Below are 230,686 nucleotides of genomic sequence, written 5' to 3' on the forward strand. Positions count from 1 at the left end.
GGGATATATAACATACCACCCCATATTACAAGCATAAGTACAGGAGATAAAAATGCCATCAGTATTTTAGGACCATAGCTATTGATCTCTCCATTAATATTCCAATGCATAGGCATTAAATCTGGTAACTTATTATAAAATACAATACTTACTAAAAATCCAATTGTTATTATTGTCAGATTATAAATATCACTTTTCTTTTTCATAATTGTAATCATTATCCCCTTTCATATCCTCACTCTTTTGTTTTTTTAATTTCTTATTATTAATATAACGTGCTTTTAAATCATTTTCAATATATTACTCTTTCTTCAAAGAAAAAATTCTCCAAGACATAGTCTTGAAGAATATAAGGTACACTTCAATAATAATATAAAAAGCCTAAAGTAGATAATATCAAAATATATTTCTACTTTAGGCAAAATTTTTAATTTCTTAATATTTAGTAGTCTGTATCTGCAAATTTTTGTTTCCCCCAAAGATACTGCTGAGACCCAAAGTGCTTAAGTTACTATTTAAATTTTCTTTTTCTAGCTTCTATTGACTTTTTCTTTCTTTTCACACTTGGTTTTTCATAATGTTCTCTCTTTTTAACTTCGGCAAGGACTCCAGACATTGAACATTGTTTTTTAAATCTTCTTAATGCTTGCTCTAGCGTTTCGTTTTCTCTCAATTTAATTTCTGACATGATTTTATCCCTCCATCCAACACTGTACTTTAAACTATAAATATAATTTATAAATATGAACTTATTAATATACTATACAGTATTTAATGAAATACTGTCAAATATAAAAAGTTTAATAAGAGATAATTTCCCTCGTATAACGTATTTTTTCTTCAAATTATATTTATATTTGCCATTACAATCTACTTGCAAATTATTTTATTCTATTTTTTCATAAATTTGCCTTTATCACTATAGCTATTGTCATTTACAGATTCAACTTTAAAGCTTCCCTCTTCATATATAATCTTAGATATGCTTGAATTATCCATATTTCTTACATTGAAATTCTTGTCCAAATAATCAATAATCAATCTAATTATTCCTCCATGTGCTACTATAAGTACTTCTCCTCCATTATCATGTGAATTTTCCATGCATATATCCTTTAGACTTTTCATGACTCTTTTTATTGCTGCATTGTAATTTTCTGCTTCTTTTGTTTCATCTAAAATAGCACATGAATTGCAGTATTCCTTTTGAAAATCATATTTTTCTTCTGCTTCTTCAAAGGAACTTACATTAAGAAACTTCAGTATATCATTAAACATTATACTTTCATGCTCTCCTTCATATTTTCCAAAATACACTTCTCTTAAACCTTCAAGTTCTTTTAATTGTAAATTTGTACTTGCTTTATTTTCTTTTATAACAATTCTTGCAGTCTTTACTGCTCTACCTAAATCACTGCTATAAGCTGCTTTAAATTTAACATCACTAAGTCCAAGGCCAGTGTTTATTGCTACCTCAATTCCTTCCTTAGTAAGAACTCCATCACACCATCCTTGAGTTCTTTTAGCTTTGTTTAAAATAGTTTGTCCATGTCTCATTAAATATAAAATAACTTTACCCTTATTTTTATTGCTCATTTTTCCCTCCATAATTATAAATGAAATTTATACTTATCTATTACTATATTAGATTCATTTCTGTATCTAATATTTCATTTTTTTCAATTTCCTTTATTAGAATTTGGTGACTAAATAAATTTGTACTATATAACACTAATAATATCATTTCCCAAATAACTTCAAATGTTCAATTAAAATTTGAAATCCTATTAATATTAAAATTATTCCTCCTATAATACCCGCTTTATCTTTTAATACGCTTCCAAACATTTTTCCAATATATACGGCTATTATACTTAATATAAATGTTATTATTCCAATTAGAGAAATTGTAGTAATTATATTGATGTTTAAAAATGCACAACTCACTCCAACTGCTAGAGCATCAATACTTGTTGCAATTGCTAATATTAAAAATCTTTTATTTGAATGTACATCAATATCTGAATCGTCTTCACCCTTTAGTGAATCAATTAACATTTTACCCCCAATAATAATTAATAAAAAGAATGCTATCCAATGATCTATATTTTCTATATACTTAGTAAACTTAACTCCTAAAAACCATCCAATCAATGGCATTAATGCTTGAAATCCACCAAAATATATTCCAGCTTTTAATGCAACTTTATGTCGTTCTTCCTTAGCTGTTTCTAATCCAATTGTTAAAGATACTGCAAAAGCATCCATTGCTAATCCAATTGCTGTAAATATAATTGATATTATACTCACTTTTACTCCTCCTTAGTTAACTTTTATTAATTATCCTATAAAATTGTATTATTAGGACATATCTTGTTATTATAATTTTGTAATTTTTTTCTGTCAAATATTTTGATTTTTTATATTATATGCAAAATGAAATCCAAGGTATTTTTCCCTGGATTTTATTATTTTCTTATAAGTATAAATTCATTCCATTTACTTTAAGCCATTCATGCTTTTCTTTATAATCAGGCATTATTTCTTCTACTCTATTCCAAAAATGTTTTGAATGATTTCTATGATCCATATGACACATTTCATGAACTACAATATAGTCTAAAACATCAGCTCTTGCCATACTAATTCTCCAGTTAAAAAGAATAGCATTTTTACCAGTACAGCTCGCCCATCTTCTTTTTTGTTCCTTTACTTTTACATCTGTTACTATATCTTTAAAATTACTTGCATAATAATCTATTCTTCTTGTGACTATTTTAAGAGTTTCTGCCCTATACCATTTTTCTAATGCGAATTTTATCTTCTCTTCTTCAAATGTATTTGTACGTATTATAAACTTATTATTTAAATCTGCTTTATTTAAGAATACATTTTGTAACTTATCAATCAATTTATTATTTGTAGTATACTGACATTTATCAATAAGCAATTTATTTGGCCTTAAATCATTGCAGTCTGCTTTAATTAATTCAACAGTTATATTTTTTCTATGTACATCAAAAATTAAATGTAAAGGATATTCTTCTCCTAAATACATAAATGTACTTCCTTCAATGATATCTCGCGCAATTTTATTTGACCCTCTTTTGCTAATTTCATCTTGCTTAGTTATAATCCAATTAGCTTTACTATGCATAACCTGTAAAATGTATTCTTTATTGATTCTTAAGGGTGCACTCACAATAATCTGTCCATCTTCTTCTATTTTTATACTAATAGTCTTTCTTTTTCTACGTATTATATCAAACTCTATTTCCTTACTTTTATATTCAAATTTTAGTTTCATTTTTATCTTCACCTATAAATCAAATTTTATTTTTTAGAAAGCTTACCATATCATCAACCCATTTTTTGTAGATTATTATAATATAAAATTTATAAGCTTTTTTATTTAATTATACACTAAAAAATAAATACAATGAGTTGTTATAATAAAAATATGTTTTACTTTAACAACTCATTGCATTTATTAAATTTTATTTAAAGGCATTTCCTTTAATGACTTCTTTATCTCATCAATATTTTTACCTATACTGGAATCTACTGCTGCAACTATTGCGCCTTCTACTAAAGGTGCATCAATAATTTCAACATTATTTTTCATATCTTCATCTAGAAACTCTATAGCCATTTCAGTATTCATAAAAGCACTTCCTAAGTCGAATAATATTATTACTCCACTATCGCTATAAACTTCTCTAATAGCATCTGTAATTTTATTTATATCTGTTCCTATTCTTCCGTCGTTAGTCCCTCCAGCTTCAGCAATATTAACTTCCGGAGCCATTTGAGCAGCTATTTCCTTTACTCCCTTTGCGACATTATCACTATGAGATACAATTACTATTCCAACCATATCTATCACATATCCTTTACTAGTTCTTCTGTTATTGTATTAAGTATTAAATACATTGAAGTAGCTCCTGCATCTTGATGCCCTAAGCTTCTTTCTCCCAAATAACTCGCCCTGCCTTTAGTTGCAATTATATTCTTAGTATGCTCCATACCTTCCTTTGCAGCATTTCTAATTAATATTAAAATTTCCTTTGTTGTTTTACCTTGATCTATAGCTTTTTTTCCAGCTGCAATTGCAGGTGACAAAGCCTCAATCATAGTTTTTTCTCCTTCAGTAGCTTTTCCTCTCATTTTTATTCCATCTAAAGCTTCTTGTAGAATTTCTATAAAATCATTTATATTCATGGTACTCTTCTTTAAAAGTATGACTCCAGCCTTCATAAAAGCTGTGCCATATAGTGGTCCCGATGCACCCCCAACAGTACTAACTAAAGCCATACCAGAACTTTTTAAAATATTTCCTAAATCATCCTCAGGCAAATCTTTAATTTTTTCAACTACAGCCTTAAACCCTTTGCTCATGTTTAGTCCATGATCACCATCACCAATAGCTGCATCTAGTTCACTTAAATATAATTTATTTGTTTCAATTATTGTACTAATTTTTCTTAATATTTCCTTTATATCTTTACCGTTTGCCATATCAAGCCCTCCTTAACTGCGTTACTAGAAAACCTTAAATGCTGGTGTATCAGCCTTTGCATCGAGTAAAGTTTTTAATTCACTATCCAATTTCAATATTGATATGGAACATCCTGCCATTTCTAAAGATGTCATAAATTCTCCTATAAAAGTTTTATGGATCTTGATACCCTTATCCTTTAATATTTGATTAACTTTTTTATTTACAATATATAATTCCATATTAGGAGTTGATCCTAAACCATTTATAAGAACTGAAACTTCATCACCAGTTACTATATTAATATCCGCTAAAATTTTACTTGTTAAATGTTCAGCTATTTGATCTGCACTTGAAATTTTTTCTCTATGAGTTCCTGGCTCCCCATGTATCCCCATTCCAATTTCAACTTCATCATCAGCTAATGTAAAATTAGCTTTACCTGCTGCTGGTACTATACATGATGATAATGACATTCCCATGCTTCTTACATTTTCAATTGTCTTTTCTGCAACTCTTTTTACATCCTCTAAACTTCCACCCGCTTCTGCCTTCGCACCTGAGATTTTATGAACAAATACTGTTCCTGCTATTCCTCTTCTTCCTGCTGTATATAAACTATTTTCTACTGCTACATCATCATTTACAATAACTTGTTCTACTTTTATGCCTTCCATTTCAGCCATTTCTTTTGCCATTTCAAAATTCATTACATCACCAGTATAGTTTTTTATAACAAGCAGCACTCCTTGTCCATTGTCAGTAGCTTTAATTGCTTCATACACTTGATCTGGAGTTGGTGATGTAAATACTTCTCCACATATGCCACCATCTAGCATTCCAAATCCAACATATCCTGCATGCGCTGGTTCATGTCCGCTTCCTCCACCACTTACTATTGCCACTTTATTTTCAGCTTTATGAACTCTTGTTAACACATTTGCATTCTCTAGCTTATTTAAGTATTCTGGATAAGCAGCTACAAGACCATCTATCATATCTGCTAAAACATTGTTAGGGTTATTAATTAATTTTTTCATTTTAACATTCCTCCCATTATAAAACATATTTTTATTTTGTTAATATAATCTTTTAATATGGTATTACTAGCTTAAATATTCCAATCCAAGTAAAACAAAAATAATTTAAGGAGATAAATCTAAAGCTGATTGTTACTTATTTCTAAATAATACATCTTTTTATTAGCCAAAAAAAAGTCAAGCTAAAAACAAGGTGGAAAATCACCATAATTTTTATGCTTGACTCTAAATTCTCTTCGCATTTATATTTTATTTATGTTAATATTATACATTGTAAAGGTATACTTGTCCAGCACTTATTTTAAATTTCGCAGGTATAGTTTTCATTTTATGATATATAAAATATAAACTTATTCATAATTAGTAAGCGATATTTAACATTTTATTCCCTAAATACAAAAACTTTAAGCACTATTAAAGTAAAAAATATGTTATACTCATATCAGCTTTTAAGATTTTAAGTGCATTTAGATTAAGTTTTATACATAGAATTAAGGCCACTAAAAATTAACTTTCAGCACTTTTACTTAAAACAAAAATATAATTCTCAACTAAATTACTATTTTAAATTTTACAATAGTGAAACCTAGATAATTCTCAAATAGACTTATCTAGGTTTTATTATACGTATTGCTAATTCTCTACAACTTCACAATGCATTACTGAATCAGCTTTGTCCCATGGAACTAAGTATCCTTGTCCATGCGAGCAAAATACTGATGTTGAAGTATATTCTATATCAGCATTCTTATTGTAGAGTTTGTTTTCTATTACTTCTTCACTATTATGACAAATATCATATACATCATATATTAAACTTATACTTCCTTTGCCCTTAGTAAAGGCTATGACATCCATGCTATAATCCATAAATGTAGCTACAGGACCTCTTCCCTTTATAATAACTTTATCATCTTCAGACATTACAGGTTCGAAAGTTCCATTTAATCTTTGAATATCTGATAAAACTCTTCCTATGTAATCTGATGAAACTTCTATTGTAAATTTATAATATGGCTCTAATAATAAATTCTCTACTTTTTCTAAACCTTGTCTTAAAGCTCTAAAAGTTGCTTCTCTAAAATCTCCTCCACAAGTATGTTTATTGTGAGCTCTGCCAATTAAAAGTGTAACTTTTATATCTGTTAGACTTGAACCCGTCAAAAGTCCATGATGTTCTCTTTCGAAAATATGTGTTTTAACTAAGTTTTGATGTCCAACTGTCAAATCATCTGCGTGACATTTATTTTCAAAAATAATCCCACTATTTCTAGGTAATGGTTCAATCTTTAAATGCACCTCCGCATAATGTCTTAAAGGTTCAAAATGGCCGCAACCTATAGTCTTGTCAGCTATTGTTTCTTTATAGAGTATTTGACATGGTCCAAATTCAATTTTCAAATCAAATCTTTCCTGCGCTATTTCTTTTAAAACTTCTAACTGAATTTTTCCCATTATATGCACATGGATTTCCTTAAGAACTTCATTCCATATTATATTTAATGCTGGATCTTCTGCTTCTAGAACTTTAAAATAATGTAGAACTTCCTGTACATTACAAGATTTATCAAAAATGACTTTAGACATTAAGGTTGGAACCATTTCATAATGTGTTTTTTCTTTTAAAGTTCCAAGTCCATCACCTGCTATTGCACTTGAAATTCCTGAAATTGCAAATAAATCTCCAGCTTTTACTGCATCTACAGTTTTAAATTTACTTCCATTATAAATTCTTATACCATTTACTTTTTCTCTAATTTCACCTTCATAGGTTGGTGTATTGTTAATTTCATCATCTAGAGTTAATATATCTTGTATTTCTCCACCATAGCTAACTTCATCTCTAACTTTTAATGTTCCTGCTAAAGCTTTAATAAAAGTTATCCTATTTCCGCTTTCATCATGACGAATCTTATATACACGCCCTGAGAATTCTTCATTTTCATTATAATTTGTATAAGTTAACTTATCTAAAGCATGTAAAAACTCTACTATTCCTTCATCTTGAAGAGCTGAACCTCCAAAACACGGGAATATCTTATTTTCTTTTATAAGATTTTTAAATTTTTTAAACCAGAGCTTTTTATCATAAGCTCCTTCAAGATATTTCTCCAAAAGTTCATCATCATATTCACTTATGAATTCTATAAGTTCTTCACTTAATTCAAATTCATTAGAATCTACTAAGCCATTTATATCTTTTTCATTTTGAACATTTTTTAAAGACTTATCCCCTATATAAAACACGTCTTTTGTTAAGTCTTTTTTTATTTCCTTAATAACTCTTTCTTTTTCTGCTCCAATTCTATCTAATTTATTAATAAAAAACATACTTGGTACATTATATTTTCTAAGTAAATTCCAAACAGTCTTAGTGTGCCCTTGAACGCCTTCAACACTACTTACAATAATTATTGCATAATCCATAATTTGAATTGCTCTTTCCATTTCTGTACTAAAATCTATATGTCCTGGCGTATCAACTAGATAATATGTAGAATCTGTAAGTTCAAATATACCTTGATCAGAAAATACAGTAATCCCTCGCTGTTTTTCTATACTATGACTATCTAAAAATGCATCTTTATGGTCTACTCTTCCTCTATTTCTTATACTGTTTGTATGATAAAGCACTTGTTCTGAAAATGTAGTTTTACCTGCATCAACATGAGCTAGTACTCCTATTGTCTTCTTCATGAAATCATCCTTATAATTTATTATTTCTTCTAAGATAATTTATTTTATTCTTTATTTACACTATATCCTATAATTACATCTAATTAATTACTTAAAAACCGTATTATTTTTTATCCTTTAGAATATAAGCCATTTTATTGCTTTTTCTCTTATAACTAATTATACAAAAGTACGTCAATTACTCCTAAATATTATAAATTAGATATAATGATATTTCTTATACGCTCTGTCAAATGTAGTTCTTCTTCTTTTGATAAATTTTTAGTATCTATAGCTTCTCCAAATACAAGTTTTATCTTTGTAGGCACAAATTCTCTAGTATCTTCAAAAGCTCTAGATGCTCTCTCTATACTCATTGGAATTATTGGTGCTTTAGACTTAGTTGCAAGCTTTAAACTACCTTTTTTAAATTCTCCAACTTTACCTTCTTTATTTCTAGTTCCCTCTGGAAATATAGCCATTGAACCTCCTTCTTTTATATTTTGTATTGCATCATTAATAGCTGTAATAGCTGTTCGTGGATTTTCTCTATCTAAAGCCACGCAATTACTCCTTGTTAGCCAATAGCCTATTACCGGAGTTTTAAGGATTTCTTTTTTAGCTATAAATCCTATACTTCTATTTACAGTACAAAGCAATATAGGTATATCTAATATACTTGAATGATTGCCTATAAATACACACGGTTCTTTGGGTATATTCTCTAAACCTCGTACATCTAAGTCTATTCCAACAATTTTCATGGTAAATTTACTCCAAAGATAAGTTGTTTTTTGTGCATATTCTAATGCCAAATCCTTACCCTTAAATTTCCTAATAAATTCATATTTTAATCCTTTAATTATTACCAATAGTATGTAAAATCCATAAATTGTTTTTTTTAATAACATTTTTTCTTTCGTCCCCTTATCATACAAGTTAATTAAATTCTAATCATAACATTTACTTTAATCTCATTTTCAATATAAACTCATGCATTGAATAAATATAATTTTAATAATCACGAATAAAAGCTCATATAAAATTAATATTATAGAAAAAAAAATTTAACTCAAAATAGAAATACAGTAAATAATATCTTATTTCTATTTATTATATCAACTTATTCCACATTATGTCTATTGTCATTTAAAACTTTTACTGTTTTTCCTATATTTTTTCTTTATTGTTTAATCCCCATGTTTCATACTTTACACTCTATAACTTAAATTTCATATTTCTTACCCTACTATAAATTTATACAATATTATACTTTTTATTTAATATATTTTAAATCTGTTAATAATCCATTATATAATTTCAAAATAGAGTCTTATACTAATTTTTTAATATCCTAACATCTTTTAATAGTTGGTTATATTCATTCTCCAATTTTTCTTTTTTTGATATATCAGTTTCTATTGATAAAAGAGAAATGACTTCTGAAAGTTTATTTTCCAATAGCAACAATTTTTCTTCATTTACTTTTTCGGCTTTGTTTATTTTAGGTTTATTGTTTTCTTTAATATACTCTTTATAACTACCTTCAAACTCTTTAATACATTTATCTTTTATTTCAATTATGTAGTCACATATATTTCCTATAAATTTTCTATCATGACATACTAAAATCAATGTTTTGTCTGTATTTATTAATGCCTTTTCTAATTCTTCCATGGCTTTAATATCTAAATAATTTGTTGGTTCATCTAATATTAGAAGGTTATTATCACATAATAGTATTCTGCAAAGAGCCACCTTAACTTTTTCTCCTCCACTTAGAGAACTTACAAGTTTATTAACATCCTCACCTTTAAATCCAAAGTTATCCAAGTTAATTCTTACAAAGCTTTGATCATATGAACAATTCTCTCTCACGTTCTCTAAAATACTTCTGTCTTTTTTTAATATGCTTTGGTTTTGATCAAAGTATCCTATGATAACATTATTAGCAACCTTTATATTTTCATTTTCTTTTTTTAATATTTCTCTTAACAAAGTAGTTTTCCCACATCCGTTATCACCTATTATGCCTACCTTTTTTCCTCTCTTAACTTTAAATGTAGCATCCTCCATTAATGTCTTATTGTGTGCAAATAAACTCAGCTTATTAACCTCTATAATGTTCTTAGATATTACTTCCATACCCTTTTGTATATTAATTTTAGTTTCACTTATAGTTTTTGGTTTTTCTTTAACTTCTAAGTGATCAATTCTACTTTTTAATGATTTTATATTTTCATCTAAGTTTTTTCTAGCCTTTTGTCCTCCCATTTTTCTGAAAACTTTTCCTTCTGAAGTTCCAAATCTCTTTGGAATTTTTTTTATACCGTCTCTTAACTCTTTCTTCCCTAAAATTGCATTCTCTAACCTTCTTTTTTCAGTTACATATTCATTATGTTCAGTTTCTTCTCTTTTTCTTTCTGTTCTTTTTAATTCTAAGTATTTAGAGTAATTCCCCTTATAAACATTAATTTCTCCATCTTCTATTTCAACAATAGTATTACATACTGAATCTAGTAATTGTCTATCATGAGATACAAGTAATAATGCACCTTTATAGTCTTTTAGCATATCATCAAGAATTTTAATACTTCTACTATCTAAATTTGAAGTTGGTTCATCTGCTATTAGAAGACTTTTCTCTTCACTCAAAGCCTTTGAAATTTTTAATTTTACTTTTTCCCCTCCTGATAAAAATTCCTCGTATTTATTTGGTGCTTTAAACATTTTCTTCGTCTTACTCTCTTCACATTCACCAAAGGCTTCTTCTGTTTGACTTATATATGAATAACTATCAGTTAAAAAAGTTTGTCCTTCATCTTGTTCAATATCTTTCATTAATATCTTTAACATAGTTGTTTTACCTGCACCATTTTTACCAACAATTCCAATTCTATCTTCTTCTGAAATTTCAAAATTTTTAATATCTAAAATTAATTTATCTCCATAATACTTCTTTATTTTATCTAATTTTGCTAATTGCATAAAAAATCCCTCCCATTTAAAATGCAGGAGAGAATGTATACATCTATTGACTACTTATAGATTATAATCTACTCCCCTTAAATTTAAGTACAACAATAATAATATTTGTAAAATTATATTATTTAAATTTACTAGAATAAAACTATATTATAAATATGATATTATTTGCATTATATTAACTTTTTATACTCAAATTGAATTTTATTGTTTACACCTTTATATTTATATTTCTCACTTTTATTTCTTAGCTCCCATGTTTTTCAATGGAAGCTTGAAATTCTAAAATTCTAAAATTCTAAAATTCTAATGTTCTTTAATAACTGTTCATAATTTTCCTCTAACTCGTCTCTTTTAGATATATCTTTTTCTATAGATAAAAGTGAAATAACTTCAGAAAGCTTATTTTTAAGTACCATTAGTTTTTCTTTATTTTCTTTTTCATCCTTATTTATTTTAGGTTTATTTTTTTCCTTAAAATATTCTTCATAACTTCCATCAAATTCATTAATAGACTTATCTCTTATTTCAACTATATAGTCACAAATATTTTCTATAAACTTTCTATCATGACATACCATAATCATTGTTTTTTCTGTATTAGCTAATGCCTTTTCTAATGCTTCCGTAGCTTTAATATCTAAATAATTTGTTGGTTCATCTAAAATCAAAAGATTGTTATCACTTAATAGTATTTTGCAAAGAGCTACTTTAACTAATTCTCCCCCACTTAATGAACTAACTAGTTTATAAACATCATCACCTTTAAAACCAAAGTTATCTAAATTGATTCTTATAAAACCTTGATCATAGGAACTGCTTTCTCTTATATTTTCTAAGATACTTTTTTCTTTTTGTAATATACTTTGGTTTTGATCAAAATATCCAATGGTCACTCTATTTGCAATTTTTATATTTTCATTTTCTTTTTTTAATATTTCTTTTAACAAAGTAGTTTTTCCACAGCCATTATCACCTATTATTCCAACTTTTTGTCCTCTTTTAATCTTAAAATTAGCATTATTTATTAGCAATTTATTACCTGCAAATAAACTTAAGTTTTTAACTTCTACTATATTTTTAGATATTATTTCCATACCAGGTTGTATATTTATTTTAGTCTCACTTATAGTTTTTGGCTTTTCTTTAACTTCTAAATGATCAATTCTACTTTTCAGTGCCTTTATATTTTTATCAATTTTTCCTTTTTGCTTTTGTCCACCCATTTTGTGAAGTCTTGCTTCTGAGTTTCCCATTCTTTTAGGTGTCTTTCTTATATTGTCTCTTAATTCTGCTTTTCCTATTACTGCATTTTCAAGTTTTTTCTTTTCAATTAAATATTCATTATGCTCATTTTCTTCTCTTTTTCTTTCTTCACTCTTTAATTCTAAGTATTTAGAATAATTACCCTTGTATATTTTTATTTTTCCGTCTTCTATTTGTAGAATAGTATTGCAAAGTGAATCTAAAAATCCTCTATCATGAGATACAAGTAATAATGCACCATTATAATTTTTTAGCATGTCTTCAAGAACTTTAATACTATTAGCATCTAAATTTGAAGTTGGCTCGTCTGCTATTATAAGTTTTTTATTTTCGCTTAAAGCCTTTGATATTTTCAACCTTACTTTTTCTCCTCCAGATAAGAAGTCTTCATATTTATCAGGAGCTTTAAATAATTTCATAATTTTATTTTCTTCACATTCACCATAATAATTTTCAGTTTGGCTTATATATGAATAACTGTCTGTTAAATATGCTTTTCCTTCATCTGGTACAATCTTTTTCATTAATATATTTAACATAGTTGTCTTCCCAGCACCGTTTTGACCAACTATTCCGATTCTATCTCCTTCAAAGACCTCAAAGTCTTTAATATCTAAAATTAATCTATCTCCATAATATTTTTTTATTTTATCTAATTTTGCTAATTGCATAAAAAAAATCCCTCCTAGTTTAATAGGAGAGAGTTTATATCTATTTTAGTGAATGAAACTTAAATTTAAATGTTTATAAATAAGCATCTAAATCTTTAAACCTAACTCATATATATTCGCTAAACAAATTTATAACATACACTTATAAATTTTAATATCTCTTTAAAGAATTTTAGCGCACTATATTATTTTTGAGTAATTTGTATCCTCCAAATGTAAAACACTATTTCAAAACTTCACTATGAAATCATGAAATTTATAACCTATTTTTTTTGGATTAATACATGGTAAAATCATTACTTATTAGATTATAATCTACTCTCCTTAAATTTAAGCATAACAATAACACTTGTAAAATTAGATTTTAAATTCACTGGAATAAAATTAGTCCATAAAAATACGCCTATTTTTATAAAACAAACCTTATATACATAAATTTAATTTTGTTGTTATACTTTTAAGTTTTTATTGTAGATTACATTCTCATATCTGAAATTACCTTAGCCTTTCTTTAATATGAGTTTATTATATCATTGTTTTTATAAATATCAAATATTAAAAATATGACGCCATACATGTTATTTTGGATTCATATATGATGAGTATTTGGTATAATTATTTTTTTATGCCCCAATATTCTAAATACTTGTCCCAATATGAAATCCAATATTACTAATTTATAGATTAATAATTTAAATCTGCAAATTATTAGTTAAGTCCCTCTTTTAAATCTTTTACAAAGTCAATTACTGATTCTTTCCCTTCAGTCATTCTTTTAACTATTGCACTTCCAACTATTACTCCATCACAATAATCTTTAACTTCCTTAACAACTTCCTTTGAAGAAATTCCAAAACCAATACACATTGGAACATCTACAATCTTTCTAACTTCTTCTAAATACTCATGAGTTCCACCATCTAAAGATGTTCTTTCTCCTGTAGTTCCATTTGTAGAAACACAGTATACAAAGCCTTTTGCGTTTTTTGTTATAGCTGCGATTCTATCTCTTGATGTTCTAGCTACAAGTGGAATTAAATAAATTCCATTTTCTTCGCAAAGCTTATTAAGTTCTCCTCTTTCTTCAAGTGGAACGTCTGGAACTACAAGCCCGTCCACTCCACTTTTTGCTGCTTCTTTTAAGAATTCTTCTATTCCTTTGAAATATACAACGTTAAAATAAACCATAAGTACAACTGGTACTTCTGAAGATTCTCTTATTAATTCTACACATCTAAACACGTCTTTAAGTTTTGTCCCATTATTAAGAGCTTTAGTATATGCATTTTGTATTACAGGACCATCTGCAAGTGGATCACTAAACGGTACTCCAATTTCAATTACAGTTGCTCCTGAGTTTTCTAGTGCAACCACTAAATCTGCTGTTTCTTCAACAGTAAAGTCTGCTCCACATGTTACAAACGGTATAAGAGCTTTCCCTTTATTTTCTTTTACTTTGTTAAATGATACATCTATTCTATTCATAATTATTCACCTAGATATGCAAGCACAGCATCCATATCTTTATCTCCTCTCCCTGAAAGATTTATAATCATAATCTTATCGCTACTTAGTGTTGGTGCTAATTTTTTAGCGAAAGCTACAGCATGTGATGATTCAAGTGCTGGTATTATTCCTTCAATTTTTGTCAAATACATAAATCCATCTCTTACTGCTTCATCATCTGTTACGCTTACATAGGTAGCTTGGTTAGTCTCACATAAATATGCATGTTCAGGCCCAACTCCTGGATAATCAAGCCCTGCTGATATTGAATAGGCTTCAAGTATCCCACCATCATTATCTTGAAGAACATAACTTAGCATTCCATGTAAAATTCCTTTTTCCCTTTTTGCCATAGTAGCTGCATGTTCGCCAGTTTCAAGACCTTTCCCTGCACCTTCAACTCCCATTAAAGTAACTTCTTTGTCGTTAATAAATGGGTAGAAGATTCCTATTGCATTACTTCCTCCACCAACTGGTGCTAAAATATAATCTGGTAATTTTCCTTCAAGTTCTAAAATTTGCTTTCTTGCTTCATCCCCTATAACTCTTTGGAAATTTCTGACCATAGTTGGATATGGATGTGGTCCAAGAGCTGATCCTATAATGTAAAATGTATCTTCTACATTTGCACCCCAATATCTTATTGCTTCAGTTACAGCATCATTTAATGTTCCTTGCCCATTAGTAACAGGTACTACTTCTGTACCTAAAAGCTCCATTTTCTTAACATTCATGGCCTGTCTTCTTATGTCTTCTTCGCCCATAAATACCTTGCATTCCATTCCAAATTTTGCTGCAACTGTTGCTGTAGCAACTCCATGTTGTCCTGCCCCTGTTTCTGCTATAACCTTCGTTTTGCCCATTCTTTTAGCTAAAAGCACTTGACCTAAAGCATTATTAATCTTATGAGCCCCTGTATGATTCAAATCTTCTCTTTTCAAATAAATTTTTGCTCCACCTAGATCTTTAGTCATATTTTCAGCATAATAAAGTGGACTTGGTCTTCCTGTATAGTATTTTAAATAATACATATACTCCTCATTAAATTCCTTATCATCTATTACCCTTTCATATGCTGCTTCAAGTTCTATTAAAGCATTCATTACAGTTTCAGGAACGTATTGTCCACCAAAATCATTAAATTTACTATTCATTATTTTTTCCAACCTTTCTTATTCAATTGTCAATTTTCAATGATCAATTAATGATGAAAACTCCAAAGAGAAACTTTAAAGCGCCAAATCAAATATTTGTACTTTTCCTTTTCCTTCGTAATTTCTAAAAAATATTTTCCCTTCCAAACTTCGTAGAAGTTTGTTCTTTAATTGAGCATTGATCATTGATAATTGTTATTTCTAACTTTATCAATTAAACTCTTCATTTTTTCAAAAGACTTTGTTCTATTTCCATTTTCATCTATGATTTCAACTCCTGATGAAACATCAACTCCACTAGGATTTGCCTTAGTTATTCTCTCTATGACATTTTCAGCCGTTATTCCACCTGCTAAAAAGAAGTTATATCTTTCTAAAATACAATCGTCTCTATTTCCTAACTTATACTCTTCACCAAAGTGCTCACTTATATTTTCTAGAGAAAATGCTTCACCACTACCTGGATTATCTCCATCTATAAGATATCTATCTATTAAATTATCCCCTTCATTATTTGCTATTTGCTTATTGCTTGTTATACATTTCCACTTGCTCGCCATATCCTTTATAGATAGTGCTTTCCATATTCTTGTGGATTTATTTATATTTTTCTTTAATAAACTTATAAATTCTTCATCTTCATCCCCATGAAGCTGAATAGCATATAAAGATGTTTTCCCCAAAACATCTAAAATCTCATCCATTGAATTATTTCTAAATACCCCAACTTTTTTTATATTATTATCTAAATTTAAACATAATTCATTTACCTGTTCCCCATTCACTTGTCTTTTACTCTTTGTAAACACAAAGCCTATGTATTCTGGCTTTAAAATATTTAAATATTCTATTTCTTTTTTATTAGTAATTCCACATATTTTAACTTGAATCATATTACTTCCTCACATTACGGAAATATTTATATATATCCTGTATACATACCCACATTCCAAGACACACTTATTTCTTTCACATATATACTAGAATAGAAATAAGAGGGCTTACATTTATTGGTTTTTAAATTCTCTAAATTTAGATTTAAAATCTGGATTTTCTATATTTCTCATGAATAATTCTCCAATTAAAACTGCATCTGCCCCAAATTCATTTATCATTTCCAAATCTTCAATGCTCATGATACCACTTTCAGCTACAATTACCTTATCTTTTGGTACCCTATTAATAAGCTCTTTTGTCGTATCTAAAGTTACATTGAAGTTTTTCAAATTTCTATTATTTATTCCTATAATTTCACAATCATATTTCAATGCTAATTCAAGCTCTTCTTCATTATGAATTTCAACTAAAGGTTCTAAATTAAATCTTTTTGCTTCCTTGTAAAATTCTCCGAGTGAATCTCCAAGAATACTTACAATAAGTAAAATTCCATCAGCGCCTAATACCTTAGCTTCATAAATTTGATAAAAATCTATTATAAAATCCTTTCTAAGAATTGGAGTATGTGAAATCCTTCTTATTTCTTTAAGATATTTATCACATCCTAGAAAGAAATCTTCTTCTGTTAAAATTGAAAATGCATCTACTCCGAGGTAAGTATAATAATTTAAGATTTCTTTTATATCAAAGTTTTCTACAATTATCCCTTTAGAAGGAGAGGCTTTCTTAAATTCCCCAATTATAGATAAGCCTTCTTTTTTTAATGCAATCTTAAAAGGATTTTTATAATCTACGTCTCTTTCAACTTTAACTTTTGCTAATGCTTGTTTTTCTAATTCTTTAATGGGAATTTCTTTTTTTCTTTTTTGTACTCTAATTTTTTTCTTTCCTATAATATCATCTAAAATCAAAAATATATCACCTCATAGTTAATTTATTATTTATTTCAAATTTGCAAGTTCTTCATATTTTTTGTAAGCAGCTCCTGAATCTACAAGTTCAATAGCTTTTTTTATTCCCTCTTCTAAAGAGTCAGCAAGTTTTGCAACATAAAGTGCAGCTCCACTGTTTATTATTACTATATCTCTTGGTGCTCCCTTTTCGCCTTTTAATACCCTTAATATAATTTCCGAATTTTCTTTTGCTTCTCCGCCTTTTATATCCTCTAATGTAGCTTTCTTAAATCCAAACTTTTCCGAATCTAATTTATAAGTTGTAATTTTTCCGTTTTTAACTTCACATACATTAGTAGTCGTTGTTGTTGTAATTTCATCTAAGCCATCATCACCATATACAACCATAGCTCTTTCTATTCCAAGGTTTAATAAAACTTCGCCAGCAGTTTCTATTAGAGATCCATCATATACTCCCATAAGTTGTCCAGTAATTGATGCTGGATTGGCAAGAGGTCCTATTAAGTTGAATATAGTTCTTGTTCCAAGTTCTTTTCTTTCCTTTGCTACATTTTTCATTGCACCATTGTATTTTGGTGCAAATAAAAATGCCATTCCATTTTCCTCAATTACTTTTTTGCTTTTACTTTCATCCAAATCAATTTTTATCCCAAGTTCTGAAAGTACATCTGCACTTCCACTTTTACTAGATACTGCACGATTACCATGCTTTGCAACCTTTGCACCTCCACTTGCTGCAATTATTGCAACTGCTGTAGAAATATTAAAAGTCTTTGATCCATCTCCACCAGTTCCACATGTATCTATCAAATGTGCTGTATCTTCTATTTTAACAGGTATTAAATTATCTCTAAGTGCTTTAACTGCACCTAATATTTGAGCTGGAGTTTCCCCATTTATTCTAAGACCGATTAAGAATCCTCCAATTTGAGAAGATGTTGCTTCACCCCTCATTATTTGATTTATTACAGATCTTACCTCCTCTTCAGTTAATACTTCCTTTGAAGATAATTTTTTAATTGCCTTATCAATTGTCATTTTAACCCCACCTTAATACTTTATTGCTTATTCATAAATTTCAATTATCAATTTTCAACACCCCATGATTAATCATTGAAAATTGAGCATTTAAAATTGATAATTAATCATCTAATTTATCTTCACAAATATTAATTACAAAATTTCCAATCATACGCTTGCCCTTTGGCGTATATATTGATTCCGGATGAAATTGAAGTCCAAATATATTGTATTGCTTATGCTTAATTGCCATAATATAGTTATTTTCAACAGTTGAAGCTATAACTTCCAAACAAGTAGGAAGTGAACTGTTTTCAACTATTAGTGAATGATATCTCATAACATCTAGCTTTCTTGGTATTCCTTCAAAGATATCTTTTCCTTTTACTTGAACCTTTGACGTTTTGCCATGAAAAATTTCATTTGCTCTAATTACGTTTCCCCCATATGCCGCTGCAATACTTTGATGACCAAGACATATTCCTAACATTGGAATTTTATCCCCTAGCTTTTTTATTATTTCTATTGAAATACCTGCATCTTCAGGAATTCCAGGTCCTGGTGAAATGACTATTCCTTTTGGATTTAATTCTTTTAATTCTTCTACTGTTATTTCATCATTTCTAAATACTTTAGTCTCTGCAAATTCACTTAGATATTGATATAAATTAAATGTAAATGAATCGTAATTATCTATTAAAGCTATCATCTTAGCACCTCCTTTAAAACCTTTAATTTATTTTGAACTTCTTCAAATTCTATTTCTGGTACCGAATCGTAGACAATTCCTGCTCCTGCTTGAAGGTAAGCAGTTTTATCTTTTAAAATTAGAGTCCTTATAGTAATTGCCATATCCATATCCCCACCATATGAAAAATATCCAACAGCTCCTGAATAAATTCCTCTTTTGCTGTTTTCAAGATCTTCTATGATTTCCATAGCTCTTATTTTAGGAGCACCAGATACAGTTCCAGCTGGAAGACAAGCTGCTAAGGCATCAAATCCGTCTTTATCATCTCTTATCTTACCAACAACTTTTGTTGTTATATGCATTACATGAGAAAACTTCTCGATTTTCATAAAATCACTAACATTAACTGTAGCAATCTTGCTTACCTTTCCTATATCATTTCTTCCAAGGTCCACAAGCATAACGTGTTCTGCAAGTTCTTTTTTATCCTCCATAAGTTCTTTTTCAAGAGCACTATCCATTTCAGGAGTTTCTCCTCTTTTCCTTGTACCAGCTATAGGATTTGTAATAGCTTTACCATCTTTGACTGAAACAAGACTTTCTGGAGATGATCCTATAACTTGATAATTATCATAATCTATTAAAAACATATAAGGTGAAGGATTTTCTTCTCTAAGTCTTCTATAAATTTCAAAATATGATTTTTGAGTTTCGCAAGTCATTCTTTGAGATAGTACAACTTGAAAAATATCACCAGCTAAAATATGTTCTTGTGCTTTTTTTACATTTTCCATAAATTCTTCTTTAGACGTGTGAAATTTAAAAGTAATATCTTTCTTATCCTCAGACTCTTCTATTAATGTCGGTTTATAAAGCAAACTGTTAATATATTCCTTTTGTGATGTTATTATTTCATCATATTCTCTTTCATCATTTTTCAAAATATTATCTACAACATAAACCTTATGAGTAAAATGATCATAACAGATATATCTATCATAAAAATTAAATCTTATTATGGGAAATTTTAATTCATCTTCATTTTTAAAACTAAGCTTTTTTTCATACAATTGTATAGAGTCATAACCCATATATCCAATTGCTCCACCTTTAAATGAGAAGGAATTAGTGCTTTTATCAAACTTAATTTTAGTTTCTTTCTTAAGTTCATTTATTTCTTCTTTCCCATCACCACATATTTCTTTATAAGGATTCTCTCCCATAAATGAATATCTTCCAAAGTAATTTTCTTTGCTTCCACTTTCAAAAACAAATCTTCTACTCCCCTTAAATCCACCAAAAATTTTTATTGGAGTAATTTCATCTCCTCTAAATTCGCTTATTAAAGAAAATACATTTTCAAAATTTTTCTTTTCATTAAAAATCTCTTTTGATATGTTAATCATAATTTTTTCCCCCTTCAGTGGTAAGTGATATGTGATAATCCAAATCTATGATTTGGTCATTAGAACTTAGCTGATGACGTTAGAAATCAGCCTCCTTAATTAATCTGGTTTCTAGAACTTAGTTAAGTCGCGCATACGACTTAACTTCCTTTAAAATATATTTTAGATATTTCAAAATTTTAATTCTATTTATGAATTTTATATTTGTTACTTTGAATTCATTTTATTACTTTAAGAATCAGATTTTTTTAAATAGAAAGAGCCACTCCACCCCAAATTTTGGGATGAAGTGACTCATTATGCCACCCAAATTTTAATATAAACTAAATGATATTTTGCATTTATAATCTTAGATTTCGATTAATATTTACTTTGGGCAATTTAAAATGATAAATATTTTTCTTAGAAAAACTTTATATATTCTAAAAGTAACTTACCCAAATACATATTATCTTAATCAAAAATCACAAAAATATAAACAAAAAAACATCTCATCCTAACAAGGACGAAATGTTATAATTTCGTTATACCACCTAATGTATATGCTTTATCAGATACTAATAATAAGATTATATATTAATTAAACTTTTATAGTATATATTTTCTATAAATACACATAAAACTAAATTTATAATTCTTATATTTTATATCCTGTCATTTTAACGGCTGACTCCCCGTACATTCCTACTCAAAACTTCAAAATGTCACCTCAAAGACCCATTCAATAATATCTACAGCATTCGAATCTCACCAATTTCGAACTCTCTTTACACTAAGCTTTATTATTTACTATTCTTATCATAGGCTTTAACTAAATCTTCTATGTGTAAAAATATAACATATTCCATTACTATTTACAACCCTTTTTTTAATTATTTTTAATGACATCAAACATGACTTCTAATTACTGTACTGTTATTGGTTTTAATCATTTGTTTGCTTTTATAATAAACTTTACTTCTATATTATAACTTGTAAACTGTTTTTGTATATATAACATCTTCTCATTCTTTCTCTAGTTTATATTCACAAAGAGCAACCTTAACGGTTACTCTTAAATATCTTTACTAAACTTGTACTGTTTATTCTATTGTTTTATTTTCTGTAGAGTTTACAACTTGAACAGTTTCTGTTGTAGTAGTTTTAACTTGGTCACTTATACCAGTTGTGCTTGTATCAACTACTATTCCTCCCATTGTTAGAAGCATTAAGACTGTATTAACTATTTCTGTATAATTTGATGGAATTATATTTAATCCTAGTTGTTGTGCTAACATTGCTATAGCACTAGCCATGGCAACCCAAAAAGCCTTGTTTTTTAATCTTGATTTTAAATCAATGTTTGGCACTTTCATATTCCACCTTTCTTTATTTTTATAATACATAATATGTAAGAGTAACCTGAATGGCTACTCTCTATTTTTACTAAGCTTGTATTGTTGTAGATAATGCAATCTGTATTCTTAATCATTCTGTAAATTTTTTTAAAATATGACATATTCAATTCCTTTTTATAAATGTATAAGTTATAATTATATGTATTTTAGGAAAACTTTTATTAATCATTTAATTACAATCTAATTTACATTAAACTATAATAATAGATACGATAATTAATAATAATGAAATAGAAAGTTGAGGAAGTTATATGAGTAAAAAAATAAATAAAAACAAGTTAAGCGGATTGCTTGCGTTAGGTGCAATAGCTGGTGCAGCTACTTTTGCGGCAGTAAAAGCAAAAAAAATCAAAGAAAATTCTTCAAAAGAAACAATTCCTCTTACCTCTACAAATAATGAAAACAGACAAGTATATTTCATCGGAGGTGGCTTAGCTTCTTTATCTGGAGCAGCTTACCTTGTAAGAGACTGCAATTTTAAAGGTGAAAACATTCATGTTATAGAAAGTATGAATACTCTTGGAGGAAGTAATGATGGTTCAGGTGATGTATCAAATGGGTTTGTATGTCGTGGTGGTAGAATGTTAAATGAAGAAACATATGAAAACTTTTGGGAACTATTTTCTAGTATACCCTCTCTAGATTTAAAAGATAAAAGCGTTAAAGAAGAAATTCTTAACTTTGACCATTTGCATCCAACTCATGCACAAGCACGTTTAGTTGATAAAGATGGTATTATTCAAGATGTGACTAGTATGGGATTTAATAATGCCGATCGTATGGCTCTTGGTAAATTAATGGTTACCCCAGAAGAAAATTTAGATGACAGAACTATTGAAAATTGGTTTAGTCATACTCCACATTTTTTTGAAACTAACTTTTGGTATATGTGGCAAACAACTTTTGCTTTTCAAAAGTGGTCTAGTTTATTTGAATTCAAGCGTTATATGGAACGTATGATTTTTGAATTTTCTCGTATTGAAACTTTAGAAGGCGTTACACGTACTCCTTACAATCAATATGAATCTGTTATTCTTCCATTAAAATCTTACTTAGATAAATTTGGTGTTGATTTTAGTATCAATGCAACAGTAACTGATTTAGATTTTAAACCAGGAGAAGAAATTACAGTGACAGCTATACATTTAACCGATGAGGAAGGTGAAAAAACTATCACCTTAAATCCAAATGATGTTTGTATTATGACAAATGCTTCCATGACTGATAGTGCAACTTTAGGTGATCTTAATACACCAGCTGAATATAATCCCAATAAACCAATTTCAGGCGAACTTTGGTCAAAAGTGGCTAAAAGAAAAATAGGTCTTGGTAATCCAGAACCATTCTTCAGTAATCCAGAACAAACCAACTGGGAAAGCTTTACTGTAACTTCCAAAGGTAATAAATTATTAAAGCTAATTGAAAATTTTTCTACTAATATTCCTGGTAGTGGTGCCTTGATGACATTTAAAGATTCTAACTGGTTAATAAGCATAGTTGTTGCAGCTCAGCCACATTTTAAAAATCAACCACTTGATACAACTGTTTTCTGGGGATATGGTTTATACACAAACAAAATTGGAGATTATGTAAAGAAACCAATGCGTGAGTGTACTGGATCTGAAATGCTGGTAGAGCTTCTGCATCATTTGCATATGGAAGATAAAATTGATACGATTATGGAAGATGTAATCAATGTTATTCCATGTATGATGCCTTATGTGGATGCACAATTTCAACCACGTAAGATGAGTGATCGACCACAAGTTGTGCCAAAAGGTTCAACAAACTTTGCAATGATTAGTCAATTTGTTGAAATCCCAGAAGACATGGTCTTTACTGAAGAATATTCTGTACGTGCAGCAAGAATTGCAGTATACACTTTGTTTAATGTAAAACATAAATCTATTATTCCAGTAACTCCATATAGAAAGAATCCTAAGGTTCTAAAAGATGCTTTAAAAAAGTCTTATAGATAAGGCGTATATTCCTTATTATTATAAGCCTGGTTAAATCTTCTACTATTATTGAATAGAAAAGCTAGAAAAGCAATCTACAGTGTTTTATAGGTATTCGTCCTAATGACGAATACCTATAAATTTAGTATAAACATAAGACTTATCATTGTTAGTATAACAAACCCTAGGGTTAATTGACTTCGAAATTATGTCCAGCATCTATCACATCTTAAATTTTCATAATAAAAATTTAATAAAAAGATGCAGCTAAGATAATAACTGCATCTTTATTTTTATTTAATTAGTCCATTTTTTATATACTCATTAATAGTTTCTTCTTCGCCTTTGAATATTTGTGTTAAATATAATATTGTTTCTTGTTCGTCTTCTGGAAAGTCTTTTATTGTTTCTATTAATTGTTTTATATTTATATCACTCATCAAATCACCGCCTTAAGATTATATTATAATTATATTTATTAAATTTAAAGCATTACTATTTTACAACTATTCTATACTTTTCTAATTTAATTACAATATTCTCAAATAAGTGAAATGTTAATATGATTATATTAACATAGTTTTATTTTTTATATAAAGCATATGAAAGAAAATGTATTTAGTTTCCTACTTTTCTTGTTAATATCCATAACTAAAGTATTCATCTTGAGTATATCTATATATAATACATATCTTCCCTATTATTATTCTTATAGTCATTAGCCAAGTCTTCTAATGTTATTGAATTGAAAAATGAGCTTATTTTATTATTTATAACATTCCATAGGTTTTCACTTATAAAATTTTCTATATCATTTTCATCTTTTTCTATGTCAATTAAAAGTAAATCTCCTTCTAAAACACTTAAAATGTCTCCAATTGTAAATTCTCTAGCACTTTTAGCCAAGAAATATCCCCCTTGAGCTCCTTTTTTAGCATTTATTATTCCACCTTTTCTAAGTGACGAAAATATTTGTTCCAAATATCTTTCTGATATTTCTTGTCTTTCTGAAATACTTTTTACTGTCACCATTTCATTTGATGAATATAAGCATATATCTATTAATGCCCTTAATCCATATCTACCTTTTGTTGAAATTTTCATAAAATCACCATATCTTTGCCTTTCTCTTTATTTTATCATATTAATTCATACTAAAAAATTAAATATTAGCATATGTTTTATATCAAATTTTTGGTATAAAACTCTTTATACCATAGAACAAATCTAATTATATATAGTTTCCCTATAATTTTAGTATATATTTAGTTTATTCTTTAAATTTAACATATTTTATTGTTTTGTAAAGGTATTTTATAAAATAAATTTTCTTATTAATTGACTTTTATAAATAATAACCTATATTATAGAGAATAGTGCTTATTTAAAAATAAAATGTTAGATTAAGATAGATACTAGAAGTAAAACTATTCTTATGCGTATATACAAACAGCGTAATACGATTAGTATTATGTACAAATATGTATTTAATTTCTGTATTTATATGTTTAAGTTCAATTTTTACTCTAGGTATCTACAAATCTTATTATGAAAGGTATGAATAATATGAATTTTAAACAATTAGGTCTTAGTGATGATTTAATAAATATATTAAAAAACACTGGAATTACTGCTCCTACCCCAATTCAAGAACAAAGTATATCTCTTATAAAGGATGGGAAAGATGTAATTGCAGAGGCTGCCACTGGAACTGGTAAAACTCTCGCTTTTTTACTACCTATTTTTGAGAATATAAATTCAGAGTCAAATGAAATTCAAGCTCTTATATTAACGCCAACTAGAGAACTTGCTATTCAAATAACTGATGAAGCTAATAAGCTTAAAGATGCTAAAGACATAAATATCTTAGCAACTTATGGAGGGCGTGACATTTCATCTCAACTAAAAAAATTGAATAATAATATTCATTTAATAATTGCAACTCCTGGTAGACTTTTAGACCATTTAGAAAGAGGAACAATTGATTTAAGTAAATTAAAAACTTTTGTTTTAGACGAAGCAGATCAAATGTTACTCATGGGCTTTAAAAATGAAGTTGAAGCAATTATGAAAGTAATGCCTAAAAAACACCAAATGCTTTGTTTCTCTGCAACAATGGATTCATCAGTAAAAAAATTAGCTTATAGATATATGAATGATCCAACTATTGTTTCTATAAAAAAAGAGGAAGTTACTTTAAGTGCTATTAAACAAGATGTGGTCGAAACTACTGATAGAAATAAAAGAGATGCTTTATGTAAAGTATTAGATGAAGATAATCCATTTATGGCTATTATATTCTGTAGAACTAAAAGAAGAGTTGATGAACTTGAAGTAATTTTACATACTCGTAAATACAATTGCGTAAAATTACATAGCGATATTCCACAAAATAAAAGAGAAAGAATAATGAAATCTTTTAGAAATGCAGATATTCAATATTTAATAGCTACAGATGTTGCCGCAAGAGGTTTAGATATAAGTGGTATAACTCATATTTACAACTATGATATACCAGAAGCTGTTGAAAGCTATATCCACCGTATAGGTAGAACTGGTAGAGCTGGGGAAAGTGGTTATACTTGTATGTTTGTAGATCCTAAGAACTTGAGAGATTTAGAACAAATTGAAAAAACTATTGGATTTAAAATTCCTAGAAGAGATATAATGATCTAATATTTCTTATTTTATTCAATTTTTCAAATCCCTTTTTGGAAAAGTAAGAGTCCAAATTGATGCCTAGATTTGGTATTATCCAAAAAAATCACACTCTATTTAAATATAGGGTGTGATAAATATTTTTTTACTAGAGTCCTTAACATTTTATTGGCATATAGAATCTTCATTACCTCCACTACCATTATCAATATTCTCAAAAAAAGAAATTCCAACATTGCTTGAAATAACTTCAATAAAAGTTTTTGCAATCTTAGGATCAAATTGTGTTCCACTGCACCTTCTAACTTCCTCTATGCCCTCTTCATAAGTCTTTCTATTATTATATGGTCTATTTGACGTCATTGCATCAAAGCTATCTACAACTGTTAGAATCCTTGCAAGATAAGGTATTCTCTCACCTTTTAGATTGTTAGGATATCCTTTTCCATCATATCTTTCATGATGGCTTATAATTAGTGGAATTATTTCTTGAAGTGATTTTACTGATTTTATTATCTCCACTCCATTAACAGGATGTTGCTTAAGCTCCTCCCATTCGTCATTTGTAAGTTGCATTTTTTTCATCAATATTTCCTTACCAATATTAATCTTACCAATATCATGCATATAAGCACCATAAATTAAAATTTGCTTATCTCTTTCACTTAAGTGAAGCTTATCCGCCATAATTCTACTATACATTACGACTCTTTCTACATGTCCATATGTATACCTGTCTTTTGCATTTATAACACTAATTAAAGTCTTTATTGATGTAACAAGTTCAACATCTTTTTCATCTATATTGCTTTTAATTTCATCTAAAATAGATGTATATGCCTCAACTCTATTTTTATTAAAAAACTTTGCCCTATATAATGCATCATCTGAACTTTTTATTAATTCAACATCATCTTTCGCCTTGTCTGGATAAACTGACACTCCCATTGAAGCAGTAACCTTACCTTTGGGTTGGCTTTCTTCTCCTTCGAAATATGTGGTTTCTATCTTTTTCCTTAAGCTTTCTGCTATATTTATTGCTTCTTCTTCATTAGTATCTGGCAATATTATTGCAAACTCTTCTCCTCCATACCTTGCAGCAATGTCTTCTTTTCTTATACTTGTCCTAATAACTTCACCTAATTTTCTAAGGACATAATCTCCTTTTTGATGACCATGAGTATCATTATATTGTTTAAAATAGTCTATATCTATAAAAATCATGGATACAGGTTTATTCTCCATATCTCCAATCTTAACTTTCTCAGTTAATGTGTCACAAAAATACCTATGATTATATAGCTCCGTAAGTCCGTCAATATTTATCATATCTTCTAACATCTTAATATGTTCTCCTTCTATCTTTACATAAAAACCCAAAGGCCATGCTGTTAAAATAAATATTCCTGCCAAAACCAAATCGTCTTGGAAATAAGTATTTACTGCTGCATTTTGTACCAGAGCAATATCCATAACTAAAATAATCAAAGATGAAATACCTGAAACTATTAATCCTTGCTTCATTCCAGATTGAATTGTTGTTGTTATTATTATAAATAAATACAAAAATTTATATTGACTTTGATTTGCTCCACATATAAATATAATTATTGTAAATACGATTATAAATATCGCTATTTCAATTTTATTTAATATATCCCCATATTTGTTTTTAATTTTATTTTTAGTTGAAAAAGTCCATCCAAAATAAATCAAAATTATTATCATTAATGGTATAAATAAATATGTAAATGTATAATAAATTTTAGTTAAATATATAAATGAACTATTATCTTTAAAGACATATTTACATAAATTTATACCCATAAGTAAAATTGAAAATAGTTTTACTACAGATACTATATCATTTATTTGTTTTTGTTTACCATTTTTTATGATTTTCATATTTTATCCCTCATAATAGTTATAACGAGACCAATTTATAGGTCTCGTTATAACTTATTCTTCTCTTAAACATTTTGGTTCTTCTGGTTGATAATGTCCCCAGTAACATGCTGAAGTTGCTAGTATTGAAGCAACAAGCGTTGCTATTGTTGCTACACTCATTAAAATTCTGTTTTTCATTGATTTCACCTCCTTTAAATTAACTAAATTAAAGTTTTAAAGTTAACCTAACTTTCCTAATATTAAATGCCCACTTTTAGTTAAAGAAAAAACCTGCCATAATAATCCCATGTATATACATAATGAATAAATCAATAAATTAAAATTTTTCATTAATAAATAGCATACAATATTAAATACTACAATAATTAAATAAACACTTAATATCATAAAGGAACTTTTTTTTAATCTTCGTCTCTTTTCAATACTTTTAATAGGTTTCGCTATACTATCAACAGGGGCTAACTTATATACAATATAATATGACCATATAAATATGATACCTCCAACAAATATAACAAAACTAAAACCAACATTTATATATTTTGATATTAATGCCATACCAACACTAGCAACAGTACCTATAACTGCACACCTCTCTGGAGAATGCGAATGAACTCCTCCAGAATTTTTCCTTAATATACTTATGGTAAATGATACTATAAGTGCTTCAATAGTTACATTAAAAATAAATCCAACTATTATAACTAATGCTATACAAATTCCCATTTGAATAAAAGCAAATATTCCATAATTTATTACAGATTTTTTATCATTATCAAAATTTAATTCTTGAGCAATGTAATCAGAAGTCTTTTCACATATATCTTCAATTTTAAGCATCTCTAAACATTCCTTTTTCTCAAATAATAAATTATAGTAATAATTGTAAAACATATCAACGATGGAAATCCATATAGTGTTTTTAACATTGGATCTAACATTATAGACTCTAGCCTATCCTTAAAAATAAGGCTTAATAGCAACATATTTAATCCTTCACAAATAAATAAAAGTATAGTTGTTATTAGAGAAGCTTTTATGGCTAAAATAATATCTGTTTTATTTATACTGCTCATAATAATCATCATTATAACTATATCTAGTATAGTATGTACTCCATAATTTATAGGCAGCATTCTTACACTATATACATATGTTCCAAATAGTAAACTCGAAATTATATATCTCTTTGCATTAAATTTTGTATTAGACAGTACTACCATTGCAAATATTAATACAAACGCTTCTGGAATTATTCTAGCTACAAATTCAAATACTGTTAATCTTAACATTTTCTTTTCTCCTTTGATTATTGATTTTCTTTATAGAATTGTAAATTATAACAAATACTAATACTCTCATAAATACATCTCCTATACTGAGGATAGTGTATCCTAAGTCAATAAAGTCGGTTAAAACTTTTACTTTTGTTTGTGTATCTCCTAATATATGAATATCATTTACCATTTTAACGTTTTCCAGTGGCACACGACCTATGAAATAAGATAAAGATTGGTAAACTGGCATAAAGCCTCCATTAGCTTTTATAGCAATATCGTTTAACGCCCCTCCTAGAATTACAAAAAGCGAACCTATTATTGCACTTATATATAACTCATATTTTAATACTAATAATAAATATGTAATTAAATAAATAGTTGTTAAACTTCCTATTACTTTAATAACTTCATAATTTCCAAAAAAAGTAGCAGCTTGTCCAATCAACGTGATTACTTCAAACCCAACTAAAGGATAAATAGTCCAGGACTTAAATAATTGTTTTATTTTATATCCCTTTATTTTTGCAAATAAAAATGCAAGTAATATTGTTTCTGGCATGTTTCCTCCTATATAAATTAACTATTATAACGAATTTATTATATTATCTTTAAACATTATAATACATATTTTCCTCATTTTCCACTTTTTTCAGTTTTTACTTGTATAAATTTAATAATTTAGAAACTATTATTGATAAAAATCTATCATTGTATATTGTTATTAATTTTATGTAAGTGTATAATACTATGTGCTAATTTGAAATTATTCACGATATCCACAGTATTTCTCTGTAATAGCATATAAACCTACCAGCTGAAGCTTGTAGGTTTATATTTATGTTTATACTTCATTGTCATAGATTTAATACTATTACAATACACTGCTTTTATACAAAAAATTATTATTATTAACTAATGCAAAATTTCATCATAGATAATCGTATTAATATTGAAGGGGGGTATTAAACCTTATGAATGAATTTTATGGTACCAAAAATTATATTCATTATATTATAGAAAAATATTCGGACATGCTATTAAGAATTTCATACTCTTATATGAAAAACTTAAGTGATGCTGAAGATATAACTCAAGATGTTTTTATTAAATTACTTGAGAAAAAGCCAAATTTTGAGAGTCCGGAGCATGAAAAAGCTTGGTTAATCAGAATTGTTATGAATTTAAGTAAAGATAAACTAAAATCAGCATATTTTAAAAAAACTGCACCTTTAGAAGGTGATTTTATTGATATGACAAACGATGATGATGAAATAATTCATGTCGTTCTGAACTTACCAATAAAATATAGAAGTATTGTTTTACTGTATTATTATGAAAATTACAGTATTTCAGAAATCTCAAATATTTTAAATATAAAAGAAACAACTATTGGTTCACAACTTAGTAGAGCAAGAAAATTGCTTAAATCTAAACTCAAGGAGGATTTTGAATATGAATAAAATTAAAAATTCCTTTTCAAAAATAAAAGCAAGTGATGAATTTAAGGACAGACTTGCAAAAGAATTACTTGATGGCCCCAAGGAGTTAAAAACAACTAAAAGAAACTTATATTTTAGGTCAAGCATTTCAGTTGCAACTTTATTAATATTAATTGGAATAATAAGTTTTAAATTAATTATAAATGCTTCTGAAAAAGGAAGCACTAATTTAGATGGTATGACTTATGCCTCAAATGAAGATTCACAAATAAATGATACGACTATTAAGGAAGAAACTCAAGAAAGCAATGATAATATATTAACAACTGAAGTTCAAGATATTCTTCCCTCTAAAAATCAAATAGCATCAGCATCAGAAAAGTCTTCAAATGATAATAATTTTACTAATAAAAAAAGTGTTCATGAAGATGTTGTTTCTAAGGTTACCGAAACTGTTACTCCTAACGTTTCCGACGCACTAGTAGCTTCAGCGAATGAAAAAGCTACTTTAAGCAATGATGTTTCAAATGATAATAAAAATATTAATTCAAATAATAATGTTTCTGATAACATTAGAACTTTTGCTTCAGATAATGCTGTTTCTGATAATATTAAAACTTTCACTTCAAATGTATCTGTTAATTCAGTATATATTCCAAAAGTTCAACTACCTAAATCAAATGCTTTGACAACTGCTAAAATGATGCCCTTAATCGTATATAAAGGAAACGTATATATTTACACACCTATAGAAATTCCTTCTGAAAATGCTAAGAATTTATTAGGAAGGAAGCTTGGTACTACAAAAAGCAATATAAATGAATGGAGCACACAATCAGATTATTCAAATGAGTTTGCTTCAAACATAGGTGTTACTGATGTATATGCTGTTCATGGTTATGATGAAGATTTTAGAATCATGACTAATATAACGACTGAAGATGGAAAAAATCATCCAGAATACTATGAATGTCTCAACGGACTTACAGTAAGAAATGGTTCAGATATTTTTGAAAAACTTAAACTCCAAGGTAATATAGCCCAAGCTAAATTTCAATCTTTCAGCGATTGGAATAATGGTACCGGAACTTTTTATACAATCAATGATCTTGGTTTATTAGATTCTTTACTTAATGAAATAAATATGGCTACTCCTTATTTACCTGAAGATATCGAAACTTCATTAGGTGATTATATAAATAACGATGAATGTAAACAAATATCTTTTGATTTAAAAGATGGTAGCAAAAATATTACATTGTCAATATTAAAAAGTGGATATGTATATTATGGATATCCAAGAATTTATTTTAAAATTGATGGTACTTTTACTGCAGAACTTTGGGACAAACTTGGTATTATGCACATCAATTAACTTTCTAGACTCTGTTTTTAAGTAGTCAGGACCACCAATAAAACTGGTGGCTTGCTCTGCGGCTGTAAGCCTAAAAAATATATAGAAGCGTTTTTCTAACTAAAACTGTCCATATATTTTTTAATTGTTTGGTTATTCCATATTTTAAATGAGGTCATGAAACTTAAGTTTTATAATAACTTATAGTTTGTATTACCAGTATTAGTTTAGTGGCAATACAAAGTTTTTGGTAAAACCATCGTTTTAGGATACTCATAGTTTTTTAACGGTATAACCAACCGCCCACCACCCGCTTAGCAGGTGGTTTTTTGAACGCTAAAGCATAAAATAAAAAGGGGCTGTTGCAAAACTAACATAGTTAGTTTTGTAGCAGCTCATTTTTTTTAAGAAATAAAAAAATGTGAATTCCGAAGAAATCACATTTATTGTATAATTAAGTTATGTACAAAATAAAGAAATCATACACTAAAGATTATAATGAATTTAATGATAATTTTCAACTTATATTACCATTAAATTTGGAAAATTTAATACCAGAAGATGATTCTGTTCGCTTGCTAAGCCACGTATTGGAGGGATTAGATTACAGAAAGTTGTATAAGGCGTACTCTTCCGTTGGAAGAAAACCGGCAGTGGAACCCAAAATCATGTTCAAAATAATATCGTATGCGTATTCTCAAAATGTTTATTCAAGTAGAAAAATAGAAAAAGCATGTAAAAGAGATATAAATTTTAGATGGCTGCTTCAAGGATGCAAAGCCCCTGATCATGCTACAATTAGTAGATTTCGAAAAGATTATCTTTCAAATGAAGTAATTGAAGAATTATTTTATCAGCAAGTTAATTATTTAGCTGATCAAAATGAAGTATTATTTGAAAATGTATTTATTGATGGTACTAAAATCGAGGCGAATGCCAATCGATATACTTTTGTTTGGAAGAAAGCCATTTACAAAAATGAAGAGAAAATGTTTAATAAAATTCTTACTCTTGTTGAAAATGTCAATCTTGAAGAATTGAAAGAATTTAGTATTCAAAAAGAAACATTGATAAATGATCTCGATAAAATTCTCGAATGGCTTTTATATGAAAAAGAGAAGAGAAACATAGAATTTGTTCATGGAATTGGTAAGAGAAAAACTACAATTCAGAAATGGATAGAGCAACTATTTGAATATAAAGAGAGACAAGAAAAATATAATTTCAGTAAAACCATATTCTCAAATAGAAATAGTTATTCTAAAACTGATCCAGACGCAACTTTCATGCATATGAAAGATGATCATATGAGAAATGGTCAATTAAAGCCAGCATATAATGTACAAATTGCAGTTGAAAGCGAATACGTGACCGGTGTCGGAATATTTGATGATAGAAATGACATAGCAACACTAATACCTATGCTTAATAATATGCAAGAAAAAATTGGTCGTAAATATCTTAATGTGATTTCAGATTCGGGTTATGAAAGCGAAGAAAATTATTTATTTTTAGAATACAATAATCAGACCCCATACATAAAGCCGCAAACTTATGAAAAGTGGAAAAAAAGAAGTTTCAAAAATGATATAAGTAAGCGAGAAAATATGCAATATGATGCTGAATCAGATTTTTATGTTTGCAATAATGGTAGAAAGTTGATTCCGACCTCTATTATTCATAGAAAATCCGCCAGTGGATACAAATCAGAAGTTACTGTTTATGAGTGTGAAAGCTGTGATAATTGTGTTCATAAAGAAAAATGTACAAAAGCAAAAGGAAATAGAAAGATGCAGGTTTCGAAAACTTTTGTAGAAAAGCGTGAAATATCTTATAGAAATATTACAACTGAAATTGGAGCTAAATTAAGAATGAACAGATCTATTCAGGTCGAAGGAGCATTTGGAGTTCTAAAAAGTGACTATGAATTCAATAGATTTTTAACACGTGGAAAAAATAGTGTAAAAACTGAATTTATTTTGCTTTGTTTTGGTTATAACATTAACAAATTGCATTCAAAAATCCAAAACGGAAGAACTCAAAAACATCTTCATGAATTAAAACAATCTGCCTAATTATGGAATAATTTAAGTAGGCTTATTAAAGTGCGCTTAAAACATAAAAATCTCTCAATAATTATTATTCAATTTTAATTATTAAGAGATTTTTTAATTTAAAACGAAAAGAAGTGTCGCTTCTGATTAAAAATTAATCATTTTGCGACACGCCCTTTCTTTTGCTGGTTTTTTAAACCAAACAGTCTAAATATCCCTTAACTATTTTTGTTCTCAACTGGCTTTTCTTTTATCTCATCTTCTTTAGACTTTACCTTATAGTCAGTTTTTTCTTCGCTCATTTTCTTATATATATCTTCTTTCATCTTTTTAGCAAAGTCACTTTCCTCAGTATTGATTTTGAAATCAGCACCTAACTTTTCAGATAATAGAACTGCAAGTAAACTTTCTACTGCATTTACATTACCATTATTTTCAGAACCACCCATAGTAACTACATTATTAGGTACTATATTGATTTTTCCTTCTTTAATTGCATCTGTAAATTTACTCATTACATCTTGAATTACTTGATATTGTGGTCCACCATAAGCATTAACTTGTTCTTTAGTTGCAATAGCTTGTGCAATACCAAGTCTTGCCTTCATTTCTGCTTGAGCTTCTCCGAGTCTCTTAACCTTATAAGATTCTGCATCTGCAAGAGTTTTTTGTCTTTCAGCATCTTGTTTAGCTTTTTGAAGTTCAGCTTTACCAACATTATCTTGAATTTTAATATTGATTTCTGATTTAGTAAGTTCTGCTTGTTGCTCTGATTTAGCTTGGAAATCTTTTAGTTCCTTCTCTTTTTCACTTGCCTTCATTTGACTATTATAAGTTTCAATCTTTTCTTTAGCTAATTGTCTATCACTTAATTGCTTTAAGATTTCTTCAATTTTCTTATCTCCATTTGGTGAAGGTGTTCCAATTAACACTTCTTCAAGCTCTAAGTTATAATTCTGAAATTTTGTCTTCATCTCTTCTGTTGCTTGTTTTTGAATTTCAGAACGCTTTTGTATAAGCTCTATTAAAGTCATTTTTTGACCTACATTCTTAAAGTATGAAGAAACCATTGGGTCAAGAGTTTGATCAACTAACCTCTTTATATCTCCAAATCTTTGAATAACAAGCGGTGCCTTTTTGTAATCAATATGGACAACAACTGAAAGTGGTAATGTTGGTTCAAAAGCATCCATAGTTATTAATGTTACTTCTTTCAAGTTTTCATCAAATTTATGTCCACCAACCTCATCTTGAACCCATTTCAATATAAAATTAGTTGTAGGAACTTGAGTTAAGATTCCAGCTGAAAGGTTATATGAATACTTACCTGGTTTTAAAGGATTTGCCCATATACCCTTACATCCCTCTTCCACAAGTTCTCCATGAGTATAAGTACTCTCAGTTACATCAATACCCTTTTTACCAACAAATGAATTTACTACACCTGCAAAACCAACAGGAATTATTGTTTTTGGAATTATATCTATGCTTGCAAACAAACGATTTATAAAATAAGTACCGTCACTAATTACTTGATACTGCTTTCCTCTATATCCGCCAGCTTTTAAGAAAGCCTCTGTATTTTGGAAGTTGTTATGATAAGTTTCTTCATCTGAAGGATCTTGTCCAACAACTGGAGCTATTATTTCTCCATTTGGTAAGGAAGGTCCATCCTGTATTGTTACTATTCCCATAGGATCCTTAATATTTTCTCCTAACGCATTTTTAGTACCTTCTCTAATTACTACTGGTCTAAAACCATTTTGTGTTCTTAAATCGTTAGACATTCTTTTAATTTGTTCAGCTTCTAACTTATTTCCAATGTTTATATAATAATCTGTAGCTTCTGTGAAAATAATAAAAGCACTAAGATTAAAAGCATACGTTCCTTCTCTAAGAATAGATCTTTGTGGACCCTTTTGTCCTCCATTAGCTAAAAAAGCTCTAGTATCTTGAAAATTAGCACATTCTACAACTCTGCCTAAAGTTTGGGTCTCATTTAAAGGCTCACCATCTCTAGAAAATACATAGCCTATTTGTCCTTGGGGTATAGTAACTAATTGACACTTTTCAATTCTATATACTAAACATGATTTAAAGTGTATACCAGTTCTCAAAACATCTGGTTGAAATCCTGCTTCTCCATTAAGAGCAATGAATTTTCCATCTTTCAAGTTTCCTTTTGGAGACCACCACTTCTCAGCAACCCCCACTTCACTTGTACCAATTATCCTAAGTCCGAGTATCTTAAATATTAACAAATATAAAACTATTAAACCAATTATAACTAGCACAACTGGTATGGCAAATTGTTTAATTTCTTCCAATATAATTATCCCCTTCCAAATTCTATATTTTTATAATACTCCCTAAATAAAATAAAATAAAGATAAATATATTTCGTAAACATCATAAGTAGGTTAATTATTAAGTTTTCTAATTATTTCATTTTATCCACTTCAAACCAAAAAATTACTCCACCCTCGATATTTTCAACTCCATAATCATTATTTTGAATATCTTGAATAGCTTTAACTATAGAAAGTCCTAACCCATAGCCTCCATAAGCTCTCGTTCTTGCTTTATCTACCTTGTAAAAACTATTCCATATCTTTTTTAAAGATTCCTCTGGTATATGTTTCCCTGAATTAAATGCACTTATTTTTATTTTATCTTTATTAATTATTTTACTTATTTTAATAATTCTATTGTTATCCACATGATTAATTGCGTTATTAATATAATTTGTAAGTATCTGCTCAATTCTCACCATATCTTCAGCGACGATACAACTTTCCCCAATGTCAAATTGTATTTCAATGTTTTTTTCTGCAAAAATAGATTTGTATTTATTAAGCACATATTCTATTAAAGATGTTATATTAAATTCAGTTTTTTCAATATGAAAATACCCTGATTCAATTTGAGAAAGATTTAGCAAATCTTTTACTAACTTATTCATTTTTTCTGTTTCATTCATGATAACGTCACAGTAAAATTTTCTATCCTCTTCATTTTCAGTAACATTACTTACAAGCCCTTCTGCATATCCTTGTATTATTGATAATGGAGTTCTAAGTTCATGAGAGACACTAGATATAAACTCTTTTCTAATTTTATCTATTTTTCTTTCTTTTTCTATATCCTCTTCAAGCTTCTCATTCTTTATATTTAATTCTGTAATTGCTTTATTAAGTTCATCAGATAAGTAATTAACACTTTGACCTAGTTGCCCGATTTCATCTTTTTCTATTATTTTGCATTTTTTGTTGAAATCAAATTTGGCCATGTTCCGAGCAATATCATTAACCTCTAATATTGGCCTAGTAAATCTTTTTGAAAACAGATAGGCCCATATGCTTCCCAAAATTACAATAATAACTCCTGTGATAATAATAAATCTGTTTGCAATATCTACACTTTCACTTATTGAAACTAATGGAACTCTTATAGTAAGTATATAGCCATCATTTAATTTTGTCACAAGCGTAAGAAAATCTATTTTTAGTTGCACATCTTGCCTAGTTTCAAAAGTATATTCACCTTCTGTATATTCAACATCAGTATTTTTATTAAGCTTACCGCTTATAGTACTCTGATTTATCGATTGTTGCATACCTTGTTTAGATTTATTGTTATTAATTACATTATTTTCATTAGGTAGTCTTCGTGAAGATCTATAGACTATTTTTCCAAACTTATCACGAATATCAATACTACTTCCTGTTATGTTAGCCGTTCTGTCTAATTCATCTTCTATATCTTGTGCATTTCCTTTATATATGTTAATTAAGTCTTTTGCATTTTTTATAAGTATATTTTTTTTCTTATCTATATAATATTCCTCTAGATATAAATTATTTAATATACATAGAACAAAAATAAATACAACTAGTAGAAAAGTTATGGAGACAAAAAGCTTTGATCTTATAGATTTCTTCATTTCTCTGCCTCAAATCTATAACCATATCCTCGTACAGTATGTATATAATCACTTTTTGAATTCAATTTTATTCTTAATCGATTTATATGTGTATCTAATGTTCTTAAATCCCCATAATAATCATATCCCCAAACCTTGTCCAATATTTGTTCTCTGCTTAGTGCATTACCATAATTTTCACAAAGATAAGTTAATAGCTCATATTCTTTAGGACTTAAATCAATTATTGAGCCTTCCATTATAACCTGATGCCTATTATGATCTATTGTTAATCCTTGAAATTCCTTAAGCTTAGCATTGGTAGACATTGTTCTTCGCAGTACAGCATTTACCCTTGCTATTAAAATATTAGGACTAAATGGTTTTGAAATATACTCATCTGCGCCAATATCCAACCCAAAGATTTCATCGAATTCTTCTCCTCTTGCTGTTAACATTATAATTGGAACATTAGATTTTTTTCTTATTTCTCTGCACACAGTAAAGCCGTCATATTCTGGTAACATCACATCAAGAATTATTAAATCTATGTCTTCTTCATCATGAAACAAATCCATGGCTTTTCGTCCATCCCCCGCTTCAATAGTGATATAACCTTCTTTTTTAAGAAAATCCGTTACAAGCTTTCTTATTAATGATTCATCATCAACTACTAATATCTTTTTTCCTTTCATACTATCCCTCCGAAAACTACTGATATTCCTATTATACCCTATTTTTGTTACAACTTCGTCACAATCAACTCTTTCCTAGTTTGAATAAGATTGTTAAAGACTTTTTACTCCAAACGTAACTTTTCACATTTCAAAATATAACACTTTTTTGCTTTGGTTAACCTATATGTTGTCAATTTTACTTGTAGTTATAGGTGTAGTGTACTATGAAAAGTATTAGTTGCATCTTTATCAAAAAATATATTAAATAAAATGAATTAAACTTATGCTTATTGGTTAAAGTATATTTAGAAAAAATTTAATAAATATAAAGGAGACTTTTATATGACTGTTAGCTCGAATGTAAAACAAACATTAGCAACCCTAAAGGGCTCTGAAGCCACTTTAAGAGTATATTCATTGCAAGAACGGGATAAAGAAGCTAGAGCTATTTATGCTGAGGCATTTGCAGAAATAAATAAAATTAAAATAGATTTAGAAAAAAGAGTTGGCACTATGGAGTTTGAGGAGCCCCAATACAAAGGCAACTAAGAGAGGTGAAAAATGGATACTTGGTTAATACTACTATTTAATTCAGTAATTTTATTTTTTTTGACATTAATTTTAACAAGGTATATGAAGAAAAAAAGTTTATCTAATGCTACCGCCTTTGACTTTATTTCTTATATGATTGTTGCTATTATAATTACTCTAATTTCATTAAATATTATTCCCAACATTTACTTTGGACTAATTACACTGGCTGTTTGGGCAGTGATTCCTATTATTTTAGACTACGCCGCCATGAAAAGCAAATGGATCTATAACATAATAAATGGTAAGGAAAGAGTATTAATTAAAGATGGCAAAGTCATGGAAGATAACTTATCTAAAGAAAGAATGACTGGGCAAGAATTTCTACAAACATTACGCTCCAAAAAGGTATTTAATTTAGCCGATGTTGAATTTGCCGTAATGGAAACAACTGGAGATATAAATGTTAGTTTAAAAGCTGATAAAAAACCTGTTACCCCATATGATTTAGGCCAAAAAGTTGCGCCTAAGACTGAACCACAAACGGTCATTTTAGATGGTAACATGTTAAACGAAGGGCTTACAAATATTGGATTGAATCAAGGTTGGCTTAGAACCCAATTAGAAAACAAAGGGGTTGACCTTGAAAATGTTTTTATTGGTCAAGTAGATTCTTCTGGAGATTTATATCTAGATCTTTTTGACGATATGATACAAGTTCCAAAAACACAGATTAAAGAAATGCTCTATGCAAGCATTCAAAAAAGTCAGGCAGACCTTATGTCATTTTATTTAGAAACTGAAAATAAAGCAGCAAAAGCTATGTACTTAAAGAATTCCGAAAAATTAAAAAAAGTCATGGAAAAATTAGAACCCTATTTATTACGTTAGAAGGTGAACTAAATGTCAAATATGAAAAAGAAAAGATTAACTGCAACTCAATTGCAATATGATGAATTGCAAAAAAGTATAGAACCAAAAAGACCTATTTTAAAAAATTGTATTAAAGCCTTCTTTGTAGGTGGTATCATATGCACCATAGGCCAAATATTGCAGTTGTTCTTTATCACCTATTTTAATTTCAATGAGAAAACATCAGTTGGTCCCACTTCAATAGTTTTAATCTTTGTTTCAGCTTTACTTACTGGACTTGGCATTTACGATCATCTTGGTCAATGGGCTGGAGCTGGATCTGCTGTTCCAATTACAGGTTTTGCTAATTCTATAGCTTCTGCTTCAATTGAGCATAAAAGTGAAGGGTTTGTACTTGGTGTAGCTGGAAATATGTTTCAACTTGCTGGGGCAATTATTGTTTATGGAGTTTTTTCTGCTTTTGTAGTTGCTACAATAAAAATCACAATTATATGGTTGGGGGCGATGTAAATGCTTAAAGGACATCAGTCATGGATTTTTAATTCTAAACCTACAATATTGGCATCTGCAGCAGTTGGTGGCCCTTTTGAAGCTAATGGTGCTTTGGCTGAAGATTTTGATATACTTCATGAAGATTTATGGCTCGGACAAGATAGCTACGAAAAAGCAGAAAAGGTTCTTCTGGAACATGCTTGTGAAAGAGCCATAAAAAAATCAAGTATAAAAAAAGAAGATATCAACTTTTTTATAAGTGGAGATTTGATGAATCAAATTATTTCCAGTAGTTTTACTGCACGAACTCTTGGAATACCTTTTTTAGGAATTTTCGGTGCTTGTTCTAGCTCCATGGAAAGTTTATCACTGGCTGCTCAATTAATAGAAAGTAAATCCGCTAAATATGTTATAGCATCTGCAAGTAGTCATAATGCAGCTGCAGAAAAGCAATTTAGATATCCTACAGAGTACGGTGGGCAAAAGCCACCTACTGCACAGTGGACAGTAACAGGAGCTGGTGCTGCAGTCCTTGGAGAACATGGAGATGGACCTAAAATAACTTCTGCTACCATAGGAAGAGTAATAGATATGGGGATTTAAGATCCCTTTAATCTTGGAGCAGCTATGGCACCAGCTGCTGTAGATACTATTGAAGCTCATTTTAGAGATTTGAATATTGATGCCTCCTATTATGATCTTATTGCTACTGGAGATTTAGGAAAGGTAGGACACGAACTTGCTAATTGTCTATTTAAAAAACATGGCATAGAAATGCCCTGTAATATATTTACAGACTGTGGACTTTTAATATATAAAAAAGATCAACCAGTTTTTTCTGGCGGTAGTGGATGTGGCTGTTCTGCAACTGTAACTTATGGGCATTTTCTTAACCGTATGCGAAGAGGAGAATTAAAGAGAATATTAGTTGTTGCAACAGGTGCTTTAATGTCTCCAATATCTTATCAACAAAAGGAAAGTATACCTTGTATTGCCCATGCAGTTTCTATAGAAATGTGAAATAAGAAGGTGTGATTTAAATTATGGAAAAAATTATTTTTGCGTTTATAATAGGTGGATTAATTTGTGTTATTGGGCAGCTTATAATGGATATATTAAAGATTACCCCTGCTCATACTACTTGCACCCTAGTTGTAATTGGTGCGATTTTAGGAGGATTTGGTTTATATGATCCTTTGGTAAAGTTTGCAGGTGCAGGTGCATTTGTACCTATAAGTAGCTTTGGAAATACACTTGTAACAGCTGCACTAGCTGATGCTGAAGAAACAGGTTTTATAGGCATTTTTACCGGTGTCTTAAAGACAGTAAGTTCGGGGGTTTCCTCTGCAATAATCTTTGGATTTATTGCAGCACTAATATTTAAACCTAAAGGTTAAGCATATGAAAAATAGATTTAAAATAGACTTGAAATTAAGTTGCTATTTATTTGACGTAAATATCTTTGAAGGGAGGTGATAACAATGACTGTAGGAACTCAAATGCAAAAAGCAATTGCTGGATTACAAAGTGCTGCTGCTACAATGAAAACTTTTTCTCTAGAAACTGAAGATCAACAAGCAAAAAATGATTTTCAACAAATAGCTACTCAACTTGATTCTTCATTAGAAATTTTAAAGGGAAGACAAGATTATATTGTGGAACAAGAACCTCAATATAAGTCTTAATTACACATTTACACTAGAAGAAAGAATTATATAATGAATTTGTAAAGAAATTATTATATTATTTAAACACTTTAGCTTAAAGAAAACTCACGATATAATATTAAAAGTATATCGTGAGTTTTTGCGTTGCATAAATGCTTGAAAATGTTAAATTATTTTATAAAATGTTTGTTATATTGCCCTAGTCTCTTTCTCTAACCAAATTCTCTCTTCTTCATCTAAATAAGGAGTAAGTTTTGTGTATACATCTTTATGATACGCGTTTAACCATTGCTTTTCCACATCTGTTAGCATATCTTTATTGATTCCATCTAAGTCAATAGGACAATATGTAATTGCTTCAAATTTAAAAAAATTTCCAAACTCGGTTTTTTCATCTTCAAGTACAATCATCATATTTTCAGTTCTTATACCGAATTTTCCTTCTTTATATATTCCTGGTTCATTAGTAATAACCATACCTTTTTCTATTTTTATATTATTACTTGTTCTTAAATTTTGAGGGCCTTCATGAACATTTAAGAAGAATCCTACTCCATGACCTGTTCCACATTTATAATCCAAGCCATATTGCCAAATAGGTTGTCTTGCTAATACATCTAAATTCCCACCTGTGCATCCCTCTAAGAATTTAGCACTACTTAATCCAATATTAGCTTTTAGCACTAAGGTATAATCTCTTTTTTCTTCTTCAGTAAGTTTTCCAAGTACTATTGTTCTTGTAGTATCTGTTGTACCATTAAAATATTGTCCACCCGAGTCAACTAAGAAAAATCCTTCATTTTTCAGAGTATATTGAGTTTCTTCATTTGCTTTATAATGCATCATGGCAGCATGGTCTTTATAACCTGCTATAGTATCAAAGCTAAGACCTGCAAATAGCTCTATTCCCCTTCTAAATCCTTCCAATTTATCTGCTGCTGAAATTTCTGTAATTTCTTCTTTATCTACAGATGTTTTTAACCATTTTATAAATTTCACCATAGCTACTCCATCTTGTATCTCACAGCATTTTAAATTTTCTAACTCAATTTCATTTTTAATAGCTTTTAAGTTAGTAGTAATATTAGGAGATTCTATTTTGGTTGTATCAATATTAATGGCATTATATAAGCATATATTTGTTTTATTAGTATCAAATAGAACTACATCTTTACTTTTAAGCCCTTGTAAGAACTCTTCTATATCATTATAATCTTTGATTTTAACACCCTCAGCTTCTAGTTCTAATTTAACATCCTTAGTAACCTTTGAAGAATCAAGGAATAAATAACATTTATCTTGTGCTACTATTACATTAGCTATTACTACTGGATTATTTGGCACATCATTTCCTCTTATGTTTAAAAGCCATGCAATATCATCTAGTGAAGTTAATAAATAATGATTTGCGCTCTTATTCTTCATTTCTGCTCTTACTTCACTAATTTTTTGTGTTCTAGACTTTCCTGCATATTTTACGTCATGTAGAAAAACTGAACCCTTAGGCATCTCTGGTCTGTCTTGCCACAATTCATTAATTAAATCTTTTTTTATTTTTAATTCTATTTTCTTTGTTTTAAATTCTTTCTCCATGTCTTTAACCATATCTACTGAAAAAACATTTCCATCAAACCCAACGTTGCTTCCTTCTTTAAGAACATTTCTTAACCATACAATATAAGATGGTACACCTGGCTCTGCCGCTTTAAATAGTCTAATTCCAGATCCTTCAAGTTGCTTTTCAGCTTGAATATAGTATCTCCCATCAGTCCATAACCCAGCATCTTCTAATGTAATAACAGCAGTTCCAGCTGACCCTGTAAAACCTGATATCCAGTGTCTACTTTTCCAGTAATCTGCTACATACTCACTTTGATGAGCATCAAAACTAGGAATTATGTAAGCATCCATTTTGTTTTCCTTCATCAATTTTCTTAGAGCTTCAACCTTATCTTTAATTTTCATATTTTATACCTTCACTTTCTTTAAGAATGTATTTTTTATCTTCACGTTCATACAACTATTATAATAGTAATTGTTCCAGTTTTGGTTCCCATTCCTATCTTTATAATTTGACTCCTGTTTTTACATCCTTAAATATTATACAACATTTATATATATATCTTACATAATATCATGAACTAATTTCATTAGAATTGAATATTACAATAAAAAAACATATCTTTAAACAAATTTTTATCATTATATTTCTGACATCACTGTTTTGTATTAAACTATGTTACATTTTGTATTCGTTCTTTGTTATTTAATCCAGAATTTTTTTAAACATAAAAATATAGACTATATAAAGTACTAAAATATATAACACTTTATATAGTCTATTCTAGTTAACATAACGCATATTCAAATAAATAACAAGTCAGTATGTCTTATATTTCAGTAATCACTGGTAAAATCATAGGTTTTCTTTTCATTTTTGTATATACAAAACTATCTATTTCTCTTCTTATAGTATTTCTTATTTCTGACCACTGAGTTACATTATTGTTTAAACATCTCTCCACACTTTTAGTAACTATTCCCCTAATATCTCTAATTAGTTGTTCAGAATCTCTAACATATACAAATCCTCTTGTAATAATATCTGGTCCAGATATTATTATTTTATTTACTCTATCTATAGCTATAACTACTGTTATAATACCATCTTCTGCTAAATTTTTTCTATCTCGTAGCACAACATTTCCTACGTCTCCTACACCGATTCCATCTATAAGAATTCTTCCTGATGGCACCTTACCAATCATTTGTGCTTTAGTCCTAGCTAATTCTAATATTTCTCCTGTTTCTAATATAAATATATCTGATTTATCCATGCCCATATTTTCTGCTATTTTAGCATGGCCTATTAAGTGTTTATACTCACCATGTATAGGCATAAAGAATTTGGGTTTTAATAAAGCATGAATTAATCTAAGTTCTTGTTCACAAGCATGGCCTGAAACATGTATATCTTTTATTGCGTTATATATTACATTAGCACCTTTTTCTGTTAAATCATTTATAACATTAGATACAGCCTTTTGATTTCCAGGTATTGGTGTTGCCGAAATAATAATCGTATCACCCTTTTCTATTTGGATACTCCTATGAGTTCCTGATGATATTCTTGTAAGTGCTGCCATTGGTTCCCCTTGGCTTCCAGTTGTTATTATTGTAATTCTCTCATTTGAATATTTCTTAATATCATTTAAATCTATTATCATTTCATCTGGTATAAACAAATATCCAAGTGTTCTAGCAACTTCACTTATTTTTTCCATACTTCTTCCACTAAACGCAATCTTTCTGCCATTTTTCACAGAAGCGTTTGCAATTTGTTGAACTCTATGAATATTAGATGCAAATGTAGCCACTATTACCCTTCCAGTTGCCTTAGTGAAAAGACCTTCTAACGTTTCACCTACAGTCTTTTCTGACATTGTATAACCTTGTTGAAGAGCATTAGTACTCTCAGCCATTAAAAGTACTACTCCTTTTTTACCTAACTGTGCATATCTTTGCAAATCAATAACTTCCCCATCAATTGGTGTAAAGTCCACTTTAAAATCACCAGTATGCACAATTATTCCTACAGGTGTATGTAAAGCAATAGAGCAACTATCTGCTATACTGTGGTTTGTTCTAATAAATTCCATAGTGAAACTACCTGCTTCCACTAAGTCCCCTGCTTTAACTATATTTAATGTACAATCACTAAGTATATTATGTTCTGTTAATTTACTTTCAATTAAACCCATAGTTAATTTTGTAGCATATATAGGTGCATTAATTTGTTTTAAAACATATGGAAGCGCTCCTATATGATCTTCATGTCCATGAGTTATAAAAAACCCTTTTACCTTATCCTTATTTTTCAATAAATATGTTACATCAGGAATTACTAAATCAATTCCATAAAGTTCTTCATCTGGAAATGCTAATCCACAATCTATAATTACTATCTCATCTTCATATTCAAAGGCAGTTATATTCTTACCTACCTCCCCTAATCCTCCTAGAGGTATTATCTTAACTTTGCTTTTGTTTTTATTCTTACTTGCCATTTTAACTCCTAACTTGTAACTAATCGTATAAAAAATAGAACTTAGTTACTACTAAATTTTTCATTATTTCATAATCTTATTTTTAATGTACCTAAGTTGTTATATTCCGTTTGCAGCATTATGCTCATGAAAGTTTACACTTTTTTAAAATTTATTTTGTCCAAGCATTATATTAATATAAATCAATTTTGCAAAGATTAAAAATAAAATTAGTGTATCTACGCTTTAACATCTTTTTATACATCTTTTTATATTATTATAAAAAAACTTGAATAAATACACAGTTATAATACTAAAAATCACCTGTATTCATTCATCTTTCTTTACCACATACTATCACTATTATATTATTATAACCTTTTTTTCATAAATTTCATACATAAAGTGAAATTTTTTACTTGGAATTTAAAATAATATCTTTTGACTTTGAATTTTTATTAAATTATATGCCATATTTTCTCCATCTATAGTATATTTCCACCCTAATGCTTGTAACCAATCTGTATATTTAGTTTCTTGTGGAGTTACATGATCAAAGTAATTATATTGAATCATATGGTCACTCTTATATCTTGCTACTTCTACTAAAGTGTTATCTATAGTTAGTGGCTCTAAATCAGCTTCTAATCTTTTTGTATTCGTCAAATCAATTGTGCTTCCTGTATTATTAGTATTTCCTGAATTGGTGATTCCTTGATTAGTATTAAAATCCCAATCATTTTTCCTTTTATCACTTTTTATACAAACTAATATAAACGTTAGTTTCATTCTAAATCTATCTTATTCCTAATTGTTTTCATAATAACAAAAGCTCTCTAAATTGAGAGCTTTCATTTATATTTAATATTGAAATTATGAGCATTTTAATTATATTAAACCATATTAGAATGTAACCTTAGTTCCATAATATGTGCATTCAAACAACTTTTCCATTGTAGCGTCATCTATTTCTCTAGGATTTGATCCTGTACATGCATCTAATACTGCATTATGAGCAATAAATGTAAGATAAGATTTAAATTCAGCTTCTTCAATTCCATATTCCTTCATTGAATGAGGAATACTTAATTCATCATTCATTCCATCAATAATTTTAATTAATGAATCAGTTAATTCTGCATCTGTATCTCCCTCTAATTTTAATGATCTAGCTATATCAGCATATCTGTCTTCACATTTTATTCTGTTATATTGAATTACATATGGTAAGAATATTGCATTAGCACAACCATGAGGTATGTGGAATACAGCACCTACTTTATGAGCCATTGAGTGAACTATTCCTAGTAATGCATTTGAGAACGCCATTCCAGCTAGACATTGAGCTTCATGCATTAAATTTCTAGCTTCCTTATCCCCTTCATATGATTTAAATAAATTAGCTTTAACCATCTCTATTGCTTTAATAGCTAATGGATCTGTAAAGTTAGATCTAAGTGATGCAGTGTAAGCTTCTATAGCATGAGTCAATGCATCCATTCCTGTATGAGCTACTAATTTAGCTGGCATAGTTTGAGCTAATGCTGGATCAACAATTGCTATATCTGGAGTTATGTTAAAGTCAGCTAAAGGATATTTTATTTTTGCTTTATAATCTGTTATTACTGAAAAAGCTGTAACTTCTGTAGCAGTACCACTTGTTGATGGAATAGCTACAAATTTAGCCTTTTGTCTAAGTTCTGGTAAGCCGAAAGGAATAACTGCTTGTTCAAAAGTAAAATCTGGGTATTCATAGAATATCCACATAGCCTTTGCTGCATCTATTGGTGATCCTCCCCCCATTGCAACTATCCAATCAGGTTCGAAATTTCTCATAGCTTCAGCGCCCTTCATTACTGTTTCTACTGATGGGTCTGGTTCTACTCCTTCAAATAATTCTACTTCCATTCCTGCTTCTTTTAAATAATCTTCAACTTGCTTAAGAAAACCAAATTTTTTCATTGATCCACCACCAACTACTACAAATGCTTTCTTACCCTTTAAATTTTTAAGTTCTTCTAAGGCTCCTTCTCCATGATATAAGTCTCTTGGTAAAGTAAAACGTGCCATAACTTAATTCCTCCTAAAATTCATCTGATTATTTATTTAATTATTATTAAAACTACATAAATATATAAAGCAATATTCATGCCAAATCGTTATTATTTTATCAATCTCTGTATTTAAGTCATTTCCCATATATAGACTTTTGAATATAAAACTTATGTCCTAAAATAATACACTTTTTTTAAATTAAATTTGTATTATTTTAGGACACTGTATAATTTTAGGACATTTCTATTTTATATTTTTTTATTTTTAAATATAATGTATTTCTGCTTATCCCTAAAGCCTTTGCTACTTTAGTAATATTATGATTATATGAATACATGGCCTCTTTAATTGTTTTGCTTTCCAATCCTTCTAAATCAAAATTATCTTTATTAATTTCACAATAGCCTGTCTCTATCATTTTCTTATGGATTACTTCATTCATTTTCTCATCACCATCTTCCCATAAATCAAATGATAGATTTCCGTCTAAATTAACTATGTTTTCTATATAATTTTCCAACTGCCTTATATTCCCAGGCCAATTATATGATAATAAACTATTGTATAAATCTTCTTTAATTTCTGGCATTTGCTTATTTAGCTTAAAAGATTTTATTCTCAAAAAATATTCTATAAGCTTTTCCACATCACCTTTTCTTTCTCTTAAAGGTGGCAATGTTATTGGAATAACACATAATCTATAATACAAATCTTCTCTAAAAGTTCCTTTTTTAACTTCGTTCTTTAAATTTTTGTTTGTTGCTGCAATTACCCGAACATCTATATGTATTTCAGTGCTCCCACCCAATCTTATTACTCTACCATCCTGAAGCACTCTTAATAGATTAACTTGCATATCTATAGGCATTTCTCCTATTTCATCTAAAAATAAAGTCCCACCATTTGCAATTTCAAATTTTCCTGGCTTTCCTCCTTTTTTTCCACCAGTAAAAGTACCATCCTCATAACCAAAAAATTCACTTTCTATTATGTTAGCTGGTATTGCTCCACAATTTATCGCCACAAATTTATTTCCTCTTCTCAGACTATAATTATGCATAGCTTGTGCTAGAATTTCCTTTCCTGTGCCACTTTCCCCTTGAATCAAAACAGTAGAAGGACTATTTGAAATAATTTTACTATTGGTTATTACATTAACAATAGCAGCACTTTCTCCTATAATATCATTAAAAGTCAAAAAAGCTCCAGTTGTATCTTTTACATCTTTTTCTTCCTTTTCGTTGTTCATGGTTACAACCATTCCAATTATCTTTTCTTTGTGTATAATTCCCTTAAAGACCAATTTAGTTTTGTATTTACTTGTATGTTTAAGTTTCACTTCTTTAATAATAGTGCTTTTATCTATATCTAATTTTTCCAATATATTCTCTAAATCTGGTAAAATATAATGTATTTTTTCCTTTAATAAAGCTTCTTTATCTCTATTAAATATTTTTGCACCAAATTTATTAATATTAGTTATTTTCCCTTCTTTATCTACAATCATTATTCCTTTATCTAAATTTTCTATAACACTTTCCATGTAATTATAAGTTTGAGTTAAGATATTATTTATCTTTTTATTATCTAGTTCATTCTCAATTGCTTTCACTCCAAAAACTACGAGTCCCAGTGTATGAGGATGTTTCATATAACTTCTACCAGTAAAGTTTAAAGTTCCTATAATCTCTCCGTTAGTATTGTGAATAGGTGCAGCTGAACAAGTTAGTCCTTGAAGCCCCTCAATATAATGCTCATTCGCAGTTATTTGGACACATTCATCTTCCTTAATAGCAGTCCCCATAGCATTAGTCCCTATGTTTTGCTCGTCCATATAAGCTCCAACCTCAAGTTTAATAAAGTCTAGCTTGCTAGCATTTTCATCTGCTCCCTTAATATATAAAATACAACCATTGTTATCTGTTAATATTATAATAAATTCATTATCCATTACAGCAGAATAAATCATATCAATATATGTTTTCGATACTTCTATTAGGTCTTTATTGTTAATAAGTATTTTTTCTAATTCTCCGCCACAAAGAATCTTCTTTGAATAATTTGATTTTTTTTCAACACCATAATTTTCACTTCTCTTATGGGAATTTTCAATTAATACTCTTTTGTTATCCATAATAAATCTCCATCTTTCTTTTATTGATAAAAATATTAACTATCTGCAAACAGAAATAATTTTTATCTTTTAATTAACAAAAAATTCTTGCATATACAAAAATAGCTTCCTTAATAATATTATACTGGTTTGTACATTGTATTTCTACTGATAACCTGATATCAAGAAAATCTTATAATGTTGTTCCTCTAAAGGTTGAATATAGTTTAATAGAGCTCGGAAAAACTTTTATTCCAGTTCTTGACTTTATGAAAAAAAGGGGGGAATATTATATAGAGAAGAGTGCAAATGAACAATAACAGTAAAAACTATGAATTTTAAGACGCTTAATCCTAAAATTCATAGTTTTGTAATTTTAACATAAATAATCACATAGTTGCTTTCCTTGTTTACTTAATAATTTTATTGAAATTTAACTTAGTCTATTTCTTAATTATATTCTGCAACTTTTTGTTCCTTTAATTTTTCAATTTTTATACAAAATCCTTTATGAATTCATTAATTCTATTTAATTTAATTTCACCATCTATGAGTGGTTTTCCATATTTTAAGAAACTAACTTTATCATGAAAATCAAGTTTCTCTTCTTTATATAAAATGCCCAAAGGAATTTTATCGCCCCATTCCATAGCTCTTTCAATTGCTTTTAATTTATTCTTAACGTCATAACCTTCTTCAAGCTTGTAAACCCTCTTTTTATACCATTGAAATGTATTAATTTTATTGAAAGAAACACATGGTTGCAAAATATCAACAAGAGCATAACCTTTGTAATTAATCGCTTCAATCATAATTTCCTTAAGTTGTTCTTTATCTCCACTAAATGCCCTTGCAACAAAACCAGCACCAAGTGTTATTGCCATAACCATAGGATTCATAGGTATATTATTTGATCCATTTGGCTGAACATCAGTTACATGTCCTATATCAGTTGTAGGAGATGCCTGTCCCTTTGTTAGTCCATATATTTGATTATCATGAACAAAATGTGTTACATCTACATTACGCCTAATATTATGAATGAAGTGATTACCTCCTTCACCATAAGTATCCCCCTCACCACTATTAACTATGACAGTTAGTCTCTTGTTTACAATTTTTGCTGCAGCTGCTGGCGGCAATGCTCTTCCATGAAGTCCACAAAAACCATTGGTATTTATATATTGTGCTGTTTTGGCCGCTTGCCCTATTCCCCCAACAATAAGAACTTCATGAGGATTTTTCCCAAGAGTTATAAGTGATTGCTTAAGCGCATCAAGAATATTGTGATCCCCACAACCTGGACACCAAGCCGTTTCTGATGTGCAAAATATCTCGTCATTCATTATTACTCGCCTCCATTTAGCTTATTATATATTTCTTGAGAGGAAATAGGTCTACCATCATACTTTAAAATACTACTACTACATTCAATACTTGTATTTTCTCTAATAAGACCTGCTAACTGACCTGTAGCATTTTGTTCTATATTTATTATATTCTTTACATTTTTTGCATATTTTTTGAGTTGTTTATCAGGTAAAGGATAAACATCCCCAAATACCAATGCACAATATTTATTATTTCCAGCGTGGGCATTAAGAAGATTTACAGCTTCTTTGACAGGGCTATATAGTGATCCCCATGCTATAAGCAAAACATCTGCGTTTTCTTCACCCACAAACACTGGTTCTTGAAGTTCTTCTTTCAAATATTCCATTTTTCTAAGTCTCTTATCATTCATCTCAATCCTTACATCCGCTGATTCTGTAATATGACCATATTCATCATGTTCATCACTATCTACTAGTACTGTTAATCCAGGTATTTTACCTGGGATTATACGAGGAGAAACACCCGTATCTGTTATTTTATAACGCTTATAATCTTTAGCGTTATAATATTCATCATCATTTAAATGTCTTTCAATTTTAATATTATCAAAATTAAAAGGTTTTACAGTTCTTATACTGTCAGCTAAAAACTGATCACCAAGTAAAATAACAGGTATTTGGTATTTATCTGCAAGATTAAATGCCCTAATTGTTTGATAAAACGCATCTTCTGGTTCTCTTAGCGCTATTACCATCTTCGGAATTTCTCCTGGTGATGAAGCAATAACAAATTTCAGGTCACCTTGCTCTGTTCTTGTTGGTAATCCAGTGGTAGGGCCCGGCCTCTGTATTTCCGCTATTACGAGAGGTACCTCAAGCATACCAGATAGCCCCACTGCTTCAACCATTAGTGCAAATCCGCCTCCCGATGTTCCTGTCATAGCCCTAACTCCTGCATAAGAAGCTCCAATAGCCATATTGATTGCAGCTATTTCATCCTCTGCCTGCTCAACAACAATCTCTGCTTCATGCATTTTTGATGCAAGATAATTCATTATACTTGTAGATGGTGTCATAGGATACGCTGAAAAGAACTTGCATCCTGCCGCAATTGCACCAAGAGCAATCGCATCATTTCCCCCTATCAAAATACTATTATCTTCACTTTTTGCTTGAATATCGTATTTTTGTGGAACGAGTTTAAATCCCTCTTCAAATGCATTGAGATTTTGCTTGGCAATTTCATCTTTAAATTTTTCTGCTAATAATTCTTTAACACCACTTAAATTAAGGTTAAAGAGCTTTATAAAAGAGCCTAATGCCACATTTCCATATACTTTAGGATTCCCAATGTTTTTTGCTATAAATTTGAGAGCAAGTCCAATAAATCGTTTATCTTCAAATTGAATTTCTTCATCAGAAATAATGAATCCATCCTCCTTCAACTTGCCAATGTGTATTTGTATTGTTTCTTTATCTAATGCTATTATCCCATCAAGTTCATCCCAATGAGAATTTATTTTCTCATTTCCAAAACGTATCTGAAAGAAATTATGTCCGCCTCTTACTCTCGACATATAATCCTGTATTGTAAAGATTTCAAATCCCTTTCTCTTTAAAACTTTTTCCAATATAGAAGAAATAGTCTCCATCCCTAACCCTGCGGCGCCTCCAATTAAAATATTATAAATCATTAACCTTCACCCCTTCTTCAAAAATAATATGTCAGAATATTCACATTTTATTACTATTTAACAAGTATATCACTATGAATTTTCATTGGCAATCGATAGGAAAATTATTAGGTTATACCAAAATATCGAATACTCTTTAGTAAGATATGTAATTTTCATCCCTATAATAACTCCAATTACGAAATATAAAGTACGTTATATAAATATAAGAAAAAAGACCTAGCACGTAGCTAAATCTTTTCTCCTATATTTAAAATTTATTTTATAAATTCAAATCTCATTTTTTATTTATTACCACTGTAAACATTAAATACTAATCCAATTTTATCTTTTAAATCAAAATATACTGCAACAATTCTCCAATAAACATTGAGAAATCAAATATTAATATAGTTTTTATTACTCTACAAAACGAACCCTATACTTATAATAATTCATTGTTGATTTTTCCTTGAAACCACATGCCTTATATAGATTAAGTGCAGTACTATTTTTACCTTCCACATCCAATTCTATCTCATGAATACCTTTTTTAGTTATTAAACTTATAGTTTCCATTAGAGATGCTTTTCCATAACCTTTGCCTCTAAATATAGGTATTATTCCAAAACCGCATATAAAAGCTGAAGTCTCACTATAATCCACTTTAATCTTCCCTATAATCTCACCATTGAGTTCAATCATATATGTGATTTCATTCAATATTTCTTCATCCTCTGGAAAATACTCTTCATATTCTACATCAATCGGTTCTTTATCATTAAAAAACATTGCATTTTGTCTCTGTATTTCCTTTGAATCTTGATTTTTGGCTTTCCTTAAATTTATAGAATTTATCATATCCTCAAATCCATTATTAATTTGTTTCATTCTAAACTCTGAAAATTCATAAATTCCATTAATAGATTTTACAAATTCAATTCCTGAATTTGAATTATTATCTGTTAATAATAATATTTTCTTAAAGTTTCTCTTGCCGCACTCTTCCATTGCAAGGTCAAAGAGTCTTTTGAAAATACCCTTTCGTCTCCAAGCTGGATGAGTAAGACCGTTCACCTCTCCCATATTGTTTCCAAAGCTTGAAATACCAATATATGATACCAAAATGTCATCTACATAATAGAGAAATTCATTGATATTTTTTAAGCCTGTTCTATACTTTCTAACTATATTTAGCTTATAATATAATTCTAATTTTAGATTTACTTTATCTTCTAAACTACAAATCTTCTCAAGTTCACTTATTTCTTCATAATCCTTTACGTTTATATATTGTTTTAAACAAATAACCTCATTTAATATTTTTTCTGACATCTTAAAATCTCCTTTTTGATTTCTTTTGCAATTTTGAAATGCCTTTCCACCGAGCTTTTTCCTGCAAACGAAGGCTTGCATTCTCTTTACGTTCAGCAAACTTCGATTCCTTTTTTAGTTTTATATAATTATCCCATCTTTCCCTTGGAATCTCGCCACTTTCTAGTGCAGCTTTTACTGCGCAGCCTGGCTCCTTTTCGTGTCTACAATCTCCAAATTTGCACCTTTTAGCTAACGCTTCAATCTCATCAAAGACTATATCTAATCCATCTGATACATCCCACATCTCTAATTCACGCATACCCGGTGTATCAATAATCATTGCATGGTTTTTAAGAATAATAAGCTGTCTATGAGTTGTCGTATGACGACCTTTGCTATCATCTTCGCGGATAGTATTTACTTTCATTATTTCTTCACCTGAAAGTGCATTGACTAGTGAAGATTTACCAATACCAGAGGAGCCCAAAAATACAACAGTTTTACAGGGTTCTATATAACTCCATAATTCCTCTAATCCTTCTCCAGTAACTGAACTTATAGCTATTATTGGTACTAAAGGCGCAATTTTTTCAATTTGCTCCTTCTGTAAGCTATAATCATCACATAAATCTAGCTTAGTCATTATAATCACTGGTAAAGCTCCACTCTGCCATGTAGCAGTTAAATATCTCTCTATTCTCTTTAAATTGAAGTCATTATTTAGTGAAATCATTATAAATACATAATCAAAATTAGCAGCAACAATTTGTTCCACTTTATTAAATGAATCAAGTCTCGAGAATTTGCTTTTTCTATCAAGTACGTGATATATAATGTCATCTCCTAAAGGATTATTCTTAACAAGAACAAAATCACCTACTGTAGGATATACATTATGGATTTTATTATTATAAAATAATGCACCTTTTAACTTTCCGGCATTTTCTCCATATTCTGTTACAATCTTATATTGTTCCTTCTGAACCTCAATAACTCTTCCAGGTATTAAATCTTCAGAAGACATATTAAGCATATTTGCTTTAGTTTTAAAAAAATCATTATATCCGTATTTTTCTATATTATTATTCATTCAATCCTCCATATTAGGCACTTGAATAAAATAATAGACCAAACATAAAAATGTGCTATATATTTTTATTAGGACAAGAGGTGTGCTTTGCTCATAGCAAGGCTGTTATTAGAACCTCCGATCCAGTACATAAAATAAATAAACATACTGGTTTCTTATTTTTTGAATGTGCCTTAATTAAATATCTTTTTGATTTAAATTCTAAACTTTTCATTTTACATCTCTCCTTCAATAAGTAATCACCGTTCTCTAAAAATGGGCAGAAAAATCCCGCAGATATCAACCTCAAAACGGCTGCTATCTACGGGAATAAAAAAACAGGAATACCTGCTGTGTCATTACGTATCTTTAATAGTCAGTATATTATGAAAGGTTACTTATAACTGCGGAAACGTAACACAAACAAAGGGTAATAAGCACCCCTGAAATTACATTTTCGCCTATATTTAGTTTTAAACAGCAATCACCTTTACACAAGCTATCATAAAACATTTCCCCTTTCGTAGGAACATATCGTATATATACAATAAATCCTTTTGTAAATAAATTATATTATCTAAAGAAATTTTTGTCAATTAATAAATTAACAGTATTCAGGATGACTTATCACTTAAATAAGTTATCCTTTTTCTTATATATTCTCAAATCGTTGTTTTCTTATTGCAGCTTCTAATATATTTCTTGCAACTCTTGCATTAGCAAAATTTTCATCTACTTTTTCTATTTTTATTTTCTCTAAGAACGCCTTTTCTCCATCTTCATTGAATTGATACAATTTTAACAGAACAAAAATCAAAATTACTTTGCCTCATTATTTTAAAATTGTTCTATGGCTATTAATAAAGGTGTATATTTTTTATCAAAGCTAAACAAAATATAATGAAACGAGGTGTATTCAATGAAGATTATGAAGCTTTTAACAGTTTTTTTAATATCCATGATTTTATTTACCGAAATGCCTAAAGCTATTCCAGTGTCTAACAATTACAAACAAGGTATCTATGATGTTTCTGAATTTAAAGATTTGAATGCTACTGCTAAGCTTCTAAGCCCAAGTAATGTTACAAGTTTAATAATAATTGATTCTAATAGTAACGAAAAATTCTATAAAAGGTTTGATACTGTAAATGAAGTTATAACCTTAGGCTATATTAAGGAAGGAGATTTTATAGTGGTTTCTGGTCGTGGTGAAATATCCATCAATTTTTTTGAATAGTTATTTTTTATATTTAAAAATGTACCATCTAGGATAAACAAGATTAAAACATCTATCCCCCATGGTACATATTATTGCAATTATTAAGTTTAAATATTGTTTTATTTTTATACAGTTTTTGTTTCATAATTCAAGTGATCAGTATCATTTAACCCAACTAATGCTGGCTTCAAATTCTCATTGAAGGTTAATGTATTAATACATGTATTTCCAAGTGCCATTTTGTGATACATTGTCATATCCCATCCAAATATTCCTATAAGCCCCGCTTTTATAATTCCTCCATGGGCAACAATCACTATTTTTTTCCCTTTATGATTAGAAACTATATTTAAAATACATTTTCTAGCTCTATCTGCTGCATTATGAATACTTGAGTCTCCTCCACAAATATAACTTTCTGTTTTATCACTTCTCCAAGCTTTAAAAACTTCAGGGTACTTTTCAGCTATCTCATGTATAGTTAAACCTTCCCATTCTCCAAAGTTAATCTCTCTAATTTCAGGTGCTATAATAACCTCTTTATCAATGCCAGATGCTAATATATTAGCTGTATCAAAAGCTCTACTAAGCGGACTTGCATATATATAGTCAAAATCTCCCTTAAGCCTATTTTTTAACAATTTTGCTTGTTTAATTCCTTCATCTGATAAAGCTATATCTGTGCACCCTTGAAATTTACCCAAAGTGTTCCATTCTGTTTCTCCATGCCTAATTAATAGTACTGTCGTTTTCATATGTACCCTCTTTCTCTTATATTATAGATACCACATTCTTAGATTACATAGATATTTTATTAAATAAATCTGTACTATATTTTTGTATATCTAATAAATTTATCATATTATATTTTTCTTTTATTCCTTTGAAATATTCTGCAATTAAATTTTTTTCTATTATTTTATTAGGATTCTCATTTTTAATATTATTTTCATTAATAATGTTAGTTCGAGTTAGCATCCACGGTGCCTCATTTCGAATCATTTGTTCTAATATTTTCCCACTATAACAACTATAAAATTTAATTACACTTTCGACTATATTTCTTTCTACATCTTCTAAATTTAATTTATCATTAGCTAATATATCTTTGTTAATTTCTTCATATCCAAACTTTGTATACCTTTCATATACGGTTATATAAACAGGTCCTTTCATAGAAGCTTCACAATCTTCTTTAAAAATAAAATTATCTGTAAACATATAATAAAAAGCTTGTACATAATATAATAGCTTTTGAAGCGTAGAAGGTGTAAAATCTTCACATCTAATTAAAAGATATTTTATTACTGCATCAATTTTTTCTTCTGTATTGCTTTTGCTTAAAATACTTTTAACAGCTTGCCTACTTTTATTATAATCTATAGGCTCTATTCTTTCTTTATTAGTTTGTAATATAATTGAGTAATAATTAGGATTTTGAGATATCTTTTTTAGAATATCTGAATGAGAATTTCTAATCATATCTCCTTCTAAATATCTGCTCACTGTTTCTCTTTTCCAACCTAATAATAATGATAGAGCTTTGTCATTAATAGAATATTTAATTATAATACGTTGTAATTCTATAGCCTTTATTATATTATGATTTTTTCTATATTCTTCATATAAATTCTTTAGATTGTAATCACATATATCTGAAACAAAAACCTCATTCCCGCAATTATTGCAAATAGCTTCTTTAACCATATAACTTATTTCTTCATCTTTTAATGTTGATGTTTTATTTTCTTTATGTACTTTATACTCATTTTCATTCATGCAATATTCACAAAATACTAATTGTCTCATGAATTCCCCCTCCTTCATATTGGAGTTAATGACTTAATTATCTCTATTTGAAAACATATGTAATCGGCTTATTTCTTTTATGTAATGAAACTAATGTGTTATATTCTTCTGCTTCATTGCATATTATATTAAATTTAAAATAAATATCTACTAATTCCTTCTTATCTTCAATATTATATAATTCCCTTTGTACGCAAAACACATAAAGATTGTTTTGCTCAACTCCATCCTTCAGATTTTGAAGTCCATAACAAAAATCTTTATAATCTAAATCAACTAAAATATTTACCCGTTTCCTTTCATTTATATTATATTCCTCAATAAATTGAATATTTTCTAGTTTGTTATCCTCTAAAGATATTGTATATCTATTTTCTCGTACACAATCTCTAATAATTTCAATTAAACTTTTAATTTGTTCTTTGCTATACTCCTTTAATAACACCTTTTTTTCACCACCTTAGCAGAATGCGTCATCAATAATATAACAAAAGGTTATCATTTTAAACTATTGATGTCAATAAAGGCCAATTGCATATCACTTAACTTATACATCTATTCCATTAAAATAAAGGTAGCAAACAAAATTTCTTGTCTACTACCTTTAAAATATGAAAATATTTGGCAATTATTATTATAAATCTTTCTGTGTGTTTCCTGTACATAAAAATTTCAATGTAAAATTAAACTATATTTCCAAACTTATATATAATAATAAAATATTTTATTATCCTTCTTGAGGCGCATATTCCACTTGCTCTGACTCTGCTTTTTCTTCTGACATTAAGTCATCATAGGATATAACTATGACTTCTTGCACCGACTCATCACTTGTTTTGTACATTTTACTTTGTATTTTATTTTTGTATTTCCCACTTATCCCATCATTATATATATTTCTTATAGCTTTTAATATTTTATCATTATTACCCTTTATCTTATTAACATCATATCCTTCAACAGAACTCCATATGGCTATTTGAGTGGCAAAATATGCTTCATTTTCATTATCCAAATTTAATTCAGCCACAGATCTATTTGGATATCCAGCTGCCATAATATTATTAATTTCTTCACTTGTACTTCCATTTAATAAAAAGCTTTGCCCTGATGGATATTTTTTATTTATCTCTAAGCAATATACAATGTCATTACTTCCTTCTATTTTTATTTTTTCTACATTAAGATCAAAGTTATCATATTGAACTGTATATAGGATTCCCTTTTCTGTAATTATCTTTACAGTTTCTGGCATGCTAGCACTGACATTAATGCCTATAAGTAATGTAAAAATAATAAAATAACTTACTGCTTTCATAAATCTTCTAAATTTCATGGTATTCACTCCTAACATTTATATTTAAATATAGTTTTTGTTTTAATCATCTTATATATTCATAAATTAATTAAAAAAATAAAACATTCCATACTCTTGTAAACAAGAGTATGGAATGCTTATCCTTTTAATTAATATGTATAACCAATTATAATGTTTTATATAGTAACTAAATTGTATATATTGATAAAGAAATAAGAACTATAAAGATTTCTCTGCATCACTCTTATTTCAAGATATTTTAAAACTTATTATATCTTTGTATTATGTATAACTATATTTTAATTAATTTCCTATACGAATATTAAAAATAATTATAACATAATATCTAGTGTTAATCCATTTATAATATCCTTTTTATATTATCTCTTCTATGCTTAGTAATCTAGGCTTTTTATTTTCTTGAATTTTAATATATATTTTTGCCATTTTCATTTGCAGATTTTCTATTATTGTTTTTACTTTACATATAAAATAATAATCTTCTATGCCATTGGTAACTACTACTATAGGATTAAAACTCCATCCATTTATTCCATCTAATGCTGTAATTAATATTTGTTTATCTTTTGTTGTAACTTGTTTCCTGATTTGTAATCCTTCATACCCTCTTACCATTTTAACGACACCCTTTCTATATATTTATATTATCATTAGTTTTTGTCAGTTGTTTGTCAATAATGTTAACCTTTTCTTAATATATTGTTACAAAAAAATTAAGACACCACACAATCAATCTTATTTATAAAAATTGACTGTGTAATGCCTCATTGTTATTTTAACTATTGCAAATATTATATTGTACTTTAGTTTTCTTCTTTTTCATTCATTATACCAAGTTTATCAAATATTATAAAAGTTATACTTAATATCATAGCTACGATTGTAGCTAATCCCATACCCTTCAACTCAATAGTTCCAAGTGTTAATTTAATTCCACTTAAGCCTACTACAAATATTACTGAAGCAAGTATTAAATTTCTAGATTTAGAAAAATCAACTTTTTCTTCAATAAGAGTTCTAAGTCCTGAGGTTGCTATTGTACCAAATAATAGAAAACTAACTCCTCCTATAACTGGTGTAGGAATTGTACTAATAACTGCTGACATCTTTCCTGAAAATCCTAGAATTATTGATATTAGTCCTGCTCCACAGATTACATATACACTATATACCTTAGTTAATGCCATAACTCCTATGTTCTCACCATAAGTTGTTGTAGGAACTGAGCCAAACATTCCTGAAATAATAGTTGATAATCCGTCTCCAAGTAAAGATCTATGAAGACCTGGATCTTCTGTCAAATCATTGCCTACAATACTACTAGTAACCTTTAAATGTCCTACATGTTCTGCAACTACTACAAATGTTGCTGGTAATATTGTTAATATTGCATTCATATCAAAATGAGCTAATTTTATATTTGGTAATACAAAGAAACTTGCATTATTTATTGTACTAAAATCTACTATTCCCATAAATAATGCTGTAATATATCCTACTACGATTCCTATTAATATAGGTATAACCTTTAGAAATCCTTTTAACAATACATTACATAAAATTACTGCAACTAATGTTACCATTGATACAATTACCCAAGTTGTATTTATCACTGGAGAATTGCTTCCTCCAACTGGGAATCCTGCCATATCTGCTGCAGTAGCTGCTAATTCTAAACCTATTATTGTTACTATTGATCCCATTGCTGCTGGTGGAAATAATTTATTAATCCATCCCATACCTGTGCGTCCTACAATAATTGCTATTATTGAAAAGAGTATTCCTGTAGCTACAAAGCCACCTTGTACAGTTTGAAAATCATATCCTTGACTATATAATAATAATACTGGTGATATAAAAGCAAAACTTGATCCCAAATAAGCTGGAATCCTTCTTTTAGTAAGGAATGCGTATAATAAAGTACCTATCCCATTAAAAAATAAAACTGTTGTTGGATCAACATTTAAAAGGATTGGTACTAAAACTGATGATCCAAACATTGCAAATAAATGTTGGATACTTAATGGAATTGCCATCTTTAAAGGAACTTTATCTGTTACCCCTATAAAATCATGTTCATTGTCTAATAATTTATTATTCATCATATTATCCCCCTTCTTAGTTTCGCTGAACTAAATTAAAAGTACATAGTTCATAAAATATCACAAAAGCATAGAGTTTGTCAATAATTTTGTATAAAATATAGAATTTAAATCTTTATTTGTATTGTAAATTTTAAAGTAATTAGTACTTTAAAATGTAGAATTTTACCTTTACATTGAAACTCAGTATCTTTTTTATTAAATTATAATACTTCTATATAAACATTAAAATATATACCGTAATCTATTATTTAATTTGCAATATAATGCAATTAATCAGAATTAATTGAATTTATAAAAACGTTTACAAATGATGTTACATAATTTATTTATAAATTAAAATATAATTTAGTAGAGGAAGGTGTTATTATGACTTATTTAGGACTACTTGACATTAAACTTAAAATATTAGTTAGAAAAGTTTTGCTCAATATTTTGTTAATTATTTTTTCAACTAGAAATAAATATATCGTTGCCTTATCTCAAAATTTGGACAAGCATATTGTTTTATATCAAAAAGAATTATTGTTATTTTATTTCTATGATAATACTAATAAGTTTGTCAAATAAAATATTCTTATGATTATTTGTCATGACTCAGACGGATTATAGATACTCACTGTTAAAATTGAACTTTTGTGTATAATCAACCAAAATCGAGGGGCTGCTTTTGTAACCGTTAGTGAATATTTTGACGTAATGTTCTTCAAAAACATGTCCCTCTATATCTCATATCTAATATCTACTATTATTCACGCATGCTACAGTTTGATTTAATATAAGCATCCGCGTAGTTCACTCTTTACAATTCTGAGGAAATTAATAAAATGCTAAAACATCTATTTTCCTTACTTTCGCTATATTTAAATTAGTTATATTTGCACCAATTAATATTCTTTATAATATCATCTTCTATATAATCAATTTAGTTTATAATTTATCTAATTACTAATATCTTTTCATTATCATTAAATAAAATTTCTTTCATTGATCCAAAAATTATTTTTTTATTATACTCTTCTGCCATCATATCAATTAAACTAATTTGTGAATTCATTAATTTACTTTTAAATACCATAATAGTCTTGTGATTACCTTCAAGTATTGCTTGAATAATATCTCTCTCATATGTATTTTGCATTTTCTTTTCTCCTTTGTTGTTGCTTAACTTAAAGAATTATAATATTATTTAATCTTTATTACTGTTTCCGTTGTTACGTACCTCCTAATTTTAATTCGTAAATTCTTTTTTAAATCTGACACTAATTTTTATTATTTGAAATTATTTCTCACAAGTTTAGTTATCCATAGACATTAAAATGCACTACTATCTCATTTTTTCAATATACTTTAAGTGTTTTTTGATTACGCATGATTAACAACTTCCTTTCTTTGTTTAGAACTTAATTTATTAATTGGCTAAAAAATTAAAATGAATTAAAGAATGTCTATCAGGAGAAAAAGCAGTTACACAGATATGTGATGACATGGAAATTAATAAAGCTACATTTTCGATTGGTTGAAAATATATAATTATATTATTGTTGCATTCTACATTTCGAATAATGATAATTATCAAGCCAATGCTGATTAATTTAAAATTTACTATCAACAAAGTTTGTGCATGGGTAAAAAATGCGAAGCTAATGGATATGCGGCACTATTGAATATAGATATTAAACTCATTTTTTATTCTTGTTTTCTGCATAAAAATAACCTCCTATTAGTTAGATTGTTACACCCAACTAATAAAAGGTATTAGTCTTACATAATTTCAAAGTATTAATTGCTATGAAAAAGCATTAGTTGCTATTATTATGCACATGGAAATTGTTTACAAAAAATTCTTCTTATCTAACAAATTATATAGCTTTAGAACCTTTTAGCTAACCTTATTCTTAAGTCTTAATTTATCAGCAATAATTGCGATAAATTCTGAATTTGTAGGCTTGCCCTTTTCAGTATGAACAGTATATCCAAATAGTCTGTTAATAGCCTCTATTTGGCCTCTACCCCACGCAACTTCTATTGCATGTCTTATTGCTCTTTCTACTCTTGAAGCTGTTGTATTGTACTTCTTAGCTATTGAAGGGTATAATTCCTTAGTTACAGCTGATAATAGTTCCATATCATTAACAACCATAGTTATAGCTTCTCTTAAATACATGTATCCTTTTATATGAGCTGGTACACCAACTTCGTGTATTATATTGGTTATTTCTGTTTCCAAGTCCATAGGTGCCTTTGTTCTATTTTCACTTGTTGGAGATATCATTGATGATGTTTGATATGAAGTTCTTACATTTGATATTTGTGAAGAAACACCATTAAACATTTCTCTTATTCTCTTAGTGAATACTTCCATGTCAAAAGGTTTTACAGTATAATAATCTGCTCCAAGTGTTATAGCTTGTTGAGTAATTTTATCTTGTCCAACTGCTGATAAGATTATTATTCTTGGAACTTTTTCTAATTCCATAGTATTTAATCGTTCAAGAACACCTAATCCATCCAAATGTGGCATAATAATATCAAGAATAACTAAATCAGGCTTTCTTTCTACTATTAATTCTAAAGCCTCTCTACCATCCTTTGCAATTCCTGTAACAACTATATCTCTTTGATTTAAGAGATAGTCATTTAAGATACTACAAAATTCTTTGTTATCGTCAGCAATCAGTACAGATATTTTTGAATCTTCCATATTTTTTCTCTCTCCTTTAGTCCATTCTTAAATTATGTTTTGCATTTTAGCTTTTACCCTTATAAACACATATTGCATAACAGTTCTAATATTACACATATATATTATTTCTACAAAATTTTGTAAAATCCTTTTTCTTATTAGGGTATGTACATTTGTTTTAATAAATATTTTATTTTCTATTAATACAATTCATTTTAGTTAAATATTTTATATGTTTAATTGTTTTAATGTATTTATATTCCACTATTTGTAAATTATACGCTTTTCTTCTCAAGAAGTAAATAGTTTCTCAAAAAATACTTTAAAGTATTTTTTTAAATAAAAATGTAACTATATATTTCATCAATTCACAATTATTAATTGAATATATAGTTATTATATATTTATATCTCTTTTTCTACAATGTTTAATAATATCTTCATAAAAAAATCATCCAAATTTCTCTATTTATATATTAATAAATAGTTAATAACTTCTAAAAATATAATTTTTATTGAAACAATAATAAAAATTGAAACCATAAAAATTCTGCTAACCAAATTTATATTTGATTAGCAGAATTTTCTCTGTCTTTATTAAAAGTTTCACTTTATTATTCCCGCATCTTGAAGCATCCATTCTATATATATTCCATATCCTGTATCCGGCTTATTAATTAATACATGAGTTACAGCTCCTATAATTTTATTATTTTGAATGATTGGGCTTCCACTCATTCCTTGCACTATTCCTCCCGTTTTCTCTAATAACCTAGGGTCTGTAATTTTAATTACCATGCTTTTAGATCCTGCAATAGACTGATTTAAAAGCCTTTCAATTTCAATATCAAACTCCTGTGGACCACTTTCATCAATTGTTGTAATTATTTTTGCTTTTCCGATAGATATTTCATCTCTAAATCCAACTTTAAGCGGTTTTATTTTTTTATTTAACGCCTCCATGTTTTTAATTTCTCCAAAAATTCCACTTTGCGTATTCTTTTGAATATCGCCAGTTGGTATTTGTTCATTTATAAAAATTCCTCTTAATTCACCAGGCGACCCTTTTTCTCCTTTTCTAACACTTATTATAGATGATTCTAACACATCTCCTTTTTTTATTAAGAAAGGTTCATTGGTATCACAATCTGTAATTGGATGTCCTAATGCTCCAAATTTCTTGGTGACATCATCAAAAAATGTCAATGTTCCAACTCCAGCTGTAGAATCTCTAATCCATAATCCAATTTTATAATCTTTATCATTTTCCTTTTTTAAATGAATAACTTTAGTAAAATTCTCACCATTTCTTAAAATATCAACTTTTATATCATCTTGTTCACATTGTTTGATTGTTTTTAATAAATCAATAGAATTTTCCATCTCTTCGCCATTTACTTTTAATATTACATCACCAATTTCGAGACCACATAGTTTTCCAGGACTTTCTTCTTTTTTATTATTAACTTCTATATCAGAATATCCTACAATAAGAACACCTTCACTATTTACTCTTACTCCTATAGGATTTCCACCTGGATAAACTTCTAAATCTTTAATTTTATGAACTTCTAAAGATTTAAGTGGAATCATACCTAAAAATTTTATTTCATATTTATTTTCATTATTTTTAATTTTATTTATTGTATTTCCTATTGGTGCAATTGATTGTACTGTTTTTTCATTTCTAGTATAAATTTTATTAGGTAAATTACTTATCCTCATTGTGGTAATTAAAACTAGAATCAGGATTGGAGTTATAATTAGACTAGTTGTACATAAAAATTTTTTCTTCATATTTCTCTCCTCCTTTACTTCATATCTTTAATTTCCCCACTATGCAAAATTCTTATCCTATAAGAACTTTGTTATTGCAGACAAAAAATTTAGCATATACTAAATTTTAATAATTGTATAATTTTATTTCTTATATCAAAAAAATATTTAAAATCTAATCAAAACATCATGACTGCTCAGATTTTGTTTTATAATTTTAAATTTTCAAATATCAATATGGCTCTGATGAACTTCATAAAAATATACAATAAAGTCTATTTTTCTTTTATAATTAATTAATATTTTTATAAAAAAAAATAAAACCATGGAATCCATGATTTTATTTTTACCAAATTTTATTTCTATATGTATTTATTTTTTAATTTCTATTTTTTTTAATTCACTTAATTTTATCATTTCTTTAACATTGTTTAATGTAGCTTCTGTTATATCATCACCAGTCAGCATTTTACTTATTTCAAGTTCTTTCTCTTCTTTTAACAAAACTTTTATTTTAGTATATGTCTTATTATCTATTACCTTTTTCGTAACAAAATAATGATAATCCGATAAAACTGCAATTTGTGGTAAATGAGTTATACATAAAACTTGATGTGTTTTTGATAATTGATACATTTTTTCTCCAACTCTTTGTGCAACAGCTCCACTTATACCGGTATCTATTTCATCAAATATCAAAGTAGGTATTTCATCTTTTTCGGCAAAAACACATTTTAAAGCTAACATGATTCTTGAAAGTTCTCCACCTGACAACACTTTTTCTAGTGGCATAAGTGGCTCTCCTGGATTTGTAGATATTAAAAAGCATACGTCATCAAACCCTTTTTCATTGAAGTCCTCTTCAAGAGATACTCTTATTTCCATTCTTGATTTTTCAAGTCCTACAAACGTAAGTTCTTTTAAAATTTTTTCTTTTAAATGTTTACTTTTATTTACTCTAAGCTTGTGAATTACCAGAGCTTCTTCTTTCATCTTAAATAATATTTCTTTTTCTTTTTGTTTAAGTTCTTCAATTATTTTCTCTGAATTTATTATTTCATCATATTCCTTTTTTATCTTTTGATGATAGTCTAATATTTCTGGAATAGTTGGTGCATATTTTTTCTTATATTGATTTATTTCATAAATTCTAGCATTTAGTTTTTCTAATGCATTTTGATCAAAAACAATTTCTTCAGCCATATCTCGAATTTCATGACTAACTTCTTCTAAAGTATAAAATGCCTCTTCAATGGCTTCTTTATTCTTTTTTATTTTTTCAAAATGGTTTTCTACATTGGATAATTCTTGAATTACTTTAGAAATGGAATCAATTACACTAAATTCTTCATTTCCATTTAATATTCCATATGAAGAAACTAAACTATTATTAATTTTTTCAGCATTGGCTAATATATTATATTCTTCTTTTAAACTGTCTTCTTCATTTTCTTTAAGTTTTGCTTTTTCGATATCTTGAATTTGAAATTTTAAATAATCTAGTAATTTATCTCTATCTTGGTTCCCAAAAATTCTTTTAATATCTTCTTTTACTTCTATTAAGCTTTTTCTTAAATCATTAAACTTATTTAATGGCTTTACTATTTCAATTCCAATAAAATCATCTAAATATGATATATGACTAGTTCTTTGCAAAAGATCAACATTTTGATGTTGTCCATGAATGTCCAAAAGCTTTGCTCTTACTTTTCTTAATTCTGATGTAATAAAACTTTTTCCGTTAATTTTAATTAAATTTTTTCCACTTTGATGACTTTCCCTTGAAACAATTAATACATCATCATATTCAATATCTAGTTCTTGTAAAACTTCAACTACTTTAGATTTTTCAAGAGTAAATAATGCTTCCACATATGTTTTATCTTCACCTGTTCTTATTAAACTCTTAGAAAACTTCCCACCAAGAACAAAGTCTATTGCATCTATCAAAATAGACTTTCCAGCCCCTGTTTCTCCTGAAAGTATATTAAATCCTTCACTAAAGTTTATTGTTGTTTCTTCTATTAATGCAAAATTTTTAATATTTAATTGAATTAACATTTCATCCCATCCTTATAATTATGATGACATTCTCTTTCTTATTTTCTCTACCAAGTCTTCAGCACTTTCTAAACTTCTAAGTAAAATAAATATAGTGTTATCTCCAGCGACTGTTCCTGCAATATCTGCACTTTCCAGATTATCAACAGCTTCTGCTGCAATTGGTGCTGAACCCGTTATAGTTTTTATAACAACCATCTTATCTACGTTTTCTACGGAAAGGACTGTATTAGTTAATATATTGCTTAATCTATCAATAATATTTTTTTGTTCTCCTGTTGATACAAAATACTTAGACTTGCCACTTGAAGCTTGCATTTTTATTAATTTTAAATTTTTAATGTCTCTTGATACAGTTGCTTGAGTTACATCAAAACCTTCTTTTTTTAATACATCTGCTAACTCTTCTTGTGTTTCTATTTCTCTTGAGCTTATAATTTCTAATATTTTTGTATGTCTTTTTGACTTCAAAATTTTTCACCATCGCATTCTTTAGAATTATTTAAAATCTTACTCCTCAAAACCTTAAAATAATCATAATCATCAAATAAAAGTAACTTTACACTTTTTTTATTTTTGCTCACCTTTACTGAAGTTTCATGATTAAGTTTAATCGCCTTTTGACCATCCACTGTTAAATAAATTTTTTCTTCCTCATGATCTGCACATATTTCTATAATACTATCACCTTTTAATACAATAGTTTGCATACTTTTAGTGTGTGGGCATATAGGTGTTATGGTTATAAGTTCTAAATCTGGATATACAAATGGCCCACCTGCTGAAAATGAATATGCTGTAGAACCTGTGGGTGTTGCAATAATAAGTCCATCCCCTTTAAATGTTGAATATATTTTACCATCTACAAATATCTTAAACCTTACCATTCTTGACAATGTTCCTCTAGCTAGTACTACATCATTTAGTGCTTTAAGTTCTTCATCTTCTTCATTAGGTTCAACCTTGCAACTTAACATCATTCTATCTACAATTTTATATTTGCCTTCTTCAAGTTTTTTAAGTGCATTATCAATATCAGAGATATCTACACTGGACAGAAAACCTAAATTCCCTATGTTTATTCCCAATATAGGTGCGTTAAAACTTTCATTTAAAGATCTTGCTATTCCAAGGAGGGTTCCATCTCCTCCAAGTACAACAAGTAAATCGATGTCTTTTAAATCTTGCTTTTCAATATCAAAAGAGCTAAAAATAGAAATATCTTTAAAGTTAAACTTTTCTCTAAATTTCTTAATAACCATATGTAATATTTTATTATCTTTATCTTTTGATGGATTAATTGCAATTCCAATATTATTCATAGCTCCTCCAAAGAAGTTAAATTTCTACATGTGATGCTTCAACTACGGTCTCTATATCATCTCTTTTAAAATTACTTTCTTTATTTTTATCTTTTGTAAAATAAACTAAATATTCTCTATTACCTTCAGGTCCTTTAATAGGAGAATATCCTACTCCAAGAACATTTAAATTTTGCTGTAGTAAAAAATCTATGATCCCATAAACTACTTCTTTATGTGTACTAATTTCTCTTACAACACCTTTTTTTCCTACCTTTTCACGTCCAGCTTCAAATTGTGGCTTTATAAGTGCTACAACTTCACCATTATCTTTCAAAAGATTTAAGGTTGCTGGCATTATCTTTTTTAAAGATATAAAAGATACATCTATAGATGCAAAATCTAAGGCTTCTCCTATTTCTTCTAAAGTAACATATCTTATATTTGTTCGTTCCATACAAACTACTCTTTCATCAGTTCTTAGCTTCCAAGCAAACTGTCCGTATCCTACATCAACTGAGAACACTTTAGATGCTTTGTTTTGAAGCATGCAATCTGTAAAGCCACCTGTAGATGCACCTATGTCCATACAAACCTTATCTTCCAATGAAATATTATATGTTTTCATCGCTTTTTCTAATTTTAGACCACCGCGACTAACATATTTAAGAGTAGCACCTCTGTATTCTATATTCGCATTATAGCTTATTTTTTCTCCAGCTTTATCTACTTTTTGTCCATCAACATAAACTTTGCCTTCCATTATGCATGCTTTTGCTCTCTCTCTAGAAGTAATTATACCCTTTTCTACTAAAAGTAAATCAAGTCTTTCCTTTTTTTCTGCCATTTGTTTCTCCTTTTAATCATAAAGATTTATAACATCTTTACTTATGCTTTCACAATCTAGTTTATATGCCTTATATAAAGTGTCTACATTTCCTTGAGGGATAAATTCATCATTATATCCCAAAGATTTAATAGTTCCTTTATAATTTATTTCGCTTAAGTAATCCTTAATAGATGAATTAAGTCCACCCTTTAAAATATTATCTTCTATTGTTAAAATATTATATCCTTCTTTTTTAATATTTTCTAGTAAATTTTTATCAATTGGTTTAATAAAGGTTGCATTAACTATAGTAGGATTTAATCCCTTTTCATATACTATATCCTTTGCAAGCATTGCATGTTGTACCATTTTACCGGTTGCAATAATGCATACCTTTGAGCCTTTATTTATTACTTCCCATTTACCTTCTTCAACTTTTGTAATTGGAGACAAGGTATTTATTATATTACCGCCTCTTGGATATCTAATTGCAACTGGTGATTTTTTATTTATTGCCCACTTTAATAAAACTTCAACCTCTTCTAAACACTTTGGCGCAACTATATGTATATTAGGCATCATAGATAAATATGATAAATCATTAATACCTTGATGTGTTTCTCCATCTTCACCAACAATTCCAGCTCTATCTATTGCAAATACTACGGGAAGATTTTGAAGACAAACATCATTTAACACTTGATCAAATGATCTCTGTAAAAATGTAGAATAAACTGCAAATACAGGTTTCAATCCATTACTTGCCATTCCAGCAGCTAGAGTAACTGCATGTTCTTCAGCTATTCCAACATCAAAAAATCGTTCTTTAAATTTTTCTGAAAAACACTTAAGACCTGTTCCATCAGGCATTGCAGCTGTAATAGCTACAATTTTATCATCTGTTTCACTAAGATTTATTAAGGCTTTTCCAAAAGCCTTTGAATAGCTATTCTTTGGTGATACATTTAATTCTCCACTTTCTAAATTAAAAGGACCTACTGCATGATATTTAGAAGGACTTTCTTCAGCCAATGCATGCCCCTTTCCTTTTTGAGTTAAAACATGTATTATAACTGGCCCTTCAATTTCCTTAACTTTTATAAACACATCCGTCATTGCATTTATATCGTGACCATCAATGGGCCCAATATATTTAATTCCCATATTTTCAAAAAACATGGATGATACCACTAATTGCTTTAAGCTGTCTTTTACTTTTGATAACTTTCCTGCAATATTCTTCCCCAAGTCTGATTGATTTAAGGAAGCTTGTATCTCCATTTTTAATTTATTATATCTAGGTTCCATTCTAAGTTTGTTTAAATATCTTGAAAGACTTCCAACATTTTTTGAAATTGACATTTGATTATCATTTAAAATAATAATCAGCTTGGTTTTTCTAAAACCCACATCATTTAGTGCTTCAAGAGCCATTCCACCAGTTAATGCACCATCTCCTATTACAGAAATAACACTATATTTTTCTTTTTTTATATCTCTTGCCCTAGCAATTCCAAGTGCTGCTGATATAGATGTACTGCTATGACCAGTATCAAAGCAATCATATTTACTTTCATTTCTCTTTGGAAATCCACTCATACCATTAAATTGTCTAAGTTTTTTAAAGCCCTCTTTTCTTCCAGTTAAAATTTTATAGACATAGCTTTGATGTCCTACGTCCCATACTATTTTATCTTTATCAAAGTTAAAAACTTTAAACAAACTTAAAGTAAGCTCAACTACACCCAAATTAGAAGCTAAATGACCTCCTGTTTTAGAAACACTATCTATTAAAAATTCTCTAAGTTCATGACTTAAGACTTTATTATCATTTTCATCAAGCTTTTTTATATCTTCTGGGAAATTTAATTTATCCAATAACTTCATAATAACCATTCCCTTTTGTTAATTTTCTCTATTTAAAAGAGTATATGTTAATTCGACTAAGCATTCTGCATTAACCGTTAGTTCCCTAAGAATTTGAATACATTCTTCACTCAATGTATTGCATAATTCATTACATTTTTCTAATCCAAAAACAGATATGAAATTAGTCTTATTATGATTTTCATCTGCATGGGTATTTTTACCTAAGATTTTAGTATCTCCAACCACATCTAATATGTCATCTTTTATTTGAAATACTAAACCTAATTTTTCTCCGTATTCTTTTAAAGCATTTAAATCACATTCTGGTGCATTAGCCAAAATTGCTCCTGCGAGTATCGATGCCTTAATTAATTCTCCTGTTTTCTTTGAATGCATATATTGTAATTCATCTTTTGAAATTGTTTTACCTTCTGAAATAACGTCAACAACCTGACCGCCTATCATTCCTTCTGCACCAGAAGCAATTGCTATTTCATAAGCTGCTTTTAAAGAATTTTCTTTATTCTTCAATGCATAATCCATCATGATCATCATAGCTTCATTTAATAAGGCATCTCCTGCGAGGACTGCTATATTCTCTTGAAATTTAACATGATTTGTTGGTTTTCCTCTCCTTAAGTCATCATTGTCCATACAAGGAAGATCATCATGAATCAAAGAATAAGTGTGAATCATTTCTATGGCAGCTGCCATTGGCATAACTTTTTTATAATCTTCTTTGTATATAAAATAAGATAGTGCAAGTAATGTTGGACGAATTCTTTTTCCACCGATATTTAAACTATAACTACATGAATCATATATAATTCTATTATATCTCCCTTTTCCCTTAAAATAATTTTCTAAATAATCATTAATATCTTGCTTTAAATTACTTATCTCCATAACTTTCAATAAACTCCACTTCTTTTTCATCTTTAATTATAGAAATTTTTGCTTCATATGAATCTAAAATCTTATAAATCTTATTTACAAGTTTAACTCCATCTTCATAGGATTTCATAGAATCTTCAAGGTTTAACTCATCTATTTCTAAATTGCTTAATATATCTTGAAGCTTAGTTAACATTTCTTCATAACTTTCTTTTTTAGCCATTTCTTTAACTCCTTATTAGGGCACATTCAAAAAAATAATAAGTCAATATGCAAGTCTATTTTATTTCACGTGCCTTGATGGTACAAAATTTCCTTCTACATTCCCATCTTTAAGACAAATCTTTAAATTTATTGTTTCCTTCAATTGTTCTTTTGATGTAATTAGATTCTTTTCATTGTCCTCAATTATAGCATATCCTTTTGATATAACCTTAATTGGATTATGAGCCGAGAGTAAATTATTGAAATTTTCTATTTGATCTTTTTCTCTTCTAATTTTAGTTTTTATTGCGAAATTTAATCTATCCTTTAATTTATCTAATTCTAAATATGAATTGGATATTTTAGCTATTGGAGAATGAATATTTAATATCCTTTCAGCTCCAGCTAAATTGCTTTTACACATTTTTATTTTGTCTTCCATTTTTATATCTAATATCCTAGAGATATCATAAATTTTAGATTCTATATCTCTGCTTAATGGAACTGCTATTTCAGCACCTTGCGATGGAGTTGCTGCTCTAACATCTGCAGCAAAATCTGAAATAGTAAAATCTATTTCATGGCCTACTGCCGAAATTATAGGTATCTTTGAATTAAAAATAGCTTTAGCTAATTCTTCCTCATTAAAATTCCATAATTCTTCTATAGATCCGCCACCTCTACCTATTATTATTATATCTACAGACTTCGTTTTGTTGAAATAATTAATACCCTTAATTATCTCTTTATAGGCACCTATTCCTTGCACCTTAGCTGGATATAATATTAAATCAACCAAAGTACTTCTTCTAGTTGAAACATTTATAATATCTTTAATTGCTGCTCCAGTAGGTGATGTTATGATTCCTATCTTTTCTGGATACTTAGGTAATGGTTTTTTATTTGCCTCATCAAAATATCCTGCTTTAGACAATTTTTCTTTAAGCTTTTCAAATTTAATAAACAAATCTCCGAGACCTTCTTTTTTTATTTCATCACAATAAAGTTGAAAACTTCCAGTTGCAGGGTATACAGATGCTCTCCCCTTAATTACAACTTCCATTCCGTCTTCCAATATAAAGTCTAGTAAAACTGCATTCCCTTTAAACATAACGCAGTTTACTTTTCCATTGCTATCCTTAAGAGTGAAATAAATATGTCCACTGCCATGATATTTCAAATTAGAAATCTCCCCTTTTACAGAGAGATTGCTTAAAATAAAGTCATTGTCTAACATTCTTTTTATGTAATTAGTAACTTCAGAAACACTTAACGTCTTAATATTCATCTTCTGCTAAAGCCTCACATGCGTTTTTTATTAAAAGAGTTGTTGTAAGTGCACCTACTCCACCTGGAACTGGAGTTAAGAATTTGCATTTATCTATAACTTTATCAAAATCCACATCACCAGTTATTTTCCCTTCAAAAGATGATGTTCCTACATCAATTACTATAGCATTTTCATTTACATACGTTTCATCAATATATTTTGGTCTTCCAATAGCAACTACTAATATCTCTGCTCCCATGCAAACTTCTTTTAAATTCTTTGTTTTAGAGTGACATATTGTAACTGTAGCATTTTCATTTAGTAAAAGTTGTGCTACTGGCTTTCCAACTATATTGCTTCTTCCAAGAATCACTATATTTTTGCCCGCAATGTCTACATTTAAACTTTTTATTAAAGTAACTACAGAATTTGGAGTACAAGGTAAAAATTCTGGTTCACCCATATAAAGCTTACCTTGACTTTCAAATGTAAGACAATCAATATCCTTACTTGGAGATATTTCTTTAATTATTTTCTTTTCATCAAAATTACTTGGAAGTGGTAATTGCAAAATAATTCCCTGAACATCATTGTCTTCATTTAATTTATGTATTTCAGATATTACATCTTCATCCTTTGAAGTTTCAGGTAAAGTCACTTTTAAAAATCCTGCTCCAAGAGACACTGCAACCTTTTCTTGACTTGCCATGTAATAAATAGATCCACCATCATTTCCAACTAATATAGATGCAATTTTAGGAATTTTAAGATTATTTTCTTTTCTATCATCAATAAATCTTTTGATATCCTCTTTTACCTTTAATGCAACTTCTTTACCATTTATAATTTGGCCCATTATAATGCATACCTACTTTCATTTTCAATGCACAATTCACAATAAATTATAGTACAATTTCCATCGAAAATCGAATCATTATTATATCTAGAAATACCTTAGCATTTCTTATTCATTTTAATTATTTCAAATCCCTTCAGGGGTTTGCTCCTTCATTGTGCATTGTTAATTTAATTAAATTTCTTTGATTTTATCTAGAACTCCATTAATAAAGCTTACACTTTTTTCATCTGAATATCTTCTTGTAATTTCTAAAGCTTCGTTAATTACAACAGCTCTTGGAACTTGTTCATCATATAATAGTTCATATGTTGCAAGTCTTAATATACTTAAATTCACCTTAGATATTCTATCTAGTTTCCAATTATGTAAATTTTCTGAAATAACTGTATCAATTGCTTCTTTGTTATTTTCTATTCCAATTAATGCTTGCTTAACAAATGTCAAATCAATTTCTTTTATATCTTCTTCGTAATTGTCTACAAATCCTTCTATTGCCTCTTCAATTGTATCCTTGCTTAAAGTCATACCAAATAATAACTCCATAGTTTTGTCCCTTGATAATTTTCTATTCATATAGTCCTCCTAAATTTGTGTCATAATTAATTATGTACATTTATCATTATATACACTTTTTTTTCTTTTAAACCAATTCTCACATAGAAACACCCTCTGAAAGCTTCAGAGGGTGAAAATCAAACTAGTTAGATTCACTTTCTTCCTTTTTGGGCAAGTAAATATTTTGAACATAAATGTTAACAGCTTCTACATATAACCCAGTCATAGCTTCTACAGTTTTTTTAACATTATCTTGGACCTGTGCTACAACATCCATTATTTTCATTCCATACTCCACTGATACATTCATATCTATTATTGCTTTATCTTCTTCTAGTGTTACTTTACTCGCTTTAGCAGTGCTTTTCTTACCTTTAAATATGTTTGTTAAATTGCTTGCAACACCCATTTGACCATCTAAAATCCCATCAATTTCTTGAGCAGCAATTCCAGCAATAACGCTTACTACTTCATCAGAAATTTTAACTACTCCAATATTCTCTTCTCTAACTAAATCTTCCATGTTACTTACCCTCCTAGGTTTTGTAATAACAAAACATGTTAATCTTATGTTCATTATATCAAATATAATTTAACATTACAATTATATTATGGTTTTTCTACTATTTTTGAACTTCTATTATTATATCTTTTATTTTTGATACATCTTGAACTAGTTCTTGTATTGCTACAGTTTCATTTTCTTGAAGCTCAGTTGCTGATTTGACTATAACTGTTGCTTTATTTGAATCTAATCTGCATAAAGCATCTTCATACCCTTTGTTTTTAATACTAAGTTCAATTCTTCCTTCATTATCCTTAGCCATAGTTTTTTGAGTTAATTCAGTTGTTGCTACATCCTTTTGTTCTTTTGATGTATTGGCATCTGAAATTATAGAATTTAAAGTTTGAATTGTTGCTGAATCCTGTTGTTCTCTTGTACTTCTTGAATTATAAAAATAATTTTGTTGATTTAGGGCTTCTGTATCTTGATCATTTACTTTTTCAGTAGATAAAACTTGGCTTAAATCTGTTGGATCATTTAACCCTCCATTATTAAGTTTTGCAGCTAGCACTCCTACACATAATATTAATGCTAACAATGTAAAAATAATACCACATTGTTTCTTTGTCATAATAAAATTCCCCCAATCCTTTTTTTATAAAATTATATGCTATTTCTTCATACTATATACATTAACCTTATCTAAACTTAAGTTATATAGTTTAGATACTGCTTGTTCAATTTCATATTTTGTCTTACTATTTGAAGCACCTTCTGCCAGTATTATAACACCATTAATTTTCGGCTTATATGTGGTTAATATAAACGGCTCATTATTTCCATCCGATGTTGTCATTACAATAGTTGACCCATCTGTATTTTGATTGTTTACTCGTTTTCCACCTTGATTATCAGTTTCTTCAGTAGTTGATTTTTGCGTATTTTTATCATAAGCAGGTACTTTTTGCTCTCCATTTTCAAAAGACATCATTACTTCAACGTCACCAACTCCATTCATTTTTTTTAATATATTTTGTAAATCTGTTTTTTGCATTTCTTCATAACTTTTTTCATCTGTTTTATTAGTAATTAATGTATTATTTACATTTTCTGCAGTATTTGATGATGATAACTTATTATTGCTTAGAGTTTTACTGCTTGGTAATAATACATTCATAGCAATTAAAATAAATCCCAAAACTATACATACAACTATCAAATTACGCAGTTGCTTTTGAGCTAATATCTTCTTAATCTCTTTTATAATTTTGTCTTTATCCATACATTTATACCTCCTATTCTTCTAATTTATATACTTCTATTTTCTCCTTTGGGATATTTAATTCGCTAGATGCATAATTAATTATTTCTGTATATTCTTTATTTTCTTCATTTGTATTATTTTTTACCTCCTTGTTAATCGATATCTTTTTTATCTTATTTATTTTATTTTCACCTACACCTATCTTTAGCTTTTTTACATTTAAAGTTATGTTGGTAAAATCTACATCACAGTCAATTTCACATTTAAATGACCTATCCCTATATTTATCTTTAAGCAAATTGACACAATTTTTATTGAAATTTGTTACAAATGCTTTTTTTCTGGCATCTCCTCTATCTTCACCATTTTTTAATGTATTTGTGTTGTCATAATTAACTTTTTTTTCATTTTGGGAGAATACCGCTTCATAGCTTTGAATTCCCTCTGCAACACTTTTTTCTCCATTTGATATAAATTGTAAAATTGGATTTAAAATTACAGTTACTAATATTAATCCCAAAATAAATTGAATATATTTTTTCATTTTATTGTTAGGCGATATAAGCTCTATTGCACTTATAAATATAAGTATAGTAACAAGTGTTATTACAATATTCCTTAAAGTCTCAATAAACATAATGCTTCCTTATCCTCCAAGAACAAATCTTCCTGATGATGCCATAATACCGATTAATATAAAAAACATTAAACTTACAGTTAAAACACATGATGTTATTAATACCATAGACTTTCCTGCTGCTTCTAAGGATTTTGTTATCCTTGAATCGCTTATGGGTTCAACCAATGCTGCTGATAATTTATATATAAATGTTATAAGTATAAGCTTAATAAGTGGATGTAAAAGAATTATAATAATTACAACTAATCCTATGGAACTTATTGCATTTTTTATTATGAGTGAATACCCTGCAACTGATGTAATTGCATCTGAAAATGTTTTTCCTACTATTGGAATAAAATTATCTACTGCAAATTTTGCTGTTTTAAGGGTTACTGCGTCAATGGTTGTTGACGTAATTCCACGAATTGTTAAAAGTCCTATAAAGACTGTTATCATAATGCCCTGAAACCATATAGTACATTGTTTAAATAAGTTACATAAATTTGTTATTTTATGCTCTGTAGAAAGATTATTCGCAAATTCTAATGCAAATCCCATTAGTATCATTGGAATTATAATATTTGAATAAATTTTTGGTATAAATACAACTGCTCCCAGTACAATTGGATCCAAAGTGGCAGCCGATGTAAATCCTCCCGAAAGAGAAATCATCGTCACAAGTATTGGGAGCAAAGCACTCATAAAGTCAGATATATTAGTTATCACTTCCTTCGCTACTGAAATAGAAATTATAAAACTTTTTGATAGTACCATTATGATTAATGCATAGCAAGCATAAAAGGCAACTTGTGAGATGCTTTCATCTGAAAATGCATCTTGAAGATTTTTTAAAAGTGAACATATTATTGATATTGTAACTATTGATATTGCAAGTTTAAAAACACTGTTAACCTCTTTGAAGACAATGCTTAAAACTGCATTTAGAATTGTATTAACAGAGAGATTCCCTTTTCCTTCTTGAATATATGTTTTTATATATTCCGCTGGATCTAAATTATCCATAAGTTCCACATCTGTTTTCATTTTATTTATATATTGATATAAAACATTGATTTCTTCTTTTGCGCTTCCACCTACGTCATCTATATTAACTTCATTTTCTAGAGATTGTTTGCCTTCGACTTTGTTGCTTGTATTATCAATTGTATCTATATTTTTTTTATTATTAATTTCTGCAGCATAAACTTCGTTTAATTTTAAAAATACGCAACTTGGAATTATCGATATAATCATATTAATTGTAAGACTAACCATTAATATGATTGTTACTCTTTTTATCATCTTCATAATAACACCTACATTATCTGTAATATAGAATTTAATACAGCCATGAGTATTGGAATAGCAAGTACTAAAATCATTATTTTACCCGAAAAATCTATTTGAGCTGCAAGACTATCTGCATTGGCATCTTTGCACAGTGCACTTGAAAATGATGCTATATATGCTATCGCTAAAATTTTTAATACAATTCCAATATAAACTGTATCAATATTTGCTTTATCAGTAATTTCTATTAAAAAATCAATTATCTCCTTTAGTGGTTCTATTATAATAAGAAGAATTAATGCTCCTGCAGTTAAAGTAAGTAACGTATTTAATTCATTTTTAGACTGCCTGAATAATAACATAATAAATAATGTTATATATGCTATTGCTACAATTTTTACTATTAACATGACTACACCTACATTATAAACATTGTCTTAACAGTACTAAATAAATCTCCTATAATGGAAACTATCATAAGAAGAATTATTACAACGCCTGCAATATTTGTAATAGCTGCTATCTCGCCTTTTCCACTACTAGTCAATACCTTATCTAAAACCACCAAAAGTATTCCAGCTCCGCCAATTTTAAAAAGAATACTTATATCATGCATTTATCTTCCCCCAATCTATATTAAACATATTATTGTTATTATTCTATTTTCAATAGCTTGCAATCATTACATTAAATTCATATAAATCAAAAATATTATTATTATTTATATTATAAATATAAATATCATTGCTCCAAAGCATATTCCAAGATATCTGTAAAGCTTTATGTTTCTTTTTGCACTTTCATCAGCATCCTTTAAACTCATTCTTATACCTTCAATTGCTAAAGTGAATATTTTTTCTTGCCCATAAACTCCTGATTCTCCAAGAGACCTAAAAAAATCCCCCATTATCTTCTTGTCCTCATCGCATAAGTAAAATTCATTTTCTAATAATGAATACTCTTCTAAAACTCCTTCATATACACTTTCTACATCTCCTTTTATTAACCTATTGGTAATAGCTTTAATAAGATTAGTTACAGGTTCACATACTTTATGAGAAAGATTTTCTAAAGCTTCTGGCAGAGGTGTTGTTCCATATACAATATCATTCTCAAGAATTGTAAGAGCCTTTAATATTTCTTTAAGCTCATCTCGTCTTTTTCTAAAAGTATCTCCATATGCAAAGCCTATATAGGTGCTTATAAGAACTATACTAATTGCAAAAATTAATTTAAGCATATGTTTTCACCGCCTTTTAAACTAAAAACATCTTCAATTGTTCCAACACCATTTTTATTGCTTAGGATTATTGCTCTTTCTACAATTTCATTATCAAGTAAATCACAAAAAACTTTTCTTTTATATAAATCTTCAACTGTAAACCCATGAATTGTAGTAATTATATTTACTCCAGAATTAAAAGCCATCATAAGTGCTTCAATATCACCTTTAGTTCCAATTTCATCACAAATTAAAACTTCCGGCGAAAGACTTCTAATTGCCATAATGAGTCCTTCTCTTTTTAAGCAATTATCCAAGACATCCGTTCTTATGCCTAAATCACTTTGAGGAATTCCAAAATGGCACGCTCCTATTTCACTTCTTTCATCTATTACTACTACTTTTCTTCCACTAATCCCTATAGACTCTATTCCATTTGATATATTTCTAGCTATGTCTCTTAAAATTGTTGTCTTACCACATTTAGGTGGTGAAATTATTATAGTGTTATAAACTCTGCTCCCTGAAACAATATATTTCATAACTTTGTCTGAACATCCTATAATTTCTCTACAAATTCTTATATTTATAGATGAAATATTTCTTATAGTCTTAACTTCTCCCTTTTCCATAACACACTCACCAGCTATACCGATTCTATGTCCTCCTTTAATTGTTATAAAACCTTGACGTATATCTTCTTCATAAGCATATAATGAATAATTAGAAATTTTTTGTATCATACTTTTTATCTCTTCTTTCGTAGTAATATAAGTTATCACACTTTCTCCATGCTTTGAATAAACTAAAATTGGCTTTCCAATCTTAATTCTGATCTCATATATTTGTTCTCTAAGGAATCTATCCTTAAGCAAATTTCCTATTTTAAGCGGAAAAATTCCTATAATTTCCTCTTCTCCATTCAAATTTCTCACAGCCTCCTCTCTCGTTCTCTTATTTAATTAATATGTAATGTTACCCTAAAATATTACTCAATAAAATTAAAATATGTAAATTAAAAAGGACTATCTTAATTTTAAATTTAAGATAGTCCTGGATCACTTTTGTATTTACATAGTATTATTTATTTAATTTTGCATCTATCAATTTTGTTAATTATATTCAAACGAATAACAAATTTGTATGCTAGTATCTTTGACTTACGTTATTTCTTTCATAAGCCTTAATTAATCTTTATATTTTTATTACAATATGGACATGGAATTTCAGCATTGTTGCTTAGGGTGGATTGTTCAATAAAAATTGGTTTATTACAATGTAGACAAGTAATTTCTGTATACTCATCTTCCATATCATTTAATTCATCTATAGATAATTCTTCAAATAATTCATCTTGAATATTAGTTAAATCATCATCCATGAATTTGATATTTTCTTCAATAGTTTCTTGATTAATAGTTAACTCTTCAATTTTTTGATTCATAATTTCTAAAATCGAAAAAACACTATCAAAACATTGTTTATATTCTTTATTTTCTATTTGGGATAAATTCTTTTTCAAGCCTTCAATCTCATTTCTAAGCTCTTCCATATCTTTTCACTTCCTTCATCTTTATTTTTTTAATATTTCATTTAAGTCATTTACAAAATAATAGTCTAATATATTATATATTTTAACTAGTTACTTTTTGAATGTACGTCTATATAAATAAAGTTGCTAAGCTTTATGCTTAGCAACCTATGTATAAGTTTTTTAAACTCTTTCCATATACTCGCCAGTTCTAGTATCTATTCTTATAACATCACCTTCATTAACGAACATAGGAACATTTACTATTGCACCTGTTTCAACAGTTGCTGGTTTTAATGTATTACTAGTTGAATTTCCTTTAGCACCTGGGTCAGATTGTGTAATTAGTAATTCAACAAAGTTTGGTGCTTCTACTGAGAATGCTTCATTCTTAAAGAATTTAATTGTTGCAAACATATTTTCCTTTAAGAATTTTATTGCCTCTTCAACCTTCTCATGGTTTAAAGGAATTTGTTCAAATGTTTCTTGATCCATGAAGTAGTATAATTCTCCATCTGAATAAAGATATTGCATTTCTTTTCTTTCAATTACAGCTTCTTGTAATTTTTCAGTTGGATTAAATGTTTTATCTGTAACTCCTCCTGAAATTACATTTCTAAGTTTAGTTCTTACAAATGCTGCTCCTTTTCCCGGTTTAACATGTAAAAATTCTGTTACTGTAAATACTGAATGATCGTACTCAAATGTTGTTCCTTTTCTTATATCTCCTGCTGATATCATTAAATATCCCTCCAAATTTATAATATAATTACAATTTAACTTCAACCTCGAATATTAAGTTTAATACTTAATCGTTGACATAACACTCATATTTTATCAAAAGAAAATAACAATTGCAATTATTTCTGATTATTTTTCAGTAAAATTTATTTTTTAGTACATTTTAAGCACTTTCTTTAGCGCTTATTTCTAACACAATTGAGTTTTCATCTTTATTTTTATTTATAATATAATCACTTATATCATAATTTTTTAATTTTGATATTTCATTTAATAATTCTTCCCTATTCCCTATTATTTTTATTTTAATATGCCACTTTCCATTAATTTCATTTGCAGATACGATGTTCTTTTCTTTTAAACAATTTAACTCGTCATTGAATTCCTTTAAAGTTTTATGATTATATATTATCTTTTGTGCATTGTTGTATACTTTAATATTTTTCTCTTTATCAGTTTTATTTATATAAAAAACTTGTGCAAAAATAAATGCGATCATTACTATTATTAATAAATATTTATATAATTTATTCATTTAATCTTACCCCTAGCTTATATTTCCCACTACCGTCTACATTTATGTCACTAATATTTATTGAAGTATCTGAACTAATCTCATCAATTCTTTCTAAATTATTCACTATGACTTCTCCATTTTTATTAGTTATATATGCCTCTTCAATTTCATCTTTAATTATACTTTTTATCCATTTATTAATGTCATTTGAATTAATTTTATTTTCTTCACTATAATATATATTGCTTTTATTTTCTGTATATTTTTCTTTAACTTCTCCTATACTTTTCGTTGTGATTGGAATTAAAATCAAATTTATCAATAATAATAATGTAAACACTTTATTCTCTGTCTTATTTTTATTTAATTCTATTCTATTATAAAATTTTTCTGTTATAAAACCTTTGTTTTTCATATATTTTTTCATTGATTAACTCTCCTATATTCATTTTTATTATCTTGAATTTATTTTTAAGAGATAAATCATCAAGTGAATTATCAACGTATATTTCTCCCAAATCATTATTTACAATTATTTTTTCAAAAACTATTTCTTTATCTTTTCCCACAAACCCATAATAAAATAACCCGTCTTTGAATGATATATAATAATAATATTCCTTAAATTTCATAAGAACTTCACAATTAAAAATACTATTCTTTAAAATTTTCATCATTACTTCTTTAACTATATATTGAATTGGTTTAACTTCTATATTTTTTGCTTTTTCAGATATCTTCTCAATTCTTTTAGCTCCTTTTATATAATATATAGAAATCAAATTATTTCTTTTTTCAAAATCATATAATATATCTCCATTTTGAGGAAAATCATTATTAATCTTATAATCTATAAATTGATACAATTTGTTTCTTTTTATCTCTATTTTAAATTGTTTTACATGCAATTCTTCTTCAAGTATTACTATTTTAATATTAGATTTGAACAAATTATTAATTTCATCTACTTTATCAAAATCATATTCCTCTCCATTATATATAAAAACTTTTTTCATTATAATAACTATAGATCTTTTCATTTTTAATTTTCTCCTTAAATAAAAATGCATTTTTGTTATTTATTTTAATTTGTCTTCAAATTTACATGTTGGAACTAAAATTATCTTTTCATCTCTAAGACTATATGTGATTTCTCTTTTTCTATTTATTTCATTATTTTTATTAGTTTTTAAAAACATTTTATCATTATTTTTATTATACTCCAGGCTACTATCTTGTATTTTATCCTCAAAATCTTGTGAAAATATATCTTTATTGTTGCCATTTTCTTCATCTATCTCATTCAGCTTATTTATTCTATTTTTATTAAGGTCTTCCATGAATTTATTAAGAATTTCTTCTTCAGCTTTATCTAAATCATATTTATCTTTATCAAATTTATATAAATCACCTAATTCATTATTATTTCGCATCATCTTAAACATAAAACATCCAAGCATGCTCATTAAAGATAATATCATCATTGTGCTTATTAAAACTGTAGCTTTTTTCTTTAAATACATCTAATAAATTCCTTTCCATCTTTATCATGAATTATTAAATAAATTAATTTTCCCTTTCTTTTTACTTCAATATTATCTATATCTTTCAGCATAGTATTTATAGTGCTTTTGCCATTTTTATTAATGCATTTCACAACAATTTCTCCGTCGTAAGCTTTAATAGTTTTATATAAATTAGGATCTTCTGGAATCTTTGAGAATAATACAGATTTATCATCTACTATTACTTCATTAAGTCCACCTTCACATATAATATTATCCAAATTCATATGAAAATTCTGATAATCATTATATTTAATAGTTAGCTTTGTTGTTTCTATATAGCACTTATACATTAATACATATAAATTTATTCCCTCCACTAAAATTATAGTTGTTAAAAAAATATATACTAACGATTCAATAATGGTAAATGCTCTTTTTTTATTCGAAGTAAAACATTTCTTATATTTCATCCATCCACCAACTTTTAGTAAATTCAGTTTCTATATTAACTATATTTTTTTCAATTATAATGTTAGCTTTAATCTTTAATTTTAAACCAACACTATCCTGTCCAATTTTGCTTACCTCAATATCTTCTCCTTGTTTAAGGTCTTTAATCTTAGTATTAAGTAATTTTTTCGAGAAATCTCTATCATATTTGAATCCTACCTTCTCATTAACTAATAATTCTTTAATTTCTTCTTTAGGCATATTATATTTGAATTCATTAGTTAAATTATATATAGCTCTATTTACTTCTTCTAATAAAATCCTTTCCTTTAAAATATCTACATTTTGTATGCTAGTACTTACAATAAAGGTTGTAGCTAATGTCAAAATCATAACTGAAGCCACGACCTCAATCAAAATACTTCCCTGCTTCTTCATACAAATTCACTCTCTTTAATAACAATTAAATCTACTCCAACTCCAATTGTTATATCTTGCCTTTGCCCATATTTATCTATAAGTTTTATTGTATTACCTTGTGATATCTTACCAGAAGAAGTTATTAGCACACTTATATCATTGTTAATTATTTTAATTTCTTTAGGTAATTTTATTATCCTTTCTATATTGTCCCAGCCTTCTATAAAACTAATCTCATTTTCACTAGACTTTACTGTGATTTTCCCATATTTATTTTTATCTTTGCAAACTGCTTTACCATAAGAAAGTAAATTTTGTATTTCATACACATACGCTGTATCTTCCATATCGTGTGATAAATCACTTCCTAATTTGCTTATGGATACCCCTATACTAAATAAAAAAGTTAATATAAATATACTAACTACGGTTTCTATTAGTGTAAAACCATATTTCTTCATTATCTCATTCCACTTTTCAAATTATCAAATAATGGAAGTACAAATCCTAATAAAAATATAGTAATAAAAGTAGCCATTATTACCATGAAAATCGGATTAATTAATTTAAGATACTTTTTTATTTGTTCGAATAATTTATATTCTAAATTATTCGATAATTCTTTAAATCCTTCTTCTATTGTTCCACTTTCTTCTCTTATTTTTATAATTGCCAATGTATACTTTGAGAATATTTCACTTTTCCCCAAAGCTTCTGTAAGTGTCCTTCCATTTAAAATACTGATATTAATTTCTTTTATTTTCTTTCTTAAATAAGCAAAGCTCATGCTATTTTCGCAATATTGAAGAGCCTGTAAAATATTTATTCCTGTACTTGTTATTATTGAAAAAAGTAAAACCATAATATACTCAAAAAAAGATTTTACTATCTTTATTTTTATTAACTTCTCACAATTAATTTTATTAAATAAACATTTTGAAAGTATGATTGCTATTAATGTCCATGAACTCATAGTTATAATTGTGAGTGCTGGATTATTTTCAAAAGTGCTATATATATCATATAAAAATTTACAGTTTGCAGGTAACTCAATATCCATAGATTTATAAATTTCACAAAACTCAGGAATAACTTTATTTATCAGAAAGATAATTAGTATTATCATTGATACAAATATAAATGATGGATACATACTTGCATCTTTAATTTCCTTTTTTATAAAAAGAGATTTATCATAATAAATGTTCAAACCTTTTAATACCTCATATAATTTACCTGTATTTTCGCCTATAGTTATTATTCCTATAAAAAATTCAGGATATAAATCTTCAAATTGTGCAAATCCTTCTGATAGACTTTTGCCTTGCTTTATAAACATCAAAATTTTTAAAATACTATTTTTATATGTTTTATTAGGTAGAATATCAGCAACCAATTCTAAAGCTGTAGTTATTGGTATCCCATCCTTATAAATTTGTGCTAAATTACTTGCAATTAAAGATAATTGTTCTTCATTTACTTTGGGTTTAAATAGTAGTCTCAATCTTATATCATAAAATTTCAAACTCTCAAATGCTTTAATATAGCGCAAGTTTGAGTTGGATTTTTCATTAATTTTATTTCTAATGTTACTATTATTCATTTAGCCGTTCTCCCTCTATGAACTCAAAATAATCATTGTTGGATATTTTTCCTTGTAATAGCAAGTTTTCTAAATCATATTTCATATTTTTATTTGATAAATAATTTCTGTCTTCATATAATTCTTCTACACTTTTCTTATTTTCATCTTGTAAAAAGTAAACTGCACTTATAATTTGTCTTCCGCCATATCCAGAGAAGTTACAAGCTTTACATCCACATTTTTTATATATTATTCTTTCATTTACTGAATTTTCATAATCCTTCTTTTTGCATTTATCACACAATGTCTTTATCAATCTTTGTGATATTATCCCAACTAATGCATCATTTAATAAATATGGCTTAATTCCCATATTCTCTAATCTTATGTAAACTTCTCTTGCAGATCTACAGTGAATTGTACTATATACCTTGTGCCCAGTAATTGAAGCACGTACAGCCATATTGGCAGTTTCTTCATCTCTTATCTCTCCAATCATAATTACATCTGGATCTTGTCTTAATATACTTCTAAGTCCATTTGAGAAAGTTATATCCAATTTTTTATTTAAACTCATTTGGTTAATATTTTCCATAACAATTTCAACTGGATCCTCTAAAGTTGTTACATTTAATGATTTCGAATCAATTTCCTTTAACATTGTATATAAAGTTGTGCTTTTACCAGAACCAGTTGGTCCATTTACTAAAATCAAACCATTATTTGATGATATTATTTTTCTAATAAGTTTAATTTGTTCTTCAGAAAATCCTAAATCCTCAAGATTATATTCAAAATTATCACCATATAGTATTCTTATAACCAATTTTTCTCCGTAAACTAATGGAATAGATGATATTCTCAAATCGTATTTTGCTTCATTATAATTAACTATTATCTTCCCATCTTGTGGTCTTCGCCTTTCGGTAATGTCCATATTGGCTTTTAATTTTATTTTTGATGCAAGAGTTTTATATTCGCTTGAATCTATTTTATGAACCAAAACTAAGGTACCATTTATTCTATACCTTACATATACGCAATTTTTTCGTGGTTCTAAGTGAATATCACTTGCTTTATCTTCTATAGCATTAAATATTAAAACCTCTTCTAGAGTTCTATCTTCTACGCCAAAAATTATATTCTTTAAGTCTTCATAGTTTTTTTCTTCTATTTGTTTAAATACGATATTTTTATTATATATAAATTTAAAGTATTCTATAGCTTCTTCTGTTCCCTCATATGTTAAAACGACAACATCATTTATATTTTCTTTTATAGGAATAGCCTTATATTTTTCACATATTTCTTTTTTTAGGTTCTTTGCAGTTTTTAAATCAACATCTTTAATTTCATATTCTCTTATTTTAATCCCGCCTATCTATTATAACTTTGGATATATTATCTTTAATTTTATTAACATATCCATATAAAATTTTGGACTAAAATTTTATATACTATTCATAATTTGAGGATGATTTTGTTAAATTTTTTTAAAAATTCACAGAAATATTTCAGACTAAAATTATTTATTCCATAAATATCTGAAAATAATATCAAATAAAAATAGAGGATAATTGGATACATAAATTGCATCCGATTATCCTCTATTTAAATTAACTACAACTATAAATTATTTCGACTCGATACATACACACATGTACGCTTTTCACGTCAAGTGTCTTAACTTCTATAATCTAAAAACACATAATCTATAGAATTTTTAGATACTACGCTTATACTCCCATCTTGCGTATAAGTATAAATTTGTTCTTCATTGGTATTTTCATTATTACATCCTATAAATAAGATATTTCCATTTTCATCTATCGTTAGTCCTTTTTCTGTTTTTACTATACCCGGGAAATCAAAAACTAATCTTTTTGCTTTGTTATTCTTTAATTCATACAATGAACTGATATTATCAGAAACTTTTCCAGTAAAATATATTTTTTCTTTATTTATAATTATATCCGAAAGTTCTTCTATATTATCTGTTAAAATCTTAACATCCTTTGTTTTCTTATCTATCATCACTAACTTTTTATCGTTTTCTAATGTTAACTGTAAGAATACTACATTATCTAAAGTTGCCTTTATAAAGGCTAAATATCCTTCTTTAATTTTGTAAAGTAATTCTTCTTTATTTTCTTTTATGTTATATGTGAATAATCCATTCACTCCGTCATCACTGACTCCATAATACACCAAAGTATTAACATCGTACCAATCATATAAAGTTCCTGATATTGAAACATTAGATTTAATTTCTATTTGTTTATTTCCATTTGTATCAAATACTTTTAACTTAAGACCATTGTCTTCTATAAAATATGCTATATATCCTGCATCTTTAGATAATTTAAGTTCAGAATAAGTTAAATCCTTAATTTCAAACTTATATCCATTATTCACTACATATGGTTTACCTTCTTCAGTTGCAATATAACTAGAACTATTTTTATCATAAGCAAATACAATATTGTTGCTTTCTATTTGTTTATATTTTCCCTCTTCATAATTATATAACTTATAAGTTCCTTCTTCGCTCTTTAATACAGATCCTGAATTCAATTTAATGTCCTCTGCTATATTAGATGCTTTTTCTTTTTCTTTTTCTTTTTCAGGCGAACATCCTAATAAAAGCAGAGGGATCACAATGAAAACTAAAATGCTCAAATACTTTCTTTTTAATATTTTCATTTATATTCCCTCTTATTCAATAATTTTATCTGATATCTAGCCGGGGTACCACTTGATGGTATATTCTAATCCTTGGCGTTATGTGGCTCCCCTTCAGAATATAAGTTCAACTAAATTCACCTAGAGTGTAAAACTGCATTTAAAGAGTTGCGTTTTACAAAAAAGTTTTACCTTCAAATGACACTTCTGCTGGTCCTTTCATATATACATCTTCTGCAAAAACTTCTATAATTAATTCACCACCTGGTGCCTTAACAAAAATTTCTTTTGTCTTATCTACAAGTCCTAATTTCTTAGCTACAACTACAGCTGCTGAGCATCCAGTTCCACAAGCAAGAGTTGCACCAGCACCTCTTTCCCAAGTATTAACTCTTATATGAGTTTCGTCAATTATCTTTACAAAATTAACATTGCTTCCTTCTTTAAATAAGTCAAGCTTTTCTATTTTAGAGCCTTCTTCTACTATATCGTATTCCCTATCTTCTTCAAAAATAATTGTATGGGGTACTCCCATAAGTACTGTAGTAATATTGTAAGTTTTATTATCTACAATAATTTCATGTTCTATAAGACTTTCTATATTATTTAAAGGTATATCACGTCCGTCATAAGATGGATTTCCCATATATACTCTTACATATTTAACTTTATCTCTTTCTAATATTATCTCAATTTCCTTAATTCCATCTCCAGTTTCAACTGAAAATTTATTGCCACTTGCAATTTTATGCTCATATACATACTTTCCAAAACACCTTATAGCATTTCCACACATATTAGCTCTTGAACCATCTGCATTTATTATAACCATCTTAGCATTTGCTATTTCTGATTTTCTGACAATAACTAAACCATCAGCCCCGATTCCAAAATGTCTATCACAAAGTTTCTTAGCTAGTTCACATTCATCTTTAATCTCATAATTAAAATCTTCAATAAATACGAAATCATTTCCTGCACCTTGCATTTTATAGAAATTCATTTAAATTCCTCCCCAAAATAGTTTAATACTTTTTTAATTTAGTTCTCAATATTTCTTCATTGAGAATTGATCATTATTTATTATCTTCTCATAATCCATGTCCTAAAACTTTTATCTTAGCTATCTATATATGCTTCTATACATTACATTTTGCTAATAATTGATAATTATATGACTATAATGTTATACTACTCTTAGTTACACTAAGAAAGGATGACATAAAATGGCATTAGATGGTATCTACTTATATAGTTTAGTCAATGATTTAAAAAAATCAATATTAAATTGCAGAATAGATAAAATAAATCAACCTGAAAAAGATGAAATTATTTTAACTATGAGAAAAGATCGTAGCAACATAAAACTTTTAATTTCTGCATCTCCTAGGTTTTCCAGAATTCATATAACAAATTCAGTTAAACCAAATCCTATAAAAGCTCCTATGTATTTAATGGTTCTTAGAAAATACATATTAGGAGGTAGAATTACAAACATTACCCAAAAAGATAGTGATAGAATTTTAATAATAGAAATTGAAAATAGAGATGAACTAGGTTTTGATAGTGTATATTCCCTTATAATCGAAATTATGGGACGTCACTCTAACATAACTTTAGTTAGAAATAGAGACAATAAAGTTATGGAATCCATAAAACACATTACACCTGATATAAATAGTTTTAGAGTATTATATCCTGGAGTTGATTATGTTTATCCTCCATCATCTACTAAATTAAATCCTTTTTCTACTACTTATGAAGAATTAAATTCTTTTATAAGCAATAATTCTATTATTTTTGATGCTAATTTTTATTCTAATTGTTTTACAGGAATAAGTAAACTATTATCTAGCGATTTATATTATAACATCATTGAGTATAATAATTCACCTACAAAACACGAAATTTATGAAAAGTTTAAGAAATTTATAGATAATTTGCATGAAAGTTTCTCTTTTTATATATATACAAATAAATCGGGCATTTTTAAAGATTTTTATTGTTTAGAGTTAAATTCTTTAGAAGAAAATTTTTCATTGCTTCCATATAGTGATCCTCACACTTTACTAGATACTTTTTATCAAAAGAAAGATAAACAAGATAGACTCCAAAATAAATCTACAGATTTACAAAAACTCATTCATACAAATATTGAAAGATGTAATAAAAAATCAAAAATACTTAATGAAACTCTAAAAGAATGTGCTGAAAAAGATTCGTTAAGAATAAAAGGAGACCTTTTAACTTCTTATATTTACACACTAAAGAAGGGCGATAGCGAATGTACTTTATTAAATTTTTATAGTGAAAATGAAGAACAATATATTAAAATTGCTTTAGATAAAACAAAAACTCCTTCTGAAAATGTTCAGCGTTATTATAAAAAATACAATAAACTCAAAACCTCAGAAGAATATGCTAAAGTTCAGCTTGAAAAAAATATTGAAGAAACAGAATATTTAAATTCTGTTCTCACTAACATAATAAATGCTGAAAGCTATGACGAAATTGATGAAATAAAAAATGAATTAATTGAAACTAAATATATAAGATTTAGAAAAAATAGTAAAACTTCTAATAAATCAAAAACTTCTAAGCCTCATCATTTTGTTTCTAGTGATGGGATTGATATCTATGTAGGAAAAAACAACTTGCAAAATGATTATTTAAGTTTAAAATTTGCAAACAAAAATCACCTTTGGTTACATGCAAAAGATATTCCAGGTTCACATGTTATTGTTTGTTCTTTTGAAGTTCCAAATAAAACCCTTGAAGAAGCTGCAATAATTGCTGGATTTTATAGCAAGGGAAAAAATTCTTCGAAATTACCTATAGATTATACAAAAGTAAAAGAATTAAAAAAACCAAATGGATCAAAGCCTGGTATGGTTATTTATCATACTAACAAGTCTTTAATAATAAATCCAAGCGATTTTAATAATCTATTTAAAGATTAATTAAACTTATAGGTGCTACAAAAGATTCTATAAATGTAGAGCCTCTACTTATTTCTTTAAAATTGAAATATAATTTTAAAACAAAAAAGGTGCTAACAACTTTAACAGTTATTTAGCACCTTTTCTACCAATATTCACTTACTATATTTCAACATGTAAATAAAACTTTGTAAATATGTTTTCAAATCCTTATTTATATATTTAAAGTAAATACATTATGATTTAATCTAATAATTCATTTATTAATGTGTCTCCAAAATTCTTAATTTTATCATTATGAAAATATTGATAATAATGACACATAATTTTACCATTATATAATTTTCTATTTTTAGTTGATTTTACTCCAAATACCTTTTCAAAATTCTCAAGTGATGTTAATATGTTGAAATCCCAACTTTCTAACTTATTCTTCACCTTCCCCATATGTCTATAAAGAATATCTAATATTTCTTCTTCACCAAGTCTTTCTCCATATGGAGGATTAGAAATTATAAATCCATGTTTTCTAGAAGTTGAAAAATCAAAAAAGTCTCTTTTTTGAAATTCTATATATTTATCAACGCCAGCCCTCTTAGAATTCTCCATTGCAAATTTAATAACATTATAATCTATGTCATATCCTATCATTTTTAGATCTTTATCTTTTTGAGACTTCTTAGCCCCTTCTCTTACAGAATTAAAATCATCTTCACTAATAGATGGCCATGTTTCACATATAAAGCTTCTATTTACTCCTGGCGCAATATTTTGAGCTATCATAGCAGCTTCAATTAATATTGTCCCTGATCCGCAAAATGGATCTATAAGTTCAAAATCATCTCTCCATCTTGAAAGTAAAACCATTGATGCAGCTAATGTTTCTTTTATAGGTGCGATTCCAGAAAGCACTCTATATCCTCTCTTATGTAATCCTGGACCAGTCGTATCTATTGTTAGTGTAACTGTATCTTTTAATATAGCCACTTCTATTTTATAAACAGGACCACTTTCACTAAACTGCTCTATTCCATAGCTTTCACTCATACTTGTAATAACAGCTTTTTTAACTATAGATTGACAATCTGGAACACTATGAAGTGTTGATTTAATACTTTTCCCAACAACATGCATAACTCCATCCTTAGGAATAAGTTTACTCCACTCTACTTTTTTTGTTCCTTGGAATAGCTCTTCAAAAGATTTTGCTTCAAACTCAGCCATTTTTATAAGAACTCTATCTGCAGTTCTTAAATGAACATTAGCAATAGCTATATCCATTTCATCCCCTTCAAAGGTTACCTTTCCATTTTCAATTTTCAAATCTTCATAACCAAGCGCTCTTAATTCCTTTGCTGTTATACTCTCTATTCCAAAGGTACTTGTTGCAATTAAATCATACATAATTTTATATTCTCCTCTGTTCAAATTAACTAGTATATTTTATTCATTGTCATTTGAATCATATATTTTAACTGAATCTTCTCCATCAGTTTCCATTAATGAAACTGCTACAATTTCATTTTTAGATGTAGGAATATTTTTACCTACATAATCTGCTCTAATAGGTAATTCTTTATGGCCTCTATCTATTAGAACTGCTAATTGAATAGCTGTAGGTCTACTTACGTCTATAATAGCATCTATTGCAGCTCTTGCTGTTCTACATGTATATAAGACATCATCTATAATAACTATTTTTTTATCTTTTATTTCAAGTCCCAAATCTAAATTTCTGACCTCTATATTCTCATTTAAAATAGTTAAATCATCTCTATATAATGTTATATCTACAGAACCAACTGGAACTTCTTTTCCTTCAATTCCTTTAATATAATTTGCAATTCTTTTTGCAAGTGGGTAGCCTCGAGTCTTAATTCCAAGCAAAACTAAATCCTCTACCCCTTTATTTCTTTCTATTATTTCATGAGAAACCCTTATTAATGTTCTATTTATAGCTTTCTCATCTAATAGAATTGCTTTTAATTTCATGTTATCCCTCCACTTTTAGCTGATTAATATCTTAATTACATTCTTATAAAATTATATATTTCTTTTACTACAATATTAATTTAAAGCACTTAAAAGAAAATGTAAATCAAATAAGCTCATTTCTTAATTTATCTATTATCACCTCAAAATATTCTGGTAATTCCGTAGTAAATTCAACATATTTATTTTTTGTTGGATGAACAAATCCTAAAGTCTTAGCATGTAACATTTGACCTTTTAACTTGAATCTTTGCTTTTTGAAGCCATACAGAGGATCTCCAACTAATGGAAAACCAATTGATGCCATGTGTACCCTTATTTGATGTGTTCTACCAGTTTCTAGTATGCATTTTATTAAGGTAAAACCATTATATCTTTCTATAACTTCATAATGTGTTACTGCTCTCTTTCCATCCTCTACAATTCCCATCTTTAATCTGTCTCTTTTATTCCTTGCAATTGGTTTATCAATAGTTCCAATTTCATTTTTAATTCTTCCTTCAACTAAAGCATAATATTCTCGTTTCATTGAATGATCTTTCAATTGTTCTGAAAGTCTGTTATGAGATTCATCATTTTTAGCAACAACTAACACACCTGATGTATCCTTATCAATTCGATGAACTATTCCAGGTCTTATTACTCCGTTTATACTAGATAAATCAGTGCAGTGAAAAAGCAATGCATTTACTAATGTGCCATTGTAGTTACCAGGTGCAGGATGTACAACCATTCCTTGCGCTTTATTAACAACTATTACATCTTTATCTTCATATAATATATCTAAAGGTATTTCTTCTGCATCTACCTTTAATATTTCAGGTTCTTTAAATATTGCTTCAATCTCATCAAAAGCCTTTAATTTATAATTACTTTTAGGAATTTTATTATTAACCTTGATGCTATCCTTTTCAATAAGTCCTTGAATAAACGATCTTGATTTATCAACAAAAACTCCAGACAAATATTTATCAATTCTTGTTCCTTGATCTTTTTCATCAACTATAAAAACATTTTTATCCATAAATCAATGTCCCTTTCTTTAAACGTGTTATTTCAACATTATAATATAATAAATTATAATTTACAATTGAAACCTTAATCCTAAATTATTCAAAAAATTATAAAAGTCATGCTTTTCATGGTTTGCTAATCGATTTTTAATAATTTATTTTTTATATTACACCAAAAAACCATTAAAATATTTACTGAATGTATGTACTTTTTAAGATATTTTTCTTAAATTAATAAAAAAAATGAACAAACAATTCAAGTTAATTAATAAATATACGAAAATTAACAGTGTGTATTTAAACTACATTTTTTCAATATGCTATCATCATCCAGTATTAGTTATTATACACTCATCTTACAAATCACCATTTAAAACTATTAGATGTACTTAAGAAAATATCAACATATAAGGGGGAACTATTCATGGACATTATGACAATTTTAGGTTTAGTAATTGCATTTGGATCTATAATATTAGGTTATTTATTAGCACATGGTTCATTATTTGCGTTACTTAAATTGACATCAGGACTAATAGTTATAGGAGGAACACTTGGAGCAACTGCAGTTTCCTTTCCTTCAAAAACAATAAAAAAGATGCCAAAGGTAATAGGACTAGCTTTCAAAAAGAAGGAATTTAATTTGGGACAACATATCTCCTATTTTAAAGAAATTTCACTTAAGACTAGAAGAGATGGACTCTTAAGTCTAGAATCCGAATTATATGGTCCAGATTTAGATCCTTTTGCAAAAAAAGGACTTCAAATGGTTGTTGATGGTATAGAACCATCATCAGTAAAAAGCATTTTAAATACAAAATTAGAGAATCTTGCTTCAAGACATGATGATTGTATTGAAATGTTTTCGGCTGCGGGTGGATATGCTCCTACTATGGGTATTGTCGGAACAGTAACAAGTTTGGTTATAGTACTTGCTAATTTAAATGACCCATCTTCAATGGGAGGTGAAATTGCTTCTGCCTTTGTGGCAACATTATATGGACTTGGTAGTGCAAATCTTTTTTGGCTTCCTATTGCTAGTAAATTAAAGGAAATTAATAAGGCAGAAATTATTGAAAAAGAAATGATTATTGAAGCAGTACTTCTCATTCAAGAAGGAGTTAATCCAAATACCTTAGTAAGTAAACTTGTTGGCTACTTGACTGAAGATGAAGCTAAACTATTAGAAGAAATTTAAAGAGGTATAGAAATGAAGAGAATAAAAAAGGAAAAAGATAATTCTGAGAGATGGATGCTTTCTTACTTAGATTTCATAACATTACTTATGATTTTCTTTTTAATGATGTTTGCAATCTCCACTGTTGACAATAAAAAATCTGAAGCACTTGCAAATTCATTAAAGGTGGGCTTCAATTCTGGAAATGGTGAAAATATAATAGCAATATCTGATGATTCTAATTCTCCACCTGTAATAGTAGACGATGAAGCACTTACAGCAGCTGCTGAAGAAGAAAAATTAACTGAAGTAAAAAAGAAAGTCGATGAACTTGTAAACAATTCCGAACTGAAAGGAAGTGTTACTACATCAATTCAAGAGAGAGGCCTTTTGATAAGTTTTAATGATAGTGTATTCTTTAATAGTGGTGAGGCCAACATTAAGTCTGACTGGCAGGGTAAATTAAACTCTATATCAAAAGTTTTGAATGGAATTGATAATTATATACGTGTTGAAGGACATACCGATAATGTTGCCATTAACACAGACTACTTCCATTCAAATTGGCAACTTTCATCAGTAAGAGCCGCAAATGTTGTTGAGTTCTTAATTACTCAAGGTAGTGTTAGTCCTGGAAGATTATCATCTGTAGGATATGGAGAATATAGACCTATTAAAAGTAATGATACTGAAGAAGGAAAATCTTCAAATAGGCGGGTTGATATCGTAATATTAAATACTAAGTTTAATAACTCTGAAACTTCAACACAATAAAGAGTATAAAAAAAACCACTTTCAGGTTTTGATGTTGCATAAAGACAAAATATTTATAGTATAATATTTAAAACTCCAATCAATAACATTTTATTTGGTTGGAGTTTTACAAATTGGATCATAAATGTTTTTAAGTAATATTATGTATATAAAATATTATAAAGATACCCCTTGGTTTTTCAACAAAATTTTAACTTTAATAATTAGTCACGGTAACAAAATATTCCTTAGAGCATATCTTTCTAATATATTAGCCTGAAACTTTCGGAGCACATCAAAAGTGCTTAAATTACTTTTAAATCTATATTTTATTAAAAGTAATAAAATATAGATAATAAGGGCACTATATATTTGTATGGATATTGCGTTAAGGGTTCTTCCAACCCATTTTTTAATAGTCAGATGTTGTTTTATCCATTTAAAGAATAACTCAATATCCCAACGCTTTTTATAGAGAGATACTATATCTTCAGCTGGCATATCGAATATGTTAGTAACTAAACGGAATTCTTCGTCGGAGTCCTTAGTAAAATATAGAATCTCTCTATATTTATATTTAGTTTTATTTTTACTATAATCAGACCCCATTGTAACAATATAATCATATAGATTATCTATTCCAGTATAAATGGACAAATACTCCTCCGTAACAGAGTTGCTTTGTTGTCTTGTGATAAATTTATAATTATCATGACTCATTTCATCATACCAAGAATACTTAAAATATCCCTTATCAAATAAATATATATTTTTCTCCGAATTAACATAACCGTCAATACAACTACGTTCTCCTACTTTAGCAGGGCGGATGCTAATTTTATCAGGTAACTTAGTTTCAAATGATAAAAGAGTACTAATTCTAACAGCAGATTTTTCATCTTCATAATAGAGTTCAGGGGCTAAGCCCTTGCCTATACTAACTACTGATGAATCTATTATTTTAATATCTTTAAAGTTCTTTATTTTAACTAAAGAATTCATTTCTTTATCAGCTTTTACCAATAATTCTTCGAAAACATTTCTAAATAAATCTGATGACTTACTCTTATTTAATCTAGATATTTGGGAATAACTTGGCATGTTGAAATCCTTACTTATCTTAGATGAATTTTTATATTTAGCATTAATATCTCTTAATCCATCACAGCCGGAGATTTGTAAAAACAACATTGTTAGAATATGATCCCGACCTGTATAGCACTTTGAGTATTTATATTCATTATTCGCTTTTCTTAATTTTCTTCCAATATTCCCATCAATAAGTTTAATTAATTTTCTAAACACACTTCTATTTGCAAGTTTATCCATAATCAAAAACAACCTCCAATCTTATAATTGAAGGTTGTCCTTGATATTCAATAATTATTCATTGAAAATTGTTGCTTTATGCAACACTAAAAACTTTCAGGTGGTTTTTTTATACTCTTTATTTGTTTGAATTTATCTAATCCCCTTGAACAAAAAAACTCTTTATTTCATTTAATTCATCATTTAATGAATTACTTTCTTGCAAGTCTTGGAACTTTTCTTCCTTTTCATCTGCCTCATTTACTAAATTTATTTTTTTCTCTATTATTTCTTCTTGGATTACTTCATCATCTTCTATAGGATCTGAAACATTGTAATTTTTAACAAAGTCTTTCTCTAAATCATCAAATGTTTCTAATTGTGTATTCATAAAATTTCTATATTTTGCTCTGAATTTAATAAATTCTTGTTTAACTTGTTCATATTCATCATTTATTTTGATAACATCACTATGTGATTTATCCATAAGCTTTTGAGCAGATTCATTTGCATTTTTTAGCATTAATTCTGCTTCTTTTTGTGCTGAATTTTTCGCTTGCTCTGCTGCATTTTGTGCAAGAAACAATGTATTCTGTATAGTATTTTCAAGTTTCGAATAGTGATCTAATTTTTCATTTAAATTAGCAAGTTTTTCTTTTAAGTTTGCGTTTTCCTTATAAAGTTCTTCATAATTTTCCACTACTTCATCTAAAAATTCATCAACCTCATCCGAATGATATCCTCTTAATCCCTTTTTAAATTCCTTGTTGTTTATATCCATTGGTGTTAATTTCATGCTTTCACCTCAATTATGTATATTTTTTAATAATAATTTTTATTCTTCCACTTTTGCTATTCCCAATAGAATTACCTAAAATAAATTTTCCAAAACCTCTTATGGTAATTCTTTCTTCACCTTTAAGTTCATAACTTTTATCTTTTATCTTAACGTAATTTATAAGCACTTGACCTTGCTCTATCATTGCTGTAGCATTTGATCTAGATACATTTATAATTTTAGAAATAACCCCGTCAATTCTTAAAGAAGAAACTAAAATAATTTCTTCTTTAAAATTAACTTTAGGAAGAAGTTCAAAATTATCAATCACTTCTGCACTACAAACAACTTTAGAAATCTTATCAATGTTATATATAATAAAATTTTCTATTTCTTCACATACTGCTACATAACATGTATTTTTATCTACCAGCAAATCACCAATTTTATTTCTTTCTATCCCAAGTGATAATATTCCACCTAAAAAGTCTCTATGTGTAAGGTTTAAAAATTTCGATGTATTCTCAATCTTTATCAACTTCATTGGAAATGTATTATCATATACATTATTAAAAGAAATCATTCTTCTTTCTGCATCTTGAAAAAAACCATTAGTTTCAACTTTAAAATCCTTACTACCTAAATTTTTTTCAAACCAAGTCCATATATTGGGTGTATAAAAATTTTTCCCAAACATAGGTATATCTTTGTTTTTAGATAATAGATATCTCTCATACAGGTTTAATGCTTCATTTTTATCATCAGTAAAATATTTACTGATTTTGTCTTTCATATTGATATTAAAATCCTTTTAAAGAAATCTATTATAAATATAGCAATTATAGGTGAAAAATCCATTGGTAATCCAGGAATTAATTTATCCTGTAACCTTTTAAGTGGTTCTAAAAAAGGATAAGTAAAATTGCGTATTATACTTATAAACCTATTCCCTTGCATTTGTGGAATCCACGAAGCTATAATTTCTATGAATATAGCTAATTCTAATAAGTTAAATAACGTATTAAGAACCATAGTAATACTATATAGCAAATCTTATTCCCCCTATTTTGACCAATTAAACACAGCTTTTGAACTAAGCTCATTTTTTAGCTCATTTGTTACTTCAACATTAGAAGGTGATAGAATATATACACCTTTTTCAATTTGTTGTAATTCTCCACCTAAGGCATAACAAGAACCACTTATAAAATCTAATAATCTTTGTGCAATTTTTAATTCTAAAACTGTTGTATTTACTAGAACTATTCTTCTATTTTTAAGTGCTTCACAAATTTCAGTTGCTTCTTCATAATCTACCGGTTTTGTAATTGTAACCTTTGCATTTGAAGATGTATGGATATTTACAACTTTACTATTTTTCTTATTTGTAATAACCGGTTCTATTTCATCTTCATCTCTCATCTCATTTTCATATTCTTCATCCTCATAATTATCATAGTCTTCATAATCCTCAAACCCTAATAAAGATTTAACCTTTGATAAAATCTTGCTCATTTTTTACTCCCCCTGTATTATAATTTCTTTCTCCGAATATCCCTGTTCCTATTCTAACTAAATTAGAACCTTCTTCTATAGCTGTCATATAATCATGAGTCATTCCCATGGATAATATGTTCATATTAATATTATTATATTTTTTCTCTTTAAGTTCTTCAAATATCTTTTTTGTTTTTTTGAAATAAGCTCTATTACTATCTTCATTTCCTTTTGGAATAATCACCATTATACCATTTACAGAAACATGGTTACATTTTTCAATTAATTCTATAAATTCATATAAATTTTCCTCTAGAATTCCACTTTTGCTTTCTTCTCTTCCAATATTAATTTGAATTAATACATTAGCTACTTTATTAGCTTTTCCAAAAACCTTTTCTATTTCGTTTAATAAACTACTATTCGCTAGAGAATGTATTAAATAAACGTTATCCACTAAATATTTAACTTTATTACTTTGAAGTTGCCCTATGAAATGCCATCTTACATCATCATGAAAATTTTCTGATTTTTTTATTAATTCTTGTACTTTATTCTCTCCAAAATCTCTCATGCCTGCTATATATGCTTCTTCTAGTGCTTCTAGTGGCTTTGTTTTAGAAACAGCTAAAAGCCTTACATCTTCTGGAATTCTAGATTTTAGTTCTTCTATATTTTGCTTAATCCCCATAATTTAACACCTTACAACTATTCCTTTCTATGCTACACTTAGTTTATATTCTATATAACTTTAAAATTTCCTTCAAAAATATAAATTAAATTTTATTTTTTACTCTCATCTCTCTCCATATATTTAATATTTGCGTTTGATGTTGTTGGCGGCATGATGATTTTATCTATTTCTTCAATATTTACATAAAGCTTTCTAAATATAAGCTCTTTAACATGACTTCCATCTTCTAAAAGAGCTGCTTTTAATTTTTCAGGATCTCCTATAGCATAAATATTAAATGGAGCATACTCCATTCCACCATCATCAAATCCAATAAATGCCCAGTTGCAGATTACTCCAGACCAGGGAATAACTCTATGGCTATTAACACTAATAGCTTCTGCTCCAGCCACTCGAAGCTCATTTAATATTAAAGCCATATCATTATCATGCAAAAGCTTATTATTAATTTCAGATGTATTTTCTTCAAGTGCATTAGTATTTCCATCATTTATCTTTAATAAAATTCCTGAACCCTCGGTTTTATTTAGTCCAATAAACATTTGATAATCGCTAATTTGAGCTTTCATATCTTCAAGAATCTTATCATTTTTTGTATAATTATTTTCATAATTTTCAATTTTGTCCTTCTTTTCAATATTATCTTCTTTTAGATTTCCTATTTCCTTATATAAAGTTGCTCTTTCTTCAACTGCATTTTGATACTCTGTTGCATTTAATTGACTATAAGATTGAATTCCTTCAAAATTAAAATTCATTGATATTAAAGCTCCTAATATTATGGTTGCAATGAAAACAAAGAAAAAGCCTTTATTATTTTTCATCACATCACCTCTTTATTTAATATCATTCTTTTCTTTTTCTATTGAATTTTTTCTAGATAAATTTTTTTTCCTAATTTTAAAATCTTCTAATAAAAGTCTTCTTATAATTGCAAAATTATCAAATATTCTTCCTCCAAATACTATTACTGCTGCTATATATATTGGAATTCCCAGTTTATCACCTAAATAGGCAAGACCTGCTGCAAGTAGTGCATTACCAAAAAATCCTGATATAAATATATCTGCTTGAAAATTCTTTGAAAGAGTTCCTCTCATTGCGCCAAAAACTGAATCTAAACATGCAAGTATAGCTACTGACATATATGGTGATAGTTTATCTGATATATTAACATCAAGTACAAATCCAAGTATAATTCCAATTAATAGTCCTATTATTGCTATCAAACTAACTCTCTCCTATTCCTTCACTAATTTAATAAATTCGCTTTTTAATGATTGTGTTGTCTTTCCTATAACTATATCATCCTCGGATTTTATTTCATTATTATAGTTAGGAAGAGCAAGATATTCTAAAGATCCCGGAAAAGAGATTCCTACATTAAGCCTACCTTTTTCACCAATTGCTTTGATTACAATTTTATCTCTCGGATAAACTTTTCCAGTAGATCCTATTGCAATTCCATTTCCTGCCGTCTTAATTCCTGTCTGTGGAGTTACTCTAATATCATTTATGCATATAGCCTCTGCTCCAGAGTACCAAAGTAAATTTACTATATGAACTAATTCGTCTTCGCCTAAGTCTCTACTATTATCACTTGAATTTGATCCAAATATAGAAGACTTTGGTGTTATAGTAAGCGTTATTCCTGGCCCTTTAACATCAACTACTCCTAAATGCATTCTAGCATTATCAAGTTGATTCTTTATATCTGTACCTAAATCGCCATTTTTAGCTGCTGTTTCTTCAAGTTGCTTAAGTTCTTCTGATAACTTCGAATTTGTTGCTCCCAGCTCTTCTTTTTGTTTCTTTAATATTTCAATTTCTGAAATCATATCATTTTTATCATAAGTACTAATGTTTGCCGAAGTATTTTTGTTAGATAAAACTTTAAATTGATATGCTAATAAAAAGCCTAAAAGTCCACAAACAATAGCTACAAATATTTGAGATCTAGATATCTTCATTCCTACCTTACCTTTCTTCTTTATAATATATAGGTGCTCCATCAAACCCTACATCCACATATCCTTTTGTAATTGCAATATCTGGATTTTCAATTATATGTAGAAGCTTATTCATTTTATCTGGTATATTTTCGTCATTACCAATTCTTCCTTCTACCTTACCAATATACACCTTAATATTTATCAAATCACTTAAGTCAATAACATTTATATTATAATTAGTTGGATTACTTTTTATGATCTGATAAAAAATTTCTAAAAATTTCAACAATCTACCATCATCCAAGGTTTTATTCCCTAATTCAACATCTTTCAAATCTACTCCTATAACATTTACTAAATTTCTATTTTCAACATTATCTGTTTTTTCTAGTAAATTTGATTGACTATCTAAAATATATTTATATCCATCTTTATCTATATAATATATTCCTTGCTTCTCTGAAACTTTTATATTTATCTGTTTAGGGTACGCCTTACTAATTTCAACATTTTCTACATAAGGATTTTTCTTAGCTTCATTTATTATATTATGTTTATTTATAAAGAAAATATTCTGACCAATTATATTCTCTGTTCTTTTTTTCACATCTTCTCCACTCATAATCGGATTTCCTAAAACGGCAATCTTCTTAATAGTAAATATACTTGATTTCGTTACAAAAATCATTACTACAATAATCAATATTATAATTGTCATACCTATTTTTCTTACTAGTCTTCTGCGTTGTGCTTTTAAAATGAGTTTATTATTTACTTTTACCATATACATCCCTATTCTTTACATGCCACTTACATAATAACATGAATTTTAATTTTACTATAATTTTCATAATATAATAATACCACTTTAAGAAGATACTTTCATTAACTTTTCACATAGAATTTTTTCATACCTAAAGTTTAAGATATGGTTTTATCTTTTATGCATACGCAAGAAAATAACAAGTCAAAATTGCAGTGTATATTTTGTCTTTCTATTTTTTTAAATATTCCATATATTATTATCTTAGAAGAATATTATATAAAAATTCTCAGATACACTCTGCTAGATTGATTTAAATATATTATGCAATTAGATATATCCATAAGTTTCACAATTCATTTATCCGATAGCTAGCATCCGTAACATTCCCACTTCTTCAAGTGGGAATGTTACGGATGCACGTTCCTGGACTAGGTGCCCCTTAAAGATATAAGTTCAACTAAATTCAGGTGGAGTTAAAACTCCACCTGAAAAGTTTCACTTTATATTTTTTTCATCTCTTCTTTTCCTTCAATTTGCCGGGATATATTTAAGAGTATTCCAATTGCCATCATATTAATTACAAGAGATGTTCCTCCATAACTAATAAATGGTAATGGCACTCCTGTAACTGGCATTGATCCTGTAACAACTGCAATATTTATTAAAGATTGTACTGCTATAACCGAAGTTATTCCTATAGCAAGAAGTGTACCATAAGTATCTCTTGCTTTCATTGCCACACTAATTCCTCTCCAAATAAATATTATAAAAAGAATTATTATACATATACATCCTATAAGTCCTAACTCCTCTCCTATAATGGAGAAAATAAAGTCATTATGTGGTTCTGGCATATATAAAGTTTTTTGTCTTGATTGACCAAGTCCAAGTCCTGTAACCCCACCTGCACCTAATGCATAAAATGATTGTATTAACTGATATCCATCACCAATCGGATCCTTCCATGGATTTGTAAAATTAAGCAATCTTTTCATTCTATAAGGTTCTAATATAGTGAATGCGGCTACTGCTGCAACCATAGCTGGAGCCACAATGCCAAACAGATGCTTTATTTTACCTCCCGCCGCAAATAGTATAATAAATGTAACAATCATTATAACTGATGCAATACTTAAGTTTTTCTCTGCTAACACTAAAGCCGCATAAAATCCTGAAATTACTAGATATGGAACTATTCCTGTATTAAAGCTTTTAACACCTTCTCCTTTAATTTCAAGACTCATAGCCATAAAAAGTACTACAACATATTTTGCAAGCTCAGAAGGTTGAAAACTAAGTGGTCCAATATAAATCCATCGTTGTGCTCCATTAACACCTTCAAAAAAGAATACTGCTATTAATAATGGTATAGATACTATCATTATTGCTATTGTATATTTCTTTAGTTTATGATAATCAATGCACATTGTAAATGCCATTGCTCCCACTCCAATAACTGCTGACATTAATTGTCTCTTTAAATAATACATACTATCTTTATTTATAAACATCGCGTAATAAGAGCTTGCAGAATATACCATAACTACACCAATTGTCAAAAGTAAAGCTACCGTATAAAATATTCCATAATCTATTTCACCCATTTTCTTTTTTCTTTTGGACCTAACGACTTTCATACATAAATCCTCCAAACCTAATTAAAGTGCTATAAAACCTATAATACATAAGATTGCTGTAATACTCGAAAATACTATTACTATCTTTACTTCATTCCATCCTAATTGTTCAAAATGATGATGTATAGGAGACATCTTAAATACTCTTTTTCCTGTTAATTTAAATGAAGTAACTTGAATTATAACGGATAAGGTTTCAATTAGATAAATACCCCCAACTATAATTACAATCAACTCCATCTTAAGCATTAATGCTATTGTAGCTATAACTCCTCCAAGAGCTAATGCGCCTGTATCCCCCATAAATATCTTTGCAGGAAAAGCATTAAATTTTAAGAACCCAAGTAAAGCTCCAGCTAATGCTATTGCAAAAATTGCCACTTCATGGTTTTGTGTTCTAAAGCCAACAATCGTAAAGAATGTTAGGACAATCACTGTAACCGAAGTTGCAAGTCCATCTATACCATCTGTTAAATTTACTGCATTTGTTACAGCTGCATAAAAAACAACTACAAATGGTATATATAACATACCTAAATCTAATCTAAACCCTTTATTAGCAAATGGGATTAATATATCAGTTCCTATATATTTATACCCATACCAACCTAAAGCTAATGAAAATAAAATTAATAATATCATTTTTTGTGCTGCTTTTAATCCTAAGTTATCCTTATGGATTATCTTCAAAATATCATCTAAAAATCCAATAAATCCAAATGCAAGAAATGAATATAAAATTATCATTTCTTTATCCATAGGCTTATGTCCCATAATTAACATGGTAGTCGCTACAGAAATAAAAAATATAAGTCCTCCCATTGTTGGAGTTCCGGATTTCTTTTGATGACTTTTAGGTCCTTCTTTTCTAATGTTTTGCCCAAATTTTAATTTGTGTAATATTGGTATAAATATTGGTCCAAGTACTATTGAAAATATAAATCCCATTATTAATGGTGCTAAAATTTTCGAGTTAATTAATACGTTCATTGTTTCCCCCATCTAGTGTTGCCCAAGGCATCTGAAAGAAAATAACTGTCCAATTTATATTTTGTGCGAGTCACTTACTCAGTGATTGTATACCAGTCAAGCTTCCTTATGAAACAAAATAAACAAGCATATTGGCAGTTATTTTTTGAAGATGCCTAATTAAAGGCAATTCACCTCCTTCGTTTTATTTTTCAATCAATTTAATTATTTCTTCAAACTTTTCACTTCTTGAAGCTTTAATTAAAATAGTATCATTTATTTTAATCATATTAGCTAGCTTTTCCATTAGTTCTTGCTTTGTTTCAAAGAGCATCGTACCTTCTTTAAATCCTTCTTCATAACATTCTTTAAATTTTCCTGTAGTTAATAAAATATCAGCTTTTCCTTTTGCAAATCTTCCAACTTCAGTATGAGCTTCTTCTGCATAATCTCCAAGCTCACCCATAGATCCAAGTACTGCTATCTTTCTATCTCCAGAATAATTTTCTAGTACTCTAAGTGCTGCTTTCATAGAATCAGGATTAGCATTATATGAATCATTTATAATTGTAAAATCATCTTTCTTTATAAATTCAAGTCTCATAGAAGTAGCATTAAAATTCTCTAGACCTTTTTCCATTTCATCAAATGTAAGCCCAAGGTCTTTTGCTATTTGTATGCCTATAAGTGCATTTAACACATTATGTTCTCCAACCATATTTAAATTAAATCTATGGCTTTCGTTATTTTTAGTAATCGCATCAAAGCTTGTAGTTTCACATGTTAATTCTATATTCTTAGCATAAAGATTATATTCTTCATCATAACCTATTTTTTCTAGATTAAACTTATCCTCTTCATTAACTGTTTTTAACATATCATTTTCACAGTTTACTATTAATGAGTTTTTATCATCAAAAAAATCAGTTATGCACATCTTCTCTTTAAGTATATTTTCTCTACTCTTCAAATATTCTATATGTGCTACTCCAATATTGGTTATTGCTGAAATATTTGGACATGCAATTCTTGCAAGCCTATTTATTTCTCCAAAATTACTAGTCCCCATTTCAAGGACTGCTATATCATAATCTTTTGAAAGTTCAAATATCATAAGAGGTAGGCCAATCTCATTATTAAAATTGCCTTGTGTTTTGAAGACTTTGTATTTCCCACTTAAAAATGCAGCTACTAAATCTTTAGTTGAAGTCTTACCAGTAGATCCTGTTATTCCAACAACTTTTATCCCAATTTTTTTTCTATAAAATCTAGCTAGATCTCCTAGCGCTGTTTTAGTATTATTAACTTTAATAATAGTTCCTCTATCATTTAATTCCTCAACTTTAAATTTTATTTCATCAACTATTACTATAGATGCACCTTTTTCAATAGCATGTATAACATAATCGTTCCCATTAAAATTTTCTCCCGTTAATGCAATAAATAAATTATCTTTTTCAATTTTTCTTGTATCTGTAGAAACTTTATTGAAGTTTCCGTCATTGTTTTCAACTAATACTTTTCCATTAATAGCTTCAACTATCTCAGATAAGCTTAAATTCATTTCATCCACCCCTTTAATTCAATTGACAATTATCAGTTAACAGTTAACAATTGTTATGCAATTTCCTTCAGAAATTGAATTATATATATAAATACCTTGGCATTTTTTATAACCAAATTATTTCAAGTCCTTTAGGAAAAATGAAAATCAAAATTTTATATTTGGTTTCTTCAGCTTTCTCTTTGAGCTTGTTCCTTAATTGTTAACTGTTCATTGTTCATTGTTCATTGATTCAAGTATTTCTTTAATAACTTCTCTTTCATCAAAATGTATCGTTTCATTTTTTAAAATTTGATAAGTTTCATGCCCTTTACCAGCAATAACTATTACATCACCTTTGTTTGCAATATTAATAGCTTTTTTTATGGCTTCTTTTCTATTCTCTATTACCATATATTTATTTTTATTAAGTCCAACTTCAATATCTTTTATAATGTCCATTGGTTGTTCACTTCTTGGATTATCAGAGGTTATTATTGTAATATCTGCAATATCTATTGATATTTTACCCATTTGTGGTCTTTTAACCTTATCTCTGTCTCCCCCACAACCAAATAGTGATATTAATTTTCCTTTGGTGAATGCTTTTGCAGTTTTTAAAATGTTATCTAGTCCATCTGGCGTATGAGCATAATCTATAATAATTTCATAAGGCAAATTATATTCATTTGCTACTCTTTCACATCTTCCAGGAACAACAACTTTTTGCATACCATTTTTTATTGCTTCTATTGGAATTCCAAGCTTAAAGCAAGCTGTAATTGCACCTAATGCATTATAAATATTATATTCACCTGGTATATTCAAAATAAACTGCTCATTTCTTTCAAGATTAAGTTTAAATTTAATGCCTCTACTTCCCATTTCTTCATCAAATGCTTTAAAATTCGAATGCTCATTTACTGAAAATGAATACACATTATTTGCCTTTAAATCAATCAAATCATTATTTACTTGTTTTCCATAATCATCGTCAATATTGATAAGTTTTATTCCACATCTTTCAAATAATTTAAATTTTGCTTTATAATAATTTTCAAATGTCTTATGAAAATCTAAATGATCTCTGGTCAAATTTGTGAAAATACCAACTTCAAATTTAACTCCATAAACTCTATCTAATTCCAACGAATGAGAAGATACCTCCATCACACAATATTCTACACCTTTATTTACCATTTCAAAAAATAATTCTTGTAATTCTAACGATTCTGGAGTTGTCCTTTCAGTATGAATTTTTTCACTTCCTATATAATTTGCAATCGTTCCAATTAACCCAACTTTTTTATTATTTGCTTCTAAAATATCTTTAATCATAAACGCAGTTGTAGTTTTTCCATTAGTTCCTGTTATACCTATTATTTTCATTTTACTACTAGGATTTTCATAATAATTAGCTCCCATTAATGCTAGTGCTTTTCTTGTATCACTGCACTTAATAATAGTAATTTTTTCATCTTGAATTTCTATATCATCTTGAATTACTATTACATTAGCTCCTTTTTTAATTGCATTTTCAATATATTTATGCCCATCAGTTGCATATCCCTTGATACAGATAAAAATATCAAGTTCTTCAATCTTTCGACTATCATAATTTATTTTATTAATTTCTACATTAATTTCTCCTTGAATAACTTCACAATCTACTCCTTTTAAAATAGTTTTTAAATTCATATTCACTCTCTCCTAACCGTTTAATTTAATCATACCAAATAAAACATGCCTTATTACTAAAAAAATATAGCATGTGATTATTCCCCACATGCTAGTATTTTATCATTTGTCCTAATTCATTCTAATACACATCAAAAATATAATCTAAATAATTTTCTAATCTTTATAGTCTGAACTTAAGATTAATTTAACGTTTGTTCCTTTAGTTATGACTTCTCCCTGTGAAATGTCTTGCTCTGATACCATTCCACTTCCTTCAAATGTAAATACTATTCCAAGATTTTTTAGTAACAAAGTAGCATCTTCTTTTGAATATCCTCTAACGTCTGGCATTACAACATTATTATTATAAGTCGCATCACTACTTGTGTAAAGATTTATTTTTGAGCCTTCCTTTACTGAATATCCCGGATATGGTGTCATATCTATTACTGACTCTCCATCTCCATCTCCATCTATATTAAAATCTAATTTTGATTCTTTTAATTCTTTTTTAGCATCTGCAATTTTCATACCTCTAATTTCTGGAATTACTACATCTCTAGAAATTTGTCCTAAATTCTCATTTGAAAATTCACTATCAAGATAATTAAAAATATCTGTAAATAAGGTTTTTGCTGGCGGTACAGCTACTTGTGCTGCATAATATACACCATTACTTGGTTCATCAATAGTTATCATTACAGTAACTTTAGGATCAGAAACTGGTGCCATTCCAACAAATGAAGAAATATATGCTCCCTCTTGATATCTACCATTAATAACCTTTTGTGCAGTACCTGTTTTACCTCCAATATGATATCCTTCTATAAAAGTTCCTGTTCCAGACCCTCCAGTTACAACACGTTCAAGATATGTTCGAAGCTCTGCAGTTTTTTCTGTACTTGCAACTGTAGTAGTTTTAGGCTTAAAAGTTTCATCAACTATATTAACATTATTTTCATCATCATGAGTAACTTCCTTCATAACATGGGGTTGAATTAAAGTTCCTCCATTAGCTAACGCATTAAGTGCTGACATATATTGAACTGAATTAACTGTATTTGTTTGACCAAATGCTATTGTTGCAAGATCTGCCTCTGATACTTTATCAACTGCTTTTACAATCCCCTTAGCTTCCCCTGGCAAATCTATCCCGCTAGTTTTTCCAAATCCAAATTTTTCAATATATTCACATAATTTTTCCTTACCAATCATAGCTCCTAATTTCATAAATCCTACATTGCAAGAATTTTGAATTATGTCGCCAAATTTTTGAGCACCATGACCTTGAGTTTTCCAGCACTTTGGATGAATACCACCAACTGATAATGAACCATTGCAAACGAAATCCGTGTCTGCATTAGCAACATTTTCCTCCAATGCAGTAATAGCTGTTATTACTTTAAATATTGATCCTGGTTCAAAAGTATCATTAACCAATCTATTTCTCCACATTTTTTGTAGCTTTTCACTTGAATTTGCTCCGTCAAATGAGTCTGCTCCGTCATATGGACTATTAGGATCAAAATCAGGTTTATTTACCATAGCTAGCACTTCTCCAGTTTTAGGATCCATGACTAATACTGATACTGCTTTAGCTTTAGTATCATCATAAGCTTGCTTTGCTGCCTTTTCAGCAAAATATTGAATATTCTCATCAATAGTAAGAGTAATATCTTTACCATTTACCGGTGATGTAAACTGTGATATGGTATAAGGCAAATCCCTATTATTTTTATCAAGTTCCGCAATCTTCATACCTGGAACTCCTGATAAATAAGAATTATATTTAAGCTCTACTCCTGTTAACCCCTTACCATCAACATTCGTACTTCCTAGTACATGTGCTAGAAAATTGTTATTTGGATAATATCTTTTTGTATCTGGTGAAACTAAAACTCCACTTATATTAAGTGCTTTTATTTTATCTGCTTTTTCCTTTTCTATTCTTCTTATAAGTGTAGCTGAACCTGCAGATGCACCACTTGGAAGTTTAGTTTCAAGTTTTTCTTTAACTTTTGCAGAATCTAAATCTAGTGCTCCTGCGATTACAGGTGCAATATCATTAGTAGTTAATCCATTTTCTCCAGAAGGTATAGGAATCCCTACACTTTTCATTTTTTCAATTTCTTTACTTGATAATTGACTTAATCCTCTTGATAAATATGACCTAATAGAATTTAAGTCAAAGTCAACTCTATAAACATTGGCAGATACAGCAAGTTCTTTTCCGTTTCTATCTAGAATTCTTCCTCTAATAGCATCAATCTTTACTTCGCTTGTCCATTGTTCTTCCGCTCTAGCAGCATAATCTGCCCTCTTAACTATCATTATATAAGAGAGCCTAATGGTCAAAATTGCAAAAACAACAGTCAACACAAGAGCTGCAACACTTATCCTTTGACGCATTTTCGCTTTATCATTATAATTTTTCTTTTTCAATATCTATTTCCTCCACGCACTTTCTTTTATATAAGACACATGAAATAAAATAACAGATCAAAGATGCGTTGTATATTTTTCATCATTAATCGTTATTTTCTTTCATATTCCTAAAAACTATTAAAGCTTAGATGAAATCATTTTTAATATTGTTCTCAAGTAAATATTTTAATTGCTAATTTTATAATTTCTAAAGTAATTGTAAAATCACTTTAGAAAATTCATAAATTTGGAGAACAAATTGGTTTCTTTAGTACTATCATTAGAACTATTTGAGTTTAAATTCTCAAAATAATTTTCCGAAAAGTCAATTCTTACCGTTTCCTCTTTCTTAGGAATGAACATAGCTAACTTCGTCCCAGCTTTTTCTTGAATGTTGCTTAAAGAAGAAAATTTTAACAACTTTACTTTTAACGCTTCATTTTCTTCTTGTTTTTGATTAATTTGAGTACTTATATCACTTATTTTCCTTTGCATATTATAAACCTTACTATCTCCAGAAATTGTTATAAACCCAAAGCTAAATATAACAATCGCCACAGTTAAAATATATTTCCTATCATTTTTTCTTCTATTTCTTAATAAGGTATTTCTATTGTTTATATCTTTTCGTCTTTGTATTTGTTTATGTTTTTTATCTGATTTACGTACTCCACTTTTTCTTTCTGGTGCTGATACTGTACTACCCTTTATATAATCATATTCTCTTCCTGCCAATTTATTCACATCCCAACTTATTTATAACATAATATTAAGTGAAACTTGATTCAAATAAGGGTTAATCCCAATTTGAACCTTTTAATTGAATCCATCCCATAATGAGTACCTTGTTAAGGAACTAAGTAACATTTATCGCCAGCATTAAAATACCGCGAATTAGTGGTAGGTAGCTATAGTCAAAATTATAATTTCTCAATTATCCTAAGTTTAGCACTTCTACTTCTTGGATTTTCTTCTATTTCATTTTCAGTTGGTGCTATTCCCTTTTTTGATATAGTCTTAACCACTGGAGATTTTCCACAAGCACAGATTGGAAATCCTTTTGGACAAGTACATGGATTTTCTAATTCTCTAAATTTAAGTTTTACTATTCTATCTTCTAAAGAATGGAATGTTATAATGGCCATTCTTCCTCCCTTATTTAATCTATTTACTCCATCTTCTATAGTTTTATTTAATATTTGTAGTTCTGAATTAACTTCTATTCTAATAGCTTGAAAAGTTCTTTTTGCCGGGTGAGGACCTTCTCTTCTCAGCCTTGCTGGGATTGCAGCTTTAATAATATCTACAAGTTCAAAAGTTGTTTCTATAGGTTTTTCTGCTCTTCTATTAACTATAATATTGGCAATTCTTTTAGCAAATCTTTCTTCACCATAATCCTTTATTATTTTATATAATTGGTCTTCACTGTAATTATTTACAATTTCATAAGCTGAAAAATCACTATCCCTATCCATTCTCATATCTAAGGAAGCATCTTTCATATAACTAAAGCCTCTTTCAGCCTCATCAAGTTGATATGACGAAACTCCAAGGTCCATTAAAATTCCATCTACTTTATCCACGTCTAACTCATTTAAAATATTATCTATATTGTAAAAATTATTGTGAACATATTTTACATTTGTAAATTCTTGTAATCTTTCTTTAGCTGCCTTTAACGCATCGTTGTCTTGATCTATTCCAATTAGCATTCCGTCTTTAGATAAATGTTTTACAATATGAGATGAATGACCTGCACCCCCTAATGTACAATCAACATAAATTCCATTTTCTTTTATATCCAATGCGTCGATACATTCGTTTAATAATACTGATACATGTTTAAATTCCATAATCAAAACTCCTTATATTCCTAAATCATTCATTTTTTCTGCCATTGAGTCAAAATCCATATTTGACTCATTGTATTCATTCCACTTTTCTTTACTCCATATTTCTACTCTAGATAATACTCCAATACTTACTATGTCCTTTTCTATCCCTGCATATTCTTTTAAATTTTGTGGAATCAAACCTCTCCCTTGCTTGTCCAATTCAATTTCACAAGCACCAGAAAAAAAGAACCTTACAAAAGATCTTGCATCCTTGTTTGTCAAAGGTAAAGTTTTCATTTTTTCTTCTAGTATTCTCCATTCTTCACGTGGGTAAGCGTAAAGACAGCCATCAAGACCTTTCGTAATAACAAATGTATTACCAAGGCCTTCTCTAAGTTTTGCTGGAACAATCATTCTATTTTTAGGATCTAGACCGTGTTGGTATTCTCCAATGAACAATATTCTCAGCTCCCACTTTGATAGATTTTTTACTTTCCCCTCTATTATAACCCACTTCGTACCACTTTAAACCACTTTATCTATATTTATTCTATACAAATATAATATTTCCTCCTTAAAATAAATATTTTTTAATTTTTATTTGTTTTTCAATACTAAAATAATCAAAATAAACTGCTTTAAAATAAATAAAACTTATTCTAAAGCAGTTTATGAATATCTATATTATATTAGTATGGCTTTAATCTCTTAATGTAGCTCCAAGCTTATATTCTAGAGATCTTAATATTTTTTCATGTACTTTATTAACTTCATTATCTGTTAATGTCTTATTTTCATCTCTATAAGCAATTGCATAAGCTATACTCTTCTTACCTTCTGGTATTTGCTTTCCTTTATATATATCAAATAACTCTACTTTTTCAACTAGATTTCCACCAGCTTTGCGTATCGTTTCATCAATTTCTTGAACTAGGATAGTATCTTCAACGAGTAATGCAATATCTCTTGTTACTGCTGGGAATTTAGGTAATGGTTTATACTTTTTACCCATATTAGAACTTTCATATAGTGCATCTAAATCTAATTGTGCTACAAAACATGGTACATCAAGTCCATAATTTTCACAAACTTCTAAATGAACTTCGCCTAAAGTTCCTGCTACATTTTTTCCTATAACAAGTTTAGCTGTCTTTCCTGGATGATAGCTAACATTTTCACTTTCTCTTTGATACTTAGCATTCTTTATTCCAAGACCATCTACTATATTTTCAACTGCACCCTTAAGATCTAAATAATCGCAATCTCCATACATACCAATAGTTATAACGTTCTTTTCTGTTGGAAGCTTAGTATCATCTTCATTCTTTATATATACTTTTCCCATTTCAAATAATCTAACATAAGAATTATTTCTAGAATAATTTCTACCTAAACTCTCCATCATTGAAGGAAGTGTTGTTGTTCTCATTACACTATAATCTTCGCCTAGTGGATTTTTTATTTTAACTACATTTCTAAGTTCACTATCTTCTGGTAAAATAATTTTATCAAATACCTTTGGCGATACAAATGAATAGCTAATAGATTGGTTTAATCCACTACCAGTTGCAAGTAATACTACCCTGTTATCTAAAATACCTTTTTTATATCTAGGTTCTCTATCAGTAGAAACACTGAATATCGTTGTAGGAATATTCTCATACCCATAAATTCTTGCAATTTCTTCAGCTATATCTTCTCTAATTGCAATATCAACTCTAAAAGTTGAAGCTGTAACTACTAAATTATCTCCATCAATTTTTGTAAATAAATCTACACTATCTAAACATTTCTTCATTTCTTCCTTAGAAATATCAGTACCAAGGAATGAATTCACCCAATTAGAATCAACAACTACTTCTCCTGCTTCTTTCTTTTTTGGATAAAAATCAATTGTTCCTTCCATAACTTCTCCAGCACCTAATTCACAAATCAAGCTACACGCTCTATTGATTGCAATTGCAGCTAAATTTGGATCAATATCTTTTTCAAATCTACTTGAAGCTTCACTTCTTAAATTTAATTTTTTAGAATTCACTCTAATATTAGTCCCATCAAAATTTGCACATTCAAATATAACTTCTGTAGTATCTTCCTTTATTTCTGAATTTAATCCGCCCATGATTCCAGCAAGTCCAATGGTTATATCATTGTCTTTTATACAAAGCATAGAATTATCTAAAACTCTTTCAGTTTCATCTAATGTTGTAAATTTTTCATCATCTTTTGCTCTTTCAACTACAATCTTATTAGTTGTGATTTCTCTTTTATCGTAAGCATGCATTGGCTGACCAATTTCCAACATAACAAAGTTTGTAATATCAACTATGTTATTTATTGGTCTAATACCTGCTTCAAGCAATCTTTCTTGCATCCAACCTGGTGATGGCTTTATTTTAACATTTTTAATTTCTCTTGCCATAAATCTAGAACAAAGTTCATCTTTAACTTCAACTTTTAATTCATCATTAATGTTAGCAGAATTTGAAACTTTATATTCTAAGTTTGGCATTTTATAAGTTGTTCTAAGTGCTGCTGCGGTTTCTCTTGCCATACCAACAATACTTAAACAATCTGGTCTGTTTGAAGTTATTTCAAAATCTAAAATTGCTTTATTAAGCCCTAGAACATCTTTAATATCTGCTCCTATTACTGTATCTGTAGGTAAAATCAATAATCCATGAACTGGTTCATCTCCAGCGATTCCAAGTTCTTCTTCTGAGCAGAACATACCAAGGGATACTTCTCCCCTAAGCTTTCCTTTTTTAATTTTAGTTCCATCTGCGAGTGTTGATCCATGAAGTGCAACAGGCACTATATCTTGCTCTTTCATATTGGTTGCAGCAGTAACTATTTGTATTTCTTCGCTTCCTATATTAACTTGACAGATACTTAATTTTTCTGCATCTGGATGTTTTACTATTTGTGTGATCTTTCCTGTAACAACTTTTTCAATTACATCACCTTGAATTATAAGTTCTTCAAGTTGTGAACCAGTTAAGGTTAATTTATCTCCTAATTCTTTAGGACTTACATTTATTTCAACATAATCTTTAAGCCAACTATATGGTACTTTCATATTTTTTCCTCCTCAATTTTTACCTCTATGCGATTATCATAATTCATCAAATAACCATGAGCCCGCATTAGTGAAAGTTCTCTATTGTACTTCGCACCTTTTTTATATTTGTGAAAGTTCTTAATTGTGCTGAAGCACTTTTTTAAAGTGCATATTCTTCAGAATATAACCATATATGTGGTAATATTCTGAAGAATAAATATGGTTTAGAATATATATTCTTAATTCGCAATTTTTCTATATTTTTAAAAATAACTATGATTAACTATTTTTCTGTTATCTAGTATTTCTAGAATTGATCTAGGAATCTAACATCACTTTCATATAATAATCTTATATCATCTATTCCATAATTTAGCATTACCATTCTGTCAACACCAAATCCAAAGGCAAATCCGCTATAAACTTCTGGATCAATGCCACAATTTCTAAGTACATTCGGATGAACCATTCCACATCCAAGAAGCTCTATCCAACCACTGCCTTTACAGACTCTGCATCCTTCTCCACCACAAACAAAGCAAGTTGCATCCATTTCAGCTGATGGTTCTGTAAATGGGAAATGATGAGGTCTAAATTTAGTTTCAACTTTATTACCAAACATCTTTTTAGCAAATAATTCTAACGTTCCCTTTAAATCTGCAAAGGTAACTCCTTTATCAATAACTAACCCTTCCATTTGATAGAATATAGGTGAATGAGTAGCATCTACTGAATCTGATCTATATACCTTACCTGGTGATATCATCTTTATTGGTGGTTTTTGATTTTGCATAGTTCTAACTTGAACAGGTGAAGTTTGAGTTCTAAGTACCATATTATCATTAATATACAAAGTATCTTGTTCACTTCTTGCCGGATGATTTTTAGGAATATTTAAAGCTTCAAAATTATAATAATCAAGTTCAACTTCAGGACCATCCTCAATTGTAAATCCCATTGAAATAAATATTTCTTCCATACTTTGAAGTGTTAAATCTAAAGGATGTCTTTTTCCTATAACCTTTTTCTTTCCTGGAAGTGAAATATCTATAGTTTCACTTGAAAGCTTTTCATCTCTTTCTTTGTCCTTTATACTCTTTATAGTTTTGTCTAATTTTTCTTCTACTAAAGCTTTAGCTTCATTTACTAATTTCCCAACTAATGGTCTTTCCTCTGGAGATAATCCTCCCATACTTCTTAATATTGTAGTAAGTTCACCTTTTTTACCTAAGAACTTAACTCTAATTTCTTCTAATTCACTACTTTTCATAGCTGTTTCAATTTGCTTTAATGCAAGCTCTTGTAATTCTTTTAATTTTTCTTTCATAATATAATCTCCTTTCACCAAGTACAATGTATAATTCATGCTCTTTAGGGTATCTGTGAGCAATGCATTATTCGCAATTTAAAATAAAATTTTACATAATTCTCTATTGAATATATAGATCCTTATTAAACCTAAATTATTTATAATTTCTTAATTACGTATTCAACATTCTGAAATTTACATTGTTTAAATTTTTGCATAAAAAAAATCGTCCCCCTATAAAAAGGGACGAATTATCCGCGTTACCACCCTAATTGGAGCTTTTAATAAAAAGCTACCCAACTCAATTAATATTAACGACTTTTTTGCCGCTAGCTACTACTATAAATTTCACAGCTAGAACTCCTGAGCGAACTTCAATATTATATTATTTAAGAAGGCTTACAGTCTAAGACCTTCTCTCCCTTAAAATTTTTCTAATATCTACTTTCTCATTCACAGTTTTTAATTATTTAATTAATACAACTAATTATACAAATAAATACTAAAAATATCAATACTCATTTTATAGTTTATTATTTTTTACATTATTAGATATAAATCCATTCATTTTCTAATATTTCATACTACTATGCTATAGCCTATCTTGTCTTACTTTTTCGTACATTATAACAGATGTCGCTATAGCAACATTTAATGATTCAGCATTTCCCGGCATTGGTATTTTAACTTTTGTATCAGCTAAATCCAATACTTCTTTACTCACTCCATTACCTTCATTTCCAACTGTTAATATTATTTTTCCTCGTAAATCTTCTTCAAAAAAATCCTTATCTGTATCAAGAGCAGTTACAACTAAATTAAATCCATCTTCTTTTAAGTTTTTAACTAAAGATAAATTGTCATCATCATAGTGAATTGGAATATAGAATATTGAACCCATGGTTGATCTAATTGTTTTTTCATTATATATATCCACAGTACCTTTAGTTAATATGATCCCTTGTACTCCTGCTGCATGAGAAGTTCTTATTATAGTTCCTAAATTGCCTGGATCTTGCAACTTATCACAAAGTAAATAAAAACTTCCATTAACTTGTAGGGGCATTACATTCATATTTATAACTGCGAGAATCCCTTGTGGGTTTTCTGTAGAAATAAGCTCTTTAAATAAATTATCACTTATTTTATAAATTTTCATTTCTTCAGTTATATAATCTAATAAAAATTGATCAATCTTATCTAAGGCATCTTCTGTAACAATTAAATAATCTACATCTACATTTGCTTTAAACGCTTCTTGAACTAATCTAAAACCTTCAATTATATATTTACTGCTTTTATTTCTATTTTTTCTTTCTTTAAGCTTCTTTGTATTCTTAAATAAATTATTTTCTTTGCTTTCAATAAACACCAAAGTCCTACACCTCAAAACTATTTAACTTTTTTCCCTATCATGCCTTCAAACTTAATTAAGTCTGAGCTTGAACCAAGAGCAACTAAAACATCTGTATGCTTTATTACATAATCTGCTGAAGGGGAAACATTTATGTTATGCTCTGTTTTTACTGCCACTATATTTATACCATATTTTGCTCTTATTTTTGTGTCTTTTAATGATTTATTGTACCACTCATCTAACGGCTGAATCTCAATCATACTATATTCTGAAGATAATTCTATATAATCTAGTATATTTGAAGATACTAGATTATGGGCGACTCTAGTTCCCATATCTTTTTCAGGTAAAATCACTCTATCTGCACCAATTTTATATAAAACTTTAGCCTGCAAATCACTAGTTCCTTTTGCTAATATATATTTTACTCCCATTTCTTTAACTAATAAGGTTACCATTATACTAGCTTGAATATTACTTCCAATAGTCACTACTGCTACATCAAAATTTCTAATTCCCAATGTTCTCAATGCATTTTCATCTGTTGCATCCATTTGCACTGCATGAGTAACATTATCTACGATTTCTTGAATTTTATCTTCATTCGTATCAATGGCTAATACATCATGACCTAAATTATATATAGTCTTAGCTATTGAGGCACCAAATCTTCCAAGTCCAATTATAACAAATTGTTTTTTTGCCATCTTAATCCCCTATCCAATTAATATTTTTCCTTCTGGATATTTAATTCCACTTTTTTTCTTTTTATTAAGAACTGCTAATATTACTGTTAACGCACCAACTCTACCAAGATACATAGTGATAATAAGAACTACTTTAGATGTTGTTCCTATACTTTGAGTTACTCCAGCCGTAAGTCCTACTGTCCCAAACGCCGATACAGCTTCATAAAGCAAGTTTATAAAAAGCTTATCCGGTTCTGTTATAGTAAGGATTATTGTAACTGTTATCACTAACATCATAGCAATAGATAACAAAGTAAATGCTTTATATACTGTTTCTCTTGAAAATTTTCTTCCAAAAGCCTCTGTATCTTCTCTTCCTTTAAGCACTGATATTAAAGTAAATACAAGTACTCCAAAGGTAGTTACTTTAAGCCCTCCCGCTGTTGAACCAGATGCTCCACCAATAAACATTAATATTATTGTCATAAGTTTACCTGCTATGGTCATTCCATCAGTAGAAATACTGTTGAATCCTGCTGTTCTTGGTGTAATAGAAGCAAAAAAAGCATTAAGTGCTTTATCTCTAAAATTCATATTTGCAAGAGTTTCTGGATTTTTATATTCGACAAAGAACATAAATATCGCTCCAAAAATAAGTAAAACAAGTGTTATGCATATTACAATTTTTGAATGAGTAGATAATCTCCTAGTTTTTCTATAATTCAATATTTCCAGCGAAACAATAAATCCAAGGCCTCCAATAATTATAAGTCCACCTATAGTTAATAAGACAACAGCATTACTAGAGTAATTAATTAAACTAGCATAATCTCCAAACAAGTCAAATCCTGCATTACAAAATGCAGATACCGAATGAAATATACTGAAAAATATCCCTGTTTTCCATCCAAACTGTGGTATAAATTGTGTTGCCAATAATATTGCTCCGGTAATTTGAACACTTAATGTAAAACCTAAAATGTATTGGACCATCTTTACAAGACCTTGTATATTAAAAGCATTCATAGCTTCTTGCATAATAAGTCTATCTTTAAGTGTTATTTTTTTCCCTAATAATATAGCTATAAAAATAGTAATAGACATGAACCCAAGTCCACCTGTTTCAATCAAAAGCATTATCACTATTTTACCAAAGATATTCCAGTGAGTTCCTGTGTCTACAGTAACAAGTCCTGTAACACAAACCGCTGATGTTGATGTGAATATTGAATCTAAAAAGTTTGTATATTCTCCATTAGCTGATGAAATCGGTAAACTAAGTATAATTCCTCCAATTAAAATAACTAGTGCAAATCCTATAGCAAGCACTTGAACTGCATTAATTTTTAATTTTTTCATTAAAGCTTCTGACATGTGCACCCACTCCAAAGGTTAATAACCTTATCATATTTTTAATAATAGTATCTATTGTTTTGTTACATGTATTCTAATTAATGTACTTTCATAATTTCTTGCTCTTCTTAATTGCCACTATAAAATCTATTCAATCAACTATAATAAAATTATTATAAATATATACTTTATAATATATATTATCCTTATTTATATTATAAAATATACAAGAAATCCTTGTAATTACTTAACATAAAGTTCTTTTCTGGTAATCTTATATAGAAATTTTTCAAATATTTTATATTTTTATATAAAATAAAATGCGACCTAAGTCGCATTTTATGTATTAAGCGTTTATTTGTTTTTTAGCAACTTCTACTAATTCTGCAAATGCTTTAGGATCATTTATAGCTATTTCAGATAACATTTTTCTGTTGATATCTATTCCAGCTAATTTGATTCCATTCATGAATTTTGAATATGAAAGATCATTTATTCTTGTAGCTGCATTTATTCTTGCGATCCATACGCTTCTATAATCTCTCTTTTTATTCTTTCTTCCAACATAAGCATTTCTCATTGCTCTTATTACTGATTCATTTGCAGTTTTATATAATCTGCTTTTTCCACCGTAGTATCCTTTTGCAAGTTTTAAAACTTTTTTATGGTTCTTACGGGCATTTTTCGCTCTTTTTACTCTTGCCATTACTTAAACCTCCTGTATTAACTTCATATTATAGGTATGGTAATAATTTCTTCATTACTTTTACTTGTGATTTTGAAACATATCCAGCTTTTCTAAGATTTCTCTTAGTTTTTGAGCTCTTCTTTGTTAAGATATGGCTCTTAAATGCTTTAGCTCTTTTTAATTTTCCTGTACCTGTTATTCTAAATCTTTTTGCTGCACCTCTATGAGTTTTCATTTTTGGCATGATTAAATCCTCCTCTCAAGTTACGCCTTTTTAGGCCCTAAAACCATTGTCATGTTTCTGCCTTCTCTTTTAGGTCTTTTTTCTACTAGGCAGACATCCTCTAATTTAGCTGCAAAGTTATCAAGAATCTTTTGTCCCATATGGGAAAGTTCCATTTCTCTACCTCTAAATCTAACAGTGATTTTAACTTTATCTCCTTCTAATAGGAACTTTCTGGCATTCTTTGCTTTTATATCAATGTCATGTTCCTCAATTGTTAGACTACATCTTACTTCTTTAAGACTTACAATTTTTTGCTTTTTCTTAGCATCTTTTTCTTTTTTAGATTGCTCATATACATACTTACCAAAATCCATAATTCTACAAACTGGTGGCTTCGCATTAGGAGAAATCATAACTAAGTCCATTTCTTTTTCTTCAGCAAGTCTCTTTGCTTCGATTGTTGGGACAACACCTAATGGTTCCCCATCGCTTCCTATTAGTCTAAGTTCTTTTTCTCTAATCTGTTCATTCATAGAAAAATCTTTATTAATATTTTTCACCTCCGAAAAACTTTATACATAATAAAAAGACGGCATCACTGCCGTCTCATATTATCAATACTCAATAATAAATCTTCATCAAATACCCATACTAGTAGTTTATAAACACTGTAGGGTGAGAAACGGCTGTTTCTTCTTAACATATATGAGTATATCATCGTTCTTAATACATGTCAACATTTTTTGCGATTATTTTTTTAGGTTTAAAATCACTACCGCAATCGTGAAAAGTTACTTTATCACCAAATACATTTTCTATTGTATCTAAAAATTCTTTGTTAGTACAATTTTCTTTCCCATATATGATTATATTTTTAGGTGCACTTGTTATAAGCCCACTTATTAATACATCTTCCATATTTAATTCTAAGCTACCTTGTTCTGCTGTTATTTCTTTTAAAAAATCATAATATAAGTCTTTTCCTTCTCCATTTTTTATTATATAGTTATTATTTTCTTCTATTATTATATTTATTTCTTCTATTTTACATTCTTGTATATCTACAAAATACTTTAATAATTTTACAAATTCTTTATACTCTTTTTCCACCATATATCTTTCTATCACTTTATCTATAATACATTCTATATCTTCTCTAAGTTTTTTCATTCTAAAAGTTATAAAACCATCTATATTAATTTCTTGTTTTTCACTTATACAATCTCTGATTTTCTCTATCATTGAATTTATTCTATTTAAACAATATATAGAATCTTCATTTTTAGTTGTTTCTTCATATTTCAATACTTTTACTATTTCATCTTCTACTTCTAATATTTCACGTTGTTTTAAGAAAAAATAATTGTTAGTTAAAAATTCAAGCATTTCTTTTTTTCTATAATTATCAATAACTATTCTATATAAAATGTTACTAACATATAAGTTAATAATATCTTTTATTTTTTCATTATAACAATTTTCTTCGCAAATTATCTTAATTATATGAGTTTTTCTTTCTATACTTTCAACAAATCCTATTAATATATCTTTTTTCTTTAGTAATTCTCTTAGCTCCTGTAATTCATGAGAAAAAATCAAGTCTTCATTATAAGCTAATTTTAAAATAAGCATGGATTTCACTCCCTTCTTAATATTAGTATGTATAAAATTTTTATGGATATACAAAATTTATATTTTATTTTTTAGGCATGTAAAAGAAAAAACAAGCCAATGACGTGATTTGTATTTTTGTCAGATAAGAATGTATGTTACCTCATAGCAGGCTATCAGGTGAACATTCTGCCGTAATACGGCACTAAGTGAAACTTTTTAGGTGGAATTTCATATTCTACCTGAATTTAGTTGAACTAGTCTTAAGACAAAATGGATTAGCATGCTAACTTGTCATTTTTCAAGTGTACTTTAAGATTAATAATAGTTGATTGACATGTTATAATTTAAAGTTCAAAATATAATCTATAGTTCAAAATAACATTTTAAATAGTTAACGGCTGCACGCCGCTAGACGATGTACCACTTGAGGGTACATTGTGACCCTTGTGGTTATAAATCCAACTAAGATTCAGATGGAGATAAAACTCCACCCAAATCAAGTTTTACTTAATAAGGAGAGTTATATGCATTGTTTCGTTGATTATAGAATTAGTAAAGAAGAATTACTCAGTCTTTCAAAACTAAATATGAATCCAATATTAATCCCTAAGTGTAATGAAGTTTATGAAGCTATAAATGGTCATCCTGATATTCAGCTAAATATACTTAAAAATAAATCGTCAACCCAAATTATTGTTCAAAAAAATATTTCACAAAGCTTAAAAGAAATTCTTAAAGTAAATAACATAAAGTATATTGTTTCAAAAAAGTCATTGTCCAATACATATCCTGATGATATTATTTTAAATTCTTTAATTTTAGAAAATTATTTTATCCATAATTTAAAATATAGTGATAGAGAACTTTTAAAATCTCAAAATTCAAAAGTACATATTAATGTTCCTCAAGGATATACTAAGTGTTCTATCCTACCTGTCAGAGATAATGCATTAATAACAAGCGATAAAGGAATTTTTGAATCTTTAAAAGACTATAACTTTGATATTCTTTTGCTTCCTCCTGGTGATATATTACTACCCTCTTTAAATTATGGTTTTATAGGCGGGGTTGGTGGTATGATCTCAAATGATAAGATGGCTTTCTTTGGTGATTTAGATAGTTACAAATGGGGATATGAAATAAAAAAATTTCTTTTTAAATATGACGTTTCCCCTATTTCACTAAAAAAAGGAAAATTAATAGATAGAGGTAGTTTGCTTACTCTTTAGCAGTGTCAACTATATAATATGATTTCTATTTTTTTGTGTTACTTTTAGATAAACTTAATGGATAATTATACTTACAAATAATTATTATATTCCTTAGTTTTAGTACATAAAAAATAACAAGTCTAATATGTAAAATCTGATTTACGTATTATAGCCTTGTTATTCTCTTTCATATGCTTAAATTACAAAAAACTAGCAACTTAATAGCTTTTTATAATTTATCTCATCATCCTTTTCTTTATTTCTTCACTTAATCTTTCAGCTTTTACTTTCATTATATCTCTCATGTCCCTCATTTCAGTGCCCATATCTTGTGCTAAACCCTTCATTTCATACCCCATTTTTTCTGCCTTTTCTTTTATTTCTTTAGTCAAATCTACCATTATAATATCTCCTTTCATAAAATACTTTCTTAATTAATATAAATTTTTATTAATATTATAAGTAGAGAACCAAAATCTATGATTTGGTTTAAATCACATGTTCAGCAAGTGATTTCGAGTTTAATTTCATTTATTATAAGTCCTTTTATTTACATTAATAAGTTTACCCAAAAGTAACAATATTATTAATAAAAGTTTGAATTTCTTGATTTTTCTTTAAATATATTATTTGCATAATTGAATGTGACTAAAATTTTAGAAATTTACTTTGACTATTAGCTTTCCATCATTTAAACTATTTTAGGATAGAGTTATCAAGTGAAACTTAATTTAGGTGAGATTTGATTCCCGTCTGAATCTTAGTTGAACTTATAACGCCAAGGGTCACATCGTCCAGGGGCTAGCATCCGTTATTTCCCACTCTTAGAATTTGGAGTGCCACGAATGCTAGCTATCAGGTAAATAATTATTTTTTATTTTAGGAGGCAATTAATGAGCGTACTTACTGTTAAAAATATGAATCACGGATTCGGAGATAGAGCTATTTTTGAAGATGTTTCATTTAGATTATTAAAAGGAGAACACGTTGGTCTTATTGGAGCTAATGGTGAAGGTAAATCAACATTTATGAATATAGTAACCGGAAAACTTATGCCTGATGAAGGTAGTATCATCTGGTCAAATAACGTTAGAGTTGGTTATATGGATCAACATGCTGCTTTAACTAAAGGGCTAAGTATAAGAGATGCTTTAAGGGATGCTTTTAAATATCTTTTTGATTTAGAAGCAGAAATGAATTCTCTATATGAAAAAATGGGCGATTGTACTGAAGATGAATTAACTAAAATGCTAGATAGGACAGCTACAATTCAAGATTTGCTTGATCACAATGGATTTTACGTAATTGACCCAAAGGTTGAAGAAGTTGCAAAAGGACTTGGACTTTTAGATTTAGGGCTTGATAAAGACGTTGATGATTTATCTGGTGGACAAAGAACTAAAATTCTTTTAGGTAAATTATTACTTGAATGTCCTGATATTTTACTTTTAGACGAACCTACTAATTATCTTGATGAAGAACACGTAGAATGGCTTAAAAGATATCTTCAATCCTATGAAAATGCATTTATATTAATTTCACATGATATTCCATTTTTAAATTCAGTAGTAAATTTAATATATAGTGTAGATGAAAGAAAACTCGCTAGATATGTTGGAGATTATAATGAATTTGAAAGAATACATGCAATAAATAAAGAGAAACTAGAAGCTGCTTTTGAAAAACAACAAAAGGAAATTTCAAGACTTGAAGATTTCGTTGCTAGAAATAAAGCTAACGCCGCTACTGCTAACATGGCTAAATCTAGACAAAAGAAATTAGATAAAATGGATATAATAGAAATTTCAAGAGAAAAACCAAAGCCAGAATTCACTTTCAAAACAGCTAGAGCTGCAGGTAAAGTTATATTTGAAACTCATGATTTAGTTATTGGATATGACTCTCCTCTTACAAAGCCACTAAACTTATACATGGAAAGAGGTCAAAAAATAGCGTTAGTTGGAGCCAATGGACTTGGTAAATCAACACTTTTAAAAAGTTTACTTGGAATAGTTAAGCCAATCAGTGGACAAGTTAATCTTGGTGATTATCAATACATAGGATATTTTGAACAAGAAGATAGAAAAAATAATACTAAAACATGTATAGAAGAAGTTTGGGAAGAGTTCCCAGGTTTCACTCAATACCAAATAAGAGCTACCCTTGCTAAATGTGGTTTAACAAGTAAACAAATTGAATCTCAAATAAGAGTTTTATCAGGTGGAGAAGCTGCAAAGGTTAGACTTTGTAAAATTCTAAATACTGAAACAAACATACTAATCTTAGATGAACCTACAAACCATCTAGATGTAGATGCAAAAGATGAACTCAAAAGAGCATTACAAGAATATAAAGGTACAATCCTTATAGTATCCCATGAACCTGAGTTTTATAGAGATATAATAACTGAAACTTGGAATTGTGAGGATTGGACAACTAAAATAGTTTAATGATCGAATTAAAACAAGTAATTTTAAATACACATAGGCATATAGCTTATGTGTATTTATTTTTTCAAACTACTATAGTATTGTTCAGCAAATAATTAAATTAAAAAGGAAGAAGTCCTCATTAAAATTGTGCTTCTTCCTTTATTTGTTATCTAAATTTGCTAATAGTTTTTATTAATAAAATTATTATAATCTTACTATCTTCTACTCTTTACCTATCTTAATTCCCTTTCAAAAAAAAAAAAAAAAAAAAAAAAAAAAAAAAAAAAAATTTTTTTCAATTGTAATTCAAAAGTTTAAATGCAACTGTTGAAGCAAACTGTCTATTGACATAATATTCTAAAATGTTATCATGAATCTATTGATATTTAAAAGTAATTATACATAAGAAGGGGTTATTAAAATGATGACATTAGATAAATTCGAAGAAGCATATGAAATTGTGCAAAAAGTGATCTTAAAGACAAAATTAGTTTATAGTGATTATTATTCAGATATGACCGGAAATAAAGTTTATTTGAAACCTGAAAATATGCAAAAAACTGGGGCTTATAAAATTAGAGGAGCTTATTACAAAATTAGTACTCTTAGTGATGAAGAACGAAACAAAGGGCTTATAACAGCTTCTGCTGGTAATCATGCACAAGGCGTTGCATATGCAGCAAAAGAATATAACGCAAAAGCAATAGTAGTTATGCCAACGACCACTCCACTTATGAAGGTAAACCGCACAAAGGCATATGGTGCGGAAGTTATATTACATGGTGACGTTTATGATGAAGCCTGTAATTACGCATTAGAATTGGCACAGGAAAAAGGATATACTTTTATCCACCCATTTGATGATTTAGATGTTGCAACTGGTCAAGGCTCTATTGCAATGGAAATTATAAAAGAGCTTCCAACAGTTGATATTATTTTAGTTCCAATCGGTGGTGGTGGACTTGCTGCTGGCGTTTCCACCTTAGTTAAACTTCTTAACCCTAATATTAAGGTTATAGGTGTAGAGCCTGCTGGCGCAAATTGTATGCAAGTTTCACTAAAAAAAGGTGAAGTTGTTACGCTTCCAAATGTTAATACTATAGCTGATGGTACCGCGGTTAAAACTCCTGGTTCTAAGATTTTTCCATATGTAAAACAAAATCTTGATGATGTTGTTACAATTGAAGATCATGAGTTAATTGGTGCATTTTTAGATATGCTTGAAAATCACAAGATGCTTGCTGAAAATTCTGGTTTACTAACCGTTGCAGCACTTAAGCACTTAGATGTTAAAGATAAAAAAGTTGTATCCATTATAAGTGGTGGTAACATGGATGTAATTACGTTTGCTTCTTTAGTTCAACACGGCTTAATTGAACGAGAACGTATTTGTACAATCTCTGTTTTACTTCCAGATAAGCCAGGTGAATTAACAAATGTATCTCGAGTAATTGCAGAAGCTCAAGGTAATATAATTAAGCTTGACCATAATCAATTTGTTAGCATTAACCGTAATAATGCAGTTGAACTTGATATTACTATGGAGACCTTTGGTCATGAACATAAAGATGCTATTGTGAAAGCACTTATAGATAATGGCTATAAGCCAAATTTAATTCAACCCAAAATGATTTATCAATAAAATAAGATTACCTCAAATTTTGAGGTAATCTTATTTTTCTTTCATATGCCTTAGACTTCTTCTAAATATTCTTTAACTTTAATTAAATTCTCACATATTTTAAATGCCAATTTCTTTGTTTCATCTTCTAAAAATTTCATATCTGGAACATGTATGCCAATCATCTTAGCTGCATGTGCTGCTGTTATTCCTGCATCTGAATCTTCTATTACTATGCAATTTTCAGGATTTACACCCAATCCTTTAGCTGCCTTTAAGAAAATCTCTGGATCTGGCTTAGAATTTTCAACTTGATCTCCGCAAATAACAAAATCTACCTTGTCTTTTATTTTCGCTTTCTCTAACAATTGAAGTGCTCTTTTTCTTCTTGTTGATGTAGCTACTGCTACTTTATAATTTTCTTTATTTAAATAATCTAGTAATTCATGTACTCCTGGCTTAATTGTCACTCCATTTTTATCAGTAATTTCTAATGTTAATTTGACCTTTTTCTCGTATATACTATCAAATGGGAAATCCTCCCCATATTCCTTTTCCATTCTAGCTTTTATACTCTTAACATTTGTTCCTATGAATTTCACATAAAATTCCTCATCTATTTTGTAGTCGTATTCTTTAAAAACCTCTTGATAACATTTTAAAGATAATCTTTCAGAGTCTATTAATACTCCATCCATATCAAAAATTATTGCATCTACTTTTTTCATCTGTGTCATTCCCCTTTCCCCTTAAATATTACTTACTTATTTCTCTATTCATATTAACATTTTATTTTATGCTTTCCAACTTTTTATTGTAATTCCCCATTAAATTTGCCAACAAACCCTTCATCATTTTCTTTGGTCAGATTATATATATGTAGTTTAGGCCTTATATATATTTAAAGGATTCCTCACTAATGCATGACCTTCATTTCGGTAATTTATTCAATAAACCCTAATTTTCACTTTGGGTATCTACGTTGCGCAATACCCGTAATTTATGTATTTTTAGTTTTCATTTATAAAGTTTTTTATTCTTTCTAGGAGCATACTTAAAGCAACTACATTTTCTCCGCCGTCTGGAATTATGATGTCTGCTCTTTTTTTACTTGGATCTACAAATTCTTCATGCATAGGTTTTACTGTACTTAAGTATTGATTTACTACAGAATCCAAATCTCTTCCACGCTCTTGTACATCTCTCAATAATCTTCTTATTATCCTTACATCCCCATCTGTATCTACAAAAACCTTAATATCCATTAAATCGCAAAGTTCTTTATTTTCAAATATTAATATTCCTTCAACAATTATGACCTTAGTTTGCTTCACTTCAACAGTTTCATTTAATCTTGTATGTTCAACAAAAGAATAAACTGGGTGATATATTGTATTTCCTTCTTTTAGATTTTTAAGTTGATAAATTAAAAGATCAGTGTCAAAAGAATCGGGGTGATCATAATTAAGTTTTTTACGTTCTTCTAAAGAAATTCCCTCATTAGATTTATAATAATAATCATGACAAAGAATTATAACTTCATTATTAAAAACTTCTTTTATTTTTTTTGACAAAGTAGTTTTTCCAGAACCACTTCCACCAGCTATACCTATTACCATTACATCCTGCATACTTTCCTCCATAATAACTTAATATATTCATAAATATAATAATTTTTGATAAATTTTCACTTCTATGCTTATTAGATTTTATTATAAAACAAATAAAAAGACAACTCCTATTAATATTTAGTCTCTATATACTAAATATTAATAGGAGTTATGTGTAATCATTTTCTTATTATTTAAATTTTAAATTAGAATATTAAGATTCCATTTAAATTTACTTGAACTGTAATAGATAGCTACTTCTCAGGTTTTACTTATCGTTAAATTAAAATGATAATTTAAAAGTATTTGTAAGTTATCAATGTTCACAATTATTAACCCCTTATCATTGGTCATTAAACATTAATAATTAAAATTCTAATTATAGGCATGATTCCCAACTATAAGTATATATAAACATAGGGTAAAGTTAATTATGCTATAATGCATTTTTTTGTAAATTTGAAGATTTCTTATATAAATATATTGTAAGCTTTTTATTATCTTTATTTGTATTCTTTATTACAACTGCATCTTGATTATTGTAAGATTGGTCATCAAAAAATTCTATAGCTTTATTAACACTTTTAACGTTGCCATTTTCTCTTTTGTAAAGTACAGATAATTTTTCATTAATATCTTTATAACATTGAACAACGTCTCTACCATTATACTGATTCCCTTTAATTACTTCACAAATTATATTATCTTCTTTATTAAGAAATGATATTTCTCCTTTTTTTAGCAAATTATCTTCATCATCAAGATTTCTTTCTTCTTTTATATTAATGCTTCTTAAAACATGTTCAATTTTAGTTACCAAAGTATCGTACTTATCTAACATATTTACTAATTCTTCATATTCAATAATATCTTTTCCATATTTAAATTCAAAGTCATCTAGCATATCATCTACTTTTTCTTTATTATATATCCCTTTAAAGGATAAATCTTTTGCTAATTCAATCACTATATTATTTATGCTTTTATATCTTACAAATTGCAACATTTTCATAGTAAAAAACATAGACAGTATGCAGCAAGGTACTGAAATCAATGGGAAATCTATTAACAAAGTGCCAAGAAATATTAGAAGTGTAAAATCCCTTTTTGCATCCTTATATCTCTCAATACCTTCCAATATCATAGGGTTATAGGATAAAATTTTATCTATCATTAATTTTTTATTTTTTTGATTTATCTTTCTCTCACTTTTTATAGTTCTTTTCCTTAACTCTCTTTTTTTCTTCCCCTTCACATTAGCAACCTCCCCTTGTTGTAATCATTTCCTTAATTTTACATCACATATTGTATATTATCAAGTTTTTATATTACTTATATATTTATGTATTCTTTCAATGTTTTTTCAAATTCTTTTTCTTATGCTTAATTTACTTATCTTATATTCTTATAATATGTCGATTTCTAACTATTTTTTATATATTTCTATTATTATTGCATCCTTACTATTACAATATGTAATATAAGTATCCATAAATTTACTCAACATATTTTTATTGATAATATTATTGACACTATATTCAATATATGATATATTAAAATTTTGTTTTTTCAACTTATTATGATATAATATATATATTAGGAGCATAGAAAAATAAAAATTAAATATTCTAATATATTTAATTTTTTATTTTCTTTCATGTGTCTAAAGTGAAACTCTTCAGGTGGAATTTTATACTCTGACTGAATTTAGTTGAGCTTAAAAACGATACCTATAATCGGTATCATTTACCATTAATGTGTATACCCGAATGGTCGGGGGTCTTAGCTGCTATCTAAAGCGATGTAAGTGTTAGAATACTTGACATCAGATAAATAAATATGGAGGTGTATTTTTTTGTTTTTAATTGGAGATAAAGTCGTCTACCCAATGCAAGGTATAGGTATTATTGATAGAATCGAAGATAAAATTTTTTCTGGTAAGAATAGAGAGTACATAATAGTTAAAATTCTATCAAACAGTCTTGAAATAATGATTCCAAGTGATAAAATATCAAGTTCAAATTTGCGTAAAATCACTGATAATTCTACTTTAGAAGATGTATTATTTGATCTTACTAACAAAAATAACAATTTAGAAGGTATATCAGCTAAAGAAAGATATCAAAATAATATGACTAAAATAAAATCTGGTTCTCTTAAAGATAGTGCTGAAGTAGTTTACGATTTAATACTTATGAATAAAGAGAAATCATTAAATACTAGTGAAAAGCAACTTTTTAATACTGCTCATAAATTTTTAGTTCAGGAAGTTTCTTTTATTAAAGACATTAGTGAAACTGAAGCTACAGATTTCTTAAATTTAAATCTTAATAAAATATAAATTTATAATTATATATTTTTTGAATTGATTGAACCTATTAAATAATATGTAACAAAGTTAGTATTATTTAATAGGTTTAATTTGTATACTCACAGATACATAAAAATGAAAACTACGCTCGCGAGTATATCTTGCTAAAATTGGATACACCCTAAATATATAAGATATTAAATATAATAATTAATTATTTAAATTCAACTAAAAAGAACTCTATCAGATACTTTCATAGAGTTCTTTAAAATTATAAAAAGCTATAAGATTTAACTCTTATAGCTTATTTTTTAAACAGAAACTATCTTCTGTTATTTTGTTGCTTTCTAGCTCTTCTACAATCAGGACATCTTACTGGTTCGTTTTCAAATCCTTTTTCTTTGTAGAATTCTTGTTCTCCAGATGTAAATACAAATTCATTTCCACAATCTTTACATACTAATGTTTTATCTTCCATTACAATTCCTCCAAATTAAAGACTTACTTAACTAATACTTTCTCATAAGGAGAAATTTTAATCTAATTAAATCTTTGATATATTTTTTTATTCCCTTAGGAACATTCTTAGTATATCACATCCATTTTTAAATTACAATATTAAATTCTAATTATTTCATTAATTATTCTTCTTTTTGCTATTCTAAATTTCCAATAGATATATTAACAAATGAGTTTATTATAATATATCCACTATCTCCAGACTTAATAAATTTCATTTCTACAGTATCTCCAGTTTTACTCAATGCAACCCCTCTAGATGTTTCAGTTGAAACCGAGAAAATATTTTCATTATTTTTAAGCTTAATATCATAAATACTTGTTCCTTCTTTCATTACCAATCCTATTCTCTCAACTTCACCTGTTATCATTTCTTGTTTATTGCCACTTTCAAGAGAAATATTTGTATTAGTCAATCCTTCAAGATATTTATTTAAAGTAGCTTGAAGAGTATCTCCTACACCTACAGTATTATAATTTTCAACATTTACCATAGAATATTGCTTAACTAATCCATTAGAATCCTTTAATGTCATAAAATATGTTGGTTCATTTTGTATGTTTATTAAATATGGAAATGTTGCAGTATATCCATATTGTTGAACTTTACCTTCTGCCGATTTCATGCTAGCTTCTTCTGTAGCACCAGCAGTTTTATACATTTTAGTTTCTCCATTTCTAGTATTAGTTAAAGTAAATCCCACAAGTGATTCATCACTACCTACTGACGTTATGCCTGTATAATAATAACAAATATCTTTATCATAAATAATACTCATTCCATCAGTAGACTTTAATTTATCTTTATCTGCAAAATTTAAAACTCCATGAACTAGTTCTCCCCATTTATTGATATATCTATTAATATAGTTCATTGGTTGTATTCTATCTATCCAGTCTGGCAAATTGTTTATATCATATACATTAGACTCTCCTGTTTGAGCATCCATTACTAATGCACCAGTAGCCTTTGCTTCAGTAATTCCAACTCCAGTATCATATCTGGTAATTACCCAATAAGGTCTTCCACTATCATCTAGTTCAAAAGTATAATCTGTGTGTCCTGCTTTCATGTCTCTAAAATAAGTTGCTCTATTTAAATCACTAAAAAGATAAGCTGAATTTAAATATTTAATCTTAATATCTTGTCCATCAAGTTTAGTAACTAATTCAACATCATTTTGATTTGTAGCACTGACCTTAATATATCCTATTGTTCCTTCCCTGTTGGTAACCCATTTAAGAAAAGATGAATATTCAAGTGGTCCTACATAACATAGCTGTCCATTTACATTTTGCATATGCAATTCTCCAACAGTTACTTGACTACCAAGGCTTGTAATTTCACCTAATTTTTTATCGGCAAGTTTCCCCGCAAGTTCCTTGTCTATAATAGGTAATTGATTTATATCCATATACTCTATTTGACTTGAAAAATCAACTTCTTCTATATTTCCTATTAAATTTCTGTGTGCACTGTAGTTTATTAATGGGCTACATATAATTAATACTATAATATATCCTATAGCAACCATTACTGATGTTATTATATATTTTCTATTTTTTATAAATAAGCCATATCCCAATGTACATACTACAAATATACCTACAATAGTCACTACATTAAGACTTAAATCTAATACTAAAGCACTGTTTAATACCAAAAATAATCCTATTACTATGTATACACCTAGTAATATTTTAAAGAATTTAATTAAATTTTCCTTATTATTCATGTTTCGCCTCCATTAAAATTATTTCTTTAGTTTAGATTATAACATAAAAAGCCTCTGTATTTGTAAGGCTATACAAATACAGAGGTTCATATATTATTTTAAAAAAATATTTTTCTTTATTATTCACACCTACAAAATTTATTCTTTTACATTTCTAGTAACAACAATATCTACACCCGTTCCAAGTACATTTTCTATTACAACATCTCCAATTTTAACTGGAGCATTTATTTTCACTTTATTGATTTCTTCCATACACTTAAAATTAAGTTCCTTTGGAATTGCTGCATTAGTTTTTACAGGAACTACTGGTATCTCGCCATTTTCAACTTTAACTGTTGAAGTTATTACCCTAACAGGGTGTGTAACTTCGTTTATTCCATATTCAACACCTTTGGGACACTTATTTCCTGTTACCTTATTTGCTTCAGCATCTACTTTTAAATGACATCCATTAGGACAAGATATACAAATTAATTCTTTTTCCATTTTTATTCACCATCCTCTAATGATATTGTTATATCACCTTTAACTTTATCTAATAACACCTTATTTAAAATCACTTTTTCCATTTCTGACGGTGCTAAATGTGCTCTTTTAAATTTAGCTATAACCTCATCATTACATCTTACAATCAACACTTTATCATGGTATATATTATTCACTCTCATAAATACAGTTAATTTATCATCAACAGCTTCTATATTTAATCTTTGTGGTACTGTATAGTTAACATTTTGTCCATTAATTATGTTTACATATTTATCTTTTTTAAGTTCTCCCTTAATGTATTTTGCTGCTGAAAAACCTGCATGTTTTGACTCTTGTGTAACAAAATCAACTAAATCATGAACATGAACAACATTACCGCATGCAAAAATTCCATCTACAGAAGTCTCCATACTTTCAGTAACTCTTAATCCATTAGTTCTTCTGTCCGGTTCAAGTCCAGCATTATATGATAATTCATTTTCTGGAATTAATCCAACAGATAGCAATAGTGTATCCACATCAAATTCTATTTCTGTACCTTTTATTGGTTGCTTTTTTTCATCTACTTTTGCTATGACTACTTTTTCTAATCTTTCTTTTCCTATAATATCAACTATAGTATGTGATAAATATAATGGAATATCATAATCATTTAAACATTGAACTATATTTCTATTTAATCCGTTTGAGTAAGGACACAACTCTACAACTGCTTTAACTTTAGCACCCTCAAGAGTCATTCTTCTAGCCATTATAAGTCCAATATCTCCTGATCCTAAAATAAGAACTTCTTTTCCTGGCATATGGCCCTCTATATTTATATATCTTTGTGCCGCACCTGCATTAAATACACCTGATGGTCTATCACCTGGAATATTTATAGCCCCTCTAGTTCTTTCTCTACAACCCATTGCAAGAATTATAGCCTTAGTTTCAAGTTCCATATATCCCTCTTCAGAATTTATTGCATGAACTGTTTTATCCTTTTTTATATCCAAAACCATTGTATCAAGTTTAACTTCAACATTTGTGTCTTCTATCATTTCAATAAATCTTCCAGCATACTCTGGTCCTGTAAGTTCTTCTTTAAAAGTATGAAGTCCAAAACCATTATGAATACATTGGTTTAATATTCCACCTAATTCTTTATCTCTTTCTAAAATCAATATTTTTTTAATTCCATTATTATATGCTTCATATGCTGCAGCAAGACCTGCTGGGCCTCCACCTACTACTATTAATTCATAACTCATGATAACACCCCGTCCTTCTACTTTGTTTTTCCTAATAAGATATATGAACCTGATTTTTCTTGAACTACATCTTCAAGTGGAACATTAAACTCTCTTGCTATTATTTCTTGAACTCTTGGTCCACAAAAACCGCCTTGGCACCTTCCCATTCCTGGTCTGCATCTTCTCTTAATTCCATCTATTGAAAGTACTCCAAAGCTTCTCTTTATTGCATCTATAATTTCACCTTCTGTTATGTTTTCACACCTACACACTATTCTTCCATACTGTGGATTTTGCTTTATTAATCTAGCCTTTTCATTAGGTGACAATTCCATAAAATGAACTTGTTCTCTCTTTGCTTTAAAGTTTGTTTTTTTCTCTAATTTACATCCTGCTTTATCTAATATATTTACAACGTCAAGTGCTATAGCTGGTGCTGAAGATAATCCTGGTGATTTCATTCCTGCAACATCAACAAAGCCTTTAACTTCACTATTTTCTTCTACTATAAAATCTCCTGTATCTGGTGTAGCTCTAAGTCCTGCAAAGTTTCTTATACCTTCTCTAAAATTAACTTTTTTAGTGGTAAGCATTGCAGCTTCGCGTACTTGATTTAATCCATCTCCTGTAGTTCCTACATCTTCTTTATCATCTAAATCTATAGCATCTGGTCCAACTAATAAATTTCCATGAACTGTTGGTGTAACTAAAATACCTTTACCTAATTTAGATGGACATTGAAATATTGTATGAGTTACCACGTTCCCTTGGCTTTTATCCATTACGAAATATTCTCCACTTCTTGGAGTAATTTTAAAACTTTCTTTACAAATTAAATTATGAACTTTATCTGCATAAAGCCCTGCAGAATTTATAACAAATTTAGATTCTATAATTTCACCATCTTTAGTAGTAATTTTAAATTTATCATTTTTTTCTATTGAAATAACATCTTTTTCTAATTTAATTTCTCCTCCATTAGCTACTCCATTTTCAGCTAATGCAATTGTAAGTTCAAATGGACCTACTATACCACCAGTTGGTGCATATAACGCACCTACTATTTCTTCACTAAGATTTGGTTCTTTTTCTAAAACTTCTTCTTTAGTTAAAACTTCTAAGTTCTTTACTCCTATTTTTGTTCCATTTTCATAAAGAGATTTTACTGTTTCCATATCTTCATCATTAAATGCTATTATTAATGATCCATTTTTCTTAAAGGGTACACTTAATTCTTTGCAAAGATCTTCCATTAGTTCATTGCCTTTTACATTATATTTTGCCATTAAACTCCCTTCTTTAGGATCATATCCAGCATGAACTATTGCTGAATTAGCCTTACTACTTCCCATTGATACATCTTTTTCTTTTTCTAACATAACAACCTTTAAATTGTATTTAGTTAATTCTCTAAAAATAGAACTTCCAACGACTCCAGCTCCAATTATTGCTACATCATACATATTATATCCCCCTTATTCGCATAAAAAAAGCCAAGCTAAAAACAAGGTGAAAATCCACCAAAGTTTTTATGCTTGACTCTACATTCTCTAAGCATTTATATTTTAATTATATACATATTATACAACACAAATGTATACTTGTCCACTATTTCTTGATAATTTTATATTTTTTATTCTTCTTCCCAGCCTTTTGTTCTTTCTACAGCTTTCTTCCAACCTTTATAATATTTTTCTTTCTTATCTTCAGATAAATTTGGAGTATAAGCTTGACTTACAGACCATTTTTGAGCAATCTCTTCCTTTGATTCCCAGAAACCTACAGCTAATCCTGCTAAATATGCAGCACCAAGAGCTGTTGTTTCAGTTATTATAGGTCTTACAACTTCTGTTCCTGTAATATCTGCTTGGAATTGCATTAATAGATTATTTCTACTAGCTCCACCATCAACTCTAAGACTTGTAAGTTTGCATCCTGAATCTTCTTGCATTGCATCAATAAGATCTTTTGATTGATATGCTATAGATTCTAGGGCTGCTCTGATTATATGATTTCTATTAGCACCTCTTGTTAAACCAAAGATAGCTCCTCTTGCATACATATCCCAATATGGAGCTCCAAGTCCAACAAATGCTGGAACAATATATACACCACCATTATCTTCTACTTTTTTAGCAAAATATTCTGTATCTGCTGCATCATTAACTAATTCAAGCTCATCTCTAATCCATTGAATAACAGCACCACCAACAAATACCGAACCTTCTAACGCATATTGAACTTTTCCATCTATACCAACTGCAATAGTTGTTACTAATCCGTTTTTACTGTGAATCATTTTTTCTCCTGTATTCATAAGTAAGAAACAACCTGTTCCATAAGTGTTTTTAACACTACCAGCTTCAAAACAAGTTTGTCCGAATAATGCACATTGTTGATCTCCTGCCATACCAGCTATTGGAACTCTAACTCCCCCTGTGCCTCCAAGATTTGTATATCCATAAACTTCTGATGAATTTTTAACTTCAGGTAACATTGACTTTGGAATATTAAGCTTTTCTATAATTCTTTCATCCCATTTTAATTCTTCTATATTATAAAGCATTGTTCTAGATGCATTTGTATAATCGGTTACATGCACTTTACCACTTGTAAGTTTCCATACTAACCAAGTATCAATTGTACCAAATAATAATTCACCTTTTTCTGCTCTTTCTCGTGCACCCTCTACATTATCTAAAATCCATTTTATCTTAGTTCCTGAAAAATATGCATCTAATAATAAACCTGTATTTTCTTTAACATAGTCTCCAAATTCTTCATCTTTTTTAAGTTCTTCTACTATAGCAGCTGTTCTTCTACATTGCCATACTATTGCATTATATACTGGTTCACCAGTGTTTTTATCCCAAACTACTGTTGTTTCTCTTTGATTTGTAATTCCTATACCAGCTATTTCGTCTTGAGTTACATTGCACTTTGCCATTACTTCTTGCAAAACTCCATATTGAGTTGACCATATTTCTAATGGATTGTGTTCAACCCATCCTTGATTTGGATAAATTTGAGTAAATTCTTTTTGACTTACTCCAAGTATATTTTGTTCTTTATCAAAAATTATTGCTCTTGAACTTGTAGTTCCTTGATCTAATGCTAATATATATTTTTTCATAAAATAAACACCTACGCTTTCTTAATTAATTATTTTTTTTATTTATAAGATTTAATAAATATCACACTTAGAAACTTAACACTCTATAGGTAAAGATTAAAGCAATAATTATAGCCACATAAAACTTCCATACTTCAAATGCTTCTGCCTCATTTGCATTCTTAAGTTCGAACTTTACTTAGTAGTAAATCATACTATAAGTAAAGTTTGTTTTATGCGGCTATATTCTCTAATTCTCTATTGCCTACATGTCCCAAATCTCTTTTTTTGTTGTAGATATACATGTTGCTCCTGAAGATAATGCATGCATTACCTCTTCTTTAGTTTCAATTAATCCACCAGCAACTATTGGTTTTTTTAGTTCCTTTGAAATGATACCTAGTACCTTAGGAATTAATCCTGGTAATATTTCTAATGCGTCACATTCTGATAACATGTGATTTTTCACACTGTTTAATGAAAGTGTATCAAAGATAAAAACTCTTTGAATTGCAATTAAATTATATTTTTTAGCAGCTTTTACTATTTGAGATTTTGTACTAATAATACCTTTAAATTTTGTTTGATCTTTTAAAAACCTGATAACGATTTCTTTATTAGCAAAACCGTCAACTAAGTCTATGTGAATTATTCCTATTTTATTCTTAGACTCTATTTTTTCGCTTATCTCTTTAATGCTCATAAGATCTCCAAATAAAACAAAAATAATTTCAGCAGCTGATTCCAAAGCTAAGTCTAATTGTTCTTCATTTTTTACTGCGGCTATAACTGGATTCTCTTCTAATAATTGTTTAATATTCATATGAACTCCCTTGTTGTTATTTTTTTGTTTAAACCAAGTATTTCACATTCATATTATTTTGTCAATTTAAAATTATTTAGCTTATTAAAGTTTTTATATTATAATACTTTATCACTAAAAAATCATTTTAAATAATAATGCACCGATTGTTCCACCTACTATAGGAGCAACAACTGGAACCCATGAATATCCCCAATCAGAACCACCCTTACCTGGTATAGGCAATAATGCATGTGCAATTCTTGGTGATAAATCTCTAGCTGGATTAAGTGCATACCCTGTTGGCCCACCTAAACTTAGACCTAATACCCAAATTAAAAGTCCTACGAACAATACACCAATACCTGGAGCTGTAGCTTGTGCTCCCATTGCTAAAATTCCAAAAACCAACATAAATGTTGCTATAACCTCACATGTAAAATTAATTCCGATATTTCTTACAGCTGGTCCTGTAGCGAATACTCCAAGCTTGTCCCCTGCATTATCAGAAGTTCTAAATTGATCATAATACATAACGTATACTAAAATTGCTCCTATAAAGCCACCAATCATTTGTCCTGCTATATAAGTAGGAACTACACTCCAAGATACATTCCCTATAACTGCAAGTGCAATTGTTAATGCTGGATTAAAATGACCTCCACTATAAGAACCAAACATAAGTGCTGGAATTGCTACTGCAAAAGCCCAACCAGTTGTAATAACTATCCAGCCTGATCCAGATCCCTTTGAATTTTTTAAGACAACGTTTGCAACAACGCCATCTCCTAAAAGAACAAGTATCATTGTACCTATTAGTTCTGCGGTAAAAATTGACATAATAAATCTCTCCCCTTTTTCTTATTTTACTTAATTGTATGTTACTTTTTGTAATTTTAGTACCATATTCTAATTATTTTTGCATCACTCCTCTCCCTGCTCATGCAAAAAAAGCCAAGCTAAAACAAGGTGAAAACTCACCATAATTTTTATGCTTGACTCTATCTTCTCTCAGCATTTATTTTGTATTATGTTTACATTATACATTGTAAAGGTATACTTGTCTAGTATTTATTGGTAAATTTATTTAATTACTCTTTCACTAATTATAACTTTATAGATTGAAATTTTATATAAATAATATAAAAAGGGGCTGTTGCAAAACGGTTATTTATTAAAGATATTTATATGAAATATATATTATTTCATATAAATTATGCAAAAGGGACTGTGTATAATGAATTTTTATTCATTGTGCAACAGCCCCTTAATGTAATATTTAGAATATTGAATTTAAATTATATGACCTATTTAAAATCTTCAATTCTTATTATGTTATCTATTTTATCAACTGACTTTAATTTTTTAATTTCTTTGATTGCACTATTAATTTGAGCTTCATTTGTTCTATGAGTAACTAGAACAATTGTCACTTGCCCCTCTTCCTCATCACCTTTTTGTATTACTGAACGGATACTTACATTATGCCTTCCAAGTATTGCTGTTATTTCTCCAAGCACTCCTGATTCATCTAATACAGTAGCTCTTATGTAGAATTTACATTCAACATCACCCATATCTAAAATTTCTCTTTTCCATAGGTTATTCTTTACTACTGGATTAGGATTTTCTGTATCAACATTACTTCTTACAATAGAAACAATATCACTTACTACAGCGCTACCTGTTGGAAGATCTCCTGCTCCTCTTCCATAGAACATTACATCTCCAACTGCATTTCCTTTTATAAATACTGCATTATATGAATCATAAACATTTGCAAGCGGATGTTTCTTAGGAATCATTGTAGGATGAACTCTAAGTTCTATCTTACCATTAATTTCTTTTGCAATTGCAAGTAATTTAATTCCCATTTTAAATTCTTTAGCATACTTCATATCAACAGCTTCAATACTCGTAATACCTTCTCTATAGATATTTTTCATATCTATTTTTGATCCAAAAGCTAATGATGCAAGTATTGCTAATTTATATTGAGCATCATATCCTTCAATATCCGATGTAGGATCTGCTTCTGCATAACCCTTTTCTTGAGCCTCCTTTAACGCATCATCAAAGTCAGCATCTTCAAGCTCCATTTTACCTAAAATATAATTAGTTGTACCATTTACAATACCATAAAGAGTTTCTATTTTATTAGCAGTTAAGCTTTCATCTATTCCCTTTATAATTGGAATTCCTCCAGCTACACTTGCTTCATAATTAAACATTATTCCTTCTTCATCAGCCTTTTCAAAAAGCTCATCGCCACCAGTTGCAAGTAACATTTTATTTGCAGTCACTATATGTTTTTTCTTATCCATGCATTTAATCATATATTCTCTAGCTGGCTCAATTCCACCCATAACTTCAACAACAATTTTAATGCTATCATCTTCTAATATTTCATTAAAATCCGTAGTTACAAATTCATTTGGAATCTCTACTCCTCTTGGCTTGTTCTTATCTCTTACAAGAACTTTTGTCACTTCTACCTCATATCCGCATCTTTTCATAATTTCTTCTTTATTGGAATTTAAAATCATCCAAACACCACGACCAACATTCCCCAATCCTAGTAGTGCTATTTTTACTTTTTTCATCTTATGCCCCCTTAAGTTACGCCTATTATAAATAATAGTATACTTCCTAATTATAATTGTTATATTAATTTTTGGCTATATATTTTTAGTTTAATATTTTTTACTCACATAATAAATCTTTAGAATTGTATTCTTTCATATTCCTAAAATAATCCAAATATAATAGGTATAAATATAGCAGGAAGTAAATTAGCAACTTTAATTTTACTTATCCCAAGCATATTAAATCCAAGTCCTATAATCAAAAGACTGCCGACTGCTGACATATTAGAAATTACAGTATCATTTAAAACTGTCGAAAGACCACCTGCAAGAAGTGTTATAAGTCCTTGATAAACTAGTACTGCAATTGAAGACAATATTACTCCTATGCCAAGCGATGATGCAAATATTATTGAAGATACTCCATCTAGTATAGATTTAGCAAAAAGGGTTGCGTGATTTCCTTGAAGTCCACTTTCAAGAGATCCAACCACTGCCATTGCTCCAACACAAAATAATAAACTCGAAGTAACAAATCCTTCTGATATAGAAATCTTCTCATTTGAACTACTACTTCTTTTGCTATTTATTTTTTTCTCTATAATATCACCTAAATTATTTAGTCTCTTGTCGATATCAATAATTTCACCAATTAATGCACCTATTGCTATACAAATTATCATTTGCAGAGTATCATTTCCTTTAAGTGCTCCAGATATACCTATGTATAATACACATAAAGCCAATCCATTCATTATAGTTGAACTTATCTTTTCCGTTAATCTTCCTTTTACAATTAGCCCTATTAAGCATCCACCTATTATGGCTAATGCATTAACTATTGTTCCTAACATTTTTGCTCCCCCAATCTTTTTCAGTTAACAGTTAGTAATTAACAGTTAACAATTGTATATGAAATGCCTATGGCATTTCTATATTTTATAAATCTTTATAGATGTTTTATAAGTCGTTGATTTCAAATCGTGCGTTAATAAAAAAAGATCCTCATACAATAATTTTCATCATTATACGAGAATCTTTTTATCGTAAGTTTACCTGAATCTAAGAATCACTTTATTCTGCGTCTTTTTTATCTTCTTTTGGAAGTATTCCAATTCCAAGTTCGATTAATTGTTTCTCATCAGTTACATTTGGTGCTTCGCTTAAATAGCAATATGCATTTTGGTTTTTAGGGAATGCAATAACGTCTCTTATGTTTTCTGTTCCAGCTAAGAACATTATCATTCTATCTAATCCAAATGCCAAACCGCCATGTGGTGGTGGTCCAAATTTTAATGCTTGTAATAAAAATCCAAATTTTGCCCATGCATCTTCCTGTGTAAATCCAAGTGCCTTAAGCATTCTTTCTTGAAGTTCCATATCATGAATTCTTATAGATCCTCCACCTAATTCTTCTCCATTTAATACTAAGTCATAAGCTTTAGAACGTACAATTCCTGGATCAGATTCAATAAAGTCTAAATCCTCATCCATTGGTGCTGTAAACGGATGGTGACAAGCCATGTATCTTCCTTCTTCTTCACTATATTCAAATAATGGGAATTCAGTAACCCATGTAAAGTTAAATTCATTTTTATCTTTTATTAAATCAAATTGTTTAGATAATTCTAATCTTAAAGCTCCTAAGCTTTGGAATACTACTGAATTCTTATCTGCTACAATAAGTACTGCATCTCCAGTTTCAGCATTCATAGTTTTTACTATAGAATTTGTTGCATCCTCAGTTAAGAATTTAGCTATTGATGATTTAACACCATCTTCTTTAAGTTGAATCCAAGCAAGACCCTTAGCTTTATAAGTCTTAACAAATTCTCCTAATTTATCTAAAGGCTTTCTACCCATATCTGCTCCACCTTTTAAGCATAGAGCTCTTACAGATCCGCCATTTGCTATAGCATCCTTAAACATTGGTAATTCTACATCTTTAACAACTTCAGTTAAATCAGTTATTTCCATACCGAATCTGACATCTGGTTTATCTGATCCATATTTCTCCATTGCATCTTTAAATGTCATTCTCTTAATTGGAAGCTTAACATCAACGCCTGCAACTTCTTTAAATACATGAGATATTAATCCTTCATTTACTGCCATTATGTCATCTTGCTCTACAAAGCTTAATTCCATATCTATTTGAGTAAATTCTGGTTGCCTATTAGCTCTTAAATCTTCATCTCTAAAGCATTTAGCAATTTGATAGTACTTGTCAAATCCAGATACCATCAATAATTGTTTGAATAATTGTGGTGATTGTGGAAGAGCATAAAACATACCAGGATAATTTCTTGAAGGTACTAAATAATCTCTAGCTCCTTCTGGTGTACTCTTATTTAATATTGGTGTTTCAACATCTAAGAAATCATTAGCTTCTAAATAATCACGAATAGCTTTTGTTGTTTTACTTCTAGTAATAAATATTTTTTGCATATCTGGTCTTCTTAAATCTAAATATCTATATTTTAATCTAATGTTTTCAGCTGCATCTAAATTTTCTTTAATATATATTGGTGGAGTTTCTGATTCAGAAAGAATCTTTATCTCTTCACACTTTAATTCAACAAACCCAGTTGGCATGTTTTCATTAATGCTTTCTCTTTTAACAACTTCTCCTGTTACTGCTACGCAATATTCAGGTCTAACTGCTTTTGCTTTTTCAAAAGCTTCTCCATTGATTTCTTCACCAAAAACTACTTGCATTATACCTGTTTTATCTCTTAAATCGATAAATTCAAGTCCTCCAAGTTTTCTATTTCTTTGAACCCATCCCATTAAAGTAATTTTTTTACCCACATGTTCTTCTCTAGGTTCTCCACACATCATTGTACGCTTTAATCCATTTAAAGACTCACCCATTACTAAATTTCCTCCTAACAACTTATGTCAATTGATATTTTATTTTACTATTTTAGCTATTTCCTCTAAGTTTTCTAACGAAACTTCAAAAATTTCACCATCGCTCATTCTCTTTAAATTAACTCTTTTACTTGTTAATTCATCTTCACCTAAGATAGTAGTAAAAGCTACACCTAATTTATTTGCAAATTTCATTTCAGCCTTTATACTTCTACCCATATGGTTTGTTTCACATTTAACCCCTAAGGTTCTTAAGCTACTAGCTAATTTGAAAGCATATTTGCTTCCTTCCTCACCTCTAGCTCCAATATATAAATCAAATAGGTTTTCTTTTGGTATTTCTATACCTTCTTTTTCCAAAGTCATAATTAATCTTTCAATTCCCATACCAAAGCCAACTGCTGGCATATCAGGTCCACCAAGTTCTTCTATTAGTTTATCATATCTTCCTCCACCACAAACAGTGAAATCTGAAGTTAATATTTCAAATATAGTTTTTGTATAATAATCCAATCCTCTAACTATGCCTGGATCTATTTCATAAGAAATTCCTAAAATATCTAAATATTCTTTAACCTTCGTAAAATGAGTATCACACTCTTCACACATATAATCTAAAATTATTGGTGCATCTTTTGTAATTTCATGACACTTTTTTTCCTTACAATCTAAAATTCTCATAGGATTTTTTTCAAATCTTGTTTTACAAAGATCACAAAGACCATCATAATTTTCTGCCAAAAATTTCTTTAAAGCTTCATTATACTTTGGTCTACAATTCGGACAGCCCAAATTATTTATGTTTAAGCTTAAGCTCTTTAAGCCCAATTTTTTCAAGGTATCCATAGCTACTGCTATAACCTCTGCATCCATTGAAGGTTCTTTAGATCCGAAAACTTCTAATCCGCATTGATGGAATTGTCTAAGTCTTCCCTTTTGAACATTTTCATATCTAAAAGCTGGTGTTATATAATATAACTTCGTAGGTTGTGCTTCATTAAATAGTCTACTTTCTATAAAAGCTCTAACTACAGAAGCTGTTCCTTCTGGCTTTAATGTTATACTTCTATCACCTTTGTCATTAAAAGTATACATTTCTTTTTGAACTATATCAGTTGTATCCCCAACTCCTCTTAAAAATAAATCTGTATGTTCGAACATTGGAGTTCTAACTTCTCTAATTCCATAAGTTTTAGCAACATCTCTAAATACGCTTTCTATATACTGCCACTTGTATGCATCTTGTGGTAACATATCTTTTGTACCTTTAGGTGCTTGCATTTCCATTGCCATTTTATTTCCTCCTTTTTATGCATAAAGTCAATTTCAATTAATAATTAACAATTGTCAATGTACAACGTCAATCTTTCATTAATTTAATAACTTAATATATAAAGTCACTAGTTACTAATATAAAGTATCCAGTAAATTCTTCTTTCTTTCAATCATTTCATCAATTCTTGATACATATTCGTGAAGATCCTTTAAGTTTGGAAATCTTTCAAGTCTGTCTTCTTCTAAAAATATTACTTTACTTACAGCAGCTGCTCCTAATGCAATTGTTGTTTGTCTTTCTTCAATCATTTGAATGTTATAAATGCATTCTTTACCTTCTTTAGCATACCCTAAATTCTCCAAATTTCCAACCATATTTTTTTGTCTATACATATAATATGGTGAAAGACCTAAATTTTCCGCTAAACTTCTGCTTTCTTCATACATTTTAATAATTTCTTCTTGAGATGTCATTTCTATACCTTTTTTAAGAATAAACTCTTCATACATCCTAGACCCTCTTTTTAGGGCTAATCCATGTACCGTAATACTATCTGGTTTTAATTTTATTAATTCATTTTTAGTATTTATCATATCTTCATGGGTCTCACCTGGAAGCCCTATTATTATATCCATATTAATATCATCAAAACCAAGCTCTCTTGCCATTTTAAACTTTTCTTTAATATCTTCTGCAGAATGAGTTCTTCCTATTAATTTTAAGGTTTTATCATTCATAGTTTGTGGATTAATACTTATTCTATCTACACTACAATCTTTCATAGTTTGTAATTTATTTTTAGTTAAAGTATCTGGTCTACCACATTCAACTGTGAACTCTTTAACATTATTATTTTTAATAAAACTATTATAGATTTCTGTCATTAACATCATGAATTCTTTATCATTAACTGCTGTTGGAGTACCTCCACCAAAGTATACAGATTCAATATTAAGGTTTTTTTCCTTAACATATCTGCTAATACCTTTTATTTCCTTTATTAATGCTTCTAAATATGGCATTACCATTTTTTTATGAACGCCTATAGGATTAGACGTAAACGAACAATAAAGACATTTAGTTGGACAAAATGCCATTCCAATATAAATAGCAATATTATTTTTATCTTTATTTACTATTCTTTCTTCAGCTTTTGCCACATCTATACATAATTTTGCTTTGTCTTCATGTGCTAAATATCTCTCTTTAAATATTTTTACAACTTCTTCTTCAGTATTTCCTTCTTTAATTAGTTTTAATGCTATTTTAGAAGGTCTAATTCCAATTAAAATCCCCCAAGGATATATATCATTTGTTATATCCTTTAGACACAGAAAAAGAAACCTTCTAAGAGAATTTTTAATATCTTCTCCTAAAGATTCTTCTTTGCAATAATCTTTATATTCAAATCTTAAAATTTCCTCATCAATATAAAAAATATACACAGCTTCGTCTTTTTCAAAAGACATATTATCTTTCACCGTTTCTTCTTTTTTTAAAGAATTAGTATCTTTCTCTGCTTCTTCTTTTTCTAAAAATTTTATTTCCTTCATTGGGAAGTATACATTAAATAATTGATATACCTCATATCTAAATTTTAAATTATTCAAATTAATCTTAATTTCCATTATTGCTCCTTAAATCAATTGACAATTAACAATGTACAATTAGCAATTAATGATGAAATCTTCTAAAGAAGATTTCTTAAAAATGTAATTAGAACAAATATCACAGATATTTGCGCCATAATTTACAATTGTACATTGTCAATTATAAATATGGATTTCTTCTTTTTTCATATCCTATAGTGGATGATGGTCCATGACCTGCATAAACCTCAATATTATCTCCTAGTGGAAGTAATTTTTCTTTTATATTCTTTATAAGCTGCATACCATCTCCACCTGGAAAATCACTTCTTCCAACAGATCCTTGAAATAGTGTGTCTCCTGTAAAAAGTTTATCTCCTATTAAGAAACAAATTCCTCCTGCTGTATGACCTGGGGTTTCAATAACTTTTATTACATTACTACCTAAATTTAAAGTGTCTCCTTCTTTCAAATATCCTGAAGCCTTAGGTAATGACCCAAATACAGAACTATCATTTTTTATATATTTTTCTTCTATTTCATTTATGTAAAATGGAATATTAAATTTATCAACTAATTCAACTACTCCACCTACATGATCCATATGTCCATGGGTTAGAAGAATAAACTTTGGTTTTGCATCTAAAGATTTAATTTCTTTTTCAATTTTGTTGGGATTTCCACCCGGATCTATAATAGCAAGTTCTTTAGTATCTTCATCCATTACTAAATAGCAGTTTTCTTCATACATTCCTGCTATAAACGATTTTATAATCAAATTTAATTCCTCCTTAAGGCATATTACAGAAATAGTAAGTTAGCATGCTAGTATATTGACTTATTATTTCTTCCATACGTCTAAAAATTTCTTTTACTATCTAATAGTATTGTGACAGGGCCATCATTATTAATTTGAACTTTCATATCTGCACCAAATTCTCCACTTTCAACTTTTAAGTCAGATGTTTTAAGAAGTTTTAAGAATTCTTTATAAAGCTTATTTGCTTCTTCTCCACTTTGAGCTTCCATAAAATTTGGCCTTCTACCTTTTCTGCAATCTCCATATAAAGTAAATTGAGATATGACGAGTATTTCACCTTTAATATCTAATAGTGATAAATTCATTTTATCATTTTCATCATGAAACACTCTTAAATTAATAATCTTGTCCTTTATATAATTTAAATCTTCTACAGTATCGTCTTTAGATATTCCTATTAATACATTAAAACCTATTCCGATTTCCCCAATTATATTTTCATTAACAGAAACACTAGATGAGGTCACTCTTTGCACCACTGCTCTCATGTTATATCACCTTTCTAAAGCATATTCAAAAAAATAACAAGTCAGTATACCTAAGTTAGCTATTAACTCTATATACATCTGCTACACCTTTTAATTTCTTTAGTCTTTTCATTAAATCTTTTAGACTATCTACTGATGTAATCTTTAATTTTACATTAATTAATGCGGATCCCTGTTTTGACAAATTTGCATTTACTGCATTTAATTGCAACTTAAGTTCTGTTATAACGCTCATAACATCTGCAAGTAATCCTTCTCTATCATCTGCTTGAACTTGAATTTCAGCAAAATAAGCTGTACCTTTTGATGATCCCCAGTTAACTTCTATAACTCTCTCTCCATCAGTATCTATAAGGTTTTGCAAATTACTACAATCTTTTCTATGTACTGATACACCCCTGCCTTTAGTAATGTATCCCAGAATATCATCTCCAGGCACAGGACTACAGCATTTAGCAAATCTAACCATTAGATTACTTTCACCCTTAACAGTTATTCCATAACTATTTGGTTCTGGTTGCCTTGATGATTTTGCAATTTGTTCTTCAATTGCTTTATTTAAAATTTCTTTATTCTCTTTTTCTTTATCTTTATTTATTAATCCGTTATCTTCTTTAAGCCTTGAAATAAGGGTTGATACAGAAAATCCGCCAATACCAAGTAAAGCATATAAATCATCCATTGAATGGATATTATATCGTTTCATTAATTTATCATAAATTTCACCTTTTGCAATATCTACATAATTAACACTTTGCTTCTTTAATTCTCTTTCAAGAAGTTCCTTACCCTTTACTATGTTTTCTTCCTTTTTAGCCTTTTTAAACCAAAGTTTTATTTTACTTTTAGATTGATTACTTTTTGCAATATTTAACCAATCCATATTAGGGCCCTTTGCATTAGGAGAAGTTAATATTTCAACAATTTCTCCAGTTTTAAGAGTATAATCGAGAGGCACTATTTTACCATTAACCTTAGCTCCTACGCACTTATTCCCAATATCCGTATGTATTCTATACGCAAAATCTATGGGTGTAGCTTTACTACATAAATTTATTACAACTCCTTTAGGAGTAAATACAAACACTTCATCTGAAAACAAATCTATTTTAAAGCCTTCTATAAATTCTTCTGCATCTGATGTTTCTTTTTGCCATTCCAACATATCTCTAAGCCATACAAGTTTCTTTTCAAAATCTTTTGGTTTATCTTGTTCTGGATTTCCAGTATCGCCCTCTTTATACTTCCAATGTGCGGCAATTCCATATTCTGCTGTCTTATGCATTTCAAAAGTTCTTATTTGAATTTCAAAGGTTTTACCTTGTGGTCCAATTACAGTAGTATGTAGTGATTGATACATATTGGGCTTAGGCATGGCAATATAATCCTTAAATCGTCCAGGAATCGGTCTATATATAGTATGGACTATGCCCAGTACTCCATAGCAATCTTTAACTGAGTCAACTAAAACTCTAATAGCTGTTAAATCAAAAATTTCCTCTATACTTTTATTCTTACTCACCATTTTTTTATAAATACTATAAAAATGTTTTGGTCTTCCATCAATTTCTGACTTTATCCCTGATGCTTCAAGCTTTTCATTTAAATCTTTTACTACTTCTTTTATATAAGCTTCTCTTTCAATCCTTTTTTCTGCAATGCTATCTACTAAATCATAATATTCTTTTTCATGTAAATATCTAAAACATAAATCTTCAAGTTCCCATTTAATTTTAGACATACCTAATCTATGAGCTAAAGGAGCATAAATATCTAATGTTTCTTTCGCCTTATTTTTTTGTTTTTTAGCTGGCATAAATTTAAGGGTTCTCATATTATGTAATCTATCTGCTAATTTTATTATTATTACCCTAATATCCTTTGCCATAGCAAGTAACATTTTTCTAACATTATCTGCTTGCTGTTCTTCTTTAGTTTTATATTCCATTTCTCCAAGTTTAGTAAGTTTAGTAACACCTTCCACAAGATTGGCTATCTCTGCATTAAAAAGTGAAACTGTTTCATCATAAGAAAAATCTGTATCTTCTATTACATCATGTAGTAATCCAGCTACAATAGTATTTGTGTCCATGCCTAAGTCAGCTAAAATTTCAGCTACTGCTATTGGATGAATGATATAAGGTTCACCTGATTCTCTTTTTTGTTCCTTATGAGCTTCTTCAGCAAAATGATATGCTTTTTTTACCATATCAACATCAACATTATTACAATTGTTATGGATTGTCTCCAATAATTTATCAACCATAAGGATTGCTCTCCTTCTATATTAATTCGTTAAAAAATAAATTCAAAGGCTGGTTTAATAACCAGCCTTATTTTCTAATAATTATATAATATTTTAGAATTATTTTCAATAAGGCATTCGAATCTACCTAAAATATTTAAAAGAAATACTAACCTTACAAATTAAGTTTCATAAGGTCACATAAAAATAATCATCCAAAAATCAAAAAATATTATTTAAATTAAACATCATATTTAACTAATGATAATACATCGTAACCTTTAAGTTTATCTTTTCCATTAAGTTCTGTTAATTCTATTACAAAATCTAGCGATGCAACTTCTCCACCTACTTGCTCTATTAACTTAACAACACCTTCTACAGTGCCTCCTGTTGCTAATAAATCATCTACAATTGCAACTCTTTGACCAGGTTTAATAGCATCTTTATGAATTTGAAGTTGGTCTTCTCCATATTCTAATCCATAATTAATTGAAATAGTCTCCCCAGGCAATTTCCCTGGCTTTCTTACAGGAATAAATCCTATCCCTAAAGCATATGCTACAGGAACGCCGAAAATAAAACCTCTTGCTTCTGGTCCTACTATCAAATCAATTTTCTTGTCCTTTATGTGATTTATGATTTGATCAATAGCTTCCTTCAATGCTTCTCCATCAGATATTAATGTTGTTATGTCTTTAAAACTAATTCCTTCTTTAGGGAAATTATCTATTACTCGTATTTTTTCTTTTAAATTCATTTTTATTCCTCCATAGCATTCATTTTAATATATCTCAAATTTGTGATTAAATTTTAAACAATACAATATATAATATATGCAGCTAACTATTATATATAATTTAGAGGATTAGTCCTCTTTAAACTATATAAATATTTAATAATTTGATTCGCTCTATCTTTATCATTTGTTGTTAATAATTCTAAAACAATTCTCGCATTATCCATAATTCCAACTGCCCCTATAGGCGGGATTATAAATTCTATTATTTTATTTATGCCATCATTATCAAATTCTTCTATATTATTAAATTCTATTATTGATCTCAACCCATTATTATTAGTATTCATTAAGAATTTATTTCCTTCTTTAATTAATACCCCATTTTCCCCTTTAGCCGATACTTTTGACCACTGTATACCAATAAGTATTAAATCTAAATACTTATTTATACTCTTCATATTGTAATAAATAGCGATAGCTTGCATTAATTTAAATGCTAATCCACTAGTAGATAAATTTTTATATCTATACTGACAACCCTTTTGATTTGGATTAATGTAAATGTAATCATTCACTAAGTCACTTTCCTCATTTTCAACAACAATTAAATCTATATCTAATTCCTTGCATAAATTTACTTCTTCTTGAGACTTCAATCCTACACCTAAAGTTATTAAAAGTTCAGCACCTAAAAAATCCACATTATCTCTTATATCTATTGAATTTATTACAGCATCATTTTCCTGTCTATCATATATAACATACTCAACATCAGCATTTAAATATTTTAAAACCAGAATTAATGATGAAACTGCACAAATCCCATCAACATTATATGTACCATAGACAACTATTTTTTGTCTATTATTTACAGCTAAAGCTAATCTCTCTATTGCTTTGTTCATACCTTTAAGTATAAATGGGTTATATCCAGTAATATAATTCGGACAATATATACTTTCCCAGAATTTACGCATGGCTTATTCCTCCATAAAATTAGAAAACACCTTTATTATAAATGATTATAGTAATTTTTACAATTATTTTGTTAACAAATTAAAAAACCTCCATTTAGTGCTGGAGGTCTCTATTATTTTCCAGTAATTAAGCTCTTTGTAGTTTTCCTTTTTTGTTTTCAATTTTATCTTTTAAATATACCCATACTGGTGATGCTATGCATATTGAAGAATATGCTCCAGTTATAATACCTATTATTAAAGGAATAGTAAATTCTCTAACTGATGGTACTAATATATTAATAGCAATTATTGTTATTAATGTTGATAATGATGTATATATTGATCTCGTCATGGTCTCTGTCAAACTTATATTAGCAACTTCACTTGAATTTGTTCTTCTCATTTTCTTAACATTTTCTCTTATTCTATCAAAAATTACTATTGTATCATTCATAGAATAACCTACTATAGTGAGTATTGCTGCAATAAATGGTGTGTTTACAGGAATATTAAATATTGCATAAACACAAACAGTTATTACTATATCATGTATTGTAGCAGTTAAAGCCGCAACTCCAAATTTGAATTCAAATCTTATAGCTATATATATTAGCATTACAACAAAAGATGCAAGTAAAGCTAATATTGAGTTTCTTGTTAACTCTTTTCCTATTGATGAACCTATTTCATTTTGTTCAATTAATGCTGTATCTTCTAATTGATACTTATCTTTTAAATCAGTCATAATTGATGCTACTTTATCACTATCAAGATCTGCTGACTTTATTTCGTATTCATAATTATCAGCTGTATTTGTAGAAGCATCTGGTGCATAAGTTTTAACTATTGCATCAACATCTTCTTTATTAATATTTTCATTTAATTGAATTGATACTTCCGTACCACCTTTAAAATCTATTCCAAAGTTTAATCCTCTAAAACATAAGAATCCTACGCCAATTACAATAATGATTAAGGAAATTGAAAACCATATTTTTGATTTTTCCATTATCTTAAGCATGTTCCTTAACCCCCTTTTTCTTGCTAACTCCAAATTGTGATAATCTATTTAATATGCCACTGTTTACGGCTAAACGAACAAGTAATTCCGTTACTACTAAAGCAGTAAACATGCTTATAATTATACCTATCATAAGGGTGATAGCAAATCCTTTAACTGAACCTGACCCTATAAAATATAGAATTAATGCTGAAAGTAGTGTTGTTACATTGGAATCCACTATTGAAGACATAGCATTTTCTGATCCTTTTTTAATTGCGGATTTAATAGATATTCCTTTAAGTAACTCCTCTTTAGTTCTTTCAAAAATTAATATATTTGCATCAACAGCCATACCAATAGTAAGTAGTAATGCTGCTATACCTGGCAGTGTTAATGTTACTCCTACTTCTATAAAAATAAGAAGTATAAGAACTATATATAATGTTAATGCAACATTCGCAAGTAATCCTTCAACTCTATAATTAACAACCATAAGTAGGAAAACTAACACTATTCCTATTGTTCCTGCTTTAACAGCATTTGGGAACGCTGTAGCTCCCAATTGAGCTCCAACATTTTTAACTTCAACTGCTTTTACTGGTACAGGAAGCGCTCCTGAATTAATTAATCCTGCAGTAGCTTTACATTCTTCCAATGTACTACTTCCAGTAATAACTGCTTTACCATCATTGATTTGTACTTGTACAGTAGGTTGTGATATCACTTCATCATCAAGATTAATAGATATTGTTTGCCCTATATACTTTCCTGTAGCTTCTGCAAATTTTCGTTGTCCTTCTTCGTTAAATTCTAGGGCAATTTCATATCCACCCTTTTCTTGGTTCATTTGAGCCGTTGCTTTTTTAACATCTAAACCTGTTAAAATTTCTGTTCCATCTGGTCCTTTAAAACTTAAGTTACCTGATTTTTTTAAGCTCTCTACTATTTCTTTAGAATTAGTTAGTCCTGGGACATCTACTCTAACTCTTTTGTCACCTTCTGTTGTAACAATTGTTTCAGCAACTCCAAGTTTGTTTACCCTTAGAGCTAAATGTTCTTTAGTGCTTTTTAATTCTTCTGCAGTTACTGTATCTTTTTGAATTTCCATAAGGACAGAAACTCCACCTTGTAAATCAAGTCCTCTAGTTATTACTTTATCAAAGGATTTAAATTCATATCCGCCTATGACAAATCCCTTAAAGCCTGCAAAAGCTAATCCTACAATTACAGCAATAATTAATATAAATAATGCTGTACTTTTGCCTTTCTTTTTCATGTTAATCCCCCTCTGTACATTATATCTTTTCCTTAATTAGTATTGTATATATTCCTCATAAGAAAATTTCGAATGATAATTCGGTCAACTTTTTATATTGTTATGTAAAATACTTAAATATTTAAAATTAAGAAAATAAAACTCTATCTCAAAGTATTATTTATTCTTAATTTTAAATATTATTATACTCATATGTTGACACATTGTTCATTATAGCACACTATAATTTCTTAATAAAGTCTTTTATTTATCCATGTATCTAACTAAAAATTCCTATAAAATCCACCTAAGAATCATCTTGAATTCGATGTAAATTCTTTTTATCCTAATAACGTTAATTTTACGTAAAATATCTTATAAATTTATTCCCAACATTCCAGCAAGAGTACCTACGATTAATGCTATGACAAGTTTAGTTAAATCAAAAAGCTTAAAAGTTATTTCACCAGTAAAACTACTAGATATTATAAATAATACCAAGTAATATCCAAGGGCTACTCCAAAACCTACAAACCATCCTTTTGCTTGATTTTTTCTTGCGCCTATTATTGCACCTAAACTTATGCTGCATAAAGATATTATTACATATATCATGTTAAAAATACCTTTACTAAATACTAGTTTGGTCATCAATAAAGATAAGACTGAAATTCCTATAAAGCTAAGAATTATAGTTCCTAAAGTACCTTTTACTACTGATTTTAAGTATTTACTATTTTCCATTAAAATAACACCCCCTAACACTTCATTTTATGATGTATTAAAGGGCATTATGATTAATCTGCTTTTACTTTATGTGATATTCCACTCTTATCAAACTTAATTCTAGTTTTAGCAGTGCTTGTTTCAAGAGTAATACTTTTTTCATCTATATGTGTAATCTTTCCAATGATTCCACCTCTTGTTACAACTTCATCATTTATTTTTAATTCCTCAAGCATACCTTGATATTTCTTTTTTCTTTTCTTTTCAGGTAATATGAGTAAAAAATAAAAAACTATAAACACTAGTATAAAAGGAACTACGTTAATAAGTAATGCTGATATATTATCCATTCTTCTCCTCCAAATTCATTTTTTAATATTTCTTTATTGTATGATAAGAAGTTTACATTTTTTTAAGTTTAATGTCAATATACACCAGTATTTATTGCATATCTTTAACTAGTAATTTATGCATATTTAAAAACAAAATTCGTAAGATTCTACAAATATTTATTGATTAATTAATATTTGGGTATTTACAATTAAATATTGAATCCCCCTAAATTCTGCCTTCCCACTCTTTTAATTTCTTTTCCTTAAATTCTTTAAAATATCCACCATCAATAGCATCTCTTATTTCTGCCATTAATTTGTTATAAAAATATAAATTGTGTAATACGCATAATCTCATAGCAAGCATTTCTTTAGCCTTAAATAAATGTCTTATATAAGCTCTTGTATAGTTCTTACACGTTGGGCATTGACATCCTTCATCTATTGGTCTTGTATCAAGTTCAAATTTTGCATTCATAATATTAAGCTTACCATCACTGCAAAATACATTTCCATGTCTTCCATTTCTAGCAGGAAGTACGCAATCAAAGAAGTCTACTCCTCTATCCACCGCTTCTAATATATTACTTGGAGTTCCAACTCCCATTAAATATATTGGTTTATCCTCTGGTAGATATGGTACAACGGCATCTATTACTTTATACATTTCTTCATGAGTTTCTCCAACAGCGAGTCCGCCTATAGCATACCCATCTAAGTCCATTTTAGTTATTTCTTTAGCATGTTTTATTCTTATGTCTTCATAAACTCCACCTTGATTTATACCAAATAACATTTGTTCTTTATTTATTGTACTCTCAAGAGAGTTTAATCTATCCATTTCAGTTTTACATCTTTCAAGCCATCTTGTAGTTCTATCTACTGATCTTTCAACATATTCTCTTGGTGCTGGATTTTCAACACATTCATCAAACGCCATTGCAATAGTTGATGCTAAATTGCTTTGAATTTGCATTGATTCTTCTGGTCCCATAAATATTTTTCTACCATCTATATGAGAATTGAAATATACACCTTCTTCTTTAATCTTCCTCATCTTTGCAAGTGAAAACACTTGGAATCCGCCGGAATCTGTAAGAATTGGTCTATCCCAATTCATAAATTTGTGTAATCCTCCAAGCTTATTAACCACTTTATCTGTTGGTCTTAAATGAAGATGATATGTATTAGAGAGTTCAACTTGGCACCCTATTTCCTTTAAATCCATGCTAGACACGGCTCCCTTTATAACGGCAAGTGTTCCAACATTCATGAATACAGGAGTTTGTATAGTCCCATGTGGAGTCTCAAACTGCCCTCTTCTTGCTTTTCCATCTTTTTTTAATAACGTATATCTTTTACTCAAAAGTTCCACCTCTTAATTATAATTTTTTGGCATCTTAAGAAAATAACTAAAGATCCCTTATATAATTGAAACATTTGATTATGTCACCTCATCAATGTAATCAAAACTGCACATGATAATTTTCAATGTTCAATGATCAATTGTCAATGATAGGAACTGTCCACTTAATTGATTATTGAACCTTGAGCATTGACAATTGTTTATTTAATAAACATAGCATCTCCAAATGAGAAAAATCTATATTTTTCATTTACTGCTTCTTTATATGCATTCATAACATTATCTCTTCCAGCTAAAGTCGAAACAAGCATTATTAATGTTGATTGTGGCAAATGGAAGTTTGTTATTAAATTATCCACTACTTTAAATTTATATCCTGGATATATAAAAATATTAGTCCATCCGCTTTGTTCTTTAACAAATCCATTGTTATCACCAATAGTTTCTAAAGTTCTTGTTGATGTTGTTCCAACAGAAATAACAGCATTCCCTCTTTTTTTAGTCTCATTTATTATAGCTGCACTTTCTTTAGAAAGCATATAAAATTCTGAATGCATCTCATGTTCTTCTAAAGACTCAACCTTTACTGGTCTAAAAGTTCCAAGTCCAACATGCAAAGTTAAATAAACTATATTTATACCCTTGTCTTTTATTTCTGCTAATAATTCTGTTGTAAAGTGAAGTCCTGCAGTTGGTGCTGCAGCTGAGCCATTTTCTTTCGAATAAACTGTTTGATATCTTTCTCTATCTTCTAATCTTTCATGAATATATGGAGGCAATGGCATTTCACCAAGTGCATCTAATACTTCTTCAAATATTCCATCATAGAAAAATTCAATAATTCTATTTCCATCATCTTTGACTTCTACTACTTCAGCTTTTAATTTTCCGTCTCCAAATGTAAACTTTCTGCCTACTCTTGCAGATTTACCTGGCTTTGCTAAGCATTCCCACTTATCTTTTTCAATTCTCTTAAGCAAAAGAAATTCTATTTTCCCGTGTGTATCTTCTTTTTCACCAATTAATCTTGCTGGCATTACTCTTGTATTATTTAATACTAAAGTATCTCCTTCATTCAAATATCCTACAATATCATGAAATTTCTTATGATTAATTTCTCCAGTTTCTTTATCTAAAACCATAAGTCTTGATGAATCTCTTTGTTCTAGAGGGTGTTGAGCTATTAACTCTTCTGGTAAATAAAAATCAAAATCTTTTACGTTCATTTATTAATCTTCTCCTAACTAAAACCTATATTATTACTATAAATTCTTAAATTCTTAAATTCTTAAATTCTTAAATTCTTAAATTCTTAAATTCTTAAATTCTTAAATTCTTAAATTCTTAAATTCTTAAATTCTTAAATTCTTAAATTCTTAAATTCTTAAATTCTTGTGATTTTACTATAATATAATTATTTATCAATATAATTTGAAAAATGTTTTTTAATTTTCAAAAAAATTTCTTTGCACTTTATTATTTTCTCTATTCTTTGAAGTATTTACTCTTCCAAGATGTTTATACGCTTTCTCGCTTGCAATTCTCCCTCTTGGAGTTCTTATTATAAAACCCTTTTGAAGTAGATAAGGTTCATAAACATCTTCTATGGTTCCTAATTCTTCTCCTATGAAATATGAAAGTGTCTCAATACCAACAGGGCCTCCATTAAAATTATCTATAATGGCTTCTAATATTTTATTATCAACCTTATCAAATCCTTTATCATCCACTTCTAGTAACTCCAAAGCTGCTTTCGCTTCCTTTAAAGATATTACTTTATTTGATTTTACTTCCGAATAATCTCTAACTCTCTTTAATAATCTATTGGCAATTCTTGGTGTTCCTCTAGATCTTTTTGCAATTTCAAGAGCTCCTTCTTCAGTAATTTTACATCCAAACACAGTAGCACTTCTTACCACTATTTCCTTAAGTTCTTCATCTGTATAATATTCCATAGCACACAGTACACCAAATCTATCTCTGAGTGGTGATGTAAGCATTCCAATTCTTGTTGTTGCTCCTATAAGTGTAAATTTAGGAAGATCAATTCTTATAGACTTTGCAGCAGCGCCCTTACCTATAACTATATCCAATGCATAATCTTCCATTGCAGGATATAAAATTTCTTCAACATTTCTATTTAATCTATGAATTTCGTCAATAAACAAAACATCATAGTCCTTTAAGGTCGTTAAAATAGCTGCTAAATCCCCAGCTCTTTCTATTGCAGGGCCTGAAGTGACTTTTAAATCGCCTCCCATTTCACTTGCAATAATATTAGCTAAAGTAGTTTTCCCAAGTCCTGGCGGACCATACAAAAGTGAATGATCTAATGCTTCGTTTCTATTTTTTGCTGCCTTTATAAATATATCTAATCTCTCTTTAACCTTATCTTGTCCTATATATTCATTTATTTTTTGAGGCCTTATACTAAGTTCAGAGCTTGAATCTTCTTCAAATTCTGCAGGATTAACTATTCTTTCCATAAAACACCTCCTACTCATCCTAAATGATAAATTTCAACTTATCCAGGAACGTGCATCCGTTATCTCCCACTTGAGGAAGTAGGCGATAATGGATGCTAGCTATCGGATAAATTCTAATCAAAATCCTTAAAATCATAAGAAATCTGTAGGATTTCTTACTTAATTGTTAATTGATTGAATTATCCCATTAGCACTTTTAAAGCATTCTTAATTACATTTTCAACGCTATCATTTTTATCTGCTTTCTTAAGTGCAACGTCTGCTTCTTTTTCACTATAGCCTAACGCAAGTAACGCACTTAAAGCCTCTGATAATACAATACTATTTTCATTAGAACCATTATCAAAATTTGGATTACTATCTAATAACTCATCTGATTTTAATTTATCTTTAAGTTCTAGAATAATTCTAGCTGCTGTTTTTTTACCTATACCAACACCTCTGCATATATGCTTTTCATCATTAGTCAATATGGCATATTTAAGATTATTAACTCTGCTTATAGATAATAATGATAACGCTGCCCTAGGACCAACCCCATTAACTGTTAAAAGCAATTTAAACATTTCTAATTCGTCCTTAGAATCAAATCCGTATAATCCAATGAAATCTTCTCTTACTATTTGTTCAAGATAAAGCATAATTTCATCTCCTGCTTTTGGTATGGAGGACATTGTAGCACCTGATGTAAATATTTTATAACCAATACCACTATTTTCTACTATTATATAATCCTTATTTATACCTACATATTTTCCCTTAATATATTCGTACATCTAATTCCTCCAACTTTTGTATATAAACGATATGTACCTAAATTAAAATTTTAAGTAGTATAATCTTTTAAAAACAAATTTCTACATTAAATAAAACCTAACTTATACTTTATCATTTTAAATGAAATCTTTCAATATTGTATTTTTTAATGACTTATGCATATTCAAAAAAGGCATATGAGTAATTAATTACTCACATACCTTTTTGTTAATTATAACAATTAGTTATAAACTATATATTCTACAAAACTTTAAGATAAGAATTCAGACAAATTTTCCTCTGCATCTTCTTTTGAATTGTATTCAAATTCAAAATTTTTAATTTTATTTTTATCTGATTCTCTTAAATTTTCTACTTTTTTATTATTAGAATATACATCTTCACTATTTTCAATTAATAATGTTCCATCATTGTCAGTTTTATATATGGCTAAAAATCCATCTTTCTCACCAATATAGTATTTATTTGGTTTTATAAATTTTGAAATGTCTTTTTTATATTTCATTTCACCATTAGATTCTATTTCTAAAACATATCCTTTATCTTGTAATGCTTTTGATAATTCTGCTTGTGTTAAATTTCCATCTATATTTAGCTCTTTTTTCAAATCTGCTATTGTTGATTCTTTCTCTTTATTTTCTCCTGCAAATAAATATATTTTGGTGCTATCACTTATTCCACTGCTTTTCTTTATTTCGCTTGCTATTGCAGCTTTATTTTTAGCATTTTTATTACTTATATATTTATCTGACAAATAATATGTTATAGAAAATATAAGTGCTAATATTATTGTCATTGAAACAAATAATTTCTTTTTATTGATCATAAATAATCACTCCTTATTAAGAAGTATTGACATTTTTCCAATACATATACATATATTACTATCTTTTCTCAATAAAAGTTCATATATTGTCATATGATTATATATATCCTGATCATTTAATACATCTAACTTCATATACCATTATACACCATAAAATATCCTTGTGGATGTTCACAAACCGGACAAGACTTTGGTGCTTCTTTTCCTTCGTAAATAAATCCACAATTAGTACAAAACCATTGTACATTTTGATCTTTTTTAAATGAACTTCCTTCTTCTAATTCTTTTGCATATTTATTAAATCTATCTGCATGAATTTTCTCTATAGTAGCAATATTACTAAATATATTTGATATTACTGTAAATCCTTCTTCTTTTGCAACATCTGAAAATGACTTATATACAACATCAGATTCTTCTAATTCATTATGATTAGCTGATTTAAGCAACTCTAGTGTAGAATTATAATTATCAATAGGATAAGTTCCATCAATGTGTATATTCTCACCTGAGAATGCCTTTAATTGATTATAAAAAACCTCTGCATGTTCTTTTTCTTGATTTGCTGTATAATCAAATACTGATTGAATTACATAAAGTCCATCTTTTTTCGCTTGAGCAGCTGCTATATTGTACCTATTTCTTGCTTGACTTTCTCCAGCAAATGCTTTCAATAAATTTTCTTTGGTTTTACTATCTTTTAAATCCATGACAATTCCTCCTACTAAAGTTTATATATTTAATATTTACAATTTAGGATTAATTATTCATTAGACTATAAAAAATAACAAGTCAAATATACATTGCAGATTTGACTTGTTATTTTCTTTCATATGTCTTAGCTTTTTTTAAAAGTGTGTTTTAATGCATTTATTAATATAGCCCACGTAACTTTTAAACAATTTCTGTAATTTACAATTAAGTTCAATATTAATACTGCTATTATGATTTCAAGATAATAAAATATAACAGTTAAGATTGGATTAATATTTACCCATTTCATATCTGAAATCATTGCAGTTGCAAAAGATAGTCCAAATATAACAAAACTGAAAATTATAAGTCCTTTAATCATTCCTTTAAAATCTTCATGACTTGGTGCAATTCCACTTATTAATACTAAAAATAATAAAATTGTTATTAACCCTTCTTTAGTAAATATAATTCTCGGATCTAATATCCTTGATATTTCTGATATTTCACATTTTAATATAAATTTACTTTCTATAAATATAAACAATGGTATATTTACTAATGCAGGTGCTATTGCTATAAGAAATTCCTTTATACTTACGAAAAACGGAATTCTACTTCCAACTCTAGATCTTACAAATCCTGGTCTGTTTTCCTTTGGAAAAAGTTGTACTTCTTCTATTTTAGCAAGACACAATATAGCAACTAATAAATGTGCTAATTCATGAGCGGGTGTACTTAATCCATATATAAACTTAGCTAATTTAGAACTCATACTTCCGATTGCACCTTGAAAAACTGATTGAATAAATCTCAATGCATAATAATATGAAAAATATAATAATAAAAAGACTCCTACTGATTTAATTGCTACTTCTATTTTAATCACTTCCATTTCTATTTGTACTTATATCAACATCTATCTTACTCTATTTGTAAATCCACATCTTTTACATAATTCTTCTACTGCTTTTCTCCCTGAAAAGCCATTATATATATCTTTAGCTCTCTTAGAATTCAAAATTTCATCTAAAGTGTTTTCAAAAATATTGCCAAGAGAAATGCTACCTTCACTATCTAAACAGCATGGTACAACTGTCCCATCAACCAATATGCCGATTTGATCTCTAAGTCCATAGCAAAAAGCCCTTTCTCCTAATTCTTCTTCTTTTAAAGATGGCCATTTAAATTTTTCACCCATGCTAATATATACATTATTTTTTAATTTAAAACTGTTTTTCTCTTTTAGGCTTTCCTTCAAATCACAATCTATTTTAAATTCTTGTTCAAGTAATTTAAATATGTCAATATTCATATTGTTATTAGCACTATATCTTGTATCTAAATTCCATAATCTCAAAGAACAAATTATATTAGTATTTTCAGTTGCTTCTTTAACAAAATTAATTATGTTATTTATGTATTCATTGAAATCAATTTGTTCCTCATTAGCCTCAAAGCTATGCAGCGAAATATTTACTTGTCTTAAAGCAGGTGCATTAAGTAATGTATCCTTAACTTCACGTATTAAAGTTCCATTACTAGTTATATTAACTTTCAATTGATTTTCTTTACTTATTTCCAAGAAATTTTTAAGTTCTTTATTCAAAAATGGTTCTCCCATTAAGTGGAAATAAACATAATCTGTATAAGGTTTTATGTTTTTAATAATGTGATCAAAGGATTCTTTGTCCATAGACTTTAGTTTTCTAGCTGTTTTAGGGCAAAAATTACAACTTAAATTACATACATTCGTTATCTCTATATAAACTTTTTTAAATTTCTTCATCTAATTATAACTCCAGTCTTTTTAGTCATCTGAAAAATAACATCCCCAAATGTCTTATTTAAATATCTCAAATCAGTATATCTTTTTATTACTATTATTTCAACTAAAATAAGGAACGAGAAATAAACTAATTTTATAATTATATGTATATGTCAAAGTTTATTAAAAATATAAAAAGCTTAATAATAAAACTTTTTGCGTCATTGAGCCAAACCTTTAGTCACATTCAAAAAAAAAAAAAATAACAAGTCAGATATACTAATATACCGATTTGTTATTTTTTTGAATGTACTTTATTTAAAATTTATCAGAAAAGAGCAAGTGTATAAAATACACTTGCTCTCCCTAGTAACTGATTTTTACGTTGTCCGCCAACTGGGTACGCCCATACGTCGTACATTGCTTCCGGGATTTTTACGTTGCCCGTCACCAACTGTATACCTCTTCAGATATACGCTTCTGCCGGATTGAAGTGTCAGTCCACTAAGATAAATTTTATTCTTTATCTTGTCTATATTATATCTTGCTTCATATCAAATTGCAAGATGTTTTTCGAATTTTCTGACTATTATTTTTTCAACCTAATCTTCATAGTAATTGCAAGGTTTTGGTGAACGTACATTGGCTCTTGATACCTTATTGCAAGCTGCAAACTCAACTCCTCTATTCCAAATACCGTTATAAATGTAATAAATCGTATTAGTAAGCAGCAAATAGATGCTTACTAAGCTATATTGAATAAATTTAAGAGTACATTCTTTTGAATAAAATACTTCAAAAAGCAAAGAGCAAATGTATCATGATTTTGTACATTTGCTCTTACTTAGTAACTGATTTTTACGTTGTCCGCCAACTGGGTACGCCCATACGTCGTACATTGCTTCCGGGATTTTTACGTTGCCCGTCACCAACTGTATATCTCTAAAGATATACGCTTCTGCCGGATTGAAGTGTCAGTTCACTAAGATAAATTTTATTCTTTATCTTGTCTATATTATATAGCACTCTATAAAGTATTGCAATATATATTTTGAATTTTCTGATTAATTATAATTTATAAATATGTGTACTGAATCGGTATATAAAATATCTCTATAATCCTCCTACAAGCTTCAATTAAAACTATTCTTATTGAGCCAATTGATAAGATCATAATCTTATTTGCTTCAGATGAAGCTGTTCCTTTAATATATATTCCATCTCAAATATATATGATTTCTACTGAAAACCAAGGAATAGCAAATATTATGTTTGGTGCATTTATTGCTGATAATTTATGCGGATTTATAGATAGTCATAAAGAAGGTTCCATAGGAATGTTAGAATTTCTACCTGAATATAGATGAAGAGGTATTGGCACCGCTCTACAAATCATAACTACTAATGATGCTTTAGCTAACAAAAGATATCCCTATGGACAAATTGTAGAAAAAAACTTCGCTTCGATAGTTTTACAAAAAAAACTTGGATTTGAATTATCAGAGAATAAAACCTATTGGTTAATGAAATAAATTATCTAGACACTAAACTATTCTAATATATACAACGGTTTAGTGTTCTTAACTAATGACTACTTTAGTTCTACTAGGGATGTTGTCCCAGATCCACTTAGCATTTGCTTTAGTCAACCGTATACACCCATCAGATAATGCCATTCCAAGTCTCCCATCTCTAATAGATCCATCTAAATTATATATTATTGAATGAAATAAATAATTTCCTTTAAACTGAGTATAATACCAGCATTTATATCCTTTATTTACTCCAAAATAAAGACCTTTTATTCCAATTGTATAAGTTCCCTTTGGTGTTGGTGTGGCTGGTTTTCCTATAGTGCATAAATACTTATGAATTAAAGTCCATTTATTTGTACTTCCATTAAAAATATTCACTTCAAAATTTTTAAGATTTACCCAAATAAAATAATTTGTTTCACTTGAAAAATTATTTGAATTCACATAATTTGTAGCGTTATTGTTTCCCTTAACATTATCTGCTCTTACATTCTCGTTATTCTCTTCTTTGCGCCTAAAAATTTTAGATAAAACACCCATGTTTAACTTCCTACTTATTAATCTAAAGTAATATATGTATATTGTAGTTATTTTGATTTTTTTAAGTTTTCTACCCTATATCCAATTTCTCTATTTGCTAGCTTGTAGCCTTCTTTAATCATCTCTTCCTCACTCATATCATTTTCAAGTAAACTATCTATGGTTAATTGAGCTCTATTACTAAAATATTTATTTAAAAGATTTTCTTCTATATTCTCTTGAGAAGCTAATGAATAGTCATCTAAAATATGTTTAACATTAAAGTTATGTTCTCTTAAAGCTCTCCCAACTAATATACTTCTATGGCATCTTAGAGGATCTTGCATAGCTCCAAGAAGTGCTATTTTATAACCTTTTTCACACCCTGCTTTTAGTCTTTCAATCCCATTTAAGAAGTCTTTTTCAACAATTACTTTTTCAAAATCAGAGTATCCTTCTTTATTGTAGGATATTTTATTTTCTCTATTAGCTGCAAATTCTTTAGCCATAAATAGGTATAAAAATCCTGCTTCTTTTAATGTATTAGCTATAGTTTCTTTATTATATTGAACATTATATTTAGAATAAGGAGTTCCTCTTATATCTACAACAGTATTAATATCATAATATTTTAACATATCTATTAACTTCTCTACATGGTAGTTAGAATGCCCTATTGTGTATATATCCATTTTATAGACTCCTCTCTCAATAATTAAACTATTGCTAATTTCATTTCTATATATATCTATATATTTTTTACATATGTTGATATCTTTATACAAATAATTCTATTTATATTTTTTATATCTAATAGTTCTATTAATAAATTTAAATTTATTCAGATATCAATCCTTTGATAATATCGTCTACTTTTATTAATGTTGCAAATCTATTTTTTCATATCTTAAAGTTATAATAATCATGTATCTCTTTTCCTGACATATACTCATTATCAAATGTTGTATTTGTTTCCTCTGGGATGATTAATTTAAATCCATGTTCAAAAGCGACCTTACATGTTGTATCTATACAATATTCAGTTTGCATACCAACTAAAATTATTGTTCCTATATTTTTTTCATTTAAATATTCTTTTAGTTCTGTATTTTTGAAAGCACTATTATATTTCTTTTCTATAATCTTTTCTCCTTCTTTAGGTGCAATTGGGTTATAAATTTGCCATCCCTCAGATCCAAATTCTAATTCACCACCTTTTCCACCATCATGTCGCACATAAATAACTTCTACCTTTTTATGTCTACATTCTTTAATTAATAACTTTATATTATTAATAGTATTTTCCTTGTTAAATGGATTACCCACTACTAATCCTTCTTGAAAATCTACAACAAGTAGTACTGTTTTATTCATCTTTATTCCCCCAAATCGTTATATATTTTACAATTAACTTTTTATATTTGTTTTAAATCAACAATTTCGTGTACACTATTTATCTTAATATATAATTTTTTATTATATATTAAATATCCAAATTATTCTATATATAACATTCATAATCTACTCAATTTAACTATACATACTAATTTATTTTTTATTATTCATCAATTCTTGCTTACTTAATACATTGCTAAATCTTAAGCTTTGAGTAATAAGTGTTGCCTTATAAAGATCTTTGTTACTTATAATGCTCATTTTATTACAATAAAAGTGCAACACAACATCTGAAATTCAGACTTTGTGTTGCACTTTTTAAGTGTTAATTTTAAATGTTCAATTACTAGTAAACCCTTGCAAATTTCTAACAGTATATTTTCCAAAGATAAGTTCATATTTTATAGTAACTTTCTCAATTCATTAATATCATTAACTGGAGCTAAGCAGGATTTTCCCTCACATAGATAATATGTAGATTTTTCATTTACGAAATCATAATCTTTAATAAATGGTATTAGTTCTTCAATTTCTTGTTTGTTTTCATCATTTTTAATAATTGTTGTTAAATTAAAGGTTTGTTTTTCACTTAGTAAGTCTTTAATTTTTTCTTCATCACTTTTGTCTTTAATAACACATACTAATTCTTTTGATGTATTTAATGCAAAAGATGCTGCAATTAAAAAGAATGAGTGATTTATTTCTTCACTAAATATAGATCCGCAAATAAAATCAAGCTGTTTTTCCGCCATTTCTTCTAAATTTGCATCTCCAGTTATTCTTGCAAGTTTTATTAAATTATATGCAGCAACAGAATTTCCTGAAGGTATTGCTCCATCAAATAATTCTTTAGGTCTAGCTATTAATTTTTCGCTATCTTCTCCATAAAGAAAAAATCCTTGTTTATCATTATCCCAAAAGAAATTAATCATATCTTTATTTAAATCAATAGCCTTCTTTAAAAATGTAATATCAAAGCTACTTTCATAAAGCTCTATAAGCCCAAAACAAAGGAATGCATAGTCATCTAAATATGCCTTATGACGAGATTCTTCATCTCTGAATCTCGCAAGTAACCTTTTATTTTCATCAATTAAATTATTAAAAATGAAATCCACTGCTTTTTTAGCATATTCAAAATACCTTTCATCTTCAAGAACCTTATATGCTTTTCCAAGAGCTGCTATCATAAGACCATTCCACGATGTTAAAATCTTATCATCTTTATGCAATTTCATTCTTTTGCTTCTATATTCAAGTACTTTTTCACTCAAATCTCTTATTTTATCATTATCTTCATTAAACTCACTATTATTTATTAAGTTAGGAATACTCTTACCTTCAAAGTTTCCATCAACAGTTATGTCCAAGTATTCATTGAAATATGTTCCATCCTCTTCACCTAAAACTTCTAAAATTTCTAAAGGATTAAATACATAATACTTTCCTTCTTCACCTTCACTATCTGCATCCTCTGCACAATAGAATCCACCATTTTCATTTGTAAGTTCCCTAAATACATATTCTAGTGCCTTCATTGCTACATTTTTATACAACTCATTTTTAGTGATTTCATATCCTTCAAGATATGCAATAATTAATAATGCATTATCATAAAGCATTTTCTCAAAATGTGGTGCTAACCACTTATTATCAGTGGAATATCTAGAAAATCCAAATCCTATATGATCAAATAATCCACCTTTATACATACAATCTAAAGTTTTCTCAGCCATTTCTAAAGCTTTAATATCTTTTTGTGTTTTATAATATCTAAGTAGAAACATAATTTTATGCGGTGTTGGGAACTTAGGAGCAGATCCAAATCCTCCATATTTTTTATCAAAAATACGTGAAACCTGATTATATCCATTTTCTAATGTTTTAGAAGTTAATTTAGTATCATTATTTTCTCCTTCATAATATTTATCAAGTTCTGCTAAAATGCTTTCGCTAGTAGATATAAGCTTATTCCTATTATCTTTCCAATGAGTAATTATAGAATATAAGATGTCTGTAATTCCTGGCATATTATATTTAGAATTCTTAGGAAAATAAGTTCCTGCAAAAAATGGTTTTTGATCTGGAGTCATTATTATTGTAAGTGGCCAACCACCATGATTAGTTAAAGCTTGGCAAACAGTCATATAGACACTATCTACATCTGGTCTCTCTTCCCTATCTACCTTTATTGCTATGAAATTATCATTTATAATTTTTGCAACTTCCACATCTTCAAAAGATTCGTGTGCCATTACATGACACCAATGACAAGTAGAATATCCAATGCTTAAAAATATAGGTTTATCTTCTTCTTTAGCTTTAGCAAATGCTTCATCACTCCATGAATACCAGTTTATTGGATTATAAGCATGTTGCAAAAGGTATGGACTCTTTTCATTTATTAATCTATTAGGTTTTTGATTCATATTTTCTTTTAGCATATTGTCACTCTCCCTTTATATTTTTATCTTTATTACTATACCCAAAAGGGATTGTTGCAAAATGGTTGTTTATTAAAAACATTTGTATAAAAGATCTGCTATTTCATATGAATTATGCAAAAGGGACTGTGCATAATGAATTTTTATTCATTGTGCAACAGCCCCTTATTTAAACCACTTTTTATTTCAATTATTTAATTTATACATCCTCTTATCATAATTTCTTTTAGATCAGCTCGATGTTTTCCATGTTATTTATTTAAAAAATCAAGAGCAAATTGTACATGTAGTGCTGTACCATATTTCATATAGTCTTCATCAATCTTATATTTCTCATGGTGTGGAAAGTATATAGCTTCTTTTTCCTCATTTCTATATCCAACAAATGCATATACTCCTTTAGCACGCTCAAAATAGTACGGCGCATCTTCTGATCCCATATACTTAGCTAAAGTTAAATTTTTTCCTTCTCCAAAAACTTTTGTTGCAGACTTATCAGCTAGTGCTGCTAATTCTGGATCATTATACATACTAAGTGCACTTTCTTCTATAATTACATCTACCTTAAGTTCATAAGCATCTGCAATGGCCTTTGCATGTCTTTTTATTGCTTCATGAGCTGTTTCTCTAGCCTTTGGGTTAAAGTATCTCATAGAAATATCAATCTCTGTATATTTTGAAACTACATTTGCCTTTGTACCTCCAATAAATTTTCCTACAGAAATTACTATTGGATCTTGGGCATTAATATTTTTAGTAACTATCCCTTGAATGTCTGTGACAAAAATACATGCAGGATGAATAGTATCCTTTGCGAGATGTGGAACTGATCCATGTCCTGATACTCCTTCAAACTTAACATAAATAGTATCACAGCCTGCCATTCTATACCCTGGTTCAATATTTACATATCCTGTCTCTAATTCTGCCATTCCATGCATACACAGACAAGCATCTACTCCATCCATTCCACCTGCTTCTATAATTTTTTTCGCACCTGAGAAAGTTTCCTCACCTTCTTGAAAGAAGAATCTAACCTCACCAGATATCTCCTCCTTCATTTCCGATAAAATTGTTGCAGCACCAAGAAGCATAGAAGTGTGAGCATCGTGACCACAAGCATGCATTAATCCAGGTGTTTTGGATTTAAATTCAACATCTGTTTCCTCTTTTACTGGAAGAGCATCCATGTCTCCTCTTAAAGCTACAGTTCTTCCATCCTTTCCACCTTTTAATGTGGCAATCAAGGAGGTATTTCCTGCTTTCTTATATGGTATTCCAAGTTTATCTAATTCCTTCATAATCTTTTCCTGAGTTTTAAATTCCTGACCACTAAGTTCAGGATTTTTATGTAAATCTCTTCTAAAATTAATAACATAGTCTTCAATTTCTTTAGCCTTATCTAATATATTTGACATATAAATACTTCCTTTCTATATTTAAAATACTACTATTTATTTTTATCTGACAAAGTTAACTAGCTCTTTTTTGATTTTGAATGTCCTCATTTTTCTTTTTCTTAGGGACAAGAAGAATTACTGCAATTAATGATATAAATCCTGCGATTACGCTAACTCCTAATCCCCAACCAGCTGCTAAATTTTCAGCTGATGCGTTGTTCATAAGAATAGCAGTTGATGCGGCTCCAGAAATAGCAACTCCAAAGCTACCGCCTAAAGAACTTGCCATTTTATAAATACCTGATGCTGAACCTGCCTTTTCTGCTGGAACATTTCCAACTGCAGTATTTGTAGATGGAGTTGCATAAAATCCAAATCCAGTTCCCATGATAGCAAGACCAACTACAACAGCTGTAAAGTATGCAACATTAGGTAAGAATGTTAATGTCATTAAGAATATTCCTACCGCAGCCATTAATGTACCTATAGCCATTGGCAAGCGTGCTCCTACCTTAAGCATAACTTTTTCTCCTACACGAATTGTCCCAACTATAGCAATTAAATAACTAATTGTTAACAATCCACTTTGAAATGAAGTTAATCCACGTCCTGTTTGAACATAAGGCATTAATATAAACAAGCAACCTGCACACATATTTAACAAGAAATTTGAAATTACAGCTGCATTATAACCTTTACTACTGAATAAAGATAAATCAACTAATGGAGCAGAGTTTCTTTTTTCAATGAATAAGAACAAAATAAATAAAATTACGAAAGCAGCTATCAATGAAAGAATAGTAGGACTAGCCCATCCTAACTGTGCACCACGAGTAGCAACTAAATTTAATGAAAGTAATGCTAACACTAAAGTAATAATTCCAAAATAATCAGCACCTTGTTTTTCTGCGCTAGTAATTTTACTTTCTGGAGTACCCTTAATTAAAAACATACCAATCAATGCCACTGGAACAGTAAGCCAGAATAACCAACGCCATCCTAACGCTGATACTACTGCACCTCCGAAGAAGTTAGCAACACTACTACCACCCCAAGATGCTAAAGACCAAAAGCTTATAGCACGTGGACGAGCTTCTCCTGGATAATAAGCATTTATAAGTGCTAAAGTAGCTGGCATAATAAATGCACCTGATAAACCTTGAATAATACGACCCGCAATAAGAAGTGTTGATCCTGTTGCTACTGCACAAAGTATAGAACCAACTATACTTAAGATGAATCCAAACTGAGTCATCTTAACCCTTCCTATCTTATCAGCAATACTTCCTGCTGTTACAATACTAACACCACAAATTAATGCAGTGATACTAATCGCAGTACTAACAACGGAACTTGAAACTCCTAAATCTTGAATAAGTGGTGGCACTCCTGCTGTTATAGAATTACCAAATAACCAATAGGTTGCTACACCTAGAATCATTCCCGTTAACAAACGATCATTACCTTTGTAATTTGTCATATGTTTCCCTCCTAAATCTTTTTTAATTTGTTCCCTATTAATTTTGAAATCCATTACATTGATATTACTTAAAGTTTTTGAACCATTAATCGTATATAATCATCACTTTAATAATGTGTTACTACTAGTATGTACAATGAATTATGAATTTGTGAACAATTAAATAATATACTTATTATTAAAAAGTTAAAATAGCATTTCTTCCAACGTATATATTTATGTCTTAAATTTCATTTACAATTACGTTCGGAGGATGTTTTTTGCACTAAACGTAAAGAAGAAGTTAAAAGTATTATTTTCCTTCTAACTTCTTCTTGACAGAAAAAATATATAAATCTTGTGTAAACATTCCCTCATTTATGAATGTATCTAGAGTCATATTAGAATTTTTATCAATTATAGATTTAATTATATAAAGACCTAATCCTCTATTTTTACCTTTAGTAGAATAACCTTTATTATAAATTTTATCCATGTTTAGTTCTTCTTTTTTAAAGGTATTTGCTACTGTAATATTTAAATTATTATCAATTGCCTCCACATAAATTTCTAATTTTTTATTATCATTTTTTAATGTTTCCTCTAATGCATTTTCTAATATTATTCCCATAACTCTAGAAAATTCCACTTCAGATATGTTGCATTCTTTTATTTCCCCTATAGTTATTAAGCTTACTTTTACATCTTTCTTAATGCTTAACATTATATAATATGAAAGAATAGATTTTAGAGGAATATAATTTATATCTTTTAAATTTAAGAAGGCATCATAACTTTTATCTCCCACCATTTCTCTATTTAATTTATCTAATAAATTATTCTCACTTAAATTATCTATTCCTATACCTAACACTATGTTTTTATAATCATGTTTAAATTCTCTATACTTCTCTACTAATTCCTCTATAGTCTCTATGTATAGGGTTAGTTCCTTAATTTTCTTCTCTTTTTCACTCAATTCTAATTCATCTTTTATATTTTTTATATCTAATTTATTATTTATAATATAAAACATTAAAACAAAGAAATTTATACAAACAAATGAGATTAATTTAATTCCATAGTTTATATTCAAATCATTAATTATTTTTATTAATATATTAATAAAAATAATTATATATATAACATTAAAGTTTCTTTGTTTGACATTATCCTCTGGAAAACTTAATGGAATATATCTCCTGAATAATCCAAAAGCTATAATGATAGCTAAATAAATTAATATGAAATTGTGATTAATTGGATGTAACAAAATATTAAAGTTAAATATATCTTTTATATTTATGTCATTGCCTAGAATAAGTACTATACCTGAACTCATGTAATAAGACATTAGAGTAATCAGTTCTACAAAAAAGGAAAGTTCCAAATTCCTTTTCAAATTCTTCCCAATACATAAATAAGTTATAATATAATTGCAAAACCATACAAATATAAAAGATAAAAGGTTATCTTTTAAAAACTCCATAACACTAGGTTTAATAAGTATTACTATCATTATTGCAAAAAAACCTTTAAGTTTAATACTTATCTTTTTATCAGAAAAAACATAAATAAGATAAGTTTGTGCTAATGTTGTTGCTATGGTGTAATGCATGCTTTTATCTCCTTTTCTCTTCTCTTGGAAACAATCTCTTTCATACCACCCGTAAGAACTACATATAAATCCCCATTAATATTTTCAATCATTTTAATATGTTCTTTGTTCACAATTATACTTCTATGAATTTGTACAAATTGATTTGAAAGCTCCTTTTGAACCTCTTTTAAAGTTAAATTTACACTTATTTCATTTTTTATTGTATATATAATAATTTTCTTTTTACTCTTATCAGTTTCTATACAAATAATATCTGAAGGTTTTATTATAAATACATTTCCACCAACTTTAAATATTAAAGATTCATTTTCAATATTATCTTTATAAATTTTAATATATGCATTAAGTGCTTCTTTAATAGAATTTTCCATGTCATAACCTTTATCTATAAAATCTAATATTTTTAACTTATATTTAAATACACTCTGCATTTGGTGAATATGAGAAGTAACATATATCATTTCTCCTTTATATTCATCAATATTTCTTATATCTCTTCCCAACGATAAACCATTTTTATCCTGTTTCAAATCTATATCTAAAATATAAAGACAATCTTCATATGAATTTAAAGATTTAATATAATTTATTGTTTCCTCATAGATATTAAATGCTTTAATATTACATTCCAAACCGCTCTCTTCAAATACAAGTTTTGCTATTTTAGAAATTTGTTCTATATATTCTTTTCTATCTTCACATATAATTATGTTCAAAAAAATCACCACTTTACATTTTTATAATATAAACCTAATTAGAGAAATTATTTATAATATATCTTTAAACTAATTAGTAAGCAAACCATTCATTATGGCTACTTCAACATAATTATATGAATCATCATCTTTAAAAGTTATATAATAATCATTTTTAATTTTCCTAATCCTTATATCTTTCATTAAATCATTAATAAACTATTCACAATCTGCGCTTGCTTAATTTTATTACGTTTTGCTAATATCATAATTTTCAATAGGATTGGGCCCCCTTACAACTTCTCTTCTTATTTGAAGGACACCATCATCATCTGGGAAAACACTCCATTTGACTAGCTGAATTTCTCCATCCGTGATTTCAATATTCGTTATGCTAGTAGGATAGACGCAACATCCTATATTAAAATATGGCAGTTCGTGACTTTTGGGATATTTAAATCTGTGTGTATGCCCGCAAATAATCATTTTTTTATGTTTTTTAATCCATTTTACATAGCTCTTCTCAATCTTATGTCTCTTATGCATATTTACAACCGGACTAGATGGACTTTTAACACCTAAAGCATGCAAAAATCTCCAAAAATATTTTAATGAAAGCATGGTTGGAAACCAAAGCTGGTCGTTAGATAAGTCTCCTTGATGTCCATGAACAACTAGAATCTCCTGCTGAGTATTTCTATTTTTCAAAATAAGTCCTTCACAAGGTTTCAGACCTTTCATAAAATCATAGGTTGTTTCTTTATAGTAGTTATAGTAAGTATAATAATTATTTTCTACGTATTCTTGTTTTTTTAAGTATATATTATGATTTCCATATAACATAATCAATCTATCCTGATCAAAAAATCTTTTTAATACATTAAATACATCTGAATGAGCATTTTTTATATCTCGAAAGCGAGGATGTTCCCATAATTCATCTCCATCTCCTGCTTCCACATAGGTAAATCCATTTTTATAATAATATTCAAGGGCAAATAAGTAGGTGTTTCTGTTTTTCGTAAATTCATCAGAATGACTTCCATTACTCCTATGGCAATCGCTAAAGAAAACATATCTTGAGTTTTCGTCAAAATATTCTACTCTTGCATTTTCATATGCTTCCATTAATCTTTGATCCGTATGCATAGTCATCACCCCTTAATTTATAAATACTTTTTTATTAAATTTCACCTTTATATGCGTAATTACATTCCTGTTACCATAATTTAATAGTAGCACAGAATTCTGCAAATACAATTCATTCTTCAAAATATGATCATAGAATTTTTTCTCTTTAAATTTTGATCTTTTCATAAAGCCACTAATTAACCTTGTCATTCCACGATTTGGTTATTAGCATTAAAGTTAACCACTATAAAAAGCACTGCATTAAAATGAAAATATTTGCTTTTATTATTTAAGATAAAGTATAACAAATTGGATTTTTATGAATATATTATTTTATAAATAATTAATCGGGAGTTAAATATAAATGCTAGATATTAACGATGATGCTTATGAAGATGATCTTTATTTTGAAAATTATGAGACTTCATCTATTCTCTGTGAATCTTTTCAAAGACAAAGACCACCTTTTTTACCTATGCCAGGCGGTAACGTTCCCCCAATAGATAATTATCCACCTGGTTTTGATGTTAATTCTCCACCTGGTTTTAATTTTCCTGGAGGAGTTTTTAACCCACCTGGATTGCCTAAATCTCCACCACCAAATTATATTCCTAATAAAAATTCTGTTGGCGTTCAAGGCTTTAGTTCAATTGGAGATGGTATCGAAACTAAAGCTGTTAGTCCCAATTCCATCAGATTTTGTCTTTATAAATTCACATATATTTGGGAACGAAATGGTAGAAACTATTGGGCATTCTTGTTAAATATTGATAGGCGCTCTGTATCTGGTTTTAGATGGTATGGTAGAAATTGGGTTTATTGGGGAGTAGATTTAAGGAGAATCGATTCTTTTATATGCTATAGATCTACTTTTGAAACTGATTGTGAGGATTGTAAAAATCAAGTGAAACTTGATTCAAGTAATATTTTATTTCCATCTGAATCTTAGCTGAATTTATACATCAAGGGGCACCCCGTAATCTTAATGATCACAATGTGCCCTCAAGATGTCATAACCTCAATTGAAATTAATTTTATTTATTTAATTTTCTATTTATAATAATAATATTCATTAATAAGTTAATACTAAAATAGAAAATTAAACTTAAGAGGTGGGTATTATGAAAAAATTACTTTATATAACAGTGAATTCAAAGCCTGAAGAATTATCAACTAGTAAAACAGTTGGAAGAACACTCGTAAATAAGTTTTTAGAGCAGCATGCTGATTTTGAACTTGAAGAATTAGATTTATATAAATGTCATATTCCAAGATTAGAGTATGAATATTTTGAGAAAAGAAATTGCATGATAAAGGAAGAAGATTTCAATAAGTTAAATGAACATCAAAAAGAAGAAGTACATAAAATGGTAAAACTAGCAGATCAGTTTAGAGACTCCGATTTATATGTAATTGCATCGCCTATGTGGAGTCTTTCTTTTCCATCTCCTTTAAAAGAATATATTGATTGCATTGTAATGGAGGGAAAAACTATACATATAGAAAACGATAGCGTTGAAGGCTTATTAAATGATAAGCAAAGAGGTATGATATATATACAATCCTCTGGGGTATCTATTCCATGGCTCTTAAGAATTGTGATGAACAAAGGACTGAATTATGTACATGATATAATGAAATTCATTGGAATAAAGAGATTTGAAGAATTATTAGTAGATGGGACTGGTTCTACTGAAGAAGAAAAAACACAAGCCATACAAGAAGCAATAGGGAAAATTGATAACATCATTGCAGAGGTTTGGAGATAATTTAATTGAAGAAGCAATATATACACTTTCATATGCAAATCTTCTATTATTATTTCTGATTTCAAATTAATGAAATAGTCATTTGCAGCAAATAATATTTTTTTTATTAAACATGTAAATTATTAATTTACTACAAATTAACCCTAAAGTAATACCCGCTATTACATCTGTAGGATAATGCACATATAAATATAATCTTGAAAAAGCTATTAAAGATGCTAATCCTAAAAATCCAATTGCATATTTTTTTAAACATTTTGCTAATACTCCTGCAACTGCAAAAGAAGAAGCAGTATGCCCTGATGGAAATGAATAGGATAATGGTTTTGCAATTAACATATTAATTGCTGGTACATCTGCTGATGGTCTTAAACGTTGAACCACATGTTTCAATATTTCTTCTCCTAAAATTGTACTTAGTATTAAAGCTCCTAAAGCCATAACTCCTATTTTTCTATATTTTTTATTAATTATTAATAGTACTGCTATTATAATCCAGATAAGTCCGCCATTACCTAATGAAGTGATTATAACCATAGCTTTATCCATAATATGTCCATACATATTATTTTTTATAAATAAAAGAATGGAATTATCAATATGTTGTAATAGATATATCATATTCTTTATTACCTTCCTCTCTATGCACCTTATTATTTTTTTAAATTCTATAAAGTTCTTCCATATTCCTTGGTATCTTGTTGGCCAAGGTTATTTTGCTATTGTCCCATAAAAACTGAAACATTTCAAGGATTTCACCTAATTCCATATCCACTGTCCTGGATTTAATTGTTCTGCTATTTCATATGTTATTATTACACGGTAAACAGCTTATCAAAATTATATTTTTAATTTATTAATATTTAGATTAATTATATTAATCTGTCATAGTACTGACACAATAAGTATTTATAATAATATTTATAAAGTTGTTAATACATTATTATTTACCCCTTAAATAATAATTACCCCTTTATAGGATGACTTATTACATGTAGTAAGTCATCCTTTTTTCGTGTAAATTTCCGCATATAATATTAATATTGTTCAATAAAAGTTCTTTTATTATAATACTAATGACAAATTTAACATATCCTCTAATTGTTGTTTTGCATCATCAAAATCATGAATACTGCTTGTTACATTAAAACAATAAACTTTATTATTTTTAAAGAAAAGTATATCACATGCTTTCTTGATTTTAGAATCAGTTGTAAGTGTATATTCTAAACAAGTAGCATTTTTTCCATTATAGTTTTTTTCACTAGCCTCTATTTCTGATAAACCCTTTGTTATTCCATATTTCATTCCATTTATAAAAGTCCCTTCTGAACCCCCAAATGTATCAGTAGTATCATAAATGAAATCTGATTTACTATCAATAACATAAGCAACTGCTTTTTTATTATCTAATTGTATCCAATTAGATGGAATTTTAATTGGTATATCCCCTTTTGTAGTTGAAACTGCTATTCCTTTAGAATTTATATAATATTCATCAATTATAGTATTATGAGACATATAACCACTTTGATCAAAATAATACCATTTAGAATCAATTTGTTTCCACCCAACAGAATATGAATTTCCTTCTGTATTCCACCAACCTTTTGAATCTTGTTTCCATGAAGCACTAGCACCTATTGGTAAAGTAGTTAATAAAGTTGTTACTGTAATTGTTAATACCATAATTTTTTTCACTAGGTTACTTTTCATATATTATAGCCTCCCATCACATTAATAAAATTATTATACTATCATTACCATTTATTTACAATTATTTGTATTTCTTAACTATAAGAATGGATTAAGATATTTTAGTCCTTACTTGAATTTGACTAAAATATTTTCTCTATGTTATTTAGATTTTGAAAACTTTATTTATAACATACTAATGGAAATTCTACACTCTTGTTAAGTAGTGAGTATTTTATTGCTATTCAAATTAATATTATTAATATGTCATAATACTGACACAATCATCGCTTATAATCATATTTATAAAGTACTAAAGCATTATTATTTACCCCCCAAATAATAATTAACCTCTTTTAGAATGTCTTATTACATCATAGTAAGCCATTCTTTTTTTGTGAATTTCTATATTTAACATTATATTGTTTCATCCCTAATTCTTTCTGACTTTTGTCCTATTTTTTTCTTCTCTAAATACAAAAAAGACTACGCATTCCAGCAGAATTGCTCCTACTTTCTTTGCATAGTCTCTTGTACATATTTAACACAACTTTATTTTCCGTGACAAGACTTTAACAGTTTTGACACGGCTTTATTTTGCTGTGACAAAAATATGTACACTAACAATAAAGTTTAGTTTTTCCCTATTTCTCAAATCCGCAAACCCTTGAAAACACTCACTTTTCATTTCCCTTATTTTTCTATTTTTCATCAAAATAATAATAAAGTTTAGTTTTTAACTTTTTATGTAATTTTTATATCATATTTTCCAGTAAAAAGTCCATTCAAAAAATCATAATAAAGTTTGGTTTTGTGAAATTCATATCTTAGAAATCTTGCATTTTTTCAGTTCTAAATTAGGCTACGCTCTCGGAGCGATTTTTCTATTTTTTTGTCTATTAGGAGTTCTATTTCTCTTTTCTATTATCTTGGAATGCTTGATTATATAAGCATTTAAAAGGGTTTGTCTATTAGGTTTTCTATTTAGGTTTCTGATAAGAATTCTATTTGGATAAGGATGTGACTTTTGAATTGAAATGCTGGAATATAAAAAGGCTGTGCAGCAATACAAGAAAAATCTTGCATCGACCGCACAGCCGTGACTAAACTTTATTATGTTTAACCAAACTTTATATGTTTTGACTAAACTTTATTTGGAATGAACACAAAATATATATTATTTATTCATTCCTTGTTGAACAGCAACAGCAACTGCAACAGTAGCTCCTACCATTGGGTTGTTACCCATTCCGATAAGACCCATCATTTCCACATGAGCTGGAACTGATGATGATCCTGCGAATTGTGCATCTGAATGCATTCTTCCCATAGTATCAGTCATACCGTATGAAGCAGGACCTGCTCCCATGTTATCTGGGTGAAGAGTTCTTCCTGTACCACCACCTGATGCTACTGAGAAGTACTTCTTATTTTGTTCGATACATTCTTTTTTGTATGTTCCTGCAACTGGATGTTGGAATCTAGTAGGGTTAGTTGAGTTACCAGTGATTGATACGTCAACGCCTTCTTTGTGCATTATTGCAACACCTTCTCTAACATCGTCACAACCATAACATTTAACCTTAGCTCTAGCTCCTGCTGAGTAAGCTTTTTCTTTAACTACTGTAACTTCTCCAGTATAGTAGTCAAATTTAGTTTGAACATATGTGAATCCATTAATTCTTGAGATTATGAATGCAGCATCTTTTCCAAGACCGTTTAATATAACTCTTAATGGTTCTTTTCTTACTTTGTTAGCTTCTTCTGCTATTTTAATAGCACCTTCAGCAGCAGCAAAACTTTCATGTCCTGCTAAGAATGCGAAACATTTAGTTTCTTCTCTTAAAAGCATAGCTCCTAAGTTTCCGTGTCCTAATCCAACTTTTCTGTCATCTGCAACAGAACCTGGAATACAAAATGCTTGTAATCCTTCTCCGATTGCTTCAGAAGCATCAGCAGCTTTTTTGCAGCCCTTCTTTATAGCTATAGCAGCTCCTAAAACGTAAGCCCATCCAGCGTTTTCAAATGCAATTGCTTGAGTTTCCTTAACAATTGTGTAAGGATCGATTCCTAGTTCTGCACAAACTGCCTTTGCATCTTCTAGAGTTTCCATTCCGTATTTCTTAAGTACTGGTGTGATTTGGTCAATTCTTCTTTCATAACTTTCAAATATTGCCATAATAAATTTTCCTCCTTTACAAATAATTATTTATGTCTTGGATCCATTAATTCAGCAGCATCAGCAACTCTTCCGTATTGTCCCTTAGCTTTTTCTAATGCTTCATTAGCATCCATACCCTTGCCTATGCTTTCCATCATTTTTCCTAAGTTAACAAACTTATATCCAATGATTTCTTTATCTTCATCTATAGCGATGTCTGTAACATAGCCTTCAGCCATTTCTAAGTATCTAGGTCCTTTTGCAAGAGTTCCATACATAGTACCAACTTGAGATCTTAATCCCTTACCTAAATCTTCAAGACCTGCTCCGATAGGTAGTCCACCTTCTGAGAATGCAGTTTGAGTTCTTCCATAAACGATTTGTAAGAATAACTCTCTCATAGCTGTGTTTATAGCATCACAAACTAAGTCTGTGTTCAATGCTTCTAATATAGTCTTTCCTGGTAATATTTCTGAAGCCATAGCAGCTGAATGAGTCATTCCTGAACATCCAATTGTTTCAACTAACGCCTCTTGGATAATACCTTCTTTAACGTTTAATGTTAATTTACAAGCTCCTTGTTGTGGTGCACACCAACCTATTCCGTGAGTTAAACCTGATATATCAGTAACTTCTTTAGATTGAACCCATTTTCCTTCTTCAGGAATTGGTGCTGATCCGTGATTAGGACCTTTAGCAAGTACACACATTTCTTCAACTTCTTTTGAATACATCATATATTTTTGCTCCTCCCTAATTAATAGATAATTACAACTATTAAATCTTATCTCTAAGCTTTTTAATATTGTAGCTGGGCATAAAATAACCCGCTGGGGCATTTTTACCCTATTACTATTTTAGCAAATCATTTCAATTGTCACAACCTTTATTTAAAAATTTATGCTACAAATCTACAAAAATCTTTTATTAACATTAATTAGATGAAATATTGGCAAATATTTTACAATATATATTTATTCTAAAATGATTTTACTAAAATAATGAAATATATATAAAAATAGGTCTTGATTTATTTTCTTATACGTGGTAGAATAATTTTTGTCAGTTTATATGCCGCTGTGATGGAATGGCAGACGTGGTGGACTCAAAATCCTCTGGTAGCGATACCGTGCCGGTTCGAGTCCGGCTAGCGGCACCAATTATTTAAAGAAAAAGCTGTATTACTTGGTTTTGATACCTTGTAGTACAGCCTTTTTTGTATGTTTCCCACTTCTTTTCCCACTTCTACAATTAAATCTATTTTTATAGTTTATAGCTCTCCTAAAACCAGTTACAGTAAGGCTTGTAGCGTTTTGTAATAATATTGTAACTAATCCATATTATTTTAATATTTTCCTTCTGTAAATTAAATAAATTTGGAGATAATTGCAATTATTTTTTTACACTAATTATTAAAAATATACTGATGATAATTTTATTAATAAATTTCTTATAATATTTTTTAATTACTATGTTGCACTAAATTCATTATTATTTTTAATAAAAAATGATATTTGAATATGAATACAATCATCCAATTAAAAAAGTAATTTTCGAATCCTTTAGTTTTCTGATTTTATTTTAATGTTATATCTACCTCATAAGCCGAGCTTTGTATTCATATATAGATATATTATTGTACTCTGCAGCTATTAGTATAACTAACTTAAGGTAGATTTTATAATTTACCACATCAAATTCTATTTTACTGATGGTTGGAAAAATATAGAAAGTTTCAGTTCTTCCAACCATTTCTTATATTATGTAATATCAATTCTTATAATAACTTGTACTTGGTAATATTTAGACCTCAGAGGTTGTTGCTCTACTTAGGATGCTTGCTATCTATTTACCTGAGTACATCTGAGATACGAAGTGTTGAAGCTACAAATATATCACTTTTAATCATCTATTTCTGCAATTTCTTTTATATCTTTCAAAATTTCAAAAGTACTAATTATTTTTTCAGTATATGAATCATCACAAATGTTTTCTATATGTTCAGGGAGTACACTTTCTCTAAACCTAGGAAATAGTGAAAGTTCTATATCTTCAAGCCTACTAATATAACTAACATAGTCACTAGGACGAAAAATTCTTTGGGCTAAATAAAAATCAAACAGTTCACAAATTGTATCCCATTGGCTGCATTTTTCAAAATACTCTTTTTTTCTATATTTTATAGGCTTTTCACAAAGCTCAACTTCTTTATACTCTGCTATTCCATTCTTCACAGAAACTATCACCTTTGAAATACTTTTTTCTTTACTGTACAAAAATGATTCTTCTATGTAATTATATATATTTTTTATTTTTTTTAATTTAAACTCCTTATTATCAAGCGAAAGAATTTTATCTTCTAAATAATTTTCTTCATTATGTAGGATCTTCCAGAACTTTGGATTATCAGTTTTAATCATTCTTATTACATCATTAAATGTATCATCTAATTCAATATTATTAAACAATTCTAATCTATATTCATTAACTTTTTCTTCAATTTCTTTAGAACATTTATTATAAAATTCATTGTACCTCTGCTTAAAGTTATTTTCTCCATCGTCATTATTATCATAATTATTATCGTAATAGCTAATAGCTCTTTTTAAACTATCAAAATTGAATAATTCTTCATCATAAAATATGCCAGAAAATTCACCTTGATCATCCACCATAGGCACTGCTTTACCTACTCTTGTTTTTTGCTTTTCTGCTTCCTCCATAAAAAAATCTTTTAAGCATATGTCCAAATATTTATCAATTTGTTCAAGCAGCGGATTCTCAAACTCCAAAAATTTACTATCATATTTATACTTATTTAAATATTTATTTATCTTATCTATATAAACATATGCTTCTTTATAAGATTCTTTGCATTGTTCATATTTTTTTGAAATTCTAATATCTAATTCTTTTAAAAATTTCATTTTATCAGATGATAAAAAATTTATAAATACTAATTTATTTTGTTTATTTTTAATATTTAATGATGTAATAATTTTAACTCTCTCGGTATTAGTTAATAATTCTTGAAATGAATCTCTCTTTAAATCTTTAAATATGTCATCTAAATCTTTATATAAAAAATCTTTATCATCATTGTCTTGTGTAGATTTTTTAATCCAATACTCACATATTGTTTTTCTTAATAAAACTTGCAGATCATAGTATAATAAAATTGCATTTTCCTTTTCTATTTCCTCTTTTTCCATCCTTTTTTGAAATAATTCTAGGAGTATAGTAGCAAGCATTGTAAGTACTACCCCTATAATAGCCCCCAATAGTGATGACACATAATCACCTATAGAGCCGTCTACATTATCAGTTGTTAATCCATATAAATTTAAAATCGGTCTAGCACATAAAAAAGTAACTATAGTTACTACTAGTATTATTACAAATGATATTATCAGCAAGTTATTTCTATTATTTTTAATCATATATTCTCCACTTTCTATTTTAAAATTTTTGCATATAATTATTATTTTTCACTAGCTGAATAAACAGCAGTATCAATATTTTCAGGGGCTACTAATACCGGCCAGTAAAATTCTCCACCTCTCCAACCATTTTTTTCAAGACCATTTTGTTTCATCAGCATAAGAGTCGGCTCAGTTTGTGCCATTTCTTTTGCTTTCATTAAATCACGATCTCTATTGTATGGCATGTCTGAATAATATCTAGAGGTTTTTCTCAATTGACTTATATTTCTATTAGTTGCTGCAAATATATTTACATATTCATTGCTTAAATAATTTATTAGCGATAAAAATGTCTTTTCATCTATTGCATTTTTACTTTCTAGTTCAATTGTCTTATAAATAGTATTTATAATCTTACCAGCATCTTCTTTACTAATTTTATACGTTCCCTCTATCTTTCCATTATTATTTTCCATAAGAATTTTATCTATATTTTCTATATCCTTTTTTATATAACTTTTGTAACCTGTTTGGAATCCTACAATTGTGGAAGTTTTACCTGGTTTTAATACATGGGTATTGCTAATTCTTATTTTTTCTGGAGAACATGGAATTATTGTGCCTTTTTCATCTCTGCTTATAAATATAACTCCTTTGCCTAAATGTCCTTTTTCAAAGTCTTCTCTTAATTTTGAATCAAACTCATTAATCTTTGACATTCTATCGTATAAATCTGTAGTTGTATAAAGTCTTGTTACTGCTAAATCTTCTTTTTTCCTATATCCAAACATTCTTGAATGTTGAAGTACAGTGTCCTGCTGCATTTTTTGTGGTCTTCTTCCATAATAGAATCCTATTAGATTTGATATAGTGATACCTCTATCAAGAATTTGTCCACCTATGAACATATTTAAAGGAGTTCTTAACCTTAGTTGTCCATCTTCATCTAGCAATGCATTAATATCATTTTCTGAATTTACAATAGTTTTAGTAATCCATTGTTCTGATATTGATTTATACACCATTTTCTTTACTTCCGCTAAAGATGGTACTTCAAAATTATAAGCATTTACTGATTCACTTAAAGTCTTATATCCTACTTGAATATATTCTTCTAATACATCACTATTCTTTACAGCTTCTTTTTCAAGCTGCTCCATAAGTTCATTTATAATATCATTTTGCCTTTGATGTGATGATTTTGATATTTCTGTATGTATGATAAAACTAAACTTATTTTTATTTCCACGGGGTTTTCCACCATTTTGAATTATTCTAATACATCCACCAATTATAAAATTAATTACAGCTGTTCTAAGACCTTCAACCTTTGGACTTTTAAAAATTTCTTCTTCCTTAAATCTTCTTCTATCACTATTTTTTATTATTTCAAGTTCGGTATCATCAATTGAATAGAATAAATATTTATTAAGAGGATTTTTTTCCTCATCAAAATAATAATCTCCACCTATATACGCATCACCATATGGTACTAATACTGTAGTTGCTGGTTTAACAGGCTTTATATCCTTATCTCCACCTAAATTAATTGTTTCGGGCTGCAAATATAAAGAGTACGGAGTGGCAGTTACTTGAATAAATCTGCAAGTAAGTTCTAGTCTTAAATCATTAATTTGTGATGCAATCTTTCTTAAATCAAAAATTTCAGTATCTTTATTCATTTCATAGCCAATACTACAAAAATCAGCTTCATCATCAATTATCAAGCATTTTTTAGATTCATTTAAAGCATATGCTTTTATAAAATTCAAAAGCTTAGGCAAGTTATTATGCTCTTTCTTAACAACTAATATTAATTTTTTATCTAATTCAAATCTTGATAAATCTGTTGGAATGCACATAATATCGAAGATATCAATTAAATCATCATCTCTAAATTCTGTAAATTCCTGTTTCATTCTTGCAGTAGTCTGCATGGCAAGTGCATTAGAGTTTTTTGTTAAAACAACTGCTAGGTCATAGCCATTATCAAAGGCTAAGGAAATAACACCTATAAATGATTTTGTTTTACCACTTTGTATTTTCCCCAACATCATAAGAGGCTTGTCCCTAATTTCGTCAAGTTTTTCTACTGCTTCAATTATGCATTTGCTTTGCTTTGAATCATATTCTTTCTTTTTAACTCCGAAGAATTCTCCATCTAAATTCATATTAAAACTTCTCCTTAATGTAATTAACTATAATATAGGTTATAAATTAATTTTAAGATCAATTAGGGAAATTTCACTATTTTTGATCTTTATATGCTTCCATAAAGAATTTAGCCAAAGTAACGCCTGCATTTACAGCTAATCTTGCATGATAATCTTTTAATCCACTATTATTTTTTAATTTTCCATGACCAGTACCATAAGAATTTCTTAATTCAGTAATTCCTATTACAATCTGTCCTAAATTGTTCAATGTTTTCTTAACTGTATCGTTAGCTTTATTTGCATTTACTACTTCATCTGGTATTAATTTCAAATGTTTTTGAGCTGCTTTTATTAACGCTGGCATATCTAAATCCTCTAGTTTATCAACTTTATTCTTTAAAATAGTTTTTAAAACTGTTTCTATCATCTCTTTTGTTGTACCTAATGCTAATTCTGGATCTTCTTCTAGCGAGTCATATATACGTTTTAATTGCTTTGATACGTCAAATGAATCAGTATCTAGAGGGTTTTCTTCCAATAATTTATTTACTTCAATCTCATTATAAAGTTCATCATACAAATCTGTTCTTTTTACTTTTAGCCATTTTTCTAGATTAATATATTCTGCTATCTTCAAAAGTTTTTTAGGATTTCGTCCTATTGTTTTTAGCACATCAATAATATTTTGTGTATAATCTGGGTCTCTCCAGTTTAAGCTTCTTATAAGTCTATTATGTCCTTCAATAGCATCTACTTCATCAATTTCATAAGCTAACTTTGTCCAATCACTAGCTTCAAATTTAGCATCAATTGCTAATGTAAGAGCATATATTAAACGATCCTTATTTTCAATATCCAACATACCTACACCTCATTTTATAAAAATAGTTTATTATAGATTAATCTAAGTTAATTTTATTCAACATATCTCTAAGTTCCTTTAATTCTTCTACTGTAAGAGTAACACCCTTCCCCATCTTCTCATGTTCAGGTGCCCAATCTCTCAAATCATATTTAGCTTCTTTTCCGTTCCAACTAATTAAATTTAATTCTTTAGTCCACCCCTTTGCTGATTCTGATATAGCTCCTAGTTCTTTTTCTATTTCAAATTTAATTTCTGCCATAAAAATTTCTCCTTCTTACACGTTCTCAATAAACTCTTCAAAATTATCTGTTTTCTTGAATTCAACTTCATTTTCAAGTGCTTCAAAGTGTTTATATCCACATTGAATCTTTTTATTTTCTCTTTCCCTTAATTCTTCTTCTAAAATATTCCCCTTAGTTTCTACTACAAAATACAACTTTTCTGTATTATCTTTTTCAATAAGCACTGCCCAATCTGGATTATAGTCTCCAAGTGGAGTAAGTATTTTAAACCAATCTGGAAGCTTAATATACATCTTAACACTTTTGTTATCTTCAAATTTTCTAGCAAAGCCTTCTTCAACGCCAGAATCATATATTATATATTCATAAATTGATTTTTCACTTTCTATCATATTCTTTGATAAATATCCTGCTAACTCTTCAGTTTCAAATAGTTCTTGAGCGTAGTACTCTTCATCTCCTATTTTTTGATATTTGATTCCGTCAACTATCATTAATCTCATTTTTCTTTTAATAATCTTAGCTACTTCGTCCATAAATTTTTGTGGATTCTTCTTAAAATCTTCTAATCTTTCAGACTTTTTCAAAACTTCAACTAAAGTCCTTCTAGTTAATTTAGTTTCATTTTGAAGGAATGTTATTATATCAGGTAATGCAAAATTGTTGTTTTCTATATCCATTGTATATCTATTATTTTCTTTTGTTGCTGTACCAGATTTATTAATACCTACTTCTGCTTTCGTATATAAAAATTTAACTTTATCAACTTTTAAATTATGTTTTATTTCTTCTGAGCATTTACTTATAAGCTCATCTGCCTCAAAGTTCACTGAATATGTTGTTTTATATTTAATTTTATCCCATAGTTCTTTAAACTCCGGACTAATATATCTTTTCTTATTTAAATACACCGTTTCTCTCTTGCTTGCATCTTTAACATTTAAATTGCCTGCTAATTTCTTAAGTGTTGAAATAATATCTTCTTCACATACCTTAAATTCCTCTGGTATTTCTACGCATTTTGCTTTTAAATCTTCTCTTAGCTTGTCTTCAATCTTCCCTTTAACATCAATATATTGGCTATCTTTTAGATACTCAAATATTTTTTCCGAACCTTCTTGATCTAGATATGTTGATACTCCATCTAGAGTTATTTTTATATTTGCAAAAGTATGGCTCTCAACAACTCCAAACCTTACTCCACCATCTTCTTCATATTCCTTTTGGAGTTTAATTGCAAATTCTTCATAGCTTTCATTTGCCATTACAGTAAGAGTATTTACATTAAATCCATATACCCTTTCGCCCTTTTGATTAACAGCTAATCTAAGTCCTCTACCAATTTCTTGCCTCTTTTTTGATTCAGATTTAGTTTCATTTAATGTACATATTTGAAAGACATTTGGATTATCCCAACCTTCTTTTAAGGCTGAATGAGAAAATATGAATTTTAATTTTGTATCAAAACTTAATAGTTTTTCTTTATCTCTCATTATTAAGCTATATGCATCCTCATCAGCAGCTGTAGTACCTTTTGTATCTTTTAATTCACCTTTTTTATCTTGAGCAAAATACCCATTATGGACTTGCTGCGCTTCACTATCTGTATCTACTTCATTAAATAAAGTTTTATACCTAGGGTTTTTAATTGCCTCTTTATATTCTTCTTCAAACCAAATAGCATACTTTCCTTTTTGTACTTTACCATCCTTATCAATAAATCTATAATTAGCAACTCTGTCAATAAAAAATAAACTAAGTACCTTGATACCTTCTTTTTTTAATCTAAGTTCTTTATTAAGGTGTTCATCAATGGTTTTCCTAATTTGCATTCTTTTAATAAGATCTTCATCTATTTCTCCACGTACTTCCCCTAAGTGTATATCTTCATGACCTACAAAGGAAACATATTCATTTTCTTCCTTAGCATTTATCTCAGTTATTTGATATCCTTTATAAACATCTCTATTCCCTGATAATTCATATAAATCATCATCAACTTTAAATTCCTTAGTCATTCTTTTTATAGAACCTTTTTCCCATTTATCAATTTCTATTTTAGCTTTTATAGGCGATTTTTTATTATTGACACTTATAAGTTTAATATAAGCATTATTGTTATTATCTTTAGATACTATACTTGCTACTTCTATTTGTTTTACCAATTGTCTTTCATAAGCATCTACTGCATCTAATCTAAACATAAGATTATGTTTATCCTTATGAGTTGCAGAATATCCTATAGTACATAATGGATTTAATGAAGCAACGGCCTCCTTAGCTTTGTCTGTACTAACGGTACTTTGTGGCTCATCAATTATTACAAAAGGATTAGTTTCCTTAATAAACTCTAATGGCTTAACTCCATTAGTTTTCTCATGATCCATATTTATAACATTAGTATCCTTATTAAAAGATTGAATAGTCATAACCATTATTCTTATATAATCGCTTGTAGCAAATTCTCTTATTATATCTAGATTTTGTGATTTATATTCATAAGATTTAAAAATTACATTATCATATAATTCTTTGAAATGTTCACTCATTATATCTATAGATTTTATTACACCTTCTTTAATAGCTACAGAAGGAACAACAATTATAAACTTTGTAAATCCATATTGTTTATTAAGTTCAAATATTGTTCTTAAATATACATAAGTTTTACCTGTACCAGTTTCCATTTCTATAGTGAAATTATAATCATTTTTCTTTATATCATCTTCTGAAGATGGTTTTAATCCATTTTTAAGCTGTATTTCCTTTGCATTTGTTAAAATATCTTCTTGATCTAGTTCAAGTTTATTACCTATTCCTAAATTAGTAAGCAGTTTTCCTTCTGTACCAGCTTTATCTGTCATAGCAGATACTGTAAAGTTACATTGTGCTGGAGTTTGCCCCTTAAATATATCTACTATAGAAGAGATACTTTCTTGTTGATAATCTAAATCTGACTTAAATTGTAATTTCATAAAGTATCACTCCTCTATATGCTCATAATGTCTTTTATTTCATTTCGCTTTAATATTTCTATTGCATTAGTTTTAACAGAATCAGTTTTAAACCCATTATCCTTAAATACAAATCTAGAAACCTCAGGATTTAATTCATTTTTTAAATCCACCATACCTTGTACAACATCCAAAGTTATTTCATTATCTAAACATATTATTAATGCTCCAAAGCCTATGCTAAATACTTTCTTTCCATTAACTTCTCTAGTTTCTACAGGATATGTTAAATCAACACCATATTTAAGCATTATTTCATAAACTACATCTTCTTCAGTTCTATCTGGAACAAAGTTATCAATAGTATCTTCTAATCTCATTTCAAGATTATCATAATCTGGATTCCAAGGCTTAATATTAGATGAATCCAATTTAAATACCTTAAATCCTATATCTAGATCTTCTATTCCTTCCTTATCTTTGTTTTCTTCAACTATTTTATCTCCTGCTCTTCTGATACGTTCTTTTCCTATTTCACAGATATTTTTATATCCTAAATCATATGCTTCAAGTTTTTCATCTATTTTTTCTGGTAATTGCACCAGAATATATTTTCTATTTCCTTTATCTTCAACATTAAAATTCATAATAGAGTGTGCAGTCGTGGAAGAGCCAGCAAAAAAATCTAATATTATTGAATTTTTATCAAAATTTGCAAATAATTTCAACAATCTAATAATTAATGAAATTGGCTTTGGAGTATCAAATGTTTTTCCTCCCATTAATTCAATTAAACTTCTTGTCGCATTTGAAGTTAAACCGCCATCTTCCCACCATGTTGTATCAGTTTTTCTGCTTTCTTTTGCTTTTTCAAGATAATATTTTTGTTGAAGTCCATTTGCTGTTTTTACAATTAATCCATTATCATACTTTTTTTGCATTGTTTCTTTAGAATATCTAAAATATCCTTCCACTCCCATAAATTCATAATATGGATTTCCCTTCTTCGCACCTCCTGGTCCATCTACAGGAGTTAATTTATATTTTCCTCTAGGATCATTATCTTGATTTTCAAAACCATCCAAATCAGGATCTAATCCAATATTTTTTCTTTGTACAAATACTTCATTAATATTTTTTGAATACAACAAAATGATATTGTGATTACTAGAAATAATTTTATCATTTGAAACAGATGCTCTTGCTTTATGACAAATATTACATATAAAATTATTTTCACCAAATATCTCATCACATATTTTCTTTAAATTTGAATTTTCATTATCATCAATTGATATACAAATTACACCATCATCTTTCAGTAAATTTCTTGCTAATCTCAATCTAGGATACATCATATTTAACCAATCAGTATGATATCTGCCGCTTGCTTCTGAATTTGTACTTATTTTATTACCATCATCATCAACTTGACCAGTAAGGTTCAAATAATTCTGTAAATTATCTTTATAATCATCCTTATAAACAAAATCATTTCCAGTGTTATAAGGTGGATTAGTTGTTATATTTAGTTCACTTATAATTTCCATACAAACAGCTCCTATATTACAGTTTAAACGGTAACTACATTATCTTTGAGTCTTTCCAGAAGCTTATAATAAGATAATATATGTTAAAGTAATACTCAAGGGGTTTAAACTAAGACCTTGACTATTACTTTAACATACATTGAATAGCCACTAGGCTTCTATATCTAATACTATGAATACAGTATTCCAATAAACTAAATATAACGATGTATATCATCTTAACTTTATTCTGATAACTCTTTTGGAGTAATTTTAAAACTTCTAAATTATCTCCCTCTATATAGAGATTTCCTGTAGTATCCCAGTTTTTACTTTCTTCCTTGCATGGTCTTAGAGTTCCTCTTGATGGTGTTTGAGCCATTCTGATAGCTTGTGATTTACCGTGCCATTCAAATCTATATCTTTCTTCTTTATCCTCTATGTAATCTCCTAAAACTTCTTGTAATCTTTCAAAATCCACTTTATCTTCACAGAATACTTCAGGAAAAATTTCTTTTAATTTTAAAATATTTTGTTTTATTATATCTAAACTATCTCCATCTATTTTTTCAATGGTATCTATATTTTTTTCTTTAATTGCATCTAAATTATCTACTTTATCTTTAATCAAATTACCCATGTACTTCTCCCCATTTCTATTTCTCTTAAGAATTTAAATTTTCAATTATCCCATTTTTCTTTGATTCTAGTTTTTTTATTTTTATATTAATATCCATTTTCTTGTTAAAATGTTGTTCCTTATTTATATCAATTTTTAATTTATCTATTTCACAGCTAAGCTTTTCTAATTGATTATTTAATTCATTAACTTCTTCTATATCTTTATTTTTTAAAACTTCAAAGTCGCCTGTAATACTTGAAGCATTAAGTAGATTTAGCTTTTCTACAAAGCTGCAATAGAACTTATACATATTTATAAAAGAAAATTTCTTTATATCTATTGAATTTAAAAAGGAAACCTCATTATCTTTTAAATTATCTATGCTTATCCAATTGCTATAAACAAAATCATCAATTGTGTTTTTATTTTCATCAACTTTATTTATTCTCTTATATGCTGTGTTTATTAATACCTTTTCTTCATGTGTTAATACTATTATCAAAGGATATGGTATTATCTTTTGAATAATCTCGCATATTTTCTTGTATTTTGATTCTTTAACTAATGATACTTCTATTAAAGCTATCTCTTCATAATCCAGCTCTTCATTTTTAAATGGTTTAATATTCAAATTTTCCTTTTTAAAAGAATATTTCCAAATAATTTTCTCAATATCATTTGTGAACATATCCTTATCTGAAGTTGCCATAGTTCCATTTTCATAAAAAAGTTTCTTAAATATTGTACTTCCAACATTGCATTCTGCTGGTATTTTCATTTCTTCATATAATTTATCAACCATATGTCCACCTACTTTATTACAATAAATGATATTAATTCAAAATCCTCTATGCCTTTAAATAAACTTTTTTGAAGAGTTGTCCCACCTTTACTAAATAGAGATGCTACTCCCTTTTCTTCTTTTTTACCAATAATATTATCAACAGCATCCTCCAAAAGTTTTGAGTATTTCTTCATATCCTTACCATTATTTGTTTCTGAATTAAATTCTTCTACTATATAATCTAAAACTTCACCTTTGCCAGAACATAATTTTCTATAAAAATCCAATATCTTCTTTGTATGAATATAGTTATATTTAACAGTTCCATCCTCATAAATATAAACCATATAATATGGATAAAATGAATTACTTTCTTCTGGTTTTGCAGTACCATTAACTTGCTTTAATGTAAATATAACACCAGGCTTTATTTGATTTTTTAGTTCTTCATCTTCTGTTTTTGTTACGGCATACATGCCTAATGGTGCTTTTTCTAATTCTTCTTTATGAGCTTTCATATACTCCATTAAATCCATTTTAAAATCATTCATGGTTAAGTCAGTTATAGAAATTCCACCGGAAATATCCTCCAAATCCACAACTTCATCCTGTAATTGCTTTAATTGATTCTTTCTATATTCAAGGTCATTCATTTTTGATTTTCCACTTGAATCTATTATGTTCTCTTCTCCAGTTGCAGAAATATCTAATAACATCATTCTTCCAGTTACTCTTGCTTCAAGATTTATGTATTCATCTAGTTCCATGTTTGGCCAAAAATTAACCAATTGAATAACATCATTTCTTGAACCCAATCTATCTATTCTACCAAATCTTTGAATTATTCTAACTGGATTCCAATGAATATCATAATTAATTAAATAATCACAATCTTGCAGATTTTGCCCTTCAGAAATACAATCTGTAGCTATTAATATATCTATTTCTTCTTTTATGTCTGCATTAACTTTTTCTCTTTCCTTTGATATTGGAGAAAAATTAGTTAACACATCATTTAAATCCTTTTTATTAACCCCTTTTAAGGTACATTTATTATCCCCTGATCCTGTAACTAGAGCAGTATGCACTTTGAATTTTTCACTAGCCCAAGCGGCAATGCTTTCATATAGATAATTTGCTGTATCTGCAAAAGCTGAAAATATTATTATCTTTCTATTGTTTTGATTTATAGGGTTATTTATTTTTTCTTCAATTAAATTTTTAAGTGTATTTAATTTAGCATCTCTATGAATTACAACCTTATGAGCTTCAATTAAAAGTTCTTCCAATTTCCTTTTATCATCTTCTAAGTCCTGTTTCCATTTAATTAAATCCATATCTTGTATTAATATCTTTACTTTATTTCCTATAAGTGAATCCTCTAAAAGCGGATCATCAATCTCAATACCTTCTATATTTAGTGAAGTATCATAATCAAATTGCTTTTTCTCAATTTTCTCTAATGTATAATCTATTTGCTTTAAAAGTTTTGCTATTGTTATTCCAAAAGAATTAATTGAGCTTTCCATTCTTTTTAATATGTTTACCCTCATTAAACTAACTAAACTTTCTTCCCTGTCTACCTGTCTGAAGACAGATTGTCCACCTCTAACAGAAGTGTCATATTTTTTATCATACTCACTTCTCTTTTCTGGAAGTACATATTTAAGCGGTGAATATGTACTTAAGTTCAAATTTCTAATTGCTTTATTTACATAATCCAAACTTGGAAATTCATCAGATTCATCAATTTTTGCTTTCTCATTAATAGGCTTTAATCTTTGAGGAAATTTACCAATTTCAGCTACATTATAATATTTTTCAATATGTTTTCTTGATCTAGCTATTGTTACAGTATCAAGTAATTTGAAATAATCCATATTAATCATTTCCATAAAACTATCTAATGATCTTTCTTCCTCTTCAAGGTTTGTCCATTTGTTAAATATTAGTTGTGCTTTCCTTAAAGTTTGTTCAACACTTACTATTCCTTCATCTTCGAATGCATTGTCTATTCCTTCTGTTATAAAATTAATTTGATTTTTTAAATCATTCATTTTATTATTAACTGGAGTAGCCGATAACATTAATATTTTTGTCTCTGCTCCACTTTTTATAACATCATTTAATAGTTTTGAATATCTTGTAACTTTATCATTTCTAGCATTGTTATTTCTAAAGTTATGTGATTCATCAATAACCACTAAATCATAATTGCTCCAATTTATAGTTTTTAAATTTATTTCTCCTGAATATCCTTCATCTCTACTTAAATCTGTATGATTTAGTACATCATAATTAAATCTATCTTTAATTAAAACATTTCTCTTATCATTTAATGTATATATTGACCAGTTTTCCCTAAGCTTTTTAGGCGCTAAAACTAATACTCTATAATTTCTAAGTTCATAATACTTTATTACAGCTAAAGCTGAAAAAGTTTTTCCCAGACCAACTGAATCAGCTAAGATACACCCTCTATATTTTTCTAATTTATCAATAGCGCCAATAACTCCATCTTTTTGGAACTTATATAACTTATTCCATATTTCAGTATCTTTAAATCCTATTTTGGTCTTAACTATATTTTCTTCAGTTATTTCACCTAAATATTCGTTAAAAATATTATATAAAGTAACAAAGTACATAAACTCTGGAGTATTTTCTTTATATATGGCTTTCATATGCTCTAACACTGCTGATCTGACATCTTCAACTAATGTTTCATCTTCCCATATGTTATTAAACATTGTTAAAAATTGATTAGTAAATTCTTTTCCATACATACATGTGTTCATGTCCATTCTAGTAGATGGCGAAAAACCTAACCCATCACTTGTAAAATCTACTGTTCCATTTATAGACATACCTTCATCCTTGTTTTCTATGTATATAAGTCTTTGCTGTGCTGGATTTGGTTTCCTTAGAGATTTAATCTCCACTTTGTCTTTTATCCAATCAGCACATTCCTTTGCAATACTGGATTGATTCATTTCATTTCGGAGCTTTATTTCAAATTCATTCCCTGCAATTCGTTTTTCTGATGTTTTGTCTATAAAATATTCCCTTATTATTTCTTTACTTTGATTAACAAACGTTGGCTCAGTAAATAAAAATCTTAAACCATCAATCTTCTTTAATTCTTTACTTAGTTCCTTATATGCAAAAATAGTAAAATATGATGATATTATGGATAATTTCGAATCACTTTTAATATTATCTCTTAATTCTTCTCCAACTTTGCCAAATTGCTTATTATCTAATATTTTAGGTTGCCGCATTAAAATCCATCTCCCAATTCATTTGGTTACATTTTCCTATATTACCATAACATTATTTTACACGTTTGGGCAAAATATTTAAACCCTGAAAATACTTATATTTAATTAATCTTTGATTATTTGAAAATCTGATAATATCTTGCGTAATTTACTACCTAATAAAACGTATTCTATCCATTTGGAATTGAATGACTTTTATCCTACTTTTGAATCTAACTATATATACCTCAACCTAGATTTATAATTACTCTTAAATATTAATATCTCAAATAACACAAACCCCACCCCCATTAACTTTAAACCCATCAGGAGTAACACAATCACAATACATAACTCCATGTTCATTAAAGCAATAACAATCCCCATCTATCCATAACCACAATGGCTTCTTCTCAGTCCCCCTAACCATTTTGCAACTTTCATCTAAATAATACCAATTTCCATCACTACTATCATAATGCCAAGCCTCCTCTAACGCATATCCCGTATTATCAAAGATATACCATTCCCCATCAATCTTCTGCCAACAATTCTGTGATGTATAGTAATATTTATTTATATGATCAGTTGAATACCACCATCCAACATCATTGAGATTCCAACCATATTTCCATTCTCCATCACTAGAACCATCAGCTCCAACTAATCCACTAACAATAGCTCTTGCAATAACTTCTGCATTATATTTATATACATCATCACTATCAGCAAATAAGCATTCAACTAAAATTGCTGGAATATCTGTTCTGTTAAGCACAATAAGACTTCTTGTTTTTACTCCCCTATTAGATAAATTCAAAGATCTAGATAATGCATTAGTTACCTTCACTGCATATTGATTTGCTACTTCTGATTTTCCAGTAACCAACACCTCTGGACCAGTTCCTCCCCCTGAATTGATATGAATTTCAACATATAACTTTACATCCATTGTCTTTGCAATTTCATTAGCTTCATTTGCTCTAATATAGCAATCCTCACAATTATAACTATTACTTTCATCTACCCTAAGTAAATTAACTCCTTGGCCTTTCTCCTTTAAATATTCTGCAAGCAACTCTCCAATCTTCCTGGTGCAGTTACTCTCATCAAGCTTATCAATAACCCCACATCCAATGTTCCCACTTGCAGTATGACCTACAGCAATTATAAAATTACTCATTTTTACGCATCCCCTCTATAATCTTTAATTTTTTTGCATTTACATCTAAGTTATATGTATTTTAGCCATATATACTATATGTAGAGGTAAATTTAACAGCAAACACAATATATGTAAATTAATCACTTTAATTCATAACTTTTATATTGGAGAGGGAGGTTTATATGGATTTTAATTATATTGAAACTTTAGTTACAAAATGTAAAAATAATGATGAAAAAGCAAAAGAAAAATTAACTATAGAATTTAGACCATTAATTTATAATATTTCTAAAAGAACTTTCATTGATGGGTATAACGTACATGATCTTATACAGGAATGTTATCAATCACTTTTCAAATCTGTTTCCATGTACAACTTAGAAAAGCATAGATTCGTTGCCTATGCCACCAATGCCATTAAGAATAATATGGGAGATTCAATCAAAAGAATTAAAACGAGAAGATCTACTGAAGGTAGTGATGCATTAAGCTTACATGATGATGTTGAAAATGATTTTCCTGCCATTGAAATCTCTACTGAAACTTCATTATGTGAAATGTGTGACTATGAAGATTTAAAATTAGCCCTTAATAATTTAAATGAAGAGGAACTTGAACTTATAAATTATGTATTCTACAGAAATTATACTGTTAAGGAATATGCTTATTTAAAAGATATGTGCTATTCTACTGCTATTCTAAAAAAGAAAACTATTTTAATGAAAATCCTTAGTAATATCTCATTGTATTATTAAACATAAAAGTCTAACAGCTCCAAGGTTAATTTTATCCTTGGAGCTGTTATTTTGATTATAAAATTTTAATACATCACTTAATTATTCAAAACTAAAATTATTCACTACCTCAGTAGTTTTCTCCACATAACTATCAACCACTTGATCGATCCCATCACAAATATATTTTAAGCTGCATCCCATGCATTTATTAAGTATTCTATCCTCTAACAAAGAACATCTAAGTTCATCACTGAAAGTAGAATTTCTAATTGCTAAGGCTATTTGCTTTTTATCAAAGCACTCTCCTTTTTCTGATCCAATCTTAATTTCATCTCTAATCATTTTTATAACACACTCCAATAATTTATTTGCAGCTTTAAAAATTTATAAACTGCTATTATGGATATATGTTTTATACTGTAACATAACATTAAATTAGGTAATATTTTTATATAGATACCCTCTCAACCAGCATTTTTGGCGCATATTCTGAAGAATATTTATGGTAATATGGTTTAGAATATATATTCTCCTATGGTAATATTCTTCAGAATATATATGGTACAGAATATTTATGGTAAACCATATTAGAATATGCTGCTTTTAGCCATATATCCTAAGTAAGAATATAAATAAAGGAGAATTTTATGGCAAGAAGAAAACAAAATTCACTACCTCAAAATGACTTTGCTGCTGAAGAGGAACTAGATGTTTGCGGATTTTCATCAGAACCCATTGCAACTGGAGAATGTATTTCATCATTTTCATTTGATGATGATTATATAAGTGAAACCAAACCTTATGTTACAACTAATACTGAAAATAAAAACTATGTTGATACTTCTTCTAATATAACTAATGATCTTATTGATTTTAATAATAAGCAAACTATAAATTCATCTGCTGCTTCAATTAATAAATCTATGTCAAATACTAATGTTAAATTCAATAATATAACCGTTTCAAATAATCAAATTACTTTAAACGAAAATAATTCCTTAGAAGATAATAGAAAAGCTCATATAGTAAATGGTATGGCACCACCTATTAACGGAGAATTCTTGGATGTTAAAAGGACCTACATGCTTAGGGCTTCCACTGTTAGAAAAATCAATGAGCTTAAGAGCATTCATCCTGATTTAAATACTTATGTAAGTTCAATAGTAGATTTGGCCATATCTCATTATTATGAGCACATAATTAATGGTGGCAGTCAACAATACAATTCCATTTAAAATTTTTCATTTACAACATTAAGAATATTTTAATTGCTTTTATAAAACAACATACTTTTGCTCATATATCCCTTATTGGAGGTGATGAAATTATGGAGCTAAATGAATTAATTAACTTAATAATTAATAATGGATTCGCAGTGGCTGTGGCGGCTTATTTGCTCATTCGCTTAGAAAAACAAATTAATAGCTTATCAAGTTCAATAAATAAATTAAATACAATAATATCAACAAAACTTGGAGTTGTTATAGATACTGATGGATCTGACGATTCTCATAAGGTTGCTTGAAAAAAGGCGATAAACATTTTTTAATTGTTTATCGTCTTAAAATTTGTAAAAATTCATATTTTATTATTTTGATTTTTTATATTCAAATATACACCCTAAGATAAATTGTAATTTGTCGAACAAATCTGCAAATCGAAAAATTACATATTTTCCTATATTAGCTGGCATTAGTGGATAACAAGTATATATTGTGTTATCGGTCATTCGTGGGAATTGGTCAATCCCATTTTTATTTATTCATTTTTAATTCTTTCAGCATATTCTTCTTTGGTTTCATTGTCATCATAAAGATACTTTTCAAGTGTTTCTACACTTATCCTTCCTTCATTCACATCGTTTAAAGTGTCTCTTGCAGCCTCTTCTCCAAAGTCATCTAAAATCTTGCAAAAATCTACAGCAGGTAATTTATTTTTTCCCATATTCTTATTTTCTCCTTTCTTATTTATTGTTTTTATTGAAAGTATGAAACAATTAGTATGTCACTTGATTCTAGTTATCCATACAAATTACTATTTAGCAAGTGCTTTCATTAGCTCCTCATGTGTGTAGCCAAATCGGTAATCCTCATCAAAACCTCGTGATAAATAGATATCTGCTGCATCCCATAAGCTAAGCGCTTCTCCATTATTATCGTCTCCTTCATCGGGTTTTCCAAAAGCAATAACACTACCACATGTAGTACATTTCCAATCTCCGTCACCTATGTATTCCATGTCAACCCCACAACCTTTACCTCACCCATAATATACCATATTGTTACCTCCTTTTAATTATTTGAGAGTTTCGAATTACAGCTTTGCATATTTTTCACGCGCTCTTATTCATTGTGGTTTTCAAAATCTTTGTTAGACGAGTCATTTTCGTCAGGATACCATGCAAAGTTTTGCTCTCCACAATTTTTGCAAATAATGTATGCCTTTTGGCTATTGGCTTCACTTTCCGGAACGTATGTCGATCCATTTAGAGGTTCACCACAATGTATACAAGTACCTACATGACTCAATTCAACGGATTGCAGAGCATCTTTTTTAACTTTGTTTTTTTTACTTATGTGTTTATAAGCAAAGTACCCGCCTACAGTAGCAACTAAGCCAATACCGACAGCGATTAATGCATTTTTATTAATACCCTTGGTATTGAGCTCTTTCGGAATTAGATTCTTTGGCTTCTGCCTTGTGACTATTTTGGTAGTAGCTTTATCAATGTTCTCAAAAACCAGTGTTGAAGAATAATCAACAACTTTTTCAGCTTTTTCAGGAACATATTTAAAGGTACCGGTTATGTAACCACCATCGGTATATTGATTACCGAAAAAAGGATGCCCAACAGGAATTCCCATACAAACTCACCTCAACAAATTTATAATTTATAATACTCAACATAAAATTGGAATTTATAGCTATAGCCATTTTTTTACGAAGTCATCGTCATAGTCTTCGTCGCCATTCATCATTTGAATTGCTCTACCTAAATTACCATTTGATACATATTCTGGATCATAGTCATATATCGCACAATCGAAGCATAGTGATCCTCCGATTTCTTCGTCATAATTGTATTCCCCATCGAGTGCATCATTAAATTCCATTCGCGTGTCTGAAACATTGAATTTATTTCCACAGTTAAGACATTTTTCCATATTATTACCTCCATATTTATATTTAAGCTCATTATAATTAACAACCAGCGAGATTACTCATGTTAATCTTTATCATTGATTTTAGACATGCTCTGTTCCATCAAAGCGTTTACCGCAGAAGAGAATACTTCAAGTCCTGACACCACACCTGGCAAGATAGGAGACTGAATATCTGCTTTTTCTTTATTTGTAAGTTCTGTTTCAAACAGCCAGTCCAACGAGGTGTTCAGTACCTTAGCCAATATTATCAGTTTGTCAGTTTCGGGATATCCAACGCCTTGCTCCCATTTAGAAACACCCTGTCTCGTGACATCCAATAATTCCGCTAACCTTTCTTGGGTTAGATGTTTTTCATTTCTGCTTTGTTTTAAGTTCTCAGCAAAACTCATATGGGCACCTCACTTTGTTATTGCTTGCTATTATTATAAATCTATTTTCATTTTCAGACCAATAACCTGAATTTGCATTTTCGCAACTTGAGGTTGCTTTATAAGATCACAATAAATTATAATTTTTCTATATCATTAAAATATATTATAACAATATTTACAATTATTTCATATACATTTTCATCTTCAATAAATAAGTATCATATGTTAAAGGAAGATATTAATACTATTCAAGCCCAAATATATCTACGACAATCAAAATAACAATAGATGAAGCTCCTTCTTCGCATTCTATATCTTCAGCTTGAAGTAATTAATATATTTTGAATAAACTCGCCATCGCTCGAACTTTAATGTTTCCTGCTTACCCCAAGCTCCAAATTTACTTCTAAACCCAGACACCAGAAAGAAACAACCCGCATAACCTTAAAGCTCCGCTTTAATCTTCTGCATTGTTACTTTCTTCCTAGGATACTTGTAGTGCAGCTAGTGACTTCAAGGCTTCGCCTTCAAGTCAAAGGAAGTAATAGACAAGCTTATTTATTATTTAGAATAATTTTATAATTGTGTTTATGTATTATTGCCATCAATAAATTATCTGCATTAAATCTTTTCTATTACAAAATCTTAACTCGCTTCGCTCAGACAAAGGAAGAAAAGTACAAGCTATATGTTATTAATTATGTTTTATTTCCATTCCATTCATTAAATCGTTAAAAATATTATCATGAGTATAGCTTGCACTTTTCCATAATCCTGTGGCCTGCGGCAGCAAGGAATAATTGTATTAGGAGCACTGCGTGCTCCTTGTGGCTGCGCCACTCTAGATATAAACTTTACACATCTGAATGCATAATTTTTATTTAACTATGTTTATGAGTATATAGTTAAATAAGAACATTACCAAGCTGCTTCTACTATATGTATAGGTAGTCTTCCTATATACGCATTTTCTAAAGGACAAGTCTTATTTAATAATCATTTGGGCGCCTTAATCCACCACCCAAAAATGGACAGGTCATACAGCTACAGACTTCTAAGTGCCTAAAAGTCTCCTCAATACTCGGAGCCTTTTATTCACTAAGAATCTGTACGCATTAGACTAGTCCATTGTTTGGGTTCCCGGTGGGGCGCATTGGTGCAGATGATAGTATTTCTATTTAATATGGTACATGATACATTGTGGTCCTTTGTATGGGGAAATTGTAAAATTGAAGATAGTATGCCAGACAAGCTGGCAATGGATTTGGGGGCTTAGACATGCCCTCACAATTGAATAAGAAAGTATTAGTACTGTGAGGGCATTTCTATCTTGTACTGGCTTAAGTTCATTCCATTAATGTTTAGCTTCATGGCTTTTCCGCTCTAAAAATCCAATCACTAAAAATAATAAAAAATATTACATGGAAATTATTTTTAATGATACGATTTTCAGAGCTGTTATCTATTTAAAATTATGTATAGGTATTCGAAAAGCCAGTACAAGACCGCCCCCTTCTTAGAAACTCTAGATAATCCCTCTTATTTAGTTTTTTCATATATCATGGTACATTTATTTAAAATATAGCTCAAGACACGCTTCGCTTTTGGTCTTGACCTATATTTTAAATAAATGGGTAAAGTTAATATGAAAAATCTATGTGATATTATGCTGCTCAGTTGGACATGCTGTTTTTTTAAGTGTTTCTGGATATTTATTAATAAGCCTTGTATTATTATCTTTCATCATGGGTTACTGGTGCTGAAGTGCTTGTCCTTATTATTGCTTTATTTTTAGGGGATTTCTCCCCTTATGTATTTTAATATGGTAATTTCTCATATGACAGGCTTTCTAATATATTTTCATGTTCTGCATTTACTTGTTTATAATATTCTTCACTAACTTTTTCTAAAGCTTCATTTCTTTCGGTTTCATAATCTATAAAACTTGCATCCTCAATTCTTGACCTAAATGACTTCCAAAATTCATAATCATCATTAGTAACACTAAATATTCCTTTCCTTCCTATATTCTTGTTATAGCTTAATTTCAGACCGTAAAGACTTAAAGGAGCACCAGCATACTCAATAATTATTGAGCCATCCTTTAACCTATAAGCCGTTTCTGAAAACTTAAATTCTTCATTATCATTTGAGTTTCTGTACTCTGCTATTAATATTTTTGATTCATATTTTCTCTTTTCCACTTTTATGACCACCTTTTCTTTTTAGTTCCTCTTCTCATACCAATAGGTAAGACTTTGAAGTTATCTCCATCTTTTCCCCTGGCTCACACCGTACGTGAGACTTTCACCTCATACGGCGTTCCAACAATATGTTATTTTTTTAATTAAATAATTGAATTTCCTACTAACTGTCTTAAAGAATTGACACGTTTTAACCCTTTTTCATCAAGGGACAATAAACCTAGATATTTTTCAATGATTTCTTGTTTGGTACAATGGATTAGCTTATGTGCTACTCTACTTATCCAAATTAGGTTTTTATACTCATCAGTACCACCATTACATTTCTGTTTCTTGTGGTGACACTCCATATTACCTATTTCTAAATCCAATCCTGTTATATAACATTTACCTTGTTGTCCTGCAATTAGAGATATTCTATTATCATCAAACTCAGCAGTATTATTTTCATTTACTATTCTTAATAGGTAGTCAACTAAATGTTTATAACCTCTAAGATTTTTATGAATTTTATCCCTACCTTGTTCTGTATAATTACATATATCTTGACTAAAGCTCATGGGTGGTTTTGTTCTACATCCGTAGATTGGAAATATAGTAATATCATTTATCGTTCTGATTTTTCCATTGTAATTTCCATACAAGCGTTTATAGGTTTCTGTAAATTTAGGCTTATCTGACATCCAACTCCTTAAACGTATTTCTAAGGTTTTTGTGACTAAGAAATTTATTTCACTAAAGTCTAGCGATATATAAGTTGCACTATTATAATAATTGTGACTTCCTAATATCATTGCGTTTAGTATTGATACTTCTTTACTACTTCCTTGCTTTTGGATTTTCTTTATTTGTTCCTTAAGCTTGTTAATAGTGTTCTTTTTAGCTTTATCGCACATTCTGCTTTGACAAACATATTTATTTGTTTTAGGTTTAACCATAAGTTTAAACCCTAAAAATTCTGTATAATTCTTTCTTAGATTGGTTATCTTAGATTTGTCTGGACTTATATCTAAATCAAGTCTCTCTTTTAACCATAATCTTGTAGCATTATAGATTTTCTGTGCAGTTTTATAATCCCTACAGAAGATTTTAAAGTCATCTGCGTATCTTACTAAATATATTTCTTTTAGCTTAGATGACCTTAATCCTCTATACTTGTGGTTTGACTTAGAATATTCATGTTCGGCTTCGAAGGTTTCCCATTGCGAGCTAATCCACCAGTCTAGTTCATTTAGTACTATGTTTGATAGTAACGGACTAATTATTCCACCTTGAGGAGTTCCTTTAGCTGGTATCCCTATTCCTTGTATTTCAGACTTTAATATTTTCCCGATTATACTAATCAAGTTTTTGTCTTGTATTCCCATGTTCCACATTTGTTTTTTTAACTTGCTATGATTAACATTGTCAAAGAAACCTTTGATATCAATATCCACTACATAGTGTAATTTGTTTTTATTCATTAAAAACATACTTCTAGCAATCGCATGGTCTGTTGATCTATTAGGTCTAAAACCATAATTGTGTTTATGAAACTTAGCTTCACATATGGGTTCTAGGACTTGTTTAATACACTGTTGAATAATTCTATCTTCTATACATGGTATTCCTAAAGGTCTAGTTTTACCATTTGGTTTAGGAATTTCAACACGCCTTACACTTTTGGGCATATAGTTGGCTAATTTTTTTTGAATGTGTTCAACAAATTTATCTGTTTCCATATCCTTAAAATAGCTTATATCAATATTATCAGTTCCAACTGTTGTTGAACCTTTATTTTTCTTGATGTTCCTATATGCGAGTAATATATTGTTTTTTGATGTTATGTATTGCACTAAATTTCTAAATTTTATGTTGTTACAAGATTTATTATACAAATTATCAAATATGTCTTGCATTGTGTAGTATTCATTATTTCTCAGTGATTGTCTTTTCTCTAATTTTAAGCGTTCCTCCAAGTCTGTTATTTCCTCCTTTTGTACAAGTACAATTTCAGAATTACATCTTTTAGTCTTACTCGAACCTTGAAATCATTCAATATTTAATTGTCAAATAACAATTGTCTAGTGGCTATTGCTAAACTATCATTACAATGGTTATTATAGCTTTATGCCACCACTCTCACTTAGATTAAAGTAAGTTATAGATTGCTCTTTTCCTTACCAATATTTCATCGGCAGTAAAACCTCAATATTCTAAGTTTTCCTTGTTCCGTTATTGCTATCTTTGCATATATCCGTAGGTCGTTAGTGTAAGCCTGTAAGCTTGATAATACCTTTAATATTATATGGATTTTCATAATATGGAATCTTACTCATCCACACTTACAACACATATGTGTTATATCCATTTCTAGTTATTTAAAATTTAGACCTGTACATTCCCAACTTCGTCAACTACTTTAGTAGCATACTAACCATAGATATTTTATAGACACCCGACCTATCACCACTTGACTACCTCTAGTTCATATTTCGTGGTATATTACTATACCTTACGGTGGCTCTCAGCCGACTTCACCGAGCTTTTAACCCTTTGTTGTTTACCCAACAAAACGCTAATCGGAGTATTAGTGGAAACCCTTCAAGACGTTACTCTATCATTTAATTTCTTGCGATAACAGTTCCAACTTCTGGATTTAACCAGTTAATTGGTCTAAGATTTTCACTTAGAAACAAGTCGCGCCCATATTTTTATTATGCCCACTTATAGAAATTTTAGACATTATTTATGTATAAAAAAAGCACCTTTTTAGGCACTTTCATTTTTTATAATTTATTCTCCAATACATAGTTTCATATATCCTCTTATGGCCTTACTTACGTCTTTTCCATTTCTATGACAATATGCTTCAAAGTCCTCATACAACTCAATTTCGCATTCCACGTGAAGCTGTTTCGTTGGAGGTTTTGCTTTTTTAATTTTCTTTTTATTTTCCATTGTTATTCCACTCCTTCTATGTCAAATAGTCTAGCCAATAATCCAAATTCTTATACTTAAATTGCTTTAAAAAATATACAAATAAGTACAAACTATTACGAATATTAGTTCGTATTTTAGGCAATAATTATAATATAGACATTTAGAAAGGATTTAAATAAGCATGAGAAATTTTTCATTTACAAAATGGCTTACTACTAAAGAAACTTTTAATTCATATGCACACTATAATGACTGGTTATCTATCTTATCAAAGGAAGAATGTAAAAAAACTGATTTATATTATCACGAAAAATATCAATATTTCTTAAATCACCTACAAACTGAATTGGATTAGCAGCATATGCTTTCCCCATCTCCTATATGAAAATACATACATGAAAGGGTTTGATTGAATGACATTTTCAACATGGCTTATAAAGGAAAAAGGCTTTATATCAAAAGCTCAATTTGATTCACTTGTAAATACTTTGCCATACTCGGGCAGAAGAAAATTAATTCAATACTATGAAATAGAATATAAACATTATCTTGATACAAGACCAATACAGCTTGAACTTGAAATAAAATAATCCTGAAGAGGACCTCTTCAGGATTATTTTAGTAGTTAATTCCACAAACTGCGGAATTAACTACTAAAATTATAGGACAAGCCTCTGTTGTTTTTTGGACAGATACTTAAGCTCCATATAAAATAAATATTGTACAGGGGTGAGTGATCGCAATCCCCTTTACAATATTTATTTTATATTGGTATAATTGCTTTCTAAAAAAACATTATTTTAGATAAACTGTGTCTTAATCACCAAAACTAAAGAATGCCTCAATCACAGATTGAATGCTTATAAACTTCTGTACCACCTTATAGTTATATAAATGTATTATTATTTTATCCCTAAGTTATCCATTCTCTCATTACTTATAAATTCTAAAAAATCTAGAGGAGTAATTTCCTCTTTTTTTAACATTTCTATCGCTTCTCCTCGCCATATAAGATTCCCTTTTCTACTAAAACTTCTTCTAATATTTCTTATTGCTGCAACCGCATGCATCGACCAATCAAGAAGTTTGTCCTTATTAACATAATAAAGAGAATCTGCATATTTAGCTGCTGATGGTTCTATTGAATTAGAATTTGTTATAAATATAGTTATTATTTCAGCATCTTCCTTTAACATTTTGACTTTTTGTCTAATCCAATCTGCATGCGTTCTGGCTTCTCTTATGTCTTTAAGCGGAATAGCTTTTTCACATGATTCATATATTTTCATTTCACAAACTATGCAAATATTTTCATTTATTATCCACCATGGATCTGGTGCTCCATCTTCAGAACTATTGCTTGCAATATATCCTAATAAATTTCCCAACATTTCATACCCTTGTTCAAATTTTATACCTTTATCATTTAATAGGTTCATAATTTTGGATATTTGTCTTTCAAACTTCACATTGCTTGTAGTTCCATATTTATATATTTCTTCTTCTATTCTTTCAATAGCATCTGCTGAATAATCATTTGTTTCTTCATTATGTGATAAGTTATCCTTAGATATTAATTTCCTAAACCAAGTAATTGAATCTGAACAAGCAGCTGCGTTGTTAAAATATTTGTTTGCCATATCTTTATATGATTTTTTCCCTTGCTTAAAAAGTATGTAAGATACACAACCTGCAGTATAATACCAAAAACCTCTATAACCTTTTAATTCACTTTCTTTTAAACAATTCAGTATATTTTCAATATACCCTAAAGCTTTTTCATAATCTTCTCTCCAAATTGCATATTGATATTTAACTTCATATTTTGCCGACTCCATTAAGGACACTAAACTCTCATTTTTCTCATTTCCATAATTACTTTTTATAAGTTCATCTCTATCCTGAACTATTCCTTGATTTACACTTTCCCACTCATCATCTTGACTTAAAAATATATTTAAATTCTCTATTATATCATCAGGAGTTTTGTATGTTTCGTACTGACTATATCCACATTGAATTTCAGCTTGTAGCTCTGGATTAAATTCATTTACTTTATTCATAGAGAATAATTCATTTATAATATCTTGTCCAATTATACACACTGCAGAATAGTCTATATCATTCCTTGTACATCTTCCAATTGCTTGAATTAACCTAGTTTTTATCCTTTCATTAAATAGCACTGAAGATGCCATTCTTTTTGTAATAAACTGCTCTTGTAATCCTATTGACTTAGGGACATTATAAATAATCAATAATCTACATTCTTCCTCTGCTAAATCTATTCCATCATATCTATTGGCTAATATTGCAATACCATGAGGAGACATTGTAAAGTTTTCTTTTGTTTTTTCAATGTCTTTGCTTAAAAAAACAGTATTTTGTGTTTCTTTTTGAAAAAATTCAGTTAATTCTTTAACCTTTGAATCGTTTTTTACTAATATTAATGTTCTATCCACATAATTGACCATTTTAATTAAAAGTTCATTCATATCTTCATCTCTAATAGACGCACTTGGAAATATAAAGAATCTTCTTCCCATAGCTTTTTTATCCCATCCATTTACCATTGCCAATTTTTTTATTTCAGAAATTCCAATAGCTCTTTCAAGTTCACCACTTATTCCTAATGTTGCTGACATATAAATTCTTTGTTTTGCATTTTTGAAACCGGGATTAGTTAATGTAGGTGGTATATATGGTCTTATCACAATTGTATAACTATTAATATAAAAGTTACATATATGCAGTTTATCTCTAATATTGGCCCAAGAATATTTATTGTTTCCGCTAATATTTTCATCAATTATAGTTTTGAGTTCTTCTATTTTCTCAAGTATTTTTGTATTAGGAATTTTATCGCACCATTCTATTTGATCCTCTATGTAATAATCCTCTGCCATTTTGCAATATGTTGAAGGCTCTAATATATCTTTAAGGCTTTCAACTAACATGCTAAATAATATGTGATTATCATTGTCATTTTTTATTTCTACACTCCAGTTGGATGCTATAAAATCCTCTGCTGAATGTGCATCGTCGAAAATTATTATGTCTGCATTTTTAAAAAATGAATTATTATTGAACAATGCACTATAAGTTGTTATAGCAATGCATTCTGCACGAATATATTTTGAACTTTCTATTGGATCATAATATTTCTGTTTTCCAGTAAGGGCAATAGTTTTAATTCCATATTTTGATGTGGCTTGCTCAACTACTTGATTGACAAGTTGTTTGTTAGGACATAAATAGACTACCTTTTCCTTATTTTTTCGTCTTCTAAATTCTCCAATTACTAATCCAATTAATGTTTTACCACTACCTGTTGGTAATTCTAATGCAACATTTTCATCATTGTAACCCTCACTCATATAATTATCAATTACTTCTGATTGGTAATTTATAATGCCTTTAATTTTTCTATTCTTGTAATCCGAATACATTTCTTGTGGTGTTTTAAAGTTGGTTGTCTCAGTTTTTCTTTTTATGAATGCCATAAACCTCATCCTTTCATAAATACTTAATATTTCTAATTTTTTTAATTTTTTTCTTTTTACCTATATTATATTACTTTTTTGAAAATAATGTCATCATATTTGCTTTTATTTCTATTTTATATAAATTTTAATAATTATACGATTTATTCTCATATCAATTGCGCCGTCAATGTGCATTCTTTTCTGTCTGTCATTATTATTAATGAGTGTTATTGAAGCGCAAGAAATCGTATCACTAAAAATAATTACTTCTTTAAATTTATTTCTATTATTTTTAGTGATTGGATTTCTTAAGCGGAAATAACGCCATTACTAATAAGGACTAGCAGGTAAGCATATACATTGTGGACCTGCCCTCGCCTTCCAATAAACTTTATTCCATACTGGTGAGGGCAAGTCCAAGGCGCCTTTCTTTTATGCGCATGCATCACATTACCAAAATTATAGATTAAACCAAATAGACTTCTCCATAATATACAATATAATTTCTTTTGCATAATCTTCTTATAGTTCATTGGATTTAAGGCGCAGCCTTTAATCCACTCACTACACTTAGAGCATCCTCTTAAGAAAGTGTCAATGTAATAACAATGGAGCAAAAGCTCCTTGTTATTACGCATTGACTCTTTCTGGAGTTAGAATTTAAAAAGCACATTTAGTGAATCCTCATTGTGAATAAAAACATTAACTTTCCTTGCCCTATCTTAAATATAACTAAATTCTTTTCATCTGCAGCATTATCTCCATTAACAGAAGCTTCATATGCCATATTAACACCATTCGTATTTTAAAAATCATAAACCATATTGCAAGAAAGAAGGCATGTACATTTTGCTAAATAACGTTTCCCGAAGTGTCAAAGCTGAAATTAAGGGATAAACCTTTATCTTTCAAAATCTTTGTAAATACAAAAAGACCATAAAAATTCATGGCCTTAGTATTTTAGCTTGGACATTTACGCAACAACGACTTATTTATCGAAGTGTGCATGCCTTCTACGCCCCATCGGGTGCGCAAACAAAGGACTGGTCTAATGCATAATAGCTTTTAGTATATAAGATGTTGAACCTTGTCGGAAAACTCCTATATGCTGATGACCTACCTCTTTTGGGGTGGTGGATTAGTTTTATAACTACCAATTTATTATGTTATAAATTTATAACCGCGTTATACTACTTACGCTTTTTTTGATTAATAGTTTTCTCATATACTTCTGTATATTCTTTAGATCTCATAACTCTTTCACACTTTTCACAAGAAAAACTTAAAATTCTTCAGGCAACACGCCTTTAAAATTTGCACTCCATGAAAAATAAACTATTAAAATGTATAGACTTCAGAGGAAATCTATAAGGCATATAGGCAAAATATTTAACTACTCAACAAGGTTGGTTCATAAAATTATAAATAAGTAATAATAAGATATTTCTTTTTTATTTCCATTTTGAATGAACTTTTATTATATAATCTGTGTTATTATTTGCAACAAAGCTTGTTACTAAATTTTCTTATTTACTTAAAACAAAGGGGCACAAAATAAATAGAGTAAGAATTAATAAAATACTTACTCTATCTAGTAATTATTGATTTAACTTAATTCTTTTAGTTTATCCTTTTCCAAACTACTAAAGAAAGTGTTATATTCTTCATCAGAATTAAACGTTGATTTTGGAATGGCGGAAACAAAATATACTGTCCTCTTTTTTTCATTTCTATAATAACCTTCTTTAACAATAAAAAGTGTATTGGGTAAAGAATAAATATCTCTAATATTATTTCTATTTAGTCTTGTTTTTTGATTATTAGAAATAAATTCAATGCTTTCTTTACTAATTTCTAATAAATTATTATTTAATTTTTTAAAATCCTTAATTAACCTAAAGAATAACACCTTTCTTAAAATAAAATATAGTATTACAGCCGATATTATATCCATTATCACTAATTCATCAAATTTTATATCTAGAATGACACTTCCTACAGCAATTATTATTAAATATAAAATTAGAAGTATAATCGCTGTGTTACTGATAATTTTTCTTATAAGCCTATTATTTTGACTAAATTTTTTCAAATCATTAATATTTTCTTTCATAAAGCCTCTTGCCTTATACTGCATAATCACTTGACTCCTTTTCTTTTGTAATTTATATACAATAAAATTTAAACGGATCTACTACTAATTGCTATAAGTTTTAATGCACCGGCCGCGAATAATTCTGGTAAATATATTCCTATAATTATAACTATTCCAGCACCAATACTATATAAAACTAATTTTCTCAATCCATTTATTTCAGTTACCGTAGCGGGTTCTGCCTCTAGTGGTACAGATGAATCCCCCCTATTAATATCATCTTTCTTAATATTTAAAATAATATCTTGATATATTGTAACTTCTTTATATGTTGTAAGGTATTCAAAAGTCACTTTTACTGTATCTATCTCATAGTCAATTTTATATTTTACATTATCATTTACTTGTGCTGATGCTCCAATTGAACTTATACTATCTGCTATATTTTGTGCAGTAAAATCAAATGTTATATTTGCTGAATTTAATCCATTAGTTATTTCACTAGATAATTCATTTGCAGAACCTACACTAAGGTTTAAATTTCCTGCTGCATTATATATGCTTTGCTCTAAAGAAACTTTTCCTGATACTTGTATTGAAGGAGATAGAAATATTGGTAATGCTTTTTCAAAATTGAAGCTAATGAAAGAAATAATAGAATTATGAAAAATTCCGATCGTCCCACTTAATCCTAACAACGCGCTTGCTAATGTATCTATCATTTTACCATTTTTATCTAGTACATAACTTTCTACAATAGTGTTAGCTGCCATGCTTCCTTCTTTGTGGCCAACGTCTGTTTCTTGATAAAAATAGTATGATACATCATCTAGACTTTGCCAACCAGTAGCCATTTCACCCTCATAAAAGAAGTAGTAATAATATTCCTCTATTAGTTTCCATCCTCGCTGTCACGGTGCTCTGATCTTTCTCTGACCTTTCTGCAATCTTCTCATCATTTTCAATCCTAGTTAAATCTCTCTGAGTTTCTATTTTGAGTTTTTATCTCTTGTTTTGTAAGCGTCAATGAATCGACGCGTAGCGGTAGCATAATTTAAGTGATAAAATAAACCCAACAGAAAAACTTATATTCTCTGTTGGGTACAATTTTATATAGAAATAATTATTTGGTAGTCTTAACGCGCAGTTCATCTGGAATGCTTTCAGACCATGGCATACATTTTTCTAGTATGTCCTTTTCCTTAACTTCTGAATTTGCAAACATTTCGAATAAATATACTAAATACTTTTCCACTGCTAAGCCATTGGCTTTAGCCGTTTCGGTAATACTATAAAGTACTGCACTTGATTTTGCGCCTTTTACTGTCTTGGAAAACATCCAGTTTTTTCTGCCAATTACAAATGGTTTTATAGCTCTTTCAGCTGCATTATTATCAATTTCAAGACATCCATTTGTCAAGAAAGTTCTCATATATGGCAACAACTTTTGAGCATATGCAAGAGCTTTACCTAAAGGACTTTTAGGAAGCGCATTAACAATTTCATTATCTACATATTCTTGAAATTTACTAAGAATGGGTGAAGATCTCTTGAGCCTTATTGCATGTCGATCACCATAATAATCATCACTACATATATATTGTTCCCTTAGATCCTTTTCAACTTCATAAAGTTGCTCACAATAATTAAACCCTTCTAATGCGTGAGACTGCTTTAGAGCTTCAGGGTTTAAGGTTGATATTATATCAAAGAATTTTCTTCGAATATGGGCCATACAATATAGTCTTTTTATATTCTTAACTTTATTATAGCCATCATATCCATCTGTTTGAAGATATCCAGAAAAACCTTCAAGAAATTCTTCAGCACAAGAGCCAGATCTTGTTTTCTGATAATCATATAAAATTATGTGGTTCTCTATGCCTCCGGAGCGATATAGCCACATGAACCTTTTTGAGTTGGAGTCTTTTCCGTTTTCTTCAATAACCTTCACATAGGTTTCATCGGCATGGATATAATTTCTTCTTAAGAGTTCCACTTTCATATAATCAAAAACAGGCTGAAGTTCATTTGCACAACTTATTATCCAGTTGGATAATGTCTGTCTTGAAAGATTAACATTCATCATCTTAAAATATGATTCCATTCTATATAATGGCATTGCATATTGATATTTCATGCTAACAACATGAGCTAATAATTCATTTGAAGCCATACTTTTATATAAGAAAGTATTTGGCATTTTTGCAGAAATTATATTGGCTTTATCAGCATCCGCTTCGCAATTTTTGCAAGCATATGTATATGAAACATGTTCTTCTATGTAAAGTTCTGCTGGCTTATATTTTAAAATTTCTTTTGATTTTTTACCTATTATAACTAGAACATTCCCGCATTTATCGCAAAATGTTTCAGAGTCAGTAAGTTTATGCTCAATTGTAACTCTATCTAGGCCGGATAAATTATCTTTCTTTCCTAAATGAGAAGATGATTTTTTTCTTGTATATGTAATTTCTTCAACGGAAGGCTCATCTATTTTAATATCACTGTTTTTTTCAGCATCATTAAAAAGTGAGAGCTGTCTCGAATCAACTTGTTCACTAGATTGTCCAAAAATTTTTCTGTTTTTATTAAGGATCTGTCCTTTAAGAAAAGCCAATTCCTTTTTTAAATCATCAATTTCTTTATCTTTTGATTCAATGTCTTTTTCCATTTTAGAAATCAATAATTTTGTTTTTTCATCAAGTTGATTTTCTAAATCTAAAATATCCATCCCTATACCTCACAACAAATATAGGCATATATTACCACAAAACCCTCAATTCCGAAACTTGTAAAAGTTCAAAATTAAGGGTTTACAGCGATATTTGTTTTAAAAGCTATTTCTTACTTCAATTGGCTTAAATTTAGACTTAGTTCTAACTTCATATCCCATAAGCAGCCATTTCAATTCTTCTTTGTTAATTTTAAGAGCTTCGTCTGGAGTCATCGGCCATTTCAATTTATTATTTTCAAGTCGAAAATAGTACAGCCAGAATCCTTCATCAAAGTGAAGTATCTTAATTCTATTCATTTGCCTATTGCAAAAAACAAACAAGGATTTTTCAAACGGATCCAGTTTTAGCTGCGTTTGCACAATCACGATTAGTCCATCAATACTTTTTCTCAAATCAGTTATTCCACACGCAAGATAAACTGTATTAACTTTATTAAGATTAAACATTTGTAATCAAATCCTTAAGTAAAGTGCTCAAAACAGCTATTTCATTAGCCGGTACGTATATTTTAGTGGCTCCTATTTCTATTATTATATTAGGTCTATCAGCTGGAACTACGGTGATTTCAGTTGTTACTTTTTCTTCTCTCATTGAAATTGCATGAAACTGTAAATTATTATCTTCATTCTTAAATTTCTTTTTATAGTAATGAAATTGACTTTTAGTAATGTGATTTGCATTGCAGAAAGTTCCTAACGTTCCTTCGTAAGAAGAAAAGGTAGCAACAATTTCTCTCCAATTTATCTTTTCATTATTATTCATGTAAATAAACCTCCATTGTTAAAATCTATGTTAATTTTAACAATGAAGGTTTATATTTATCTATCCGTTAATTTTTTTACGCTTACCTTGTTTTAAATTATTAGTTGCTTTAGTCATACTTTCGTTTCTCCTTAAATACTACGAAAACAACAAACAGCTATCAAAGGGAAATTTCAATGCCAGTTACTATAGGAAACATAGGGAATTCAGTAGAAATTCCTTTTTATATAATCATTTATTCCCTTTGATTTATTACTTATCTATTCTATAAAAAATAGAGAAAGTATGCATTTATTCTAATCCTACTTTCTCTATAATAAATTATATTTTTAATTTAATTCTTTTAGTTTATCTTTTTCTAAGCTATCTAAAAAAATATTACACTCTTCATTAGAATTAAATATAGATTTTGGAATAGCAACGACCAGATATCCTTTCTTCTTTTTTTCATTCTTGAAATAATCTTCTGTAATTATAAAAAGTGTATTCTTTAATGAATATATAGCCCTAATATTACTTCTGCTTATTCTTGTTATTTCATTATTAGAGATAAATTCAATTTTTTCTTCATTGATTTCTAATAAATAACTATTTAATTTTTTAAAGTATTTAATTAATCGAAAGTATATTCCTTGTTTAGAAATAAAGTATGCAACTAAAACAGATACTACATCTAGTGCAATAACTGCCTCATCAAATTTTATATTTAAAACAACACTTCCTATAGCAATTACTATTAAATATAAAATTAAAAGCACAGTTGTTCCGTTGTTTATAAACTTTCTCATAAACTTGTTAAGCTGACCAAATGCTTTCAAATCATCAATATTTTCTTTAACAAATCCATTTGCTTTGTATTTCATAAATACTCAATTCCTCTTCTTTCGTAATTTAAATTATTATTTTTATATAATAATGAACACTAAAATTTAAAATTGGCTAATTCTAGTTGCTAAGAGCCTAAATATTAAAAACTATTATTTTATCTTATTTGGGTCTAAACTGTTAAAAAATAGGTTGTAATCTTCATCTGAATTAAATATTGACTTTGGAATGGCAGAGAAAAAATATACTTTCCTCTTTAGTTCATTTCTATAATAACCTTGCGTAATAATAAAAAGTGTATTTTTTAATGAATATATAGCTTTAATATCACTTCTATTTAGTTTTATTGTTTGATTTTTAGAAATAAATTCAATACTTTCTTCATTTATTTCTAATAAATTATTGTTTAATTTCTTAAAATCTCTAATTAAACGAAGATATATTGATTTTCTAAAAATAATATATGCTATAAAAACAGATACTACATACACCACAATGACTATCGCATTGAATTTTATATTTAAAACAATACTTCCTATAAAAATTATTATTAGATATATAGCTAACACTATAGATGAAAAATTATTTAAAAATTTTTTTATTAATCTATTATCTGCAGCAAATATTTTAAAATCATCAATATTTTCTTTAATAAATCCATTCGCTTTATAATTCATAACTACTCGGCTCCTTTTCTTTTGTTATTGAAGTTTTTATTCTCCTTGGGGTACTACTGAAGTCCGAAGGGCTAAAGTTGCTATTAATTTTCACACAAAATAAATAGAGTAAGGATTTATAAAAAATGCTTACTCTATTTATTAATTATTGATTTAACTTAATTCCTTTAGTTTATCTTTTTCCAAACTATTAAAAAAAGTGTTATACTCTTCGTCTGAATTAAATATTAATTTTGAAATAGCAGCGGCAAAATATATATTTTTCTTTTCCTCATTTCTACAATAACCTTCTGTAATAATAAAAAATGTATGCTTTAATGAATATATAGCTCTAATATCACTTCTGTTTAGTTTTGTTATATCATTCTTAGAAATAAATTCTATACGGTCTTCGTTAATTTCTACTAAATGATTATTCAATTTCTTAAAATATTTAATTAAGCGAAAATATATCATCTGTCTAGCAATAAAGTATGCTACTACAACAGATATTATAGACATCGTAATAACTAACTCATCAAATTTTATATTTAAAATAATACTTCCTATAGCAATTATTATTAAATATAAAATTAAAAGCACACTTATAGCATTAGCTATGAACTTTCTCATGGTTTTGTCAGACTTGGTAAATGTTTTTAAATCATAGAGATTTTCTTTAGCAAAGTTATTTTTTTTATGCATTATAAATATTCCACTCCTCTTCTTTTGTAATCTAAATTAATATTTTTATATGAGTTAAATGGATCCAAGACTAGTTGCTAAGAGTTTAAATACACCCGCTGCGAGTACTTCTGGATAAAGTACTCCCGCAACTACAAGTATTCCAAAACCAATACCGAATAAAGCCAAGCTTCTTACTCCATTTATTTCAGTAATAGTGGCAGGTTCTACTGCTAATGGTATATATGAGTCACCTGTATTACTATCATCTTTCTTGATATTTAAAATAATATCTTGATAGATTGTAACATCTTTGTATGTTGTAAGATATTCAAAGGTTACCTTTACTGTATCTATTGCATACTCAATTTTATATTATCATTAACTTGTGCTGATGCTCCAATAGCACTTATACTATCTGCTATATTTTGTGCAGTAAAATCAAATGCTATATTTGCTGATGATAATCCATTAGTTATTTCATTAGATAGTTCATTAGCAGAACCAACAGTAAGATTTAAATTTCCAGTTGCATTATATATGCTTTGCTCTAAAGAAACTTTTCCTGATACTTGTATTGAAGGAGATAGAAATATTGGTAATGCTTTTTCAAAATTGAAGCCAATGAAAGAAATAATAGAATTATGAAAAATTCCAATCGTCCCACTTAATCCTAACAACGCGCTTGCTGATGTATCTATCATTTTACCATTTTTATCTAGTACATAACTTTCTACAATAGTGTTAGCTGCCATGCTTCCTTCTTTGTGGCCAACGTCTGTTTCTTGATAAAAATAGTATGATACATTATCTAGACTTTGCCAACCAGTAGCCATTTCACCCTCATAAAAGAAGTAGTAATAATATTCCTCTATTAGTTTCCATCCTCGCTGCATCTTTCCACTTTCATCAAAATAGTACCATTTATCTCCTAATTGTAACCAACCTATAGCAGTCTCTCCTGTTGAAAAAGAATAATACCAAGTACCATCTAGATCTAACCATCCAATATGCAACTCACCGCTTTCACTAAAATAATACCATCCACCATCAATTTTAGCCCATTCTACTGACATTTGTCCATTTGAATAGAAGTGATATGTTTTACCATCTAGATTTTGCCATCCTGTTGCCATCTGTCCACTATAGAATAAGTAATAATAGAATCCTCCTAGGTAGAGCCACCCCCTTTTCATAGCTCCACTACTTTCAAAATAATACCAATAGGAGTCAATGAGCCTCCATCCAGTAACTTTTTGTCCATTTACATAATAATACCATGTATCACCATCTTTAACCCAGCCATTTACTACAGCGTTTGATATTGGTAGACTATTTGGCATTATCAAACCTTCAGTTTTAGTATCAGTGTTATCATTGTTCATGCTTTCTTTGTCAACAGTACTACTATTATCCATTAAATTCTCTTTTTCGTCTGCTAATTTATTATTTTGTAATTCTTTTTTATCACTACTCATATTATACATCTTCCTAGTTATTATTTTCATTATATAAACATTCCATATATGTTACATTTATTACAATTAATAATAATTATTATTAACTATTTAATGATTTCAAATAGTATTTTCTAATACAACTAGATCGCTATATTTCTTTGCAATGAGCTAATGAACATATAAAGTATTTACAAAATGATTGAAGGCTATAGCTGAATAGCTGTAGCCTTTAATCCCATCACCACACTTAAATTAATATCTTAAGAAAGTGTCAATGTAATGCTAATGAGCAAAGCTCTTTGGTATTGCGCATTGACTCTTTCTAGAGTTAGAAATTCGAAGTAAATTTAAAGCCTTCACTTTGAAGAGAAAACATTAACTTTCCATTACTATTTCTATTTTCACTAAAAACTCTTAGCTGCGTATACAACATTATCTATGGTAAAAGAATGAACTAAAATGCATTGGAATACCTTCTACATCTACATCATCTACACCATTAAAGCTAAATACCACAAAGAAGGCATGTAAATTTAGCTAAATAACGTTTCACGAAGTGTTCCATCTGAAATTAAAGAATAAACACTAATTTTTCAAAATCTCCATAAACACAAAAGGACCATAAAAATTCATGGCCTTAAATATTTTAGCTTGGACATTCTCGGGACAACGACTTATTTAGCGAAGTGTGCTTGCCTTCTGCGCTCCATCGGGTACCCAAACAAAGGACTAGTCTAATGCATAGAAATTCTTAACTTATATGAGGTTGGAGCTTGCCGGAATACTCATATAAGTTTAGAAGTTCTAGCTAATGACCTGTCCTTTTTTGGGTGGTTGATTAAGGCGCCCCAATAATTATCTATATTAAAACTTCTACTATAGAAACTACGTATAAATAATAAATCTATATAATAGATTACAAAACATGCTTTATTGTACACAAAAAAAGATTGGAGCGCCAGCTCCAATAAATATATTTTAAATTGTCCCGCCCTTTAGGGCTAGGACAATTTCCTTGCTGCCGCAGGCCATAAAAACAATAAAAAGTGCAAGCTATAAAACCTACACTTTAGTCTCACATATAAATTCTAAACATAATAGACTAAAAAACATTAGTTTCTATAAAAAGCTTGTACTTTTCTTCCTTTGTTTGAGCGTAAGCGAGTTAAAATTAAGGTAATAGGTAAGCTTTATTGTAGATACTTAGAATTTAATATTTATACAATATTAACATACTTTTTAATAAGTATTTAAATCAATAATATAAGCTTGTCTATTACTTCCTTTTACTTGAAGGCGTAGCCTTGAAGTCACTTGAGCTTCACTTTAAAACAACCTGATAAGAAAGTAACAATGCAATAGCTTGAAGTGGAGCTTCATGGTATTGCGGATTGTTTGTTTCTGGTCCGCAAGTTTTAGAAGAGAATTTGGAGCAAAGTAATAGCATAAAACATTAACGTGTTTCAGCTTGGACATTCAGCTTTCTCATTATATATATTAACTCCTAGTTGTATGAATAATTGGTAGTTGGATTCTGCTCAAAATTTCATCTTATCTATGATACTGTCAGACTAAATATTTTTAAGCTTATCCATATGGAAAGCCCTAAACGTTTCTGTCGAGTGTTTCATTGGTGAAAGCGAGGGGTAGTTATAGAAATCCACTATTAATTAATATTATATGGAACACTATCCTCATACTTATGTTAGAATTTAATCATAATTCCTTTCTAAACTAATCTGTTTTCTATTTTATCAGCTCTTACTATCATTCTAAAGTAAAACATACTATAAAGTATATTCCATAATTTTGGGTAGAAAAAAAACATAATATATTTGGTTCTTTTAAATACTTTTATTCTATTTTAATATTACTTTTATAAATAATGCTACGAAGCTAAGTCCACGCAGCATTTTCTATACTTATACTATTTTGCACCCCTTATCCTATTCAAAACCGTCGCCAAGAAACCAATTGTAATCATCATCATCAAAATTGTAGTAATAAGCATCGTCCAATGTATGGTCGATCTACTTAAGATCATTCCATAGATCAGCGCACCAAAGGGCATCCCCCCTTTTGTAATCATCCCTACAATGGAAAATATACGGGACATGTATTCGTTAGGGGTTACTTTTTGGATAAAGGCTTGCACCGGAACACTGATAAGCATACATGCAATGCTCAGAATACCAAGAACTATGGAAAGCAATGCAACATAAAGCATGCTGCCTTTTCCAATTACTGATAAACTAGCTGGAAATAGTAGAACTGAAAAAATAAGCATAGTACCCATCAGGATATAACAGCCCATAAAAATAGGTTCGCTTACTTTTTTATCTTTCCCAAATACTGTACCTACAAGAATGCTCCCAATGAGCGCTCCCAAAATGAATACCATCTGCAGATAACCATATTGTGTATCTGTGTAACTAAGTTTTGTTCTGAAAAATAACGGCAATATCACAGTAAATATTGGCTGAATCAATGCAAATATTATAAAAAAGAATATACACATTCTACTAATTATTTTATTTCCTAAGATAAATCGGACTCCATCAGACAAATCTGCGGCAAATCCTGCACTGCCAGTAACTGATTTCCGTTTTACATGTTTATATTTAATGAAAACTTCACAGACTCCTGAAATCAGAAAGGATATACCATTGATTAAAAACAGTACGGTTATACCTAATTTTACATACAATACAGTGCCGATAACAGGACTAAGTAGTCCAGTCAAGGTCCTGAGGGATTCAACTGTTGAGTTAGCCCTTATAAGTTTTTCTCCTTGGATAAGCTGTGGCAGCATTCCCTTTGAAGCAGGATCAAAGAATCCATACAGAAGCGATGCTATTACTTGCACTGATAACAGCAAAGCAAGATTCATTTTCCCCAAATGAGAACAAGCAGCCAAAGCAAGTATCACTACTCCGCTTAGTAGATCAGCTCCTATCATTATAGATTTTCTGTTCAGCCTATCTCCAAAGACCCCAGCGAAAGGGTATATGACTAGAGCTGGCATCAAAGCCAGGAAGGTAAAGAGCCCTATAGTAGCTGCTGAGCCACCAATATCAATGATATACAAGGGCATAACTACCGCCTGAACTCCTGTTCCTGTATCAGATACAATTCTGCCAAGCATAAGAATCATAAAATTTTTATTTAGAATCTTCTTATTTTCATTCATCATAGCAGCACCTCGATTCAATCTATGAAAGCGGCCGTAATTCAGCCGCCTTCATAGATTAATATTATTTATCCTTTTTTCCCATTGCTCCACTCAAGTATTTCTACATACCCTTCTGTTCCATTTACCCTGATTCTCTGTCCATCTTTTATAAGCTTTGTAGCATTCTCTACGCTAACCACTGCTGGAAGTCCATATTCTCTTGCAACAACTGCTCCGTGGGTCATCATTCCGCCAACCTCTGTAACCAATCCCTTGATACTCACAAACACTGGTGTCCAGCTAGGATCAGTAAAAGTAGTAACTAGAATATCCCCTTCCTCGATATTAGCGTCCTCGATTCTTAGTATCACTCTTGCTCTGCCTTCAATGGTACCTGTTGATACAGCTACACCCGCCAAAGCACCTTCAGGAATCTTACTTGTGTCGTATTGACTTGATATAATTTCTCCATCGGATGTAATTACACGAGGAGGTGTAAGCTTCTCATAAATTTCATAGTCTTCTCGTCTTTTCTGTATGATATTGTAATCTAATTTATTGGTTTTAATAACCTCTCTTAGTTCTTCATATTCAAGATAGAATATATCACCTGGTTCCTTTATGAGCCCCTGCTTTATTAAGCTTTCAGCTTCTTTCATAATAACCTGCTTCACAATCCATTCATACCAAATTAAGGTATACTTGTTAAACTCACGATATCCAGCATAATTACGAAGAACACTAATTGCCTTCTTTGCCTTTTTAGCTTTTCCTCTGCCTCCTGGCATCTTTTCAAGCTTTCTTAAAATATCTTCCTCCTTCTCTTTAGCTTCCTTGAGTCCCTGCTCAAATTTAGCTTCATGAGCATTAGGAGGGTAAACCTTAATATTGCCCAAGATCAATGGGACCAAAATCGTTGGTTTTTCATTCCATCTAGTTTTGCTTATATCTATTTCCGCAGAACAGCGCATGCCGTATTTCTTAAGGAATTCTCTTATAGCATCCCTTACTTCAATTCCTCCTGGGAGTTCCATAAGGTCTTCAAAAAAACTTTCATCCTTAGGATTTTCCAAATATTTAATTACCTCTGGATGCTTTCTCACTACATCTGATACATCCAAAAGTTCAAGTCCCATTTCTGAAGTAACATTGTTTGATACAGATTGAGCAAGAGTATCCGCTAGATTCTTTTCTCCCAGCCATTTTCCCAGATTCTTATTAAGCCAGCTAGATGCATAAGCTCCAGCAAAAACAACTCCATAAGTGTCCATCATATTGTCCTTTATTTTAACCATGCTCTTCTCAATAAAATCAAAGAGCTCCATACCTGAAATCTTTAGTACCTGCTGCTCTAAATCTGTCATCATTGCCCTGCTGCGAGCCATATAGAATTCTGCAATTGCAGGATCATTCTTCCTGTAGCATTCTATAGTTTTAGCAAGCCACCTAATAGCCAGTTTTGCAGAAACCATTGGTTTCTTTGATTTATAAAGATTTTTCATAATATCTTCTCGTTTTAAAACATTGTAATAGGCATTCTGCATAAGAACATCTATTGTGGCAAGGCCTTTAACAAAAGACTTTCTCATAATAGGTGATCGTAATTCATTTGATGAATCTACATATATTCTTCCGCCTGCATAGTACATTGGTGAATCTACCATCATCTTAAATAAAGCCGCAAAGAAGGTCATACTTAAGGGTGACATTGCCTCAGTCATCATCTGACGGTGCCCAAAAGAAAAGAATACGTGGGTTTTATCATCCTTAACTTCCGGTACAGGATATAAGGT

At 28.7% G+C, this 230,686-nt stretch carries 208 protein-coding genes, 1 tRNA gene and 8 pseudogenes (2 of these 217 only partly in view); 27 read left to right on the forward strand and 190 right to left on the reverse strand.

Annotated features, from left to right (window positions below):
* The 20 genes from DIC82_15560 to DIC82_15655 all read right to left on the reverse strand — a co-directional run.
* Positions 1–206: the 5' portion of a hypothetical protein gene (locus DIC82_15560; protein ID AWK53107.1), read on the reverse strand. Its footprint begins 433 nt before the window's first position; only the first 206 of its 639 coding nucleotides appear in the window; it begins with the start codon at positions 204–206; its stop codon lies beyond the left edge, outside the window.
* A 305-nt stretch (positions 207–511) separates the two neighbouring features.
* A complete protein-coding gene (locus DIC82_15565; GenBank protein AWK52326.1) occupies positions 512–688 on the reverse strand; it encodes a 30S ribosomal protein S21 in 177 nt (58 codons plus the stop codon).
* A 203-nt stretch (positions 689–891) separates the two neighbouring features.
* Positions 892–1,596 (reverse strand): histidine phosphatase family protein, encoded by a 705-nt coding sequence (locus DIC82_15570; GenBank protein ID AWK52327.1) that lies wholly within the window; start codon positions 1,594–1,596, stop codon positions 892–894.
* Between the two features lie 144 nt (positions 1,597–1,740).
* Positions 1,741–2,310: a hypothetical protein gene (locus DIC82_15575; GenBank protein AWK52328.1), complete on the reverse strand. Its 570-nt coding sequence runs from the start codon at positions 2,308–2,310 to the stop codon at positions 1,741–1,743.
* A gap of 166 nt (positions 2,311–2,476) precedes the next feature.
* Positions 2,477–3,307, reverse strand: a complete 831-nt coding sequence (locus DIC82_15580) for a M48 family peptidase (GenBank protein AWK52329.1) — start codon at positions 3,305–3,307, stop codon at positions 2,477–2,479.
* 183 nt (positions 3,308–3,490) lie between these two features.
* Positions 3,491–3,877, reverse strand: coding sequence for a PTS mannose transporter subunit IID (locus tag DIC82_15585; GenBank protein AWK52330.1), 387 nt, complete (start codon positions 3,875–3,877; stop codon positions 3,491–3,493).
* Between the two features lie 5 nt (positions 3,878–3,882).
* Complete coding sequence (gene dhaL, locus DIC82_15590; GenBank protein AWK52331.1) at positions 3,883–4,518, reverse strand: dihydroxyacetone kinase subunit L; 636 nt, start codon at positions 4,516–4,518, stop codon at positions 3,883–3,885.
* Positions 4,519–4,542: 24 nt separating this feature from the next.
* Entirely contained in the window at positions 4,543–5,538 is a 996-nt protein-coding gene (locus DIC82_15595) for a dihydroxyacetone kinase subunit DhaK (protein ID AWK52332.1), read from the reverse strand.
* A 633-nt stretch (positions 5,539–6,171) separates the two neighbouring features.
* The gene (locus DIC82_15600) at positions 6,172–8,235 is read right to left on the reverse strand and encodes an elongation factor G (protein ID AWK52333.1); all 2,064 of its coding nucleotides are present in this window, start codon (positions 8,233–8,235) and stop codon (positions 6,172–6,174) included.
* A 191-nt stretch (positions 8,236–8,426) separates the two neighbouring features.
* The gene (locus DIC82_15605; protein AWK52334.1) at positions 8,427–9,125 is read right to left on the reverse strand and encodes a 1-acyl-sn-glycerol-3-phosphate acyltransferase; all 699 of its coding nucleotides are present in this window, start codon (positions 9,123–9,125) and stop codon (positions 8,427–8,429) included.
* A gap of 427 nt (positions 9,126–9,552) precedes the next feature.
* Entirely contained in the window at positions 9,553–11,202 is a 1,650-nt protein-coding gene (locus tag DIC82_15610; protein ID AWK52335.1) for an ABC transporter, read from the reverse strand.
* A gap of 287 nt (positions 11,203–11,489) precedes the next feature.
* Positions 11,490–13,136 carry an ABC-F type ribosomal protection protein gene (gene abc-f, locus DIC82_15615; protein AWK52336.1) on the reverse strand — a complete coding sequence of 549 codons (1,647 nt, stop codon included), beginning with the start codon at positions 13,134–13,136 and terminating at the stop codon, positions 11,490–11,492.
* A gap of 708 nt (positions 13,137–13,844) precedes the next feature.
* Positions 13,845–14,621, reverse strand: a complete 777-nt coding sequence (locus DIC82_15620) for a tryptophan synthase subunit alpha (protein AWK52337.1) — start codon at positions 14,619–14,621, stop codon at positions 13,845–13,847.
* A 2-nt stretch (positions 14,622–14,623) separates the two neighbouring features.
* Positions 14,624–15,796 (reverse strand): tryptophan synthase subunit beta, encoded by a 1,173-nt coding sequence (gene trpB / locus DIC82_15625; GenBank protein ID AWK52338.1) that lies wholly within the window; start codon positions 15,794–15,796, stop codon positions 14,624–14,626.
* 182 nt (positions 15,797–15,978) lie between these two features.
* On the reverse strand, positions 15,979–16,689 hold the full coding sequence (locus DIC82_15630) for an N-(5'-phosphoribosyl)anthranilate isomerase (protein AWK52339.1): 711 nt from the start codon (positions 16,687–16,689) through the stop codon (positions 15,979–15,981).
* A 114-nt stretch (positions 16,690–16,803) separates the two neighbouring features.
* Positions 16,804–17,604 carry an indole-3-glycerol phosphate synthase TrpC gene (locus DIC82_15635; GenBank protein AWK52340.1) on the reverse strand — a complete coding sequence of 267 codons (801 nt, stop codon included), beginning with the start codon at positions 17,602–17,604 and terminating at the stop codon, positions 16,804–16,806.
* A 30-nt stretch (positions 17,605–17,634) separates the two neighbouring features.
* Complete coding sequence (gene trpD, locus DIC82_15640) at positions 17,635–18,645, reverse strand: anthranilate phosphoribosyltransferase (GenBank protein ID AWK52341.1); 1,011 nt, start codon at positions 18,643–18,645, stop codon at positions 17,635–17,637.
* Positions 18,646–18,748: 103 nt separating this feature from the next.
* Positions 18,749–19,336 carry an aminodeoxychorismate/anthranilate synthase component II gene (locus DIC82_15645; protein ID AWK52342.1) on the reverse strand — a complete coding sequence of 196 codons (588 nt, stop codon included), beginning with the start codon at positions 19,334–19,336 and terminating at the stop codon, positions 18,749–18,751.
* Positions 19,333–20,724 (reverse strand): anthranilate synthase component I, encoded by a 1,392-nt coding sequence (gene trpE / locus DIC82_15650; protein AWK52343.1) that lies wholly within the window; start codon positions 20,722–20,724, stop codon positions 19,333–19,335. Before trpE ends, DIC82_15645 begins: the two co-directional genes overlap by 4 nt.
* A 1,082-nt stretch (positions 20,725–21,806) precedes the next feature.
* Positions 21,807–22,073: a holin gene (locus DIC82_15655; GenBank protein AWK53108.1), complete on the reverse strand. Its 267-nt coding sequence runs from the start codon at positions 22,071–22,073 to the stop codon at positions 21,807–21,809.
* A 299-nt stretch (positions 22,074–22,372) separates the two neighbouring features.
* Here DIC82_15655 and DIC82_15660 point away from each other — a divergent pair, with 299 nt between their 5' ends.
* On the forward strand, positions 22,373–24,100 hold the full coding sequence (locus tag DIC82_15660; protein AWK52344.1) for an oleate hydratase: 1,728 nt from the start codon (positions 22,373–22,375) through the stop codon (positions 24,098–24,100).
* A 654-nt stretch (positions 24,101–24,754) separates the two neighbouring features.
* On the opposite strand, the gene DIC82_15665 is transcribed toward DIC82_15660, so the two are convergent.
* Complete coding sequence (locus tag DIC82_15665) at positions 24,755–25,183, reverse strand: Rrf2 family transcriptional regulator (GenBank protein ID AWK52345.1); 429 nt, start codon at positions 25,181–25,183, stop codon at positions 24,755–24,757.
* Between the two features lie 462 nt (positions 25,184–25,645).
* Between DIC82_15665 and DIC82_15670 the strand changes: the two genes are divergently transcribed.
* Positions 25,646–26,755 (forward strand): ATP-dependent helicase, encoded by a 1,110-nt coding sequence (locus DIC82_15670; protein AWK52346.1) that lies wholly within the window; start codon positions 25,646–25,648, stop codon positions 26,753–26,755.
* Between the two features lie 147 nt (positions 26,756–26,902).
* Here the strand turns inward: DIC82_15670 and DIC82_15675 are convergent, their stop codons facing one another.
* Genes DIC82_15675 through DIC82_15695 form a run of 5 tightly spaced genes read right to left on the reverse strand, consistent with a single transcriptional unit; the run spans position 26,903 to position 30,484 of the window.
* Positions 26,903–28,642 carry a diguanylate cyclase gene (locus DIC82_15675; protein AWK52347.1) on the reverse strand — a complete coding sequence of 580 codons (1,740 nt, stop codon included), beginning with the start codon at positions 28,640–28,642 and terminating at the stop codon, positions 26,903–26,905.
* A 54-nt stretch (positions 28,643–28,696) separates the two neighbouring features.
* Complete coding sequence (locus tag DIC82_15680; GenBank protein ID AWK52348.1) at positions 28,697–28,822, reverse strand: cyclic lactone autoinducer peptide; 126 nt, start codon at positions 28,820–28,822, stop codon at positions 28,697–28,699.
* Positions 28,823–28,864: 42 nt separating this feature from the next.
* A complete protein-coding gene (locus tag DIC82_15685) occupies positions 28,865–29,485 on the reverse strand; it encodes an accessory regulator AgrB (GenBank protein ID AWK52349.1) in 621 nt (206 codons plus the stop codon).
* 2 nt (positions 29,486–29,487) lie between these two features.
* Complete coding sequence (locus tag DIC82_15690; protein AWK52350.1) at positions 29,488–29,937, reverse strand: hypothetical protein; 450 nt, start codon at positions 29,935–29,937, stop codon at positions 29,488–29,490.
* A complete protein-coding gene (locus DIC82_15695; protein AWK52351.1) occupies positions 29,915–30,484 on the reverse strand; it encodes a hypothetical protein in 570 nt (189 codons plus the stop codon). Before DIC82_15695 ends, DIC82_15690 begins: the two co-directional genes overlap by 23 nt.
* A gap of 412 nt (positions 30,485–30,896) precedes the next feature.
* Between DIC82_15695 and DIC82_15700 the strand changes: the two genes are divergently transcribed.
* From DIC82_15700 to DIC82_15710, 3 genes are all read left to right on the forward strand, one after another.
* Positions 30,897–31,385 (forward strand): RNA polymerase subunit sigma-24, encoded by a 489-nt coding sequence (locus DIC82_15700; protein ID AWK52352.1) that lies wholly within the window; start codon positions 30,897–30,899, stop codon positions 31,383–31,385.
* Positions 31,386–32,559: 1,174 nt separating this feature from the next.
* The gene (locus DIC82_15705; protein AWK53109.1) at positions 32,560–32,739 is read left to right on the forward strand and encodes a hypothetical protein; all 180 of its coding nucleotides are present in this window, start codon (positions 32,560–32,562) and stop codon (positions 32,737–32,739) included.
* Positions 32,740–33,179: 440 nt separating this feature from the next.
* Entirely contained in the window at positions 33,180–34,793 is a 1,614-nt protein-coding gene (locus DIC82_15710) for an IS1182 family transposase (protein ID AWK52353.1), read from the forward strand.
* 197 nt (positions 34,794–34,990) lie between these two features.
* On the opposite strand, the gene DIC82_15715 is transcribed toward DIC82_15710, so the two are convergent.
* The 3 genes from DIC82_15715 to DIC82_15725 form a co-directional block, all read right to left on the reverse strand.
* Positions 34,991–37,075, reverse strand: a complete 2,085-nt coding sequence (locus DIC82_15715; GenBank protein AWK53110.1) for a band 7 protein — start codon at positions 37,073–37,075, stop codon at positions 34,991–34,993.
* A gap of 137 nt (positions 37,076–37,212) precedes the next feature.
* On the reverse strand, positions 37,213–38,715 hold the full coding sequence (locus DIC82_15720; GenBank protein AWK52354.1) for a two-component sensor histidine kinase: 1,503 nt from the start codon (positions 38,713–38,715) through the stop codon (positions 37,213–37,215).
* Positions 38,712–39,389, reverse strand: coding sequence for a DNA-binding response regulator (locus DIC82_15725; protein ID AWK52355.1), 678 nt, complete (start codon positions 39,387–39,389; stop codon positions 38,712–38,714). Before DIC82_15725 ends, DIC82_15720 begins: the two co-directional genes overlap by 4 nt.
* A gap of 324 nt (positions 39,390–39,713) precedes the next feature.
* Here DIC82_15725 and DIC82_15730 point away from each other — a divergent pair, with 324 nt between their 5' ends.
* The 6 genes and pseudogenes from DIC82_15730 to DIC82_15755 all read left to right on the forward strand — a co-directional run bounded on the left by DIC82_15730 (position 39,714) and on the right by DIC82_15755 (position 42,952).
* Positions 39,714–39,920, forward strand: coding sequence for a hypothetical protein (locus DIC82_15730; protein AWK52356.1), 207 nt, complete (start codon positions 39,714–39,716; stop codon positions 39,918–39,920).
* A 12-nt stretch (positions 39,921–39,932) separates the two neighbouring features.
* Entirely contained in the window at positions 39,933–40,793 is an 861-nt protein-coding gene (locus DIC82_15735) for a hypothetical protein (protein ID AWK52357.1), read from the forward strand.
* Between the two features lie 12 nt (positions 40,794–40,805).
* The gene (spoVAC, locus tag DIC82_15740; protein AWK52358.1) at positions 40,806–41,285 is read left to right on the forward strand and encodes a stage V sporulation protein AC; all 480 of its coding nucleotides are present in this window, start codon (positions 40,806–40,808) and stop codon (positions 41,283–41,285) included.
* A pseudogene (gene spoVAD / locus DIC82_15745) lies at positions 41,286–42,287 on the forward strand (stage V sporulation protein AD).
* A 23-nt stretch (positions 42,288–42,310) separates the two neighbouring features.
* The gene (gene spoVAE / locus DIC82_15750; GenBank protein AWK52359.1) at positions 42,311–42,664 is read left to right on the forward strand and encodes a stage V sporulation protein AE; all 354 of its coding nucleotides are present in this window, start codon (positions 42,311–42,313) and stop codon (positions 42,662–42,664) included.
* An 84-nt stretch (positions 42,665–42,748) separates the two neighbouring features.
* The gene (locus DIC82_15755; protein ID AWK52360.1) at positions 42,749–42,952 is read left to right on the forward strand and encodes a hypothetical protein; all 204 of its coding nucleotides are present in this window, start codon (positions 42,749–42,751) and stop codon (positions 42,950–42,952) included.
* Positions 42,953–43,123: 171 nt separating this feature from the next.
* Here DIC82_15755 and DIC82_15760 read toward each other — a convergent pair whose 3' ends face one another.
* The 5 genes from DIC82_15760 to DIC82_15780 form a co-directional block, all read right to left on the reverse strand.
* Positions 43,124–44,899 (reverse strand): peptidase M24, encoded by a 1,776-nt coding sequence (locus DIC82_15760; GenBank protein AWK52361.1) that lies wholly within the window; start codon positions 44,897–44,899, stop codon positions 43,124–43,126.
* 425 nt (positions 44,900–45,324) lie between these two features.
* On the reverse strand, positions 45,325–47,001 hold the full coding sequence (locus DIC82_15765) for a ribonuclease J (GenBank protein AWK52362.1): 1,677 nt from the start codon (positions 46,999–47,001) through the stop codon (positions 45,325–45,327).
* Positions 47,002–47,406: 405 nt separating this feature from the next.
* The gene (locus DIC82_15770; GenBank protein AWK52363.1) at positions 47,407–47,769 is read right to left on the reverse strand and encodes a hypothetical protein; all 363 of its coding nucleotides are present in this window, start codon (positions 47,767–47,769) and stop codon (positions 47,407–47,409) included.
* 114 nt (positions 47,770–47,883) lie between these two features.
* Entirely contained in the window at positions 47,884–49,050 is a 1,167-nt protein-coding gene (locus tag DIC82_15775) for a butanol dehydrogenase (GenBank protein ID AWK52364.1), read from the reverse strand.
* Between the two features lie 217 nt (positions 49,051–49,267).
* Entirely contained in the window at positions 49,268–51,169 is a 1,902-nt protein-coding gene (locus DIC82_15780) for a sigma-54-dependent Fis family transcriptional regulator (protein ID AWK52365.1), read from the reverse strand.
* Between the two features lie 83 nt (positions 51,170–51,252).
* Between DIC82_15780 and DIC82_15785 the strand changes: the two genes are divergently transcribed.
* On the forward strand, positions 51,253–51,468 hold the full coding sequence (locus DIC82_15785) for a hypothetical protein (protein ID AWK53111.1): 216 nt from the start codon (positions 51,253–51,255) through the stop codon (positions 51,466–51,468).
* A 174-nt stretch (positions 51,469–51,642) separates the two neighbouring features.
* Here the strand turns inward: DIC82_15785 and DIC82_15790 are convergent, their stop codons facing one another.
* The 4 genes from DIC82_15790 to rsgA all read right to left on the reverse strand — a co-directional run bounded on the left by DIC82_15790 (position 51,643) and on the right by rsgA (position 56,562).
* Positions 51,643–52,494, reverse strand: coding sequence for a 2-oxoacid ferredoxin oxidoreductase (locus tag DIC82_15790; GenBank protein AWK52366.1), 852 nt, complete (start codon positions 52,492–52,494; stop codon positions 51,643–51,645).
* 2 nt (positions 52,495–52,496) lie between these two features.
* Positions 52,497–54,176, reverse strand: a complete 1,680-nt coding sequence (locus tag DIC82_15795; protein AWK52367.1) for a 2-oxoacid:acceptor oxidoreductase subunit alpha — start codon at positions 54,174–54,176, stop codon at positions 52,497–52,499.
* A 399-nt stretch (positions 54,177–54,575) separates the two neighbouring features.
* The gene (locus DIC82_15800) at positions 54,576–55,490 is read right to left on the reverse strand and encodes a GNAT family N-acetyltransferase (protein AWK52368.1); all 915 of its coding nucleotides are present in this window, start codon (positions 55,488–55,490) and stop codon (positions 54,576–54,578) included.
* Between the two features lies 1 nt (position 55,491).
* The gene (gene rsgA, locus DIC82_15805) at positions 55,492–56,562 is read right to left on the reverse strand and encodes a ribosome small subunit-dependent GTPase A (protein ID AWK52369.1); all 1,071 of its coding nucleotides are present in this window, start codon (positions 56,560–56,562) and stop codon (positions 55,492–55,494) included.
* An 898-nt stretch (positions 56,563–57,460) separates the two neighbouring features.
* Here rsgA and DIC82_15810 point away from each other — a divergent pair.
* On the forward strand, positions 57,461–57,778 hold the full coding sequence (locus DIC82_15810; protein AWK52370.1) for a hypothetical protein: 318 nt from the start codon (positions 57,461–57,463) through the stop codon (positions 57,776–57,778).
* Positions 57,779–57,885: 107 nt separating this feature from the next.
* Here DIC82_15810 and DIC82_15815 read toward each other — a convergent pair whose 3' ends face one another.
* The 6 genes from DIC82_15815 to DIC82_15840 form a co-directional block, all read right to left on the reverse strand.
* Positions 57,886–58,515: a histidine phosphatase family protein gene (locus DIC82_15815; GenBank protein ID AWK52371.1), complete on the reverse strand. Its 630-nt coding sequence runs from the start codon at positions 58,513–58,515 to the stop codon at positions 57,886–57,888.
* Between the two features lie 43 nt (positions 58,516–58,558).
* The gene (locus tag DIC82_15820; protein ID AWK52372.1) at positions 58,559–59,569 is read right to left on the reverse strand and encodes a hypothetical protein; all 1,011 of its coding nucleotides are present in this window, start codon (positions 59,567–59,569) and stop codon (positions 58,559–58,561) included.
* A gap of 43 nt (positions 59,570–59,612) precedes the next feature.
* Entirely contained in the window at positions 59,613–60,014 is a 402-nt protein-coding gene (locus DIC82_15825; protein ID AWK52373.1) for a hypothetical protein, read from the reverse strand.
* A gap of 282 nt (positions 60,015–60,296) precedes the next feature.
* A complete protein-coding gene (locus DIC82_15830; GenBank protein ID AWK52374.1) occupies positions 60,297–60,905 on the reverse strand; it encodes a TQXA domain-containing protein in 609 nt (202 codons plus the stop codon).
* A gap of 357 nt (positions 60,906–61,262) precedes the next feature.
* A complete protein-coding gene (locus DIC82_15835) occupies positions 61,263–61,523 on the reverse strand; it encodes a hypothetical protein (protein ID AWK52375.1) in 261 nt (86 codons plus the stop codon).
* A gap of 188 nt (positions 61,524–61,711) precedes the next feature.
* A complete protein-coding gene (locus tag DIC82_15840) occupies positions 61,712–63,013 on the reverse strand; it encodes a uracil permease (GenBank protein ID AWK52376.1) in 1,302 nt (433 codons plus the stop codon).
* Positions 63,014–63,379: 366 nt separating this feature from the next.
* On the opposite strand from DIC82_15840, the gene DIC82_15845 reads away from it, so the two are divergent.
* Positions 63,380–63,580 (forward strand): hypothetical protein, encoded by a 201-nt coding sequence (locus tag DIC82_15845; protein ID AWK52377.1) that lies wholly within the window; start codon positions 63,380–63,382, stop codon positions 63,578–63,580.
* A gap of 367 nt (positions 63,581–63,947) precedes the next feature.
* Here DIC82_15845 and DIC82_15850 read toward each other — a convergent pair whose 3' ends face one another.
* The 35 genes from DIC82_15850 to DIC82_16020 all read right to left on the reverse strand — a co-directional run bounded on the left by DIC82_15850 (position 63,948) and on the right by DIC82_16020 (position 92,653).
* On the reverse strand, positions 63,948–64,151 hold the full coding sequence (locus DIC82_15850; GenBank protein ID AWK52378.1) for a hypothetical protein: 204 nt from the start codon (positions 64,149–64,151) through the stop codon (positions 63,948–63,950).
* Between the two features lie 741 nt (positions 64,152–64,892).
* On the reverse strand, positions 64,893–65,714 hold the full coding sequence (gene spo0A / locus DIC82_15855; GenBank protein AWK52379.1) for a sporulation transcription factor Spo0A: 822 nt from the start codon (positions 65,712–65,714) through the stop codon (positions 64,893–64,895).
* Between the two features lie 587 nt (positions 65,715–66,301).
* Complete coding sequence (spoIVB, locus tag DIC82_15860; protein ID AWK52380.1) at positions 66,302–67,492, reverse strand: SpoIVB peptidase; 1,191 nt, start codon at positions 67,490–67,492, stop codon at positions 66,302–66,304.
* Between the two features lie 351 nt (positions 67,493–67,843).
* Positions 67,844–69,532 (reverse strand): DNA repair protein RecN, encoded by a 1,689-nt coding sequence (recN, locus tag DIC82_15865; GenBank protein AWK52381.1) that lies wholly within the window; start codon positions 69,530–69,532, stop codon positions 67,844–67,846.
* Positions 69,533–69,550: 18 nt separating this feature from the next.
* On the reverse strand, positions 69,551–70,003 hold the full coding sequence (locus DIC82_15870; GenBank protein AWK52382.1) for an arginine repressor: 453 nt from the start codon (positions 70,001–70,003) through the stop codon (positions 69,551–69,553).
* Positions 70,000–70,854 carry an NAD(+) kinase gene (locus tag DIC82_15875; protein AWK52383.1) on the reverse strand — a complete coding sequence of 285 codons (855 nt, stop codon included), beginning with the start codon at positions 70,852–70,854 and terminating at the stop codon, positions 70,000–70,002. Before DIC82_15875 ends, DIC82_15870 begins: the two co-directional genes overlap by 4 nt.
* Positions 70,855–70,870: 16 nt before the next feature.
* Entirely contained in the window at positions 70,871–71,680 is an 810-nt protein-coding gene (locus tag DIC82_15880; GenBank protein AWK52384.1) for a TlyA family rRNA (cytidine-2'-O)-methyltransferase, read from the reverse strand.
* Positions 71,681–71,692: 12 nt separating this feature from the next.
* Entirely contained in the window at positions 71,693–73,549 is a 1,857-nt protein-coding gene (dxs, locus tag DIC82_15885; protein ID AWK52385.1) for a 1-deoxy-D-xylulose-5-phosphate synthase, read from the reverse strand.
* Between the two features lie 18 nt (positions 73,550–73,567).
* Positions 73,568–74,437 (reverse strand): farnesyl-diphosphate synthase, encoded by an 870-nt coding sequence (locus DIC82_15890; GenBank protein ID AWK52386.1) that lies wholly within the window; start codon positions 74,435–74,437, stop codon positions 73,568–73,570.
* On the reverse strand, positions 74,424–74,648 hold the full coding sequence (gene xseB, locus DIC82_15895) for an exodeoxyribonuclease VII small subunit (protein ID AWK52387.1): 225 nt from the start codon (positions 74,646–74,648) through the stop codon (positions 74,424–74,426). The genes DIC82_15890 and xseB overlap by 14 nt, the downstream gene beginning before the upstream one ends.
* A gap of 60 nt (positions 74,649–74,708) precedes the next feature.
* The gene (locus DIC82_15900) at positions 74,709–75,917 is read right to left on the reverse strand and encodes an exodeoxyribonuclease VII large subunit (GenBank protein AWK52388.1); all 1,209 of its coding nucleotides are present in this window, start codon (positions 75,915–75,917) and stop codon (positions 74,709–74,711) included.
* A complete protein-coding gene (locus DIC82_15905; protein ID AWK52389.1) occupies positions 75,907–76,755 on the reverse strand; it encodes a bifunctional methylenetetrahydrofolate dehydrogenase/methenyltetrahydrofolate cyclohydrolase in 849 nt (282 codons plus the stop codon). Before DIC82_15905 ends, DIC82_15900 begins: the two co-directional genes overlap by 11 nt.
* 174 nt (positions 76,756–76,929) lie before the next feature.
* Complete coding sequence (locus DIC82_15910; GenBank protein AWK52390.1) at positions 76,930–77,331, reverse strand: transcription antitermination factor NusB; 402 nt, start codon at positions 77,329–77,331, stop codon at positions 76,930–76,932.
* Positions 77,332–77,455: 124 nt separating this feature from the next.
* Entirely contained in the window at positions 77,456–77,836 is a 381-nt protein-coding gene (locus DIC82_15915) for an Asp23/Gls24 family envelope stress response protein (GenBank protein ID AWK52391.1), read from the reverse strand.
* 100 nt (positions 77,837–77,936) lie between these two features.
* Positions 77,937–78,449, reverse strand: coding sequence for a stage III sporulation protein AH (locus DIC82_15920; protein AWK52392.1), 513 nt, complete (start codon positions 78,447–78,449; stop codon positions 77,937–77,939).
* 39 nt (positions 78,450–78,488) lie between these two features.
* The gene (gene spoIIIAG / locus DIC82_15925; protein AWK52393.1) at positions 78,489–79,100 is read right to left on the reverse strand and encodes a stage III sporulation protein AG; all 612 of its coding nucleotides are present in this window, start codon (positions 79,098–79,100) and stop codon (positions 78,489–78,491) included.
* A 13-nt stretch (positions 79,101–79,113) separates the two neighbouring features.
* Positions 79,114–79,719: a stage III sporulation protein AF gene (gene spoIIIAF, locus DIC82_15930; GenBank protein ID AWK52394.1), complete on the reverse strand. Its 606-nt coding sequence runs from the start codon at positions 79,717–79,719 to the stop codon at positions 79,114–79,116.
* 9 nt (positions 79,720–79,728) lie between these two features.
* Positions 79,729–81,012 carry a stage III sporulation protein AE gene (gene spoIIIAE, locus DIC82_15935; GenBank protein ID AWK52395.1) on the reverse strand — a complete coding sequence of 428 codons (1,284 nt, stop codon included), beginning with the start codon at positions 81,010–81,012 and terminating at the stop codon, positions 79,729–79,731.
* Between the two features lie 8 nt (positions 81,013–81,020).
* Positions 81,021–81,404 carry a stage III sporulation protein AD gene (gene spoIIIAD / locus DIC82_15940; protein ID AWK52396.1) on the reverse strand — a complete coding sequence of 128 codons (384 nt, stop codon included), beginning with the start codon at positions 81,402–81,404 and terminating at the stop codon, positions 81,021–81,023.
* Positions 81,405–81,412: 8 nt separating this feature from the next.
* Positions 81,413–81,610: a stage III sporulation protein AC gene (gene spoIIIAC / locus DIC82_15945; GenBank protein AWK52397.1), complete on the reverse strand. Its 198-nt coding sequence runs from the start codon at positions 81,608–81,610 to the stop codon at positions 81,413–81,415.
* Positions 81,611–81,715: 105 nt separating this feature from the next.
* Positions 81,716–82,234 (reverse strand): stage III sporulation protein AB, encoded by a 519-nt coding sequence (locus DIC82_15950; GenBank protein AWK52398.1) that lies wholly within the window; start codon positions 82,232–82,234, stop codon positions 81,716–81,718.
* A complete protein-coding gene (spoIIIAA, locus tag DIC82_15955; GenBank protein ID AWK52399.1) occupies positions 82,222–83,142 on the reverse strand; it encodes a stage III sporulation protein AA in 921 nt (306 codons plus the stop codon). The genes DIC82_15950 and spoIIIAA overlap by 13 nt, the downstream gene beginning before the upstream one ends.
* A 257-nt stretch (positions 83,143–83,399) precedes the next feature.
* Positions 83,400–83,768, reverse strand: a complete 369-nt coding sequence (locus tag DIC82_15960) for a hypothetical protein (GenBank protein ID AWK52400.1) — start codon at positions 83,766–83,768, stop codon at positions 83,400–83,402.
* A 162-nt stretch (positions 83,769–83,930) separates the two neighbouring features.
* Positions 83,931–84,488, reverse strand: a complete 558-nt coding sequence (gene efp, locus DIC82_15965) for an elongation factor P (GenBank protein ID AWK52401.1) — start codon at positions 84,486–84,488, stop codon at positions 83,931–83,933.
* Between the two features lie 163 nt (positions 84,489–84,651).
* Positions 84,652–85,023 (reverse strand): hypothetical protein, encoded by a 372-nt coding sequence (locus DIC82_15970; GenBank protein ID AWK52402.1) that lies wholly within the window; start codon positions 85,021–85,023, stop codon positions 84,652–84,654.
* Positions 85,016–85,432 (reverse strand): hypothetical protein, encoded by a 417-nt coding sequence (locus DIC82_15975; protein AWK52403.1) that lies wholly within the window; start codon positions 85,430–85,432, stop codon positions 85,016–85,018. The genes DIC82_15970 and DIC82_15975 overlap by 8 nt, the downstream gene beginning before the upstream one ends.
* Positions 85,383–86,045 (reverse strand): hypothetical protein, encoded by a 663-nt coding sequence (locus DIC82_15980; protein ID AWK52404.1) that lies wholly within the window; start codon positions 86,043–86,045, stop codon positions 85,383–85,385. The genes DIC82_15975 and DIC82_15980 overlap by 50 nt, the downstream gene beginning before the upstream one ends.
* Before the next feature lie 39 nt (positions 86,046–86,084).
* Positions 86,085–86,528: a hypothetical protein gene (locus DIC82_15985; protein AWK52405.1), complete on the reverse strand. Its 444-nt coding sequence runs from the start codon at positions 86,526–86,528 to the stop codon at positions 86,085–86,087.
* Positions 86,519–86,983, reverse strand: a complete 465-nt coding sequence (locus DIC82_15990; protein ID AWK52406.1) for a hypothetical protein — start codon at positions 86,981–86,983, stop codon at positions 86,519–86,521. Before DIC82_15990 ends, DIC82_15985 begins: the two co-directional genes overlap by 10 nt.
* On the reverse strand, positions 86,973–87,401 hold the full coding sequence (locus DIC82_15995) for a hypothetical protein (protein AWK52407.1): 429 nt from the start codon (positions 87,399–87,401) through the stop codon (positions 86,973–86,975). Before DIC82_15995 ends, DIC82_15990 begins: the two co-directional genes overlap by 11 nt.
* Positions 87,398–87,844, reverse strand: a complete 447-nt coding sequence (locus tag DIC82_16000; GenBank protein ID AWK52408.1) for a prepilin-type cleavage/methylation domain-containing protein — start codon at positions 87,842–87,844, stop codon at positions 87,398–87,400. Before DIC82_16000 ends, DIC82_15995 begins: the two co-directional genes overlap by 4 nt.
* A complete protein-coding gene (locus DIC82_16005; GenBank protein AWK52409.1) occupies positions 87,844–88,986 on the reverse strand; it encodes a type II secretion system F family protein in 1,143 nt (380 codons plus the stop codon). The genes DIC82_16000 and DIC82_16005 overlap by 1 nt, the downstream gene beginning before the upstream one ends.
* The gene (locus tag DIC82_16010; GenBank protein AWK52410.1) at positions 88,979–90,172 is read right to left on the reverse strand and encodes a pilus assembly protein TapB; all 1,194 of its coding nucleotides are present in this window, start codon (positions 90,170–90,172) and stop codon (positions 88,979–88,981) included. Before DIC82_16010 ends, DIC82_16005 begins: the two co-directional genes overlap by 8 nt.
* Positions 90,173–90,651: 479 nt before the next feature.
* Entirely contained in the window at positions 90,652–91,671 is a 1,020-nt protein-coding gene (locus DIC82_16015; GenBank protein AWK52411.1) for a hypothetical protein, read from the reverse strand.
* 154 nt (positions 91,672–91,825) lie between these two features.
* Positions 91,826–92,653 carry a diaminopimelate epimerase gene (locus DIC82_16020; GenBank protein ID AWK52412.1) on the reverse strand — a complete coding sequence of 276 codons (828 nt, stop codon included), beginning with the start codon at positions 92,651–92,653 and terminating at the stop codon, positions 91,826–91,828.
* Positions 92,654–92,876: 223 nt separating this feature from the next.
* On the opposite strand from DIC82_16020, the gene DIC82_16025 reads away from it, so the two are divergent.
* Entirely contained in the window at positions 92,877–94,610 is a 1,734-nt protein-coding gene (locus DIC82_16025) for a fibronectin/fibrinogen-binding protein (protein AWK52413.1), read from the forward strand.
* Between the two features lie 222 nt (positions 94,611–94,832).
* Here DIC82_16025 and DIC82_16030 read toward each other — a convergent pair whose 3' ends face one another.
* From DIC82_16030 to DIC82_16040, 3 genes are all read right to left on the reverse strand, one after another.
* Positions 94,833–95,993, reverse strand: a complete 1,161-nt coding sequence (locus DIC82_16030; GenBank protein ID AWK52414.1) for an RNA methyltransferase — start codon at positions 95,991–95,993, stop codon at positions 94,833–94,835.
* A gap of 39 nt (positions 95,994–96,032) precedes the next feature.
* Positions 96,033–96,581, reverse strand: a complete 549-nt coding sequence (locus DIC82_16035; protein AWK52415.1) for a bifunctional pyr operon transcriptional regulator/uracil phosphoribosyltransferase PyrR — start codon at positions 96,579–96,581, stop codon at positions 96,033–96,035.
* 106 nt (positions 96,582–96,687) lie between these two features.
* Positions 96,688–97,605 carry an RNA pseudouridine synthase gene (locus DIC82_16040; protein ID AWK52416.1) on the reverse strand — a complete coding sequence of 306 codons (918 nt, stop codon included), beginning with the start codon at positions 97,603–97,605 and terminating at the stop codon, positions 96,688–96,690.
* Between the two features lie 413 nt (positions 97,606–98,018).
* Here DIC82_16040 and DIC82_16045 point away from each other — a divergent pair, with 413 nt between their 5' ends.
* On the forward strand, positions 98,019–98,792 hold the full coding sequence (locus DIC82_16045) for a motility protein A (GenBank protein ID AWK52417.1): 774 nt from the start codon (positions 98,019–98,021) through the stop codon (positions 98,790–98,792).
* Positions 98,793–98,804: 12 nt separating this feature from the next.
* Positions 98,805–99,545, forward strand: coding sequence for a chemotaxis protein MotB (locus DIC82_16050; protein ID AWK52418.1), 741 nt, complete (start codon positions 98,805–98,807; stop codon positions 99,543–99,545).
* Between the two features lie 207 nt (positions 99,546–99,752).
* On the opposite strand, the gene DIC82_16055 is transcribed toward DIC82_16050, so the two are convergent.
* From DIC82_16055 to ytxC, 27 genes are all read right to left on the reverse strand, one after another.
* Complete coding sequence (locus DIC82_16055) at positions 99,753–100,853, reverse strand: IS4 family transposase (protein AWK52419.1); 1,101 nt, start codon at positions 100,851–100,853, stop codon at positions 99,753–99,755.
* Positions 100,854–100,989: 136 nt separating this feature from the next.
* A complete protein-coding gene (locus tag DIC82_16060; GenBank protein ID AWK52420.1) occupies positions 100,990–101,628 on the reverse strand; it encodes a cell division protein DivIVA in 639 nt (212 codons plus the stop codon).
* 13 nt (positions 101,629–101,641) lie between these two features.
* The gene (locus DIC82_16065; protein ID AWK52421.1) at positions 101,642–102,403 is read right to left on the reverse strand and encodes an RNA-binding protein; all 762 of its coding nucleotides are present in this window, start codon (positions 102,401–102,403) and stop codon (positions 101,642–101,644) included.
* Entirely contained in the window at positions 102,400–102,660 is a 261-nt protein-coding gene (locus DIC82_16070; GenBank protein AWK52422.1) for a YggT family protein, read from the reverse strand. Before DIC82_16070 ends, DIC82_16065 begins: the two co-directional genes overlap by 4 nt.
* A 12-nt stretch (positions 102,661–102,672) precedes the next feature.
* Positions 102,673–103,125, reverse strand: coding sequence for a cell division protein SepF (locus DIC82_16075; GenBank protein AWK52423.1), 453 nt, complete (start codon positions 103,123–103,125; stop codon positions 102,673–102,675).
* Complete coding sequence (locus DIC82_16080; GenBank protein ID AWK52424.1) at positions 103,100–103,798, reverse strand: YggS family pyridoxal phosphate-dependent enzyme; 699 nt, start codon at positions 103,796–103,798, stop codon at positions 103,100–103,102. The genes DIC82_16075 and DIC82_16080 overlap by 26 nt, the downstream gene beginning before the upstream one ends.
* A 92-nt stretch (positions 103,799–103,890) precedes the next feature.
* A complete protein-coding gene (locus DIC82_16085; GenBank protein AWK52425.1) occupies positions 103,891–104,625 on the reverse strand; it encodes a division initiation protein in 735 nt (244 codons plus the stop codon).
* Positions 104,626–104,637: 12 nt separating this feature from the next.
* Positions 104,638–105,030: a DUF1290 domain-containing protein gene (locus DIC82_16090; GenBank protein ID AWK52426.1), complete on the reverse strand. Its 393-nt coding sequence runs from the start codon at positions 105,028–105,030 to the stop codon at positions 104,638–104,640.
* A 12-nt stretch (positions 105,031–105,042) separates the two neighbouring features.
* Positions 105,043–105,771: a division initiation protein gene (locus DIC82_16095; protein ID AWK53112.1), complete on the reverse strand. Its 729-nt coding sequence runs from the start codon at positions 105,769–105,771 to the stop codon at positions 105,043–105,045.
* Positions 105,772–105,778: 7 nt separating this feature from the next.
* Positions 105,779–106,537 (reverse strand): peptidase S49, encoded by a 759-nt coding sequence (locus tag DIC82_16100; protein ID AWK52427.1) that lies wholly within the window; start codon positions 106,535–106,537, stop codon positions 105,779–105,781.
* 482 nt (positions 106,538–107,019) lie between these two features.
* Positions 107,020–108,156, reverse strand: coding sequence for a stage V sporulation protein E (locus DIC82_16105; GenBank protein AWK52428.1), 1,137 nt, complete (start codon positions 108,154–108,156; stop codon positions 107,020–107,022).
* Positions 108,157–108,177: 21 nt separating this feature from the next.
* A complete protein-coding gene (locus DIC82_16110; protein ID AWK52429.1) occupies positions 108,178–109,158 on the reverse strand; it encodes a phospho-N-acetylmuramoyl-pentapeptide-transferase in 981 nt (326 codons plus the stop codon).
* Positions 109,159–109,330: 172 nt separating this feature from the next.
* The gene (locus DIC82_16115; protein AWK52430.1) at positions 109,331–110,689 is read right to left on the reverse strand and encodes a UDP-N-acetylmuramoyl-tripeptide--D-alanyl-D-alanine ligase; all 1,359 of its coding nucleotides are present in this window, start codon (positions 110,687–110,689) and stop codon (positions 109,331–109,333) included.
* 210 nt (positions 110,690–110,899) lie between these two features.
* Positions 110,900–112,366 carry a UDP-N-acetylmuramoyl-L-alanyl-D-glutamate--2,6-diaminopimelate ligase gene (locus DIC82_16120; GenBank protein AWK52431.1) on the reverse strand — a complete coding sequence of 489 codons (1,467 nt, stop codon included), beginning with the start codon at positions 112,364–112,366 and terminating at the stop codon, positions 110,900–110,902.
* A 156-nt stretch (positions 112,367–112,522) separates the two neighbouring features.
* Positions 112,523–114,790 carry a stage V sporulation protein D gene (locus DIC82_16125; GenBank protein AWK52432.1) on the reverse strand — a complete coding sequence of 756 codons (2,268 nt, stop codon included), beginning with the start codon at positions 114,788–114,790 and terminating at the stop codon, positions 112,523–112,525.
* Positions 114,791–114,997: 207 nt separating this feature from the next.
* Positions 114,998–115,507: a cell division protein FtsL gene (locus DIC82_16130; GenBank protein ID AWK52433.1), complete on the reverse strand. Its 510-nt coding sequence runs from the start codon at positions 115,505–115,507 to the stop codon at positions 114,998–115,000.
* Positions 115,508–115,692: 185 nt separating this feature from the next.
* Entirely contained in the window at positions 115,693–116,625 is a 933-nt protein-coding gene (locus tag DIC82_16135; GenBank protein AWK52434.1) for a 16S rRNA (cytosine(1402)-N(4))-methyltransferase, read from the reverse strand.
* A gap of 12 nt (positions 116,626–116,637) precedes the next feature.
* A complete protein-coding gene (locus tag DIC82_16140; protein AWK52435.1) occupies positions 116,638–117,066 on the reverse strand; it encodes a cell division/cell wall cluster transcriptional repressor MraZ in 429 nt (142 codons plus the stop codon).
* Between the two features lie 241 nt (positions 117,067–117,307).
* Positions 117,308–119,686 carry a phenylalanine--tRNA ligase subunit beta gene (locus DIC82_16145; GenBank protein ID AWK52436.1) on the reverse strand — a complete coding sequence of 793 codons (2,379 nt, stop codon included), beginning with the start codon at positions 119,684–119,686 and terminating at the stop codon, positions 117,308–117,310.
* A 289-nt stretch (positions 119,687–119,975) separates the two neighbouring features.
* Positions 119,976–120,995, reverse strand: a complete 1,020-nt coding sequence (locus tag DIC82_16150; GenBank protein AWK52437.1) for a phenylalanine--tRNA ligase subunit alpha — start codon at positions 120,993–120,995, stop codon at positions 119,976–119,978.
* A 574-nt stretch (positions 120,996–121,569) separates the two neighbouring features.
* Positions 121,570–122,352, reverse strand: coding sequence for an RNA methyltransferase (locus DIC82_16155; GenBank protein ID AWK52438.1), 783 nt, complete (start codon positions 122,350–122,352; stop codon positions 121,570–121,572).
* Between the two features lie 17 nt (positions 122,353–122,369).
* Entirely contained in the window at positions 122,370–123,041 is a 672-nt protein-coding gene (locus tag DIC82_16160; protein ID AWK52439.1) for a potassium transporter Trk, read from the reverse strand.
* Positions 123,042–123,050: 9 nt separating this feature from the next.
* Entirely contained in the window at positions 123,051–124,397 is a 1,347-nt protein-coding gene (locus DIC82_16165) for a Trk family potassium uptake protein (protein AWK52440.1), read from the reverse strand.
* 325 nt (positions 124,398–124,722) lie between these two features.
* On the reverse strand, positions 124,723–125,082 hold the full coding sequence (locus DIC82_16170) for a 50S ribosomal protein L20 (protein ID AWK52441.1): 360 nt from the start codon (positions 125,080–125,082) through the stop codon (positions 124,723–124,725).
* A 28-nt stretch (positions 125,083–125,110) separates the two neighbouring features.
* Positions 125,111–125,308: a 50S ribosomal protein L35 gene (locus DIC82_16175; protein AWK52442.1), complete on the reverse strand. Its 198-nt coding sequence runs from the start codon at positions 125,306–125,308 to the stop codon at positions 125,111–125,113.
* Between the two features lie 20 nt (positions 125,309–125,328).
* Positions 125,329–125,850, reverse strand: a complete 522-nt coding sequence (locus DIC82_16180) for a translation initiation factor IF-3 (protein ID AWK52443.1) — start codon at positions 125,848–125,850, stop codon at positions 125,329–125,331.
* A 163-nt stretch (positions 125,851–126,013) separates the two neighbouring features.
* Positions 126,014–126,922: a putative sporulation protein YtxC gene (ytxC, locus tag DIC82_16185; protein AWK52444.1), complete on the reverse strand. Its 909-nt coding sequence runs from the start codon at positions 126,920–126,922 to the stop codon at positions 126,014–126,016.
* A gap of 506 nt (positions 126,923–127,428) precedes the next feature.
* Between ytxC and DIC82_16190 the strand changes: the two genes are divergently transcribed.
* The gene (locus DIC82_16190) at positions 127,429–128,133 is read left to right on the forward strand and encodes a hypothetical protein (GenBank protein AWK52445.1); all 705 of its coding nucleotides are present in this window, start codon (positions 127,429–127,431) and stop codon (positions 128,131–128,133) included.
* 218 nt (positions 128,134–128,351) lie between these two features.
* Here DIC82_16190 and DIC82_16195 read toward each other — a convergent pair whose 3' ends face one another.
* Complete coding sequence (locus DIC82_16195; GenBank protein AWK52446.1) at positions 128,352–128,534, reverse strand: hypothetical protein; 183 nt, start codon at positions 128,532–128,534, stop codon at positions 128,352–128,354.
* Positions 128,535–129,008: 474 nt separating this feature from the next.
* Between DIC82_16195 and DIC82_16200 the strand changes: the two genes are divergently transcribed.
* Both DIC82_16200 and DIC82_16205 read left to right on the forward strand, forming a co-directional pair.
* Entirely contained in the window at positions 129,009–130,565 is a 1,557-nt protein-coding gene (locus DIC82_16200) for a heme ABC transporter ATP-binding protein (GenBank protein AWK52447.1), read from the forward strand.
* 403 nt (positions 130,566–130,968) lie between these two features.
* Complete coding sequence (locus DIC82_16205) at positions 130,969–132,189, forward strand: threonine ammonia-lyase (GenBank protein ID AWK52448.1); 1,221 nt, start codon at positions 130,969–130,971, stop codon at positions 132,187–132,189.
* A gap of 50 nt (positions 132,190–132,239) precedes the next feature.
* On the opposite strand, the gene DIC82_16210 is transcribed toward DIC82_16205, so the two are convergent.
* The 3 genes from DIC82_16210 to DIC82_16220 all read right to left on the reverse strand — a co-directional run bounded on the left by DIC82_16210 (position 132,240) and on the right by DIC82_16220 (position 135,033).
* The gene (locus DIC82_16210; protein ID AWK52449.1) at positions 132,240–132,896 is read right to left on the reverse strand and encodes an HAD family phosphatase; all 657 of its coding nucleotides are present in this window, start codon (positions 132,894–132,896) and stop codon (positions 132,240–132,242) included.
* A gap of 282 nt (positions 132,897–133,178) precedes the next feature.
* Complete coding sequence (locus DIC82_16215) at positions 133,179–133,799, reverse strand: uridine kinase (protein ID AWK52450.1); 621 nt, start codon at positions 133,797–133,799, stop codon at positions 133,179–133,181.
* Positions 133,800–134,214: 415 nt separating this feature from the next.
* Positions 134,215–135,033, reverse strand: coding sequence for a hypothetical protein (locus DIC82_16220; GenBank protein AWK52451.1), 819 nt, complete (start codon positions 135,031–135,033; stop codon positions 134,215–134,217).
* Between the two features lie 600 nt (positions 135,034–135,633).
* On the opposite strand from DIC82_16220, the gene DIC82_16225 reads away from it, so the two are divergent.
* Positions 135,634–136,119, forward strand: coding sequence for a transcription factor YdeB (locus DIC82_16225; protein AWK52452.1), 486 nt, complete (start codon positions 135,634–135,636; stop codon positions 136,117–136,119).
* Positions 136,120–136,411: 292 nt separating this feature from the next.
* Here DIC82_16225 and DIC82_16230 read toward each other — a convergent pair whose 3' ends face one another.
* From DIC82_16230 to DIC82_16425, 40 genes and pseudogenes are all read right to left on the reverse strand, one after another.
* Positions 136,412–136,567, reverse strand: coding sequence for a cytochrome C551 (locus DIC82_16230; GenBank protein AWK52453.1), 156 nt, complete (start codon positions 136,565–136,567; stop codon positions 136,412–136,414).
* Positions 136,568–136,745: 178 nt separating this feature from the next.
* Complete coding sequence (locus DIC82_16235; protein AWK52454.1) at positions 136,746–138,344, reverse strand: cell shape-determining protein; 1,599 nt, start codon at positions 138,342–138,344, stop codon at positions 136,746–136,748.
* A gap of 138 nt (positions 138,345–138,482) precedes the next feature.
* Complete coding sequence (locus DIC82_16240; protein ID AWK52455.1) at positions 138,483–138,833, reverse strand: molybdopterin oxidoreductase; 351 nt, start codon at positions 138,831–138,833, stop codon at positions 138,483–138,485.
* A gap of 2 nt (positions 138,834–138,835) precedes the next feature.
* Positions 138,836–140,089, reverse strand: a complete 1,254-nt coding sequence (locus DIC82_16245; protein AWK52456.1) for a pyridine nucleotide-disulfide oxidoreductase — start codon at positions 140,087–140,089, stop codon at positions 138,836–138,838.
* A gap of 17 nt (positions 140,090–140,106) precedes the next feature.
* A complete protein-coding gene (locus DIC82_16250) occupies positions 140,107–141,534 on the reverse strand; it encodes an FAD/NAD(P)-binding oxidoreductase (protein AWK52457.1) in 1,428 nt (475 codons plus the stop codon).
* Between the two features lie 170 nt (positions 141,535–141,704).
* Positions 141,705–143,204 carry a glycerol kinase gene (gene glpK, locus DIC82_16255; GenBank protein ID AWK52458.1) on the reverse strand — a complete coding sequence of 500 codons (1,500 nt, stop codon included), beginning with the start codon at positions 143,202–143,204 and terminating at the stop codon, positions 141,705–141,707.
* Positions 143,205–143,448: 244 nt separating this feature from the next.
* The gene (locus DIC82_16260) at positions 143,449–144,006 is read right to left on the reverse strand and encodes a glycerol-3-phosphate responsive antiterminator (protein ID AWK52459.1); all 558 of its coding nucleotides are present in this window, start codon (positions 144,004–144,006) and stop codon (positions 143,449–143,451) included.
* A 114-nt stretch (positions 144,007–144,120) separates the two neighbouring features.
* Positions 144,121–144,825, reverse strand: a complete 705-nt coding sequence (locus DIC82_16265; protein ID AWK52460.1) for an aquaporin — start codon at positions 144,823–144,825, stop codon at positions 144,121–144,123.
* Between the two features lie 467 nt (positions 144,826–145,292).
* On the reverse strand, positions 145,293–146,588 hold the full coding sequence (locus DIC82_16270; protein ID AWK52461.1) for a homoserine dehydrogenase: 1,296 nt from the start codon (positions 146,586–146,588) through the stop codon (positions 145,293–145,295).
* A 143-nt stretch (positions 146,589–146,731) separates the two neighbouring features.
* The gene (locus tag DIC82_16275) at positions 146,732–147,424 is read right to left on the reverse strand and encodes a DUF554 domain-containing protein (protein ID AWK52462.1); all 693 of its coding nucleotides are present in this window, start codon (positions 147,422–147,424) and stop codon (positions 146,732–146,734) included.
* Between the two features lie 220 nt (positions 147,425–147,644).
* Positions 147,645–149,444 carry an aspartate--tRNA ligase gene (locus tag DIC82_16280; GenBank protein ID AWK52463.1) on the reverse strand — a complete coding sequence of 600 codons (1,800 nt, stop codon included), beginning with the start codon at positions 149,442–149,444 and terminating at the stop codon, positions 147,645–147,647.
* Between the two features lie 39 nt (positions 149,445–149,483).
* Complete coding sequence (locus tag DIC82_16285; protein ID AWK52464.1) at positions 149,484–150,737, reverse strand: histidine--tRNA ligase; 1,254 nt, start codon at positions 150,735–150,737, stop codon at positions 149,484–149,486.
* Positions 150,738–150,851: 114 nt separating this feature from the next.
* Complete coding sequence (locus tag DIC82_16290) at positions 150,852–152,348, reverse strand: coproporphyrinogen dehydrogenase HemZ (protein AWK52465.1); 1,497 nt, start codon at positions 152,346–152,348, stop codon at positions 150,852–150,854.
* 142 nt (positions 152,349–152,490) lie between these two features.
* Positions 152,491–153,087, reverse strand: a complete 597-nt coding sequence (locus DIC82_16295; GenBank protein AWK52466.1) for an MBL fold metallo-hydrolase — start codon at positions 153,085–153,087, stop codon at positions 152,491–152,493.
* A gap of 80 nt (positions 153,088–153,167) precedes the next feature.
* On the reverse strand, positions 153,168–153,617 hold the full coding sequence (locus DIC82_16300) for a D-tyrosyl-tRNA(Tyr) deacylase (protein AWK52467.1): 450 nt from the start codon (positions 153,615–153,617) through the stop codon (positions 153,168–153,170).
* Between the two features lie 55 nt (positions 153,618–153,672).
* Positions 153,673–155,883, reverse strand: coding sequence for a (p)ppGpp synthetase (locus tag DIC82_16305; protein AWK52468.1), 2,211 nt, complete (start codon positions 155,881–155,883; stop codon positions 153,673–153,675).
* Positions 155,884–156,103: 220 nt separating this feature from the next.
* Complete coding sequence (locus DIC82_16310) at positions 156,104–156,622, reverse strand: adenine phosphoribosyltransferase (protein AWK52469.1); 519 nt, start codon at positions 156,620–156,622, stop codon at positions 156,104–156,106.
* Between the two features lie 89 nt (positions 156,623–156,711).
* Positions 156,712–157,581 (reverse strand): phosphoesterase, encoded by an 870-nt coding sequence (locus DIC82_16315; GenBank protein AWK52470.1) that lies wholly within the window; start codon positions 157,579–157,581, stop codon positions 156,712–156,714.
* Between the two features lie 127 nt (positions 157,582–157,708).
* The gene (locus DIC82_16320; protein AWK52471.1) at positions 157,709–158,584 is read right to left on the reverse strand and encodes a protein translocase subunit SecF; all 876 of its coding nucleotides are present in this window, start codon (positions 158,582–158,584) and stop codon (positions 157,709–157,711) included.
* On the reverse strand, positions 158,577–159,842 hold the full coding sequence (secD, locus tag DIC82_16325; protein AWK52472.1) for a protein translocase subunit SecD: 1,266 nt from the start codon (positions 159,840–159,842) through the stop codon (positions 158,577–158,579). Before secD ends, DIC82_16320 begins: the two co-directional genes overlap by 8 nt.
* A 354-nt stretch (positions 159,843–160,196) precedes the next feature.
* On the reverse strand, positions 160,197–160,565 hold the full coding sequence (locus DIC82_16330; protein ID AWK52473.1) for a TIGR04086 family membrane protein: 369 nt from the start codon (positions 160,563–160,565) through the stop codon (positions 160,197–160,199).
* Positions 160,566–160,618: 53 nt separating this feature from the next.
* Positions 160,619–160,897 carry a preprotein translocase subunit YajC gene (gene yajC, locus DIC82_16335; protein AWK52474.1) on the reverse strand — a complete coding sequence of 93 codons (279 nt, stop codon included), beginning with the start codon at positions 160,895–160,897 and terminating at the stop codon, positions 160,619–160,621.
* 208 nt (positions 160,898–161,105) lie between these two features.
* Positions 161,106–162,245, reverse strand: coding sequence for a tRNA guanosine(34) transglycosylase Tgt (locus DIC82_16340; GenBank protein ID AWK52475.1), 1,140 nt, complete (start codon positions 162,243–162,245; stop codon positions 161,106–161,108).
* 200 nt (positions 162,246–162,445) lie between these two features.
* Positions 162,446–163,471: a tRNA preQ1(34) S-adenosylmethionine ribosyltransferase-isomerase QueA gene (locus tag DIC82_16345; GenBank protein AWK52476.1), complete on the reverse strand. Its 1,026-nt coding sequence runs from the start codon at positions 163,469–163,471 to the stop codon at positions 162,446–162,448.
* 219 nt (positions 163,472–163,690) lie between these two features.
* Complete coding sequence (locus DIC82_16350) at positions 163,691–164,731, reverse strand: Holliday junction branch migration DNA helicase RuvB (GenBank protein ID AWK52477.1); 1,041 nt, start codon at positions 164,729–164,731, stop codon at positions 163,691–163,693.
* 179 nt (positions 164,732–164,910) lie between these two features.
* Entirely contained in the window at positions 164,911–165,507 is a 597-nt protein-coding gene (locus tag DIC82_16355) for a Holliday junction branch migration protein RuvA (protein ID AWK52478.1), read from the reverse strand.
* 251 nt (positions 165,508–165,758) lie between these two features.
* Positions 165,759–166,334 carry a hypothetical protein gene (locus DIC82_16360; GenBank protein ID AWK52479.1) on the reverse strand — a complete coding sequence of 192 codons (576 nt, stop codon included), beginning with the start codon at positions 166,332–166,334 and terminating at the stop codon, positions 165,759–165,761.
* Positions 166,335–166,465: 131 nt separating this feature from the next.
* Positions 166,466–167,044, reverse strand: coding sequence for a rubrerythrin family protein (locus DIC82_16365; GenBank protein ID AWK52480.1), 579 nt, complete (start codon positions 167,042–167,044; stop codon positions 166,466–166,468).
* Positions 167,045–167,172: 128 nt separating this feature from the next.
* Complete coding sequence (locus tag DIC82_16370) at positions 167,173–167,907, reverse strand: hypothetical protein (GenBank protein AWK53113.1); 735 nt, start codon at positions 167,905–167,907, stop codon at positions 167,173–167,175.
* A gap of 39 nt (positions 167,908–167,946) precedes the next feature.
* On the reverse strand, positions 167,947–168,816 hold the full coding sequence (locus DIC82_16375; GenBank protein AWK52481.1) for a radical SAM protein: 870 nt from the start codon (positions 168,814–168,816) through the stop codon (positions 167,947–167,949).
* 1,559 nt (positions 168,817–170,375) lie between these two features.
* Positions 170,376–170,870 carry a hypothetical protein gene (locus tag DIC82_16380; protein AWK52482.1) on the reverse strand — a complete coding sequence of 165 codons (495 nt, stop codon included), beginning with the start codon at positions 170,868–170,870 and terminating at the stop codon, positions 170,376–170,378.
* Between the two features lie 47 nt (positions 170,871–170,917).
* A complete protein-coding gene (locus DIC82_16385; GenBank protein AWK52483.1) occupies positions 170,918–171,541 on the reverse strand; it encodes a hypothetical protein in 624 nt (207 codons plus the stop codon).
* Between the two features lie 208 nt (positions 171,542–171,749).
* Positions 171,750–172,223, reverse strand: a complete 474-nt coding sequence (locus tag DIC82_16390; protein ID AWK52484.1) for a cysteine hydrolase — start codon at positions 172,221–172,223, stop codon at positions 171,750–171,752.
* 174 nt (positions 172,224–172,397) lie between these two features.
* A pseudogene (locus DIC82_16395) lies at positions 172,398–172,511 on the reverse strand (cysteine hydrolase).
* Positions 172,512–172,645: 134 nt separating this feature from the next.
* Entirely contained in the window at positions 172,646–174,673 is a 2,028-nt protein-coding gene (locus tag DIC82_16400) for a hypothetical protein (GenBank protein AWK53114.1), read from the reverse strand.
* Positions 174,674–174,939: 266 nt separating this feature from the next.
* Positions 174,940–176,106: an amidohydrolase gene (locus DIC82_16405; GenBank protein ID AWK52485.1), complete on the reverse strand. Its 1,167-nt coding sequence runs from the start codon at positions 176,104–176,106 to the stop codon at positions 174,940–174,942.
* Between the two features lie 55 nt (positions 176,107–176,161).
* Positions 176,162–177,568: an MFS transporter gene (locus tag DIC82_16410; protein ID AWK52486.1), complete on the reverse strand. Its 1,407-nt coding sequence runs from the start codon at positions 177,566–177,568 to the stop codon at positions 176,162–176,164.
* 292 nt (positions 177,569–177,860) lie between these two features.
* Positions 177,861–179,165: a histidine kinase gene (locus DIC82_16415; protein AWK52487.1), complete on the reverse strand. Its 1,305-nt coding sequence runs from the start codon at positions 179,163–179,165 to the stop codon at positions 177,861–177,863.
* Positions 179,150–179,884 carry a DNA-binding response regulator gene (locus DIC82_16420; protein AWK52488.1) on the reverse strand — a complete coding sequence of 245 codons (735 nt, stop codon included), beginning with the start codon at positions 179,882–179,884 and terminating at the stop codon, positions 179,150–179,152. The genes DIC82_16415 and DIC82_16420 overlap by 16 nt, the downstream gene beginning before the upstream one ends.
* Positions 179,885–180,112: 228 nt before the next feature.
* Complete coding sequence (locus DIC82_16425) at positions 180,113–181,012, reverse strand: serine/threonine protein phosphatase (GenBank protein AWK52489.1); 900 nt, start codon at positions 181,010–181,012, stop codon at positions 180,113–180,115.
* Between the two features lie 574 nt (positions 181,013–181,586).
* On the opposite strand from DIC82_16425, the pseudogene DIC82_16430 reads away from it, so the two are divergent.
* A pseudogene (locus DIC82_16430) lies at positions 181,587–181,862 on the forward strand (hypothetical protein).
* A gap of 253 nt (positions 181,863–182,115) precedes the next feature.
* Positions 182,116–182,763: an FMN-dependent NADH-azoreductase gene (locus DIC82_16435; GenBank protein AWK52490.1), complete on the forward strand. Its 648-nt coding sequence runs from the start codon at positions 182,116–182,118 to the stop codon at positions 182,761–182,763.
* A 5-nt stretch (positions 182,764–182,768) separates the two neighbouring features.
* Here DIC82_16435 and DIC82_16440 read toward each other — a convergent pair.
* From DIC82_16440 to DIC82_16460, 5 genes and pseudogenes are all read right to left on the reverse strand, one after another.
* Positions 182,769–182,858 (reverse strand): annotated as a pseudogene (locus DIC82_16440) (cyclic nucleotide-binding protein).
* Positions 182,842–183,384 (reverse strand): phosphatase PAP2 family protein, encoded by a 543-nt coding sequence (locus DIC82_16445; protein ID AWK52491.1) that lies wholly within the window; start codon positions 183,382–183,384, stop codon positions 182,842–182,844. The pseudogene DIC82_16440 and the gene DIC82_16445 overlap by 17 nt, the downstream one beginning before the upstream one ends.
* 444 nt (positions 183,385–183,828) lie before the next feature.
* Positions 183,829–184,479, reverse strand: coding sequence for a hypothetical protein (locus tag DIC82_16450; protein AWK52492.1), 651 nt, complete (start codon positions 184,477–184,479; stop codon positions 183,829–183,831).
* A 1,156-nt stretch (positions 184,480–185,635) separates the two neighbouring features.
* Positions 185,636–186,637, reverse strand: a complete 1,002-nt coding sequence (locus DIC82_16455) for a GGGtGRT protein (protein AWK52493.1) — start codon at positions 186,635–186,637, stop codon at positions 185,636–185,638.
* A gap of 26 nt (positions 186,638–186,663) precedes the next feature.
* Complete coding sequence (locus DIC82_16460) at positions 186,664–187,356, reverse strand: hypothetical protein (GenBank protein AWK52494.1); 693 nt, start codon at positions 187,354–187,356, stop codon at positions 186,664–186,666.
* Positions 187,357–187,692: 336 nt separating this feature from the next.
* Between DIC82_16460 and DIC82_16465 the strand changes: the two genes are divergently transcribed.
* Positions 187,693–187,778: transfer RNA gene (locus DIC82_16465), tRNA-Leu, on the forward strand.
* A 742-nt stretch (positions 187,779–188,520) separates the two neighbouring features.
* Here DIC82_16465 and DIC82_16470 read toward each other — a convergent pair.
* From DIC82_16470 to DIC82_16520, 11 genes and pseudogenes are all read right to left on the reverse strand, one after another.
* A complete protein-coding gene (locus tag DIC82_16470; protein ID AWK52495.1) occupies positions 188,521–190,059 on the reverse strand; it encodes a hypothetical protein in 1,539 nt (512 codons plus the stop codon).
* A gap of 41 nt (positions 190,060–190,100) precedes the next feature.
* Positions 190,101–192,212 (reverse strand): hypothetical protein, encoded by a 2,112-nt coding sequence (locus DIC82_16475; GenBank protein AWK52496.1) that lies wholly within the window; start codon positions 192,210–192,212, stop codon positions 190,101–190,103.
* A 76-nt stretch (positions 192,213–192,288) separates the two neighbouring features.
* A complete protein-coding gene (locus tag DIC82_16480) occupies positions 192,289–193,059 on the reverse strand; it encodes a hypothetical protein (GenBank protein AWK52497.1) in 771 nt (256 codons plus the stop codon).
* Between the two features lie 37 nt (positions 193,060–193,096).
* Positions 193,097–193,321, reverse strand: coding sequence for a hypothetical protein (locus DIC82_16485; GenBank protein AWK52498.1), 225 nt, complete (start codon positions 193,319–193,321; stop codon positions 193,097–193,099).
* A gap of 15 nt (positions 193,322–193,336) precedes the next feature.
* Positions 193,337–196,279 carry a type III restriction endonuclease subunit R gene (locus DIC82_16490; GenBank protein ID AWK52499.1) on the reverse strand — a complete coding sequence of 981 codons (2,943 nt, stop codon included), beginning with the start codon at positions 196,277–196,279 and terminating at the stop codon, positions 193,337–193,339.
* 14 nt (positions 196,280–196,293) lie between these two features.
* Positions 196,294–197,091, reverse strand: a pseudogene (locus DIC82_16495) (hypothetical protein).
* Positions 197,092–197,484: 393 nt separating this feature from the next.
* Positions 197,485–197,775 (reverse strand): annotated as a pseudogene (locus tag DIC82_16500) (site-specific DNA-methyltransferase).
* A gap of 238 nt (positions 197,776–198,013) precedes the next feature.
* Positions 198,014–198,427, reverse strand: a pseudogene (locus DIC82_16505) (site-specific DNA-methyltransferase).
* A gap of 25 nt (positions 198,428–198,452) precedes the next feature.
* The gene (locus tag DIC82_16510) at positions 198,453–199,211 is read right to left on the reverse strand and encodes a DUF4391 domain-containing protein (GenBank protein ID AWK52500.1); all 759 of its coding nucleotides are present in this window, start codon (positions 199,209–199,211) and stop codon (positions 198,453–198,455) included.
* Positions 199,212–199,219: 8 nt separating this feature from the next.
* Positions 199,220–202,474: a helicase gene (locus DIC82_16515; GenBank protein ID AWK52501.1), complete on the reverse strand. Its 3,255-nt coding sequence runs from the start codon at positions 202,472–202,474 to the stop codon at positions 199,220–199,222.
* Between the two features lie 265 nt (positions 202,475–202,739).
* A complete protein-coding gene (locus DIC82_16520) occupies positions 202,740–203,636 on the reverse strand; it encodes an N-acetylmuramoyl-L-alanine amidase (protein ID AWK52502.1) in 897 nt (298 codons plus the stop codon).
* Between the two features lie 164 nt (positions 203,637–203,800).
* Here DIC82_16520 and DIC82_16525 point away from each other — a divergent pair, with 164 nt between their 5' ends.
* Positions 203,801–204,373, forward strand: coding sequence for a sigma-70 family RNA polymerase sigma factor (locus tag DIC82_16525; GenBank protein AWK52503.1), 573 nt, complete (start codon positions 203,801–203,803; stop codon positions 204,371–204,373).
* A gap of 81 nt (positions 204,374–204,454) precedes the next feature.
* Here DIC82_16525 and DIC82_16530 read toward each other — a convergent pair whose 3' ends face one another.
* The gene (locus DIC82_16530) at positions 204,455–204,697 is read right to left on the reverse strand and encodes a hypothetical protein (protein AWK52504.1); all 243 of its coding nucleotides are present in this window, start codon (positions 204,695–204,697) and stop codon (positions 204,455–204,457) included.
* A gap of 305 nt (positions 204,698–205,002) precedes the next feature.
* Here DIC82_16530 and DIC82_16535 point away from each other — a divergent pair, with 305 nt between their 5' ends.
* Both DIC82_16535 and DIC82_16540 read left to right on the forward strand, forming a co-directional pair.
* The gene (locus DIC82_16535; GenBank protein AWK52505.1) at positions 205,003–205,590 is read left to right on the forward strand and encodes a hypothetical protein; all 588 of its coding nucleotides are present in this window, start codon (positions 205,003–205,005) and stop codon (positions 205,588–205,590) included.
* Positions 205,591–205,682: 92 nt separating this feature from the next.
* Positions 205,683–205,880, forward strand: coding sequence for a hypothetical protein (locus tag DIC82_16540; GenBank protein ID AWK52506.1), 198 nt, complete (start codon positions 205,683–205,685; stop codon positions 205,878–205,880).
* 233 nt (positions 205,881–206,113) lie between these two features.
* Here DIC82_16540 and DIC82_16545 read toward each other — a convergent pair whose 3' ends face one another.
* The 20 genes and pseudogenes from DIC82_16545 to DIC82_16640 all read right to left on the reverse strand — a co-directional run.
* On the reverse strand, positions 206,114–206,299 hold the full coding sequence (locus DIC82_16545; protein ID AWK52507.1) for a hypothetical protein: 186 nt from the start codon (positions 206,297–206,299) through the stop codon (positions 206,114–206,116).
* A 90-nt stretch (positions 206,300–206,389) separates the two neighbouring features.
* On the reverse strand, positions 206,390–206,593 hold the full coding sequence (locus DIC82_16550) for a hypothetical protein (GenBank protein ID AWK52508.1): 204 nt from the start codon (positions 206,591–206,593) through the stop codon (positions 206,390–206,392).
* A gap of 104 nt (positions 206,594–206,697) precedes the next feature.
* Entirely contained in the window at positions 206,698–207,219 is a 522-nt protein-coding gene (locus tag DIC82_16555; protein ID AWK52509.1) for a hypothetical protein, read from the reverse strand.
* Between the two features lie 60 nt (positions 207,220–207,279).
* Entirely contained in the window at positions 207,280–207,519 is a 240-nt protein-coding gene (locus DIC82_16560; protein ID AWK52510.1) for a hypothetical protein, read from the reverse strand.
* A gap of 62 nt (positions 207,520–207,581) precedes the next feature.
* On the reverse strand, positions 207,582–207,908 hold the full coding sequence (locus tag DIC82_16565) for a hypothetical protein (protein ID AWK52511.1): 327 nt from the start codon (positions 207,906–207,908) through the stop codon (positions 207,582–207,584).
* 1,799 nt (positions 207,909–209,707) lie between these two features.
* Complete coding sequence (locus tag DIC82_16570; protein ID AWK52512.1) at positions 209,708–210,094, reverse strand: hypothetical protein; 387 nt, start codon at positions 210,092–210,094, stop codon at positions 209,708–209,710.
* A gap of 43 nt (positions 210,095–210,137) precedes the next feature.
* Positions 210,138–210,218 (reverse strand): annotated as a pseudogene (locus tag DIC82_16575) (peptidase P60).
* Positions 210,219–210,237: 19 nt separating this feature from the next.
* Positions 210,238–211,992, reverse strand: coding sequence for a group II intron reverse transcriptase/maturase (gene ltrA / locus DIC82_16580; protein ID AWK53115.1), 1,755 nt, complete (start codon positions 211,990–211,992; stop codon positions 210,238–210,240).
* A 1,926-nt stretch (positions 211,993–213,918) separates the two neighbouring features.
* Positions 213,919–216,528 carry a hypothetical protein gene (locus DIC82_16585; GenBank protein AWK52513.1) on the reverse strand — a complete coding sequence of 870 codons (2,610 nt, stop codon included), beginning with the start codon at positions 216,526–216,528 and terminating at the stop codon, positions 213,919–213,921.
* 1,579 nt (positions 216,529–218,107) lie between these two features.
* On the reverse strand, positions 218,108–218,638 hold the full coding sequence (locus DIC82_16590; protein AWK52514.1) for a hypothetical protein: 531 nt from the start codon (positions 218,636–218,638) through the stop codon (positions 218,108–218,110).
* 44 nt (positions 218,639–218,682) lie between these two features.
* Positions 218,683–219,450 (reverse strand): hypothetical protein, encoded by a 768-nt coding sequence (locus DIC82_16595; GenBank protein ID AWK52515.1) that lies wholly within the window; start codon positions 219,448–219,450, stop codon positions 218,683–218,685.
* Between the two features lie 269 nt (positions 219,451–219,719).
* Positions 219,720–221,330 (reverse strand): IS66 family transposase, encoded by a 1,611-nt coding sequence (locus DIC82_16600; protein AWK52516.1) that lies wholly within the window; start codon positions 221,328–221,330, stop codon positions 219,720–219,722.
* Between the two features lie 99 nt (positions 221,331–221,429).
* A complete protein-coding gene (locus tag DIC82_16605) occupies positions 221,430–221,780 on the reverse strand; it encodes an IS66 family insertion sequence hypothetical protein (protein ID AWK52517.1) in 351 nt (116 codons plus the stop codon).
* Positions 221,773–222,096 (reverse strand): hypothetical protein, encoded by a 324-nt coding sequence (locus DIC82_16610; protein ID AWK52518.1) that lies wholly within the window; start codon positions 222,094–222,096, stop codon positions 221,773–221,775. Before DIC82_16610 ends, DIC82_16605 begins: the two co-directional genes overlap by 8 nt.
* 329 nt (positions 222,097–222,425) lie before the next feature.
* Positions 222,426–222,959 carry a hypothetical protein gene (locus DIC82_16615; protein AWK52519.1) on the reverse strand — a complete coding sequence of 178 codons (534 nt, stop codon included), beginning with the start codon at positions 222,957–222,959 and terminating at the stop codon, positions 222,426–222,428.
* Between the two features lie 114 nt (positions 222,960–223,073).
* On the reverse strand, positions 223,074–223,598 hold the full coding sequence (locus tag DIC82_16620; GenBank protein ID AWK52520.1) for a hypothetical protein: 525 nt from the start codon (positions 223,596–223,598) through the stop codon (positions 223,074–223,076).
* 153 nt (positions 223,599–223,751) lie between these two features.
* A complete protein-coding gene (locus DIC82_16625) occupies positions 223,752–224,282 on the reverse strand; it encodes a hypothetical protein (GenBank protein AWK52521.1) in 531 nt (176 codons plus the stop codon).
* Positions 224,283–224,614: 332 nt separating this feature from the next.
* The gene (locus DIC82_16630; GenBank protein ID AWK52522.1) at positions 224,615–225,769 is read right to left on the reverse strand and encodes a hypothetical protein; all 1,155 of its coding nucleotides are present in this window, start codon (positions 225,767–225,769) and stop codon (positions 224,615–224,617) included.
* A 1,879-nt stretch (positions 225,770–227,648) separates the two neighbouring features.
* Positions 227,649–228,914 carry an MFS transporter gene (locus DIC82_16635; GenBank protein ID AWK52523.1) on the reverse strand — a complete coding sequence of 422 codons (1,266 nt, stop codon included), beginning with the start codon at positions 228,912–228,914 and terminating at the stop codon, positions 227,649–227,651.
* Positions 228,915–228,979: 65 nt separating this feature from the next.
* Positions 228,980–230,686: the 3' portion of a phosphoenolpyruvate synthase gene (locus DIC82_16640; protein AWK52524.1), read on the reverse strand. It continues 939 nt past the right edge of the window; the window shows 1,707 of its 2,646 coding nt (coding positions 940–2,646); the start codon falls outside the window, past its right edge; the stop codon is at positions 228,980–228,982.

It is taken from the genome of Clostridium beijerinckii (assembly GCA_003129525.1).
Classification (GTDB): domain Bacteria; phylum Bacillota; class Clostridia; order Clostridiales; family Clostridiaceae; genus Clostridium; species Clostridium beijerinckii_D.

Bases quoted from the DNA above. Each gene is read 5' to 3' on its own strand.
- DIC82_15565 (AWK52326.1), bottom strand. From the start codon at position 688: ATGTCAGAAATTAAATTGAGAGAAAACGAAACGCTAGAGCAAGCATTA.
- DIC82_15570 (AWK52327.1), bottom strand. From the start codon at position 1,596: ATGAGCAATAAAAATAAGGGTAAAGTTATTTTATATTTAATGAGACAT.
- DIC82_15580 (AWK52329.1), bottom strand. From the start codon at position 3,307: ATGAAACTAAAATTTGAATATAAAAGTAAGGAAATAGAGTTTGATATA.
- DIC82_15585 (AWK52330.1), bottom strand. From the start codon at position 3,877: ATGGTTGGAATAGTAATTGTATCTCATAGTGATAATGTCGCAAAGGGA.
- dhaL (AWK52331.1), bottom strand. From the start codon at position 4,518: ATGGCAAACGGTAAAGATATAAAGGAAATATTAAGAAAAATTAGTACA.
- DIC82_15595 (AWK52332.1), bottom strand. From the start codon at position 5,538: ATGAAAAAATTAATTAATAACCCTAACAATGTTTTAGCAGATATGATA.
- DIC82_15600 (AWK52333.1), bottom strand. From the start codon at position 8,235: ATGAAGAAGACAATAGGAGTACTAGCTCATGTTGATGCAGGTAAAACT.
- DIC82_15605 (AWK52334.1), bottom strand. From the start codon at position 9,125: ATGTTATTAAAAAAAACAATTTATGGATTTTACATACTATTGGTAATA.
- DIC82_15610 (AWK52335.1), bottom strand. From the start codon at position 11,202: ATGCAATTAGCAAAATTAGATAAAATAAAGAAGTATTATGGAGATAAA.
- abc-f (AWK52336.1), bottom strand. From the start codon at position 13,136: ATGCAATTAGCAAAATTAGATAAAATAAAAAAATATTATGGAGATAGA.
- DIC82_15620 (AWK52337.1), bottom strand. From the start codon at position 14,621: ATGAATAGAATAGATGTATCATTTAACAAAGTAAAAGAAAATAAAGGG.
- trpB (AWK52338.1), bottom strand. From the start codon at position 15,796: ATGAATAGTAAATTTAATGATTTTGGTGGACAATACGTTCCTGAAACT.
- DIC82_15630 (AWK52339.1), bottom strand. From the start codon at position 16,689: ATGATTCAAGTTAAAATATGTGGAATTACTAATAAAAAAGAAATAGAA.
- trpD (AWK52341.1), bottom strand. From the start codon at position 18,645: ATGACAATTGATAAGGCAATTAAAAAATTATCTTCAAAGGAAGTATTA.
- DIC82_15645 (AWK52342.1), bottom strand. From the start codon at position 19,336: ATGATAGCTTTAATAGATAATTACGATTCATTTACATTTAATTTATAT.
- trpE (AWK52343.1), bottom strand. From the start codon at position 20,724: ATGATTAACATATCAAAAGAGATTTTTAATGAAAAGAAAAATTTTGAA.
- DIC82_15660 (AWK52344.1), top strand. From the start codon at position 22,373: ATGAGTAAAAAAATAAATAAAAACAAGTTAAGCGGATTGCTTGCGTTA.
- DIC82_15665 (AWK52345.1), bottom strand. From the start codon at position 25,183: ATGAAAATTTCAACAAAAGGTAGATATGGATTAAGGGCATTAATAGAT.
- DIC82_15670 (AWK52346.1), top strand. From the start codon at position 25,646: ATGAATTTTAAACAATTAGGTCTTAGTGATGATTTAATAAATATATTA.
- DIC82_15675 (AWK52347.1), bottom strand. From the start codon at position 28,642: ATGAAAATCATAAAAAATGGTAAACAAAAACAAATAAATGATATAGTA.
- DIC82_15680 (AWK52348.1), bottom strand. From the start codon at position 28,822: ATGAAAAACAGAATTTTAATGAGTGTAGCAACAATAGCAACGCTTGTT.
- DIC82_15685 (AWK52349.1), bottom strand. From the start codon at position 29,485: ATGCTTAAAATTGAAGATATATGTGAAAAGACTTCTGATTACATTGCT.
- DIC82_15690 (AWK52350.1), bottom strand. From the start codon at position 29,937: ATGTTAAGATTAACAGTATTTGAATTTGTAGCTAGAATAATTCCAGAA.
- DIC82_15695 (AWK52351.1), bottom strand. From the start codon at position 30,484: ATGCCAGAAACAATATTACTTGCATTTTTATTTGCAAAAATAAAGGGA.
- DIC82_15700 (AWK52352.1), top strand. From the start codon at position 30,897: ATGAATGAATTTTATGGTACCAAAAATTATATTCATTATATTATAGAA.
- DIC82_15710 (AWK52353.1), top strand. From the start codon at position 33,180: ATGTACAAAATAAAGAAATCATACACTAAAGATTATAATGAATTTAAT.
- DIC82_15720 (AWK52354.1), bottom strand. From the start codon at position 38,715: ATGAAGAAATCTATAAGATCAAAGCTTTTTGTCTCCATAACTTTTCTA.
- DIC82_15725 (AWK52355.1), bottom strand. From the start codon at position 39,389: ATGAAAGGAAAAAAGATATTAGTAGTTGATGATGAATCATTAATAAGA.
- DIC82_15730 (AWK52356.1), top strand. From the start codon at position 39,714: ATGACTGTTAGCTCGAATGTAAAACAAACATTAGCAACCCTAAAGGGC.
- DIC82_15735 (AWK52357.1), top strand. From the start codon at position 39,933: ATGGATACTTGGTTAATACTACTATTTAATTCAGTAATTTTATTTTTT.
- spoVAC (AWK52358.1), top strand. From the start codon at position 40,806: ATGTCAAATATGAAAAAGAAAAGATTAACTGCAACTCAATTGCAATAT.
- spoVAE (AWK52359.1), top strand. From the start codon at position 42,311: ATGGAAAAAATTATTTTTGCGTTTATAATAGGTGGATTAATTTGTGTT.
- DIC82_15755 (AWK52360.1), top strand. From the start codon at position 42,749: ATGACTGTAGGAACTCAAATGCAAAAAGCAATTGCTGGATTACAAAGT.
- DIC82_15760 (AWK52361.1), bottom strand. From the start codon at position 44,899: ATGAAAATTAAAGATAAGGTTGAAGCTCTAAGAAAATTGATGAAGGAA.
- DIC82_15765 (AWK52362.1), bottom strand. From the start codon at position 47,001: ATGGCAAGTAAGAATAAAAACAAAAGCAAAGTTAAGATAATACCTCTA.
- DIC82_15770 (AWK52363.1), bottom strand. From the start codon at position 47,769: ATGAAACTAACGTTTATATTAGTTTGTATAAAAAGTGATAAAAGGAAA.
- DIC82_15775 (AWK52364.1), bottom strand. From the start codon at position 49,050: ATGGCACGTTTTACTTTACCAAGAGACTTATATCATGGAGAAGGAGCC.
- DIC82_15780 (AWK52365.1), bottom strand. From the start codon at position 51,169: ATGGATAACAAAAGAGTATTAATTGAAAATTCCCATAAGAGAAGTGAA.
- DIC82_15790 (AWK52366.1), bottom strand. From the start codon at position 52,494: ATGAATGACGAGATATTTTGCACATCAGAAACGGCTTGGTGTCCAGGT.
- DIC82_15795 (AWK52367.1), bottom strand. From the start codon at position 54,176: ATGATTTATAATATTTTAATTGGAGGCGCCGCAGGGTTAGGGATGGAG.
- DIC82_15800 (AWK52368.1), bottom strand. From the start codon at position 55,490: ATGTCAGAAAAAATATTAAATGAGGTTATTTGTTTAAAACAATATATA.
- rsgA (AWK52369.1), bottom strand. From the start codon at position 56,562: ATGAATAATAATATAGAAAAATACGGATATAATGATTTTTTTAAAACT.
- DIC82_15810 (AWK52370.1), top strand. From the start codon at position 57,461: ATGAAGATTATGAAGCTTTTAACAGTTTTTTTAATATCCATGATTTTA.
- DIC82_15815 (AWK52371.1), bottom strand. From the start codon at position 58,515: ATGAAAACGACAGTACTATTAATTAGGCATGGAGAAACAGAATGGAAC.
- DIC82_15820 (AWK52372.1), bottom strand. From the start codon at position 59,569: ATGAGACAATTAGTATTTTGTGAATATTGCATGAATGAAAATGAGTAT.
- DIC82_15830 (AWK52374.1), bottom strand. From the start codon at position 60,905: ATGAAATTTAGAAGATTTATGAAAGCAGTAAGTTATTTTATTATTTTT.
- DIC82_15835 (AWK52375.1), bottom strand. From the start codon at position 61,523: ATGGTAAGAGGGTATGAAGGATTACAAATCAGGAAACAAGTTACAACA.
- DIC82_15840 (AWK52376.1), bottom strand. From the start codon at position 63,013: ATGATGAATAATAAATTATTAGACAATGAACATGATTTTATAGGGGTA.
- DIC82_15845 (AWK52377.1), top strand. From the start codon at position 63,380: ATGACTTATTTAGGACTACTTGACATTAAACTTAAAATATTAGTTAGA.
- DIC82_15850 (AWK52378.1), bottom strand. From the start codon at position 64,151: ATGCAAAATACATATGAGAGAGATATTATTCAAGCAATACTTGAAGGT.
- spo0A (AWK52379.1), bottom strand. From the start codon at position 65,714: ATGGAAGATTCAAAAATATCTGTACTGATTGCTGACGATAACAAAGAA.
- spoIVB (AWK52380.1), bottom strand. From the start codon at position 67,492: ATGAAGAAAAAATTTTTATGTACAACTAGTCTAATTATAACTCCAATC.
- recN (AWK52381.1), bottom strand. From the start codon at position 69,532: ATGTTAATTCAATTAAATATTAAAAATTTTGCATTAATAGAAGAAACA.
- DIC82_15875 (AWK52383.1), bottom strand. From the start codon at position 70,854: ATGAATAATATTGGAATTGCAATTAATCCATCAAAAGATAAAGATAAT.
- DIC82_15880 (AWK52384.1), bottom strand. From the start codon at position 71,680: ATGGCAGAAAAAAAGGAAAGACTTGATTTACTTTTAGTAGAAAAGGGT.
- dxs (AWK52385.1), bottom strand. From the start codon at position 73,549: ATGAAGTTATTGGATAAATTAAATTTCCCAGAAGATATAAAAAAGCTT.
- DIC82_15890 (AWK52386.1), bottom strand. From the start codon at position 74,437: ATGGAGATAAGTAATTTAAAGCAAGATATTAATGATTATTTAGAAAAT.
- xseB (AWK52387.1), bottom strand. From the start codon at position 74,648: ATGGCTAAAAAAGAAAGTTATGAAGAAATGTTAACTAAGCTTCAAGAT.
- DIC82_15900 (AWK52388.1), bottom strand. From the start codon at position 75,917: ATGAATATTAAGACGTTAAGTGTTTCTGAAGTTACTAATTACATAAAA.
- DIC82_15905 (AWK52389.1), bottom strand. From the start codon at position 76,755: ATGGGCCAAATTATAAATGGTAAAGAAGTTGCATTAAAGGTAAAAGAG.
- DIC82_15910 (AWK52390.1), bottom strand. From the start codon at position 77,331: ATGAATAGAAAATTATCAAGGGACAAAACTATGGAGTTATTATTTGGT.
- DIC82_15915 (AWK52391.1), bottom strand. From the start codon at position 77,836: ATGGAAGATTTAGTTAGAGAAGAGAATATTGGAGTAGTTAAAATTTCT.
- DIC82_15920 (AWK52392.1), bottom strand. From the start codon at position 78,449: ATGACAAAGAAACAATGTGGTATTATTTTTACATTGTTAGCATTAATA.
- spoIIIAG (AWK52393.1), bottom strand. From the start codon at position 79,100: ATGGATAAAGACAAAATTATAAAAGAGATTAAGAAGATATTAGCTCAA.
- spoIIIAF (AWK52394.1), bottom strand. From the start codon at position 79,719: ATGTTTATTGAGACTTTAAGGAATATTGTAATAACACTTGTTACTATA.
- spoIIIAE (AWK52395.1), bottom strand. From the start codon at position 81,012: ATGAAGATGATAAAAAGAGTAACAATCATATTAATGGTTAGTCTTACA.
- spoIIIAD (AWK52396.1), bottom strand. From the start codon at position 81,404: ATGTTAATAGTAAAAATTGTAGCAATAGCATATATAACATTATTTATT.
- spoIIIAC (AWK52397.1), bottom strand. From the start codon at position 81,610: ATGCATGATATAAGTATTCTTTTTAAAATTGGCGGAGCTGGAATACTT.
- DIC82_15950 (AWK52398.1), bottom strand. From the start codon at position 82,234: ATGCTTAAATTAATTTTTGCAATTAGTATAGTTCTTATAAGCACCTAT.
- DIC82_15960 (AWK52400.1), bottom strand. From the start codon at position 83,768: ATGGAAGAGCTTAGAAATGAGATTGAAGGCTTGAAAAAGAATTTATCC.
- efp (AWK52401.1), bottom strand. From the start codon at position 84,488: ATGATATCAGCAGGAGATATAAGAAAAGGAACAACATTTGAGTACGAT.
- DIC82_15970 (AWK52402.1), bottom strand. From the start codon at position 85,023: ATGAATAAATTATATAAATATTTATTAATAATAGTAATGATCGCATTT.
- DIC82_15975 (AWK52403.1), bottom strand. From the start codon at position 85,432: ATGAAAAAATATATGAAAAACAAAGGTTTTATAACAGAAAAATTTTAT.
- DIC82_15980 (AWK52404.1), bottom strand. From the start codon at position 86,045: ATGAAAAGATCTATAGTTATTATAATGAAAAAAGTTTTTATATATAAT.
- DIC82_15985 (AWK52405.1), bottom strand. From the start codon at position 86,528: ATGTATTTAAAGAAAAAAGCTACAGTTTTAATAAGCACAATGATGATA.
- DIC82_15990 (AWK52406.1), bottom strand. From the start codon at position 86,983: ATGAAATATAAGAAATGTTTTACTTCGAATAAAAAAAGAGCATTTACC.
- DIC82_15995 (AWK52407.1), bottom strand. From the start codon at position 87,401: ATGAAGAAGCAGGGAAGTATTTTGATTGAGGTCGTGGCTTCAGTTATG.
- DIC82_16000 (AWK52408.1), bottom strand. From the start codon at position 87,844: ATGAAGAAATATGGTTTTACACTAATAGAAACCGTAGTTAGTATATTT.
- DIC82_16005 (AWK52409.1), bottom strand. From the start codon at position 88,986: ATGAATAATAGTAACATTAGAAATAAAATTAATGAAAAATCCAACTCA.
- DIC82_16015 (AWK52411.1), bottom strand. From the start codon at position 91,671: ATGAAAATATTAAAAAGAAAGTATTTGAGCATTTTAGTTTTCATTGTG.
- DIC82_16020 (AWK52412.1), bottom strand. From the start codon at position 92,653: ATGAATTTCTATAAAATGCAAGGTGCAGGAAATGATTTCGTATTTATT.
- DIC82_16025 (AWK52413.1), top strand. From the start codon at position 92,877: ATGGCATTAGATGGTATCTACTTATATAGTTTAGTCAATGATTTAAAA.
- DIC82_16030 (AWK52414.1), bottom strand. From the start codon at position 95,993: ATGTATGATTTAATTGCAACAAGTACCTTTGGAATAGAGAGTATAACA.
- DIC82_16035 (AWK52415.1), bottom strand. From the start codon at position 96,581: ATGAAATTAAAAGCAATTCTATTAGATGAGAAAGCTATAAATAGAACA.
- DIC82_16040 (AWK52416.1), bottom strand. From the start codon at position 97,605: ATGGATAAAAATGTTTTTATAGTTGATGAAAAAGATCAAGGAACAAGA.
- DIC82_16045 (AWK52417.1), top strand. From the start codon at position 98,019: ATGGACATTATGACAATTTTAGGTTTAGTAATTGCATTTGGATCTATA.
- DIC82_16050 (AWK52418.1), top strand. From the start codon at position 98,805: ATGAAGAGAATAAAAAAGGAAAAAGATAATTCTGAGAGATGGATGCTT.
- DIC82_16055 (AWK52419.1), bottom strand. From the start codon at position 100,853: ATGGATAAACTTGCAAATAGAAGTGTGTTTAGAAAATTAATTAAACTT.
- DIC82_16060 (AWK52420.1), bottom strand. From the start codon at position 101,628: ATGAAATTAACACCAATGGATATAAACAACAAGGAATTTAAAAAGGGA.
- DIC82_16065 (AWK52421.1), bottom strand. From the start codon at position 102,403: ATGAAAGACAAAATCAGTAAATATTTTACTGATGATAAAAATGAAGCA.
- DIC82_16075 (AWK52423.1), bottom strand. From the start codon at position 103,125: ATGAGCAAGATTTTATCAAAGGTTAAATCTTTATTAGGGTTTGAGGAT.
- DIC82_16080 (AWK52424.1), bottom strand. From the start codon at position 103,798: ATGGGGATTAAGCAAAATATAGAAGAACTAAAATCTAGAATTCCAGAA.
- DIC82_16085 (AWK52425.1), bottom strand. From the start codon at position 104,625: ATGAAAAATAATAAAGGCTTTTTCTTTGTTTTCATTGCAACCATAATA.
- DIC82_16095 (AWK53112.1), bottom strand. From the start codon at position 105,771: ATGAAGATATCTAGATCTCAAATATTTGTAGCTATTGTTTGTGGACTT.
- DIC82_16100 (AWK52427.1), bottom strand. From the start codon at position 106,537: ATGGTAAAAGTAAATAATAAACTCATTTTAAAAGCACAACGCAGAAGA.
- DIC82_16105 (AWK52428.1), bottom strand. From the start codon at position 108,156: ATGAAAGTCGTTAGGTCCAAAAGAAAAAAGAAAATGGGTGAAATAGAT.
- DIC82_16110 (AWK52429.1), bottom strand. From the start codon at position 109,158: ATGGGGGAAACAATGAACGTATTAATTAACTCGAAAATTTTAGCACCA.
- DIC82_16115 (AWK52430.1), bottom strand. From the start codon at position 110,689: ATGAATTTAAGCTTATCTGAGATAGTTGAAGCTATTAATGGAAAAGTA.
- DIC82_16120 (AWK52431.1), bottom strand. From the start codon at position 112,366: ATGAATTTAAAAACTATTTTAAAAGGAGTAGATTGTGAAGTTATTCAA.
- DIC82_16135 (AWK52434.1), bottom strand. From the start codon at position 116,625: ATGGAATTTAAACATGTATCAGTATTATTAAACGAATGTATCGACGCA.
- DIC82_16145 (AWK52436.1), bottom strand. From the start codon at position 119,686: ATGAAAGTACCATATAGTTGGCTTAAAGATTATGTTGAAATAAATGTA.
- DIC82_16150 (AWK52437.1), bottom strand. From the start codon at position 120,995: ATGAAAGAAAAATTAAAAGAATTACAAGAGCTTGCATTAAAGCAAATT.
- DIC82_16160 (AWK52439.1), bottom strand. From the start codon at position 123,041: ATGGCAAAAAAACAATTTGTTATAATTGGACTTGGAAGATTTGGTGCC.
- DIC82_16165 (AWK52440.1), bottom strand. From the start codon at position 124,397: ATGTCAGAAGCTTTAATGAAAAAATTAAAAATTAATGCAGTTCAAGTG.
- DIC82_16170 (AWK52441.1), bottom strand. From the start codon at position 125,082: ATGGCAAGAGTAAAAAGAGCGAAAAATGCCCGTAAGAACCATAAAAAA.
- DIC82_16175 (AWK52442.1), bottom strand. From the start codon at position 125,308: ATGCCAAAAATGAAAACTCATAGAGGTGCAGCAAAAAGATTTAGAATA.
- ytxC (AWK52444.1), bottom strand. From the start codon at position 126,922: ATGCTTATTTTAAAATTAGCTTATAATGAAGACTTGATTTTTTCTCAT.
- DIC82_16190 (AWK52445.1), top strand. From the start codon at position 127,429: ATGCATTGTTTCGTTGATTATAGAATTAGTAAAGAAGAATTACTCAGT.
- DIC82_16195 (AWK52446.1), bottom strand. From the start codon at position 128,534: ATGAAAGGAGATATTATAATGGTAGATTTGACTAAAGAAATAAAAGAA.
- DIC82_16200 (AWK52447.1), top strand. From the start codon at position 129,009: ATGAGCGTACTTACTGTTAAAAATATGAATCACGGATTCGGAGATAGA.
- DIC82_16205 (AWK52448.1), top strand. From the start codon at position 130,969: ATGATGACATTAGATAAATTCGAAGAAGCATATGAAATTGTGCAAAAA.
- DIC82_16210 (AWK52449.1), bottom strand. From the start codon at position 132,896: ATGAAAAAAGTAGATGCAATAATTTTTGATATGGATGGAGTATTAATA.
- DIC82_16215 (AWK52450.1), bottom strand. From the start codon at position 133,799: ATGCAGGATGTAATGGTAATAGGTATAGCTGGTGGAAGTGGTTCTGGA.
- DIC82_16230 (AWK52453.1), bottom strand. From the start codon at position 136,567: ATGGAAGATAAAACATTAGTATGTAAAGATTGTGGAAATGAATTTGTA.
- DIC82_16235 (AWK52454.1), bottom strand. From the start codon at position 138,344: ATGAATAATAAGGAAAATTTAATTAAATTCTTTAAAATATTACTAGGT.
- DIC82_16240 (AWK52455.1), bottom strand. From the start codon at position 138,833: ATGGAAAAAGAATTAATTTGTATATCTTGTCCTAATGGATGTCATTTA.
- DIC82_16245 (AWK52456.1), bottom strand. From the start codon at position 140,089: ATGAGTTATGAATTAATAGTAGTAGGTGGAGGCCCAGCAGGTCTTGCT.
- DIC82_16250 (AWK52457.1), bottom strand. From the start codon at position 141,534: ATGTATGATGTAGCAATAATTGGAGCTGGAGTCGTTGGAAGTTCTATT.
- glpK (AWK52458.1), bottom strand. From the start codon at position 143,204: ATGAAAAAATATATATTAGCATTAGATCAAGGAACTACAAGTTCAAGA.
- DIC82_16260 (AWK52459.1), bottom strand. From the start codon at position 144,006: ATGAATATTAAACAATTATTAGAAGAGAATCCAGTTATAGCCGCAGTA.
- DIC82_16265 (AWK52460.1), bottom strand. From the start codon at position 144,825: ATGTCAATTTTTACCGCAGAACTAATAGGTACAATGATACTTGTTCTT.
- DIC82_16270 (AWK52461.1), bottom strand. From the start codon at position 146,588: ATGAAAAAAGTAAAAATAGCACTACTAGGATTGGGGAATGTTGGTCGT.
- DIC82_16275 (AWK52462.1), bottom strand. From the start codon at position 147,424: ATGTTAGGAACAATAGTTAATGCATTAGCCATAATAGGTGGATGCTTA.
- DIC82_16280 (AWK52463.1), bottom strand. From the start codon at position 149,444: ATGGGTGAGTCTTTAAATGGATTAAAGCGTACAATGATGTGTGGAGAA.
- DIC82_16285 (AWK52464.1), bottom strand. From the start codon at position 150,737: ATGGCAATGGAAATGCAAGCACCTAAAGGTACAAAAGATATGTTACCA.
- DIC82_16290 (AWK52465.1), bottom strand. From the start codon at position 152,348: ATGGAAATTAAGATTAATTTGAATAATTTAAAATTTAGATATGAGGTA.
- DIC82_16300 (AWK52467.1), bottom strand. From the start codon at position 153,617: ATGAGAGCAGTGGTGCAAAGAGTGACCTCATCTAGTGTTTCTGTTAAT.
- DIC82_16305 (AWK52468.1), bottom strand. From the start codon at position 155,883: ATGGTTGATAAATTATTGGAGACAATCCATAACAATTGTAATAATGTT.
- DIC82_16310 (AWK52469.1), bottom strand. From the start codon at position 156,622: ATGAATTTAAAAGAAAAAATACGAGTAATAGATAATTTCCCTAAAGAA.
- DIC82_16315 (AWK52470.1), bottom strand. From the start codon at position 157,581: ATGCGTAAATTCTGGGAAAGTATATATTGTCCGAATTATATTACTGGA.
- DIC82_16320 (AWK52471.1), bottom strand. From the start codon at position 158,584: ATGCTTAAGATAATGGAAAAATCAAAAATATGGTTTTCAATTTCCTTA.
- secD (AWK52472.1), bottom strand. From the start codon at position 159,842: ATGAAAAAGAAAGGCAAAAGTACAGCATTATTTATATTAATTATTGCT.
- DIC82_16330 (AWK52473.1), bottom strand. From the start codon at position 160,565: ATGGAAAATAGTAAATACTTAAAATCAGTAGTAAAAGGTACTTTAGGA.
- yajC (AWK52474.1), bottom strand. From the start codon at position 160,897: ATGGATAATATATCAGCATTACTTATTAACGTAGTTCCTTTTATACTA.
- DIC82_16345 (AWK52476.1), bottom strand. From the start codon at position 163,471: ATGAACGTAAAAGATTTTGATTTTTATTTACCAGAAGAGTTAATAGCT.
- DIC82_16350 (AWK52477.1), bottom strand. From the start codon at position 164,731: ATGGAAAGAATAGTTAATCCTGCAGAATTTGAAGAAGATTCAAGCTCT.
- DIC82_16355 (AWK52478.1), bottom strand. From the start codon at position 165,507: ATGTACGAATATATTAAGGGAAAATATGTAGGTATAAATAAGGATTAT.
- DIC82_16360 (AWK52479.1), bottom strand. From the start codon at position 166,334: ATGATCAATAAAAAGAAATTATTTGTTTCAATGACAATAATATTAGCA.
- DIC82_16365 (AWK52480.1), bottom strand. From the start codon at position 167,044: ATGGATTTAAAAGATAGTAAAACCAAAGAAAATTTATTGAAAGCATTT.
- DIC82_16375 (AWK52481.1), bottom strand. From the start codon at position 168,816: ATGAAGAAATTTAAAAAAGTTTATATAGAGATAACGAATGTATGTAAT.
- DIC82_16380 (AWK52482.1), bottom strand. From the start codon at position 170,870: ATGGGTGTTTTATCTAAAATTTTTAGGCGCAAAGAAGAGAATAACGAG.
- DIC82_16385 (AWK52483.1), bottom strand. From the start codon at position 171,541: ATGGATATATACACAATAGGGCATTCTAACTACCATGTAGAGAAGTTA.
- DIC82_16390 (AWK52484.1), bottom strand. From the start codon at position 172,223: ATGAATAAAACAGTACTACTTGTTGTAGATTTTCAAGAAGGATTAGTA.
- DIC82_16400 (AWK53114.1), bottom strand. From the start codon at position 174,673: ATGAATCAAAAACCTAATAGATTAATAAATGAAAAGAGTCCATACCTT.
- DIC82_16405 (AWK52485.1), bottom strand. From the start codon at position 176,106: ATGTCAAATATATTAGATAAGGCTAAAGAAATTGAAGACTATGTTATT.
- DIC82_16410 (AWK52486.1), bottom strand. From the start codon at position 177,568: ATGACAAATTACAAAGGTAATGATCGTTTGTTAACGGGAATGATTCTA.
- DIC82_16415 (AWK52487.1), bottom strand. From the start codon at position 179,165: ATGCATTACACCATAGCAACAACATTAGCACAAACTTATCTTATTTAT.
- DIC82_16425 (AWK52489.1), bottom strand. From the start codon at position 181,012: ATGCATACGGATCAAAGATTAATGGAAGCATATGAAAATGCAAGAGTA.
- DIC82_16435 (AWK52490.1), top strand. From the start codon at position 182,116: ATGAAAAAATTACTTTATATAACAGTGAATTCAAAGCCTGAAGAATTA.
- DIC82_16445 (AWK52491.1), bottom strand. From the start codon at position 183,384: ATGATATATCTATTACAACATATTGATAATTCCATTCTTTTATTTATA.
- DIC82_16450 (AWK52492.1), bottom strand. From the start codon at position 184,479: ATGAAAAGTAACCTAGTGAAAAAAATTATGGTATTAACAATTACAGTA.
- DIC82_16455 (AWK52493.1), bottom strand. From the start codon at position 186,637: ATGGCAATATTTGAAAGTTATGAAAGAAGAATTGACCAAATCACACCA.
- DIC82_16460 (AWK52494.1), bottom strand. From the start codon at position 187,356: ATGATGTATTCAAAAGAAGTTGAAGAAATGTGTGTACTTGCTAAAGGT.
- DIC82_16470 (AWK52495.1), bottom strand. From the start codon at position 190,059: ATGATTAAAAATAATAGAAATAACTTGCTGATAATATCATTTGTAATA.
- DIC82_16475 (AWK52496.1), bottom strand. From the start codon at position 192,212: ATGAATTTAGATGGAGAATTCTTCGGAGTTAAAAAGAAAGAATATGAT.
- DIC82_16480 (AWK52497.1), bottom strand. From the start codon at position 193,059: ATGTTGGATATTGAAAATAAGGATCGTTTAATATATGCTCTTACATTA.
- DIC82_16485 (AWK52498.1), bottom strand. From the start codon at position 193,321: ATGGCAGAAATTAAATTTGAAATAGAAAAAGAACTAGGAGCTATATCA.
- DIC82_16490 (AWK52499.1), bottom strand. From the start codon at position 196,279: ATGAAATTACAATTTAAGTCAGATTTAGATTATCAACAAGAAAGTATC.
- DIC82_16510 (AWK52500.1), bottom strand. From the start codon at position 199,211: ATGGTTGATAAATTATATGAAGAAATGAAAATACCAGCAGAATGCAAT.
- DIC82_16515 (AWK52501.1), bottom strand. From the start codon at position 202,474: ATGCGGCAACCTAAAATATTAGATAATAAGCAATTTGGCAAAGTTGGA.
- DIC82_16520 (AWK52502.1), bottom strand. From the start codon at position 203,636: ATGAGTAATTTTATAATTGCTGTAGGTCATACTGCAAGTGGGAACATT.
- DIC82_16525 (AWK52503.1), top strand. From the start codon at position 203,801: ATGGATTTTAATTATATTGAAACTTTAGTTACAAAATGTAAAAATAAT.
- DIC82_16530 (AWK52504.1), bottom strand. From the start codon at position 204,697: ATGATTAGAGATGAAATTAAGATTGGATCAGAAAAAGGAGAGTGCTTT.
- DIC82_16535 (AWK52505.1), top strand. From the start codon at position 205,003: ATGGCAAGAAGAAAACAAAATTCACTACCTCAAAATGACTTTGCTGCT.
- DIC82_16540 (AWK52506.1), top strand. From the start codon at position 205,683: ATGGAGCTAAATGAATTAATTAACTTAATAATTAATAATGGATTCGCA.
- DIC82_16545 (AWK52507.1), bottom strand. From the start codon at position 206,299: ATGGGAAAAAATAAATTACCTGCTGTAGATTTTTGCAAGATTTTAGAT.
- DIC82_16550 (AWK52508.1), bottom strand. From the start codon at position 206,593: ATGGAATACATAGGTGACGGAGATTGGAAATGTACTACATGTGGTAGT.
- DIC82_16555 (AWK52509.1), bottom strand. From the start codon at position 207,219: ATGGGAATTCCTGTTGGGCATCCTTTTTTCGGTAATCAATATACCGAT.
- DIC82_16560 (AWK52510.1), bottom strand. From the start codon at position 207,519: ATGGAAAAATGTCTTAACTGTGGAAATAAATTCAATGTTTCAGACACG.
- DIC82_16565 (AWK52511.1), bottom strand. From the start codon at position 207,908: ATGAGTTTTGCTGAGAACTTAAAACAAAGCAGAAATGAAAAACATCTA.
- ltrA (AWK53115.1), bottom strand. From the start codon at position 211,992: ATGCAAGACATATTTGATAATTTGTATAATAAATCTTGTAACAACATA.
- DIC82_16585 (AWK52513.1), bottom strand. From the start codon at position 216,528: ATGAGGTTTATGGCATTCATAAAAAGAAAAACTGAGACAACCAACTTT.
- DIC82_16590 (AWK52514.1), bottom strand. From the start codon at position 218,638: ATGCAGTATAAGGCAAGAGGCTTTATGAAAGAAAATATTAATGATTTG.
- DIC82_16595 (AWK52515.1), bottom strand. From the start codon at position 219,450: ATGGCTACTGGTTGGCAAAGTCTAGATGATGTATCATACTATTTTTAT.
- DIC82_16600 (AWK52516.1), bottom strand. From the start codon at position 221,330: ATGGATATTTTAGATTTAGAAAATCAACTTGATGAAAAAACAAAATTA.
- DIC82_16605 (AWK52517.1), bottom strand. From the start codon at position 221,780: ATGTTTAATCTTAATAAAGTTAATACAGTTTATCTTGCGTGTGGAATA.
- DIC82_16610 (AWK52518.1), bottom strand. From the start codon at position 222,096: ATGAATAATAATGAAAAGATAAATTGGAGAGAAATTGTTGCTACCTTT.
- DIC82_16615 (AWK52519.1), bottom strand. From the start codon at position 222,959: ATGAAATACAAAGCAAATGGATTTGTTAAAGAAAATATTGATGATTTG.
- DIC82_16620 (AWK52520.1), bottom strand. From the start codon at position 223,598: ATGAATTATAAAGCGAATGGATTTATTAAAGAAAATATTGATGATTTT.
- DIC82_16625 (AWK52521.1), bottom strand. From the start codon at position 224,282: ATGCATAAAAAAAATAACTTTGCTAAAGAAAATCTCTATGATTTAAAA.
- DIC82_16630 (AWK52522.1), bottom strand. From the start codon at position 225,769: ATGAAAATAATAACTAGGAAGATGTATAATATGAGTAGTGATAAAAAA.
- DIC82_16635 (AWK52523.1), bottom strand. From the start codon at position 228,914: ATGATGAATGAAAATAAGAAGATTCTAAATAAAAATTTTATGATTCTT.